This window comes from Pseudomonas sp. LPB4.O (assembly GCF_038383825.1).
GTDB classification, from domain to species: domain Bacteria; phylum Pseudomonadota; class Gammaproteobacteria; order Pseudomonadales; family Pseudomonadaceae; genus Aquipseudomonas; species Aquipseudomonas putida.
Genome location: NZ_CP151298.1, coordinates 5,803,528 through 6,029,016 on the forward strand (window position 1 = coordinate 5,803,528; position 225,489 = coordinate 6,029,016).

The 225,489-nt window shown below is 62.0% G+C and carries 198 protein-coding genes, 1 other RNA gene and 4 pseudogenes (2 of these 203 cut by a window edge); 81 read left to right on the forward strand and 122 right to left on the reverse strand.

From position 1 onward, the window contains the following. The 3 genes in view from MRBLPB4O_RS26225 to MRBLPB4O_RS26235 are tightly spaced (at most 60 nt apart) and all read left to right on the forward strand, a layout consistent with a single transcriptional unit that may run on beyond the window. Window positions 1-832, forward strand: the 3' portion of a protein-coding gene (locus MRBLPB4O_RS26225; protein WP_341797024.1) for a pitrilysin family protein. The gene continues 470 nt to the left of window position 1, outside the view; only the last 832 of its 1,302 coding nucleotides appear in the window; its start codon lies beyond the left edge, outside the window; it ends in the stop codon at window positions 830-832. Beyond that, window positions 825-2,189 (forward strand): pitrilysin family protein, encoded by a 1,365-nt coding sequence (locus MRBLPB4O_RS26230; protein WP_341797025.1) that lies wholly within the window; start codon window positions 825-827, stop codon window positions 2,187-2,189. The genes MRBLPB4O_RS26225 and MRBLPB4O_RS26230 overlap by 8 nt, the downstream gene beginning before the upstream one ends. A 60-nt stretch (window positions 2,190-2,249) precedes the next feature. Further along, complete coding sequence (locus tag MRBLPB4O_RS26235; RefSeq protein WP_341797026.1) at window positions 2,250-3,242, forward strand: hydrolase; 993 nt, start codon at window positions 2,250-2,252, stop codon at window positions 3,240-3,242. 174 nt (window positions 3,243-3,416) lie between these two features. Here MRBLPB4O_RS26235 and MRBLPB4O_RS26240 read toward each other — a convergent pair whose 3' ends face one another. Together MRBLPB4O_RS26240 and MRBLPB4O_RS26245 are read right to left on the reverse strand one after the other, a co-directional pair. Beyond that, window positions 3,417-4,271, reverse strand: a complete 855-nt coding sequence (locus tag MRBLPB4O_RS26240) for a sulfurtransferase (protein WP_341797027.1) — start codon at window positions 4,269-4,271, stop codon at window positions 3,417-3,419. A 35-nt stretch (window positions 4,272-4,306) separates the two neighbouring features. After that, window positions 4,307-4,972 carry a TetR/AcrR family transcriptional regulator gene (locus MRBLPB4O_RS26245; protein ID WP_341797028.1) on the reverse strand — a complete coding sequence of 222 codons (666 nt, stop codon included), beginning with the start codon at window positions 4,970-4,972 and terminating at the stop codon, window positions 4,307-4,309. A 151-nt stretch (window positions 4,973-5,123) separates the two neighbouring features. Between MRBLPB4O_RS26245 and MRBLPB4O_RS26250 the strand changes: the two genes are divergently transcribed. From MRBLPB4O_RS26250 to MRBLPB4O_RS26260, 3 genes are all read left to right on the forward strand, one after another. Continuing rightward, entirely contained in the window at window positions 5,124-6,554 is a 1,431-nt protein-coding gene (locus MRBLPB4O_RS26250) for a coniferyl aldehyde dehydrogenase (protein WP_341797029.1), read from the forward strand. Window positions 6,555-6,705: 151 nt separating this feature from the next. Further along, complete coding sequence (gene coaD, locus MRBLPB4O_RS26255; protein WP_016489662.1) at window positions 6,706-7,185, forward strand: pantetheine-phosphate adenylyltransferase; 480 nt, start codon at window positions 6,706-6,708, stop codon at window positions 7,183-7,185. Between the two features lie 108 nt (window positions 7,186-7,293). Continuing rightward, window positions 7,294-7,545 (forward strand): YfhL family 4Fe-4S dicluster ferredoxin, encoded by a 252-nt coding sequence (locus MRBLPB4O_RS26260; RefSeq protein WP_019473229.1) that lies wholly within the window; start codon window positions 7,294-7,296, stop codon window positions 7,543-7,545. A 116-nt stretch (window positions 7,546-7,661) separates the two neighbouring features. Here MRBLPB4O_RS26260 and mutM read toward each other — a convergent pair whose 3' ends face one another. Then, window positions 7,662-8,474 carry a bifunctional DNA-formamidopyrimidine glycosylase/DNA-(apurinic or apyrimidinic site) lyase gene (gene mutM, locus MRBLPB4O_RS26265; protein WP_049276511.1) on the reverse strand — a complete coding sequence of 271 codons (813 nt, stop codon included), beginning with the start codon at window positions 8,472-8,474 and terminating at the stop codon, window positions 7,662-7,664. Between the two features lie 3 nt (window positions 8,475-8,477). Beyond that, window positions 8,478-9,296: an HDOD domain-containing protein gene (locus tag MRBLPB4O_RS26270; RefSeq protein ID WP_341798936.1), complete on the reverse strand. Its 819-nt coding sequence runs from the start codon at window positions 9,294-9,296 to the stop codon at window positions 8,478-8,480. A 423-nt stretch (window positions 9,297-9,719) separates the two neighbouring features. Here MRBLPB4O_RS26270 and MRBLPB4O_RS26275 point away from each other — a divergent pair, with 423 nt between their 5' ends. Then, window positions 9,720-10,916, forward strand: a complete 1,197-nt coding sequence (locus MRBLPB4O_RS26275; RefSeq protein WP_234226492.1) for a class I SAM-dependent rRNA methyltransferase — start codon at window positions 9,720-9,722, stop codon at window positions 10,914-10,916. Between the two features lie 271 nt (window positions 10,917-11,187). Then, window positions 11,188-13,029, forward strand: coding sequence for a dihydroxy-acid dehydratase (gene ilvD, locus MRBLPB4O_RS26280; RefSeq protein WP_016502088.1), 1,842 nt, complete (start codon window positions 11,188-11,190; stop codon window positions 13,027-13,029). A gap of 111 nt (window positions 13,030-13,140) precedes the next feature. Here ilvD and MRBLPB4O_RS26285 read toward each other — a convergent pair whose 3' ends face one another. Beyond that, window positions 13,141-14,196 (reverse strand): haloacid dehalogenase-like hydrolase, encoded by a 1,056-nt coding sequence (locus tag MRBLPB4O_RS26285; RefSeq protein ID WP_341797030.1) that lies wholly within the window; start codon window positions 14,194-14,196, stop codon window positions 13,141-13,143. A 244-nt stretch (window positions 14,197-14,440) separates the two neighbouring features. On the opposite strand from MRBLPB4O_RS26285, the gene MRBLPB4O_RS26290 reads away from it, so the two are divergent. Further along, window positions 14,441-15,832: an L-cystine transporter gene (locus MRBLPB4O_RS26290; protein WP_341797031.1), complete on the forward strand. Its 1,392-nt coding sequence runs from the start codon at window positions 14,441-14,443 to the stop codon at window positions 15,830-15,832. A gap of 145 nt (window positions 15,833-15,977) precedes the next feature. Beyond that, window positions 15,978-16,184, forward strand: coding sequence for a hypothetical protein (locus MRBLPB4O_RS26295; RefSeq protein ID WP_025340991.1), 207 nt, complete (start codon window positions 15,978-15,980; stop codon window positions 16,182-16,184). Between the two features lie 77 nt (window positions 16,185-16,261). Here the strand turns inward: MRBLPB4O_RS26295 and MRBLPB4O_RS26300 are convergent, their stop codons facing one another. Further along, window positions 16,262-16,777: a dihydrofolate reductase gene (locus MRBLPB4O_RS26300; RefSeq protein ID WP_341797032.1), complete on the reverse strand. Its 516-nt coding sequence runs from the start codon at window positions 16,775-16,777 to the stop codon at window positions 16,262-16,264. Window positions 16,778-16,831: 54 nt separating this feature from the next. Here MRBLPB4O_RS26300 and MRBLPB4O_RS26305 point away from each other — a divergent pair, with 54 nt between their 5' ends. Both MRBLPB4O_RS26305 and MRBLPB4O_RS26310 read left to right on the forward strand, forming a co-directional pair. Beyond that, window positions 16,832-18,223, forward strand: coding sequence for a DUF2868 domain-containing protein (locus MRBLPB4O_RS26305; RefSeq protein WP_341797033.1), 1,392 nt, complete (start codon window positions 16,832-16,834; stop codon window positions 18,221-18,223). Next, the gene (locus MRBLPB4O_RS26310; protein WP_341797034.1) at window positions 18,216-19,580 is read left to right on the forward strand and encodes a GTPase/DUF3482 domain-containing protein; all 1,365 of its coding nucleotides are present in this window, start codon (window positions 18,216-18,218) and stop codon (window positions 19,578-19,580) included. The genes MRBLPB4O_RS26305 and MRBLPB4O_RS26310 overlap by 8 nt, the downstream gene beginning before the upstream one ends. A 98-nt stretch (window positions 19,581-19,678) precedes the next feature. Here the strand turns inward: MRBLPB4O_RS26310 and MRBLPB4O_RS26315 are convergent, their stop codons facing one another. From MRBLPB4O_RS26315 to MRBLPB4O_RS26335, 5 genes are all read right to left on the reverse strand, one after another. Further along, window positions 19,679-20,704: a putative 2-aminoethylphosphonate ABC transporter substrate-binding protein gene (locus tag MRBLPB4O_RS26315; protein WP_341797035.1), complete on the reverse strand. Its 1,026-nt coding sequence runs from the start codon at window positions 20,702-20,704 to the stop codon at window positions 19,679-19,681. 18 nt (window positions 20,705-20,722) lie between these two features. Beyond that, window positions 20,723-22,447: a putative 2-aminoethylphosphonate ABC transporter permease subunit gene (locus MRBLPB4O_RS26320; protein WP_341797036.1), complete on the reverse strand. Its 1,725-nt coding sequence runs from the start codon at window positions 22,445-22,447 to the stop codon at window positions 20,723-20,725. Between the two features lies 1 nt (window position 22,448). Beyond that, the gene (locus tag MRBLPB4O_RS26325) at window positions 22,449-23,507 is read right to left on the reverse strand and encodes a putative 2-aminoethylphosphonate ABC transporter ATP-binding protein (RefSeq protein WP_341797037.1); all 1,059 of its coding nucleotides are present in this window, start codon (window positions 23,505-23,507) and stop codon (window positions 22,449-22,451) included. 242 nt (window positions 23,508-23,749) lie between these two features. Further along, window positions 23,750-24,619, reverse strand: coding sequence for a LysR family transcriptional regulator (locus MRBLPB4O_RS26330; RefSeq protein WP_341797038.1), 870 nt, complete (start codon window positions 24,617-24,619; stop codon window positions 23,750-23,752). A gap of 9 nt (window positions 24,620-24,628) precedes the next feature. Next, window positions 24,629-26,881, reverse strand: a complete 2,253-nt coding sequence (locus tag MRBLPB4O_RS26335; RefSeq protein WP_341797039.1) for a heavy metal translocating P-type ATPase — start codon at window positions 26,879-26,881, stop codon at window positions 24,629-24,631. An 83-nt stretch (window positions 26,882-26,964) separates the two neighbouring features. Between MRBLPB4O_RS26335 and cadR the strand changes: the two genes are divergently transcribed. Next, window positions 26,965-27,408 carry a cadmium resistance transcriptional regulator CadR gene (gene cadR, locus MRBLPB4O_RS26340; RefSeq protein WP_341797040.1) on the forward strand — a complete coding sequence of 148 codons (444 nt, stop codon included), beginning with the start codon at window positions 26,965-26,967 and terminating at the stop codon, window positions 27,406-27,408. A gap of 56 nt (window positions 27,409-27,464) precedes the next feature. Here cadR and MRBLPB4O_RS26345 read toward each other — a convergent pair whose 3' ends face one another. Genes MRBLPB4O_RS26345 through MRBLPB4O_RS26355 form a run of 3 tightly spaced genes read right to left on the reverse strand, consistent with a single transcriptional unit; the run spans window position 27,465 to window position 30,094 of the window. Then, window positions 27,465-28,436, reverse strand: a complete 972-nt coding sequence (locus tag MRBLPB4O_RS26345) for a thymidylate synthase (protein WP_341797041.1) — start codon at window positions 28,434-28,436, stop codon at window positions 27,465-27,467. Window positions 28,437-28,485: 49 nt separating this feature from the next. Continuing rightward, window positions 28,486-29,295 (reverse strand): prolipoprotein diacylglyceryl transferase, encoded by an 810-nt coding sequence (lgt, locus tag MRBLPB4O_RS26350; protein ID WP_341797042.1) that lies wholly within the window; start codon window positions 29,293-29,295, stop codon window positions 28,486-28,488. 16 nt (window positions 29,296-29,311) lie between these two features. Then, window positions 29,312-30,094, reverse strand: a complete 783-nt coding sequence (locus MRBLPB4O_RS26355; RefSeq protein ID WP_016502104.1) for a sulfite exporter TauE/SafE family protein — start codon at window positions 30,092-30,094, stop codon at window positions 29,312-29,314. Window positions 30,095-30,223: 129 nt separating this feature from the next. Here MRBLPB4O_RS26355 and MRBLPB4O_RS26360 point away from each other — a divergent pair, with 129 nt between their 5' ends. Beyond that, window positions 30,224-30,970 carry an NRDE family protein gene (locus MRBLPB4O_RS26360; protein WP_341797043.1) on the forward strand — a complete coding sequence of 249 codons (747 nt, stop codon included), beginning with the start codon at window positions 30,224-30,226 and terminating at the stop codon, window positions 30,968-30,970. A gap of 115 nt (window positions 30,971-31,085) precedes the next feature. Here MRBLPB4O_RS26360 and ptsP read toward each other — a convergent pair whose 3' ends face one another. Then, complete coding sequence (gene ptsP, locus MRBLPB4O_RS26365) at window positions 31,086-33,365, reverse strand: phosphoenolpyruvate--protein phosphotransferase (protein WP_341797044.1); 2,280 nt, start codon at window positions 33,363-33,365, stop codon at window positions 31,086-31,088. Between the two features lie 22 nt (window positions 33,366-33,387). Continuing rightward, complete coding sequence (locus tag MRBLPB4O_RS26370; RefSeq protein ID WP_003249017.1) at window positions 33,388-33,867, reverse strand: RNA pyrophosphohydrolase; 480 nt, start codon at window positions 33,865-33,867, stop codon at window positions 33,388-33,390. A 140-nt stretch (window positions 33,868-34,007) separates the two neighbouring features. On the opposite strand from MRBLPB4O_RS26370, the gene MRBLPB4O_RS26375 reads away from it, so the two are divergent. Beyond that, window positions 34,008-34,664: an HAD family hydrolase gene (locus tag MRBLPB4O_RS26375; RefSeq protein ID WP_341797045.1), complete on the forward strand. Its 657-nt coding sequence runs from the start codon at window positions 34,008-34,010 to the stop codon at window positions 34,662-34,664. Between the two features lie 28 nt (window positions 34,665-34,692). Here the strand turns inward: MRBLPB4O_RS26375 and MRBLPB4O_RS26380 are convergent, their stop codons facing one another. Together MRBLPB4O_RS26380 and ilvA are read right to left on the reverse strand one after the other, a co-directional pair. After that, window positions 34,693-35,118, reverse strand: coding sequence for a DUF2269 domain-containing protein (locus MRBLPB4O_RS26380; RefSeq protein ID WP_341797046.1), 426 nt, complete (start codon window positions 35,116-35,118; stop codon window positions 34,693-34,695). 38 nt (window positions 35,119-35,156) lie between these two features. Then, window positions 35,157-36,671: a threonine ammonia-lyase, biosynthetic gene (ilvA, locus tag MRBLPB4O_RS26385; protein ID WP_341797047.1), complete on the reverse strand. Its 1,515-nt coding sequence runs from the start codon at window positions 36,669-36,671 to the stop codon at window positions 35,157-35,159. Window positions 36,672-36,806: 135 nt separating this feature from the next. Here ilvA and rpiA point away from each other — a divergent pair, with 135 nt between their 5' ends. Then, entirely contained in the window at window positions 36,807-37,481 is a 675-nt protein-coding gene (rpiA, locus tag MRBLPB4O_RS26390; RefSeq protein WP_016502110.1) for a ribose-5-phosphate isomerase RpiA, read from the forward strand. Between the two features lie 116 nt (window positions 37,482-37,597). Here the strand turns inward: rpiA and MRBLPB4O_RS26395 are convergent, their stop codons facing one another. The 4 genes from MRBLPB4O_RS26395 to MRBLPB4O_RS26410 all read right to left on the reverse strand — a co-directional run bounded on the left by MRBLPB4O_RS26395 (window position 37,598) and on the right by MRBLPB4O_RS26410 (window position 41,718). Further along, window positions 37,598-38,500, reverse strand: a complete 903-nt coding sequence (locus MRBLPB4O_RS26395) for an SdiA-regulated domain-containing protein (RefSeq protein ID WP_341797048.1) — start codon at window positions 38,498-38,500, stop codon at window positions 37,598-37,600. Window positions 38,501-38,589: 89 nt separating this feature from the next. Continuing rightward, window positions 38,590-39,510, reverse strand: coding sequence for an SdiA-regulated domain-containing protein (locus MRBLPB4O_RS26400; protein ID WP_063423265.1), 921 nt, complete (start codon window positions 39,508-39,510; stop codon window positions 38,590-38,592). 119 nt (window positions 39,511-39,629) lie between these two features. Next, window positions 39,630-40,295: a fumarylacetoacetate hydrolase family protein gene (locus MRBLPB4O_RS26405; protein WP_016502113.1), complete on the reverse strand. Its 666-nt coding sequence runs from the start codon at window positions 40,293-40,295 to the stop codon at window positions 39,630-39,632. A gap of 25 nt (window positions 40,296-40,320) precedes the next feature. Then, window positions 40,321-41,718 carry an FAD-binding oxidoreductase gene (locus MRBLPB4O_RS26410; protein WP_341797049.1) on the reverse strand — a complete coding sequence of 466 codons (1,398 nt, stop codon included), beginning with the start codon at window positions 41,716-41,718 and terminating at the stop codon, window positions 40,321-40,323. A gap of 171 nt (window positions 41,719-41,889) precedes the next feature. On the opposite strand from MRBLPB4O_RS26410, the gene serA reads away from it, so the two are divergent. Then, window positions 41,890-43,119 (forward strand): phosphoglycerate dehydrogenase, encoded by a 1,230-nt coding sequence (gene serA, locus MRBLPB4O_RS26415; protein WP_016489694.1) that lies wholly within the window; start codon window positions 41,890-41,892, stop codon window positions 43,117-43,119. Between the two features lie 47 nt (window positions 43,120-43,166). Here serA and MRBLPB4O_RS26420 read toward each other — a convergent pair whose 3' ends face one another. Beyond that, window positions 43,167-43,643, reverse strand: coding sequence for a DUF4399 domain-containing protein (locus MRBLPB4O_RS26420; RefSeq protein ID WP_197864823.1), 477 nt, complete (start codon window positions 43,641-43,643; stop codon window positions 43,167-43,169). Window positions 43,644-43,866: 223 nt separating this feature from the next. Here MRBLPB4O_RS26420 and MRBLPB4O_RS26425 point away from each other — a divergent pair, with 223 nt between their 5' ends. Next, window positions 43,867-44,355: a transporter substrate-binding domain-containing protein gene (locus MRBLPB4O_RS26425; RefSeq protein WP_341797050.1), complete on the forward strand. Its 489-nt coding sequence runs from the start codon at window positions 43,867-43,869 to the stop codon at window positions 44,353-44,355. A 105-nt stretch (window positions 44,356-44,460) separates the two neighbouring features. Here the strand turns inward: MRBLPB4O_RS26425 and MRBLPB4O_RS26430 are convergent, their stop codons facing one another. Together MRBLPB4O_RS26430 and MRBLPB4O_RS26435 are read right to left on the reverse strand one after the other, a co-directional pair. After that, window positions 44,461-44,952, reverse strand: a complete 492-nt coding sequence (locus MRBLPB4O_RS26430) for a DUF523 domain-containing protein (RefSeq protein WP_341797051.1) — start codon at window positions 44,950-44,952, stop codon at window positions 44,461-44,463. Beyond that, window positions 44,939-45,574 (reverse strand): 2OG-Fe(II) oxygenase, encoded by a 636-nt coding sequence (locus tag MRBLPB4O_RS26435; RefSeq protein WP_080889153.1) that lies wholly within the window; start codon window positions 45,572-45,574, stop codon window positions 44,939-44,941. The genes MRBLPB4O_RS26430 and MRBLPB4O_RS26435 overlap by 14 nt, the downstream gene beginning before the upstream one ends. A gap of 110 nt (window positions 45,575-45,684) precedes the next feature. Between MRBLPB4O_RS26435 and MRBLPB4O_RS26440 the strand changes: the two genes are divergently transcribed. Next, on the forward strand, window positions 45,685-46,437 hold the full coding sequence (locus MRBLPB4O_RS26440; RefSeq protein ID WP_016502120.1) for a DUF2059 domain-containing protein: 753 nt from the start codon (window positions 45,685-45,687) through the stop codon (window positions 46,435-46,437). Here the strand turns inward: MRBLPB4O_RS26440 and MRBLPB4O_RS26445 are convergent, their stop codons facing one another. Then, entirely contained in the window at window positions 46,438-47,364 is a 927-nt protein-coding gene (locus MRBLPB4O_RS26445) for an alpha/beta hydrolase (RefSeq protein WP_341797052.1), read from the reverse strand. Between the two features lie 144 nt (window positions 47,365-47,508). On the opposite strand from MRBLPB4O_RS26445, the gene MRBLPB4O_RS26450 reads away from it, so the two are divergent. After that, a complete protein-coding gene (locus MRBLPB4O_RS26450; protein ID WP_341797053.1) occupies window positions 47,509-48,078 on the forward strand; it encodes a DUF6436 domain-containing protein in 570 nt (189 codons plus the stop codon). Here the strand turns inward: MRBLPB4O_RS26450 and MRBLPB4O_RS26455 are convergent. After that, entirely contained in the window at window positions 48,057-48,623 is a 567-nt protein-coding gene (locus tag MRBLPB4O_RS26455) for a sugar O-acetyltransferase (protein WP_016502123.1), read from the reverse strand. The genes MRBLPB4O_RS26450 and MRBLPB4O_RS26455 overlap by 22 nt on opposite strands. An 86-nt stretch (window positions 48,624-48,709) precedes the next feature. Here MRBLPB4O_RS26455 and MRBLPB4O_RS26460 point away from each other — a divergent pair, with 86 nt between their 5' ends. Beyond that, the gene (locus MRBLPB4O_RS26460) at window positions 48,710-51,073 is read left to right on the forward strand and encodes a penicillin acylase family protein (protein ID WP_341797054.1); all 2,364 of its coding nucleotides are present in this window, start codon (window positions 48,710-48,712) and stop codon (window positions 51,071-51,073) included. A 119-nt stretch (window positions 51,074-51,192) separates the two neighbouring features. Here the strand turns inward: MRBLPB4O_RS26460 and MRBLPB4O_RS26465 are convergent, their stop codons facing one another. From MRBLPB4O_RS26465 to MRBLPB4O_RS26550, 18 genes are all read right to left on the reverse strand, one after another. Beyond that, window positions 51,193-52,065, reverse strand: a complete 873-nt coding sequence (locus tag MRBLPB4O_RS26465) for a transporter substrate-binding domain-containing protein (RefSeq protein ID WP_341797055.1) — start codon at window positions 52,063-52,065, stop codon at window positions 51,193-51,195. After that, window positions 52,062-52,835 (reverse strand): amino acid ABC transporter ATP-binding protein, encoded by a 774-nt coding sequence (locus MRBLPB4O_RS26470; protein ID WP_341797056.1) that lies wholly within the window; start codon window positions 52,833-52,835, stop codon window positions 52,062-52,064. The genes MRBLPB4O_RS26465 and MRBLPB4O_RS26470 overlap by 4 nt, the downstream gene beginning before the upstream one ends. Continuing rightward, on the reverse strand, window positions 52,832-53,491 hold the full coding sequence (locus MRBLPB4O_RS26475) for an amino acid ABC transporter permease (protein WP_027609997.1): 660 nt from the start codon (window positions 53,489-53,491) through the stop codon (window positions 52,832-52,834). The genes MRBLPB4O_RS26470 and MRBLPB4O_RS26475 overlap by 4 nt, the downstream gene beginning before the upstream one ends. Continuing rightward, entirely contained in the window at window positions 53,472-54,137 is a 666-nt protein-coding gene (locus MRBLPB4O_RS26480; protein ID WP_063423255.1) for an amino acid ABC transporter permease, read from the reverse strand. Before MRBLPB4O_RS26480 ends, MRBLPB4O_RS26475 begins: the two co-directional genes overlap by 20 nt. 212 nt (window positions 54,138-54,349) lie before the next feature. Further along, window positions 54,350-55,135: a MetQ/NlpA family ABC transporter substrate-binding protein gene (locus tag MRBLPB4O_RS26485; protein WP_016502129.1), complete on the reverse strand. Its 786-nt coding sequence runs from the start codon at window positions 55,133-55,135 to the stop codon at window positions 54,350-54,352. Between the two features lie 175 nt (window positions 55,136-55,310). After that, entirely contained in the window at window positions 55,311-56,141 is an 831-nt protein-coding gene (locus MRBLPB4O_RS26490; RefSeq protein ID WP_341797057.1) for a sigma 54-interacting transcriptional regulator, read from the reverse strand. A 64-nt stretch (window positions 56,142-56,205) separates the two neighbouring features. Continuing rightward, window positions 56,206-56,787 (reverse strand): alpha/beta hydrolase, encoded by a 582-nt coding sequence (locus MRBLPB4O_RS26495; protein WP_341797058.1) that lies wholly within the window; start codon window positions 56,785-56,787, stop codon window positions 56,206-56,208. Between the two features lie 283 nt (window positions 56,788-57,070). After that, a complete protein-coding gene (locus MRBLPB4O_RS26500; RefSeq protein WP_012274719.1) occupies window positions 57,071-57,472 on the reverse strand; it encodes a biopolymer transporter ExbD in 402 nt (133 codons plus the stop codon). Window position 57,473: 1 nt separating this feature from the next. Continuing rightward, entirely contained in the window at window positions 57,474-58,193 is a 720-nt protein-coding gene (locus MRBLPB4O_RS26505) for a MotA/TolQ/ExbB proton channel family protein (RefSeq protein ID WP_016502132.1), read from the reverse strand. Window positions 58,194-58,223: 30 nt separating this feature from the next. Beyond that, window positions 58,224-59,024 (reverse strand): energy transducer TonB, encoded by an 801-nt coding sequence (locus tag MRBLPB4O_RS26510; protein ID WP_028614098.1) that lies wholly within the window; start codon window positions 59,022-59,024, stop codon window positions 58,224-58,226. A 344-nt stretch (window positions 59,025-59,368) separates the two neighbouring features. Continuing rightward, window positions 59,369-60,358: a sulfate ABC transporter ATP-binding protein gene (locus MRBLPB4O_RS26515; protein ID WP_016502134.1), complete on the reverse strand. Its 990-nt coding sequence runs from the start codon at window positions 60,356-60,358 to the stop codon at window positions 59,369-59,371. Between the two features lie 3 nt (window positions 60,359-60,361). Further along, window positions 60,362-61,234 carry a sulfate ABC transporter permease subunit CysW gene (gene cysW, locus MRBLPB4O_RS26520; RefSeq protein WP_016502135.1) on the reverse strand — a complete coding sequence of 291 codons (873 nt, stop codon included), beginning with the start codon at window positions 61,232-61,234 and terminating at the stop codon, window positions 60,362-60,364. 11 nt (window positions 61,235-61,245) lie between these two features. Further along, window positions 61,246-62,064 (reverse strand): sulfate ABC transporter permease subunit CysT, encoded by an 819-nt coding sequence (gene cysT / locus MRBLPB4O_RS26525; RefSeq protein ID WP_012274724.1) that lies wholly within the window; start codon window positions 62,062-62,064, stop codon window positions 61,246-61,248. Between the two features lie 186 nt (window positions 62,065-62,250). Beyond that, window positions 62,251-63,258 (reverse strand): sulfate ABC transporter substrate-binding protein, encoded by a 1,008-nt coding sequence (locus MRBLPB4O_RS26530; RefSeq protein ID WP_016502136.1) that lies wholly within the window; start codon window positions 63,256-63,258, stop codon window positions 62,251-62,253. Between the two features lie 48 nt (window positions 63,259-63,306). Next, the gene (gene oscA, locus MRBLPB4O_RS26535) at window positions 63,307-63,489 is read right to left on the reverse strand and encodes a sulfur starvation response protein OscA (RefSeq protein ID WP_016489716.1); all 183 of its coding nucleotides are present in this window, start codon (window positions 63,487-63,489) and stop codon (window positions 63,307-63,309) included. Between the two features lie 195 nt (window positions 63,490-63,684). Beyond that, window positions 63,685-66,750 carry an efflux RND transporter permease subunit gene (locus MRBLPB4O_RS26540; protein ID WP_341797059.1) on the reverse strand — a complete coding sequence of 1,022 codons (3,066 nt, stop codon included), beginning with the start codon at window positions 66,748-66,750 and terminating at the stop codon, window positions 63,685-63,687. Next, complete coding sequence (locus MRBLPB4O_RS26545; protein ID WP_341797060.1) at window positions 66,747-67,814, reverse strand: efflux RND transporter periplasmic adaptor subunit; 1,068 nt, start codon at window positions 67,812-67,814, stop codon at window positions 66,747-66,749. The genes MRBLPB4O_RS26540 and MRBLPB4O_RS26545 overlap by 4 nt, the downstream gene beginning before the upstream one ends. Then, the gene (locus tag MRBLPB4O_RS26550; protein ID WP_341797061.1) at window positions 67,811-68,899 is read right to left on the reverse strand and encodes an efflux RND transporter periplasmic adaptor subunit; all 1,089 of its coding nucleotides are present in this window, start codon (window positions 68,897-68,899) and stop codon (window positions 67,811-67,813) included. The genes MRBLPB4O_RS26545 and MRBLPB4O_RS26550 overlap by 4 nt, the downstream gene beginning before the upstream one ends. 256 nt (window positions 68,900-69,155) lie before the next feature. Between MRBLPB4O_RS26550 and MRBLPB4O_RS26555 the strand changes: the two are divergent. Further along, window positions 69,156-69,359: pseudogene (locus tag MRBLPB4O_RS26555) on the forward strand (transposase); the annotation flags it as partial. Window positions 69,360-69,507: 148 nt separating this feature from the next. On the opposite strand, the gene MRBLPB4O_RS26560 reads toward MRBLPB4O_RS26555, so the two are convergent. The 7 genes from MRBLPB4O_RS26560 to MRBLPB4O_RS26590 form a co-directional block, all read right to left on the reverse strand. Then, complete coding sequence (locus MRBLPB4O_RS26560; RefSeq protein WP_016489721.1) at window positions 69,508-70,401, reverse strand: ABC transporter permease subunit; 894 nt, start codon at window positions 70,399-70,401, stop codon at window positions 69,508-69,510. Continuing rightward, the gene (locus MRBLPB4O_RS26565; protein ID WP_341797062.1) at window positions 70,398-71,318 is read right to left on the reverse strand and encodes an ABC transporter permease subunit; all 921 of its coding nucleotides are present in this window, start codon (window positions 71,316-71,318) and stop codon (window positions 70,398-70,400) included. The genes MRBLPB4O_RS26560 and MRBLPB4O_RS26565 overlap by 4 nt, the downstream gene beginning before the upstream one ends. After that, window positions 71,315-72,457, reverse strand: a complete 1,143-nt coding sequence (gene potA / locus MRBLPB4O_RS26570; protein WP_043198900.1) for a polyamine ABC transporter ATP-binding protein — start codon at window positions 72,455-72,457, stop codon at window positions 71,315-71,317. Before potA ends, MRBLPB4O_RS26565 begins: the two co-directional genes overlap by 4 nt. Before the next feature lie 60 nt (window positions 72,458-72,517). Next, window positions 72,518-73,612, reverse strand: coding sequence for a polyamine ABC transporter substrate-binding protein (locus MRBLPB4O_RS26575; RefSeq protein WP_041167936.1), 1,095 nt, complete (start codon window positions 73,610-73,612; stop codon window positions 72,518-72,520). A 158-nt stretch (window positions 73,613-73,770) separates the two neighbouring features. Beyond that, window positions 73,771-74,868 carry a polyamine ABC transporter substrate-binding protein gene (locus MRBLPB4O_RS26580; RefSeq protein WP_016502143.1) on the reverse strand — a complete coding sequence of 366 codons (1,098 nt, stop codon included), beginning with the start codon at window positions 74,866-74,868 and terminating at the stop codon, window positions 73,771-73,773. A gap of 169 nt (window positions 74,869-75,037) precedes the next feature. Further along, window positions 75,038-76,399 carry an aspartate aminotransferase family protein gene (locus MRBLPB4O_RS26585; RefSeq protein ID WP_341797063.1) on the reverse strand — a complete coding sequence of 454 codons (1,362 nt, stop codon included), beginning with the start codon at window positions 76,397-76,399 and terminating at the stop codon, window positions 75,038-75,040. Between the two features lie 48 nt (window positions 76,400-76,447). Next, window positions 76,448-77,806 carry a glutamine synthetase family protein gene (locus tag MRBLPB4O_RS26590; protein WP_016502145.1) on the reverse strand — a complete coding sequence of 453 codons (1,359 nt, stop codon included), beginning with the start codon at window positions 77,804-77,806 and terminating at the stop codon, window positions 76,448-76,450. A gap of 574 nt (window positions 77,807-78,380) precedes the next feature. Between MRBLPB4O_RS26590 and MRBLPB4O_RS26595 the strand changes: the two genes are divergently transcribed. After that, window positions 78,381-79,757 (forward strand): glutamine synthetase family protein, encoded by a 1,377-nt coding sequence (locus MRBLPB4O_RS26595; protein ID WP_016502146.1) that lies wholly within the window; start codon window positions 78,381-78,383, stop codon window positions 79,755-79,757. A gap of 88 nt (window positions 79,758-79,845) precedes the next feature. Here MRBLPB4O_RS26595 and argA read toward each other — a convergent pair whose 3' ends face one another. Together argA and argE are read right to left on the reverse strand one after the other, a co-directional pair. Next, the gene (argA, locus tag MRBLPB4O_RS26600; protein ID WP_016489729.1) at window positions 79,846-81,144 is read right to left on the reverse strand and encodes an amino-acid N-acetyltransferase; all 1,299 of its coding nucleotides are present in this window, start codon (window positions 81,142-81,144) and stop codon (window positions 79,846-79,848) included. 124 nt (window positions 81,145-81,268) lie between these two features. Then, window positions 81,269-82,411 (reverse strand): acetylornithine deacetylase, encoded by a 1,143-nt coding sequence (argE, locus tag MRBLPB4O_RS26605; RefSeq protein ID WP_341797064.1) that lies wholly within the window; start codon window positions 82,409-82,411, stop codon window positions 81,269-81,271. Window positions 82,412-82,526: 115 nt separating this feature from the next. Between argE and MRBLPB4O_RS26610 the strand changes: the two genes are divergently transcribed. Then, a complete protein-coding gene (locus MRBLPB4O_RS26610; protein ID WP_341797065.1) occupies window positions 82,527-83,894 on the forward strand; it encodes a CYTH domain-containing protein in 1,368 nt (455 codons plus the stop codon). Window positions 83,895-84,066: 172 nt separating this feature from the next. On the opposite strand, the gene MRBLPB4O_RS26615 is transcribed toward MRBLPB4O_RS26610, so the two are convergent. Beyond that, window positions 84,067-84,537 carry an Lrp/AsnC family transcriptional regulator gene (locus MRBLPB4O_RS26615; protein ID WP_016502150.1) on the reverse strand — a complete coding sequence of 157 codons (471 nt, stop codon included), beginning with the start codon at window positions 84,535-84,537 and terminating at the stop codon, window positions 84,067-84,069. 126 nt (window positions 84,538-84,663) lie between these two features. On the opposite strand from MRBLPB4O_RS26615, the gene MRBLPB4O_RS26620 reads away from it, so the two are divergent. The 3 genes from MRBLPB4O_RS26620 (at window position 84,664) to MRBLPB4O_RS26630 (ending at window position 87,247) form a co-directional block, all read left to right on the forward strand. Then, window positions 84,664-84,969: a hypothetical protein gene (locus tag MRBLPB4O_RS26620; protein ID WP_341797066.1), complete on the forward strand. Its 306-nt coding sequence runs from the start codon at window positions 84,664-84,666 to the stop codon at window positions 84,967-84,969. Between the two features lie 201 nt (window positions 84,970-85,170). Beyond that, complete coding sequence (locus MRBLPB4O_RS26625; protein ID WP_341797067.1) at window positions 85,171-86,844, forward strand: GspE/PulE family protein; 1,674 nt, start codon at window positions 85,171-85,173, stop codon at window positions 86,842-86,844. 88 nt (window positions 86,845-86,932) lie between these two features. Then, window positions 86,933-87,247 (forward strand): DUF2388 domain-containing protein, encoded by a 315-nt coding sequence (locus tag MRBLPB4O_RS26630; protein WP_016502153.1) that lies wholly within the window; start codon window positions 86,933-86,935, stop codon window positions 87,245-87,247. Between the two features lie 30 nt (window positions 87,248-87,277). Here MRBLPB4O_RS26630 and gcvP read toward each other — a convergent pair whose 3' ends face one another. From gcvP to MRBLPB4O_RS26680, 10 genes are all read right to left on the reverse strand, one after another. After that, entirely contained in the window at window positions 87,278-90,151 is a 2,874-nt protein-coding gene (gene gcvP, locus MRBLPB4O_RS26635; RefSeq protein ID WP_341797068.1) for an aminomethyl-transferring glycine dehydrogenase, read from the reverse strand. A 195-nt stretch (window positions 90,152-90,346) separates the two neighbouring features. Continuing rightward, window positions 90,347-90,730, reverse strand: a complete 384-nt coding sequence (gene gcvH, locus MRBLPB4O_RS26640) for a glycine cleavage system protein GcvH (protein ID WP_341797069.1) — start codon at window positions 90,728-90,730, stop codon at window positions 90,347-90,349. A 51-nt stretch (window positions 90,731-90,781) separates the two neighbouring features. Then, entirely contained in the window at window positions 90,782-91,864 is a 1,083-nt protein-coding gene (gcvT, locus tag MRBLPB4O_RS26645) for a glycine cleavage system aminomethyltransferase GcvT (protein ID WP_049278298.1), read from the reverse strand. A 123-nt stretch (window positions 91,865-91,987) separates the two neighbouring features. Further along, window positions 91,988-93,610, reverse strand: a complete 1,623-nt coding sequence (locus MRBLPB4O_RS26650; RefSeq protein ID WP_341797070.1) for an iron ABC transporter permease — start codon at window positions 93,608-93,610, stop codon at window positions 91,988-91,990. 163 nt (window positions 93,611-93,773) lie between these two features. Continuing rightward, window positions 93,774-94,775, reverse strand: coding sequence for an extracellular solute-binding protein (locus tag MRBLPB4O_RS26655; RefSeq protein ID WP_341797071.1), 1,002 nt, complete (start codon window positions 94,773-94,775; stop codon window positions 93,774-93,776). 220 nt (window positions 94,776-94,995) lie between these two features. Then, window positions 94,996-96,213 (reverse strand): 2-octaprenyl-3-methyl-6-methoxy-1,4-benzoquinol hydroxylase, encoded by a 1,218-nt coding sequence (locus MRBLPB4O_RS26660; RefSeq protein ID WP_162838454.1) that lies wholly within the window; start codon window positions 96,211-96,213, stop codon window positions 94,996-94,998. Window positions 96,214-96,222: 9 nt separating this feature from the next. After that, on the reverse strand, window positions 96,223-96,705 hold the full coding sequence (locus tag MRBLPB4O_RS26665) for a DUF4442 domain-containing protein (protein WP_016489741.1): 483 nt from the start codon (window positions 96,703-96,705) through the stop codon (window positions 96,223-96,225). Beyond that, entirely contained in the window at window positions 96,702-97,901 is a 1,200-nt protein-coding gene (gene ubiH / locus MRBLPB4O_RS26670; protein ID WP_341797072.1) for a 2-octaprenyl-6-methoxyphenyl hydroxylase, read from the reverse strand. The genes MRBLPB4O_RS26665 and ubiH overlap by 4 nt, the downstream gene beginning before the upstream one ends. After that, window positions 97,898-99,232, reverse strand: coding sequence for a Xaa-Pro aminopeptidase (gene pepP / locus MRBLPB4O_RS26675; RefSeq protein WP_341797073.1), 1,335 nt, complete (start codon window positions 99,230-99,232; stop codon window positions 97,898-97,900). The genes ubiH and pepP overlap by 4 nt, the downstream gene beginning before the upstream one ends. A gap of 21 nt (window positions 99,233-99,253) precedes the next feature. Next, window positions 99,254-99,808 carry a YecA family protein gene (locus MRBLPB4O_RS26680; protein WP_016502163.1) on the reverse strand — a complete coding sequence of 185 codons (555 nt, stop codon included), beginning with the start codon at window positions 99,806-99,808 and terminating at the stop codon, window positions 99,254-99,256. 181 nt (window positions 99,809-99,989) lie between these two features. Here MRBLPB4O_RS26680 and MRBLPB4O_RS26685 point away from each other — a divergent pair, with 181 nt between their 5' ends. From MRBLPB4O_RS26685 to MRBLPB4O_RS26700, 4 genes are all read left to right on the forward strand, one after another. Beyond that, entirely contained in the window at window positions 99,990-100,172 is a 183-nt protein-coding gene (locus MRBLPB4O_RS26685; protein WP_029886233.1) for a TIGR02449 family protein, read from the forward strand. Continuing rightward, window positions 100,169-100,489 carry a cell division protein ZapA gene (locus tag MRBLPB4O_RS26690; RefSeq protein WP_049278290.1) on the forward strand — a complete coding sequence of 107 codons (321 nt, stop codon included), beginning with the start codon at window positions 100,169-100,171 and terminating at the stop codon, window positions 100,487-100,489. Before MRBLPB4O_RS26685 ends, MRBLPB4O_RS26690 begins: the two co-directional genes overlap by 4 nt. Window positions 100,490-100,506: 17 nt before the next feature. Further along, window positions 100,507-100,686: non-coding RNA, 6S RNA (ssrS, locus tag MRBLPB4O_RS26695), on the forward strand. An 85-nt stretch (window positions 100,687-100,771) separates the two neighbouring features. Then, window positions 100,772-101,380: a 5-formyltetrahydrofolate cyclo-ligase gene (locus MRBLPB4O_RS26700; RefSeq protein WP_341797074.1), complete on the forward strand. Its 609-nt coding sequence runs from the start codon at window positions 100,772-100,774 to the stop codon at window positions 101,378-101,380. Between the two features lie 18 nt (window positions 101,381-101,398). Here MRBLPB4O_RS26700 and MRBLPB4O_RS26705 read toward each other — a convergent pair whose 3' ends face one another. Next, entirely contained in the window at window positions 101,399-101,551 is a 153-nt protein-coding gene (locus MRBLPB4O_RS26705) for a hypothetical protein (RefSeq protein WP_016489747.1), read from the reverse strand. A 179-nt stretch (window positions 101,552-101,730) separates the two neighbouring features. Here MRBLPB4O_RS26705 and MRBLPB4O_RS26710 point away from each other — a divergent pair, with 179 nt between their 5' ends. From MRBLPB4O_RS26710 to MRBLPB4O_RS26725, 4 genes are all read left to right on the forward strand, one after another. Continuing rightward, window positions 101,731-102,180: an EVE domain-containing protein gene (locus MRBLPB4O_RS26710; RefSeq protein WP_341797075.1), complete on the forward strand. Its 450-nt coding sequence runs from the start codon at window positions 101,731-101,733 to the stop codon at window positions 102,178-102,180. 95 nt (window positions 102,181-102,275) lie between these two features. Then, window positions 102,276-103,235, forward strand: coding sequence for an HlyD family efflux transporter periplasmic adaptor subunit (locus MRBLPB4O_RS26715; RefSeq protein WP_341797076.1), 960 nt, complete (start codon window positions 102,276-102,278; stop codon window positions 103,233-103,235). Next, window positions 103,232-105,952 (forward strand): ribosome-associated ATPase/putative transporter RbbA, encoded by a 2,721-nt coding sequence (gene rbbA, locus MRBLPB4O_RS26720; protein ID WP_341797077.1) that lies wholly within the window; start codon window positions 103,232-103,234, stop codon window positions 105,950-105,952. The genes MRBLPB4O_RS26715 and rbbA overlap by 4 nt, the downstream gene beginning before the upstream one ends. Window position 105,953: 1 nt before the next feature. Further along, window positions 105,954-107,066, forward strand: coding sequence for an ABC transporter permease (locus tag MRBLPB4O_RS26725; protein WP_341797078.1), 1,113 nt, complete (start codon window positions 105,954-105,956; stop codon window positions 107,064-107,066). 97 nt (window positions 107,067-107,163) lie between these two features. Here MRBLPB4O_RS26725 and MRBLPB4O_RS26730 read toward each other — a convergent pair whose 3' ends face one another. Next, a complete protein-coding gene (locus tag MRBLPB4O_RS26730; protein WP_016489751.1) occupies window positions 107,164-107,568 on the reverse strand; it encodes a flagellar basal body-associated protein FliL in 405 nt (134 codons plus the stop codon). Window positions 107,569-107,725: 157 nt separating this feature from the next. Between MRBLPB4O_RS26730 and MRBLPB4O_RS26735 the strand changes: the two genes are divergently transcribed. After that, entirely contained in the window at window positions 107,726-108,703 is a 978-nt protein-coding gene (locus tag MRBLPB4O_RS26735) for an NADPH:quinone oxidoreductase family protein (RefSeq protein WP_063424115.1), read from the forward strand. Between the two features lie 32 nt (window positions 108,704-108,735). Here the strand turns inward: MRBLPB4O_RS26735 and MRBLPB4O_RS26740 are convergent, their stop codons facing one another. The 5 genes from MRBLPB4O_RS26740 to trxA form a co-directional block, all read right to left on the reverse strand. Continuing rightward, the gene (locus tag MRBLPB4O_RS26740) at window positions 108,736-109,386 is read right to left on the reverse strand and encodes a gamma-glutamylcyclotransferase (protein ID WP_341797079.1); all 651 of its coding nucleotides are present in this window, start codon (window positions 109,384-109,386) and stop codon (window positions 108,736-108,738) included. A 246-nt stretch (window positions 109,387-109,632) separates the two neighbouring features. Further along, window positions 109,633-110,601 (reverse strand): CDP-6-deoxy-delta-3,4-glucoseen reductase, encoded by a 969-nt coding sequence (locus tag MRBLPB4O_RS26745; RefSeq protein WP_341797080.1) that lies wholly within the window; start codon window positions 110,599-110,601, stop codon window positions 109,633-109,635. Further along, window positions 110,601-112,067 (reverse strand): 4-hydroxy-3-polyprenylbenzoate decarboxylase, encoded by a 1,467-nt coding sequence (gene ubiD / locus MRBLPB4O_RS26750; RefSeq protein WP_016502174.1) that lies wholly within the window; start codon window positions 112,065-112,067, stop codon window positions 110,601-110,603. The genes MRBLPB4O_RS26745 and ubiD overlap by 1 nt, the downstream gene beginning before the upstream one ends. A 201-nt stretch (window positions 112,068-112,268) precedes the next feature. Continuing rightward, window positions 112,269-113,528 carry a transcription termination factor Rho gene (gene rho, locus MRBLPB4O_RS26755; RefSeq protein ID WP_003253661.1) on the reverse strand — a complete coding sequence of 420 codons (1,260 nt, stop codon included), beginning with the start codon at window positions 113,526-113,528 and terminating at the stop codon, window positions 112,269-112,271. A 228-nt stretch (window positions 113,529-113,756) separates the two neighbouring features. Continuing rightward, a complete protein-coding gene (gene trxA, locus MRBLPB4O_RS26760; RefSeq protein ID WP_012274768.1) occupies window positions 113,757-114,083 on the reverse strand; it encodes a thioredoxin TrxA in 327 nt (108 codons plus the stop codon). A 256-nt stretch (window positions 114,084-114,339) separates the two neighbouring features. Between trxA and ppx the strand changes: the two genes are divergently transcribed. Then, window positions 114,340-115,842, forward strand: coding sequence for an exopolyphosphatase (gene ppx, locus MRBLPB4O_RS26765; RefSeq protein WP_341797081.1), 1,503 nt, complete (start codon window positions 114,340-114,342; stop codon window positions 115,840-115,842). Here ppx and ppk1 read toward each other — a convergent pair. Continuing rightward, on the reverse strand, window positions 115,829-118,084 hold the full coding sequence (gene ppk1, locus MRBLPB4O_RS26770) for a polyphosphate kinase 1 (protein ID WP_049275804.1): 2,256 nt from the start codon (window positions 118,082-118,084) through the stop codon (window positions 115,829-115,831). The two genes, ppx and ppk1, sit on opposite strands and share 14 nt — an antisense overlap. Before the next feature lie 213 nt (window positions 118,085-118,297). Here ppk1 and MRBLPB4O_RS26775 point away from each other — a divergent pair, with 213 nt between their 5' ends. Then, window positions 118,298-118,942 (forward strand): DedA family protein, encoded by a 645-nt coding sequence (locus MRBLPB4O_RS26775; RefSeq protein WP_341797082.1) that lies wholly within the window; start codon window positions 118,298-118,300, stop codon window positions 118,940-118,942. Between the two features lie 501 nt (window positions 118,943-119,443). Here the strand turns inward: MRBLPB4O_RS26775 and MRBLPB4O_RS26780 are convergent. Next, window positions 119,444-120,070: pseudogene (locus MRBLPB4O_RS26780) on the reverse strand (sterol desaturase family protein); the annotation flags it as partial. Between the two features lie 112 nt (window positions 120,071-120,182). Here MRBLPB4O_RS26780 and elbB point away from each other — a divergent pair. After that, window positions 120,183-120,851, forward strand: a complete 669-nt coding sequence (gene elbB / locus MRBLPB4O_RS26785; RefSeq protein WP_341797083.1) for an isoprenoid biosynthesis glyoxalase ElbB — start codon at window positions 120,183-120,185, stop codon at window positions 120,849-120,851. A 28-nt stretch (window positions 120,852-120,879) separates the two neighbouring features. Here the strand turns inward: elbB and MRBLPB4O_RS26790 are convergent, their stop codons facing one another. Next, the gene (locus tag MRBLPB4O_RS26790; RefSeq protein ID WP_019473824.1) at window positions 120,880-121,332 is read right to left on the reverse strand and encodes a YaiI/YqxD family protein; all 453 of its coding nucleotides are present in this window, start codon (window positions 121,330-121,332) and stop codon (window positions 120,880-120,882) included. 166 nt (window positions 121,333-121,498) lie between these two features. On the opposite strand from MRBLPB4O_RS26790, the gene MRBLPB4O_RS26795 reads away from it, so the two are divergent. Beyond that, window positions 121,499-124,348, forward strand: coding sequence for a class I adenylate cyclase (locus MRBLPB4O_RS26795; RefSeq protein ID WP_341797084.1), 2,850 nt, complete (start codon window positions 121,499-121,501; stop codon window positions 124,346-124,348). Window positions 124,349-124,378: 30 nt separating this feature from the next. On the opposite strand, the gene rnk is transcribed toward MRBLPB4O_RS26795, so the two are convergent. The 3 genes from rnk to cyaY all read right to left on the reverse strand — a co-directional run bounded on the left by rnk (window position 124,379) and on the right by cyaY (window position 125,494). Continuing rightward, the gene (gene rnk, locus MRBLPB4O_RS26800; protein ID WP_341797085.1) at window positions 124,379-124,789 is read right to left on the reverse strand and encodes a nucleoside diphosphate kinase regulator; all 411 of its coding nucleotides are present in this window, start codon (window positions 124,787-124,789) and stop codon (window positions 124,379-124,381) included. 143 nt (window positions 124,790-124,932) lie between these two features. Continuing rightward, window positions 124,933-125,160, reverse strand: coding sequence for a DUF1289 domain-containing protein (locus MRBLPB4O_RS26805; RefSeq protein WP_341797086.1), 228 nt, complete (start codon window positions 125,158-125,160; stop codon window positions 124,933-124,935). 1 nt (window position 125,161) lies between these two features. Beyond that, window positions 125,162-125,494: an iron donor protein CyaY gene (gene cyaY / locus MRBLPB4O_RS26810; protein ID WP_341797087.1), complete on the reverse strand. Its 333-nt coding sequence runs from the start codon at window positions 125,492-125,494 to the stop codon at window positions 125,162-125,164. A 190-nt stretch (window positions 125,495-125,684) separates the two neighbouring features. Between cyaY and MRBLPB4O_RS26815 the strand changes: the two genes are divergently transcribed. From MRBLPB4O_RS26815 to MRBLPB4O_RS26840, 6 genes are read left to right on the forward strand one after another with little or no spacing between them, the layout of a single operon-like run. Then, entirely contained in the window at window positions 125,685-125,903 is a 219-nt protein-coding gene (locus tag MRBLPB4O_RS26815) for a lipoprotein (protein WP_341797088.1), read from the forward strand. Between the two features lie 9 nt (window positions 125,904-125,912). Further along, window positions 125,913-127,160: a diaminopimelate decarboxylase gene (gene lysA / locus MRBLPB4O_RS26820; protein WP_341797089.1), complete on the forward strand. Its 1,248-nt coding sequence runs from the start codon at window positions 125,913-125,915 to the stop codon at window positions 127,158-127,160. A 4-nt stretch (window positions 127,161-127,164) separates the two neighbouring features. Beyond that, window positions 127,165-127,995 carry a diaminopimelate epimerase gene (gene dapF / locus MRBLPB4O_RS26825; protein ID WP_016502188.1) on the forward strand — a complete coding sequence of 277 codons (831 nt, stop codon included), beginning with the start codon at window positions 127,165-127,167 and terminating at the stop codon, window positions 127,993-127,995. 13 nt (window positions 127,996-128,008) lie between these two features. Further along, window positions 128,009-128,719, forward strand: a complete 711-nt coding sequence (locus MRBLPB4O_RS26830; protein ID WP_049273680.1) for a DUF484 family protein — start codon at window positions 128,009-128,011, stop codon at window positions 128,717-128,719. Continuing rightward, window positions 128,719-129,618, forward strand: coding sequence for a tyrosine recombinase XerC (xerC, locus tag MRBLPB4O_RS26835; protein WP_341797090.1), 900 nt, complete (start codon window positions 128,719-128,721; stop codon window positions 129,616-129,618). The genes MRBLPB4O_RS26830 and xerC overlap by 1 nt, the downstream gene beginning before the upstream one ends. Next, window positions 129,615-130,310: an HAD family hydrolase gene (locus MRBLPB4O_RS26840; protein ID WP_197864492.1), complete on the forward strand. Its 696-nt coding sequence runs from the start codon at window positions 129,615-129,617 to the stop codon at window positions 130,308-130,310. Before xerC ends, MRBLPB4O_RS26840 begins: the two co-directional genes overlap by 4 nt. 118 nt (window positions 130,311-130,428) lie before the next feature. Here the strand turns inward: MRBLPB4O_RS26840 and MRBLPB4O_RS26845 are convergent, their stop codons facing one another. The 5 genes from MRBLPB4O_RS26845 to glnK all read right to left on the reverse strand — a co-directional run bounded on the left by MRBLPB4O_RS26845 (window position 130,429) and on the right by glnK (window position 134,187). Further along, complete coding sequence (locus tag MRBLPB4O_RS26845) at window positions 130,429-130,890, reverse strand: hypothetical protein (protein ID WP_341797091.1); 462 nt, start codon at window positions 130,888-130,890, stop codon at window positions 130,429-130,431. After that, window positions 130,887-131,561 (reverse strand): hypothetical protein, encoded by a 675-nt coding sequence (locus MRBLPB4O_RS26850; protein ID WP_341797092.1) that lies wholly within the window; start codon window positions 131,559-131,561, stop codon window positions 130,887-130,889. The genes MRBLPB4O_RS26845 and MRBLPB4O_RS26850 overlap by 4 nt, the downstream gene beginning before the upstream one ends. A gap of 149 nt (window positions 131,562-131,710) precedes the next feature. Then, window positions 131,711-132,040, reverse strand: a complete 330-nt coding sequence (sutA, locus tag MRBLPB4O_RS26855) for a transcriptional regulator SutA (RefSeq protein WP_019473552.1) — start codon at window positions 132,038-132,040, stop codon at window positions 131,711-131,713. A gap of 430 nt (window positions 132,041-132,470) precedes the next feature. Continuing rightward, entirely contained in the window at window positions 132,471-133,802 is a 1,332-nt protein-coding gene (locus MRBLPB4O_RS26860; protein WP_016502193.1) for an ammonium transporter, read from the reverse strand. Between the two features lie 46 nt (window positions 133,803-133,848). Continuing rightward, the gene (glnK, locus tag MRBLPB4O_RS26865; RefSeq protein ID WP_002555808.1) at window positions 133,849-134,187 is read right to left on the reverse strand and encodes a P-II family nitrogen regulator; all 339 of its coding nucleotides are present in this window, start codon (window positions 134,185-134,187) and stop codon (window positions 133,849-133,851) included. A 362-nt stretch (window positions 134,188-134,549) separates the two neighbouring features. Between glnK and MRBLPB4O_RS26870 the strand changes: the two genes are divergently transcribed. Beyond that, the gene (locus tag MRBLPB4O_RS26870; RefSeq protein ID WP_049273661.1) at window positions 134,550-134,813 is read left to right on the forward strand and encodes an accessory factor UbiK family protein; all 264 of its coding nucleotides are present in this window, start codon (window positions 134,550-134,552) and stop codon (window positions 134,811-134,813) included. A gap of 97 nt (window positions 134,814-134,910) precedes the next feature. On the opposite strand, the gene MRBLPB4O_RS26875 is transcribed toward MRBLPB4O_RS26870, so the two are convergent. Next, window positions 134,911-136,929 (reverse strand): DUF4034 domain-containing protein, encoded by a 2,019-nt coding sequence (locus MRBLPB4O_RS26875; RefSeq protein WP_341797093.1) that lies wholly within the window; start codon window positions 136,927-136,929, stop codon window positions 134,911-134,913. 257 nt (window positions 136,930-137,186) lie between these two features. Between MRBLPB4O_RS26875 and MRBLPB4O_RS26880 the strand changes: the two genes are divergently transcribed. Next, window positions 137,187-138,677 (forward strand): YifB family Mg chelatase-like AAA ATPase, encoded by a 1,491-nt coding sequence (locus MRBLPB4O_RS26880; RefSeq protein WP_341797094.1) that lies wholly within the window; start codon window positions 137,187-137,189, stop codon window positions 138,675-138,677. 79 nt (window positions 138,678-138,756) lie between these two features. Here MRBLPB4O_RS26880 and MRBLPB4O_RS26885 read toward each other — a convergent pair whose 3' ends face one another. Continuing rightward, window positions 138,757-139,125 carry a response regulator gene (locus MRBLPB4O_RS26885; protein ID WP_341797095.1) on the reverse strand — a complete coding sequence of 123 codons (369 nt, stop codon included), beginning with the start codon at window positions 139,123-139,125 and terminating at the stop codon, window positions 138,757-138,759. Next, complete coding sequence (locus tag MRBLPB4O_RS26890) at window positions 139,122-140,114, reverse strand: response regulator (RefSeq protein ID WP_341797096.1); 993 nt, start codon at window positions 140,112-140,114, stop codon at window positions 139,122-139,124. The genes MRBLPB4O_RS26885 and MRBLPB4O_RS26890 overlap by 4 nt, the downstream gene beginning before the upstream one ends. Window positions 140,115-140,354: 240 nt before the next feature. Between MRBLPB4O_RS26890 and MRBLPB4O_RS26895 the strand changes: the two genes are divergently transcribed. After that, entirely contained in the window at window positions 140,355-145,403 is a 5,049-nt protein-coding gene (locus MRBLPB4O_RS26895) for an AAA family ATPase (protein ID WP_341797097.1), read from the forward strand. A 123-nt stretch (window positions 145,404-145,526) separates the two neighbouring features. On the opposite strand, the gene ycaC (MRBLPB4O_RS26900) is transcribed toward MRBLPB4O_RS26895, so the two are convergent. Continuing rightward, entirely contained in the window at window positions 145,527-146,153 is a 627-nt protein-coding gene (ycaC, locus tag MRBLPB4O_RS26900; RefSeq protein ID WP_341797098.1) for an isochorismate family cysteine hydrolase YcaC, read from the reverse strand. Window positions 146,154-146,225: 72 nt separating this feature from the next. Continuing rightward, on the reverse strand, window positions 146,226-146,588 hold the full coding sequence (locus tag MRBLPB4O_RS26905) for an AraC family transcriptional regulator (protein WP_086978482.1): 363 nt from the start codon (window positions 146,586-146,588) through the stop codon (window positions 146,226-146,228). 137 nt (window positions 146,589-146,725) lie between these two features. On the opposite strand from MRBLPB4O_RS26905, the gene MRBLPB4O_RS26910 reads away from it, so the two are divergent. The 4 genes from MRBLPB4O_RS26910 (at window position 146,726) to MRBLPB4O_RS26925 (ending at window position 151,364) form a co-directional block, all read left to right on the forward strand. Then, window positions 146,726-147,700 (forward strand): GlxA family transcriptional regulator, encoded by a 975-nt coding sequence (locus MRBLPB4O_RS26910; protein ID WP_341797099.1) that lies wholly within the window; start codon window positions 146,726-146,728, stop codon window positions 147,698-147,700. Between the two features lie 237 nt (window positions 147,701-147,937). Continuing rightward, window positions 147,938-149,725 (forward strand): monovalent cation:proton antiporter-2 (CPA2) family protein, encoded by a 1,788-nt coding sequence (locus tag MRBLPB4O_RS26915; RefSeq protein ID WP_341797100.1) that lies wholly within the window; start codon window positions 147,938-147,940, stop codon window positions 149,723-149,725. A gap of 688 nt (window positions 149,726-150,413) precedes the next feature. Then, window positions 150,414-150,707: a hypothetical protein gene (locus MRBLPB4O_RS26920; RefSeq protein WP_341797101.1), complete on the forward strand. Its 294-nt coding sequence runs from the start codon at window positions 150,414-150,416 to the stop codon at window positions 150,705-150,707. A 171-nt stretch (window positions 150,708-150,878) separates the two neighbouring features. Beyond that, window positions 150,879-151,364: a PBECR2 nuclease fold domain-containing protein gene (locus MRBLPB4O_RS26925; protein WP_341797102.1), complete on the forward strand. Its 486-nt coding sequence runs from the start codon at window positions 150,879-150,881 to the stop codon at window positions 151,362-151,364. A gap of 290 nt (window positions 151,365-151,654) precedes the next feature. Here the strand turns inward: MRBLPB4O_RS26925 and ycaC (MRBLPB4O_RS26930) are convergent, their stop codons facing one another. Then, entirely contained in the window at window positions 151,655-152,284 is a 630-nt protein-coding gene (gene ycaC / locus MRBLPB4O_RS26930) for an isochorismate family cysteine hydrolase YcaC (RefSeq protein ID WP_341797103.1), read from the reverse strand. Between the two features lie 135 nt (window positions 152,285-152,419). Here ycaC (MRBLPB4O_RS26930) and MRBLPB4O_RS26935 point away from each other — a divergent pair, with 135 nt between their 5' ends. After that, on the forward strand, window positions 152,420-153,331 hold the full coding sequence (locus tag MRBLPB4O_RS26935; RefSeq protein ID WP_341797104.1) for a LysR substrate-binding domain-containing protein: 912 nt from the start codon (window positions 152,420-152,422) through the stop codon (window positions 153,329-153,331). Here MRBLPB4O_RS26935 and MRBLPB4O_RS26940 read toward each other — a convergent pair. After that, window positions 153,292-154,491 carry a YbfB/YjiJ family MFS transporter gene (locus MRBLPB4O_RS26940; RefSeq protein WP_229609486.1) on the reverse strand — a complete coding sequence of 400 codons (1,200 nt, stop codon included), beginning with the start codon at window positions 154,489-154,491 and terminating at the stop codon, window positions 153,292-153,294. The two genes, MRBLPB4O_RS26935 and MRBLPB4O_RS26940, sit on opposite strands and share 40 nt — an antisense overlap. Before the next feature lie 129 nt (window positions 154,492-154,620). Between MRBLPB4O_RS26940 and MRBLPB4O_RS26945 the strand changes: the two genes are divergently transcribed. Both MRBLPB4O_RS26945 and MRBLPB4O_RS26950 read left to right on the forward strand, forming a co-directional pair. Next, window positions 154,621-155,478: a LysR family transcriptional regulator gene (locus MRBLPB4O_RS26945; RefSeq protein ID WP_341797105.1), complete on the forward strand. Its 858-nt coding sequence runs from the start codon at window positions 154,621-154,623 to the stop codon at window positions 155,476-155,478. 134 nt (window positions 155,479-155,612) lie between these two features. Then, window positions 155,613-156,875 carry an OprD family porin gene (locus MRBLPB4O_RS26950; protein ID WP_341797106.1) on the forward strand — a complete coding sequence of 421 codons (1,263 nt, stop codon included), beginning with the start codon at window positions 155,613-155,615 and terminating at the stop codon, window positions 156,873-156,875. 147 nt (window positions 156,876-157,022) lie between these two features. Here the strand turns inward: MRBLPB4O_RS26950 and MRBLPB4O_RS26955 are convergent, their stop codons facing one another. The 4 genes from MRBLPB4O_RS26955 to ycaC (MRBLPB4O_RS26970) all read right to left on the reverse strand — a co-directional run bounded on the left by MRBLPB4O_RS26955 (window position 157,023) and on the right by ycaC (MRBLPB4O_RS26970) (window position 161,090). Beyond that, window positions 157,023-158,864, reverse strand: coding sequence for an amidohydrolase (locus MRBLPB4O_RS26955; protein WP_341798937.1), 1,842 nt, complete (start codon window positions 158,862-158,864; stop codon window positions 157,023-157,025). 313 nt (window positions 158,865-159,177) lie between these two features. Next, window positions 159,178-159,996, reverse strand: coding sequence for an alpha/beta hydrolase (locus tag MRBLPB4O_RS26960; protein ID WP_341797107.1), 819 nt, complete (start codon window positions 159,994-159,996; stop codon window positions 159,178-159,180). Between the two features lie 39 nt (window positions 159,997-160,035). Next, the gene (locus MRBLPB4O_RS26965) at window positions 160,036-160,344 is read right to left on the reverse strand and encodes a hypothetical protein (RefSeq protein WP_341797108.1); all 309 of its coding nucleotides are present in this window, start codon (window positions 160,342-160,344) and stop codon (window positions 160,036-160,038) included. Between the two features lie 116 nt (window positions 160,345-160,460). Continuing rightward, window positions 160,461-161,090, reverse strand: coding sequence for an isochorismate family cysteine hydrolase YcaC (ycaC, locus tag MRBLPB4O_RS26970; protein ID WP_019472736.1), 630 nt, complete (start codon window positions 161,088-161,090; stop codon window positions 160,461-160,463). 321 nt (window positions 161,091-161,411) lie between these two features. On the opposite strand from ycaC (MRBLPB4O_RS26970), the gene MRBLPB4O_RS26975 reads away from it, so the two are divergent. Beyond that, complete coding sequence (locus tag MRBLPB4O_RS26975; RefSeq protein ID WP_341797109.1) at window positions 161,412-162,839, forward strand: mechanosensitive ion channel family protein; 1,428 nt, start codon at window positions 161,412-161,414, stop codon at window positions 162,837-162,839. Between the two features lie 45 nt (window positions 162,840-162,884). On the opposite strand, the gene MRBLPB4O_RS26980 is transcribed toward MRBLPB4O_RS26975, so the two are convergent. Next, window positions 162,885-164,171 (reverse strand): FAD-binding oxidoreductase, encoded by a 1,287-nt coding sequence (locus tag MRBLPB4O_RS26980; RefSeq protein ID WP_341797110.1) that lies wholly within the window; start codon window positions 164,169-164,171, stop codon window positions 162,885-162,887. A 150-nt stretch (window positions 164,172-164,321) separates the two neighbouring features. Beyond that, on the reverse strand, window positions 164,322-165,812 hold the full coding sequence (locus MRBLPB4O_RS26985) for an aldehyde dehydrogenase family protein (RefSeq protein WP_012274799.1): 1,491 nt from the start codon (window positions 165,810-165,812) through the stop codon (window positions 164,322-164,324). 135 nt (window positions 165,813-165,947) lie between these two features. Here MRBLPB4O_RS26985 and MRBLPB4O_RS26990 point away from each other — a divergent pair, with 135 nt between their 5' ends. Together MRBLPB4O_RS26990 and MRBLPB4O_RS26995 are read left to right on the forward strand one after the other, a co-directional pair. Further along, window positions 165,948-166,838 (forward strand): LysR family transcriptional regulator, encoded by an 891-nt coding sequence (locus MRBLPB4O_RS26990; RefSeq protein ID WP_341797111.1) that lies wholly within the window; start codon window positions 165,948-165,950, stop codon window positions 166,836-166,838. Between the two features lie 200 nt (window positions 166,839-167,038). Continuing rightward, complete coding sequence (locus tag MRBLPB4O_RS26995; RefSeq protein WP_341797112.1) at window positions 167,039-168,433, forward strand: VOC family protein; 1,395 nt, start codon at window positions 167,039-167,041, stop codon at window positions 168,431-168,433. A 56-nt stretch (window positions 168,434-168,489) separates the two neighbouring features. Here the strand turns inward: MRBLPB4O_RS26995 and MRBLPB4O_RS27000 are convergent, their stop codons facing one another. Then, window positions 168,490-169,419: a LysR substrate-binding domain-containing protein gene (locus MRBLPB4O_RS27000; RefSeq protein WP_341797113.1), complete on the reverse strand. Its 930-nt coding sequence runs from the start codon at window positions 169,417-169,419 to the stop codon at window positions 168,490-168,492. A gap of 156 nt (window positions 169,420-169,575) precedes the next feature. Between MRBLPB4O_RS27000 and MRBLPB4O_RS27005 the strand changes: the two genes are divergently transcribed. Beyond that, a complete protein-coding gene (locus tag MRBLPB4O_RS27005; RefSeq protein WP_016502208.1) occupies window positions 169,576-170,964 on the forward strand; it encodes a NorM family multidrug efflux MATE transporter in 1,389 nt (462 codons plus the stop codon). Between the two features lie 79 nt (window positions 170,965-171,043). Here MRBLPB4O_RS27005 and MRBLPB4O_RS27010 read toward each other — a convergent pair. Then, window positions 171,044-172,404, reverse strand: a protein-coding gene (locus MRBLPB4O_RS27010; protein ID WP_341796297.1) for an IS3 family transposase whose coding sequence is annotated in 2 segments (ribosomal slippage) — window positions 171,044-171,936 and window positions 171,936-172,404 — 1,362 coding nt in all. Because the reading frame shifts where the segments join, the coding sequence is not laid out codon by codon here. 84 nt (window positions 172,405-172,488) lie between these two features. Continuing rightward, entirely contained in the window at window positions 172,489-174,156 is a 1,668-nt protein-coding gene (locus MRBLPB4O_RS27015) for a bifunctional diguanylate cyclase/phosphodiesterase (RefSeq protein ID WP_341797114.1), read from the reverse strand. 294 nt (window positions 174,157-174,450) lie between these two features. Between MRBLPB4O_RS27015 and rep the strand changes: the two genes are divergently transcribed. Continuing rightward, the gene (gene rep / locus MRBLPB4O_RS27020) at window positions 174,451-176,460 is read left to right on the forward strand and encodes a DNA helicase Rep (protein WP_341797115.1); all 2,010 of its coding nucleotides are present in this window, start codon (window positions 174,451-174,453) and stop codon (window positions 176,458-176,460) included. Window positions 176,461-176,524: 64 nt separating this feature from the next. Next, window positions 176,525-177,097 (forward strand): xanthine phosphoribosyltransferase, encoded by a 573-nt coding sequence (locus MRBLPB4O_RS27025; RefSeq protein ID WP_003253535.1) that lies wholly within the window; start codon window positions 176,525-176,527, stop codon window positions 177,095-177,097. Window positions 177,098-177,220: 123 nt separating this feature from the next. Here MRBLPB4O_RS27025 and MRBLPB4O_RS27030 read toward each other — a convergent pair whose 3' ends face one another. The 5 genes from MRBLPB4O_RS27030 to dadA all read right to left on the reverse strand — a co-directional run bounded on the left by MRBLPB4O_RS27030 (window position 177,221) and on the right by dadA (window position 183,043). Next, the gene (locus tag MRBLPB4O_RS27030) at window positions 177,221-179,077 is read right to left on the reverse strand and encodes an acetyl-CoA hydrolase/transferase C-terminal domain-containing protein (RefSeq protein ID WP_341797116.1); all 1,857 of its coding nucleotides are present in this window, start codon (window positions 179,075-179,077) and stop codon (window positions 177,221-177,223) included. A 226-nt stretch (window positions 179,078-179,303) separates the two neighbouring features. Continuing rightward, entirely contained in the window at window positions 179,304-179,708 is a 405-nt protein-coding gene (locus tag MRBLPB4O_RS27035) for a c-type cytochrome (RefSeq protein WP_033692624.1), read from the reverse strand. A gap of 154 nt (window positions 179,709-179,862) precedes the next feature. After that, window positions 179,863-180,411 (reverse strand): cupin domain-containing protein, encoded by a 549-nt coding sequence (locus MRBLPB4O_RS27040; RefSeq protein WP_016489803.1) that lies wholly within the window; start codon window positions 180,409-180,411, stop codon window positions 179,863-179,865. 109 nt (window positions 180,412-180,520) lie between these two features. Next, window positions 180,521-181,594: an alanine racemase gene (gene alr / locus MRBLPB4O_RS27045; RefSeq protein ID WP_341797117.1), complete on the reverse strand. Its 1,074-nt coding sequence runs from the start codon at window positions 181,592-181,594 to the stop codon at window positions 180,521-180,523. Between the two features lie 144 nt (window positions 181,595-181,738). Further along, window positions 181,739-183,043, reverse strand: a complete 1,305-nt coding sequence (gene dadA, locus MRBLPB4O_RS27050) for a D-amino acid dehydrogenase (RefSeq protein WP_019472517.1) — start codon at window positions 183,041-183,043, stop codon at window positions 181,739-181,741. Between the two features lie 156 nt (window positions 183,044-183,199). Here dadA and dadR point away from each other — a divergent pair, with 156 nt between their 5' ends. Next, entirely contained in the window at window positions 183,200-183,688 is a 489-nt protein-coding gene (gene dadR, locus MRBLPB4O_RS27055) for a transcriptional regulator DadR (protein WP_003258963.1), read from the forward strand. Window positions 183,689-183,690: 2 nt separating this feature from the next. Here the strand turns inward: dadR and MRBLPB4O_RS27060 are convergent, their stop codons facing one another. After that, complete coding sequence (locus MRBLPB4O_RS27060; RefSeq protein ID WP_341797118.1) at window positions 183,691-184,044, reverse strand: YkgJ family cysteine cluster protein; 354 nt, start codon at window positions 184,042-184,044, stop codon at window positions 183,691-183,693. Window positions 184,045-184,241: 197 nt separating this feature from the next. Here MRBLPB4O_RS27060 and MRBLPB4O_RS27065 point away from each other — a divergent pair, with 197 nt between their 5' ends. Beyond that, a complete protein-coding gene (locus tag MRBLPB4O_RS27065; protein WP_341797119.1) occupies window positions 184,242-185,534 on the forward strand; it encodes an FAD-binding oxidoreductase in 1,293 nt (430 codons plus the stop codon). Window positions 185,535-185,576: 42 nt separating this feature from the next. Here MRBLPB4O_RS27065 and MRBLPB4O_RS27070 read toward each other — a convergent pair whose 3' ends face one another. Next, complete coding sequence (locus tag MRBLPB4O_RS27070; protein WP_016502218.1) at window positions 185,577-185,807, reverse strand: DUF1127 domain-containing protein; 231 nt, start codon at window positions 185,805-185,807, stop codon at window positions 185,577-185,579. Between the two features lie 178 nt (window positions 185,808-185,985). Between MRBLPB4O_RS27070 and MRBLPB4O_RS27075 the strand changes: the two genes are divergently transcribed. Continuing rightward, window positions 185,986-187,416: a PLP-dependent aminotransferase family protein gene (locus MRBLPB4O_RS27075; RefSeq protein WP_174370591.1), complete on the forward strand. Its 1,431-nt coding sequence runs from the start codon at window positions 185,986-185,988 to the stop codon at window positions 187,414-187,416. A 59-nt stretch (window positions 187,417-187,475) separates the two neighbouring features. Then, window positions 187,476-189,026, forward strand: coding sequence for a phospholipase D family protein (locus MRBLPB4O_RS27080; RefSeq protein WP_341797120.1), 1,551 nt, complete (start codon window positions 187,476-187,478; stop codon window positions 189,024-189,026). A gap of 37 nt (window positions 189,027-189,063) precedes the next feature. Here the strand turns inward: MRBLPB4O_RS27080 and MRBLPB4O_RS27085 are convergent, their stop codons facing one another. Both MRBLPB4O_RS27085 and MRBLPB4O_RS27090 read right to left on the reverse strand, forming a co-directional pair. Next, window positions 189,064-190,203, reverse strand: a complete 1,140-nt coding sequence (locus MRBLPB4O_RS27085) for an MFS transporter (protein ID WP_016502221.1) — start codon at window positions 190,201-190,203, stop codon at window positions 189,064-189,066. 202 nt (window positions 190,204-190,405) lie between these two features. After that, window positions 190,406-191,899 (reverse strand): aldehyde dehydrogenase, encoded by a 1,494-nt coding sequence (locus MRBLPB4O_RS27090; RefSeq protein WP_049275895.1) that lies wholly within the window; start codon window positions 191,897-191,899, stop codon window positions 190,406-190,408. 196 nt (window positions 191,900-192,095) lie between these two features. Between MRBLPB4O_RS27090 and MRBLPB4O_RS27095 the strand changes: the two genes are divergently transcribed. Next, complete coding sequence (locus tag MRBLPB4O_RS27095; protein WP_341797121.1) at window positions 192,096-192,455, forward strand: cupin domain-containing protein; 360 nt, start codon at window positions 192,096-192,098, stop codon at window positions 192,453-192,455. 77 nt (window positions 192,456-192,532) lie between these two features. On the opposite strand, the gene rpmG is transcribed toward MRBLPB4O_RS27095, so the two are convergent. Together rpmG and rpmB are read right to left on the reverse strand one after the other, a co-directional pair. Continuing rightward, the gene (rpmG, locus tag MRBLPB4O_RS27100) at window positions 192,533-192,688 is read right to left on the reverse strand and encodes a 50S ribosomal protein L33 (RefSeq protein WP_003253507.1); all 156 of its coding nucleotides are present in this window, start codon (window positions 192,686-192,688) and stop codon (window positions 192,533-192,535) included. Window positions 192,689-192,699: 11 nt separating this feature from the next. Beyond that, window positions 192,700-192,936 carry a 50S ribosomal protein L28 gene (rpmB, locus tag MRBLPB4O_RS27105; protein ID WP_003253504.1) on the reverse strand — a complete coding sequence of 79 codons (237 nt, stop codon included), beginning with the start codon at window positions 192,934-192,936 and terminating at the stop codon, window positions 192,700-192,702. Window positions 192,937-193,297: 361 nt separating this feature from the next. On the opposite strand from rpmB, the gene MRBLPB4O_RS27110 reads away from it, so the two are divergent. Then, window positions 193,298-194,905 carry an ABC transporter substrate-binding protein gene (locus tag MRBLPB4O_RS27110; protein ID WP_341797122.1) on the forward strand — a complete coding sequence of 536 codons (1,608 nt, stop codon included), beginning with the start codon at window positions 193,298-193,300 and terminating at the stop codon, window positions 194,903-194,905. 61 nt (window positions 194,906-194,966) lie between these two features. On the opposite strand, the pseudogene MRBLPB4O_RS27115 reads toward MRBLPB4O_RS27110, so the two are convergent. After that, window positions 194,967-195,134, reverse strand: a pseudogene (locus MRBLPB4O_RS27115) (JAB domain-containing protein); the annotation flags it as partial. A gap of 42 nt (window positions 195,135-195,176) precedes the next feature. Here MRBLPB4O_RS27115 and MRBLPB4O_RS27120 point away from each other — a divergent pair. Genes MRBLPB4O_RS27120 through MRBLPB4O_RS27130 form a run of 3 tightly spaced genes read left to right on the forward strand, consistent with a single transcriptional unit; the run spans window position 195,177 to window position 200,357 of the window. Next, window positions 195,177-196,370, forward strand: coding sequence for a site-specific integrase (locus MRBLPB4O_RS27120; protein ID WP_341797123.1), 1,194 nt, complete (start codon window positions 195,177-195,179; stop codon window positions 196,368-196,370). Further along, window positions 196,370-198,001, forward strand: coding sequence for a site-specific integrase (locus tag MRBLPB4O_RS27125; protein ID WP_341797124.1), 1,632 nt, complete (start codon window positions 196,370-196,372; stop codon window positions 197,999-198,001). Before MRBLPB4O_RS27120 ends, MRBLPB4O_RS27125 begins: the two co-directional genes overlap by 1 nt. Continuing rightward, complete coding sequence (locus MRBLPB4O_RS27130) at window positions 197,988-200,357, forward strand: hypothetical protein (RefSeq protein ID WP_341797125.1); 2,370 nt, start codon at window positions 197,988-197,990, stop codon at window positions 200,355-200,357. Before MRBLPB4O_RS27125 ends, MRBLPB4O_RS27130 begins: the two co-directional genes overlap by 14 nt. Before the next feature lie 749 nt (window positions 200,358-201,106). Here MRBLPB4O_RS27130 and MRBLPB4O_RS27135 read toward each other — a convergent pair. Continuing rightward, on the reverse strand, window positions 201,107-202,693 hold the full coding sequence (locus MRBLPB4O_RS27135) for a hypothetical protein (RefSeq protein ID WP_341797126.1): 1,587 nt from the start codon (window positions 202,691-202,693) through the stop codon (window positions 201,107-201,109). Window positions 202,694-203,075: 382 nt separating this feature from the next. On the opposite strand from MRBLPB4O_RS27135, the gene MRBLPB4O_RS27140 reads away from it, so the two are divergent. Then, window positions 203,076-207,032: a hypothetical protein gene (locus MRBLPB4O_RS27140; protein ID WP_341797127.1), complete on the forward strand. Its 3,957-nt coding sequence runs from the start codon at window positions 203,076-203,078 to the stop codon at window positions 207,030-207,032. A gap of 115 nt (window positions 207,033-207,147) precedes the next feature. Here MRBLPB4O_RS27140 and MRBLPB4O_RS27145 read toward each other — a convergent pair whose 3' ends face one another. Further along, window positions 207,148-207,774, reverse strand: coding sequence for a hypothetical protein (locus MRBLPB4O_RS27145; RefSeq protein WP_341797128.1), 627 nt, complete (start codon window positions 207,772-207,774; stop codon window positions 207,148-207,150). Window positions 207,775-208,274: 500 nt separating this feature from the next. Further along, on the reverse strand, window positions 208,275-208,550 hold the full coding sequence (locus tag MRBLPB4O_RS27150) for a helix-turn-helix transcriptional regulator (protein WP_341797129.1): 276 nt from the start codon (window positions 208,548-208,550) through the stop codon (window positions 208,275-208,277). Between the two features lie 117 nt (window positions 208,551-208,667). Here MRBLPB4O_RS27150 and MRBLPB4O_RS27155 point away from each other — a divergent pair, with 117 nt between their 5' ends. Then, window positions 208,668-209,147 (forward strand): hypothetical protein, encoded by a 480-nt coding sequence (locus MRBLPB4O_RS27155; RefSeq protein WP_341797130.1) that lies wholly within the window; start codon window positions 208,668-208,670, stop codon window positions 209,145-209,147. Window positions 209,148-209,300: 153 nt separating this feature from the next. Further along, a complete protein-coding gene (locus MRBLPB4O_RS27160; RefSeq protein WP_341797131.1) occupies window positions 209,301-209,696 on the forward strand; it encodes an antitoxin Xre-like helix-turn-helix domain-containing protein in 396 nt (131 codons plus the stop codon). 102 nt (window positions 209,697-209,798) lie between these two features. On the opposite strand, the gene MRBLPB4O_RS27165 is transcribed toward MRBLPB4O_RS27160, so the two are convergent. The 4 genes and pseudogenes from MRBLPB4O_RS27165 to MRBLPB4O_RS27180 form a co-directional block, all read right to left on the reverse strand. Next, on the reverse strand, window positions 209,799-211,265 hold the full coding sequence (locus tag MRBLPB4O_RS27165; RefSeq protein WP_341797132.1) for a hypothetical protein: 1,467 nt from the start codon (window positions 211,263-211,265) through the stop codon (window positions 209,799-209,801). Window positions 211,266-211,269: 4 nt separating this feature from the next. Then, window positions 211,270-213,537, reverse strand: coding sequence for a hypothetical protein (locus MRBLPB4O_RS27170; RefSeq protein ID WP_341797133.1), 2,268 nt, complete (start codon window positions 213,535-213,537; stop codon window positions 211,270-211,272). Beyond that, window positions 213,534-214,223 carry a winged helix-turn-helix domain-containing protein gene (locus tag MRBLPB4O_RS27175; RefSeq protein ID WP_341797134.1) on the reverse strand — a complete coding sequence of 230 codons (690 nt, stop codon included), beginning with the start codon at window positions 214,221-214,223 and terminating at the stop codon, window positions 213,534-213,536. The genes MRBLPB4O_RS27170 and MRBLPB4O_RS27175 overlap by 4 nt, the downstream gene beginning before the upstream one ends. A gap of 337 nt (window positions 214,224-214,560) precedes the next feature. Further along, window positions 214,561-215,145 (reverse strand): annotated as a pseudogene (locus MRBLPB4O_RS27180) (JAB domain-containing protein); the annotation flags it as partial. A gap of 128 nt (window positions 215,146-215,273) precedes the next feature. On the opposite strand from MRBLPB4O_RS27180, the gene coaBC reads away from it, so the two are divergent. The 4 genes from coaBC (at window position 215,274) to argB (ending at window position 219,394) form a co-directional block, all read left to right on the forward strand. Next, window positions 215,274-216,485, forward strand: coding sequence for a bifunctional phosphopantothenoylcysteine decarboxylase/phosphopantothenate--cysteine ligase CoaBC (coaBC, locus tag MRBLPB4O_RS27185; protein ID WP_016489816.1), 1,212 nt, complete (start codon window positions 215,274-215,276; stop codon window positions 216,483-216,485). A gap of 5 nt (window positions 216,486-216,490) precedes the next feature. Further along, on the forward strand, window positions 216,491-216,946 hold the full coding sequence (gene dut / locus MRBLPB4O_RS27190) for a dUTP diphosphatase (protein ID WP_341797135.1): 456 nt from the start codon (window positions 216,491-216,493) through the stop codon (window positions 216,944-216,946). Between the two features lie 111 nt (window positions 216,947-217,057). Next, window positions 217,058-218,458, forward strand: coding sequence for a phosphomannomutase/phosphoglucomutase (locus tag MRBLPB4O_RS27195; RefSeq protein ID WP_341797136.1), 1,401 nt, complete (start codon window positions 217,058-217,060; stop codon window positions 218,456-218,458). A 30-nt stretch (window positions 218,459-218,488) separates the two neighbouring features. After that, window positions 218,489-219,394, forward strand: coding sequence for an acetylglutamate kinase (gene argB, locus MRBLPB4O_RS27200; protein WP_004575216.1), 906 nt, complete (start codon window positions 218,489-218,491; stop codon window positions 219,392-219,394). 179 nt (window positions 219,395-219,573) lie between these two features. Here argB and pyrE read toward each other — a convergent pair whose 3' ends face one another. Beyond that, window positions 219,574-220,215, reverse strand: coding sequence for an orotate phosphoribosyltransferase (gene pyrE, locus MRBLPB4O_RS27205; RefSeq protein ID WP_003253405.1), 642 nt, complete (start codon window positions 220,213-220,215; stop codon window positions 219,574-219,576). Between the two features lie 80 nt (window positions 220,216-220,295). Here pyrE and MRBLPB4O_RS27210 point away from each other — a divergent pair, with 80 nt between their 5' ends. After that, complete coding sequence (locus tag MRBLPB4O_RS27210; protein ID WP_003253401.1) at window positions 220,296-221,075, forward strand: exodeoxyribonuclease III; 780 nt, start codon at window positions 220,296-220,298, stop codon at window positions 221,073-221,075. A gap of 61 nt (window positions 221,076-221,136) precedes the next feature. Here MRBLPB4O_RS27210 and rph read toward each other — a convergent pair whose 3' ends face one another. Beyond that, window positions 221,137-221,859, reverse strand: a complete 723-nt coding sequence (gene rph / locus MRBLPB4O_RS27215; RefSeq protein ID WP_016489819.1) for a ribonuclease PH — start codon at window positions 221,857-221,859, stop codon at window positions 221,137-221,139. A gap of 228 nt (window positions 221,860-222,087) precedes the next feature. On the opposite strand from rph, the gene MRBLPB4O_RS27220 reads away from it, so the two are divergent. Next, window positions 222,088-222,951 (forward strand): YicC/YloC family endoribonuclease, encoded by an 864-nt coding sequence (locus MRBLPB4O_RS27220; RefSeq protein WP_016502227.1) that lies wholly within the window; start codon window positions 222,088-222,090, stop codon window positions 222,949-222,951. Window positions 222,952-222,964: 13 nt separating this feature from the next. Beyond that, window positions 222,965-223,585, forward strand: a complete 621-nt coding sequence (gmk, locus tag MRBLPB4O_RS27225; RefSeq protein ID WP_243055119.1) for a guanylate kinase — start codon at window positions 222,965-222,967, stop codon at window positions 223,583-223,585. Window positions 223,586-223,711: 126 nt separating this feature from the next. Here the strand turns inward: gmk and MRBLPB4O_RS27230 are convergent, their stop codons facing one another. Together MRBLPB4O_RS27230 and MRBLPB4O_RS27235 are read right to left on the reverse strand one after the other, a co-directional pair. Further along, complete coding sequence (locus MRBLPB4O_RS27230; protein ID WP_019471048.1) at window positions 223,712-225,253, reverse strand: APC family permease; 1,542 nt, start codon at window positions 225,251-225,253, stop codon at window positions 223,712-223,714. Between the two features lie 113 nt (window positions 225,254-225,366). Next, window positions 225,367-225,489 carry the 3' portion of a gamma-glutamyl-gamma-aminobutyrate hydrolase family protein gene (locus MRBLPB4O_RS27235; RefSeq protein WP_341797137.1) on the reverse strand. Its footprint extends 651 nt past the window's final position, so 123 of the gene's 774 nt are visible here — the last part of the coding sequence; the start codon falls outside the window, past its right edge — the gene reads right to left on this strand; its stop codon occupies window positions 225,367-225,369.

Consider the following 225,489-nt stretch of genomic DNA (forward strand, 5'->3'; position numbering starts at 1 on the left):
GCTGGCCTATGACAACCGCGGCTATGGCACGCCCGCGATCGGCTACAAGACTGACCTCGGCCACATGACACCTGCCGCGGCACGCACGTGGTACCGGACCTGGTACCACCCCAACAACGCGACGCTGGCAGTGGCCGGCGACATTACCTTGGCGCAACTGCAAACGCTGGTAACGCGACACTTCGCAGCGATCCCCGCTCATCGCCTGCCGGCCCGGCAAATACCTGTAGAGCCCTCCAGCCTGGTTCGGCGCGTTCAAACCTTGCGCCAGCACGGCCTGCACACGGGCGTGATCATCAGTTTCAACCTACCCAGTCAATGCACCGCCCGGTCTGACTCACAAGCGTATGCACTGCGCCTGCTGCCCCAGATTCTTGCCCAAGGCCAGGCCAGCCTCCTCCAGCGCCTGCTCGTGCTTGATGAACCGGTCCTGCAAGGTGTGTGGTCGGACTATGAACCCTGGCAACGAGGGGACAGCCTGCTGACGTTTTACGCGTTCTGCAGCCCGCAGGTTGCACCCGAGGCGGCGGCAGAACGGCTGCTGATGGAAATCGAAGCGTTCCGACAGTCAGCGCCCAGCAAAGAAGACCTCCAGCGCGCCAAGGCACGGCTTCTGGCGGAGCGATTATTCGACAGGGACGATATCGGCAAGCAGGCAGAAGCCATCGGCAAGCAGGCCGCCTGCGGCCTGGACCCTGTTGCACTGGAGGATGAACGGCAAGCCATCGGAGCCGTGACAGCCGAGCAGGTAGGCCTGGCCGCTTATGACTTCCTGACCGAATCCCGGACCACCATCACCTTTACGCATCACAAGGAAAGCGCTGATGAATGACTCGAATTCATACCCCACTGCAGACAGCCCTGTTCATGGTGGTCTGGTGTCGGCCCAAGGGGTTGATCTGGACCTCTTCGAACCCATTGATACCCACGTCCAGGCGTGGACAACGGATAGCGGCACAGCGGTGAAGTTCGTCGAAGCCCGAGGGCTGCCAATAGTCGATATCGTGCTGCAATTCAGGGCCGGTACAACCCAGGACACCGTACTCCCCGGCCTGGCATCCCTGGCGTTCTACATGCTCGAAGAGGGCAGCCAGCAGCACACCGCCACTCAGCAAGCAGAGCAACTGGAGCGCCTGGGCGCTGTCATGGAAAAGCAGATCCGCCTGGAGCACGCAACCCTGAGCTTGCGAAGCCTGAGCACCGAAGCACTGTTCGAACCGGCACTGGCGCTTTTCATCGACCTTGTGGCACGCCCTGCCTTCACCGCTGACGCGCTAGCCAAGATAAAAAGCCAACTGCTGCGGCACGATGCATCTGGCGAGAAGCACCCTCGCCTGAGAGCGCGTAGCGAAGCTTTTCGTCATATGTTCAGTGGTCATCCATATGGCAACCCATCGGGCAGCACTCCGCAAGGGATAGACCAGGTTACCCCGGAGGATCTGAGGCGCTTCCACCAACGTGCCTACTGCGCCAGTAACCTGGACATCGTAGTAGTAGGGGACCTTTCCCTTGCACAGGCTCAGGCCGTTTCACAACAGATCAGTCAGGCGCTGCCCCAAGGCTGGTCCGCAATCGAGCTGCCGGCCGCTGCTCCAGCAACCGGCACCACGCTCAGCGTCGAACAGCCTGGCGCAAGCAGTGCCGTCCTGATTGCATTACCCATGAGCGTGCCCGCCAATCATCCGCAATATCCGGCCCTGGTGTTGGCGAGTGAAGTATTGGGGTCGGGAATTGCGTCACGCTTGATGAATGAACTGCGGCACCGCCGCGGGTTGACGTATGGCATCTACACTCGGGTAAATGCCTTGAGCGCAGGTGGCCTGTTCAGCGCCGAATGGGATATCGCGCCAGAATACGTCGAAGGCTCTCAAGTACTGGTTGAAACGTTGCTGCGCGAGTTCATCGAACAAGGGCCAACCCAGGCCGAGCTGCAAGTGGCGCGCAAGCAACTGGCAGGGCAACTGCTGCGCGATGTGGCACAGAACAAGCTGCTGGCAGCCTTGCTCACACAAATTACCCATCAACGCCAGCCCGCCGACTTTCTCGACAGCTGCATCGAGCGCCTCGCCAGGCTGACACCGGCAGATGTCCGCGCCGTCATGCAGCGTCAGCTCGATTTGAGCCAGGCGGTACGCGTCAGTGTCGGCCCACCCACTGCGCAACAACTACTGCCGGCCACCGACCAATAGCGCAGGTACTGTGGCGCTTTTTCATGGCACTCTAGGCAAGCACATCATGAGTTGCCCAGCATGCCCAGCCCAAGCGCCACCTTCCGTCCGGCCATCGGCCTGTCCAACCCCCACCTGCAGACGCTGTGGGGCCCCTTGTGGCGCAAGCTGCCTGAGCTGCAGCGCAACCGCGAGCGCCTGTGGCTGGCCGACGGCGATTTCATCGATCTCGACTGGCATGGCCCGCATCAGGCACAGGCGCCACTGGTGCTCGTGCTACATGGGCTGACCGGCTCGTCCCATTCACCCTACGTCAAAGGGTTGCAGCAAGCGCTGCAAAACCGCGGCTGGGCCAGCGTGGCGGTGAACTGGCGTGGTTGCTCAGGCGAACCCAACCTGCTGCCGCGCAGCTACCATTCCGGAGCCAGCGAAGACCTGGCAGAAATTGTCAGCCACCTGCACGCCCAGCGACCGTTGGCGCCGCTGTATGCGGTGGGTTACTCGCTGGGTGGCAATGTGCTGTTGAAATACCTGGGAGAGAGCGGCGTTGCCAGCCAGCTGGAGGCGGCAGTTGCCGTGTCGGTGCCCTTTCGCCTGGACCACTGCGCCGACCGTATCGGCCAGGGCTTTTCCAAGGTGTACCAGGCGCATTTCATGCGCGAGATGCTGGCGTATGTTCAGCTCAAGCAGCGGCACTTCCACGAGCAGGGCGAGCATGAACGGCTGGCGGCGCTGGAGCGCCTGGGGCAACTGACCAACTTGCGCACGTTCTGGGACTTCGACGGCAAAGTCACGGCACCGCTCAATGGCTTTCGCGATGTGCACGACTACTATCGCCGCTCATCGAGCCACTTCTTCCTCGGCCAGAACCGCACCCCGACGCTGATCATCCATTCCAGCGATGACCCGTTCGTGGCCGGCCAGAGCCTGCCTACGGCCCGTGAACTGGCACCCCAGACGCGCTTCGAACTGCACCGCCGCGGTGGCCATGTGGGGTTTGTCGATGGCAGCCTGCGCAACCCGGGGTACTACCTGGAGCGGCGGATTCCGCAGTGGCTGGTCGAAGGCCAGTAAGAACCGCAGTTTTCATTGGCAGTACCGGCCTCATCGCCGGCAAGCCAGCTCCCACAGGGATCGCGCAAGCTTTGGAATGTGAGCAAGGCAATAGCTCCCACAGGTAGGGCACAGCCCTGATGGGCAGTGACGTACCTGTGGGAGCTGGCTTGCCGGCGATGAGGCCGGACCTGCTTACTCGCCGGTAGCTACGGCATGCTGCGGGTTGTTGATCCACTCGCTCCACGACCCGGCGTACAGCTTGCCCAGCGGATACCCTGCCAGCGCCATCGCAAACAGGTTATGGCAAGCCGTCACCCCAGACCCGCAGTAAGACACCAATTGCTCCGGTGCCCGCCCGGCCAGCTTTTCGGCAAAGCGCTGCTTGAGTTGATCCACAGGCAAGAAGCGACCATCAGCCCCCAGGTTGTCGGTAAACGCCGCGCACTGGGCCCCGGGAATATGCCCCGCCACCGGGTCGATCGGCTCTACTTCACCGCGAAAACGCGGCAAGGCACGCGCATCGATCAAGGTCAGGTCAGTGCTGCCCAGGCGCTTGCCCAGGTGTTCGGCATCGATCAGCAGCTTGGCATCCGGCTCACCACTGAAGGTGCCTTCACGTTTGGACGGTGAGTCCAGGCTCAACGGCAGGTGCGCCGCATGCCAAGCCTTCAGGCCACCATCGAGGATCGCCACGCCGTTGCGCTTGCCAAGCCAGGCCAGCAGCCACCAGGCCCGGGCGGCAAAGGCGCCAGGGCCGTCGTCGTACAGCACCACCTCGCTGTCGTTGTCCAGGCCCCACTCGCGCAGGCGCTCCACCAGCCGGCGCGCATCGGGCAGCGGATGGCGCCCGGTGTGCCCCTTGCTCACCGGCCCGCTGAGGTCGCGGTCCAGGTCGGCAAAATGCGCCCCGGCAATATGCCCCTGGGCATAGCTGCGTTGGCCGTAGTCCACATCCTCGAGGGCAAAGCGACAGTCGAGGATCACCAACTTGGGCGAGCCCAGACGCTCGGCCAACTGCTGCGGGGTGATCAATTGCGCAAGGGGCATGACAATCTCCTGATCGATGGCACTAGGGCCCTGGGTCAATGTTCCAGAGCCTGGTTGAACGGTACATGGAATTCCTTGCACAGGGCGTCCACAGCACTGCGCGCACCCTCGGTGACGTAGCCGAGTTCCAGCACCAGCACCTGATAGACGCCCCGCTTGAAGGCTTCTTCACCCAGGTGCGCGGAATGTTCACGCGTAGTGCTGAGGAAACGGACCCAGGACGTCAGCACGATCCAGGCATTGATGGTCAGCGATTCGATCTGCGCCGGCGCCATGGTCAGGATGCCCGCCTCGACAAAGCCGCGGTAGATCGCCTGGCCCTGGCGCAGGCAGCGCTCGGAAAAACGCCGGTAACGGGCGGCCAGCTCCGCGTCGCTGTCCAGCAGGTGCTCCAGGTCGCGGTGCAGGAAGCGGTAGTTCCACATCGCCGCGAGCAAGGCCTTGAGGTAGAACCGCTTGTCCTCCACGGTTGCCTGGCGGCCTTGCGGCGGGCGCAGGAAGCTGTCTACCAGTTCTTCATACTGGCTGAACAACAGGGCAATGATCGCCTGCTTGTTGGGGAAGTGGTAATACAGGTTGCCGGGCGAGATTTCCATGTGCGCGGCAATGTGGTTGGTACTGACGCTGCGTTCGCCCTGCTGGTTGAACAGCTCCAGGCTGTTCTGCACGATGCGCTCTCGGGTCTTCATGCGCGGGGCCATGCTCAGCTCCCAGTCTGCGGGCTTTCATCAAAGGGTCATCTTACGGCGTATTACAGGTGGAATGCACCGTTCGGCGGCGGGGAAAAATTCGCACCATCGTCCCGATTAGAGTATAGGCTCTAGACATTTCCTGCCCGGATCAAACGCTGCCATGAACGCGCCCAGTGCCGTGACCCCTGTGCAATCAGACCTCGACCTTGCGGCGATGTTCGCTGCCCAGCGCCAGGCCTTCGCCGGCAACCCCCTGCCGCCGGCGGCCCAGCGACTGCAATGGCTGAGAACCCTGCGCGAAGCCTTGCTGGCCAACCAGGCTGGGCTGATCGAGGCCATCAGCGAGGATTTTTCCGGGCGCAGCGCCGACGAGACCCTGCTGGCCGAGCTGCTGCCCTCGGTACAGGGCCTGCGCCACGCCGAAAGGCACCTGCATCGCTGGATGCGCGCCGGCCGGCGACGGGTCGGTCTGGCCTTCCAGCCGGCCAGCGCGCAGGTACGTTATCAGCCGCTGGGGGTGGTGGGCATCATCGTGCCGTGGAACTACCCGCTGTTTCTCGCCATCGGCCCGCTGACCTGCGCCCTGGCCGCAGGCAACCGGGTCATGCTCAAGCTCAGCGAAGCCACGCCCGCCAGCGCCCAGGCCTTGAAACAACTCTTGGAGCAGGTGTTTCCCTCCGATCTGGTCAGCGTGGTGCTGGGTGAGGTAGCGGTGGGCCAGGCCTTCGCCCACTTGCCCTTCGACCACCTGCTGTTCACCGGTGCCACCAGCGTGGGCCGGCAAGTCATGCTGGCGGCGGCGCAGAACCTGACCCCGGTTACCCTGGAGCTGGGCGGCAAGTCACCGGCCATCGTGTCGGCCGACGTGCCACTGGACAGCGCCGCCGAGCGCATCGCCTTCGGCAAAACCCTCAACGCCGGGCAAACCTGCGTAGCCCCCGACTATGTGCTGGTGCCGCGCGAACGGCTGGCGGCCTTCAGCGACGCCTACCAGCGCGCCGTGCGCCGCCTGTACCCACGCATTGCCGACAACCCCGACTACACCGCCATCATCAACCCCCGCCAGCTGCAGCGCTTGCAGCACCTGCTGGACGATGCCCGCGACAAAGGTGCGCAGGTGCTTGACCTGTACCCTGGTGAAACCCGCCAGGGCCGGCGCCTGCCACCCCACCTGCTGCTGGACGTGAACGACAGCATGCAGGTAATGCAGGACGAAATCTTCGGCCCGCTGCTGCCGCTGGTGCCCTACGACAGCCTCGACCAGGCGCTGGCCTACATCAACCAGCGCCCGCGCCCGCTGGCGCTGTACTACTTCGGTTATGACCGGGCCGGCCAAGAGCATGTGCTGCGCCACACCCACTCCGGCGGGGTATGTCTGAACGACACCCTGCTGCATGTGGCCCAGGACGACCTGCCCTTCGGCGGCATCGGCCCTTCGGGCATGGGCCACTACCATGGCCACGACGGTTTCCTGACCTTCAGCAAGGCCAAGGCCGTACTTGCCAAGCAACGTTTCAACGCCGCACGGCTGATCTACCCGCCTTATGGCAAAGCCTTGCAGCGCCTGGTCTACAAGCTGTTCATCCGCTAAGCAGCTGCCCGTGCACCGCCCCGTGGCACACAGCGCATGACAACGAATACGGCGCCTGTCTATAGTGCCATCAGCTGGCCGCATGACTTGGCCGGGCGCAATCGCTGCGCTACCATCCGACTCCCCAACGCACTCCAGCCAGGATGACGCGATGAACCGAGTGTTGTACCCGGGTACTTTCGACCCCATTACCAAAGGCCATGGAGACCTGGTCGAGCGCGCCTCGCGCTTGTTCGACCACGTGATCATCGCGGTGGCGGCCAGCCCGAAGAAAAACCCCCTGTTCCCCCTGGAGCAGCGGGTGGCGCTAGCCCGTGAGGTCACCAAGCACCTGCCGAATGTCGAAGTCATCGGCTTCTCCTCCCTGTTGGCGCATTTCGCCAAGGAACAGGGCGCCAACGTCTTCCTGCGTGGCCTGCGTGCGGTGTCCGACTTCGAGTACGAGTTCCAGCTGGCGAACATGAACCGGCAACTGGCCCCCGATGTCGAGAGCCTGTTCCTGACCCCTTCGGAACGTTATTCGTTCATTTCCTCGACTTTGGTCCGGGAAATCGCTGCACTGGGCGGCGATATCAGCAAATTCGTCCACCCGGTGGTGGCCGAAGCGCTGACTGAACGCTTCAAGAAGTAAGCCTGATCGCCTGATTATCGCGCCCGCGTGCACTGCGGGCGCGAATGCGGCACAATTGTGCCCACTGCGTTGAACATGCCCGGGCCATGAGCCCCGGCCGGAGTCCCCATGTCCCTGATCATCACCGACGATTGCATCAACTGCGACGTCTGCGAACCCGAGTGCCCGAACGAGGCCATCTCCCAAGGCGAAGAGATCTACGTGATCGACCCTAACCTGTGCACCCAGTGCGTGGGCCACTACGACGAGCCGCAGTGCCAACAGGTCTGCCCGGTCGACTGCATCCCGCTGGATGAAGCGCACCCGGAAAGCGAAGAACAGCTGATGGCCAAGTACCGCCGGATTACCGGCAAGGCCTGATCACTGGTCACTGTGGGAGCGGGCATGCCCGCGAACACCGGCGCAGCCGGTGCCATCCATCGCGTCGCCTGCTTCGCGGGCTTGCCCGCTCCCACAGTGATCGCGCCAGCTTCAGGTCAGCGCTGACAGCGCGGGCAATACACGCTCGCCCTTTGCCCCAGCTTCACCTCGCGTAACTCCGTGCCGCACACCTTGCACGGCTGCCCGCCTCGCCCGTAGACGAACAATTCCTGCTGGAAGTACCCCGGCTGCCCATCGCCACCGATGAAGTCGCGCAGGGTGGTACCACCGCGCTCGATCGCCGCCGCCAGCACCCGCTTGATCTCGATTGCCAGCTTCAGGTAGCGCGCTCGTGAAATCCCGCCCGCCTCGCGCCGAGGGTCGATGCCTGCGGCAAACAGCGCTTCGGTAGCGTAGATGTTGCCCACCCCCACCACCACCGCGTTGTCCATGATGAACGGTTTGACCGCCATCGACCGCCCGCGGGACAGCTGGAACAGGCGCTCACCGTCAAACAGGTCCGTCAGCGGCTCAGGCCCGAGGCGCAGCAGCAGCTCGTGGTTCAGCGGGTCCAGGCTCCACAGCATGGCACCAAAGCGGCGCGGGTCGGTGTAGCGCAGCATCAGCCCCGACTCCAGCTCGATGTCGACATGTTCATGCCTGGCCGCCGGCAAACCCAGCTCGACCAGCCGCAAGTTGCCCGACATGCCCAGGTGGCTGATCAGCGTACCGACCTCGGCATTGATCAACAGGTACTTGGCGCGCCGCTCGACACTGACAATGCGCTGCCCCGACAGGCGCACATCCAGGTCCTCCGGGATCGGCCAGCGCAAGCGCCGGTCGCGCACCACCACGCGGCTGACGCGCTGGCCTTCGAGGTGGGGCGCAATACCGCGCCGGGTGGTTTCTACTTCTGGCAATTCCGGCATGTGTCAGTGCCCGCTCAGCTCGCGAATGTTCTGCTTGAGGTTTTCGAAATCGTATTCCGACAAGCCAATGTAATCGAGCACCAGCGGGCCGACCACGTTCCATTCGTGGTCCACCGCCTGGCTGCCCAGCACCCGGTAGGACGCGCAGATGTGCTCGGCCATCTTCAGCACCGCCAGCAGGTTTTTCAGCTGGCTCTGGGTATTGCGCGCGCTCTCGTCCCGGAACACGGCCAGGGCGTTGTGGTGGTTGGCGATGGCTGCCGTGAGGTGCTCGGGCAGGCGCCAGGACTTGGCGGTGAAATAGCCGACCACCGAATGGTTGGTGTTGAACACGCGGTTTTCGGTGTCGACCACGCGCGTTTCTTCATCGGCCTGGGCATAGGCCTGCACCAGCACATCCATGTAGTCCGGGAAGCGCTTGAGCATCAGCGGCACCCCACAGTCATGGAACAGGCCCAGGGTGTAAGCCTCGTCCGCGGCCTGGATCCCGGTGCGCTTGGCCAGCATCAGACAGGTGTTCGCCACGTCCTGGGCGGTATCCCAGAAACGGTTGAGGGTGACGATGGTCTCGTCGCTCATCTCGCCCTTGATCGACTGGGCGTTGATCAGGTTGATGATCGAACGGCTGCCCAGCAAATTTACCGCGCGCTGGATCGAGCCGATCTTGTTGGACAGGCCGAAGTGCGGGGAGTTGACCAGCTTGAGCAAGGCGCCCGAGAGGCCCGGGTCCTGGGAAATCAGCTTGGCGATGGTTTCCAGGTCCGGGTCAGGCATGTACTGCTCGAACTGCAGGTCGACCATGATCTGCGGTTGCGGCGGAATGGTGATGCCTTGCAAGGCTTGCTGGATCTGTTCGGCGCTGAGTTCTTGGGACATACGTGCACACTCGTTTAGGACCGGCGATTTTAACCCTCTAAGCGCTCGCCGTGACAGGTGCAGCGGCTGGGAAATCGAGCGCCGCCCACGCGGCGCTTCGCAGCACAAGGCTGCTCCTACATCTGTTTCGGGCCAGTTATTCCTGCAGCAAGGCGCGCGGGCCTTTGCCGTTCACCTCAATATCGCGTCGGACAAACAAAGCGATCGCGTGCATTGGCACAGGCGTGACTGGCCCGAAACAGATGTAGGAGCAGCCTTGCGCTGCGAAGCGCCGCGCGGGCGGCGCTCGATCTCCCAGGCGCTGCACCTCTAAAGGCGAAAGCACCGCAGACACGTTATACTCCCGCTCTTTTTTCCCGGAGCGACGTCATGTCCCTGCCCAGCCTTCGCCTCAAAGCCAATGCCGACCGCCGCCTGCGCGCCGGCCACCTGTGGGTCTACAGCAACGAAGTCGACGTCACCGCGACCCCGCTGCAAGGCTTCCAGGCCGGCCAGCAGGCCGTTCTCGAGGCAGCCAACGGCAAGCCGCTGGGCATCGTCGCACTCAGCCCGAACAACCTGATCTGCGCCCGCCTGCTGTCGCGGGACATCAAGCTGCCGCTGGACAAGTCGCTGCTGGTACACCGCCTGAACGTCGCCCTGTCGCTGCGCGAGCGCCTGTTCGACAAGCCGTGCTATCGCCTGGTCTACGGCGATTCCGACCTGCTGCCGGGCCTGGTGGTCGACCGCTTCTTCGACATCCTCGTGGTGCAGCTGGCCTCGGCCACCATGGAAGCGCACAAGGACGACGTGATCGCTGCCTTGGTGCAGGTGCTCAAGCCCAGCGGCATCCTGTTCAAGAACGACTCCGCCGCGCGTGACGCCGAAGGCCTGCAGCGCTATGTCGAGACCGTCTACGGCGAAGTGCCGGACTGGGTGGCGCTGGAAGAGAACGGCGTCAAGTTCGAAGCCCCAGTGCGTGAAGGCCAGAAGACCGGCTGGTTCTACGACCACCGCATGAACCGCGCGCGCCTGGCGCCGTACGTGAAGGGCAAGCGTGTACTCGACCTGTTCAGCTACATCGGTGGCTGGGGCGTGCAGGCCGGCGCGTTCGGCGCCAGCGAAGTATTCTGCGTCGATGCCTCGGGCTTTGCCCTGGATGGCGTGGAGCGTAACGCTGCCCTGAACGGCATCGGCGAGAAGCTGACCTGCATCGAAGGCGACGTGTTCGAAGCCCTGCGCGAGCTCAAGGCTGCAGAAGAACGCTTCGACGTGATCATTGCCGACCCACCCGCCTTCATCAAGCGCAAGAAAGACCTGAAAAACGGCGAAGCGGCCTACCGCCGCCTGAACGAACAGGCCATGCGCATGCTGAACAAGGATGGCATCCTGGTCAGCGCCTCGTGCTCGATGCACCTGCCCGAGGACGACCTGAACAACATCCTGCTGACCAGCGCCCGCCACCTGGACCGCAACATGCAGCTGCTCGAGCGCGGCGGCCAGGGCCCAGACCACCCGGTACACCCAGCCATCGCCGAGACCCGCTACATCAAGAGCATCACCTGCCGCTTGCTGCCAAACAGCTGAAATCTGCTGCAAAGGGCCGCCTGGCGGCCCTTTCCTGCTGCAATCTCCCCGCCAACCATCCACATCTGCATTCCCTCACCGCGCCAGCGGTGTAGAATCGGCCTATTCATCGCCAGTCATCCCCGGCGGGTTTATGAGCTCTGGCCAAGCACGCGGCGATCCCGTGGTGTCTTCGGCCCCATCCGTGCCAGTGGCAACAGGCCTGCGGCACAAAGGACAAGAGAAGCTCACTCCCCTTTATGTGACCTGATTAAGCCGCCAGGAGTGTTTCATGCCTGATTATCGTTCCAAGACTTCCACCCATGGCCGCAACATGGCCGGCGCCCGTGCCCTGTGGCGCGCAACCGGGATGAAGGACGAAGATTTCAAGAAACCGATCATTGCCATCGCCAACTCGTTCACCCAGTTCGTCCCGGGCCACGTGCACCTGAAGGACCTGGGCCAGCTGGTTGCCCGCGAGATCGAGCGCGCCGGTGGCGTGGCCAAGGAATTCAACACCATCGCGGTCGATGACGGCATCGCCATGGGCCACGACGGCATGCTGTACTCGCTGCCAAGCCGCGAGATCATCGCCGACGCCGTGGAATACATGGTCAACGCCCACTGCGCCGACGCCATCGTGTGCATCTCCAACTGCGACAAGATCACCCCCGGCATGCTGATGGCCGCCCTGCGCCTGAACATCCCGGTGATCTTCGTTTCCGGCGGCCCGATGGAAGCCGGCAAGACCAAGCTGGCCAGCCACGGCCTGGACCTGGTCGACGCCATGGTCATCGCCGCCGATTCCACGGCTTCCGACGAAAAAGTCGCCGAATACGAGCGCAGCGCCTGCCCGACCTGCGGTTCGTGCTCTGGCATGTTCACCGCCAACTCGATGAACTGCCTGACCGAGGCCCTGGGCCTGGCCCTGCCGGGCAACGGCTCGACCCTGGCCACCCACGCCGACCGCGAGCAGCTGTTCCTCACCGCCGGCCGCACCATCGTCGAGCTGTGCAAGCGCTACTACGGCGACAACGATCAGTCGGTACTGCCGCGCAACATTGCCAACTTCAAGGCGTTCGAAAACGCCATGATGCTCGACATCGCCATGGGCGGCTCGACCAACACCATCCTGCACCTGCTGGCCGCAGCCCAGGAAGGCGAAGTCGCGTTCGACCTGCGTGACATCGACCGCCTGTCGCGCAAAGTGCCGCAGCTGTGCAAAGTGGCGCCGAACATCCAGAAGTACCACATGGAAGACGTGCACCGCGCCGGCGGCATCTTCAGCATCCTCGGTTCGCTGGCCCGTGGCGGCCTGCTGCACACCGACCTGCCGACCGTGCACAGCGCCAGCATGGAAGAAGCCATCGCCAAATGGGATATCACCCAGACCGATGACGAAGCCGTGCACACCTTCTTCAAGGCCGGCCCTGCCGGTATCCCGACCCAGACTGCGTTCAGCCAGTCGACCCGTTGGGAAACCCTCGACGACGACCGCGAAAACGGCTGCATCCGTAGCTTCGAGCACGCCTACTCGCAAGAAGGCGGCCTGGCCGTGCTGTACGGCAACATCGCCCTCGACGGTTGCGTGGTGAAAACCGCCGGTGTCGACGAATCGATCCACGTGTTCGAAGGCAATGCCAAGATCTTCGAGAGCCAGGACAGCGCCGTGCGCGGCATCCTCGCCGACGAAGTGAAGGCCGGCGACATCGTGATCATCCGCTACGAAGGCCCGAAAGGCGGCCCGGGCATGCAGGAAATGCTGTACCCGACCTCGTACCTGAAGTCCAAAGGCCTGGGCAAGGCTTGCGCCCTGCTCACCGACGGCCGCTTCTCGGGCGGTACCTCGGGCCTGTCGATCGGCCACGCCTCGCCGGAAGCGGCTGCCGGCGGCGCCATCGGCCTGGTGCGCGACGGCGACAAGGTATTGATCGACATCCCTAACCGTTCGATCAACCTGCTGGTCAGCGACGAAGAACTGGCCGAGCGCCGCATCGAGCAGGACAAGAAGGGCTGGAAACCCGCTGAAGTACGCCCACGCAAAGTGACCACCGCGCTGAAGGCCTACGCCCTGCTGGCGACCAGTGCCGACAAAGGTGCGGTGCGCAACAAGGCGATGCTGGAAGGGCTCTGAGGCTTTTCTAGCGTGAAAGAAGAACCGGCGCCCTGGGTGCCGGTTTTTTATGCCTGTTCCGGCCTCTTCGCGGGTGAACCCGCGAAGAGGCCGGAACAGACAACGCAACAACTACTGGATTTGCTCCGGCGTCACGATCACCCAGTTCTTGTCCGCCGTCACCGGCAACCCTTCCTTGGCCTGCGCCGCCGCATTCCTGGTAATCATGCCGTTGAGCTGGTCCATGTACTTGGCCTTGCGGTTTATCCACAGGTGGATGCCACCTTTGCCCACATCCACCCCGTGGAACTGCATGTAGCCATCGCTGGTCGGCGTGTCGCCGCCCACCAGCACCGGTTTCTTCCATTCATCGATGTAGGTCAGGATGGCCGCCTGCTTGCCCGCCATCCAGGTAGCGGGGGTCCACAGGTACGGTGTCAGCTCCAGCCCTTCGTTGGCTTTGGCATCATAGTGGCCAGCACTGATTTGCTTGCGTGCCGTGGTCAGTTGCCCATTGCTGCGGTCCTTTAGCAGCAGGCTCACGCCGATCACGTTCTGCGGTTTCACGTTGTAGCCGTACCTGGGGTCCGAGGCGACCATGCGCACCAGCTCTTCGGAGGCCGCCGAAATCACGTACACCTCGATGCCATTCTCCATCAACTTGTTGTAGAGCTCGGCTTGGCCCTTGAAGACCTTGGGCGGCTGTACCTCGATGGCCTTGACCTGGTCGCCTTCGTAATAAGTACTGGGGATCGGCTTGGTAGAAGCCATCAGCTCATCCACCTGCACCTTCAACTCCTTCAGGGTAAAACCCGAGAACACCTGGGCCACCCACGGGTAGCAGACCATGTCGTCGACTTCGCACAACCGGTAGTAGTAGCTGAACAGGCTTTCCTTGTGCTCGGCAGTGTCCTTGAACGGCATCAGCTTCAGCGACGGGTCAAGCTTGTCGCGGCTCAGCAGGCCCTTGTTTTCCATGAACGGCAGCAGGGCTTCTTCCAGGTCATAGCGGTAGCTGGTGTTGTCCATGTCGAACACCGCGTAGTTACCCTTGTTGGCATTGGCAGCGATCATGCTGTCGAGCTGCCTGGCCGCCTCGGCGGGCCAATGCTTGAGCTCGGTGGCGAAGGTTTCGATACTGAACAGCAGGGACAGGCCGATGGCGGCGGCTTTCACAGCGTCTTTCATGTACGAATCTCCTGAAATGACCCAGAAACGCTAGTGCAACAATCCCCACTGCCAACCTTCGATAACGACCTCCATGCAGCCGCAAACGCCGCGTTCATTGCAATCTGCGACACCTCGTTATTCCATAAACGACTATGCAAATTCCATTTGGGTATAAATTCGTTTGTTTTCAGGCTGTTAGCATTTCCGTTCGCAATCGCTCACAGAGGCGATGCCACTTCTGCTTTTTTCTGCTGGAGCTTCAATGAACCTGCCGCTGTCACTTAACCTGCTGGCGTTCCTGGCCCTGTTGCTGGGCCTGGCACAAACCCGCCGCACCGACTGGAGCCTGGCCAAGAAGGTACTGCTGGGCCTGGTGCTGGGCGTAGTCTTCGGCCTGGCCCTGCACACGATCTACGGCGCTGGCCACCCCGTGCTCAAGGCCACCATCGCCTGGCTTGACCTGGTCGGCAACGGCTATGTCGGCTTGTTGCAGATGATTGTCATGCCGCTGATCTTCGCCTCGATCCTCAGTGCCGTGGCGCGCCTGCACAATGCCTCGTCGCTGGGCCGCATCAGCGTGCTGAGCATCGGCACCCTGCTGCTGACCACCGCCATTGCCGCGCTGATCGGCATCGTGCTGACCAACCTGTTCGGCCTGAGTGCAGAAGGCCTGGTGGCCGGTGTGCAGGAAAGCGCCCGCATGCAGGTTATCCACAGCGACTACGCCGGCAAGGTCGCCGACCTCAATATCCCGCAGCTGCTGCTGTCGTTCATCCCCAGCAACCCGGTGGGTGACCTGGCGCGGGCCAAGCCGACGTCGATCATCAGCGTGGTGATCTTCGCCGTGTTCGTCGGCCTGGCCGCGCTGCAGCTGATCAAGGACGATGCCGAGAAAGGCGAGCGCGCCCTGTCGGCCATCGACACCCTGCAAGCCTGGGTGATGCGCCTGGTGCGGGTGGTAATGAAACTGACCCCGTATGGCGTGCTGGCGTTGATGACCAAGGTGGTTGCCAGCTCGAACATGGAAGACATCCTCAAGCTGGGCAGCTTCGTGGTGGTGTCGTACCTGGGCCTGGGGTTGATGTTCGTGGTGCACGCCCTCATCCTGGCGGCGACGGGTGTGAGCCCGCTGCGCTTCTTCCGCAAGGTGTGGCCGGTGCTGACCTTCGCCTTCACCAGCCGCTCCAGCGCCGCCAGCATTCCGCTGAACATCGAAGCGCAAACCCGCCGCCTGGGTGTGCCACAGTCGATTGCCAGCTTCAGCGCATCGTTCGGCACCACCATTGGCCAGAACGGCTGCGCCGGCCTCTACCCCGCCATGCTGGCGGTGATGGTGGCACCGGCGGTGGGCATCGATACCTTCGAACCGCTGTGGATCGCGACCTTGGTGGCCATCGTCACCTTGAGTTCGGCAGGGGTTGCCGGCGTGGGTGGCGGTGCCACCTTTGCCGCACTGATTGTGCTGCCGGCCATGGGCTTGCCGGTGGAGCTGGTGGCGTTGCTGATTTCGGTGGAGCCGCTGATCGACATGGGGCGTACGGCGCTTAACGTGAACGGTTCGATGACGGCGGGCGTGGTGACCAGCCAGTTGCTGAAAGAGACTGACAAGGATGTGCTGGCGGGCGATGAGCATGCCGATCTGAGCCATACCTGACTGTTTGCCGGGGCGCAGTGCGCCCCAATATCCAGTAACGCAATGGCAAGGGAAGCCAGCAACTGGTCGCTGCAGGCGTCGCTATACTGCTAGCCGGGCGTAGCGCATACGCCGAGGGAAAAGAGCCAACATGCACCAGTACGACATGACCCAGGCCGAAGCCGAAAAAATCCGCATCGAGGTAGCCAAGATTCGCGTCGAAGTCGACAAACTGATGGCCGAGACGCGCAAGCTGAATGCCGAGGCGGTCAAAATGACCCGCGAAACATTCTGGTATCCGGTTGCCATCGCGGTAGGTTTTGTCACGACGGTGGCGACGGTTACCGCATTGATCATCAAGTTGCTCACCTGAGCACCGCCCCACCGCAAGAGCGGCCTTACCGGGGCGCCGGCCCGGTCGGAAAGGGCTGCAAAGCAGCCCCGGCTTTCTCAAATCTGCTCCCAAACCTCGAAGTGATACGCAGGCTTACCCTCTTCCGCCTGCGCCTCGCTGGACGCCAGTTTCCAAACCGCCTGGTCAAACTCGGGGAACCAGGCATCCCCCTGCGGTGACAGCTCCACCCGCGTCAGGTACATGCGGCTGACCAGCCCCTTCTCCAGCGCCTGGCCATACAGCTGCGCCCCGCCAATCAGCATCAGCTCTTCAACGCCCTGCTCGCGCGCCCACTGCTCGGCCCGCACCAGCGCATCTTCAAGCGACGCAAACACCTCGGCACCCGCCAGTTCAAGCCCCGGCTGGCGGCTGACGACGATATTCAACCGCCCCGGCAGCGGCCGCCCCAGCGAATCCCAGGTCTTGCGCCCCATGATGATCGGCTTGCCCAGGGTGGTGGCCTTGAAGTACTTGAAATCCCCGGGCAAATGCCAGGGCATGGAATTGTCGATGCCGATCACGCGGTTCTCGGCATAAGCCGCGATCAGGCTGAGGGGGAGTGATGTATTCATGCCAGCGAGGATAGCACCGGGCGTGTGGGTTATGCTTCTGCCCTGACCTGTGCAATGGAAGACCATGTGACTGAACCGACTCCACTGGACAAGCGCTGGCTCACCGAAGCGGTACGCCTGCGCGAGGAACACGCCGGCCCCCTGGAAGACCAGGAAGCCAACCGTCGCGCCCGCCAGTTGGGCGGCGACCTGGCGGCCCGCATCGAAACCCGTGCACTGTTCCTGGCCGAACGCGATGGCATGAGCACCGCCCTGCGCCACTGGAAGCAAGGCGCGCGCCTGGCGCTGCTGGCCTTGCTGCTGATGGCCGTGCTCAGCGGCGCGGGCTTGGCCCTGGCCGCCCTGGGCGACGGGCAGCGGCCGGTGAACGTGTTCTGGGCCCTGGGCAGCCTGCTCGGGCTGAACCTGCTGACGCTGCTGGGCTGGGCCATCGGTTTTGCCGTAAGCGGCGAGCATGGCGCAGGGCTGGGCCGCTTGTGGCTATGGCTGAGTGAACGCTTTGCCCGCGATGCCAAGGCCGCACACCTGGCACCTGCGCTGCTGGTGCTGCTGCAACGCCAACGCCTGAACCGCTGGCTGCTCGGCCTGCTGGTGCATGGCCTGTGGCTGCTGGCCATGCTCACCGCCCTGGGCATGCTGCTGGCCTTGCTGGCGACCCGGCGCTATGGCTTTGTCTGGGAAACCACGCTGCTTGCCGCCGACCCGTTCATCCACCTGACCCAAGCCCTGGGCGCCCTGCCTTCGCTGCTGGGCTTTGCCGTGCCCGACCAAGCCATGATCCGCGCCAGCGGCGACACCTTGCCGGCCCTGGAGCAAGCCCGACAGGCCTGGGCCAGCTGGTTGCTGGGGGTGGTGCTGGTGTATGGCCTGTTACCACGCATGGTACTGGCTGCATTGTGCCTGTGGCGCTGGCGCCAGGGCCGCGAGCGCCTGGCACTGGACTTGAGCCTGCCCGGCTACGCGCAACTGCGTGATGCACTGATGCCGCGCAGCGAACGCATCGGCGTGCAGGATGCCGCGCCCGAGGCCCTGCCACAGTTTGCCGCCGGCCAGCTGGAAAGCGGCAGCAGCGGTGCCCTGCTGGTGGGCCTGGAACTGGACGACCAGCGCCCCTGGCCGCCCGCCCTGCCGGAAAGCGTGATCGATGCCGGCGTGCTCGACAGCCGCGAATCGCGCAACAGGCTGCTCGAACAACTCAGCCGTTTCCCCCCGGCACGCCTGGCCATCGCCTGCGACCCCCGGCGCTCGCCCGACCGCGGCAGCCTGGCGTTGCTCGCCGAACTGGCGCGCAATGCCGGCGCAACCCGTATCTGGCTGCTGCAGGCTGCACCGGGCCAGGCCGTCGATGCCCAGCGCCTCGGCGATTGGCACGAAGCCCTTGACCGCCTTGGCCTGCAGCATGCCGACACCTCACCGCTGACCTGGCTGGAGCATGGCCATGACTGAGCCACTGAAACTGGCCGTGGTCGGCCACACCAACGTTGGCAAGACCTCGCTGCTGCGCACGCTGACCCGTGACGTCGGCTTTGGCGAAGTGTCCCACCGCCCCAGCACCACCCGCCATGTAGAAGGTGCGCGCTTGTCGGTGGACGGCGAAGCCTTGCTGGAGCTGTACGACACCCCGGGCCTGGAGGACGCTATTGCCCTGCTCGACTACCTCGAGCGGCTGGAACGCCCGGGCGAGCGCCTGGACGGCCCGGCCCGCCTGGAGCGCTTTCTGCAAGGCAGCGAAGCGCGCCAGCGTTTCGAGCAGGAAGCCAAGGTGCTGCGCCAGTTGCTGGCCAGCGATGCCGGCCTGTATGTAATCGATGCGCGCGAGCCGGTGCTGGCCAAGTACCGCGATGAACTGGAAGTGCTGGCCAGCTGCGGCAAGCCGTTGCTGCCGGTGCTCAACTTCGTCGCCAGCCACCAGCACCGCGAGCCGCAATGGCGTGAAGCCCTTGCCCGGCTTGGGCTTCACGCGTTGGTGCGGTTCGACAGCGTGGCCCCGCCCGAGGATGGCGAGCGCCGCTTGTATGAAAGCCTGGCCCTGCTGCTGGAGGACGCCCGCCCGGCCCTGCAGCGGCTGATCGACGACCAGCAGGCACAGCGCCTGGCCCGCCAGCACAGTGGCAAACGGCTGATTGCCGAGTTGCTGCTGGACTGCGCCGCCTGCCGGCGTAGCGTCGAGGCCGAGCCAGCGGCGGAAGCCAAGGCCATAGAGGCGCTGCGCCAGGACATACGCCAACGTGAACAGCGTTGCGTCGAAGCCCTGCTCAAGCTGTATGCCTTCCGCCGCGAGGATGCCCATGCCAGCGACCTGCCGTTGCTGGATGGCCGCTGGGGCGATGACCTGTTCAATCCTGAAACCCTGAAGCTGCTGGGCGTGCGCCTGGGCAGCGGCGTGGCGGCCGGCGCTGCAGCCGGGGCCGGGGTCGATCTGCTGGTCGGCGGGCTTACCCTCGGCGCGGCAGCGCTGGCCGGCGCGATTGCCGGCGGTGCGTTGCAGACGGCGCGTAACTATGGCTCACGCTTGATGGGCAAGCTCAAGGGCAAGCGCGAGCTGACCGTGGACGACACGGTATTGCGCCTGCTGGCGTTGCGTCAGCAGCAGTTGATGGTGGCGCTGGATAACCGCGGGCATGCGGCGCAAGACAGCATCAGGCTGGGTGAGCTGGATGAGAAGGCCTGGCGCGAGGGCAAGTTGCCAGAGGCACTGGTGAAGGCGCGGGCGCATCCGCAATGGTCGACGCTCAACCCAGGGGCGAAGCTGAATCAGGCTGAGCGGCAGGAACAGCTGGAGGCACTGGTTTCACAATTTTGAGTCAGCAGGCCTGGCCTCTTCGCAGCACAAGGCTGCTCCAGACAGGCGGACGCGATACCTGTAGGAGCAGCCTTGTGCTGCGAAGAGGCCGGTACAGGTTACTGCTGGGCCACCTTCTCCGACTTGCCGTCGTAGCGCTTGCGCCACTCGGCCAGAATCTGGTCACGGTTCTTCGATGCCCAGGCAAAGTCGTTCTTGATCAGGCGCTGCTCATAGTCCGCCGGCAGCTCGGTCTGTGGCTTGGCAATACCCGGCGCGGCCAGCACGGCGAAGTTTTCCTTATACAGCTCCATGGCAGCCGGGCTGGCCGAGAAATCAGCCAGGCGCTTGGCCGCCTCCGCCTTGGGCGAGCCCTTGATCACCGCAGTCGCCTCGATCTCCCAGCCCAGGCCTTCCTTGGGCAGCACGATGTCCAGCGGCGCGCCCTGGCGCTTGAGCTGCACGGCCGGGTACTCGAACGAGATACCGATCGGGAATTCGCCCGCAGCCGCCAGCTTGCACGGCTTTGAGCCAGAATGAACGTACTGGCCGATGTTCTGGTGCAGCGCGTCCATGTAGGCCCAGCCTTGCGGCTCACCAAAGGTCTGCAGCCAGGCGCTCACATCGAGAAAGCCGGTACCCGACGAGGCCGGGTTCGGCATGACGATCTTGCCCTTGTACTCAGGCTTGGTCAGGTCCTGCCAGCTCACCGGCTTGCTCAGGCCCTGCTTCTCGGCCTCGATGGTATTGAAGCAGATGGTCGCGGCCCACACATCCATACCCACCCAGGCCGGTGGGTTGGCGGCGTCCCGGTAGTTGCCGGCAATCTTGCCCAGGTCCTTGGGTGCATAGGCTTCAAGCATGCCGTTCTGGTCGAGAATGGCCAGGCTGGACGCCGCCAAGCCCCACACCGCGTCGGCTTGCGGGCGGTTTTTTTCGGCCAGCAGCTTGGCGGTGATGATGCCGGTGGAATCGCGAACCCACTTGATCTCGATGTCCGGGTTGGCTTTTTCGAAGGCCTGTTTGTAGCTCTTCAGCTGCTCGGCTTCCAGCGCGGTGTAGACCGTCAGCTGGGTACCGGCGGCTGAAGCCTGCAGGCTGAACACGGCGCAAACGGCAGCGGTAAGTGCAAGGTGCTTGTACATGGGTAGGTTCCTTACAGGTCAGACGGTCGCGGCGCGTTGACGCCAGGCTTGGGAGCGGCGCAGCAGGCCGCGTGAGGTTGCAGCCAGCAGCAGTGAAGCGCTGGCACTGGTCAGCAGGATCAAGGTGGACATGGCAGCAGCACCGCCAACGTTGCCGGCGTCGTCCATGTTCAGCACGGCAACGGCCGCCAGGATGGTGTCGGGGCTGTACAGGAAGATCACCGCCGACACCGTGGTCATGGCCGAAACGAACAGGTAGCGGATGATGTCCAGCAGCGCCGGCAGGCAGATCGGCACGGTCACGCGCAGGAAGTGCTTGTACAGCGGCGCCTTCAGTGACAGCGCGGCGGCCTCGAACTCGCCATCAAGCTGGCGCAGCGCGGTGGTTGCGGTCATCTGCGCAGTGGTCAGGTAATGGGCGATGGTGCACACCACCAACAGCCCCATGCTGCCGTACAGCACATGCAGCGGGTTGCCGTTCAGGTTGAAGAAGAAGACGTAACCCAGGCCCAGCACCAGGCCCGGCACCGCCATGGGGATGAAGCTGAGCAGGCGCAGCACCTGGTTGAGCAGCCGCTGGCCCTGGGTCTTCTCCATCAGGTAGGCACCGGTGAAGATCACCATGCTGCCGATCAGCGCGGTGCCGATGGCCATGCTCACGCTGTTGCGGTAGGCCAGCCAGCCGCCACCGGCGGTGTCTTCGAACATGTAGTGCCGCAGCGACAATGACAGGTTGTACGGCCAGAACGTGACCAGCGACGAATACACCGCCATGCCGGTCACCAGCAACAACGCCGCGCACACCAGCAGCACAATGGCCAGGAAGCAGGCATCGCGACCACGCGATGGCTTGGGCTCGAACACCTGGGCGCGGCCGCTCATGGCCTCGCCCTGGCGCCGGCGCAGCCAGGCGTCGACGCTGAAGCTGAACAGGGCCGGCAACAGCAGCACCATACCGATCAGCGCACCCCGGCCGAACTGTTGCTGGCCGACCACCGCCTTGTAGGCCTCCAACGCCAGCACCTGATAGTCGCCACCGACCACCACCGGCACACCGAAGTCGGTGATGGTCAGGGTGAACACCAGGCAGAACGCCGCGAACACCGCCTGACGCGTGGCCGGCCAGGTGATGCTGGCAAACGCCCGCAATGGGCCGGCGCCCATGCTGGAGGCGGCATCGAACAGGCGGGCATCGGCCAGCGACAGCGCCGACAGCAGAATCATCAGCGCATGCGGGAAGGTGTAGATCGCCTCGCCCAGCACGATGCCCCAGAAGCCGTAAATGTTGTCGCTGAGCAACCCGCGCAGCAGCCCCTGGTTACCGAACAGGTAGACCAGGGCAATGGCCGGCAGCATCGACGGCGCCAGCAGCGGCAGCAGCGAAATCCCCCGCCACAGGCCCTTGGCCGGGATCAGCGTACGTTGCAGGGCATAGGCAAACAGGTAGGCCAACGGCACCACGATGGCCGCGACGGTGAAAGCCACCGACAGGCTGTTGCCCAGCAACCAGTGGAAGTTGTCGCTGGCGAACAGCTCCCGGGCTGCCAGCAAGCCGCCACCCTGGCCCGCGTCCGCGCTGAAGCCACGCCAGAAGATCGCCAGCAGCGGCATCAGCACGGCCAGTACCAACAGGATCAGCAGCAGGCTCTTGCCGCCGACGACGAACAACCGATCGCCCAGGGCAACGCCAGCACGCGGCGCGGCTTTGGCCTGGCTCAGCGGCAGAGACATTGGCGCGGCCATCTCAGGCAAACACCTGCAGGCTCTGCGGCGGCAATGCCACCCAGATGTCCTGCGAACCCAGGCGCGGCATGGCCTCGGGGGCCACCTCGGCCAGCAGGGCATGGCCTGGCAGAGCCTTGAGTTCAAAACTCATGCGGCAGCGGTTACCGAGGAAGGTGATTTCGCGGACCATGGCCGGGAACAGGTTTTCTTCGTGTACCACCGGGTTGACCGTGATCGCCTCCGGGCGGCAGAACAGCCGGCCGCTGCTGGCCTGGGCCGAACCCGGGGCCAGTCGCATGTTCATGCCGCCAACCTGGGCATGGCTGTCGCCGCTGCGCTGGAACGGCAGCCAGTTGCCCTGGCCGACGAACTCGGCAACGAACGGCGTGGCCGGTTGGTCGTAGATTTCCTGCGGGGTGGCGTACTGCTCGACCTGGCCGTTGTTCATCACCGCAATGCGGTCGGCCATCAGCATGGCTTCGTCCTGGTTGTGGGTCACCATCAGGGTGGTGATGCCCAGCTGGCGTTGCAGCTGGCGCAGCTCGGTGCACAGGTGCTCGCGGACCCGGGCGTCCAGCGCCGACATCGGCTCGTCGAGCAGTAGCAGGGATGGCGACGGGGCCAGCGCGCGGGCCAGGGCCACACGTTGCTGCTGGCCACCGGAGAGCTGGCCTGGGTATTTCTTCTCGCTGCCAGAAAGGCCTACCAGTTCGAGCATTTCAGCCACCCGCTGGCGGGCCGGCTCGCGGCCACTGCCGGTCAGGCCGTAGGCGATGTTGGCTTCGACGGTAAGGTTGGGGAACAGCGCGTAGGACTGGAACAGGATGCCGTAGTCACGGGCCTGGGGCGGCAGCTCGGAGATATCGCGCTCGCCGATATACAGCGTGCCGCGGTCCTGGCGCTCCAGGCCGGCGATGCAGCGCAGCAGCGTGGTCTTGCCACAGCCGGACGGGCCGAGCAGGCACACCAGTTCGCCGGCGGCGATGTCCAGCGAGACATCGTTGAGTGCCGTGAAGGCACCGAAGCGCTTGTGGATGTTGCGCACTTTCATCTGTGCGCCGGGGGTGGTGTGGTTCATGGCAGGGCCTCATCGAAGAGATGGGGCCATGCTAGGAAGGCTGTGCGAAGGTTCTGTGGCGTTAAGGCAAAAGCGGGTGATAGTCGTATAGGCAAATTTGGTAATGGCCTGACAGGCCGTCACCCTACTTGTAGGAGCAGCCTTGTGCTGCGAAGAGGCCGGTACAGCACATGCATTTGCAGCGCCTGTCAGGGCCTCTTCGCAGCACAAGGCTGCTCCTACAACGGCTGTGTACGCCTGAATCAGAAGTGCGAGCCGGCCACTTCCTGCGCCACCCCAAGAAAGGCAGCCGGCAATCGGGCCTGGCGCCGTTCCTTCAGGCAATACAGGTATTCATGCATCACCGGCGCATTCTCCAGCGCCAGCACCCGCAGCTCCGGGTTGTGCGGCACCTCGTGCCGGGCAATCACGCTGATGCCGATGTTGCGCAGCACCGCCTCGCGGATCGACTCGCGGCTGCCGATTTCCAGCAAGGCCCCGGCCGTCACCCCGGCCTCCTGCATCATCTGCTCGGTCAGCTTGCGCGTGGTCGAGCCCTTCTCCCGCATCAACAGGCAATGCCCGGCCACCACATCGATGGACACCGTCTGGCGGTGGGCCAACGGGTGGTGGCGGTGTACCGCCACCACCAGCGGATCGGTGCCCAGCACCCGCCGCACCAGCCGGGCGTCCTCCAGCAGCTGCGACGAAGCGGCGATATCCACCCGGTAGTCTTCGAGCATTTCCAGCACCTGCTGCGAGTTGCCGATCTCCACCGCTACATCCACCTGCGGCAAGCGCTCGCGGTAGATCTTCACCAGGTCGAGAATGTAGTAAGGCGCCGTGGCGGCGATGCGCAAGCTGCCTTGGGCCTGGCCGCTGTTGCGCAGCTCGAACTCGATGTCGGCCTCCTGTTGCAACAGCGCCTTGACCATCGGCAGCAGTCGCACGCCCTCTTCGCTCAGCACCAGCCGCCGCCCGCCGCGGTAGAAAAGCTCCACCGCGTACTGGCTTTCCAGGTTGCGGATCTGCGTGGTCACCGTGGGCTGGCTGAGCCCGAGCTTCTTCGCCGCCAGGGTGATGCTGCCCAGGCGGGCCACCATGTAAAAGGCTTTAAGCTCCGAACTCAGCATGCACGTCCTCTATTTGCGCAAAAGGCGCAAGCCGTTGAATACCACCAGCAGGCTAACGCCCATGTCGGCGAACACCGCCATCCACAGGGTGGCCATGCCGGCAAAGGTAATCGCCAGGAATATCGCCTTGACGCCCAACGCCAGAACGATGTTCTGCAGGAGGATCGCCGCACTTTGGCGCGACAGCCTGACGAAGGCCGGGATTTTCCGCAAGTCGTCGTCCATCAGCGCCACATCGGCCGTTTCGATGGCGGTGTCGGTACCAGCGGCGGCCATGGCAAAACCGATCTCGGCGCGGGCCAGGGCCGGGGCGTCGTTGATGCCGTCACCCACCATGCCCACACGATGGCCCTGTGCGTACAAGGTTTCGATGGTTTTCAGCTTGTCGCCTGGCAGCAGGTTGCCCTCGGCGCGGTCGATACCCACCACGGCGGCGATGGCCTGCGCGGTATGCGGATTGTCACCGGTCAGCATGACAGTCTTGATGCCCAGCTCATGCAGCTCGGCAATGGCCTGGCGGCTGCTGTCCTTGACCGTATCGGCCACAGCGAATAGGGCCAGCGGGCCACTGCGGTCAAGCAGCAGGACCACGGTCTTGCCCTGGCGCTCCAGCGCATCCAGCTGGGCTTCCAGCTCGGGTGAGCACAGCCCCAGTTCTTCTACCAGGCGGTGGTTGCCCAGGTGGTAGACCTCGCCAGCGATGGTGCCACGCACGCCGCGCCCGGCCAGCGCAGCGAAGTCATCGACCTCGCTCAAGGCCAGGCCTTGCTCCTTGCCGAACTGGGCAATGGCGCGGGAAACCGGGTGGTCCGAACGGTCGCCCAAGCTGGCAGCCAAGGCTTGCGCACGGCCTTCGAACACCGGCTCTAGTACTTTGGCGTCGGTCTGTACCGGCTTGCCGTGGGTGATGGTGCCGGTCTTGTCCAGGGCCAGGTAATCCAGGTGGCGGCCGCCTTCCAGGTACACCCCGCCCTTGACCAGGATGCCTTTGCGCGCAGCAGCGGCCAGGCCGCTGACGATGGTCACCGGGGTCGAGATCACCAGGGCGCACGGGCACGCGACCACCAGCAGCACCAAAGCGCGGTACACCCAGTCGAACCAGCTTGCGGCCATGAACAGCGGCGGGATCACCGCCACGGCCAGGGCGATGGCAAACACCACCGGGGTATAGATACGGGAAAACTGGTCGACGAAGCGCTGGGTAGGCGCCCGCGCGCCTTGCGCTTCCTCCACGGCCTTGATGATCCGCGCCAGGGTCGATTGCCCCGCGCCAGCGGTAACGCGAAACTCCAGCGCACCCGCCTGGTTGATGGTGCCGGCGAACAGTTTGTCGCCTACGGCCTTCTCCACAGGCAAGCTTTCGCCGGTGATCGGCGCCTGATCGACGCTGGATTGCCCACTGGTCACTTCGCCATCCAGGCCAATGCGCTCGCCGGGGCGCACCCGCACCAGCGCGCCGGTGGCCACTTCGCGCACTTCCACTTCGCGCCATTGGCCATCTGCCTGCTGCACCGTGGCCATTTCCGGGGTCAGCTGCATCAGCCCGCTGATGGCATTGCGTGCGCGGTCCAGCGAGCGGGCTTCGATCAGCTCGGCAACGGTAAACAGCACCATCACCATGGCCGCTTCCGGCCACTGGCCGATCAGCACAGCACCGGTCACGGCGATGCTCATCAGCGCGTTGATGTTGAGGTTGCGGTTTTTCAGGGCAATCCAGCCCTTCTTGTAGGTGCCCAGGCCGCAACCAAGAATGGCTGCCAGCGCCAATGCCGCCACCAGCCATTCCGGCGCCAGCGCGGCAAAGTGCACGATTTCGGCGGCGATGGCGGCAACACCCGACAATGCCAGCGGCCACCAGCGGGTCTTGGCCGGTTGGGGCGCGGCGGCGGTACTGTCGCCTTCGGCACCCAGCGGCTCGGCCTTCATCCCCAGGCTGTCGATGGCACGCTCGATGTCGCCAGTGCCGTCCAGCGTGTGGCGTACGCCAAGTACGCGGTTGATCAGGTTGAATTCCAGCTGCTCGATACCGGCCAGCTTGCCCAGCTTGTCCTGGATCAGGGTCTGCTCGGTCGGGCAGTCCATGGCGTCGATGCGGAAGCGGCTGAGCTGTGCCTGGGCACTGGCCGTTTCAGTCAGCTGCACCAGCGCCGGCGCGGCTTTGGCCCCGCAGCAGCTGTGGCCGTGGGCGGCGTGCCCATGGTCGTCATCGCCATGGGCGTGATCGTGCGGATGCTTGTGTTCGTGGCTGACAGGCTGGTTCATGGGGTCGTCCTTAAAGTGAGCCTGTTGCCAAGTGAACACCCTGTAGCCACTATAGGGTCAAGCCACTTGCTGGAGATTTCGTGATGAAGATCGGAGAACTGGCCAAAGCCACCGACTGCGCGGTGGAAACCATCCGCTACTACGAGCGTGAAAACCTGCTGCCCGAGCCTGCCCGTACAGAAGGCAACTACCGGCTGTATACCCAGGCCCACGTGGAACGGCTGACCTTCATCCGCAACTGCCGCACCCTGGACATGACCCTGGAAGAAATCCGCAGCCTGCTACGCCTGCGCGACAGCCCCGACGACTCGTGCGGCAGCGTCAATGCGCTGATCGACGAACATATCGAGCATGTGCAGGCGCGGATCGATGGCTTGGTGGCGTTGCAAGAGCAGCTGGTGGAGCTGCGGCGGCGCTGCAATGTGCAGGGGAATGAATGCGCGATCTTGCAGCAACTGGAGACGAACGGGGCGGTATCGGTGCCGGACACCGAGCATTCGCATGTAGGGCGCAGTCACGGGCATTGAGCCAAAAGCTTCGCGGGTGAACCCGCGAAGAGGCCAGTTCAAACAATGGAGATCTATCAGACCGCCATCGGCGCTGTCATCGGCGCATGGTGCTCATAGCCTTCCAGCCAGAAATCACTCGGCTCGATCTTCTCCAGCCACTCCGGCTCATACTTGCCCGTCTCGGCAAACGCCGGCACGCGGTCGCTGATCACCAGCTTCGGCGCTTCCAGCGGCTCGCGCTTGAGCTGCTCGTTCAGCATGTCCAGGTGGTTTTCGTACACATGGGCATCGCCGATGAAGTAGGTGAACCAGCGCGGGGTGTAACCGGTCAGGCGGCCGAACAGCGACAGCAGCGCCGCGCCTTCGGTGAGGTTGAACGGTGTGCCCAGGCCCAGGTCGTTTGAGCGGATGTAAAGGGTCAGGGAAATTTCCTTGGTCTCTACATTCGGGTGGAACTGGTACAGCAGGTGGCACGGCGGCAGGGCCATTTCGTCCAGCTGCGCGCAGTTCCAGCCGTGGAACAGGATGCGGCGGCTGCCCGGGTCGTTGGCGATGGTGTCCAGGCACTGGCGCACCTGGTCGATGGCCTTGTACAGAATGACGAAGCCGACGCCGTCCTCTTCGTCCTGGGCGATACGGCGAAAGCCTGCCTTCTCGGCCATTTCGATAGCGGCCGGGTTGCTAAGCGGGATGCGCTTGTAGCCTGGCCACTGGCGCCATTGCACGCCGTAGATCTCGCCCAGGTCGTCATGGCCCTGGCGGAACGGGTTGGCCAGCCACTGGGCGTTCTCGTTGGCGTTCTGGTCCCAGACCTTGCAGCCCAGCTCACGGAATTCACCGGCGTTTTTCACGCCCCGCAGGAAGCCGACCATCTCGCCGATCGCCGACTTGAACGCCAGCTTGCGCGTGGTGATGGCCGGGAAGCCCTTCTGCAGGTCGAAGCGCAGCATGGCGCCCGGCATGCTGATGGTACGGATGCCGGTGCGGTTGCCTTGCAACGTACCGTTCTCGATGACTTCACGGACCAGATCTAGATACTGTTTCATGACTTTCCTGTAACAAGAACGGCAGGGGGGATCGCCCCTGCCGTGAAAATCATACGGCTGGTTTTGCCGTAGGTTTGCGGTTGTAGGCCAACCAGATCAAGAAGATGCCGCCGACGATCATCGGCAAGCAAAGCAACTGACCCATGGTCAACCAGCCGAAGGCAATGTAGCCAAGCTGGGCATCAGGCACCCGCACAAACTCCACGATAAAGCGGAAAATGCCGTAGAACAGCGCAAACATGCCGGAAACGGCCATGGTCGGGCGCGGTTTGCGCGAGTACAACCAGAGAATCACGAATAATGCCACACCTTCCAGGGCAAACTGGTACAGCTGCGACGGATGACGGGGCAACTGGGCAGGGTCGCTGAACGGCGGGAACACCATCGCCCACGGCACGTCGGTCGCCTTGCCCCACAGCTCGGCGTTGATAAAGTTGCCGATACGCCCGGCACCCAGGCCGATCGGCACCAGCGGGGCAACGAAGTCCATCAGCTCGAAGAACGACTTGTTGTTGCGCTTGCCGAACCACAAGGCCGCCAGCATCACGCCGATGAAGCCGCCGTGGAACGACATGCCGCCCTTCCACACCTCGAAGATCAGCGTCGGGTTGGCCAGGTAGGCATGCAGGTCGTAGAACAACACGTAACCCAGGCGGCCACCGACGATCACCCCCATCGACAGCCAGAACACCAGGTCGGACAGCTTCTCGCGGCTCCAGGTGGGGTCGAAGCGGTGCAGCCGGCGCGAAGCCAGCAGCCAGGCGCCGCCGATGCCGATCAGGTACATCAGCCCGTACCAATGGATTTTCAGCGGCCCGATGGCCAGGGCCACGGGGTCTATCTGCGGGTAAGGCAGCATGGAACTTCCTCTCGATTCAAATCAAAAAGCTGAGGCCGACACAGAACAGCAGCGCTGCGAACAGGCGTTTCAACAAACGGGGCGACAGCTTGTGCGCCAGACGCGCGCCAAAGCGGGCGAAAAACATGCTGGTCACGGCAATGCCGACCATCGCCGGCAGGTAGACGTAACCCAGGCTGTGGGCCGGCAGGTGCTCCTCGTGCCAACCCAGCAGCATGAAGCTCAGGGCACTGGCCACAGCAATCGGCAGGCCACAGGCCGAGGACGTGGCCACCGCCTGCTGCATGGGCAGGCTGCGCCAGGTCAGGAACGGCACAGTCAGCGAACCACCGCCGATGCCGAAAATGGCCGACGCCCAGCCAATCACCCCACCGGCCCCGATCAAGGCGGGTTTGCCGGGGATGCCGCGGCTTGCCTTGGGTTTGAGGTCCAGGGCCATCTGCGCGGCGATGACCAGGGCGAACACGCCGATGATCTTCTGCAGCAGCGGGCCCTGGATCAGCGAGGCGGTCTTGGCACCGACACCGGCCCCCAGCAGGATGCCCAGGGTCATCCAGGCGAAGATCGGCCATTGCACCGCGCCCTTGCGGTGGTGCTCAAGCACGGCGTTGATCGAAGTGAACACGATGGTTGCCAGCGATGTGCCGACCGCCAGGTGGGTCAGCACCGAGGCGTCGAAGCCCTGCAAGGTGAAGCTGAACACCAGCACCGGCACGATGATGATGCCACCGCCCACGCCGAACAGCCCGGCCAGCACACCGGCACAGGCGCCCAACAGCAGATAGAGCACGAATTCCATTCGGCTTCCCCAGGAAAACAATCCGGCATGGTAACGGAAGCCGGGCTCGGGGCTCTAGTGAACTCTGTGTCAGGATGGATCCGCCACGCCGCTGTGGGTACAGTGGCAGAAAACACAGAGGCCAAACCGATGTGCCTGATTGTATTTGCCTGGCGGCCGGGGCATGCCCTGCCGCTGATCGTCGCGGCCAACCGCGACGAGTTCTATGCCCGCCCCACTCAACCCTTGGCGGCCTGGGACGATGCGCCTGGGGTGCATGCCGGGCGCGACCTGGAGGCCGGTGGCACATGGCTGGGCGTGGGGCCGCAGGGGCGGTTTGCGGCGCTGACCAATATCCGCGACCCGGACCAGGCACTGGGGCCGCGCTCGCGGGGTGAACTGGTGGCAGCGTACCTGCAGGGTAAGCTTGGGGTCGAGGCTTACCTGGACCAGGTGGCCAGCCGCAGCGGGCAGTATTCGGGGTTTAACCTGCTGGTGGGTGATGCGCGGCAGCTGGGTTATCTGCATGCCCGTGACGCTACGCCCTGCCTGCTGGACGCCGGGGTGTACGGGTTATCCAACGCCGGGCTGGATACGCCGTGGCCGAAGCTGGTGAAGGCACGTAGCGGGCTGGAGGGCCTGCTGGAAACGCCAGAACCGCGCCGGTTGCTGGATTTGCTGGCCGATAACGAGCCGGCAGCTGATGGTGACCTGCCCGAGACAGGCGTGGGGGTGGCGACCGAGAAACTGCTGTCGAGCGTATTCATCGCCAGCCAGAACTACGGGACCCGGGCAAGTACGGTGCTGATCGTGGATGATCAGGGACGAAGGCGGCTGATCGAGCGCAGTTTCGGGCCCTTTGGCGGGCATTTGGGGGAGGTTGAGTTAAAGGTTTGAGGGCCATGGGGCTGCTGCGCAGCCCATCGCGGCACAAGGCCGCTCCTACAGGGCTACGCGATCTCCTGTAGGAGCGGCCTTGCGCCGCGCAAGGGCCGCAAGCGGCTCCGAAAAATCAGAGGGTTTTGTTGGCCCCTGGGCCGATCATCCGCGCCAACCCGAGGTTTTTAAGGGCCAGCTGCAACGAGCTGTGGATAACTTGCGGGTTGTCATGGCTCAGGGCCTCGGCCAGCAGTTCCTTGGCCTTGCTCATGTTCACCTGGCGCAGCATCCACTTCACCTTCGGCAGGTTGGTGGCGTTCATCGACAAGCTGTCGAAGCCCATGGCCATCAGCAGGATCGCCGCCGCCGGGTCACCGGCCATCTCACCGCAGATGCTCACTGGCTTGCCTTCACCATGGGCATCGCGCACCACCGCGCTCAAGGCTTGCAGCACCGCCGGGTGCAGGTAATCGTACAGGTCGGCAACCCGCGGGTTGTTGCGGTCCACCGCCAGCAGGTACTGGGTCAGGTCGTTGGAGCCGACCGACAGGAAGTCCACCTGCCGCGCCAGCTCCTTGGTCTGGTACACCGCGGCAGGGATTTCCACCATCACGCCCACTGGAGGCATCGGCACGTCGGTGCCTTCGTCACGCACCTCGCCCCAGGCGCGGTGGATCAGGTGCAGCGCTTCTTCCAGCTCGTGGATGCCGGAAATCATCGGCAGCAGGATACGCAGGTTGTTCAGGCCCTCGCTGGCCTTGAGCATGGCGCGGGTCTGCACCAGGAAGATTTCCGGGTGGTCGAGGGTGACGCGGATGCCGCGCCAGCCCAGGAAGGGGTTCTCTTCCTTGATCGGGAAGTACGAAAGCGCCTTGTCACCGCCGATGTCGAGGGTACGCATGGTTACCGGCAGCGGGTGGAAGGCCGCCAACTGCTCACGGTAGATGGCCAACTGCTCTTTCTCGCTGGGGAAGCGCTGGTTGATCATGAACGGCACTTCGGTGCGGTACAGGCCTACCCCTTCAGCGCCGCGCTGCTGGGCACGGGCCACGTCGGCCAGCAAGCCGGTGTTGACCCACAGCGGCATGCGGTGGCCATCGGGGGTGACGCATGGCAGTTCGCGCAGGGCATCCAGGCCCTGGGCCAGCTGGCGCTCTTCCTCGACCACTTCGCTGTACTGCTTGCGCAGCACTTCGCTGGGGTTGGTGAACACCTCGCCCTTGTAGCCGTCGACAATCAGTTCGATACCGTCGACCTTGGAGTACGGCAGGTCGACCAGGCCCATCACCGTGGGGATGCCCATGGCGCGAGCGAGGATGGCGACGTGGGAGTTGCCCGAACCCAGTACCGAGACCAGGCCCACCAGCTTGCCTTCCGGCACCTCGCCGAGCATGGCCGGTGTCAGCTCTTCACTGACCAGAATGGTGTTGTCGGCATATACCAACGACTGCGAGCGGGCTTCCTGCAGGTAGGCCAGCAGGCGCCGGCCAAGGTCCTTGACGTCGGAGGCGCGCTCGCGCAGGTAGTCATCGTCCATCAGCTCGAAGCGGCTGACGTGCTCGCCAACCACCTGGCGCAGGGCGCCCTGCGCCCACTGGCCGGTCTTGATGACTTCGGTCACCTCGCCGCCCAGGGCTGCATCTTCGAGCATCATCAGGTACACATCGAACAATGCGCGCTCTTCAGGGCGCAGCTGGGTGGCCAGCTTGGCCGACAGCTTGCGCATGTCGTCGCGCACGCCTTCAAGGGCGTTCTGGAACAGCTTGAGTTCGGCGTCGATGTCATCGACGGCCTTGTCCGGCACCACTTCCAGGTCGGCCGGCGGCAGCATCACCACCGCACGCCCCACGGCAGCGCCAGGCGAGCCAGGGACACCGACGAAGCGGGCTTCCTGGATACCCTTGCCCTGGCGGCCAAGGCCACGGATCGAGCCAGTGGCTTCGGCGTGGGCAATTACCCCGGCAAGCTGGGCGCTCATGGTGACCAGGAAGGCTTCTTCGCCCTCGTCGAACTGGCGGCGCTCCTTTTGCTGAATGACCAACACCCCGACCACGCGGCGGTGGTGAATGATCGGTGCACCCAGGAAGGAGGCGAATTTTTCTTCACCGGTTTCGGCAAAGTATCGATAACGCGGGTGGTCGGCGGCGTTTTCCAGGTTCAGCGGCTCTTCCCGGGTACCGACCAGGCCAACCAGGCCTTCGTTGGGGGCCATGCTGACCTTGCCGATGGAGCGCTTGTTCAGGCCTTCGGAAGCCATCAGCACGAAGCGGTTGGTTTCCGGGTCGAGCAGGTAGACCGAGCAGACCTGGCTGCCCATGGCCTCCTTGACGCGCAAGACAATGATCCCCAACGCCGACTTGAGATCTTTGGCGGAGTTTACTTCCTGGACGATCTTGCGCAGCGTATTGAGCATGGCTCGGGGTCGAACTCCGTCGTCAGTCGCGCGTCAGCAGACGCGGTGCTAGCTCTTTCAGGGCGCGTCGGTACACCTCGCGCTTGAATGTCACAACCTGGCCCAGCGGATACCAATAGCTCACCCAGCGCCAGCCGTCGAATTCCGGCTTGCCGGTCAGGTCCATCCGCACCCGCTGTTCATTGCTGACCAGCCGTAGCAGGAACCACTTCTGCTTCTGGCCGATGCACAGCGGCTGGCTGTGGGTACGTACCAGTCGCTGGGGTAAACGATAACGCAACCAACCGCGGGTGCAGGCAAGAATTTCCACATCATCGCGTTCAAGGCCAACTTCTTCGTTCAGCTCGCGGTACAGGGCATCTTCCGGCGTCTCGTCAGGGTTGATACCCCCCTGGGGAAACTGCCAGGCATCCTGGTTGATCCGGCGAGCCCATAGCACCTGCCCGGCATCATTCGTGAGAATGATCCCGACATTGGGGCGAAAACCATCCGGGTCGATCACGGCAGCAACCTCGCAAACGCATGTCACCGCATTGTTCCACAAAGCTTGCGAGCGCAGCAACGCGCCCGCCAAGCTTATGTGCAGCCGGGTGAAAACTCCGTATTCTGCGGGCCTACCTGTAGCTGATGCGAGTGACCGCAATGCGCCTGGCTTTATTCGACCTGGACAATACCCTCCTCGGTGGCGACAGCGACCATGCCTGGGGTGATTACCTTTGCGAGCGCGGCATTCTCGACCCGGTCGCCTACAAGCAACGCAACGATGGCTTCTACCAGGACTACCTCAACGGCACCCTGGACCTGCAGGCCTACCTGGCCTTTTCCATGGAGATCCTGGCGGCAACGCCTGTGGCCCAGCTCGACGAATGGCACCGCGACTTCATGCGCGACTGCATCGAGCCGATCATCCTGCCCAAGGCCCTGGCCTTGCTGCAGCAGCACCGCGAAGCGGGCGACCAGTTGGTGATCATCACCGCCACCAACCGATTCGTGACCGCCCCGATTGCCCGGCGCCTCGGGGTTCGGGTACTGCTGGCAACCGAATGCGAGATGCACGACGGCCGCTATACAGGCCGCAGTACCGATATACCGTGTTTCCGTGAAGGCAAGGTGACACGGCTGGAACGCTGGATGCTGGAAAACGGCTTCGACCTGGAAGACAGCTACTTCTATAGCGACTCGATGAACGACCTGCCGCTGCTGCAACGGGTGGCGCATGCGGTGGCGGTGGACCCGGACCCGAACCTGCGGGCCGAGGCCGAGAAGCGCGGGTGGCCGGTGGTTTCACTCAGGGATTGAGGGTTTCCTGCGCCCGCGAAGAGGACTGTCAGACTGGCTTGGCGCCCATCAGCCCGGCAATGGACAGGAAGCAGACCCCGCTGAACACCGCCAGCGCCAGGGTAAACCGCAGCCCCACCTCTTCGGCCTTGCGCAGCCGGTTCAGCCGTACCAGCAGCCACCACACGGCAAAGGCGCCGAAGGTATAGATGACGCTGGACGCCAGCACCCAGGTCTGCCCCAGTGGCCAGCCCACCAGGTGCACCAGCCACCAGCCGGTGAACGGCATGCTTACCAGGCACAGGCCCATCACCAGCCAGATGAACACCAGCGGCCGGCGCAACAGCTTGGCGTATGCTTCGGCATCGCCTTGGCGGCGAGCGCGCACCGTCCAAACCGCCAGGCCCAGGGCGCCCAGAAACAGCAGTGCGGTGGCGATGATGTGCAGGGTCTTGAGGGTGGTCAGGTGTTCCATGTCTTCACATCCTTGAGCGATAAGCCAAGCTTAGCCGCTCAGCCCAGGAACAGCTTGTACGCCGGGTTTTCGGTTTCGTCCCAGTAGGGGTAGCCGATCTTGGCCAACGCGGCTGGCACCAGGTGGCGCTCGTCCTCCGGCACCTGCAAGCCCGCCACCACGCGCCCGTCAGCCGCGCCATGGTTGCGGTAATGGAACATCGAGATGTTCCAGCGCCCGCCCAGCTTATTGAGGAAGTTGAACAACGCCCCTGGCCGCTCGGGGAATTCGAAGCGCAACACCATTTCATCGCTGGCGCCGGCCGAATGGCCGCCAACCATGTGACGAATGTGCAGTTTGGCCAGCTCGTTGTCGGTCAGGTCGGTAACCGGGAAGCCCTGCTCGGTCAGATGCTGCACCAGCGCCGCACGTGGGTCGTTTTCCGGGTGGGTCTGCACGCCAACGAAGATGTGCGCCTCGTCGGAGGTGTGCTTGCGGTAGTTGAATTCGGTGATCTGCCGCTTGCCGATAGCCTCGCAGAAGGCCTTGAAGCTGCCTGGGCGTTCCGGGATGGTCACGGCGATGATCGCTTCGCGCTTCTCACCCAGCTCGGCACGCTCGGCCACATGGCGCAGGCGGTCGAAGTTGACGTTGGCGCCGGAGTCGATCGCCACCAGGGTTTGCCCGGTCACGCCGTACAGCTCGACGTACTTCTTGATGCCCGCAACACCCAAGGCGCCGGCAGGTTCGGTTATCGAGCGGGTATCGTCGTAGATATCTTTGATAGCTGCACAGATCTCGTCGGTGCTGACCGTCACCACTTCATCCACATGGTGGCGGCAGATATCGAAGGTGTGCTGGCCGATCTGCGCCACCGCCACGCCGTCGGCGAACAACCCGACCTGTGGCAGCACCACGCGCTCACCGGCTGCCATGGCCGCCTGCAGGCAGTTGGAGTCGTCGGGCTCGACACCAATCACCTTGATTTCCGGGCGCAGGTACTTCACATAGGCGGCAATGCCGGCGATCAGGCCACCACCGCCAACGGGCACGAAGATCGCGTTCAGCTGGCCAGGGTGCTGGCGCAGGATTTCCATGGCCACGGTGCCCTGCCCGGCAATGGTGTGCGGGTCGTCATAAGGGTGGACATAGACAAAGCCCTTCTCGTCGACCAGTTTCAGCGAATAAGCCAGCGCCTCTGGAAACGAGTCGCCATGCAGCACTACCTTGCCACCGCGCGAGCGCACGCCTTCGATCTTGATCTCCGGGGTGGTCTTGGGCATCACGATAGTGGCCTTGATGCCCATCTCGCGCGCAGCCAGGGCCAGGCCCTGGGCGTGGTTGCCGGCCGAGGCGGTGACCACACCACGGGCCAGCTCTTCCGGGGTCAGCTGGGCCAGTTTGTTGTACGCCCCTCGAATCTTGAACGAGAACACCGGCTGCAGGTCTTCACGCTTGAGCAAAATCTGGTTGCCCAGGCGCTTGCTCAGCTGCCCGGCGCTCTGCAGCGGGGTTTCGACGGCAACGTCATAGACGCGCGAGGTGAGGATCTTCTTGACGTACTGTTCGAGCATCGGGAAAGCATCACTGGGCCGCGGGACGAGGGCTGCGAGTCTACCCCAGCGCTACGTCGGGCGACCACAGCAAAGCTGCCCAAGCCGTTATACTAGGCAACTTTGAAAACCGCCCTGCCCCTTTTCGGAGCCCGCATGACCCAGGACCAACTCAAACAGGCCGTCGCCCAGGCCGCTGTCGACTTCATTCTGCCCAAGCTGGATGAAAAGAGCGTCGTCGGCGTCGGTACCGGTTCGACTGCCAACTTCTTCATCGACGCCCTGGCTCAGCACAAGACTGCCTTCGACGGCGCAGTCGCCAGCTCCGAAGCCACCGCCCAGCGTCTGAAGGGCCATGGCATCCCGGTCTACGAGCTGAACAGTGTCAGCGAGCTGGAATTCTACGTGGACGGCGCCGACGAGAGCGACGCACACCTGAACCTGATCAAGGGCGGCGGCGCGGCCCTGACCCGCGAGAAGATCGTCGCCGCTGTGGCCAAGACCTTCATCTGCATCGCCGACGGCAGCAAACTGGTGCCGGTACTGGGCGCTTTCCCGCTGCCGGTCGAAGTGATCCCGATGGCGCGCAGCCATGTGGCCCGTCAGCTGGTCAAGCTGGGCGGCGACCCGGTGTACCGCGAAGGTGTGGTCACCGACAACGGCAATGTAATCCTCGATGTGCACAACCTGCAGATCACCAACCCGGTGGAACTGGAAGCGCAGATCAACGCCATCGTCGGCGTGGTGACCAACGGCCTGTTCGCGGCGCGGCCGGCGGACTTGCTGCTGCTGGGTACCGCTGAAGGTGTGAAGAGCCTGAAGGCCGAGTAATCTGCGGCGAGGGCTTTGCCCTCGATTCGCAGCACAAGGCTGCTCCTACAGGGGTACGCGATTTCCTGTAGGAGCAGCCTTGTGCTGCGAATGGGCTGCAAAGCAGCCCCACCTGCTCACTCCGCCGCCTGCTTGAACACATAGAACAGGTTAGGCTCACTGACCAGATAGATGGTCCCCGCCTCGTCCATCGCAATCCCCTCCGCCTGCGGCACCGTTGCCCGCAACCCCTGAAAGCCCTTGCGCAACGACAAGGTGCTCAGCGGCCGACCTTCAACATCCAGCTCCAGCACCAGGCGCGACTCGTCCGACAGCGCCAGCAAATGCCCACTGCGCTCATCGAATTGCAAGCTCGACAGGTCCCGCACAAACAGCCGTGAATCACGCTTGCGGTCCTGCACCACATGCACGGCGTAGGGCTTTGCCGGGTTGTCATGCGGGAAGCCATGCACCTCATAGATCAGCATCGGGTCACGCTCCTTCGCCACGAACAGGCGCTTGCCCGCCGAATCGTAGGCCAGGCCCTCGAAGCCCTTGTTGCCGTTCAGGCCAATGCCCAGGCTGAGCTGTTCGGCATCACCGGCATCGAGGAACATCGTGTCGTCTTCCAGCCGTACACGAATCAGCCGTTGTTGACGCTCGTCGGTGATCACGTAGCTGTTGGGCCCTACATACTCCACCGCTTCCGGGTCGCCGAAGCCAGTCAGCGGTATGCGGCGCAGAATACGGCCCTCCAGCGACAGTTCGATCAGTTCCGAGCGGGCGTTGGTGACGGTGAACAGGGTCTTGCGGTCAGGGTCGTAGGTCAGCGCGGAGATATCGTCATCCAGCCCCTCGACCGGCTGCGCCTCCACCACCACTCGGTAGCGGTTCAGGCCGATGCTCTGCTCGGCGGGCTGCCACCAGGTCTTCAGATTGAACCAGCCACGCTCGAACAGGCGAAACTCCTGCCCGGCCCAGCCGAGCAGGAGCAGACCGATAACGGCCAGGGCAAGAAACAGGCGAACAAGAAGACGCATGGGGCAGACTCGACGTGGGGGTGGCGAATCTAACCATGTACAACTGAAATAAAGCTTAATGCCAGCATCAGAAACTTCGGATGTTGGGGTCAGTTCTTTCTGAAGCGATAAAACAGTGCCGGCTCGCTGACCATGTACAGGTTGCCCTTGTCGTCCATGGCTACACCTTCAGCGCGCGGAATGGTGTCTTCAAGCCCGTTGAAGCCGCCCAGCAAGGTCATGAAGCTGACTTGCTGGCCCTGCTCGTCCAGCTCCAGCAGCATGTTGGAGTCGGCCGAGAGCACCAGCAGGTGGCCCGTACGCGGGTCGACACCCAGTGCAGACAGGTTGCGCAGGTCGAGCTCTTCGCTAGGCAACGGCTGTTTCTGGCCCTTGAGGGGGCTGCGGCCATCGGTGTTCCAGGTGTACAACTTGGGCGGGCGCTCCTCGCCGATGACCAGGCGCTGACGCAACGGGTCCCAGGCGATAGCCTCGAAGCCCTTGTTGCTCTTCACTGACGGGCCCAGGTCGTGGCTCTGGAAATCGGCGTGGTTCAACGCCGTGGTCTGCGCATCCACCTTGACCACGGTCAGGTCATGCAGGCGCTCGTCGGTGATGGCCAGGTAGCCATCCTCCAGCACGGCGACGCCTTCCGGGTTGTTCCAGCCGTTGAGCGGGATCTTGCGCAGTACATCGCCCTCCAGGCTCAGCTCCACCAGGATGGGGTTCTTGCCCATGACCGCGAACAGAGTGCGGGTATGCGGGTTGAAGGCCAGGTCCGAGGCTTCGTCATCGTCCATACCCGGTAGCGGCTTGGCATCGATATCAACCTGATAGTCCGGCAGCCACACGCTTTCGCTGCGCTCGGCGGTGCTTTCGAAGCTTTCCTTCAGCCACAGCGCGCCGCGGTCATCCCAGTGCATGGCAACCGCGACGCCATAACCGATCACCGCCGCCACGGCCAGGCCGAAGGGCCAGCGCAGGTAGAAGCGACGCTTGGGAGTTGCAGGGGCGCTGGAGGGTGATGGCATGCGGGTGTCCTGGGGAATGGGCGTAGGTCCGCGCATTATCCGGATAGGGTGTGAAAAAAGGGTAAACAGGGCCGGCCTCTTCGCGGGTAAACCCGCGAAGAGGGCGACGCGGTTTCGGGTTAAAGCACCCGGCTTTCGAAGCGGCTCACGCCCGGCAGCTCCAGCACCAGTTCGTCACCGACATTGAACGGCCCCACACCTGCCGGGGTGCCGGTGAGGATCACATCCCCGGCCTGCAGCGAGAACTGCGCCGCCATGTACTGGATCATCGGCACGATCGGGTTCAGCATCATCGCGCTGTTGCCGTCCTGGCGCACTTCGCCGTTGACGGTGAGGCGCACCGGGATGTCGGTCACGTCCTCAAAGCTGGCAGCGGAGACGAACGGCGGCAGCACGCAAGCGCCATCAAAACACTTGGCCAGTTCCCACGGCAGGCCCTTCTCTTTAAGCTTGGCCTGCACGTCGCGCAGGGTCAGGTCCAGCGCCGGGGCATAACCGGAAATGGCGTCCAGCACCTCCTCCTCGCTCGGATGGGTCGACAGCGGCTTGCCCAGCAGCACGGCAATTTCGGCCTCATAGTGCACCGCACCGCGCTCGGCCGGGATCTTGAAGCCGCCCTCGGCCGGCACCACGCAGCTGCCCGGCTTGATGAACAGCAGCGGCTCGGTGGGGATCGGGTTGTCCAGTTCCTTGGCATGCTCGGCATAGTTACGGCCAATACACACCACCTTGCCCAGCGGGAAGTGAATGCGCGTGCCGTCTACGTACTGGTGCTGGTAACTCATGGCCGACTCCTCTGGATACTGCTTTTTATTCAGGTGAAAAGATCTTACCCGGATTCATGATGCCGTTAGGGTCGAAGACGGCCTTTATTGCCTTCATGCAGGCGATTTCTTCCGGCGAGCGGCTGTAGCCTAAATAGTCGCGCTTGGTCATGCCCACACCGTGCTCGGCCGAGATCGAGCCGTTGTAGTGCTTGACGATATCGAACACCCACTTGTTGACCTTGGTGCACGAGGCAAAGAAGTCGTCCTTGCTCATGTGTTCGGGCTTGAGGATGTTCAAGTGCAGGTTGCCATCGCCGATGTGGCCGTACCACACGACTTCGTAATCCGGGTAGTGCTCCGCGACGATGGCGTCGATATCACGCAGGAACGCGGGCACTTTCGACACGGTGACGGAAATGTCGTTCTTGTAGGGCGTCCAGTGCGAGATGGTTTCCGACAGGTACTCGCGCAGCTTCCACAGGTTTTTAAGCTGGGTGTCGCTCTGGCTCATCACCCCGTCCAGCACCCAACCCTGCTCGACGCAATGCTCGAAGGTGGCCAACGCTTCATTGGCGACCTCTTCAGTGCTGGCTTCGAACTCCAGCAGAGCATAGAACGGGCAGTCGGTCGCGAACGGGGCGGGTACATCGCCGCGCGCGAGGATCTTGGCCAGGCCCTTGTCGGAGAAGAACTCGAAGGCTGTAAGGTCCAGCTTGCCCTGGAAGGCGTGCAGCACCGGCATGATCGAGTCGAAGTCCGGCGTGCCAAGCACCATGGCAGTGAGATTGCGCGGGGCGCGGTCCAGGCGCATGGTGGCCTCGACCACGAAGCCCAGCGTGCCTTCGGCGCCAATGAACAGCTGGCGCAGGTCATAGCCGGTGGCGTTCTTGATCAGGTCTTTGTTCAGTTCCAGCAACTCGCCCTTGCCGGTGACCACTTTCAGCCCGGCCACCCAGTTGCGGGTCATGCCGTAGCGAATCACCTTGATGCCGCCCGCGTTGGTGCCGATGTTGCCGCCAATCTGGCTGGAGCCGCTGGAAGCGAAGTCCACCGGGTAATACAGGCCCTGCTCTTCGGCGTAGGTTTGCAGCTGCCGGGTGATTACCCCCGGCTGGCAGACCACGGTGCGGTCGAAGGCATTGAAGCCGAGAATCTGGTTCATGTAGTCGAAGGAAACGACAACCTCGCCATTGGCCGCCACGGCGCCGGCAGAAAGCCCGGTGCGCCCACCCGATGGCACCAGGGCCACCTTGTGCGCATTGGCCCAGCGCACAATGGCCTGCACCTGTTCTACTGTCTTGGGGAAGACGATGGCACTGGGCGCCGGGGGGTAATGCTTGGTCCAGTCCTTGCCATACGCTTCGAGGGAAGCCGCGTCGGTCAGGACCTTGCCAGGGTCGACAAGGGTCATCAGTTCTTCAATAACAGCGGGGTGGGTCATCGCTGGAACTCTCGACTTATTCATAGTCACCCTGAGCACTCTTCACCTGTCGGGATAAGCTCAGATTGTGTCGCGTATGCTAGCATAGCCCTCCCGCTGTTCATGCTAAGGCTGCCCTCGCGCCTGGCATCACCCCTCGCCATTTTTTCTCCGGGATACAGGTTTACGCAGATGAGCAAGACTTCTCTCGACAAGAGCAAGATCCGGTTCCTTCTTCTTGAAGGTGTGCACCAGAACGCGGTCGATACCCTCAAGGCCGCCGGCTACACCAACATCGAATACCTCACTGGTTCGTTGCCGGAAGCCGAGCTGAAGGAAAAGATCGCTGATGCCCACTTCATCGGCATCCGTTCGCGCACCCAGCTCACCGAAGAGATCTTCGACTGCGCCAAGAAACTGGTAGCCGTTGGCTGCTTCTGCATCGGCACCAACCAGGTCGACCTGGAAGCTGCCCGCGAGCGCGGTATCGCCGTGTTCAACGCGCCATACTCCAACACCCGTTCGGTAGCCGAGCTGGTGCTGGCCGAGGCCATCCTGCTGCTGCGCGGCATCCCTGAGAAGAACGCCTCCTGCCACCGTGGCGGCTGGATCAAGAGCGCGGCCAACTCGTTCGAAATCCGCGGTAAAAAACTGGGCATCGTCGGCTACGGCTCGATCGGCACCCAGCTGTCGGTCCTGGCCGAGAACCTCGGCATGCAGGTGTACTTCTACGACCCGCTGACCAAGCTGCCACTGGGCAACGCCGTGCAGGTCACCAGCCTGAACGAGCTGCTGGGCCTGGCCGACATCGTCTCGCTGCACGTGCCTGAGCTGCCATCCACCCAGTGGATGATCGGCGAGAAGGAAATCCGCGCGATGAAGAAGGGCGCGATCCTGATCAACGCCGCCCGTGGCACCGTGGTCGAGCTGGACCACCTGGCCGCCGCCATCAAGGACAAGCACCTGATCGGCGCCGCCATCGACGTGTTCCCGGTCGAGCCACGCTCCAACGACGAAGAGTTCGAGAGCCCGCTGCGCGGCCTGGACAACGTGATCCTGACCCCGCACATCGGTGGTTCTACTGCCGAAGCCCAGGCCAACATCGGCCTGGAAGTGGCCGAGAAGCTGGTCAAGTACAGCGACAACGGGACCTCGGTGTCCTCGGTCAACTTCCCGGAAGTAGCCCTGCCGGCCCACCCAGGCAAGCACCGCCTGCTGCACATCCACGAAAACATCCCAGGCGTGCTCAGCGAGATCAACAAAGTCTTCGCCGAGAACGGCATCAACATCTCTGGTCAGTTCCTGCAGACCAACGAGAAGGTCGGTTACGTGGTGATCGACGTCGACGCCGAGTACTCGGACCTGGCGCAAGAGAAGCTGCAACAGGTCAAGGGCACCATCCGTTCCCGCGTCCTGTTCTAAGTTTGCTTGCAGCATGAAAAAGGGAGGCCATGGTGGCCTCCCTTTTTTTATTTCACGTCAACAGTGATCTTCTTCGACTCTACGCTTGGCTTGAACGGCACGTGATACTGGTCACCCAGAATCAGTTGCAGAGTGTGCTTGCCCGGCGTAAGGGTGATGCTGGTTTCGGTCTGCGCCTTGCCGAAGTGCAGCACTTGCGGGCCCGCCGGCAGTGCGGTGCCGGCCTCTGGCATCAGGCTGGTCGGCAGCGGCATATCGGCGACGGGTTCTTTATCCACGTCCACCAGCAGGTGGTGATGGCCGCTGTGCGGAGTCTGGTCACCCGCTGGCTTGAGTGCCATACCCTCGATGCCGAACTTGACGGTGAAGGTCTTGTCGACCGTGGCACCATCGGCGGGGGAAACGATGAAGACCTTGGCATCCTTGGGCGGCTCCTGGCTCTTGAGGGCGTCCGCAGCAACGGCGAAAACCGACGCTCCCATCAGCAGACCGGCAACGGCAGCGCGCGAAAATAGGCTGTTCATTCACTTCTCCTGTGATTCACTTATTGACCGCCGCCCTTCATCCGGCGGCGACGGTAGTTCACCTTAGTTGAAATAATCGCCAAGGTGTTCACATTGCCTGACAGAAATATTTCGGTCAGGGTTAAACAATGCCGAGGCTTCAAGGTCATAGGCTGCGCTCGATCACGGCGAGGAAGAAAGCCGTGGCGAAAGTTATTCATCTGCTAAAAGAAAAGGGGCAATCATGCGTTCGACCATAGGGGTACTGCTGGCAGTACTGATCAGTCCATTGGCCCAGGCGGAGCTGATCGACGAAATCGCCGACCGGGGCGAACTGCGCATTGCCGTACAGGCTGACAAGTCGCCGTACGCGTTCAAACAAGACGACCACCTGACGGGTTTCGACATCGAATTTGGCCAGGAACTGGCCAGGGAACTGGACTTGCGCGCCGAGTTCGTAGAAGCCCCGGCTGATGAAGTACTGACAGGTGTCGAGAGTGGCAAGTACGACATTGCACTCACGCCATCGAGTGAGGCGCCCAAGGGCGACGGCCCGCTTGATGTGAGCCTGCCATTTGCCGAGAAGAAACTGGTGATCCCGTTCCAGAAAGGCAACCCGGCGTTCGAAAGTGCGGTGAACAATGCGCTGCAACGCTTGAAAGACAGTGGCCGCACGGCCGAGCTTGAGCAGAAGTGGTTCAAGGGTGTGCAGGAGACTGCAGCCGGGCAATAAGATTTGTATTGCCTGTACCGGCCTCTTCGCAGCACAAGGCTGCTCCTGCAAGGGTACGCGATCCCTGTAGGAGCAGCCTTGTGCTGCGAAGAGGTCGGTACAGGTTTACCCCAAAACCCGCTGCGCCTGTTCCAGCTCCAGCTCGCTGAACACCTGCACCCCAGCCCGCCGCAACAGCGCCGTGGTCACCCCTTCCCCCGCCACCTTCACCCCACTGAACGTGCCGTCGTAGGTCAGCCGGTTACCACACGAGGGGCTGCCAGACTTCAGTACCGCCACACGGATGCCATGCCGACGCACCAGCTCCAGCGCCAGCTGCGCCCCGGCCAGAAATTCGGCACTGGCATCTTCGCCCGTCACCGTCAGCACCTGTGCAGTGCCATCAAGCACCTCGCCGCCCTGTCCGCCCGGTATCTCCGCTGGCGGGCGCGGGGTGGGCAAGCCACCGGCCACCTCTGGGCACAACGGCACCACGCGCCCTTCGGCCTGCCATTGCTGCAACAGGTCCGGGTGCCCGCTGGCCCGGCCGTCATAGCGCACCGGCTGCCCCAGCAGGCAGGCGCTGACCAGCACCTTGGGCAAATCAGAACGGGTCATTGCCACGTCGCCTGAACCAACCCGTCAACGACAACCGTTCACGGCCGGCCGGCAGCACTTCGTGGGGCACTTCACCCGACAGAAACACCACCAGGCAACCCGCCACAGGCTCGACGTCGAGCGCCACGTCGTCTGCCAGGAACATGCGCAACTGGCCACCGTCCTGCGGCTGCCAGCCTTCATTCAGGTACAGCACGGCCGAGACCATGCGCCGGTCATCGTCGCGAAAGCGGTCCAGGTGCCGGCGATAAAACGCCCCCGGTGGGTACAGGGCAAAATGGCATTCGAAGTCTTCCAGGCCCAGGAACAGGCCCTGGTTGATGGCCAGGCGCAGTTGGTCCATGGCCGACAGATACTGGTCGCAGGCCTCGGCTTGCCCCGGATCGATCCACTGGATCTGGTCGCCGCGAATGGCTTCGCGCACCTCCTGGGTAACACCGCGCCCAACTCCCGCAGGGTTGAGCTCGCCTTCGGCATCACGCCGCCGGCATTCGGCCGCCAGCGCGCGCACCAGTTCGCCAGGCAGAAAGAGTGCCTGCCGGGACCAGCCATGGGTGGCCAGATCGTCGACGACGGCCGCAAGCATCGGGTGTTCAGGGGAGATGTGCATGGCGCGCATCATATCCATTAGCCATGCCGGCGCACAGCGCCACTTGGCCGAGAAACACGCGGATAACTCGACAAACCGGCGCCGGGCCAAGGACAATAGCCACCTGCCGACAGGAGTCCTGAATGCGCCGTCTGTTTTCCCTGATTCTGCTGATGATCTGCACCATGCCTGTCTGGGCAGACAACCTGGATCAACTGTACAAGGCCGCCGGCTGGCCCGACCAGCGTGCCCACTTCAACGATGCCCTGAGCGCCGCCCAGGAACGCTACCGCAACAGTTTGCCACCCGCCGTGTACCAGGCGCTGGTCAACAACAGCAACCAGCGCTTCCAGGCCCAGGCGGTGGACCGTCGTGCCCAGGCAAAGCTGCGCGCCACCCTGGCCAACCCGGCCCCGGCCCTGGCGTTCTTCCAGTCACCGCTGGGGCGCAAGGTGGTGGCGGCGGAGCTCAAGGCCACCCGCAAGGATGAGCTGGCCAAGAACGCCAAGGGGCTGCCGAAGATCCAGGCCAGCGACGACCGCCTGCTGGTCATTGGCCACCTGGCCCAGGCCCTGCCGGCGCGTGAAGCCGGTGCCGAAGTGAGCCTGGCCATCGCCGGCGTGGCAGCCGATAGCCTCAGTTCGATGATCCCCGGCCTGTTCGGCGGCGGCCAGGCCCAGGGCCTGCTCGACGGCCAGCGCCAGCGGTTGATGGGGCAGATTGGCGAAGACCTCAACAACACGCTGCTGTACGTCTACCGCGACCTGTCCGATGCCGAGCTGGAAGAGTTCGCCACCTTCGCCGAGTCGCCCGACGGCAAGGCCTACTACCAGGCGGCCCTGGCCGCTGTGCGTGCCGGCCTGGCAGTTGGCCAGAGCACCAACGACCTGAAGTGATCAGCCCAGGCGCTGGTCGATGAAGTCGAAGTAGCGCTGGCGGATGCCCGGTAGCTCGTTGGCCAGGTGGTGGCGGGCTTGGGGCAGCATCAGGATCTGCGGCTCGGCAAACTTGGCCTTGAGTACTTCAAGGTTGTAGGGCCAATCCACCGTGCCATCGGCCTCCCCCTGCACGATCAACGGCCGCCGCGAGCTGCGGGGCGCGGCCTCGATGCGTTTGACCCAGGCGATCAGTGCGCCCACCCAGGCAGTTGGCAGGCGACGGGGTTGCAGCGGGTCGGCCTCCAGAAACGGCAGGAAGGCCGGGTCGTTGGTGTTCTCGCTGAAGCGCCGTTCGATGCCGTTGACGAAATGCCGCAGCACCCGGTAGCTGAACTTCGACCAACGCCAGGAACACGGCCGCACCAGCGGTGCCAACAGGATGACCTGGCCATCGATGGGGCTGCGCGCGCCTTGGTGCAGCAAGTGATCCACCGCGATGGCGCCGCCCGTGCTCTGCCCGCACAGGTGCCACGGGCGCGGCAGTTGCAGCGTGCGCACCTGTTCGAACAGCGCCTCCAGCACCTGCTGGTACACGGCGAAATCGCTGATGCTGGCCCGCTCGCCGCTGGACAGGCCGTGGCCGGGCAGGTCGCAGCTGATTACGGCGAAACCCTGCTTGAGTGCCCACTCGATCACATGCCGGTAGAGGCCCATGTGGTCGTAGTAGCCGTGCAGCAGGAACAGCGTCGCGGTTGGCTGGTCAGGCAACCAGGCCTGCCCGACCAGGTCGAAGCCCGCCGCCTGGAAACCGCCCAGCCAGCTGTGTACCGACAGGTTCAGCCCATAGAAGCGCTGGTAGTCCTGTGCCTCGACCGACAACGGCTGGCGAGCAGTTAACGGCAAAAGGCTGTGGCGCAGGTGGTCGGGGTGAAAAGCAGCGGGCATCGAGCACATCCACGTTGATGCAATGTATTGATCTGGAATCTTCAGCTCTGGCAGGCGCCATGGCAAGCTTGGGGTATGTGTCACCTGAGCTGGCTTGCCGGCGATAGGGCCAGTGAACCCACCACAACATATCCGCAGACATCCATGCAGACGCGACTCGTCAAACCAATCTTGATTGCCCTTGCCCTGCCACTCTGCACCGCTCTGGCCTGGCAGGCCTATACCACCTTCCAGGCCCGCTACCTACGCCCGTTCGACAACCAGGCCACGCTGTTCGACGGCAGGCAGCTGCAACTGCCTGCCGAGCTGGCCGGCCCCGGCCCGGTCCGGGTGGTGCATTTCTGGGACCCGGCGTGCCCGTGCAATGTCGGAAACCAGCAACACCTGGGCGACCTGGTAAACCAGTTCGCAGGCCACGGCGTTACCTTCCACGTGCTGCAAAAGCCCGGCAGCCACGGCCAACTGCCCGCCAACCTCGCCGCCCTCAAACCCATCGCCAACCTGCCGGGCAGCGAACACCTGCCGGCCTCCCCGGCCGTGGCCATCTGGGACCGGCAAGGCCGCCTGGCCTACTTTGGCCCGTACAGCGAAGGCGCCGTGTGCAACGCCAGCAACAGCTTCATCGAGCCAATCCTCAAGGCCTTGCTCGACGGTCGCCAGGTCAGCGCCTCCAATACCCTGGCAGTGGGCTGCTACTGCCCTTGGGCGGGCTGACGCACCCGCGCCGGGTTACCCACTACCGTCGCACCCGCCGGCACATCCCGCGTCACCACACTGCCGGCGCCCACCACGGCGTTGTCGCCAATGGTCACCCCCGGCAGGATGATCGCCGCACCGCCAATCCACACGTTGTTGCCAATGGTCACCGGCCGCCCACTCTCCAGCCCGCTGCGTCGCACCTCGGGGTCGAGCGGATGATCGGCGGTGTAGATCTGCACGTTGGGGCCAATCTGGCAATCGTCGCCGATATGCACCTGTACCACGTCAAGGATCACGCAGTTGAAGTTCATGAAGGTATTGCGACCGACGCTGATGTTGTAGCCGTAGTCGCAATAGAACGGCGGGCGGATCACCGCGCCTTCGCCAACTTCATTGAAGTGTTCGGCCAACAGCCCGTGACGGGCATCGTTGAGCAGTTCTACGCTGCTGTTGTAACGGTGCATCCAGTGCTTGTTGGCGATTTGCTCGGCCTGTAGCTCGGGGCAGCCAGCGTGGTAGAGCTGGCCGGCGAGCATTTTCTGTTTTTCGCTGAGGGACATGGAAACTCCTTCCTGGGGCTATGCTCTGTTCGCGAATCCGCCGATGATCGGACCACATTTTCCGCTTGAACGCACAAGGAGTCTGCATGAAGCGCAGCCTGACCCTGTTGGCCGTGGTTGTGGCCGTGGCCGCTGGCGCCGGTTACTGGTACGTGCAGGGCAAACTGCCACAACGCGAGGGCGAGGTGGCCATGGCCGGCCTGCAAGCGCCGGTCAGCGTGCGCTACGACCGCCGCGGCGTGCCGCACCTGCAGGCGCAGAGCGAACCAGACCTGTATCGCGCCCTGGGCTATGTGCATGCCCAGGACCGGCTGTTCCAGATGGAGATCCTGCGCCGGCTGGCCCGTGGTGAACTGGCCGAGGTGCTGGGCGACAAGCTGCTGCCCACCGACACCCTGTTCCGCAGCCTGCGCATTCGCGATCAGGCCGCACTGATGGCCAAGCGTCAGGACCCGCAATCCGCTGCCTGGCAGGCCCTGCAAGCCTACCTCGACGGGATCAACAGCTGGCAGGCCAGCCATGCCAAGCCCATGGAGTTCGACCTGCTCGGCATCACCCCGCGCCCGTTCACCGCCGAAGACACCCTGAGCATCGCCGGTTACCTGGCCTACAGCTTCGCGGCGGCGTTTCGCACCGAGCCCGCACTGACCTACATCCGCGACCAGCTAGGGCCTGAATACCTGAACATCTTCGACCTCGGCTGGCAGCCCGAAGGCGCCTTGGGCACACCACTGGCTGCTGCCGATTGGCAAAGCCTGGAGGCCCTCGCCCGGCTCAGCCAGGAAACACTGGGCGAGGCCGGTATCCCGCAGTTCGAAGGCAGTAACGCCTGGGCAGTGGCCGGCAGCCATACCCGCAGTGGCAAGCCACTGCTGGCCGGCGACCCGCATATCGGCTTCGCGGTACCAGCGGTGTGGTACGAGGCCGAACTGTCAGCCCCCGGCTTCAACCTGTATGGCTACTTCCAGGCGCTCAACCCGTTCGCCTTGCTGGGCCATAACCGCGACTTCGGCTGGAGCCTGACCATGTTCCAGAACGACGACGTCGACCTGATCGCCGAGCGCACCAACCCGGCCGATGCCAACCAGGTCATGGTCGACGGCAAATGGCAGGCACTGGAAAAGACCGATCAGCAGATCGCGGTCAAAGGCGAAGCCCCGGTCACCCTAAGCCTGCGCCGCTCGCCGCATGGCCCGATCGTCAACGACGTGCTGGGCGCCACGGCCGGGTCCACGCCAATCGCCATGTGGTGGGCGTTTCTGGAAACCGAAAACCCGATCCTCGAAGGTTTCTATCAGCTCAACCGCGCCGATACCCTGGGCAAGATGCGCGAAGCCGCCGCCAAGGTACACGCGCCGGGGCTGAACTTTGTCTGGGCCAATGCCCATGGCGATATCGGCTGGTGGGCGGCGGCAAGGCTGCCAATCCGCCCAGACGGGGTCGATCCGGCGTTCATCCTCGACGGCGCCAGCGTGCAGGCCGACAAGCTCGGCTTCTACCCTTTCACCGTCAACCCGCAGCAGGAGAACCCGGCCCGCGGCTATATCGTCTCGGCCAACTATCAGCCCCCGGCAGCGGTGCCGATACCCGGCTACTACAACTTGCCCGACCGGGGCCGCCAGCTCGACCGCCAACTGGCCAACCCTGAGGTGAAATGGGACACGCAGAACAGCCAGGCACTGCAGCTGGACACCGCCAGCGACCATGGCCCGCGCACCCTAGCCCCGCTGCTGGCCACGCTGCGCGCGGTGGCCGAAGGTGACGAAGAAAAGGAACTGGTCGAGCAACTGGCTGCCTGGCGCGGCGACTACCCGCTGGACTCGACCAGCGCCACGCTGTTCAACCAGTTCCTCTACGAACTGGCATTTGCTGCCCTGCATGACGAACTGGGTGACACGTGGTTCCCGGTACTGATCAGCACCCGCGCCATCGATGCCGCCTTGCCGCGCCTGGCGGCGGATGCCGATTCACCCTGGTGGAACACCCGCGGAGGCAACCTGCACACCGACCGTACCGCAGTCGTGCGCACGGCTTGGCAGAGCAGTTTGAAGCATCTGCGCGACACCCTGGGCAGTGACCCGGCCAGCTGGCAATGGGGCAAGGCGCATACCCTGACGCACAACCACCCGCTGGGGGTGAAAAAGCCGCTGAACCTGCTGTTCAACGTCGGGCCGTTCGCCGCACCCGGTACCCACGAAGTGCCGAACAACCTCTCGGCGAAGATCGGCCCGGCGCCGTGGCCGGTCACCTATGGGCCGTCGACCCGGCGGCTGATCGACTTTGCCGATGCCGGGCAGGCACTGACCATCAACCCGGTCGGCCAGAGTGGCGTGCCGTTCGACAAGTATTATGCGGACCAGGCCGAGGGGTATCTGCAGGGGGAGTATCAGCGGGCGCAGATGGGGGTGATTCCGGCGCAAAGTACCCTGAGGCTGGTACCGGGTGGGTGATCGATGGGGCTGCTTTGCAGCCCATTCGCAGCACAAGGCTGCTCCTACACAAGACCGCGCAATCCTGTAGGAGCAGCCTTGTGCTGCGAATGGGCCGCAAAGCGGCCCCAATCACACGGTCAGCCCTGCCACTTGCCGCCTTCGACGATCACGCTTTCCGGCTTGGTGTCATCGCTCAGTTCCTTGCGCACATACTGGTCATACAGCTTCAGCAGAAACTTTTCTTCCCCCAGCTTGGCCAGCTCGGCATTCACCCAGTCACGCAGCTCGGTGTTGCCCTTCTTCACCGCCGGCGCAATCGGTGCTTCTTCACCCAGCAGCTGCGGCAGCACGCGGTAGCCCGGGTTCTGCTTGGCCCAGCTGAACAGGATCAGGTTGTCCTGGGCATAGGCATCGCCACGGCCGGTGGCCAGGGCCTGCAGCGACTCGCTGTTCTTTTCGAACTTGAGCAGTTTCCAGTCAGGGTGATTTTTGGTCAGCCAGATATCTGCCGTGGTGCCGGTGGTGACGATGATGGTCTTGTCGGCCAGGTCGTCGAGCTTCTGTACCGAGCTGCCATCAGCCACGATGGCCTGCACGGCAACGCGCAGGTTGGGGTTGGTGAAGTCCACCGCTTCCTTGCGCTCCGGGGTCACGGTCATGTTGGCGAGGATCAGGTCGACCTTGTCGCTCTGCAGGAACGGAATGCGGCTGGCCGGTTCCACGGCAACGAACTCGACCTTGTTTTCATCACCCAGCAGGTCCTTGGCCAGGCGCCGGCCAATGTCGGTGTCAAAGCCCACATAGCGGCCTTTTTCATCGACGAAGCCGAACGGTGGCTTGTCGGTGAACACCCCGACAATCAGCTTGTCACGGGCCTTGATGGTTTCCAGGTAGCTGGTGGCTGGCGATGCCGCTGCCGGCTTGGGCGGTTCTTCCGCCTTGTTGCAGCCGGCCAACAGGGCCAGGCCAAACAACGGCGCCAGCAGTTTGGTGAGGTTGGCAGTTTTCATGACAGTTCCTTGTGCAGTGTCTTTGGCAGGCTTTCTACGAAGGAGAATTTCTCCAGGAACTGCTGCGCGCGTGCGGTCTGCGGTCGGGTGAAGAAGCTCTCGGGGTCGCCCTGTTCAAGGATCCTGCCGGCCTCCATGAACACGATGCGGTCGGCCACCGCGCGAGCGAAGGCCATTTCGTGGGTAACGATGAGCAAGGTCATGCCGTCGCGGGCCAGGCCCTGGATCACCTGCAGCACTTCCTTGACCATTTCCGGGTCGAGTGCGGCGGTAACCTCGTCGAACAGCATCACCTCGGGGTTCATGCACAGCGAGCGCACGATGGCGATGCGCTGTTGCTGGCCGCCGGACAATTGCCGGGGGAAGGCGTCGCGTTTGTCCAGCAGGCCGACCCGCGCCAGCAGCGCCTCGGCCTGGGCCTGCGCTTCGGCTCGTTCGCGTTTTTGCACCTTGAGCGGGCCGAGCAGCAGGTTGTCGATCACGCTCATGTGGCCGAACAGGTGGTAGCTCTGGAACACCATGCCAACCCGCTGGCGAACGTCGCGCCAGTCGGTGCGCGGGTCAAGCAGGTCTTGCCCGGCCAGGCGCAGGTGGCCGCCATGGGCTTGCTCCAGGCCGTTGAGGCAGCGCAGCAGCGTGCTTTTGCCGCAACCGCTGGGGCCGAGGATGACCACCACTTCGCCGGCCGCCACCTTGAGGTCGACGTCCTTGAGCACCTGTTGCTCGCCAAAAAACTTGTTGAAACCCTGGAATTCGATCAATGCGCTCATGAGTGTGCCCAACGGCGTTCCAGCACGCGTGAAGCGGCGGACAGCGGATAACAGACGATGAAGAAGAACAGGAACAAGGCGCCATAGATCAGCACCGATTCGTAGGTGCGTTCGATGATCTGCTGGCCGGCCTTGATCACCTCGACCACGCCGATCAGCACCGCCAGCGAGCTGGTCTTGATGATCCGCGTGTAGATGTTGATAGTCGGTGGGGTCATGCGCTTGAGCGCTTGCGGCAGCAGCACGTAGCCATACAGCTGCCAGCCGGCCAGGCCGATCGACAACCCGGCCTCGCGCTGGCCCCGCGGCAGCGAGGCCAGTGCACCGCGCACCACCTCGCCTACCTCGCTGGCGCCCCACAGGGCCAGTACCAGTACGGCGCACCAGAAGCTGGGGATGCTCAGGGCAAAGAAGATCGGCAGGCCGAAGAACACCAGGTACAGCCAGACCAGCACCGGGATGGCGCGGAACAGCTCCAGGTACACCTGCAAGGCGATGTTCAGGGCACGGTTGCCCAGGGTCGCCAGCACGCCGTACAGCACGCCACCCAGCGTTGCGAACAGAATACCCAGCGCCGAGATGGCCAAGGTCTGCGCGGCGCCGCCGGCGAGCTGCGGCAACGCCTGCAGCAACAGGTCAAATCCCGAACTGGCCATGTTGCAGCCTCCTTTCCACATAGCGCAGCAGTAACGACAGCGGCAGGAACAGCAGCACGCAGAGCAGGGTCAGCACGGTGAGCATTTCGTAGGTCTTGTAGTACAGCGCGATGTAGTTCTTGGTGGTGTAGAGGATTTCCGGCACGGCCACCGCCGACACCACAGTGGTTTCCTTGAGCAGGAAGATGAAATTGGCGAACAGTGCCGGCAGGCTGAGGATACCGGCCTGGGGCAGCACCACATGGCGCAGCAGTTGCCCCTCGGAAAGGCCGATGGAACGCCCGGACTCAAGCTGGGCACGGGGCACGGCCTCGATGCCTGCCCGCAACACTTCGGTGAGGTAGGCACCGCCCATGAAGGTCATGGTGATGATCGCAGCGGAAAAACCGGAAATCTTCAGGCCCAGGCTCGGCAGTGCGAAGTAGACGAAGAACAACTGGATCAGCAGCGGCGTGTTGCGGGCCAGCTCCACGTAGGCTTTGACCAGACGCCACAGGTAGGGGGTGCGTAGTACCAGCAGGGTGGCATTGACCAGGGCTACCAGTAGCGAGGTGGCGATGGCGATCAGGCCTACCTGCAAGGTCACGCCCACGGCCTTGAGGAAGGCGGGTAGCGTGCTGAGGATGAATGCGGTGTCGAGGGTCATGGGTAAAGCAAGTCTGCGGGGTGCGCGGGGGCACGATTGCTAGACTGTAATGATCTAAAAACTTTTTAATAAATATCTTTATTGCATATGCATATCACCAAGCATTTTTCACCGGGGCATACATCCTGGGGCTGCTTTGCAGCCCCTGAAACAGAATCAAAAACGCCGACACAAGGGTGTCGGCGTTAGTCATGCAACAATCTGGAACCGAATCAGAACGCCGGCAGCACAGCGCCCTGATACTTCTTGGCGATGAATTCCTTCACCTCCGGGCTGGTCAGGGCCTTGGCCAGTTTCTGGATGGCTTCGCTGTCCTTGTTGTCCGGGCGGGCAACCAGGAAGTTCACGTACGGCGAGTCGGCACCTTCGATCACCAGCGCATCCTTGGCCGGGTTCAGGCCGGCTTCCAGGGCGTAGTTGGTGTTGATCATGTCCAGGTCGACCTGGTCCAGCACACGCGGCAGCATGGCCGACTCAAGCTCGCGGAACTTCAGCTTTTTCGGGTTCTCGGCGATGTCCTTGGGGGTGGCCAGGGCATTCTTCGGGTCTTTCAGGGTGATCAGGCCAGCCTTCTGCAGCAGGATCAGGGCGCGGCCGCTGTTGCTGCCTTCGTTAGGGATGGCAACGGTAGCGCCTTCCTTCAGCTCGGACAGGTTCTTGATCTTCTTCGAGTAGCCACCGAAGGGTTCGACGTGTACGCCAATGACCGTTTCCAGGTGGGTGCCTTTACCTTCGTTGAAGCTCTTCAGGTACGGCAGGGTCTGGAAGTAGTTGGCGTCCAGACGCTTCTGGTCCACCTGCACGTTCGGCTGCACGTAGTCGGTAAAGACCTTGATCTGCAGGTCCACGCCCTCTTTGGCCAAGGTCGGTTTGATCAGCTCAAGGATTTCGGCGTGCGGTACCGGGGTAGCGGCAACCACCAGTTTCTCGGCAGCGGCGGCCAGGCCGGAGAACGACAGGGCAGCGGCCAGGGCGGTGGTCAGCAGGGTCTTCTTCATGGTGGTCCTTGTTCTGAATCTGGGCCATCGGCGATGGCGAATCGGTTGCCCAACCGGTTCACCAGCGGGCGTGAAACGGACAATACCTAGATTTTTTATTCCGTAACAATATCTTTTACTTAGCTGCTTATTCCAAAAGCAAACTGCCACCAGCCACTTTGCTTATGAGCGGTATCTAGCGTGCGGTGTTGGGCAAGTCGAGGTCCTCTGGCTGGATCTCTTCGCTGTCATTCACCAGCAAGGCAAAGTGAATGACGTTCTCCAGTTCGCGGGTATTGCCAGGCCAGAAATGCGCCTCCAGTACCTGCTGCGCCGCCTCGCTTACCAACGGCACAGGCCGCTGCAGGCGTACGCTGTAGATGCCCACGAAGTACTCGGCCAGCGGCAGGATATCGCCCGGCCGCTCGCGCAGTGGCGGCAGTTCCAGCGCGCCCTCGCGCAGGTACTGGTACAGGCGCTCGTTGAAGCGCCCCGCACGTACCACCCGCGCCAGGTCAATGCTGGTGGCGGCGACCAGGCGCACATCCACCGGCTGTGGCTGCTGCGCGCCCACCCGGGTGACCTCGCGGTTTTCCAGGGCCGACAGCAGCTTGCCCTGGATGGCCAGCGGCAAGTCGGCAATTTCGTCCAGGTACAGCGTGCCGCCGTTGGCCGAACCGAACCAGCCGGCGCGGCTGCTGGCCGTACCGCCATGGCTGCCGGCGCTGTAGCCGAACAGCTCGGCATCGGCGTAAGTGGGGCTGATGGCCGCGCAGTTGACCGACACGAACAGCCCTCCACGGTCACTGGCACGGTGGATCTGCCGGGCCAGCAGCTCCTTGCCGGTGCCGGTTTCGCCACGGATCAGCACAGGCAAAGGTTGCGGCGCCAAGCGCTCGAGGTCTTCGCGCAACTGCTGCGAACGCGGGTCGATAAACACCAGGGCCTTGGCACGGATGCTCAGCGGGCTCTTGTCCAGCTCGGGGAAGGTCAGCAGTGGCTGGCCAAACGGGTTTTGAAACGTCATGACGAACTCCCGCCCCAGGCCTTCATTGGCCGGGCGTCAGGTAAACGGAAAACGCTAAGGCCTATCAGGCGCGACGCAGTGCGCGCTGCTCGACCCGGCTCTGCAAGCGATACAAGTAGGCGAAGCCTTGTTCCCAGCGCTCATGGCCGGACTTGACGTTGATGTGCCCGGCATTGCTCAGCAACCCCGCTTCGGCGCCCCACGCCTGGGCTAGGTAAAGCGCCCGCGGCACGCTTACGGCAGGGTCGTTGTCAGAGCTGACGACCTGGCTGGGGAATGGCAAGGCTTCGGTCGGGATCGGCGCGAAGTTGCGCAGGGCCGGCGCGCAGGTCGGCCGTTCGACGTCTGCCGGAGCCACCAGCAGTGCACCCCGCACCTGCCGCCGCAAGGCCGGACTGGCCTGCGCAGCCCAATGGGCGACAGTGACGCAGCCAAGGCTGTGGGCAATCAGGATCACCGGCGAGCGCTCGGCGGCAATCGCCTGCTCCAGCGCCTGCACCCAGTCCTGCCGTTGCGGGGTGAGCCAGTCTTGCTGCTCGACCCGCGCACTGTTGGGCAGGGTGCGCTGCCAGTGACTTTGCCAATGGTTGTCTGGCGATCCTTGCCAGCCCGGCACAATCAGGTAACGAATCGACTCATTGCGCATGGGGACGCCTCCAGTAAGTTTGCGTGCTTGGAGACAAGTATAGGGAGGGAGTTATATTCGTAAAGGAATAAGAAGCTATTTATTAATAACCAAAACACCAATAGCTTGTGCGATCCCTGTGGGAGCGGGCATGCCCGCGAAGCAAGCACCGCGGTGGATGGCACGGGCTTCGCCCGTGTTCGCGGGCACGCCCGCTCCCACAGGGATCACGCAAAAAAAAGAGGGCCAACCCCTGCCAAGAGATGTGGCCCATAAGCACTTGCCTGAAGAGGTTTGGTAAAAGTCAGCGCGCGGTTATCACCGCCAGTTTGCTGATCCCCGCACGTTCGATGGCTGCCATGGCCCGCGCCACTTCGCCGTAGTTCACGCCGTCATCGGCCTGCAGTTGCACGCGCACGTCCGCGTCCTTGTCCTTGGCAGCCTTGAGGTTGGTTTCCAGCAGGTCGGGCTGGATCTGGTCCTTGTTGATGAACAGCTTGCCTTCACCGTCGATGCTGACCACCAGCGGGTCCTTCTGCTCCACCGGGGCCACGGCCTCGGTCTTGGGCAGGTTGATAGGGATGGCGTTGGTCAGCAGCGGCGCGGTGACGATGAACACCACCAGCAGCACCAGCATGACGTCTACCAAAGGCGTGACGTTGATTTCACTGAGGACTTCGTCGCTGTCCTGGGTCGAAAAGGCCATATCAGGACGCCTCCTTCACGGGTTGGGTGAAACCAGGCTGGGCTTTTTGCACAGCAGGGTGCACCAGCACACGGAAGGCACTCTTCTGCGCCAGGCTGTAAAAGTCGTGGGCGAAGTCATCCAGGTCGGCAGCAGTCAGCTTGAGGCGACGCAGGAAGTAGTTGTACACCAGCACTGCCGGCACCGCGACGGCGATACCCACACCAGTAGCCACCAGTGCCGCACCGATGGGCCCAGCAACAGTTTCCAGGCTGGCGGAGCCGGCCGCACTGATGCCCTTGAGCGCTTCCATGATGCCCCACACGGTGCCGAACAGGCCGATGAAAGGCGAGGTACTGCCAATACTGGCGACCACCGCCAGGCCAGTTTCCAGCGAGCGGCGCTCACGCACGATCTGCTGACGCAGGGCACGCTCCAGGCGGTCCTGGTGGTTGATGGCGTGGCTCAGGTCATTGGCCTGGGTATCACCAACGGCAATCGCGGCATAGCCGGACTGGGCAACGCGGGCCGCCGGGCCGGGCAGCTCATGGCTGAGTTCGGCAGCCGAGTCCAGGCTGGAGGCAGCCCAGAACTGCTGGTGGAAGCGCTTGTCCTGGTTTTTCAGCCGCACGAACTGCGCGACCTTGACCAGGGCCAGGCCCCAGGTGACGACAGAGAAACCGACCAGCAGCCAGATGACTGCGCTTTCAACGGATTCGAGGGGGGATGCCAGCAGGCTCATGATGGTGTCTTCCTGTGTTCTGCGAAATAGTTAGCGAAGCTTGAAATCGATCGGCACGCTTACCCAGCCGGTCTGGGCCACATCGCCCTGCTTGGCGGGTACGAAGCTCCAGCGCTTGACCGCGGCCAGCGCGGCAGCGTCGAGGGCGTCACGGCCACTGCTTTTCTGTACCTGGATCTGCCCGGGCTTGCCGCTTGGCAGCACCTCTACGCGCAACAGCACGGTGCCTTCCCAACCACGGCGCTGGGCCATTTGCGGGTATTCCGGTGCCGGGTTCTTCAGGTATGCGGCGTTGGCCGATGCCGGGGTTATCGGGGCCGGCGCGGGTGGCGCTGGCGCAGGCGGTGCGGGGGCGGCCACCGGCGCTGGCGGTGGTGCCTCGACTGGCTTGGGCTGTGGCTTGGGCGCTTGCTTGACCACAGGCTTGGGCACGGGCTTTGGCTTGGGTTTGGGCTTGGCGGCCAGTTCGTCGACTACCGGTGGTGGCGGTGGCGGCTCGACCACAGGCGGCGCGGGCGCTGGCGGCGGTGGTTCGACCACGGGCGGCGCTGGCGCTGCGAACTCGATGGTCATGGGCGGCACCTGTGGCGGCACCACTGGCAGCTCGGGCGTTGGCGCCTGGCTAACCCAGTACGCTGCAGCGCCATGCAGCACCAGCACCAGCAGGCCCAACACCAGCTTGTCGCGGCGCTTGAGCCCGCTGACGGGCGTGCGTTGCAGGCGCAGCTGGCCAAGCGGGAGGCGAAGCGTGCGTCCAAGCTCGACCAGGTCACCCGGGGCCGGGCGCCATGGCTGGTCGTAGGCCCTGACGGCCGACTGGACATTACCCATTGATCAAACTCCTGGGGTCTCGATTCAGGTGTGTGGCTGAATCATCGGGGCCAGAGGCTTATCTCTTAAAGTAATGTTTAAAATTATGGTTAGAACTTAATTGAATATCTTTTTTTAGGGGGAGCGTGAAACCCACGAATTGCGCGGCCTGCGGCTTTCAGGGGTAAGTGCGATGCATTGTCGGCATGAAAAATATTCGCGCAAGGCATGAGAATGCCGCGAGGGCTGCGCCCTCGATCGCCGGCAAGCCAGCTCCCACATCGGCCGCGGCACACAGCCCCGGCAATCCGTCAGGCAAAAAAAAGCCCGGAACCAAGCCCGGGCTTTTTCTCATCAAGTGCGGCTCAGATATCCGCCACCTTCTGCCAAACCTTCGGCCGGAAGAACAACGTCTCGCCCCGCGCCAGCCCGGTCAGGCTGTCATGGTCCTTGACCACCTCGGCCTCGATCAACTCGCTCTGCCCTTCCACCTTCAAGGTCACTCGCGTGGTAGCGCCCAGCGGCCGGATATCCCGCACCTCGGCAGCATGGTGCCCTTCGGTCTCATGCCGCGACAGCGACACCTCGTGCGGGCGGAACAGCACATGGTGCCCTTCGCTCACCGCCAGGCGGTTCGAATCGCCCAGGAAGTGGTAGACGAAATCGTTGGCGGGCTTTTCGTACACCTCGCCCGGCGAGCCGATCTGCTCGATCACGCCCTTGTTCATGACCACGATGCGGTCAGCCACTTCCATGGCCTCTTCCTGGTCGTGGGTGACGAACACCGACGTCAGGTTGATGTCTTCGTGCAGCCGCGCCAGCCAACGGCGCAGCTCCTTGCGCACCTTGGCGTCCAGCGCACCGAACGGCTCGTCCAGCAGCAGCACCTTGGGCTCCACGGCCAGGGCGCGGGCCAGGGCGATACGCTGCCGCTGGCCGCCGGACAGCTGCTCCGGGTAGCGGTCGGACAACCAGTCCAGCTGCACCATGTTCAGCAGCTCGTGCACTTTCTCGGCAATCTTGCTCTCGCTCGGGCGCTCGCCCTTGGGCTTCATGCGCAGGCCGAAGGCGACGTTGTCGAACACGCTCATGTGGCGGAACAGCGCGTAGTGCTGGAACACGAACCCGACGTTGCGGTCACGCACGTCGTGGCCGGACACATCCTCGCCATGGAACACGATGTTGCCCTGGTCCGGGGTTTCCAGGCCGGCGATGATGCGCAGCAGGGTGGTCTTGCCACAGCCGGACGGGCCCAGCAGCGCCACCAGCTCGCCGCTGTTGATGTCCAGGTTGATGTTGTTCAGGGCCTGGAAGCTGTTGAAGCGCTTGCTGACATTACGAACTTCGATCGACATGAATCATTCCTCCGCGGCGCTGTGGCGCAGGCGGTTAATACGGTTCTCGCTCCACTGCTTGAGCAGCAGGATGAAGAGCGCCAGGATCAGCAACAGGCTGGCCACGCTGAAGGCTGCGACGTGGTTGTACTCGTTGTAGAGGATCTCTACGTGCAGCGGCAAGGTGTTGGTCACGCCACGAATGTGGCCCGACACCACCGACACCGCGCCAAACTCGCCCATGGCCCGTGCAGTACACAGCACCACGCCATAGATCAGGCCCCATTTGATGTTGGGCAATGTCACGTGCCAGAACATCTGCCAGCCATTGGCGCCGAGCAGGCGCGCGGCCTCCTCTTCTTGCGTGCCCTGCTCCTGCATCAGCGGGATCAGCTCACGGGCCACGAATGGCACGGTGACGAAAATGGTCGCCAGGACGATGCCCGGCAGGGCGAAGACGATCTGGATGTCATGGTCCTGCAGCCAGGGCCCGAACAGGCCCTGCGCGCCGAACATCAGCACGTAGACCAGGCCGGCAATTACCGGCGATACCGAGAACGGCAGGTCGATCAGGGTGACCAGGATACTTTTGCCACGGAAGGTGTACTTGCTCACGCACCAGGCTGCGCTGACACCGAACACCAGGTTCAACGGTACCGAAATGGCTACAGCGAGCAGGGTCAGCTTCAGCGCCGACAAGGCATCAGGCTCGAAGATCGCCTCGAAGAAGGTGCCAAAACCGTTCTTCAGCGCCTGCGACACCACGATCACCAGCGGCAGCAGCAGGAACAGGGCGAACACCAGCCAGCCAAGGCCGATAAGAATGCGCCGCGAGGTAGCACTGCCACGGCGGGCTGCGTTGGCGGCGGCGCTTGCACTCAGGGATGAACTGGACATGCCGGCCTCCTTCAAGGGGTTTCGATGCGGCGCTGCAGCAGGTTGATCAGCAGCAGCAGGATGAAGGAAACCACCAGCATCAGCACGCCGATGGCAGTCGCGCCGGTGTAGTCGTACTGGTCAAGCTTGACCATGATCAGCAGCGGCAGGATCTCGGTCTTCATCGGCATGTTGCCGGCAATGAAGATCACCGAACCATACTCGCCCACGCCGCGGGCGAAGGCCAAGGCAAAGCCGGTGAGCCAGGCCGGCAGCAGGGCTGGCGCCAGTATATGGCGGAACACCTGCAGCGGCTTGGCTCCCAGGCAGGCCGCGGCCTCTTCCACTTCACGCGGGATATCGGCCAGTACCGGCTGCACCGTGCGCACCACGAACGGCAAGGTGACGAAGGTCAGCGCCAGGGTGATGCCCAGCGGGGTGTAGGCAATCTTGAAGCCAAGGTCGGTGGCGAACTGGCCAACCCAGCCCGCAGGCGCGTACAGGGCAGTCAGGGCGATACCGGCAACGGCGGTGGGCAGGGCGAACGGCAGGTCGATCATCGCGTCGATGATCTTGCGCCCAGGGAACGTGTAGCGCACCAGCACCCAGGCCAGCAGGGTGCCGATCACCCCGTTGATGATGGCGGCGAACAGGGCGGTGCCGAAACTCAGCTTGAGCGCGGCGATCACCCGCGGCGCACTGATGATGTTCCAGAACTGCTCCCAGGTCAGCTGCGAGGCATGAATGAACATGGCTGCCAGCGGTATCAGCACGATCAGGCTGAGGTACACCAAGGTGTAGCCCAGCGTCAGCCCGAAGCCGGGTATGACGGGGGAAATACGACGCGACATAAGTATCCCTGGTTGAACGCACTATGCCCGGGAACAATCCCGGGCCGGTGCAAGCTTTTGAATCCTGGGGCTGCGTTGCAGCCCATTCGCGGCACAAGGCCGCTCCTACAGGGGGTTGCGATTCCTTGTGGGAGCGGCCTTGTGCCGCGAATGGGCCGCAAGGCGGCCCCCGCTTTTCCCTGGCGTTTACTGTGCCTGATAGATCTGGTCGAACACACCGCCATCATTGAAGAATTTGGGTTGTGCAGTTTTCCAGCCACCGAAGTCCTTGTCGATGGTTACCAGGTCCAGTTTCGGGAATTGCTTGCCGAATTCGGCGGCGACCTTCTCGTCACGCGGGCGGTAGAAGTTCTCGGCGGCAATCTTCTGCCCGGCCGGGCTGTACAAGTGCTTGAGGTATTCGGTGGCAATGTCGGTATTGCCCTTCTTCTCGGCGTTCTTGTCCACCACCGCCACGGGCGGTTCGGCCAGGATCGACAGCGACGGTACGACGATGTCGAACTTGTCGGCGCCACCGTCTTCCTTCAGCGCCAGGAAGGCTTCGTTTTCCCAGGCCAGCAACACGTCGCCTTGGCCGTTGTTGACGAAGGTGATGGTCGAGCCACGGGCGCCGGTATCCAGCACCGGTACGTGCTTGAACAGCTCCTGCACGTAGGCCTTGGCCTTGTCTTCGCTACCACCGGCCTTCAGGCCATAGGCCCAGGCCGCCAGGAAGTTCCAGCGTGCACCGCCGGAGGTTTTCGGGTTGGGGGTGATGACCGAGACGTCCTTCTTGATCAGGTCGCCCCAGTCCTTGATGCCTTTCGGGTTGCCCTTGCGCACCAGGAACACGATGGTCGAGGTATACGGGGTGCTGGCATCCGGCAGGCGGGTCTGCCAGTTGTCCGGCAGGGTCTTGCCGAGCTTGGCCACTTCGTCGATGTCGCCGGCCAGGGCCAGGGTCACCACGTCGGCGCGCAGGCCGTCGATCACCGCACGGGCCTGCTTGCCCGAGCCACCATGGGATTGCTGGATCTTCACCTTGTCGCCCGGGTGGGCCTGCTGCCAGTGCTTGATGAACTCGGCGTTGTACTGCTGGTACAGCTCGCGGGTCGGGTCGTAGGACACGTTCAGCAGTTCGTAGTCCTTGGCGATGGCGGAACCGGCAAAAACAGCACTGGCCAGGGCGGCGAGCGCATAACGGCGAATGGACATGGTGAAGCTCCCGATTGGCATTTTTCTAATTTTGGAGGTGTGGCGCGATCAGCCGGACTTGTTGCCGGGCTGTTGCAGGCGGAACTTCTCCTTGCGCTCGATCTGTACGACCTGAGCGTTGTGCACAGTGATCTCCACCGCACCAAACCGCAGGTCGCGCAAGGCGCTCTGGATTTCACGCAGAATGGTGGCTTCGTCCTGACCGTCGATGCTACGCAGAGATGCACTCATGCTCGTTCTCCTTGGAGTGAGGGTGCCGGGCAGAGGTTAGAAGGGGATTTGCGCCTGGCCTGAGGGCAATAGTAGTGAGGCGGAGTTATTCTTAAAAATACTGTTTAAGAATGTTTATATAACCAAATTAAAATTGCAGTATTACAGGCGACGAAAGTACCTCTGTGGGAGCGGGCATGCCCGCTCCCACAGGGTTTAGTGCTGGGTTTTGGTACTGTTTTCAGGCTCGCGGATCTTGTACCAGGCCACATACAGCGCCGGCAGGAACAGCAGCGTCAGCAAGGTGGCAACGATGATCCCGCCAATCATGGCGTAGGCCATCGGCCCCCAGAACACCTCGCGGGCAATCGGGATCATGCCCAGGCTCGCCGCCGCTGCGGTCAGCAGGATCGGCCGACGACGATGGTTGGTGGCCTCCACCACCGCATCCCACGGCGAGAAGCCCTGGGCTTCGAACTCGTCGATCTGGGTTACCAGGATCACCGAGTTACGAATGATGATACCCGCCAGCGCCAGGATGCCGAGGATCGCCACGAAGCCCATCGGCGTGCCCGTGGGCACCAGCGCCAGTACCACGCCGATCAACCCCAGCGGCGCCACGCTGACCACCAGGAACAATTTCTGCACGCTGTGCAGCTGGATCATCAGGAAGGTCGCCATAAGGAACAGCATCAGCGGAATGACCTTGGCGATGGGGCCCTGGGCCTTGCTGCTCTCCTCCACCGTACCGCCCGTGGCCACTTCGTAACCGACCGGCAACTGGCTGGCGAACTCATCGATCTTCGGCTTGAGCTGCGCCACCAGGTCTGTGGGCTGGATCTCGCCATTGACCGAAGCCTTGATGGTGATGGTCGGCTTGCGGTCACGGCGCCACACCAGCGGTTGCTCCAGCTCGTAACGCACGGTGGCGAACGACAGCAGCGGGATCGAGGTGCCGTTGGGGGTAAGAATTTGCAGGTTCTGCAGCGTATCGGGCGAGCCGCGCTCGCTGTCTTCGGCGCGCGCGACCACGTCCACCAGGTAGATGTTGTCGTTGACCTGGGTGATCTGCACGCCACTGACGATGCTGTTCATCACATTGGCCACGTCTTCTGACGATAGCCCCAGCTGGCGGGCCTTGTCCTGGGCGATTTCCACGCGCAGCACCTTACCCGGCTCGTTCCAGTCGTAGATCATCTCGCCGATGTGTTCGTTCTGGTCCAGCAAGGTGGCCAGCTCGATGGCGTGCTTGCGCACCTGGTCGATGTTGGCACCGCTGACCCGGTACTGGATCGGCCGGCCCACCGGCGGGCCCATCTCCAGCGACTGCACGTTGGTACCGATGCCGACGAAGTCTTCATGCAGGATCTTCTGCAGGCGGTCGATCATGCCCTGGCGCTCTTCGAAGCCCTTGCTGACGATCACCAACTGCGCGTAGTACGGGTTCTGCAGCTGCTGGTCGAGGGGCAGGTAGAAGCGAATCGCGCCTTGCCCGATGTAGGTGCTCCAGCGCACCAGGTCCGGGTCGTCCTTGATCCGCGCCTCGAGGCGGTCGACCACCTTGCGCGTTTCCTCGATCGAGGCGTTCTGCGGCAGGTTGAGGTCGACGAGAATTTCCGGGCGGTCCGAGGACGGGAAGAACTGGTTCTGCACAAAACGCATGCAGAAGATCGACAGGGCGAACAGCACTACGGTGCCGATGATGGTCAACCACCGGTTGCGCATGCACCACAGCAACCCGCCCTCAAATGCCCGCCCGACCCGGCCAGGCTCGGCGTCGTGGGCCTTGAGCTTGTCGCCTTTGAGGATATGCACCCCGAGCACTGGCGCGAAGAACACCGCCACCACCCAGGACACGATCAGCGCCACGGCGATCACCGCGAACAGGGTGAAGGTGTATTCACCCGCAGAGCTGGCGTTGAGGCCAATGGGCACGAACCCAGCCACGGTCACCAAGGTGCCGGTAAGCATGGGGAAGGCTGTAGAGGTGTAGGCGAACGTCGCCGCCTGCTCCTTGCTTTCGCCCATTTCCAGCCGCGTGACCATCACCTCCACGGTAATCATCGCATCGTCCACAAGCAGGCCAAGCGCAATGATCAGCGCACCCAGCGAAATCCGCTGCATGGTGATGCCGCTGTACTCCATGAACACGAACACCATGGCCAGCACCAGCGGAATCGAGCAGGCAACCACCAGGCCGGCGCGTACGCCAAGGCTGACGAAACTCACGGCCAGCACGATCACCACCGCCTCGAACAGCGCGCTGGTGAAGCCGCCGACCGCCTCCTTGACCACCACTGACTGGTCGGAGACGGTGTGTACCCCGACACCTACCGGCAGGTCTTCGATTACCTGGTCCATGCGCTTTTTCAGTGCCGCACCAAACACCTGGATATTGCCGCCGGCCTTCATGCCGATGGCCAGGCCAAGGGCCGTCTGGCCGTTGTAGCGGAACATGGGCGAAGGCGGGTCGACGTAGCCACGCTCGATGTCGGCGATATCGGCCAGGCGGAAGAAGCGATCGTTGATCCTCAAGTTGACGGTTTGCAGGTCCTTTTCCGAGGCAAACTGCCCGGACGTTCGCACCGAAATACGCTCCGGCCCGGCCTCGATCATGCCGGCCGGCGTCACCGCGTTCTGCGCTTGCAGTGCCTGCATCACCTGGCGCTGGTCAATGCCCAGGGCAGCCAGCTTGCGGGTGGAGAAGTTCAGGTACAGCACTTCGTCCTGGGTGCCGACCAGCTCGATCTTGCCGATGTTGGGTACATCGCGGACCTCCGCCCGCGCCTGTTCCACGTAGTCACGCAGCTGGCGCAAGGTCAGGCCGTCGGCGGTAAAGGCATAGATCGAGCCGAATACATCACCGAATTCGTCGTTGAAGCCCGGGCCCTGGATGCCCGCCGGGAATTCGCCACGAATATCCTGGATCTTCTTGCGCACCTGGTACCAGATATCCGGGATGTCCTTGGCTTTGGTGGTGTCGCGCAGGTACACGTAGACGGTGGACTCACCCGGTCGGGTGTAGCTTTTGGTGTAGTCGAGAGAGTCCAGCTCCTCGAGCTTCTTCTCGATGCGGTCGGTGACCTGGTACAGGGTTTCGTCCTGGGTCGCGCCGGGCCAGCGGGTCTGGATGACCATGGTCTTGATGGTGAACGACGGGTCTTCCTCTCGGCCCAGGTTGAAGTAGGAGAAAATCCCCATCAACAAGCCAACGAACATCAGGTACCAGACGAACGATTGATGCTTGAGTGCCCAGTCGGACAGGTTGAAGCTTCCTTTCATTGCGCATCCTCGTCGAAGGTGACCTTCTGGCCAGGCTTGAGGCTGTTGACGCCGGCGGTGACCACGCGCTCACCAGGCTGCACGCCGGCGCTCAGCACGACGCTGTCCGCGGTGCGGCCGATCAGCGTCACGTCACGGGTGGCCACAGTCTTCTGCTGGGTATCGATCACCCATACTTGGGTCTTGCCATCGCGCTCGAGCAAGGCACTCAAGGGCAATTCGCTGCGCGGGGACACTTGCGAACTGAGGGTCACACTGATGGCGGTGCCGAGGTGAAAGGCCGCCGGCGTGCTGGCCAGGGTCAGGCGAGCGCGGCGGGTACGGGTGGTGGCATCGGCCTGGGGCTCCAGTTCGCGCAGGCTTGCCGTGGTGCTGATGGTCGGGTCCAGTTGCGAGGCCACGGTGAACGTCAGGTTTTTGCTCATCTGCTCGGCCAGGCCGATTGGCAGGTCGATGACCGCTTCCTTCACATCCGGTCGGGCCAGGGTCACCACGGCCTGCCCGGCCGTTACCGTTTGCCCGGCTTCGGCCTGCCAGGCGGTAATCACGGCGGCGTGGTCGGAGCGCAGGGTGCTGTAGTCAAGCTGGTCACGTGCCTGGCTGAGCGTAGAGCGCGCCTGCTCCAGCGCCGCGCTGGTGGTTTTCAGGTTGGTCTGGGCGATATCCAGCTGGGCCTGGGCGCCAACGCCGCGGTCATACAGCTGTTGCTGACGACGGGCATCGGCCTGGGCGTTGATCCACTGCGCCTGCACCTTGGCCAGGTCGCCTTCGGCTGCGCGCAGCTGGTTCTGCTGGTCGGTCGGGTCGAGGGTGGCCAAGGTGTCGCCCGGCTTCACCTGGGCGCCCACATCCAGCCAACGCCGGGCAATGCGCCCGGAAACCCGAAAGCCCAGGGTACTTTCGAAACGCGCCTGGATACTGCCGGCGAAGCGGCCCAGCTGTGACTGCACCTGGGGTTCGACCTTCACCGACAGCACCGGCCGAATCGGCTCTGGTGCTTCTTCGTCGCTACTGCAGCCAGCCAGCAATACGCCGGCCGACAGCATCAGCAGCAGGCGTTTCATAGCTCACCCCCTTGGGCTTTGGCGTCCACCTTCTGCACCTGCATGCCGGGGTGCAGCAACTGCCCGCCAGTGACCACCACGGTTTCGCCGCCCTTCAGGCCGCTGGCGACCACAATCTTGCCGGTGAGGTAACGGCTGACGTCGACTTTGCGCAATTCCACCTTGTCGCCCTCGCCCACCACCCACACAGCGGGCTCATGCAGGGCCTTGGTCAGCGCCGACCACGGCAGTTCGATGCTGGGCCGGCCCTGGGCATTGGTGGTGGCGGTCACCGGTGCACCCAGTTGCATACCTGCAGGCACGTCTTTCAGGCCGACCTTGACCTGCACCGTGCCGCTTTGCGCCGACACCGTCGGGGTGATTTCGCGCACGAAGCCATGGGCCTGGACCTTGGGGTCGTCCAGCAGGCTGACGATCACCCCTGCATCGCTGGGGGGGGCTACCAGCAGCGATTCGTAGACGTTGAACACTGCATCGCGGTCGCCATCGGTGGCCAGGCTGAAGATCGGCATGGTCGCCTGCACCACCTGGCCGACTTCGGCCTGGCGCTCGGTGATCACCCCGGCGGCCTCGGAGACCAGTGCGGTGTAGCTGAGTTGCTCGTTGGCATTGGCCAGTTGCGCCTGGGCGGCCTTGAGCGCGCTCTGATTGCTGCGCAGCGCGGCCTCGGCAGCATCGTATTCGCTCTGGCTGGTGTAGCCCTTGGGCAGCAGTTTTTGCTGGCGCACGAAGGCGGCGCTGGTCTGGGTGACCCGCGCCTGCGCGGCGAATACTTCGGCCTTGGCCGAGTCGACGTTGTTCTGCAGGTCTTTTGGGTCGAGCCGGGCCAGCACCTGGTTGGCCTTGACGTGATCGCCCACATCCACACTGCGCGCAATGATCTTGCCGCCGACGCGGAACGACAAATCGGTCTGCACCCGCGCCTGTACGTCGCCGGTCAGGGTGACCCTGGCAGCGAAATCGGTGGGCTGGACCTGTTGCACACCTACCCGAGGCAACGTCTCGGGGACCTCTTCCTTGCTACAGCCGGTGAGCATGTAAAGCAGCCCCAGGCAGACGACCGACAGCGGACGCATCAACGCCATGCTGGCTCCTTGCTTGTGCACAAATGATTGTGGAATGCGACTGTGAGCGTAGTTCAGGGTTCGATAAACATCACTGACGCGGATCAGTTCGGTATTTTCACAGCCTGTGCCGGCCTCTTCGCGCCACCCTTGGGACCTGTGCAGTACCTGTGGGAGCGGGCGTGCCCGCGAAGAGGCCCGCACGGCACACCTGAGCTTCTGCCATATCCAGAAACCAACAGCTACCCGGCAGTGCCAGTTGAGCCGCTACCGTTCAAAATTCAAATCACGCACAGCCATTGCGTTGCGCAAGGCAGGTGTCAGGCACAAACGGATATGGCAGCCGGGTTACCAGGACCATGCGCTGCGCAGAGAAGAGAATGTGGTGCATGTAGCCCGGTACATTGTTGCCAATCCATTGAGGGCTGGATTGGTCAGGAGTGTCAGGGACTATCCCCACTGGGACGCCGTATGGCTTTGAATGGGTGCTGGGGCATTCGCGGGCTTGCCCGCTCCCACAGGGTTCATCACAAACCTGATGACTGTAGTTTCCCCCCCCTACAGGGCCCACCACAAGCTGAAAACTGTGGTGTCCCTGTGGGAGCGGGCATGCCCGCGAAAGGGCCGGGTCAGGCCGACGCAGCTACCTGTGTCGGGCGCTTGACCTGCGGCTGCGAAGCATTGGCCGCAGCGCCTTCCTCGATCGCCTGCTGAATCGCCTTGCGACGACGCTCTTCGCTGCGGCGGCTGAAGTACCAGACAAAGAAGGTCACCAGCGACACCGACAGCAGGATCAGGCTGGCCACGGCGTTGATCTCCGGCTTCACGCCCAGGCGCACTGCCGAGAACACTTCCATCGGCAAGGTGGTCGAACCCGGGCCAGACACGAAGCTGGCCAGTACCAGGTCGTCCAGCGACAGCGCGAACGACATCATGCCGCCCGCCGCCAGCGACGGCGCGATCATCGGGATGGTGATCAGGAAGAACACCTTCCACGGCTTGGCACCCAGGTCCATTGCCGCTTCTTCGATCGACAGGTCCAGCTCACGCAGCCGCGCCGATACAACCACCGCCACATACGCCGCACAGAACGTGGTGTGGGCGATCCAGATAGTGACGATACCGCGCTCCTGCGGCCAGCCGATCATCTGCGCCATGGCCACGAACAGCAGCAACAGCGACAGACCGGTGATCACTTCAGGCATTACCAGCGGCGCGGTGACCAGGCCACCGAACAGCGTACGGCCCTTGAAGCGGGTGACCCGGGTCAGCACGAAGGCCGCCAGCGTACCCAGCGCCACCGCCGCCACCGCCGTGTAGCAGGCGATTTCCAGCGAGCGCATCACCGACCCCATCAACTGGGTGTTGTCGAGCAGGCCGACGTACCACTTGATCGACCAGCCACCCCACACCGTCACCAGTTTGGAGGCGTTGAACGAGTAGATCACCAGGATCAGCATCGGCAGGTAGATGAACAGCAAGCCGAGCACCAGCATCAGCTTGGAGAAACTGAAGCGTTTCATGCGCGGCCCTCCATTTCTTTGGCCTGGCTGCGGTTGAACAGCAGGATCGGCACAATCAGGATCGCCAGCATCACTACCGCAAGCGCAGAGGCTACCGGCCAGTCACGGTTGTTGAAGAACTCCTGCCACAGCACTTTACCGATCATCAGGGTTTCCGGGCCGCCGAGCAGTTCAGGGATCACGAACTCGCCCACCACCGGGATGAACACCAGCATGCAGCCGGCGATGATGCCGTTTTTCGACAGCGGCACGGTGATTTTCCAGAAGCTGTTGAAGGTGCTCGAACCCAGGTCCGATGCCGCTTCCAGCAGGCTCTGGTCATGCTTCACCAGGTTGGCGAACAGCGGCAGGATCATGAACGGCAGGTACGAATAGACCACGCCGATGTACACCGCCAGGTTGGTGTTGAGGATTTGCAGCGGCTGGTCGATCAACCCGGTCCACAGCAGGAAGCCGTTCAGCAGCCCGTTGTTGCTGAGGATGCCCATCCAGGCGTAGACGCGAATCAGGATCGCGGTCCAGGTCGGCATCATGATCAGCAGCAGCAGGACGGTCTGGGTTTCCTTCTTGGCGTTGGCAATGGCGTAGGCCATCGGGAAGCCGATCAGCAGGCACATCAGGGTGCTGAAGAAGGCCATCTTCAACGAGCCCAGATAAGCCGAAAGGTACAGTTCATCCTCGGTCAACAAGCCATAGTTGGCCAGGTTGAGTACCAACTGGATCTTGTCTTCGACGTAGCTGTAGATCTCGGTGTACGGCGGGATCGCCACGTCGGCTTCGGCGAAACTGATCTTCAGCACGATGAAGAACGGCAGCATGAAGAACAGGAACAGCCAGATGAACGGCACGCCGATCACCACGTGCCGCCCCTTCGGGGTCAGGCGCTGGAAGGCTCGCTTGAGCTTGCGCAGTTTCATGACCGCAGTACCACGCCGCTGTCGTCTTCCCACCACACGTACACTTCATCGCCCCAGGTCGGGCGGGTGCCCTGGCGCTCGGCGTTGGCGACGAACGACTGCACCACCTTGCCGCTCGGCAGCTCGACGTAGAACACCGAGTGGCCGCCCAGGTAGGCGATGTCGTGTACCTTGCCGCGCGACCAGTTGTGCTCGCAGGTCGGCTGCTGGGTAGTGACCAGCATCTTTTCCGGGCGCAGGGCGTAGGTGATGTGCTTGTCTTCCACCGAGGTGGTGATGCCGTGGCCGACGTAGATCTTGCGCTCCAGCTCCGGGCTGGCAATGATCGCGTGGCCTTCGGCGTCGTCCACCACTTCACCTTCGAACAGGTTGACGTTGCCGATGAACTCGCACACCAGGCGGCTGGTTGGCGTTTCGTAGATATCCACAGGCGAGCCGATCTGGGCGATCCAGCCCAAGTGCATGATGGCGATACGCTGGGCCATGGTCATGGCCTCTTCCTGGTCGTGGGTCACCATCACGCAGGTCACGCCCACGCGCTCGATGATCTCCACCAGTTCCAGCTGCATCTGCGAACGCAGTTTCTTGTCCAGCGCACCCATCGGCTCGTCGAGCAGCAGCAGCTTGGGGCGCTTGGCCAGGGAGCGGGCCAAGGCTACGCGCTGACGCTGTCCACCGGACAGCTGGTGCGGCTTGCGCTTGGCGTACTGGGTCATGTGCACCAGCTTGAGCATCTCGGCCACGCGGGCGTCGATGTCAGCCTTGGGCAGCTTGTCCTGCTGCAGGCCGAAGGCGATGTTCTGCGCCACGGTCATGTGTGGGAACAGGGCGTAGGACTGGAACATCATGTTGATCGGCCGCTCGTAGGGCGGCATGTCGGTGATGTCGACGCCGTCGAGCAGGATCCGCCCTTCGGTAGGGCGCTCGAAGCCGGCCAGCATGCGCAGCAGGGTCGATTTGCCGGAACCGGAGCCACCCAGCAGGGCGAAGATCTCGCCTTTGCGGATTTCCAGTGACACATCGTCTACGGCGATGGTTTCGTCGAACTTCTTCGTGACCCGGTCGATTTTGACCAGCACCTGCTTGGGTTGCTGGCCACCCTCGAGGGCTTTCTTATAGGCACCGGAGGCAACTGCCATGAGTGAAACTCCCAACAAGATTTGTGTGCCCGCCCCTGCTTGGGCGGCGGGCCTGGATTGTTACTTGCCCGACTTGACCTTGGTCCAGCTACGGGTCATCAAGCGTTGCACCTTGGGCGGCAACTCTGAATTCACGAACATCTTGTCCAGCACTTCCTGCGGTGGGTAAACCGCAGCGTCAGTCCTCACGGCCTGGTCCATCAGGTCGCCAGCCTTGGGGTTCGGGTTGGCGTAACCGACGTAATCACTGACCTGGGCGATAACCTCAGGTTTCAGCAAATAGTTGATGAAGGCGTGGGCCTCTTTGACGTTCTTGGCGTCGGCGGGGATCGCCAGCACGTCGAACCAGAGGTTGCCGCCTTCCTTGGGAATGGCGTAGGCCAGGTTCACGCCCTTCTTCGCTTCTTCAGCGCGGGCCTTGGCCTGGAAGATATCGCCCGAGAAGCCTGCCGCGACGCAGATGTCGCCGTTGGCCAGGTCGGTGATGTACTTGGACGAGTGGAAGTAGGTCACGTACGGGCGCACGGCCAGCAGCTTCTGCTCGGCTTTTGCATAGTCCTTGGGGTCGGTGCTGTTGGGGTTGAGGCCCATGTAGTTGAGCACCGCCGGCAGCATTTCGTCCGCCGAGTCGAGGAAGGCCACGCCGCACTTGGAGAGTTTCTTCATGTTCTCGGGTTCGAACAGCACGGCCCAGGAGTCGATGGTGTCCACGCCCAGCGCGGCCTTCACCTTGTCGACGTTGTAACCGATGCCGTTGGTGCCCCACAGGTAAGGCACGGCGTACTGGTTGCCTGGGTCGTTCTTTTCCAGGCGTTTCATCAACGCCGGGTCCAGGTTGGCATAATTGGGCAGCAGGCTCTTGTCGAGCTTCTGGAACGCGCCCGCCTTGATCTGCTTGCCGAGGAAATGGTTGGACGGCACTACCACGTCATAGCCGGTGTTACCGGCCAGCAGCTTGCCTTCCAGGGTTTCGTTGGAGTCGAACACGTCCTGCACGGGCTTGATGCCCGTTGCTTTCTCGAAGTCCGCGAGTGTGGTCGGGCCGATATAGTCGGACCAGTTGTAAAAGTGCACCGTAGGCGCCGCTTGGACGCTGCATGCCAGCGTCAGGCCCGCACCGGCCATCAAGGCCTTGCGGAATACAGAAATAGACAAGTGGGTGCTCCTCACAATCAGTGCCTGGGTCGCGACAATGCTGCCGCACACGCAAAACCGGCGCGCAACTTACCTTCGCAGCTTCGATGCCGCAATCAACAATTGCCTTTCACTGGCTCTGGGCCGGTAAAGCCCGGCCCAGAGGTGTCGCATCGGGCTTATTTGCCCGATTTGATCTTGGTCCAGCTGCGGGTGATCACACGCTGCACAGAAGCGTCAGGCGCAGCGATTGCGTACAGCTGCTTCTTCACTTCGGCAGGCGGGTAAATGCTCGGGTCACCGCTGATGTCTTTATCCACCAGCGCAGTAGCAGCCTGGTTGCCGTTCGGGAAGCGCACGGCGTTGGTGATCTCGGCCATGATTTCCGGCTGCAGCAGGAAGTTCATGAACTGGTAGGCCTCATCCTTGTGCTCGGCATCTTTCGGGATGGCGACCATGTCGTAGAAAGTACCGGCGCCTTCTTTCGGAATGACGTAGTCCACTTTGACCTTGTCTCCGGCTTCGTGGGCACGGGCCTTGGACTGCTCCAGGTCACCCGAGTAACCGACGGCTACACAGATGTTGCCGTTGGCCATGTCGCCGATGTACTTGGAGGAGTGGAAATAGGTGATCGAAGGACGAATCTTGAGGAACAGGTCCTCGGCGGCCTTCAGGTCTTCTTTCTTGGTGCTGTCGCTCGGCAGGCCCAGGTAGTGCAGCGCGGCCGGGATCATTTCGGTCGGTGCATCCAGGAAGCTCACACCGCAGCTTTTGAGCTTGGCAATGTTCTCAGGCTTGAACACGACGTCCCACGAGTCGATCTTGTCCACGCCCAGCGCGGCCTTGACCTTCTCCGGGTTGTAGCCGATGCCGATCGAGCCCCACATGTACGGGAAGGCGTGCTTGTTGTCCTTGTCGCTGGCATCGCCAACGGCTTTGAGCAGGTCCGGATCGAGGTTTTTCCAGTTAGCCAGCTTGGAACGGTCCAGTTCCTCGTAAACCCCCGCCTTGATCTGCTTGGCCAGGAAGTTGTTGGACGGCACCACGATGTCGTAGCCCGACTTGCCTGCCAGCAGCTTGGCTTCGAGGGTTTCGTTGCTGTCGAATACGTCGTACTTGACCTTGATACCGGTCTGCTTCTCGAACTTGGCGATGGTGTCCGGCGCGATGTAGTCCGACCAGTTGTAGACGTTCAACACCTTGTCGTCAGCCTGTGCAGCAGTAGCCATGGCCCCCATCAGGGCTGCAGCCAGCAACGTCTTGCCCATTTTATTCATGCGTCATGCTCCAGAATTTTTATTTAGCCATCTGTTCAGCAGCCAGGACCTACGGTGCAGAGCGCGCGGCGACTGAATCAGTCGCTAGTCTGGCAAGTTACGAGGCTCTGTTTCAAGGAAAGCAGAGCCTTGTAACGACTTAATGTCACATCGCTAGCCTAGCAAATGCCTACCGAATCGCCTCAAGGGTCAAGTCGAGGCATTTGCGTGCCTTTTCCACGAGTTCGTCGATTTCCGCATGGCTGATGACCAGCGGCGGCGCGATGATCATGGTGTCACCCACCGCACGCATGATCAGGCCGTTTTCGAAGCAGAAGGTGCGGCAGATCATGCCCACGCCCTTGCCCTCGTAACGGCTGCGGGTGGCCTTGTCTTTCACCAGTTCGATCGCGCCAAGCATGCCAAGGCCGCGCACTTCCCCCACCAACGGGTGGTCCTGCAGCTCACGCAAACGCTTTTGCAAATACGGTGCCGCTTCAGTACGCGCCTTCTCGACAATTTTCTCGTCGCGCAGGATGCGCAGGTTTTCCAGGCCCACCGCGGCCGCTACCGGGTGGCCCGAATAGGTGAAGCCGTGGTTGAAGTCACCGCCTTCGCTGATCACCTTGGCCACTTTGTCACGCACGATCACACCGCCCATGGGGATGTAACCGGAGGTCAGGCCCTTGGCGATGGTCATCAGGTCGGGCTTGAGGTCGTAGTAGTCAGAGCCGAACCACTCGCCGGTACGGCCGAAACCACAGATGACTTCGTCGGCAACGAACAGGATGTCGTACTTGGCGAGAATCTCCTTCACCTTCGGCCAGTAGGTTTCTGGCGGGATGATCACGCCGCCTGCACCCTGGATAGGCTCGGCAATGAAGGCGGCGACGTTGTCTTCGCCGACTTCGAGGATTTTCTTCTCCAGCTGTTCGGCCGCCCAGATACCGAACGCATCCGGGGTCATGTCACCGCCTTCGCCGAACCAGTACGGCTGCGGGATGTGCACGATGCCCGGGATCGGCAAGCCGCCCTGCTCGTGCATGCCGCTCATGCCGCCCAGGCAAGCACCAGCAAAGGTGGAGCCGTGGTAGCCGTTGATACGTCCGATGATGGTCTGCTTGTGCGGCTTGCCCTTCAACGCCCAGTAGTGGCGCACCATACGCAGCACGGTGTCGTTGCCTTCGGAGCCGGAGCCGGTGAAGAACACATGGGTCATGCCCTCGGGCGCCACATCGGTAATGGCCTTGGCCAGTTCCAGTGCAGGCGGGTGGGCCGTCTGGAAGAACAGGTTGTAGTACGGCAGCTCGCGCATCTGCTTTTCTGCTGCCTGCACCAGCTCTTCACGGCCGTAACCGACCGCCACGCACCACAGGCCCGCCATGCCATCGAGGATCTTGTGCCCCTCGCTGTCCCACAAATGCACCCCCCGGGCCTTGGTGATGATGCGCGGCCCCTTCTCCTTCAGCTGCTTGTAGTCACTGAAAGGTGCGAGATGGTGCTCCCCGCTCAGGGTTTGCCATTCACGGGTTTGCGGGTTGTTGGTGCTCATGTGCTTCTCCGTTGTTCGACAGCCGCGCTCCAGCGGCCCCAGGGTTTATCAGACAGCGAACAGCAGGAACTCTCGCTCCCAGGAACTGATGACACGCTTGAAGTTTTCGTGTTCGGCGCGCTTGGTTGCGACGTAGCCGGTGATGAACTTCTTGCCCAGGTACTGCACCAGCGCACGGCTGTTTTCCATGCGCTCCAGGGCGTCTTCGATGGTCAGCGGCAAGCGCAGGTTGCGGCGTTCGTAGCCACGGCCCTGTACCGGCGCGCTGGCCTGAATGCCTTCGACCATGCCGATGTAGCCACACAGCAGGCTGGCAGCAATGGCCAGGTATGGGTTGGCGTCGGCGCCCGGCAGGCGGTTCTCGACCCGGCGGCTTTGCGGGCCGGCATCCGGTACGCGCAGGCCGACAGTGCGGTTTTCTTCGCCCCACTCCACGTTCACCGGCGCCGAAGTGTCGGGCAGGAAGCGGCGGAACGAGTTGACGTTGGGGGCGAACAGCGGCAGCGCCTCGGGGATGAACTTCTGCAGGCCACCGATGTGGTGGAGGAACAGCTCGCTCATGCTGCCGTCTTCATTGCTGAAGATGTTCTTGCCGGTGGCCACGTCGACCACGCTCTGGTGCAGGTGCATGGCACTGCCCGGCTCGCCGGTCATCGGCTTGGCCATGAAGGTGGCAGCCACGTTGTGCTTGAGCGCCGCCTCGCGCATGGTGCGCTTGAACACCAGGATCTGGTCGGCCAGGTGCAGGGCGTCGCCGTGACGGAAGTTGATTTCCATCTGCGCCGTGCCGTCTTCGTGGATCAGCGTGTCCAGGTCCAGCTGCTGCAGTTCGCACCAGTCGTAGACGTCTTCGAACAGCGGGTCGAATTCGTTGGCGGCTTCGATCGAGAACGACTGGCGGCCGGTTTCCGGGCGGCCCGAACGGCCTACCGGAGGCTGTAACGGGAAGTCCGGGTCTTCGCTGCGCTTGGTCAGGTAGAACTCCATCTCAGGCGCGACAATCGGCTGCCAGCCCTTGTCGGCGTAGAGCTTGAGGACTTTCTTCAAGACGTTGCGTGGCGACAGTTCGACCGGGTTGCCCTTCTTGTCGTAGGTGTCGTGGATCACCTGCGCAGTCGGCTCGATGGCCCACGGTACAAGGAACACGGCATTCTCGTCGGGGCGGCAGATCATGTCGATGTCGGCCGGGTCGAGCAGTTCGTAATAGATGTCGTCGTCGACGTAGTCGCCGGTCACGGTCTGCAGCAGCACGCTCTCGGGCAGGCGCATGCCTTTTTCGGCGATGAATTTGTTGGTGGGCGAAATCTTGCCGCGCGTGATGCCGGTCAGGTCACTGATCATGCATTCGACTTCGGTGATCTTGTGCTCTTTCAACCAATCGGTGAGCTGGTCGAGGTTGTTACTCATAAATACCTCAGGAGGTAAGGTGGGCCGCGCATTGATTCTGGATGGAGTAGATTGCTAAAGCAAAAACCCCCGCGCAGCGCCGCAGTGGATACACTGAAAACAAGTGTGTCCGTAATGAGTTCGAAGGGCAGGAAGACGAAGCGAAGGGCGGCAAGCCGCTACGAGGGCGGGCCCGAAAACGCCAAACGTCAATTATTGCGGCCAGGGCGACCACGCCATCGACGAAGCTTGCAAAAACGACAGAAGTACCCGTTGGCACTGCGCAGGCAGTGCTTTCAGGTCGCGGCAAGCGGACCATGTGACCCTCGTATTATTGTGTTCTGGGTTGTGACCGAGCTTAGCCTTGTTCATTTTTTTACACAACACCCGCGTAAAAAATAAAAGACGGTACGCTTGAGATAGCCCTTCACACGAGAAATAGCGGATAATGGCACGCCCCGATTTGCAGCAAATCTGCCGTAGATGTGCCATTTCAGGGCATCATGGGGTTGGCTTGACATCAGTATGGCTTTTCGATTGACTGGTCCTGCAAGCCCCCCTTGATTGATATTTTTAACAACAAAGGTGTTGCATCATGTCGGTACCCCCGCGTGCCGTTCAGCTTAACGAAGCGAACGCGTTCCTTAAGGAACATCCTGAGGTTCTCTACGTTGACCTTCTGATTGCAGATATGAATGGTGTGGTGCGTGGCAAGCGCATTGAGCGCACCAGCCTCCACAAGGTTTACGAGAAAGGCATCAACCTGCCGGCCTCCCTCTTCGCCCTGGACATCAACGGTTCCACCGTCGAAAGCACCGGGCTTGGCCTGGACATCGGCGATGCTGACCGCATCTGCTACCCGATCCCCGACACGCTCTGTAATGAGCCGTGGCAAAAGCGCCCCACTGCCCAACTGCTGATGACCATGCACGAGATCGAAGGCGAGCCGTTCTTCGCCGACCCTCGTGAAGTGCTGCGTCAGGTAGTGAGCAAGTTCGACGAACTGGGCCTTACCATCTGCGCTGCATTCGAGCTGGAGTTCTACCTGATCGACCAGGAGAACGTGAACGGCCGCCCACAGCCGCCGCGCTCGCCAATTTCAGGTAAACGCCCGCAGTCGACCCAGGTGTACCTGATCGACGACCTCGACGAATATGCCGACTGCCTGCAGGACATCCTTGAAGGCGCGAAAGAACAAGGCATCCCGGCCGACGCCATCGTCAAGGAAAGCGCCCCGGCGCAGTTCGAAGTCAACCTGCACCACGTGCCCGACCCGCTCAAGGCCTGTGACTACGCAGTACTGCTCAAGCGGTTGATCAAGAACATCGCCTACGACCATGAAATGGATACCACCTTCATGGCCAAGCCCTACCCGGGCCAGGCAGGCAACGGCCTGCATGTACACATTTCCGTGCTGGACAAAGATGGCCACAACATCTTCACCAGCGAGGATCCCGAGCAGAACGCCGCGCTACGTCACGCTGTCGGCGGTGTGCTCGAGACCCTGCCCGCGTCCATGGCGTTCCTTTGCCCGAACGTCAACTCGTACCGCCGCTTTGGCGCGCAGTTCTATGTACCGAACGCGCCAAGCTGGGGCCTGGACAACCGCACCGTAGCGCTGCGTGTGCCAACAGGCTCTGCCGATGCCGTGCGCCTCGAGCACCGGGTAGCCGGCGCCGATGCCAACCCGTACCTGATGATGGCGGCCGTGCTGGCTGGCGTGCACCATGGCCTGACCAACAAGATCGAGCCGGGCAAGCCGATCGAAGGCAACTCGTACGAACAGCTGGAGCAGAGCCTGCCGAACAACCTGCGCGATGCCCTGCGCGAGCTGGACGACAGCGAGATCCTCAACAAGTACATCGATCCGAAGTACATCGACATCTTTGTCGCGTGCAAGGAAAGCGAGCTGGAGGAGTTCGAGCACTCGATCTCCGACCTCGAGTACAACTGGTACCTGCACACCGTGTAAACAAAACGCCGCCCACAAGGGCGGCGTTTTTGCTTGAGACCGGTGTCGCCTGCTTCGCGGGCGAGCCCGCGAAGAGGCCGGCACAGGCTTACAGGGGCTTCTCGAAAATCTTGGAGTTGCGCTGGTAGTTGTACAGCGATGCCCGCGCCGATGGCAGGCGCTCCACGCCGCTGGGTGCAAAACCGCGCTCACGGAACCAGTGCGCAGTACGCGTCGTCAGCACAAACAGGGTATTCAAACCCATCTGTCGCGCCCGGCTCTCGATGCGCTCCAGCAATTCATCCCCGCGCCCGCCGTGGCGGTATTCCGGGTTCACCGCCAGGCACGCCAACTCCCCTGCTTCGGATTCGGCAATCGGGTACAGCGCCGCACAGGCGATGATCATGCCCTCGCGCTCCACCACGCTGAACTGCTCGATCTCCCGCTCCAGCACTTCACGCGAGCGGCGCACCAGGATGCCCTGTTCTTCCAGCGGGCTGATCAGCTCCAGCAAGCCGCCTACATCCTCGATGGTCGCCTCACGCACCACTTCGAACTGCTCCTGCGACACCAGCGTACCGCCACCACCACGGGTGAACAGCTCGGTCAGCAGCGCGCCGTCCTCGGCATAACTGACAATGTGGCTGCGTGCCACGCCGCCCTTGCAGGCCTCGGCGGCGGCGTCCAGCAGTTCACCCTGGTAGTCGCTGCCCAGGCGCTGCAGGTGCGGGGCAACCTGCTGCGGCCGCAGTTCCCGCACCAGCTTGCCGTCTGCGTCCAGCAGGCCCGGCTCGGCGCCGAACAGCAGCAACTTGTCGGCCCCCAGCTCAATGGCGGCACGGGTGGCCACGTCTTCGCAGGCCAGGTTGAAGATTTCCCCGGTGGGCGAGTAGCCCAGCGGCGATAGCAGCACGATGGAGCGCTCGTCGAGCAGGCGGCTGATGCCCTTGCGGTCGACCCGGCGCACTTCACCGGTGTGGTGGTAGTCCACCCCTTCAAGCACGCCGATCGGCCGCGCGGTGACCAGGTTGCCGGACGCCACCCGCAGGCGCGAGCCCTGCATCGGCGAAGCGGCGATGTCCATCGACAGGCGCGCCTCGATGGCCAGGCGCAGGGCGCCAACGGCATCGATCACGCAGTCCAGGGTGGCGGCATCGGTGATACGCAGGCCATGGTGGTAGTGCGGGGTCAGCCCGCGCTCGGCCAATCGGCTTTCGATCTGCGGGCGCGAGCCATGCACCAGCACCAGGCGCACGCCAAGGCTGTGCAGCAACACCAGGTCGTGGACGATGTTGCCGAAATTAGGGTGTTCCACCCCATCGCCGGGGAGCATGACCACGAAGGTGCAGTCGCGATGGGCATTGATGTACGGGGAGGCATGACGCAGCCAGTTGACGTAGTCGGGCATGACAGGGCCTGTGGATAAGTGGACGGAGAACGGCGATACAAGGGGCGTTCAAGATCATCGTCGGAACAGGCTTGCGGTCACGCGCGGTCTCCTCTAGGCAGGAACGAATCAACTCGATTGACGTTTAGTGCAGGCAATAGTGCCGGATCAGGTCACGCAATAGACGCACGGTAGGCTCGATTCGTGACATTTCAAGGTATTCGCCGGGCTGGTGGGCACAGGCGATGTCGCCAGGGCCCAGCACGATGGTCTGGCAGCCCAGCTGCTGAAGATAAGGCGCTTCGGTGCCAAACGCCACCGCTTCGGCGCGATGGCCGGTCAGGCGTTCCGCCACTTGCACCAGCTCGGTATCGGCAGCCTGCTCGAACGGCGGCACCTCCGGGAACAGTGGCGCGTAGTCGATGCGCACTTCATGGCGCTCGGCCACGGGCACCAGCTTCTCCCGAATGGCTGCGCGCAGTTGCTCCACATCCATGCCCGGCAACGGCCGCAGGTCGAATTCAAGCGCACACTGGCCGCAGATGCGGTTGGGGTTGTCGCCGCCGTGGATGCAGCCAAAGTTCATGGTCGGGGTCGGCACGGTGAACTGTGGGTTGCGATAGGTGTGCTGCCATTGCTGGCGCAAGCCCATCAGCTCGGCCATCACCGTGTGCATGGCCTCCAGGGCGCTGCGGCCCAGGCTTGGGTCCGACGAATGGCCGCTGCGCCCGAGGATGTCGATGCGGTCCATGAGAATGCCCTTGTGCATGCGGATTGGCCGCAGCCCGGTAGGCTCGCCGATGACCGCAGCACGGCCCAGCGGCTGGCCGGCCTCGGCCAGGGCGCGGGCACCGGACATGGAGCTTTCTTCGTCGCAGGTGGCGAGGATCAGCAGTGGCTGCTTGAAGTCGTGCTCCAACAGCGGGATGACGGCTTCGATGACCAAGGCGAAAAAGCCCTTCATGTCGCAGCTGCCCAAGCCGACCCAGCGCCCATCGACCTCGGTCAGCTTCAACGGGTCGCTGGCCCACAGCTGTTCGTCATAGGGGACGGTGTCGCTGTGCCCGGCCAGCACCAGGCCACCCGGGCCGCTGCCACGGCTGGCCAGCAGGTTGAACTTGCCTGCAGTGACCTGCTGGATGTCGCATGTAAACCCCAGGTCGCCCAGCCACCCCGCCAGCAGGTCGATGACCTGGCGGTTGGACTGGTCCAGCGCGGGCTGGGTGCAACTGACCGAAGGCGCGGCGATCAAGGCGGCAAACTGGTCTTTCAGCGTCGGCAACGGCATGCACATACTCCTCGGAAGCGTTGCCCATCATAGGACTATCCGCCGTCTGGAATAAACCGTTGGCGGCTGACTGCTGTAGACTCTCCGCCAACCACGCCCCTCTTTCGAGTCTGTGATGCACAAAGAAACCGAACTGAAGCTCCGCGCCAGCCGCGAGACCCTTGCCGCCCTGCGCGAGCACCCTCTGCTGAAAAAGCGCAACAAGTCCGGCTGGCAGACCCGTGAACTGCTCAACCAGTACTTCGACACCCCCGAGCGTGAGCTGGCCGCTGCCCGTGTCGCCCTGCGCCTGCGCCGCGATGGCGATGCCGTCATCCAGACCCTCAAGTGCCGCGGCACCAGCGTGGCCGGCCTGTCCGAGCGCAACGAGTACGAATGGAACCTGGACAAGGTCAAGCTCGACCTGAAGAAGCTGGACGCCACCTGCTGGCCCGAGCAACTGGCAGGCCTGGACAAGAAAACCATCAAGCCGCTGTTCACCACCGACTTCAGCCGTGAATACGCCGAAATCGCCTGGGGCCGTGGCAAGAGCAAAGTAGTGATCGAGGCCGCGCTGGACCAGGGCTTCGTGATTGCCGGCAAGCGTAAGGAAGAGATCTGCGAGCTGGAACTGGAACTGCGCGAAGGTGACCCGCAAGCGCTGTTGGAGCTGGCCGCCGAGCTGGCCGCCAGCCTGCCGCTGATGCCCTGCGACATCAGCAAGGCCGAGCGTGGCTACCGCCTGCTGGAGCCGGACAGCTACGAGCTGGGCCTGCCGCACACCGAGCTGGAAGCCGAAATGGCCCTGGACGACGCCTACGCCGCATTGGCCTGGCAACTGCTGGGCAGCAGCCAGCGCCTGGCCGAGCAGTACCGCCACAACGGCCACTGGCGCCTGCTGCAGGACTGGGTCGAGTGCCTGAGCGAATTGCGCGCACTCACCGCCAGCCTGGGCCAAGCCGCGCCGCGTGCCAGCACCCGTGACCTGCGCAGCAGCCTCGATGCCCTGCTGGAAGACTGGCGCCCGCTGGTGCAGGCCGGCAACGACGACGAGGACATCCGCCGCGCCGCGCCCGAGCAGTTTGCCGAAGAGCTGGAAGACGTGCGCTGGGGCCAGTTCTCGCTGGAAACCTCGCGCTGGCTGCTGGCCCGTACCTGGACCGTGGAGCGCAAGGGCCGTGGCGAACGCCAGGGCAAGGCGCAGCTGGCCAGCTGGCTGACACACCTGCTGGGCGAAGAAGGCCGTGCGTTGAAGCTGCCGCTGTACACCCAGCGCCCAGAGGACCTGGCCGAGCAGCTGCCACGTATCGAGCAACTGCTGGGCTGGCTGCACCACGCCCGTCAGGTGCTGGAAGCGCCGCAGATGGACCGCCTGTATGGCGACCTGAAGAAGCTGCACGAGCTGGCCGAACTGCCGATCAGCGATGAAGTGCTGGAAGCGCGTATCGAACAGGCCCGGGCGGTAGACCAGAGCCGCGGCTGGAAGCACCTGCTCAAGGCTTGATACCACATCGCCTTTTTCGCAGCACAAGGCTTACAGGTGGACGCAATCCCTGTAGGAGCAGCCTTGTGCTGCGAAGAGGCCCGTTTTGCCACAGATTTTTTTATGTCAGACCGGCCCCTTCGCAGCACAAGGCTGCTCCTACAGTTACCGCATCTGCCTTGTAATGTGTGTCCTACCGCGAAAGTGGCAGGCTGGTAGTGGACTTGATCTCGGACAGCGCCACAATGGAGTTCACTTCCTGAATGCCCGGCACGTTCGACAGCTTTTCGAAGAAGAACCGCTCGTAGGCCTCGATGTCCGACGTGACGATGCGCAGCAGAAAGTCCACCGCCCCCATCAGCACATAACACTCCAGTACCTCCGGAAACCCGCGGATCGCCTCGGTGAATTCGGTAAAGTTGGAGCGCCCGTGAGCATTGAGCTTTACTTCGGCGAAAATCTGCGTGTTCAGGCCGACCTTCTTGCGGTCCAGCAAGGTCACCTGCCCGCGAATCACCCCCTCTTCCTTCAAGCGTTGTATGCGCCGCCAGCACGGCGATTGCGACAGCCCTACGCGTTCGGCGACCTGCGCGCTGGACAGCGAAGCATCCTCTTGCAGCAGTTCGAGAATGCGGCGGTCGTAGGCGTCCAGCTCGCTATGCATTGTTCAATCTCCTGAGCGGCGTTATTTGAATTGATCAATTCATCAATACAGCGAAATGATCAGATCATAGCGAAAAAATGCCGCCACTGACGTGCAAGAATTTCTCCCACATTTGCGGAGACCAGCATGAACGCACAACCCCGTACCGACGCCTGGGCCGCCAGCACCGCCCACAGCACCGTGCACTACCGCCTGCAGGCCGACGCCGAGCCCGACAGCCTGTGCCGCGTGCTCAACCTGTTTGCCCTGCAGTTCCTGACCCCGCACAGCGTGCACGTCAGCCAGCATGAAGACTGGCTGGATATCGAAGTCGGCATTGGCGGCCTGAGCTGGCACCGGGCCGAGGTGATTGCGCAGAAACTGCGTAACCTGGTGTGTGTGGGTGAAGTGAGCCTGACAAACATGCACCGGGTGGAGCTGGCGGTTGTATGAATATTTGCGGCCCTATCGCCGGCAAGCCAGCTCCCACAGGATCACCACAGGTTCGAACATTGTGCAGTACCTGTGGGAGCTGGCGTGCCGGCGATGGGGTCGGTACAGAAATAGCAAATTCCTGAAACCCTTCACCTCCGATGCTCTTCCGCTGCCCGGCTAGCCTTGATCAGCACTCCCCATCAGGCACGGACGCCAACCATGCACACCACCGACAACCTGGAACTCGACCTGAAGCACGTGCTACAGGCCCTGCTCGCCGACCAGTACCTGCACGCCACCGACATCCTGCAAGTGCTCGAACACGCCGCCACCCACCCCACTGGCCACCCGCTGGAACAAATCGCCGCCTGCTGCCTGGAAGACCGCCGGCAACCTGGCCGACTGCTGGAGCTGGACCACCTTTGCCAATGGCTGGCCAACAAGGTCGGCCAGCCCTACCTGCGTATCGACCCCATGCAACTCGACCTGCCCCAGGTCGCCGGCCTGGTATCTCCTGCTTTCGCCCAGCGCCACGGTATCCTCATCGTCGCCGACGACCCCTCCGGCATCACCGTGGCCAGCGCCCAGCCCTACCAGGACGACTGGCAGGCTGACCTGGCCCGCAGCCTGGGTCGGCCGATCCGCCGCGTGCTGGCCAACCCGTTGCAGATCCGCCAGTCAGGGCAGTCGTTTCACCGCCTGGCCCAGTCGGTAAAGGGCGCGCAGCACCAGCAATCGACCAGCCTGGGCGAACTCGAACAGTGGCTGGAGCTAGGCAAGCGCCAGGCCGAGGCCAGCGCCGACGACGCGCACATCGTGCATATCGTCGACTGGCTGCTGCAGTACGCCATTGATCAGCGCGCCAGCGATATCCACCTGGAACCCCGACGCGCACAGGGCCAGTTGCGCTACCGCATCGATGGCCTGCTGCACACCGTGTATGCCTTCCCCGCCGGGGTCACCCTGGCGCTGGTCAGCCGCCTGAAACACCTGGGCCGCCTGGACGTTGCAGAAAAGCGCCGCCCGCAGGACGGCCGCCTGCAAAGCCGGCTACCAGGTGGCGGCGAAGTGGAGCTAAGGCTGTCGACCCTGCCGACCCCGTTCGGCGAAAAGCTGGTACTGCGCCTGTTCGACCCGCACCAACTGCACGAGGGCTTCGAGCGCCTCGGTCTAGAGGGGCCACAACTGGCCCAGTGGCAAGGCCTGCTGCGCCAGCGCCAAGGAATCATCCTGGTCACCGGCCCCACCGGTTCCGGCAAGACCAGCACGCTGTACGCCAGCCTCAAGCTGCTGGCCACGCCGCAGGTCAACCTGTGCACCATCGAAGACCCTATCGAGCGCCTGGAGCCGGCCTTCAACCAGCTGCAGGTACAGCCCGCGCTAGACCTGGGTTTTGCCAGCGCCGTGCGGGCCATGCTGCGCCAGGACCCGGACATCATCATGATCGGCGAGATCCGCGACCGCGAAACGGCGCTGGTGGCGGTGCAGGCGGCCCTGACCGGGCACCTCGTACTGTCGACCCTGCATACCAACGACGCCTGCGCTGCAATCACCCGCCTGCAAGAGCTGGGTGTGGCCGACTACCTGATCAAGGCCACGCTGGTCGGGGTCATGGCCCAGCGACTGGTGCGTACTGTGTGCCCAGACTGTGTGGCGAATCCATCAGCCAGTTGCCCGACCTGCCGTGGCACCGGTTTTCATGGGCGTACGGGCCTGTTCGAGCTGCTGCAGCCCAGCGAAAGCCTGCGTGCATTGATTGGCCCGAACGCCGACCTGACCCATTTGCGGCGCCAGGCGCTTGACGATGGCCTGGTTGACCTGCGCCGTTGCGGCGAGGCCAAAGTGGCTTGCGGGCAGACCCGAGCGGAGGAAGTGCTGCGCGTCTGCAGCTGACGAAAAGTCCTTTGTATTCAAGGAACTTGCCTTGCCCGGAAAGATCCAATCGCGCATCTTCAACCCTCACCCTTCGAGGTGTTTCAACATGCGTCTCAAAACCGCCATCGCTGCCGCTGCCTTGCTTTCGCTGCCCATTGGCTCGGCCATGGCCGATACCTTCTGGCGTAACGTGATGACTTCCGGTGCAACCACGGCATCGAGCTACCTGACCTCGCGAGATCACAAACTGGTTGTGGCCGCGCAGGATGACGCTAGCAGCTTCGTCGCCAGCGAAGGCGCGATCCGCGGGCCGTTCCTGGAAGCGGCCATGCGCCAGGCGCGGGCAGAGCACCCAGGGATGCAGGCTTCCGACATGGAGCTGGCCAATGCCATCCTGGCCAAGAATGCGGTAGCCGAGTAATTCCTTGGGGCCGCTTTGCGGCCCCTGTTCTCAGCGATATGCCTCCACCGGAACACACGCACAGAACAGATTCCTGTCCCCATACACGTTGTCCACCCGGTTCACCGCCGGCCAGTACTTGTGCTGGCGCACGTGAGCACTGGGCGCCACCCCCTGCTCCAGGCTATACGGTCTGTCCCACACCCCCAGTACATCAGCCAGGGTATGCGGCGCGTGCTTGAGCGGGTTGTTCTCCGCTGGCCAGTTGCCTTCCTGCACCTCGCCAATCTCTGCACGAATCGCCAGCATCGCCTCGACGAACCGATCCAGCTCGGCTTTCGACTCACTTTCGGTTGGCTCTACCATCAGCGTACCCGGCACCGGGAACGACATGGTCGGGGCGTGGAAGCCATAGTCCATCAGGCGCTTGGCTACGTCCTCCTCGCTGATGCCAGTCAGTGCCTTCAACGGCCGCAGGTCGAGGATGCATTCATGCGCCACCCGCTGGTTGCGCCCGCGGTAGAGCACCGGGAAGGCGCCGCCCAGCTGGCTGGCCAGGTAGTTGGCCGAAAGGATCGCCACCTCGCTGGCATCGGCCAACTGCGGCCCCATCATGGCAATGTACATCCAGCTGATCGGCAAGATGCTTGCGCTACCCCAGGGCGCAGCGCTGACCGCGCTGTTGTTCGGGTCCAGGCCGGGCACCGGTACCACCGGGTGGCTGGCTACAAACGGCGTGAGGTGCGCGCGGATACCGATCGGCCCCATGCCGGGGCCACCCCCGCCGTGGGGAATGCAGAAAGTCTTGTGCAGGTTCATGTGCGAGACATCGGCACCAATGTCGGCCGGACGCGTCAGGCCCACCTGGGCATTGAGGTTGGCGCCATCCATGTACACCTGGCCGCCGTGCTGATGGACCACTTCGCAAATTTCGCGAATACCCTCTTCGTACACCCCGTGGGTGGACGGGTACGTGACCATCAGGCATGACAGGCGCTCCCCGGCCGCGTGGGCCTTGGCCTTGAGGTCGGCCAGGTCGACGTTGCCGTGCTCGTCGCAATCCACGATCACCACCTCCATGCCCGCCATTTGCGCCGACGCCGGGTTGGTGCCGTGCGCCGACGACGGAATCAGGCACAGCGTGCGCTGTGGCTGGTGGCGGCTGCGATGGTAGCGAGTAATGGCCATCAGGCCTGCGTACTCGCCCTGGGCACCGGAGTTGGGCTGCATGCAGATGGCGTCGAAGCCAGTAATCGCGCACAGCCAGCGTTCGAGTTCATCGATCATCGCCTTGTAACCTGTGGCCTGGGCCGCCGGGGCAAAGGGGTGCATCCGGGCAAAGCCGGGCCAGGTGATGGGGATCATCTCACTGGTGGCGTTGAGCTTCATGGTGCACGAGCCCAGCGGGATCATCGACTGGTTCAGGGCCAGGTCCTTGTTCTCCAACTGCTTGAGGTAGCGCAGCATCTCGGTTTCGCTGTGGTGCAGGTTGAACACCGGGTGAGCGAGAAACCGCGTGCGCCGCACCAGGCCAGCAGGAATGCCTTCGGGCAGGGCCAACTGATCGAGGGCAGCGATCTGCAGGCCGTGGTCCACACCGAGAAAGATGTCGAGCAGGCGCAACACCGTGTGCTCGTTACAGGTTTCGTCCAGGCTCACGCCCAGGTGCCCCCGGCCAAGAATGCGCAAGTTGATGTGCGCGGCTTCAGCGCTTTCGATAATGGCCGCCTGGGCACCGCCTACATCCAGGGTGAGGGTGTCGAAGAAATGCTGGTTGAGCCGCTGGATGCCTTTGGCTTCCAGCCCAGCCGCCAGGATGAAGGTCAGCCGGTGCACGCGCTGGGCGATGCGCTGCAGGCCTTCAGGGCCGTGATACACCGCGTAGAAGCCGGCAATGTTGGCCAACAACACCTGGGCCGTGCAGATGTTGGAGTTGGCCTTCTCGCGGCGGATATGCTGCTCGCGGGTTTGCAGGGCCATGCGCAGCGCCGTGTTGCCACGGGCATCGCGGGACACGCCAATGATGCGCCCCGGCATGGCACGCTTGTAGTCGTCGCGGCAGGCGAAGTAGGCCGCGTGGGGGCCACCGTAGCCCATCGGCACGCCGAAGCGCTGGGTCGAGCCCAGCACCACATCGGCGCCCAGCTCGCCGGGGGGCGCCAGCACCACCAGGCTGAGCAGGTCGGCAGCCACGCAGGCCAGCGCCTGCTGGCTGTGCAGATGGTCGATCAGCGGGCGCAGGTCGCGCACCTCGCCGTGGGTGTCGGGGTACTGCAGCAACGCGCCGAAAACCGCGTGTTTGCCAAGGTTATCCACAGCGTCGACGATCAGTTCGAAGCCAAAGCCCTCGGCGCGGGTCTTCAGCACCGACAGTGTCTGCGGGTGGCAGTGTTGGTCGGCAAAGAAGGCGTTGCTCTTGTTGCGCGCCATCCGCTTGGCCAAGGCCATGGCCTCGGCGGCGGCGGTGGCTTCATCGAGCAGCGAGGCATTGGCCAGCGCCAGCCCGGTGAGGTCGATGACCATTTGCTGGAAGTTCAGCAACGCCTCCAGCCGGCCTTGGGCGATTTCGGGTTGATACGGCGTATAGGCGGTGTACCAGCCGGGGTTTTCCAGCACGTTACGCAGGATGACCGTGGGGGTGATGGTGCCGTGGTAGCCCATGCCGATGAGGCTGGTCCAGACCTGGTTCTGCTCGGCGTATCCGGCGAGCTTGGCCAGGGCGGCCTGTTCGTCCAGCGCCGCTGGCAGGTCGAGGGGGCGATTGAGGCGGATGTCTGGCGGTACGGTCTGCTCGATCAGCTCGTTGCGGCTGGCAACACCCAACACGTTGAGCATGGCCTGCTGCTCTGCGGCATCGGGGCCCAGGTGGCGACGCAGGAAAGGGTTGAGCTCTTGCAGTTGATGCAGGGATGGCGACTGGGACATGACGACGCTCTCTTCCTAGACCAGGTCTCATGGAGACTTACAAGTCTAGGAAGGGATTGCAGATTCTGCGGGGAAACTTGCTTGGTCAGTACCGGCCTCTTCGCGGGCATGCCCGCTCCCACAGGTTGATCAAAGGCCAGCGGCGGGCGCTATCCCTGTGGGAGCGGGCGCGCCCGCGAAGCAGGCGACGCGGTCTTACTCGCCGATAGCGGCCTTGTAGCCAGCAGCATCCAGCAGCTTGTCCAGCTCGGCCGGGTTGCTTGGCTTCAGTTTGAAGATCCACGCGCCGTAAGGTTCTTCGTTGAGCTGCTCCGGGCTGTCGGCCAGCTCTTCGTTGACTGCGATCACTTCGCCACCGATAGGGGCGTAGATGTCCGAAGCGGCCTTGACCGACTCCACCACACCTGCAGCGTCGCCAGCGCCAAACACTTTGCCGACTTCAGCCAGCTCGACGAACACCACATCACCCAAGGCTTCCTGGGCGTGATCGCTGATACCCACGGTCACACTGCCGTCGGCTTCCAGGCGAGCCCACTCATGGCTTTCGGCAAAACGCAGTTCGGCGGGGATATTGCTCATGTCTTGAATTCCTCGATTGGCTCAGCGGTACGCCCGCCGGTTATAAATTGTTCAGATCAGAATCTTGCCGTGGCGCACGAAGGTCGGTTTGACCACCCGCACCGGGTACCATTTGCCGCGGATTTCCACCTCGGCCCGGTCGCCGGTGGCCATGGGTACGCGCGCAAGGGCAATGGACTTGCTCAGCGTAGGTGAGAAACTACCACTGGTGATCTCCCCTTCGCCAATCCCTGCCACACGCACCACCTGGTGGGCACGCAGCACGCCGCGCTCTTCCAGTACCAGGCCGACCAGTTTTTCCTGCACACCCTGTTCGATTTCCGCCAGCAGGCCGGCGCGGCCGATGAAGTCGCGCTCGGCTGGCTCCCAGGCGATGCTCCAGCCGAGGTTGGACGTCAGCGGGGTGTGGGCTTCGTCGATATCCTGGCCGTACAGGTTCATGCCGGCTTCCAGGCGCAGGGTGTCGCGGGCGCCGAGGCCACTGGGGGCGATGCCGGCGCCGACCAGGTCGTTGAAGAATGCCACCGCCTGATCGCCCGGGAAGATGATCTCCAGGCCGTCTTCACCGGTATACCCGGTGCGGGCAATAAACCAGTCGCCCTCGGCAACGCCTTCGAACGGGCGCAGTTCGCGAATCAGTGCTGCGCGCGTGGGGCTGAGCAGGGCTGCCACCTTTTCGCGGGCACGCGGGCCCTGGATGGCGAGAATGGCAAGATCGGGGCGGACCTGGAAGTCCACGGCAAAACCGGCCCGCTGCTGTTGCAGCCAATCGAGCACTCTGGCCCGGGTGGCGGCGTTGGTGACCAGGCGGTAGCCGTTTTCCGTGCGATAGACGATCAAGTCGTCGATCACCCCGCCCTCCTCATGGAGCAGCGGGCTGTATAGCGCCTTGCCGGTTTCTTCGAGGCGGGCCACGTCGTTGGCCAACAAACGCTGCAGCCAGGCAGTTGCGTCGCTGCCATCGACATCGACCACGGTCATGTGGGACACATCGAAAACCCCGCAATCGCTGCGCACCTGGTGGTGCTCCTCGACCTGCGAGCCATAGTGCAGGGGCATGTCCCAGCCACCGAAATCGACCGTTTTGGCGCCAAGCGCCAGGTGCAGGTCATACAAAAGCGTGCGCTGTCCCATGGGTTTCTCCTTCCGGGCGTGGCGAAGCGGCGGCGGTCGATGACGTTTGATCGTCAGCTCTTCTTGTAGGACCCACCACGCGAATGCCGCGCATTGTAGCCGCAAGGACGCAGGCTGGCACCCTCAGTGACTGTAACCGGGTCGATGTGCCGAACGGCGGATCAGGCCGATGACCGGCAGCAAACCCACCAGCACCAGCGTCAATGCGGGCAGCGAGGCACGTGCCCATTCGCCCTCGCTGGTCATCTCGAACACCCGTACCGCCAAGGTGTCCCAGCCGAACGGTCGCATCAGCAAGGTGGCCGGCATCTCCTTGAGCACATCGACGAACACCAGCAGGGCGGCGCTGAGGGCACCGGGCACCAGAAGCGGCAGATACACCTTGAAAAATAATCTTGGCCCACTCACGCCCAGGCTACGGGAAGCCTCGGGCAGTGACGGGCGGATACGCTCCAGGCTGCTTTCCAGCGGCCCGTAGGCCACGGCGATGAAACGCACCAGATAGGCCAACAGCAAGGCCGCAAGGCTGCCCAGCAGCAGCGGCTTGCCTGCCCCGCCCAACCAGCTGGACAGCGGGATGACCAAGTGGTTATCGAGGTAACTGAAGGCCAGCATGATCGACACTGCCAGCACCGAGCCGGGCAAGGCATAGCCGAGATTGGCCAGGCCGACCCCGGCGCGGATACCCCCCGTCGGCGCCTGCCGCCGGGCAAAGGCCAGCAACAGCGCCACGCTCACCGTGACCAGTGCCGCCATGCTGCCCAGGTACAAGGTGTGCAACACCAGACCGACATAGCGCTCGTCCAGGTCATGCCGGCCGCGTTGCCAGAGCCACGCCAGCAGCTGCAGCAGCGGGATGACGAAGGCGCAAGCAAACACCAGCAGGCACCAGCCACTGGCCAGCAACGCCTTCACACCACGCAGGTGGTACAACGCCTGCACCCGCGGTCGCTCGTTGCCGCTGCGGCTGGCACCCCGGGCACGGCGCTCGCCGTACAGCACCAGCATCACCGCCAGCAGCAACAGGCTGGCCAGCTGGGCGGCGCTGGACAGGCTGAAGAAGCCGTACCAGGTCTTGTAGATGGCGGTGGTGAAGGTGTCGAAATTGAACACGGCCACCGCGCCGAAGTCGGCCAGGGTTTCCATCAAGGCCAGGGCAATGCCGGCACCGATCGCCGGCCGCGCCATGGGCAGGGCCACGCGCCAGAACGCTTGCAGGGGCGATAGCCCGAGTACGCGCGCCGCTTCCATCAGGCCTTTGCCCTGGGCCAGGAAGGCCGTGCGCGCCAGCAGATAGACGTAGGGGTAGAACACCAGCACCAGCACGATGATCACCCCGCCGGTGGAGCGCACCCGCGGCAGGCGCATCGGCCCGAACACCTCACGCAGGGCGCTTTGCACCGGGCCGGCGAAGTCCAGCAGGCCGACGAAGACAAACGCCAGCACATAGGCAGGGATGGCGAACGGCAGCATCAGCGCCCAGTCCAGCCAGCGCCGGCCTGGGAACTCGCAGAGGCTGGTGAGCCAGGCGAGGCTCACGCCTAGCACGGTGACGCCGATACCTACGCCCACCACAAGCGTCAGGGTATTGCCCAACAGGCGGCTCATCTGGGTGTCGAGCAGGTGCGACCAGATCTGCGTATCGATCGACTGCCAGGACAGCAGCAGGACGCTCAGGGGCAGCAGCACCAGGGCGGCGATCAGGGAGACCGGGAGGTACCAGCGGCGTTGGGGGGTGTGGGGCAAGTTCTATGTCTCTGTGGCTGATGTGCGACCGCTTTGCGGTCGTTCGCGGGCATGCCCGCTCCCACAAGGGGCCGCACAACCCTCAAAGGCAGTGCAAAACCTATGGGAGCGGGCATGCCCGCGAAGAGGCCCTTGCAGGCCCCGGAAGGATACGGCCTGGCGCTTAGTTGTAGCCAGCGCGATCCATCAAGCGGATGGCTTCGGCCTGGCGCTTGCCGGCAATTTCCACCGGAATGCTGTCAGCCTTGAAGCTGCCCCACGCCGCCACTTCCTCGGAAGGCTTCACCTTCGGGTTGGCCGGGAACTCCTGGTTGATGTCGGCGAACAGCTTCTGCGCTTCTTCGCCCGTCATCCATTCCACCAGCTTTTTCGCCGCTTCCGGGTGTGGCGCGTGCTTGGTCAGGCCAATACCCGACAGGTTGACGTGCACGCCACGGTCTCCCTGGTTGGGCCAGAAGATCTTCACCGGCAGGTTCGGGTTCTGCTTGTGCAGGCGGCCGTAGTAGTAAGTGTTGACCACGCCCACGTCGCACTGGCCGGCCTCGATGGCCTGGATCACCGCGTTGTCGTCGGAGAACACGTCGGTGGACAGGTTGTTGACCCAGCCTTTGACGATCTGCTCGGTCTTCGCCTCGCCATGGGTCTCGATCAGCGTCGCGGTGAGCGACTGGTTGTACACCTTCTTGGCCGTGCGCAGGCACAGGCGGCCTTCCCACTGTTTGTCGGCCAAGGCTTCGTAGGTGCTCAACTCCTCGGGTTTGACCCGCTCGGTGGAGTAGATGATGGTGCGGGCGCGCAGGCTAAGGCCGGTCCAGTCATGGGACGAGGCGCGGTACTGCGGCGGAATGTTGTTGTCGATGATGTCGGACTTGATCGGCTGCAGGATGCCCATCTGCTCGGCTTGCCACAGGTTGCCGGCATCGACGGTCAACAGCAGGTCGGCCACGCCGTTGTCGCCCTCGGCCTTGATGCGTTGCATCAGCGGGGCTTCCTTGTCGGTGATGAACTTGATCTTGACCCCGGTCTTGGCGGTATAGGCATCGAACACCGGCTTGATCAGCTCGTCGATGCGCGAGGAGTACACCACCACTTCGTCCGCCGCTTGGGCAGTGCCGCCGAACAGGGTCAGGGCCAGGGCGGCCAGTAGGGGCTTGCGTGGCAACATGGGAAGCACTCCTCGGATCGTATGAGAGGTGCGAATGGTAGTGAATCCCATTTTCTGGCTCATCTACCTAGCAGTTACCGGATGTTGCAGAGCTTGCACCGCCCATTGTAGGAGCAGCCTTGCGCTGCGAAAGGGCCGGCAGCCAACCGAGCAAAACTGGCTGGTTTCACTGGCCTCTTCGCAGCACAAGGCTGCTCCTACAAAGCATCGCGCACAGCCTTCAGGCTTTGGCCAGATCCGGCAGATCACCACTCAAACCCAGCGCCTGGCGCACAAACAGCGCCTTGGCCTCCGGCATCTGCTCCACCAGTTTCAACCCGCTGTTACGCAACCAGCGCAACGGCAGCGGGTTGGCCTGGAACAACCGCTCAAAGCCCTCCATTGCCGCCATCAGCGCCAGGTTGTGCGGCATGCGCCGCCGCTCGTAACGGCTCAACACCTTCACATCTGCCAGCCGCTCACCGCGCTCGCAGGCATTGACCAGCACTTCGGCCAGCACCGCAGCATCGAGGAAGCCCAGGTTGACGCCCTGCCCCGCCAGCGGGTGGATGGTGTGCGCAGCATCGCCGATCAAGGCCAGGCCCTCGTCCACATAGCGCTTGGCGTGGCGCTGGCGCAGCGGCACGCACACCCGCGGGTCGGCCTGCAGCACGTCACCCAGGCGCCCCTCGAAGGCCCGCTCCAGGGCCTGCAGGAAGGCGGCTTCATCCAGTGCCATCAACTGCTCGGCATGCTCCGGGGTGGTCGACCACACAATCGAGCACCAATCCTGCTGGCCATCGCGGGTCAACGGCAGAAACGCCAACGGCCCCTCATCGGTGAAGCGCTGCCAGGCCGTGCCCTGGTGCCCGGCACTGCAGCGCACGCTAGTGACGATGGCATGGTGCAGGTAATCCCATTCGCGGGTTTCGCAACCGGCCAGGCGCCGTACCGCCGAATTGGCACCGTCGGCGGCGATCACCAGTGGAGCACGCAGTTGACGGCCATCAGCCAGGGTCAGCAACCACTCGTCCCCCGAGCGACGCAACTGCTCCAGCCGCGCATTGGGCAGCAGGCCGATGTCGCTGTCGTGCAGGCGCTCCAGCAGGCCATCCTGCACCACCCGGTTCTCGACGATATGGCCAAGCACCTGGGCATGCACGCTGGCGGCCGAGAAGTGAATCTGCCCGGTGCCGCTGCCATCCCACACATGCATGTCGGAATACGGCGTAGCACGCCGCTGGGCGATGCCGTCCCACGCGCCGAGGCGCTCGAGGATGCGCTGGCTGGCCGCCGACAGCGCGCTGACACGCGGTTCGAAGGGCGCCTGGGCGTCGAAGGGCTTGACCGTTAGCGGGCCGCCATCGAGCAAGAGGATTTGCAAGCCACTGTGGCGCAACGCCAGGGCCAGTGCGCTGCCGACCATACCGGCACCGACAATCAACAGATCTGCGCGCATTTCCATGCCTTACGCCAGCCTCGCTTGCGGCTTGAGCCGCACGTATAGGGTTTTATCGACCCGCGCCACCAGCTCGCCGGCGCCATCGCGGATATCGACCTGCAATCGCGGCAGGCACTTCTTGCCGGTGGCGGTCTGCTGGCGGATGTCGTCCAGCAGCGCGTCATCGACGTGGAACTCGGCATACACCGGGCCTTTGCCCGGCGAGATGAAATCGATGCTGGCGGCCTTGTCCCAGACGATGTAGTCGCGGCCCAACTGCTCGATCAGCAGCAGCATGTAGAAAGGATCGACCATCGAATACAGGCTGCCGCCAAACTGGGTACCGACATAGTTGCGGTTCCAGCGGGTCAGCTTCATCGCCACCTTGACGCTGCGCAGGTCGGGGCTGATGGACTGCACGCGGATGCCCGCCCCCAGGTACGGCGGGTAGAGGTTCAGCATCCAGCGCAACATGCGCGCACGACGTGCCAGTTTACGCGGGTTGCTCATGCCTGCCCCCGCGGATCGGGGCGGGTGCCCAGGCCCATGGCCTGGCGGGCGAACCAGCTTTTGGCCGGCGGCAGCAGGTCGAGCCCGAGCAGGCCAAGGTTGCGCCCGGCGGCCAGCAACGGCTGGTTGCTGCCGAACAGGCGGGTGACCTGGTCGGAAAAGCCGATGGTCATCGCTTGGTCCAGGCGCTGGCGCTGGGCGTAAGCCTGCAGCGTGGCCAGGTCACCGGGCTGCTGCGGCCCGGCCAGCAACGCGTCCGCCAGCGCCTGCACATCACGCAGCGACAGGTTGAAGCCCTGGCCGGCAATGGGGTGCAGGCTGTGCGCGGCATTGCCCAGTACCACCAGCTGCGGCCGCACCTGTTCCTGGGCCTCGATCAGTGACAGGGGATAAAGGTGCCGGGCGCCGACCTGGCGCAACGCGCCCAGGCGATAGCCAAACACGCCTTGCAGCTCGCGCAGGAAGCTGCGCTCATCGATGTCGGCCAGGCGCCGCGCATCCATGCCCTGGCGGGTCCACACCAGCGCACAGCGGTTTTCCGGCAACGGCAGCAGGGCCATGGGGCCTTCTTCGGTGAAGCGCTCGAACGCCTGGCCGCCGTGGGCTTCACCCGGGGTGATGTTGGCAATCAACGCGCTCTGTTGGTAGGGCGTGTGACGCACGTGAATCCCCAACTGCTCGCGCAGGCCGGAACGGCCACCGTCGGCCAGTACCGCCAGGTCGCATTCCAGCTGGGTGTCGTCATTCAACCCCAGGCGGTAACCGCCTTCGATCGCCTCCATCGAGGTCACTTCCGCCGGGCATCGCCAGCTCACCACGTCGCTGTCCAGCCCTTGCCACAGGCACTGGCCAAGCCAGGCGTTTTCCACCACGTAGCCCAGCGCCGGTACGCCTTCTTCCAGGGCATCCAGGCGGGTGGCGCCGAAACGGCCACGGTCGGAAACGTGAATTTGCCGAATCGGCTCGGCACGGCGGCCGATAGCCTGCCACAGGCCGTGCTGCTGGTAGATCTGCTGGGTGCCGAACGACAACGCCGAAGAGCGCGCATCGTAGCTGGGCTGGAAGCTGTCGCCAGGGGCGAACGGCTCGATCAGCAAGATCTTCCAGCCGCGCGCCTTGGCCCCGGCCTGCAGGGTCAAGGCCAGGCTTGCGCCCACCAGGCCACCGCCAATGATCGCCAGGTTCACGCGGTTCATGCCGCGTCCTTGCGGGCGGCCTGCATCAGCGTCTCGATCTCGGCAACCGTGCGCGGCACGCCCGAAGTCAGGATTTCACAACCTTGCCTGGTCACCACCACGTCGTCCTCGATCCTTACGCCAATGCCGCGCCATTTCTTGGCCACGGCCTGATTGTCGGCGCCTATGTAGATGCCCGGCTCGACGGTCAGCGCCATGCCGGGCTCCAGCACCCGCCACTCACCGCCCACTTTGTACTCGCCCACGTCGTGCACATCCATGCCCAGCCAATGCCCGGCACGGTGCATGTAGAAGGCGCGATAGGCCTCGCTGTCGATCAGCGCCTGCACCTCGCCCGAAAGCAGGCCAAGCTCGACCAGGCCTTCGGTGATGACCTTCACGGTCGCCTCGTGGGCGTGGTTCCAGTGCTTGCCCGGGGCGATTTCGGCAAACGCCGCGGCCTGGGCCTTGAGCACCAGCTCGTAGATGGCCTTCTGCTCGGGCGAGAAGCGCCCGCTGACCGGGAAGGTGCGGGTGATGTCGCTGGCGTAGCAGTCGATTTCGCAACCGGCGTCGATCAGCACCAGGTCGCCATCCTTGAGCGGGGCGTCATTCTGCTGATAGTGCAGGATGCAGCCATTGCGCCCGGCCGCGACAATCGAGCCGTAGGCCGGCATCTTCGCGCCGCCCTTGCGGAACTCGTAATCCAGTTCGGCTTCCAGGCTGTATTCGTGCAGCCCGGCCCGGCAGGCCTGCATGGCCCGCACGTGTGCCCGCGCCGAGATGGCTGCGGCGGCACGCATCACCTTCACTTCCGCTGCCGATTTATACAGGCGCATGTCGTGCAGCAGATGATCCAGCGCAACGAACTCGTTCGGCGGCTGCGCGCCCAGGCGGGCCTTGGAGCGGATCACGTTGATCCAGTCCATCAGCCGCCGGTCGAACTCGGGGTTGCTGCCCATGGCGCTGTACACCCGCTCGCGGCCTTCGATCAGGCCCGGCAGGATCTCGTCGATGTCGGTGATGGGGAAGGCATCGTCGGCGCCGAAATCGCGCACCGCGCCTTCCTGGCCGGCCCGTAGCCCGTCCCACAGTTCGCGCTCCGGGTTGCGCTCACGGCAAAACAGTACGTACTCGCCATGTTCACGCCCCGGGATCAGCGCAATGACCGCCTCAGGCTCCGGAAAGCCGCTGAGGTACTGGAAGTCGCTGTCCTGTCGATACACGTGCTCGACGTCGCGGTTGCGGATGGCAACAGCGGCGGCGGGCAGGATGGCGATGCTGTTGGGGACCATCTGCGCCATCAGCGCCTTGCGCCGACGGGCATACTCGCCCTTGGGAATGTGGCTCATGGGCAGACTACCCCCGGTTGATCAGTGCAGCGATGGCTTGGGCGCGGGTGCGGCCGGCTTGGCCAGCTCGGAGAACAGCAGCAGAGGCGCCACGCGCAGGTACTCCATGACTTCCATGTAGTCGCTCTCGCCGTCCTCGGACTCTTCGAGGGCTTCCTGTACCTGGGAAATGGCCACCAGGTCCTGCAGCACATCCTTGGCTTCGTCAGACAAGTCCTTGCCGCCGGCATTCAGGCCGAAACCGGTAATGAAGCCTTGGCACCACTGGCCCAGCGCGGTGGCGCGGTCGCTCAGGGCGGCGTCGTCGGAAGGCAGCAACAGGACGATGGCCATGTCGTCGCTGGTCAGCTCGCCCTTGACCATTTCCTGCAGGCCGATCAGGGCGTTGCGCACGGTGTCACCGGGCTCGTTTTCCAGCAGCTGGGCGGCATCGGCCAGCCAGGCATCGGCGTCGAAGCCGGCGCCGGCGCAGCTGCGGCCGACCAGCAGGCCGTGCAGTTCGGCCGGGGTGACAGGATGACCATTGCTCGAGAGCAGCATGGCGAAGGCGATGTAAGGCGATTGGGTATTGGGCATGGGCAGCTAGGCGCCAGACGGCGCAATGACTAGAATGGAGACCTTGTATCCTAGCACCGGCAGGCGCGCCAAGACCATCGGCACTGGCCGTCGCCGCCCAGGGAGAGGCATCATCGCCAGGTGACTCAACGACGGAGCGAATCGAGTGCAACCCACGCAAGAGAACGACCTTCAGGCACTGATGAGCCGATTCGAGTTGCTGATCGAACGCGTCGAGCAACTAAAACGGCAAAATGCACTCCTAGTAGCTCAGGAAAAATCCTGGCGCGAAGAGCGCGCCCACCTCATCGAAAAGAACGAGATCGCCAAGCGCAAGGTCGAGTCGATGATCTTACGCCTCAAGGCTCTGGAGCAAGACTCATGAGTTCAAGCAATAGCGTCACCGTGCAGATTCTCGACAAGGAATACTCGATCATCTGCCCGCCGGAAGAGCGCAACAACCTGGTCAGCGCCGCGCGCTACCTGGACGGCAAGATGCGCGAGATCCGCAGCAGCGGCAAGGTGATTGGCGCCGACCGCATCGCGGTCATGGCGGCATTGAACATTACCCACGAAATGCTGCATCGCCAGGAAGACCGCGCCGAAGCCCCGGCCAGCGGCGCCAACCGCGAACAGGTGCGTGACCTGCTGGATCGGGTAGACAAGGCTTTGTCCGACGACACGGATACCAAAATCGGCTGAGATTGGTATACTGGCGCCACTCCCTGGTGGATGCGCCAGTCGGTTATGTCCCTGAGCCGATACGCACAACCACGGGGGTTGCACGCTGGGGCCGGTGTGCATGTCCGCCCGACGGAAAGCCTTAACGCCCCCTGCAATCTCCACCTTGAACTTTCGGGTTCAAGGGCTACACCGACAGCGGTCTGATCGGGGAGCCTGAATTTTTTTGCCCGCCCTTCAGGCGGGCAATTCGTTTTGGCCGACCGTCCAGTGCCGGCCAGTACATCTGGGATCGCCCGTGCCATGACCGACACCGCGCCGCTTACCCGCCCCCAGCTCCGTCGCCTGCTTCGCAATGCCCGCCGCGCCCTTACCCCTGCCCAGCAACGCAAGGCCACCCTCGGCCTGTACCGCCAGCTGGCGCAACACCCATTGTTCCGCCGCGCCCGCCACATTGCCTTGTACCTGCCCAACGACGGCGAAATCGACCCTTGCCTGCTGCTGCGCGAAGCCCAGCGTCGGGGCAAGCGTACCTACCTGCCGGTGCTGCACGCCTGGCCGCGCACGCGCATGGTATTCCAGCGGTTCGAGCAGGGCGAAAAGCTCAAGCCCAACCGCTTCCGTATTCCCGAGCCGGTGACCGACCGCAAGCGGCAGCGACCGGTCTGGGCGCTGGACCTGGTCCTGCTACCGCTGGTCGGTTTTGACGAAGTGGGCGGGCGTCTGGGAATGGGCGGCGGCTTTTATGATCGCAGCCTGGCCTACCAGGCGCGTCGGCAAACCTGGAAAAAACCATTGCTGCTGGGGCTGGCGCACGAATGCCAGAAAGTCGAGCGGCTGGCGCAGGCCAGCTGGGATGTACCACTGCAGGGGACGGTCTCGGACCGTGGCTGGTACCTGGCACCGCGTTGAGCGGCGCCAGCGGGGGCATCAACGTTGTGGCTGGCTGGCGTCGACCGGCATCTGGTAGGCGCTGTCCAGCTTGCGCTCCCACAAACCCTGCGCATAACCGGTAGTGACCACACCCAGGCCAAAAATGAACACCAGGATCCACAGCAGATCCGGCTTTTTGCGTTGATTCATTGAAGATTGCCCCCCAGGCAAACTGTTCAGTGCTTGGCGATTTTCTGGGTATCGCCAGCGCATCGCGCTTTAAACGGGGCGCATTTTCCGACAACCTGCGTCCGCACGCAAACCTTGACGCCAACCGGCTGTCGGTTTCGTGCAACAGGTTATTTCAAACCTTTTCAGGAGCAGCATCCATGGCCTACTGGCTGATGAAATCCGAGCCCGACGAACTCTCCATCGAGGGCCTCGGCCGCCTTGGCGAAGCGCGCTGGGACGGCGTGCGCAACTATCAGGCGCGTAATTTCCTGCGGGCCATGAATGTGGGTGACGAATTCTTCTTCTATCACTCCAGCTGCCCGCAACCGGGCATCGCCGGTATTGCCAGAGTCACCCGCGCGGCGTACCCCGACCCCACCGCGCTGGACCCCCAAAGCCACTACTACGATGCCAAGGCCACGGCCGACAAGAACCCGTGGAGTGCGGTGGATGTGGCCCATGTGCAAACCCTGCCACGGGTGCTGGAACTGGGCAGGTTGAAGCAGCAGTCCGGGCTGGCCGAGCTGCCGCTGGTGCAGAAAGGCAGCCGCCTGTCGGTGATGCCCGTGACACCCGAACAATGGGCGGTGATTGTCGCGTTGCTTTGAAACAGTGGCTAAGGTCAAGGGTTTGACCGATATCAACACGCCACGAATGGCCCCGCGACATGATGTGGTGTGCAAAACCGCAAGGATGCAGATCGATGAACCGATACGCCCCCAGAATCTTCGCCACCGCGCTGATCGCCCTGCTCGCTGCAGCCGCAGGGCTGGGGTACTGGAAGTCGCTCCACGACCAGCTGCCCGAAGGCCTGAGCATGGGCAACGGCCGCCTCGAAGCCACCGAAGTGCAGATCGCCAGCAAGGTCCCCGGCCGCCTGGCCGAAGTGCTGGTCGACGAAGGCGACAAAGTCACCCGCGGCCAGCTACTGGCGCGCATTGACACCCGCACCATGGAAGCCCAGCGCACCCAGGCCGAAGCCGAAGTGCTGCGCGCGCGGGAAAACTACGCCGCGGCCCAGGCCAGCGTGCAGCTGCGCCAGAGCGAACTGTTGCTAGCCAGCCAGGACCTCAAGCGCGTGCGCGAAATCTTCCAGCGCAAATACGCCAGCCAGCAACTGCTCGACCAGCAACAGGCACGCTTTGACACCGCCAACGCCGCCGTGGTCGCCGCCCGCGCCCAGCTGGCAGCGATCAAAGCCGCCATCGGCGCAGCCGAAGCCCAGGTGGCCCAGCTCACCAGCGAAATCGACGACAGCAGCCTGCGTGCGCCCATCAACGGCATTATCCAGCTGCGCCTGGCCGAGCCCGGTGAAGTGCTGGGTGCCGGCGGCCGCGTGCTGATGCTGATCGACCCCAGCGACCAGTACATGAACCTGTACCTGCCGGCTTCCACCAGCGGCACGCTGACCGTAGGCGACCAGGCGCGCATCGTACTCGACGCTCTGCCCGAGCGCGCTTTGCCGGCCAAGGTGGCCTTTGTCGCAGCCAAGGCCCAGTTCACCCCCAAGCAGGTCGAAACCCGCGACGAGCGGCAAAAGCTGGTGTTCCGCGTCAAGCTTCGCCTGACCGACCCCGGCGCAGTGCCGCAGGCCAAACCGGGTATGCCAGGCGCCGGGTATGTGCGCACGGCTGAGGTGGACTGGCCGGCCAACCTGCAATGAACGCCCCGGCACTGCTGGCCGAGGGCATCGGCCACCGCTACGGCGACCTGGTGGCCCTGCACACCCTCGGCTTCAGCCTGCCTGCGGGCACCCGCTGCGCGCTGATCGGCCCTGACGGCGCCGGCAAATCGACCTTGCTGGGGTTGATCGCCGGCGTCAAACGCCTGCAACAGGGCGAGCTGCAGGTGCTGGGTGGCTCGATCCGCCAGCGCCGTCATCGCGCGGCGCTGTACCCGAAAGTAGCGTTCATGCCGCAGGGGCTGGGCAATAACCTGTACCCGGAGCTGTCGATCAGCGAGAACATCCGCTTTTTCGCCACCCTGTTCGGCCTGGGCCGCAGCGAGTGCGAACAGCGCATGGCCAACCTGCTGCAGGCCACCGACCTGCAACGCTTTGCCGAGCGCCCGGCCGGCAAGCTGTCAGGTGGCATGAAGCAGAAGCTGGGGCTGTGCTGCGCGCTGATCCACGAGCCGGACCTGCTGATCCTCGACGAACCCACCACCGGCGTCGACCCGCTGTCGCGGCGGCGCTTCTGGGAGCTGGTCGAGCAGGTTCGCGCACAGCGCCCGCAACTGACCCTGCTGGTGGCTACCGCCTACATGGAAGAAGCCGAACAGTTCGAGCATTGCCTGATGCTCGATGGCGGCCGACTGCTGGCCGCAGGGCCAAGCCACGAACTGGCCGCAGTCACCCCCAGCGGCAAGCTGGACGACGCCTTCACCCATTACCAAGGTGCGGGCAAGGCGCAGCATCAACCCTTGCACATCCCGCCGCGCCCGGCCACAGATGGCCCGGTCGCCATCGAGGCCCACGACCTGACACTGCGCTTTGGCGACTTCACGGCGGTGAACAAGGTCAGTTTCGCCATTGGCCGTGGCGAGATCTTCGGCTTCCTTGGCTCCAACGGCTGCGGCAAGACCACCACCATGAAAGTGCTCACCGGGCTGATGCCCGCCAGCGAGGGCAGCGCCAGCCTGCTCGGCCGCCCGGTGGACGCCAGTGACCTGGGCACGCGCAAGCGGGTCGGGTTCATGTCGCAGAGTTTCTCGCTGTATGGCGAGCTCAGCACCCGGCAGAACCTGGCCTTGCATGCCCGCCTGTTCGACCTGCCCAAAGCCGAGAGCGCCCAACGCATCGATGAGCTGATCGAGCGCTTCGACCTCGCCGCTATTGCCGACCAACCGTCCGGCGCCCTGCCCCTTGGCCTGCGCCAGCGCCTGTCATTGGCGGTGGCGGTACTGCATCGCCCGGAAGTGTTGATTCTCGATGAACCGACCTCCGGCGTCGATCCAGCCGCTCGCGACGACTTCTGGCGCCTGCTGGTGCAATTGTCACGCGAACAGGGCGTGACCATTTTCCTCTCCACCCACTTCATGAACGAAGCCCAGCGCTGCGACCGCATCTCGTTGATGCATGCCGGGCGGGTACTGGCCTGCGACACCCCCGATGCCCTCCAGCGCCAGTACCACGGTGACACTTTGGAGGACGCGTTCGTGCGTTGCCTGGAGCAGGCCCAGGAGCTCGCGCCGCCAGCCACGGACAACGCCGTGCTGGAGCAGGCAGCCACGCCCGCTCCGCCGCTGCGCCAGGGCTTCAGCCTGCGCCGCCTGCTGGCGGTGGCCAGCCGTGAGGGCAAGGAACTGCTGCGCGACAAGGTACGCCTGGCCTTCGCCCTGGCAGGCGCGCTGTTCATGATGGTGATCTTCGGCTACGGCATTTCGCTGGATGTAGAAAACCTTGCCTTCGCCGTGTACGACCAGGACCAGAGCCCGCAAAGCCGGGCCTACCTTGAGGCCTTCCGTGGCTCACGCTATTTTGCCGAACAGGCGCCGATTCGTGACAGCCGCGAGATGCACCAGCGCTTGCAACGCTCGGAAATCAAACTGGCGCTGGAGATTCCGCCCGGCTTTGGCCGCGACCTGTACGCCGGGCGCCAACCGGTGGTGGCGGCCTGGCTCGACGGCGGCATGCCGTTCCGCGCAGAAACCAGCCGCAACTACGTGGAAGCCGTGCACCAGGCCAACCTTGAGCAACTGGCAAAGGCCAGCCCAGAGCCGCAGCCGCGTCAGGAGCTGGTACGCCTGGAAACACGTTTTCGTTACAACCAGGACGTGGTCAGCGTGAATGCCATCGGCCCCGGCGTGATGGCGCTGATCCTGGCCTTCATCCCCGCCATGCTCACCGCGCTGGGCATTGTCCGCGAGAAAGAGCTCGGCTCCATCACCAACTTCTACGCCACCCCCCTCACTCGCCTGGAGTTCCTGCTTGGCAAGCAGATGCCTTACCTGGCCGTGAGCCTGGTCAACCTGGCGCTGCTGGTGGCCATGAACCGCTGGCTGTTCGCCGTGCCGCTCAAGGGCAGCGCGCTGGCCCTGGCCTGTGGTGGCGTGGCCTACCTGCTGGCTACCACCAGCCTGGGGCTGTTGATCTCGGCCTTCACCCGCACCCAGATCGCGGCCATCCTGGGCACCATGATCATCACCAGCCTGCCAACCATCCAGTTTTCCGGGCTGATCGTGCCACGCTCGTCGCTGGATGGCGCAGCGGCGGTGATGGGTCAGCTGTTCCCGGCGGGCTACTTCCTCGATATCGCGGTCGGCACCTTCACCAAGGCGCTGGGGCTGCGTGAGCTGTGGCCGCAGTGCCTGATCCTGCTGGGCTTCTTCGCTGCCTTCACGGGCCTGAGCCTGGCCATGTTGAAGAAGCAGGAGGCCTGACATGTCGCGCCTGAACCACACCCTGCGCCTGGGCCTGAAAGAACTGACCAGCCTGCGCCATGACAGCGTCCTGCTGCTGTTCCTGCTATATGCCTTCAGCGTGGCGATCTACATGCCGGCAGCCGGCTCGGTGATCGGCGTACACAACGCCAGCGTGGCGGTTGTGGATGAAGACCATAGCCTGCTCTCGCGCAAGCTCAGCGAAGCCCTGCAACCGCCCGAGTTCCAGCCAGCCGTGCCGCTGCCCGCAGAACGCCTGGACCAGGCCATGGACAGCGGCGAGTACACCTTCGTGATCAACGTACCGGTGAACTTCCAGAGCGACCTGCTGGCCGGGCGCTCGCCGGAGCTGCAGGTCAACGTCGACGCCACGGCCATGAGCCAGGCGTTCATGGGCGCCGGCTACATTGGCCGCATCTTCGAGCGCGAGCTGCTCGACTACAGCCAGCGCGGCAACGTGCAAAGCCCGGTGCTGATCAACCCCAAGGCGCTGTTCAACCCCAACCTTGAGGGGGGCTGGTTCCTGGCGGTGATCCAGATCGTCAACAACATCACCATCCTGGCGATCATCCTCACCGGCACCGCGCTGCTGCGCGAGCGTGAGCATGGCACGCTTGACCACCTACTGGTTCTGCCGCTCACCGCACTGGAAATCATGCTGGCGAAAATCGGCAGCAACGCGCTGGTGGTGGTGATCTGCACGTGGGTTTCGCTGGTGGTGGTCGTGAAAGGCGCGCTGGGTGTGCCGCTGTCCGGCTCGATGGGGCTGTTTCTGGCCGTGACCGCGCTGTACCTGTTCGCCAGTACCGCGCTGGGCATCTTCCTCGCCACCCTGGCACGCTCGACGCCGCAGTTCGGCCTGCTGGCAATCCCGGTGATCATCCCGATGCTGTTGCTGTCTGGCGGCAGCACACCCCTGGACAGCATGCCCCAATGGCTGCAATGGGTGATGCAGGGGTCACCGTCAACGCACTTTGTCAGCCTGGGTACTGCGATCCTGTTCCGGGATGCCGACTGGGCGGTGGTATGGCCGGATATCCTGGCGCTGGCGCTGATTGGCCTGGTGTTTTTCAGCGTCGCCCTGGCGCGGTTTCGCCGTAGCCTGGCGTCCTGACACCTCAGGATCTATGGTCGGCAACTGTGGGAGCGGGCAAGCCCGCGAACACCGGCGAAGCCGGTGCCATTCACCGCGCCGCCCGCTCCCACATTGATCACTGCACGATCAGGTTGTTGAACAGCAGGTCTTCGACGATCGGCTTGCCTTCTTCCGCTTCCAGCACCTGCTGCACCTGCTTCAAAGCCTCCTGGCGAAGGTGTTCCTTGGCCTCGACGTTGCTCATGTTGTCCACGGTCTGCTGGGTGAACAGTGCTACCAGCTGGTTGCGGATCAGCGGTTCGTGATGCTTTACCGCCTTGGCCGCTTCGTCACCGGTCACGCGCAGGGCCACGTCGGCCTTGTACACGCGCAGCCGCGGGCCGCCGTCGAGGGCATAGTTGCCGACAAAGGGCGGGCTCAGGCTGATGTAGGCGACCTTGGGCGCCCCTTCCTTGGCTTCCTCGGCCATGGCCGCAGCCGGCAGCAGCAGCGCCAGTACCATCAAGATCCACGCTTTCACGAATTCGCTCCTCAATACAGTTGGCGCCAGCTTACCCAGCACGCCGCTCAAACCCAAGCCCGGGCTTATGCCGGCCCATCAGGGCGGGCCATGCTCGTTGACCCGGCAAGCGGCCCTCCTACACTTATCGGCCACTACCCGCAAAGGAATAGCCCCGATGAAAGCTGTGTTGTGCAAAACCCTGGGTCCGGCGCGCGATCTGGTACTGGAAGACGTGGCCAGCCCGCAGCCCAGGAAAAACGAGATCCTGCTGGATGTGCAGGCCGCCGGTGTCAATTTCCCCGACACCCTGATCATCGAAGGCAAATACCAGTTCCAGCCACCGCTGCCGTTCTCACCCGGCGGCGAAGCCGCAGGCGTGGTGGCCGCGGTCGGGGAAAAAGCCGGCGCGCTGAAGGTCGGCGACCGGGTCATGGCGCTCACCGGCTGGGGTGCTTTCGCCGAGCAGGTGGCGGTGCCTTTCTACAACGTACTGCCGATCCCGGCCAGCATGGACTTCACCACCGCTGCCGCCTTCGGCATGACCTATGGCACCTCGATGCACGCCCTGCGCCAGCGCGGCCAACTGCAAGCAGGCGAGACGCTGCTGGTACTGGGCGCATCCGGTGGGGTCGGTCTGGCGGCGGTGGAAATCGGCAAGGCCATGGGCGCGCGGGTGATCGCGGCAGCCAGCAGTGCCGAGAAACTGGCCGTGGCCAAGGCGGCCGGGGCAGATGAGCTGATCGACTACACCCAGGCCAGCCTGCGCGAAGAAATCAAGCGGCTGACCGGTGGCCAGGGCGTGGACGTCATTTACGACCCAGTGGGGGGCGAGCTGTTCGAGCAGGCAGTGCGCGGGCTGGCCTGGAATGGCCGGCTGCTGGTGGTGGGTTTTGCCAGCGGCAGCATTCCACAGCTGGCGGCCAACCTGGTGCTGCTCAAGGGCGCGGCGGTGCTGGGGGTGTTCTGGGGGGCGTTTGCACAGCGCCAGCCCGAGGATAACGCGGCCAACTTCAAGCAGCTGTTTGCCTGGCATGCCGAAGGTAAGTTGAAGCCGCTGGTGTCGCAGACTTATCCACTGGCCGAGGCCGGGGCTGCCATCGAGAAGCTGGGGCAGCGGCAGGCTGTGGGTAAGTTGGTGGTGTTGATGCATTGATTATTCTGGGGCCGCACAGCGGCTCCAAAAACTCAAACTTCACGCAGGTTATGGCAACGCCTGAACCGCGCCTCCAGGTTGCGATCTGGCATCTGGTGGCTGCGCAAGGCATTCAAGGTCTGCTCGACATAGTCGCGGGTGGTGCCATAACGCCCCTTGGCACTGGCCAGGATCTGGCTGAGCAGGGTATCCGGCAGGTTGCCCGCGTAGCACGGCAAATGCCGCTCCAGCACAAAGCCCAAGGCCTGTACCTTGCTGCCATCGCCCAGCCGGCAGTTGAGCCAATGCGGCCGATAGGCCGGGTACGGCATCTCGCGTTGCCACAAGGCCATCAGCGAGTCGTCCAGGTTGCTCTCATCCAGCCGGTAGGCAAAACCGCTGCAAGAACCACCGCGGTCCAGGCCAAACACCAGGCCGGGGGTTTCCGGGGTGCCACGATGTTCGTGCGACCACAGGTACAAGCCGCGGTGATAACCATGTACCCGTGCGCGCTGGCGCTCCACCGAATTGCACTCCGGGCGCCAGATCAGCGAACCATAGGCAAACAGCCACACCGGCCCGCCCTGATGCCGAGACATGGTCGTCTTCATGGAGTTGAACAACTGGTCGCGAGTATGTTGCTGACCAAAGTCGAGTGCCGGAGGATATGAAACTTGCCAAGACATACTTTCAATTGCCGACATAAGCTGCCGCCATTATCCCTGTGAACTACAGATGTAGCGAGATTCGCTCAAACTGCGGCCCCAAGCCTTGTACCAAGGGCGCTTGCAGTAACCATAGGCTAGAAATGCAGGAATACTCAAGCCCTGTGGCAATACTTTAATGCGCGGTTCCGACGACTGGGGAAGTACTGTTTCGGCAACGGTTAAAGTTATTAGCCAAGGCGGTAACAATTACCGCCTTATACCCACTTGTTGCAACTTCGGTTATTAACCGCGTGGCGCGTAGGCAAACACATCCGCACGCATGCGGTGTGCATCCATGCCGGCTTCGACCAGGGCGTCGAGGGTGGCGTAGATCATGTTCGGTGAACCGCTGGCATACACATGCACCGTATTGAGGTCGTCGATGTCCTCGCAGACCGCCTCATGCAGCATGCCGCAGCGGCCCTCCCAGCCGCACAGGTCACTGACGACCCGGTGCAGGAACAGGTTGGGCAGGCGCTGCCATTCGTCCCAATGCTCGATCTGGTAGAAGTCTTCGGGCCGGCGCACACCCCAGTACAGGTGTACCGGGTACTTGAAACCGTTGGCTCGGCAATGCTCGAGCAGGCTGTGCATCTGGCCCATGCCGGTGCCGGCGGCAATCAATACCAGCGGCCCGTCGGGCAGCTCGGCCAGGTGGGTGTCGCCAAACGGCATTTCGATGCGTGCCAGGCCGTCACGCTTGAGCTGCCCGATCAGTTGCAATGCACTGGGCTCACGCGCCAGCACGTGCAGCTCCAGCTCACGCCCGGCGTGGGGTGCGGAGGCCAGCGAAAACGCGGCCGGCTTGCCGCCTTCGCGCTCGATCATCAGGTACTGCCCGGCGTGGTAACGCAGTGGCTTGCCGGCTGGCGCACGCAGGCGCACCCGCCAGACGTCGCCACCCACGTCGACGCATTCAGTGACGCTGCACGCCAGCTTGCGCACCGGCAGCTCGCCCAGGGCGAGCACGCCATCCCAGAGCAACACACAGTCCTCCAGCGGCTCGGCAATGCAGGTGAACAGCTCGCCATGGTCACGGACTTCGCCGTCCTGGCGTACCCGCCCTTCGACCAACAACGCGGCGCAGACATGGCAATTGCCATTGCGGCAGCTATTCGGGCAGTCATAGCCCAACCGCCGCGCTCCATCCAGGATCCGTTCCCCGGGTTCGAGCGCCAGCACCGCCCCGGACGGCTGCAACGTTACCTGCATCAATCTATTCCCAACTGATCCCACAGCTCATCGATACGGCGGGTGACGGCTTCGTCCTTGACGATGACCCGCCCCCATTCGCGTGTAGTCTCGCCCGGCCACTTGTGCGTGGCGTCCAGGCCCATCTTCGACCCCAGCCCCGATACCGGCGACGCGAAGTCCAGGTAGTCGATCGGCGTGTTGTCGATCATCACCGTATCACGCTTGGGGTCCATGCGCGTGGTGATGGCCCAGATCACATCGTTCCAGTCACGGGCGTTGATATCGTCATCGGTGACAATAACGAACTTGGTGTACATGAACTGTCGCAGAAACGACCACACACCCAGCATCACGCGCTTGGCGTGGCCCGGGTACTGCTTTTTCATGGTGACCACCGCCATGCGGTACGAGCAGCCTTCCGGCGGCAGGTAGAAGTCGGTGATTTCCGGGAACTGCTTCTGCAAAATCGGCACGAACACTTCGTTCAGCGCCACACCGAGAATCGCCGGTTCATCTGGCGGGCGGCCGGTGTAGGTGCTGTGATAGATCGGCTTCTGCCGGTGGGTGATGCGCTCGACGGTGAACACCGGGAAGCTGTCCACTTCGTTGTAGTAGCCGGTATGGTCGCCATACGGGCCTTCCGGGGCCATTTCGCCCGGGTGGATCACGCCTTCCAGGATGATTTCGGCAGTGGCCGGTACCTGCAGGTTGCTGCCACGGCACTTGACCAGCTCGGTGCGATTGCCGCGCAGCAGGCCGGCGAAGGCATATTCGGAGAGGGTGTCCGGCACCGGGGTCACGGCACCGAGGATGGTCGCCGGGTCAGCACCCAGGGCCACGGCAACCGGGAACGGCTGGCCGGGGTTTTTCTCGCACCACTCACGATAGTCGAGGGCGCCCCCACGGTGGCTCAGCCAGCGCATGATGACCTTGTTGCGGCCAATGACCTGCTGGCGGTAGATGCCCAGGTTCTGGCGGTCCTTGTTCGGGCCGCGGGTGACGGTAAGGCCCCAGGTGATCAGCGGCGCCACGTCGCCTGGCCAGCAGTGCTGGATCGGCAGTGCGCCGAGGTCGACATCGTCACCCTCGACCACCACTTCCTGGCACACCGCGTCCTTGACTACCTTCGGCGCCATCGACACGACCTTCTTGAAGATCGGCAGCTTGGACCAGGCGTCCTTCAGGCCCTTGGGTGGCTCGGGCTCCTTGAGGAAGGCCAGCAGCTTGCCGATTTCGCGCAGTTCTTCGACCGACTCGGCGCCCATGCCCATGGCCACGCGCTCTGGCGTGCCGAACAGGTTACCAAGCACCGGAATATCGAAGCCGGTGGGCTTTTCGAACAGCAGCGCAGGACCTTTGGCACGCAGGGTGCGGTCGCAGACCTCGGTCATTTCCAGGACTGGGGAGATCGGAACCTGGATGCGCTTGAGCTCGCCGCGCTGTTCCAGGCCACGGATGAAGTCGCGCAAGTCGCGATACTGCATGCATGAGCCTCGTGTTGGCCGTATCGGTCGGGGTGCAGAGTGTAGCGCCGTTCGGCACCTAATGGCCAAAAATGACTTGGGGCCACTTCGCGCCCCATCGCGGCACAAGGCCGCTCCTACAGGTAGTGCGTAATCCTGTAGGAGCGGCCTTGTGCCGCGATGGGCTGCGAAGCAGCCCCAATCGATTCCTGCTGGCGAAGCTTACTTGCGCTTCATCGACAAGAAGAACTCGTCGTTGGTCTTGGTCTGCTTGAGCTTGTCGACCAGGAACTCGATGGCAGCGATTTCGTCCATCGGGTGCAGCAGCTTGCGCAAAATCCACATGCGCTGCAGTTCGTCGTCGGCAGTCAGCAGCTCTTCGCGGCGGGTACCGGAACGGTTGATGTTGATGGCCGGGAACACGCGCTTCTCGGCGATGCGGCGGTCCAGCGGCAGCTCCATGTTGCCGGTGCCCTTGAACTCTTCGTAGATCACTTCGTCCATCTTCGAGCCGGTTTCGACCAGCGCGGTGGCGATGATGGTCAGCGAACCGCCTTCCTCGATGTTACGCGCGGCGCCAAAGAAGCGCTTCGGCTTCTCCAGGGCGTGGGCGTCGACACCACCGGTCAGCACCTTGCCCGAGCTCGGGATCACGGTGTTGTAGGCACGCGCCAGACGGGTGATGGAGTCCAGCAGGATGACCACGTCCTTCTTGTGCTCGACCAGGCGCTTGGCCTTCTCGATCACCATTTCGGCAACCTGCACGTGGCGGGTTGGCGGCTCGTCGAAGGTGGAAGCAACCACTTCGCCGCGCACGGTGCGCTGCATTTCGGTCACTTCTTCCGGGCGCTCGTCGATCAGCAGCACGATCAAGTGGCACTCGGGATTGTTACGGGTGATGTTGGCCGCGATGTTCTGAAGCATGATGGTCTTGCCCGCTTTTGGCGGGGCGACGATCAGGCCACGCTGGCCTTTGCCGATCGGGGCGCACAGGTCGATGACGCGACCGGTCAGGTCTTCGGTGGAGCCGTTGCCGGCTTCCATCTTCAGGCGCTTGTTCGGGAACAGCGGCGTCAGGTTTTCGAACAGGATCTTGTTCTTCGCGTTTTCCGGACGGTCGAAGTTGATGGTATCAACCTTCAGCAGAGCGAAGTAACGCTCCCCTTCCTTCGGCGGGCGGATCTTGCCGACGATGGTGTCGCCGGTACGCAGGTTGAAACGGCGGATCTGGCTGGGCGAGACGTAGATATCGTCCGGGCCGGCCAGGTAGGACGCATCAGCCGAGCGCAGGAAACCGAAACCATCCTGGAGAATCTCCAGCACGCCGTCACCCGAAATCTCTTCGCCGCTCTTCGCGTGCTTCTTCAGCAGGGCGAAGATCACGTCCTGTTTGCGCGAACGGGCCATGTTCTCGATGCCCATCTGTTCGGCCATTTCCAAAAGATCGGTAATCGGCTTTTGCTTGAGTTCAGTCAGGTTCATAAGGGGAGTGACGTAATCATGTAAGAAGGGAGAATTAAGCTTCTGGCTTAATGAGGCCGCGCCGCTAGATGGCGACAGGATCGCGTACTGATTCGAATTAGGGATGCTTCGGCGACGGCATGTAGAGGGCACTGGAAAAGCAGTGCGAGGCCGAATGTAACACTTGCTTTTTTCTGCGTCTAGTGCTCTGGAAAAGAAAAACCCCGCATTTGCGGGGCTTTTTTCACATCACAGGTGGGCGTCGAGGAACGCGGCCAGCTGCGACTTGGAAAGCGCGCCAACCTTGGTGGCTTCGACGTTACCGTTCTTGAACAGCATCAGCGTCGGGATACCACGCACGCCGTGCTTGGCCGGGGTTTCCTGGTTCTCGTCGATATTCAGCTTGGCGACGGTCAGCTTGCCCTCGTAGGTAGCAGCGATATCGTCCAGAACCGGAGCGATCATCTTGCATGGGCCGCACCATTCAGCCCAGTAGTCGACCAGCACCGGGCCTTGAGCCTGCAGTACGTCGGCTTCGAAGCTGGCGTCGGTGACGTGTTTGATTTTGTCGCTCATGGAAATCTCCAAGGTCGTAAGCAATAAAAAACGTTGCCCATCATAGCCGCCCCCGCCGCCGACAGGAAGCCACGGACGATTGACTGTAACTATAGTTGTGCAAGACGCCGCGAATCGAAACTGTCATACAGCCGTCATAGAATCGAATGGCACATTGCCTTGCATCAAGGCGAGCATATCGGCTGCGTGTCACGCGTTGGCGTCAGCCTGCTATCGTGGCACGATTGCCGGGTTAACGACCGAGAACAACCAGATCATGCCGCATACCATCGCGAAGAACCTGTCCCTGATCGCCGCCATCGACCTTGGCTCCAACAGTTTTCACATGGTCGTGGCCAAGGCCCACCATACCGAAATCCGCATTCTCGAGCGGCTCGGCGAGAAGGTTCAGCTTGCCGCCGGCATCGACGAAGAACGCAAACTCAGTGAAGAGGCAATGGAACGAGGCCTGGATTGCCTCAAGCGCTTTTCGCAGCTGATCAACGGCATGCCCGCAGGCTCCGTGCGTATCGTCGGTACCAACGCCTTGCGCGAAGCGCGCAACCGTAACGAATTCATCCAGCGCGCCGAAGCCATCCTCGGCCACCCGGTGGAGGTCATCTCCGGCCGTGAAGAGGCGCGCCTGATCTACCTGGGTGTGTCGCACACCCTGGCCGACACCCCCGGCAAGCGCTTGGTGGCGGACATCGGCGGCGGCAGTACCGAGTTCATCATCGGCCAGCGCTTCGAGCCGCTGCTGCGCGAAAGCCTGCAGATGGGCTGCGTCAGCTTCACCCAGCGCTACTTCCGCGACGGCAAGATCACCCCGGCCCGCTACGCCCAGGCCTACACGGCCGCGCGCCTGGAACTGATGAGCATCGAGCATGCCCTGCATCGCCTGACCTGGGACGAGGCCATCGGCTCGTCCGGCACCATCCGCGCCATCGGCGCCGCCATCAAGGCCGGTGGCCTGGGCAATGGTGAGGTCAACGCCGAGGGCCTGGCCTGGGTCAAGCGCAAGCTGTTCAAGCTGGGGGAAGTCGACAAGATCGACTTCGACGGCATCAAGCCGGACCGCCGCACGATCTTCCCGGCGGGCATGGCCATTCTCGAAGCGATTTTCGACGCGCTGGAACTGCAGCGCATGGACCACTGTGACGGCGCCCTGCGCGAAGGTGTGCTGTTCGACCTGCTCGGCCGCCACCACCATGAAGACGTGCGCGAACGCACCCTCAACTCGTTGATGGAGCGTTACCACGTGGACCAGGGCCAGGCTGCGCGCGTGGAACGCAAGGCACTGCATGCCTTCGACCAAGTGGCTGATGCGTGGGGGCTGAAAGACGGGAATTGGCGCGATCTGCTGGGCTGGGCCGCGAAAGTGCACGAAGTAGGCCTCGATATCGCCCACTATCACTACCACAAGCACGGCGCCTACCTGATCGAGCACTCCGACCTTTCGGGCTTCTCCCGCGAGGATCAGCAGATGATGGCCTTGCTGGTACGCGGCCACCGCCGCAACATCCCCAAGGACAAGTTCGCCGAGCTGGGTGACGAAGGCATCAAGCTGCTGCGCCTGTGCGTGCTGCTGCGCTTCGCCATTCTGTTTCACCACATCCGTGGTAACCAGCAGATGCCGAAGGTGGTGCTCAACGCTGGCGATGCAAGCCTGGATGTGGCCTTCCCTGAAGGCTGGCTGGAACAGAACCAGCTGACCCAGGCCGACTTCGCCAACGAGGCGGAGTGGCTGGCCCGGGTCGGCTTCGTACTCAGCGTACGTTGAGGACCGGGTTGCTCAGGCGCTCCAGCAGGGTCGCCTGGGCACTGCGCGGGTTCTGGTTGCCGGTCGGGGTGATGCGCACGTAGCGCCCGTCTGGCTGCAAGGTCCAGGCGTGGGTGTTGTCGGTCAGGTAGCCTTCCAGCTCCTTCTTCACCCGCAGCAACAGCTTCTTGCCTTCCACCGGGAAGCAGGTCTCGACGCGCTTGTCGAGGTTGCGCTCCATCCAGTCGGCACTGGACAGGTAGATCTGCTCTTCGCCGCCATTGAGGAAGTAGAACACCCGCGTGTGCTCAAGGAAGCGGCCGATGATCGAGCGCACCTGGATATTGTGTGAAACCCCCGGAATGCCTGGGCGCAGGCAGCACATGCCACGCACCACCAAGTCGATCTTCACACCCGACTGGCTGGCCTTGTACAGCGCCTTGATGACCTTGGCGTCGGTCAGCGAGTTGAACTTGGCAATGATGTGCGCCGGCTTGCCTTCGAGGGCAAACTGGGTTTCGCGCGCAATCATGTCGAGCATGCCCTTCTTCAGGGTGAACGGCGCGTGCAGCAGCTTTTTCATGCGCAGCGTCTTGCCCATGCCGATGAGCTGGCTGAACAGCTTGCCGACGTCCTCGGTGAGGGCGTCGTCTGAGGTCAGCAGGCTGTAGTCGGTGTACAGGCGGGCATTGCCGGCGTGGTAGTTACCGGTGCCCAGGTGCGCATAACGCACGATCTCGCCCTGCTCGCGACGCAGGATCAACATCATCTTGGCGTGGGTCTTGAAACCGACCACGCCGTAGATCACCACCGCACCGGCCGCTTGCAGGCGGCTGGCCATCTGCAGGTTGGACTCTTCGTCGAAGCGCGCGCGCAGTTCGATCACCGCGGTGACCTCCTTGCCGTTACGCGCAGCGTCCACCAGGGCATCGACAATTTCCGAGTTGGCCCCGGACCGGTACAGGGTCTGGCGCACGGCGAGCACGTGCGGGTCCTTGGCGGCCTGGCGCAGCAGGTCGACCACCGGGGTAAAGGACTCGAAGGGGTGCATCAGCAGTATGTCCTGCTTGCTGATCACGCTGAAAATGTTGTCGGCGTTCACCAGCAGCTTGGGGATCGCCGGGGTGAACGGCGTGTACTGAAGCTCCGGGTGGCTGTCCAGGCCGGTAATGCTGAACAGGCGGGTGAGGTTGACCGGGCCATTGACCTGGTACAGCTCGCTTTCGCTGAGGCTGAACTGCTTGAGCAGGTAGTCCGACAGGTGTTTCGGGCAGGTGTCGGCCACCTCCAGGCGCACGGCGTCGCCGTAACGGCGCGAGAACAGCTCGCCGCGCAGGGCGCGGGCCAGGTCGTCGACTTCTTCGGAGTCCAGCGCCAGGTCGGCGTTACGGGTAAGGCGGAACTGGTAGCAGCCCTTCACCTTCATGCCCTGGAACAGGTCGTCGGCGTGCGCGTGGATCATCGACGACAGGAACACGTAGTTGGCACCTGGGCCGCCCACCTCTTCAGGCACGCGGATAACCCGGGGCAGCAGGCGCGGGGCCGGGATGATCGCCAGGCCCGAGTCGCGGCCGAAGGCATCGACCCCCTCCAGCTCGACGATGAAGTTGAGGCTCTTGTTCACCAGCAGCGGGAACGGGTGGGTCGGATCGAGGCCGATCGGTGTGATGATCGGGGCGATTTCGTCGCGGAAATAGCGGCGCACCCAGGTCTTGAGCTTGGGCGTCCAGTAACGGCGGCGGATAAAGCGGATCTGGTGCTTTTCCAGCTCCGGCAGCAGCACGTCGTTGAGGATCGCGTACTGGCGCTCTACCTCGATGTGCACCAGCTCACTGATACGCGCCAGCGCCTGGTGCGGCTGCAGGCCGTCGGCACCGGCCTGTTCACGGGCGAAGTTGATCTGCTTCTTCAGGCCGGCGACGCGGATCTCGAAGAACTCGTCGAGGTTGCTGGAGAAGATCAACAGGAACTTGAGGCGTTCGAGCAGTGGGTAGTTCTCGTCCAGGGCCTGTTCCAGCACGCGGATGTTGAACTGCAGCTGCGAGAGTTCGCGATGAATGTACAGGCTGCTGTCGTCCAGGCCGGGGACGGTGATTGCCGGGGCCGGCGCGGGCGCGGGCGCCGCGGCCACAGGCTCGGCGACCTGTTCCTCTACAGGCTCCGGTTCGGGCGCCGGCGGCAGGTCTGGCGGGGTCTGCACCAACTCTTCCGGGAGCTCCTGGGCATCCTTGATCGCGACAGGGGTGAGCACTTCATTATTCATCTGGCGTTCCTGAGGACGTTAACGCCCTATCATCAATTGAGCGGCAAGATAAGCGCCCATTATGACGCCTGTGTTACACACCAGGGCAAGCCATGGCGCATGGCCTCTGGCATTGTCTGTGTAGGAATTGTTCACGTCGAGACACATTTGGACACTTTCACGAATGCGCGCGAAGGGGTAGGCTGCGCGTTCATTTCGCCAGCACCTCAGAAAATGCTTCAACAATTCCTGCAGGATTTCGGCTACTTTGCCCTTTTTCTAGGCACCTTCTTCGAAGGCGAGACCATCCTGGTGCTTGCGGGTTTCCTTGCATTCCGTGGGTACATGGACATCAAGCTGGTGTGCCTGGTGGCGTTTTTCGGCAGCTATGCCGGCGACCAGCTGTGGTACTTCATGGGCCGCCGCCACGGGCGCAGGATCCTGGCGCGCAAACCACGCTGGCAAGCGATGGGTGACCGGGCGCTGGACCACATCCGCCGCCACCCCGACATCTGGGTGCTGAGCTTCCGCTTCGTTTATGGCCTGCGTACGGTCATGCCGGTGGCCATTGGCCTGTCGGGCTACCCGCCGCGCCGCTACCTGCTGCTCAACGGCCTTGGCGCGGCCATCTGGGCAATAGCCCTGGGCGCGGCTGCGTACCACTTCGGCGCCATTCTCGAAGGCCTGCTGGGCAACGTGAAGCGTTACGAGCTATGGGTACTTGGAGGCCTGGTGGGGCTGGGCGTCCTGTTGTGGCTGCGCCGGCGTTTCCGCGCCTTGCGCGCGGAGCGCAAGGCGGCGGACCAGGCCCAGGCCCCACAGGCTGAGAAGGCTATAGACCACGAGCAGGAACCAGGCCAGCGGCGCGACCACCGCTAGGCCCAGTGCGCCGGCCAGGTACAGCGCCGGCGCATTCACCACAAGCCGCGCCAGTTCCAGGCGTGCAGCCCAGGGCCGGTTCTCCAGCAACCCGCCCAGCACGAACAGACCAAACGCCATGAGCGACCAGCCGAGCACCAGCGCGGCGGCCGGCAGGCGTTCGGCTACGTCCATCAGGTAGCTGCCCAAGGCCACATAAACCACGAACTGCGTCGCCACGTAGGCTTGTTGCGGGCGGCCCAGGGCAACCTCGAACTTGCGAAAAAGCGTCAGGTCCTGCTTGGCCTGTGGGTAACGTGCGGCCACATCGGCCGGGCGCCAGCCAGTGGGCATGAACCAGATGCGCAGCTTGTCCCACAGGCTGGCAGTGCGCCGGGCGTCATGCCAGAGCTGGGCATAGAACTGCAGGTTGGCCCACAGAGGGTTCCAGCTGGCCAGCGGCGTGGTTACCCCGAACACCACAGGCTCGGCCGGGTCCTCCTCTTTGAAGGTGCCGAACAGACGGTCCCAGAGAATGAACACACCGCCGTAGTTGCGATCCAAGTAAACAGGGTTTTGCGCATGGTGGACGCGATGGTTGGATGGTGTGATCAACACCCACTCAAGCCAGCCAAGCTTGGGAATGTGCCGGGTATGCACCCAGAACTGGTACAGCAGGTTGAGCGATGCCACGGTGATGAACACCAGTGGCGGCACGCCCAGCAATGCCAGCGGCAGGTAGAAGATCCACGAGAAGATGAACCCGCTACTGGTCTGGCGCAACGCGGTGGTGAGGTTGTATTCCTCGCTTTGGTGATGCACCGAATGCGCGGCCCACAGCACGTTGCGTTCATGGCCCAGTCGGTGCAGCCAGTAGTAGCAGAAGTCGTACAGGACAAAGGCCAGCAGCCATACCCACCAGGCTTCGGGCGGCAGGCGCAAAAGTGCCAGGTGCTCGAACGCCAGGGCATAGGTCACCAGCCCTGCGCCTTTGGTCAGCAACCCGGTGCTGGTCGACAGCACGCCGGTACTCAGGCTGTTGATCGAATCGGCCAGGGTAAAGTTGCGCTGGCCACGCACACGGTCGGCCACCAGCTCCAGGGCGATGAGCACGAAGAAGAACGGCACGGCCAGCAATATCAGGTCCATGGGTACGGCCTCAGGCGGTATCCATCAAGATTAGGCCGCACCTGCGGCAACCCCTATGGCGACATCTGCCAAACTAGAGGACATTTAGCGCCTCGACACTGGAGTAATGAGCATGACAAAAAAAGTAGCGGTGATTCTTTCCGGCTGTGGCGTGTATGACGGCGCCGAAATCCACGAAAGCGTGATCACCCTGCTGCGCCTCGACCAGCGCGGTGCGCAGGTGCAGTGCTTCGCGCCGAACATTACGCAGATGCATGTCATCAACCATCTGACCGGCGAAGAAATGCCCGAGTCGCGCAATGTGCTGGTGGAGTCGGCGCGCATTGCCCGCGGCGAGGTCAAGGACATCCGCGAAGCCAAGGCTGAAGACTTCGATGCGCTGATCGTGCCAGGCGGTTTCGGGGCGGCGAAAAACCTGTCCAACTTCGCCGTGGAAGGCGCCAACTGCAGCGTCAACCCGGACGTGCTGGCCCTGGCCGAAGCCTTTGCCGACGCCTGCAAGCCGGTTGGCCTGATCTGCATTTCGCCGGCACTGGCCGCAAAGATCTACGGGCCGGGCGTGGTCTGCACCATCGGTAGCGACGCCGGCACTGCGGCGGCTGTCGAGAAGATGGGCGGCACCCATGAAGAGTGCGATGTGCACGACATTGTCGAAGACACCCAGCGCAAGCTGGTGACTACCCCGGCTTACATGGAGGCCAAGTCGATCAGCGAAGCGGCGGGCGGGATCTACAAGCTGGTGGACCGAATCCTGGAACTCACGCACGAGGGTGACCAGTAAGCCTTTGGGGCTGCAAAGCAGCCCCGCATCAGGTTTTACTCAGCCGGGCAATGATCCGGTCCAGCGCATTGGCGAACGCCTGCTTTTCACGTTCACCATAAGCCGCCTGCCCTCCCCCCACCTGGCCCTGCTCACGCAACTCGGTGAACAGGTTGCGCGCCGCCAGGCGGTCGCCCATGTTGCGCTCGTCGAACTCACGCCCGCGCGGGTCCAGCACGGTCACGCCCTTTTTAACCAGGCGGTCAGCCAGCGGCACATCACTGCAGATCACCAACTCACCGGGCACGGCGTGTTCGACCAGGTAGTCGTCAGCTGCGTCCATACCGCTGGGTACCACGATCAGGCGCACGATCGCGAACGCCGGCTTGGCCACGGCCTGCCCTGCCACCATCACCACCTCAAACTTGCGCTTGAGGGCGAATTTGACGATCAGATCCTTGGCCGCCTTGGGGCAGGCGTCGGCATCGATCCATACACGCATCGGAAATTCTCTACATGAACTCAATGCGCCCATCATGCCTGAAGCGCAGCGAAAGCTGGAGCAGGCGGGCGCTGGGAAAATGGCGCCAAAAAACCAATTACCGCTTATCCGTCCCCGCCACTCAGGCTAAACTCGCCACAGCTTTACTGGCCTGCCTGAGCGCACAATGAACCACCCTCACGAAATCCGCCCTGACCTGAATGAAGGCATTGATCGCAAGGTCCTGGCGACATTGCGTGCGCGCTTCCTGCAGCTCAACCAGGGGCGCCTGCAGCGGGCAATGGAAGGCCTGTCGACACGCCAGCAACAGGTACTGACACTGTTGCCACTGTTGTTTCATGTGAACCACCCCTTGTTGCCCGGCTACGTCTCGGGCAGCACGCCTGCGGGCGTATCAGGCTACGAGCCAGGTGCCGAACTGGTGGTCGAGGCCCAGCGCCTGGCCCGCTCGTTCACCTACAAGGCCCGCCATGGCAACCCGCCACGCCCGATCCATGGCCTGTACCTGATGGGCAGCCTGGGCTCGCTGGCCCAGGCCGAGCACAGCGACATGGACCTGTGGGTGTGCCATGCGCCCGGCTTGCCCGAGCACTTGCTGGGAGAACTGCGCCGCAAGTGCCAATTGCTGGAGGATTGGGCGGCAAGCCTGGGCGCCGAGGCGCATTTCTTCCTGATCGACACGCAAGGCTTTGCCCAGGGCCAACGCGATGGCCAGCTGGGCTCCGACGACTGCGGCACCACCCAACACTACCTGCTGCTGGACGAGTTCTATCGCACTACCCTATGGCTGGCAGGGCGTACACCGCTGTGGTGGCTGGTACCCATCTACCAGGAACACAATTACCACGCCTACACCCAGACCCTGCTGACCAAGCGCTTCATCCACAGCCAGGACGCCCTCGACCTGGGCAACCTGGCGCACGTTCCGCCCGGCGAGTTCGTCGGTGCCGGCCTGTGGCAACTGTTCAAGGGCATCGATTCGCCCTACAAGTCGCTACTCAAGCTGCTGCTGACCGAGGCCTACGCCAGCGAACACCCCACCGTGCGCTGCCTGAGCCTGGACTACAAGCAGGCGGTGTTCGCCAACCAGCTCGACCTCGACGAGCTGGACCCGTATGTGATGGTGTACCGACGCATCGAACGTTACCTGCTGCAACGTGGCGAGCCCGCGCGCCTGGAGCTGGTAAGGCGCAGCCTGTACCTGAAGGTGAACAAGAAGCTCAGCGACCAGGGCCGCGCCAATGGCTGGCAGCGCCGGCTGTTGCAGCGCCTGGCAGACGAGTGGGGCTGGGACGAGCGTCAGCTGGCCCTGCTGGACAGCCGCAGCCAATGGAAAGTGCAGCAAGTCGCTGTCGAGCGCCGCGAACTGGTGGCCGAGCTGAACCATAGCTACCGCTTCCTCAGCCAGTTTGCCAGCACCCAGAACGCCAGCAGCCGCGCCGACCAGCGCGACCTCAATGTGCTGGGCCGGCGCCTGTATGCGGCCTTCGAGCGCCGCGCCGGCAAGGTCGAGGTAATCAACCCCGGCATCGCCCCGGACCTGGCCGAAGGCACCCTGACCCTGGTCCAGGCGCCCAACCGCAAGGAGCCAGGCAGCTACCACTGGGAGCTGTACAGCGGCAACCTGAGTACCCACGAGGTGGAGCACTTCAGCCCGATCAAACGCTGCCGCGAGCTGCTTGAACTGCTGGCCTGGGCCCACCGCAACGGCGTGATCGACAGCAGCACGCGCCTGGCGCTGCACCCGGGCGTCAGCGACCTCAGCGAGTTCGAGCTGTTCAACCTGATGGGTTGCCTGCAGCAAAGCATTCCCCTGCCCTTGCCAATCGTCAGCGAAGTGCGCCTGCTGCAGCCCAGCGTTGCCGACGAGGTGCTGTTGCTGGTCAATGTCGCCATCGACCCGCTGCGCCATCACCGCGACCTGAACATCCTGATGACCACCGAGCGTACCGATTCGTTGAGCTACGCAGGCGTGCGCGAAAACCTGGTGCTGACCCTGGACCAGGTCACCCTGAACAGTTGGAACGAAGTGCTGGTCCAGCGCTACGACGGTGAGCACGCGCTGGTGCGCTGCCTGCGGGACTTCCTCAACAGCCCGGTGCTGCGCGGCCACCGGCCACGGGTACGAGTGCGCTGTTTTTGCCAGAGCCGCGCGCAGGCCATCGGCCAGCGCGTGGAGGAAATTTTCGACACGGTGCAGCTGCTGCTGGACCAAGGCTTGAACCACCGCTACCTGCTACAGGTGGCCCAACACACCCATGTGCTGGAGCTGTTGGCCGGGCATGTCGGCCTGGCCACCCTGGCCGAGCACGAAGCACTGCTGGCCCACCTGGGCGAGGAGCGTAGCGCCTACAGCCCGCTGTACCTGGATAGCAACGCACTGCTGGACCACGACTTGCGCCTGGTGCTGGAACAGGGCCGCCCGGCTTGCATCCAGGTGTTCTACCGCCTGCAGGGTGGCTGGGCCGAGTTGTATGTGCTGGATGAATACAATGCCCTGTGGCAGCAGCGCCTTCCCCTGCATGACGAAGCCCGCCTGCTGCTGCCACTGCAACGCTTCCTGCGGTCAGTGGTGATGCGCCGTGATGCCCGGCTACCGCTGGATACCCAGCGCGCTGCCTCGCTGGACATCCACTACGCGCAACTGTTGCCTTCCGGCGCTGGCAAGGCGCGCAGCATCGAGGCGCGCCAGGCTCCGGTCGAAGGCAGCGGCCAGCCTTACTATGCGGTGCAGGCCATCATCCAGGCCGGAGTGGCGGGTGCGGCGCATGTGACGCTGTACTGCGACCAGCAAGAATTTTCCGAGCTGGAGCATGGTGGTCAGCTGTATGCAGTGGTGGCCAGGCAGATCATCGGGCAACGGCGCGGTGCCGGACAGTACCGGTGCTACATCACCGACCTGGATTTGTCCGAGCTGCTGGATGACCGGCTGGGCGCGACGCAGGTGTACCTGAGCTACAAGCGGGTGCTGGAGCAGGCGTTGAATGAGGGGTTGGAGCAGGTGCTGGGGGAATGACCGAGGGCCGCTGTGCGGCCCCCTTGACCCTTACAGGTCGTAATCGCCCGCCGCTTCTGGCTGGTATTCCACTTCCAGCAGCTTCAGCTTGAGGGTCTTGCCACCCGGTGCCGGCCAGTCGATCTGCTCGCCCACCGACAGCCCCAGCAAAGCGCAACCGATCGGTGCCAGGACCGAGACATTGCCTTCCGGCCCTGCGTCCTTCGGATAGACCAACGTCAGGTGGTAGTCCTTGCCGCTGGCTTCCTCACGGCAGTGCACGCGCGAGTTCATGGTCACCACGCCCGCTGGCACGTCCTCGTGACCGACCACCTGCTCGGCGCGGTCCAGCTCGTCCTGCAGGGCGAGCACACCCGCCGTACTCTCGTCGAGGCTGTCGATAAGACGCTCCAGACGCTGTACGTCCAATCGGGTGAGGATGAGGGAAGGCTTGGTGCTCATGATCCAGTCAGACTCCTTTGAACAGGCGATTTTCGTCGTGCAGATAAAGCAAAACCCCGCCCAAGGGCGGGGTTTGTGAAGGCTTTGGCGTCACCGACGCAGAACCCGACACTACCACAGCCGGGCAAATACTCAAGCCCCTGCTAGCAGTGTGCCTTAGCCTGGTCGCGCAGGGCCTGGGCCTCGCGGCAGATCTGCCGACGCCGTTCGTCATCGGCTGAACGCCATTCGCGAATGTGCTCCACATGCCGCTGGCAGCCGGTGCACACCCGCTGCTCGTCCAGCCGGCAAACGCTGATGCACGGCGATGGCACGGCGGGGCTGACGTTGCTGTAGAGCGGCTTGGGTGGCCGGGCCTGGACGCTGCTCATGTCAGATCTCGTCGAAGTCCAGCTTCTCGCCAGCCCGCTCCCAGACGATGCGTTCGAGCATTTCGCCCAGCAGTTCGTCGCTCTTCTCGCACACCCATTTCTTGCTCTCTTCGTCGTAGTCGAAGTGGAAACCACCCGAACGGTCGGCCAGCCACAGTTGGCGCAGCGGTTCCTGGCGGCTGAAGATCAGCTGGGCGCCACCTTCGAACTTGACGGTGAGAACACCGGCGGAGTTCTCCATGTCCAGGTCCAAGCCGCTCTCGTCGAACAGGTCTTCCAACGCCTGTTGGGTCGCGTCGACCAGATCATGGAAACGCGCTTCACTCAAACTCATTGCAGGAACCTCGAAATTGGCTGCGTTACAGGCAAGCCGGGCAAGATACGGGCGCTTGGCGCCGAATGCAAAGTTTAGCCATTGCAGGCGGCAAGAATCGCCCGCCCGGCGGACCGGCCCTTGCATAGGCAAGCCGCCGGTCGCTCGGTATACTCGGGCGCAATACTGCATTTTTCTAAGGATTTCACCCATGAAGCGCCTGATTTCCTCCTTCGCGGCGCTGGTCGCTGTTGCCTGCCTCGTTTCGGCCTGCGGCCAGAAAGGCCCGCTGTACCTGCCTGAAGACGGCGATAACGGCAAAGCGCACAAGTCGCACCAGCACCAGCCCAAAGCCAAGCCGGCCGCGGCCCCGGCGCCAGCGCAGCAGCCCGAGCTGCAGTCCGAGCCCGAGCAGTCGCCTGCGCAGTAAGGAAACCAGATGAACGCTTTCAACTACCGCGACGGTCAGCTGTTCGCGGAAGGGGTGGCCCTGTCGGCCGTCGCCGAACGTTTCGGCACCCCCACCTATGTGTATTCGCGCGCCCACATCGAGGCCCAGTACCGCAGCTACGCCGACGCCCTGCAAGGCACCGAGCACCTGGTGTGCTTCGCGGTCAAGGCCAACTCCAACCTTGGCGTGCTGAACGTGCTGGCGCGCCTGGGCGCAGGTTTCGACATTGTCTCCGGCGGTGAGCTGGAGCGCGTGCTGGCTGCTGGCGGGCGCGCCGACCGCGTGGTGTTCTCCGGCGTCGGCAAAACCCGCGAAGACATGCGCCGCGCCCTGGAAGTGGGTGTGCACTGCTTCAACGTCGAGTCCACCGACGAGCTGGAGCGCCTGCAAGTCGTGGCGGCCGAGATGGGCAAGGTTGCCCCGGTGTCGCTGCGGGTCAACCCGGACGTTGACGCAGGAACCCACCCGTACATTTCCACCGGCCTTAAAGAAAACAAGTTCGGCATCGCCATCGCCGACGCCGAGGCCATCTACGTGCGTGCTGCGCAGCTTCCGAACCTGGAAGTGGTCGGCGTCGACTGCCACATCGGCTCGCAGCTGACCACCGTGGAACCGTTCCTCGATGCCCTCGACCGCCTGCTGGACCTGGTCGATCGCCTCGCCGACTGCGGCATCCACCTGCGCCACCTGGACCTGGGTGGCGGCGTTGGCGTGCGCTACCGCGACGAAGAGCCACCGCTGGTGGCCGACTACATCAAGGCTATTCGCGAACGCGTAGGCAAGCGCGACCTGGCCCTGGTGTTCGAGCCGGGCCGCTACATCGTGGCCAACGCCGGCGTGCTGCTCACCCGCGTGGAATACCTCAAGCACACCGAACACAAGGACTTCGCCATCATCGATGCGGCAATGAACGACCTGATTCGCCCGGCCCTTTACCAGGCCTGGATGGGTGTCAGCGCGGTCATCCCACGCGAAGGCGAAGGCCGTGCCTACGACCTGGTCGGCCCGATCTGCGAGACCGGCGACTTCCTCGGCAAGGACCGCATGTTGAACCTGGCCGAAGGCGACCTGCTGGCCGTGCAGTCCGCGGGCGCCTATGGTTTTGTCATGAGCTCCAACTACAACACCCGTGGCCGTTGCGCTGAAATCCTGGTCGACGGCGACCAGGCGTTCGAAGTACGCCGCCGCGAGACCATCGCCGAACTGTACGCTGGCGAAAGCCTGCTGCCGGAGTAAGCCCATGCTGCTGCGTTTTACCAAGATGCACGGCCTGGGCAACGACTTCATGGTCCTCGACCTGGTCAGCCAGCACGCGCATATCCAGCCAAAGCACGCCAAGCAATGGGGTGACCGCCATACCGGCATCGGCTTCGACCAGTTGCTGATCGTCGAGGCGCCGAACAACCCGGAAGTGGACTTCCGCTACCGCATCTTCAACGCCGACGGCTCCGAAGTGGAGCAGTGCGGCAACGGTGCGCGCTGCTTCGCCCGTTTCGTGCTGGACAAGCGCCTGACCGCGAAAAAGCGTATCCGCGTGGAAACCAAAAGCGGCATCATCGTGCTGGACGTGCAGAACGACGGCCAGGTGAGTGTCGACATGGGCCCACCGCGGTTCATTCCTGCCGAAATCCCCTTTGTCGCTGACGAGCAGGCGCTGAACTACCCACTGGAAGTCGACGGCCAGCTGCATTCGATTGCCGCCGTGTCCATGGGGAACCCGCATGCCGTGCTGCGCGTCGACGACGTGCATACTGCCCCCGTGCATGAGCTGGGCCCGAAGATCGAAAACCACCCACGCTTCCCGCAGCGGGTGAATGCCGGCTTCCTCCAGGTCATCGACCGCCACCGCGCCAACCTGCGCGTGTGGGAACGCGGCGCGGGCGAAACCCAGGCCTGCGGCACCGGCGCTTGCGCCGCGGCCGTGGCAGCGATCAGCCAAGGCTGGATGGATTCCCCGGTGTCCCTCGACTTGCCCGGTGGCCGCCTGCACATCGAATGGGCCGGCCCCGGCAAGCCCGTGTTGATGACCGGCCCTGCCGTGCGCGTCTACGAAGGACAGGTTCGTCTCTAAGCGAGTAACCGCCATGACCGATCAGCCCAAGGTTGTACCCCAGCAGTCCGCCGAGCTCGATGCCGAAGCGGTGGTCGCCTACCTGCGCGCCCACCCCACCTTCTTCGCCGAGCACGACGAGCTGCTGATCGAACAGCACATCCCGCACCAGCGTGGCGACAGCGTGTCCCTGGTGGAACGCCAGCTCAAGCTGCTGCGTGACCGCAACATCGAGATGCGCCATCGCCTGTCGCAACTGATGGACGTGGCCCGCGACAACGACCGGCTGTTCGACAAGACCCGACGGCTGATCCTCGACCTGCTCGACGCCGGTACCCTGGAAGAAGTTGTGATGGCGGTCGAAGACAGCCTGCGCCAGGAATTCCAGGTGCCCTTCGTCAGCCTCATCCTGTTCGGCGACAACGTTGCGCCGGTCGGGCGCTGGGTCAGCAACGCCGAGGCGCAACAGGCCATCGGTGCCCTGCTGGGCGGCGGCAAGACGGTCAGTGGCAACCTGCGTGAACACGAGCTGGCGTTCCTGTTCGGTGAAGAACAGCGCCGGGAGGTGGGTTCCAGCGCCGTGGCCACCCTCGAATACCAGGGGCTGCACGGGGTGCTGGCGATCGGCAGCCGCGACCCGCAACACTACAAGAGCAGCGTCGGCACCCTGTTCCTCGGCTACATCGCCGAAGTGCTCGGCCGCGTTGTACCGCGCGTTACCCAGACCCTGCGCTCGGTACGCTGATGGAACGCCAGCTGGAGGCTTATTGCGCACACCTGCGCAACGAGCGCCAGGTGTCGGAGCATACGTTGGTGGGCTACCGGCGCGATCTGGACAAGGTCATCGGCTACTGCAAGGAACACGGCATTGCCGGTTGGCAGGCGCTGCAGATCCAGCAACTGCGCCAGCTGATCGCCCGCCTGCACCACCACGGTCAGTCTTCACGCAGCCTGGCCCGGTTGCTGTCGGCGGTGCGCGGCCTGTACCGCTACCTCAACCGCGAAGGCCTGTGCCACCACGACCCGGCCACCGGCCTGAGCGCGCCCAAGGGTGAGCGCCGGTTGCCCAAGGTGCTGGACACCGACCGCGCCCTGCAGCTGCTTGATGGCGGCGTCGACGACGACTTCATCGCCCGCCGTGACCAGGCCATTCTTGAGCTCTTTTATTCGTCCGGCCTGCGCCTGTCCGAGCTGACCAACCTCGACCTCGATCACATCGACCTCGCCGCCGGCCTGGTGCAGGTGCTGGGCAAGGGTGGCAAGTCCCGCGTCCTGCCGGTTGGCCGCAAGGCCCGCGAGGCGCTGCAGGCCTGGTACCGCCTGCGCGGCATCGGCAACCCGCGTGACCGCGCAGTGTTCATCACCCGCCAGGGCAACCGCATCACGCCACGGGCTGTGCAGCAACGGGTGAAGAAGGCGGGTGAGCGCGAGCTGGGCCAGCACCTGCACCCGCACATGCTTCGCCATTCCTTCGCCAGCCATGTGCTGGAATCGTCCCAGGACCTGCGGGCGGTGCAAGAGATGCTCGGCCATGCCGACATCAGTACCACGCAGATCTACACCCACCTGGACTTCCAGCACCTGGCCGCGGTGTACGACAGCGCCCACCCTCGGGCCAAACGCAGCAAAGGCACAGACTCATGAGCATCAAGCTGATCACATTCGACCTCGACGACACCCTGTGGGACACCGCGCCGGTCATCGCCAGCGCCGAAGTCGTGCTGCGCGACTGGCTCGAAGCCAACGCCCCGATCCTGGGCGGCGTGCCGGTGGAGCACCTGTTCGCCATCCGCGAGCGCCTGGTGCAGGCCGAGCCCGGCCTCAAGCACCGCATCAGCGCCCTGCGCCGACGGGTGCTGTTCCATGCCCTGGAAGAGGTCGGCTACAGCGAAAAGCAAGCGCAGTCGCTTGCCAACGAAGGCTTTGAAGTGTTCCTGCACGCTCGCCACCAGGTGGAGATCTTCCCCGAGGTGCAGCCGGTACTGGAGATCTTGCGCCATCACTACACCCTGGGCGTGGTCACCAACGGCAATGCCGATGTGAGCCGGCTGGGGCTGGCGGACTACTTTCGCTTTGCCCTGTGCGCCGAAGACCTCGGCATCGGCAAGCCGGACCCGGCACCGTTCCTGGAAGCCCTGCGCCGCGGCGAGGCGGACGCCAGCGCCGCCGTTCACATCGGCGACCACCCCGGCGATGACATCGCAGGCGCCCAGCGCGCCGGGCTACGGGCCGTCTGGTTCAACCCCCAGGGCAAGGCGTGGACGGGTGAGCAGGCACCGGATGCCGAGATCCAGCGCCTTTCGCAGCTGCCCGACGTCCTTTCGCGCTGGCGCTGACAGGGGCCTGGAGCCGCGCAGAATCTGAGGTGAATAGCCAACCTGTGGGAGCGGGTTCACCCGCGATGCGGCCCGCACAGGCTGCACAAAACTCCGCAGAGATGGCGGGATGCCTTGCTTAACCGCCAGCAACCCTGCGATGCAGGCTTTGGCGACGCAGCAACCACATCAACGTGCCACCTTTGATTAACTCTGAAATCACAATCAAACCGAGCATCAACCAAGGGTTGTAGCCAGGTGCCAAGCTGGCCCAGACCAACAGCACCGACAAAGACGGCACAGCGAACAGCAACCGCCAAGGCATTTGTGCTAGACCAACATAGATTCCCGCCTTCCGAGCGCCCAGCAAAAGGGCAGCACTGAAGATGATCGAGGCCTGCAGAACCACGTTCATCGCCATCAGCGCTATGGTGAGCCAGCCTTGCTCGCTCCAAATGTCCCACATGTTCTGTAGGTCTGTAACCACGGGAAAATGCCCACGCCGAATACTACCTTCGAGGTAGAGCAATAGATAAAGGGCATCCAGCCCTCCCCACAACCGCAATGCCCAGCCCTCTGCTTTTCGTCCTCCGGGCATCATTTCTTTTCTCGGTGTTCGTAGGTTTCAAAAGGAAGAGCGGGTTGCCAATGCCAGGATTTCCCACTGATTTGCCATTTATCTTCTCCCTCGAAGTACCGTTGAGTGATACCCCGTATTTCGCCATAGCGATGAATGACGGATCGCGACGCCAAATGATCATCGTGGCTATCAAGTGGAACCCATTGCTGGGTCACGATTCGAAAGGTGTTGTCATAATCCTTGCCTTCCGAACCGAAGAGACGACCCTCGTCACCCAGCGAGCCAAGGCGGTTCTGCAGAATGGCGAATGTATTTTTCAAACCGTCATAATCGATGTCGATAGTGCGCCATTTACCAGGGCCACTTTCGTTTTCAGCGTGCCTGTTGATCTGCCCAGACATAGGGAAGCATTGCGCCCCACCTAAGTGGCCATCCAGCCTCATGGGCTTGAATGGTTGGCTGGTCAAAAACAGCCATCTGCCGTCTCTGATCTCTTTTAGCGCCACTTCGAGATCTCGCTCAGAGAGCTGTCGCCCGAGAGTGATGCCGCAATCTCTCAAAAACTCTGTCCTACCGTGCAAGCATCCCCAGTTTGTGAGAGCACGCTTTACTTTCCACCCAGCAAAAAAAGGATCTTCCACCTTAGGGAAGTCTTCCTTGCGAAGGTCACGACGACGAACCAGTTTGTCCATAAATCCCCCAGGCTTGAAGGGTGATGCTTGCCTGGTGGCGCAAATCTGATCTAGCAGATGCCTCCTCTTTTCTTGTGGGAAAATTCTCTATTTTCTCAGAGCCCACAAAAAAGCCCGCAGCGACGGCGGGCTTTTTTGCGTTCAGCCACTCAGATAGGGCGGCTGCCGTATTTGTTGTCCGGCTTCTTGGGCGGGTCGGCGACCACGTTGGCCTCGACTTCCTGCACCTTGCCACCGCGCGAAAGGAATTCTTCCATCGCCTTGGCCAGTGCATCACGCTCCTTCTGCTTGGCTTCCATGCTCGGCATCTCGTCTACCGAGACAGCCGCCTTGGATTTGCCCTTGGCAGCAGGTGCCGGGCTGCTGTCGTCATCGCCAGCGTCTTCAACGCCGTCGTCAGCCGCCGCTTCGAGGCCTTCATCAGCCTCGTCTTCATCGCCTACTTCGAGGTCGTCGTTTTCCAGATCGTCGTCGCTCATGTTCTACCTCATGACTTGCGAAAAGCAGGTTAGTTATAGACCAGTGCAGCCGTAGACCGGCAGCCACCAGTGAAAATTCAACTGGCCGTGGGTTAGGCCACTGCCCTTGGGTCGGCGCTCCTGATGGGAGGCGGCACCCAGCAGGCCCTGCTCCTGGCAGGACCTGACAAATCCATCTAGCCCCTGCTGGCCACACGCTATTGGCAAGCCTAGCAAAGGCTGGCGAAGTGTGTGGACTACACGTCAAACACCCTTCGGCGCGCATTCTAGCGCGCCCGTGGAAAAAGCAAAGCACCATAAACGCCCTACGACTTGTAAGTTTTTTACCTACGTCGCGAACGTGACGGATAAACCGTTTGCCAAGCGCGAAATGCTGAAAATCTGGCAAAAAAATGCCCGGCAAGCCGGGCAAGTTTTTACCGCGTCGCAGTTACAGGTTGTAGCCGCGTTCGTTGTGCTGAGCCAGGTCGAGGCCGACCGACTCTTCTTCTTCGTTGACCCGCAGGCCCATCACCACATCCAGCACCTTGAGGATCACGTAGGTGACGATGGCGGTGTAGACCACGGTAAAGATCACGCCCTTGGCCTGGATCCAGACCTGCATGCCGATATCGGTGACGGTACCGAAGCCGCCCAGCGCCGGGGCTGCGAACACACCGGTAAGGATGGCACCGATGATGCCGCCGATGCCGTGCACGCCGAAGGCATCCAGCGAGTCGTCATAGCCGAGCCTGCGCTTGAGGGTGGTGGCGCAGAAGTAGCAGATCACACCCGAAGCCAAGCCGATCACCAGGGCGCCCATCGGGCCCACGGTACCTGCAGCCGGGGTAATGGCAACCAGGCCGGCAACCACGCCCGAAGCGATGCCCAGGGCGCTGGGTTTGCCGTGACCGATCCACTCGGCGAACATCCAGCCCAGTGCAGCAGCAGCGGTGGCGATCTGGGTGACCAGCATGGCCATGCCAGCGGTGCCGTTGGCGGCAGCGGCGGAGCCTGCGTTGAAGCCGAACCAGCCGATCCACAGCATGGCGGCGCCCATCAGGGTATAGCCCAGGTTGTGCGGGGCCATCGGGGTGGTCGGGTAGCCCTTGCGCTTGCCCAGCACCAGGCAGCAGACCAGGCCTGCGATACCCGCGTTGATGTGCACCACGGTGCCGCCAGCGAAGTCCAGTACGCCCCAGTCCCACATCAGTGCACCGTCACCGCTCCACACCATGTGCGCGATCGGCGCATACACCAGGGTGAACCAGATGCCCATGAACACCAGCATCGCGGAGAACTTCATGCGCTCGGCGAAAGCTCCCACGATCAGTGCCGGGGTGATGATGGCGAAGGTCATCTGGAAGGTGATGAAGACCGCTTCAGGGAACAGTGCGGTGGCCGACGTCAGGTTCTCGGGCGTGACGCCGCTGAGGAAGGCCTTGGAGAAGCCGCCGACGAAGGAATTGAAGTTGAGCACGCCCTTTTCCATACCGGTGGTATCGAAGGCCATGCTGTAGCCGTAGACGACCCAGAGAATGCTCATCAGGCCGGTGATTGCAAAGCACTGCATCATCACCGACAGCACGTTCTTGGAACGCACCATACCGCCATAGAACAGGGCCAGGCCCGGAATGGTCATGAACAGCACCAGCGCCGTTGCGGTCAGCATCCAGGCGGTGTCGCCGGAGTTCAGCGCTGGGGCAGCTTCCTCTGCCAGGGCAAGCCCGGGCATTACGAGGGACAATAGGGCTCCTAGCCCTGCGATCTTACGCAGAGTCATGTTGTTTTCTCCTGGGGCGTTGGGTTTGGTGAGGCTTTATTGCTGCTTAGATCGCGTCGGTATCGGTTTCGCCGGTACGGATGCGGATCGCCTGCTCCAGATTCACCACGAAAATCTTGCCGTCACCGATCTTGCCGGTGTTGGCTGCCTTGGTGATGGCTTCGATTACCCGATCAAGGTCCTTGTCATCGATGGCGACATCGATCTTCACCTTGGGCAGGAAATCGACCACATATTCAGCACCTCGGTACAGCTCGGTGTGGCCCTTTTGCCGACCGAAGCCTTTGACTTCGGTGACGGTGATGCCCTGCACGCCGATTTCCGACAGCGACTCGCGCACGTCGTCCAGCTTGAACGGCTTGATGATGGCTGTGACTAGCTTCATGAAACTCTCTCCCGATTTGGTGGACTTGCCCCAGGAAAACAAACCCGTCTCAAGTCTAAGCGCAGCGGTTGGCTTTGTAACGCGTCGTCGGCATCCGGCTCCGCGTGCGCACTGCTTGGTCACAAGGAACTGCATCAGTGCATGGCTCGTACAGGTCTTTGCAGAAACCTTGCCAGTTCCGGCAAATCACCGGAAAACAGCGAGTTATGCGAAAGGGTCGGGATTGGCCAGTCGCCAGCATGGGAAACATGCACAGTTTCGGTGCGCAGCGGCAGGGCGCATTGCGCGAAAAACGTGCACTCAAACGTCAGGTTTGTGCGTGCTACACTGCCGGCCATTTCTCAGTTTCAGTGGACAGCCCCATGCTTGCGCCCAAAGCCCTTCTCGATGCCCTGAGCGACCAGGCCTCGCGCCTGTTCAGCAGCGATACTGCACAGCCCCGTGCAGAACTGGAAAGCCAGTTCAAGGTGCTGATGCAAGGCGCCTTCAGCAAGCTGGACCTGGTCAGCCGTGACGAATTCGACAGCCAGATGGTCGTGCTGGCGCGCACCCGCGCTCGGCTGGAGGCCTTGGAAAAACAAGTTGCCGAGCTGGAAGCACGCATGACGCCCGGCGCGCAAGAATAACTCGCGATACAAGGCGCTTTTGTCACTAATGTCAGCGCACGCAATGCTTTGAAGGCAAAGTCACCGACGTTCAGCCCTCGCGGTCAGTGCCACGGTGTCAGGCCGAGGCCCCCATGCGGGCCGCCTCGAGGATTGCCTGTTTCGGCGGCAACTCGCTGGCATGCAAGGTGCCGCGAAACAAGGTCGCACCACACTGGGTAACCAGGGTCTTCACCCGGTTGTGCGAGTTGAGGATCTCGGCCTGGATGTCTTCGATGGCTGGATCCCCAGGCTGCAAGGCAGCCGCACGGTTGGCCCATTCGATAGCGGCAAAACGGCTCTGCTTGCGGGTGCCGCGCCCCTGCATCCAGGCCAACCCCAGTTCGGCACTGGCGCGCCCGGCAATCCACGCGTCCGGGTGCTCGACCAGGCTCGACAGGTAGGCAACCGCCTCGGATCGCTCCTGCGCTTCGCCAAACTGGCGCAACAGCATTCCCAGATGCAAGCGCGCGCGAACATTGGTCTGCGGATTACCCAACGCATCGACCAGCAAGCGCCTGACGGCCAGCATGGCACTTCGATCATTCAAGTCCTCATCGCCATCCATGCGCAGGCAGGCGAGGTTGTACTTGGCCTGCCTGCTGCCCGCCTCTACCGCACGCTGCAGCCAATACTCAGCCGCCTCGTCATCCAGATAGTGCGCCGGGGTGTTGCCCAGGCCGCCGCTGTGCAGCTCGTACAGGCCAAGGGCAGCCCCCGGCAAGCTCAGCTCGGCACACCGCTCGTACAGGTAACACGCCACCTCATGCCGGTTGGCCGCCCACAGCAGCCGCGCCACAGCAAGCACCTCGAAGCCTGGCGCCTGGCCCGCGCGCTGGCGCGTTACCGCCACCTGCGACCATAGCCTTGCCTGCTCGGCCGAACGTGGCAGCCCCCACAGGCCGAAGCGATGCCCGGCAGCACGCATTGCACAGGCGCCAGCATGCGAACGGCCTTCACACAGGCGCTCGATGGCGGTGCGCAACAGTTGGTGTTCATCTGCCATGCCATCGCGAAGTATCAGCCCGACCAAGCAGCGAAATGGCTCGCCCATGGCAGCGATGGCACCGTGATCGGCGTTACACGCCAAGCTCGCGGCGAAATCGCGCATACCGCCGGCATGGTCTTGCAAGGCACTGCTACGCAGCGCGCCTCGCCAAGCCAGCACAACGGCACTTTCCCTTGGCCTTAGCGGGCGCTGCAACCAGGCATCGAACAGTTGCTGCCAGTCGGCGACAGCCTGCAACTGTTCGGTATGTGGCAGTTTCAGCCGGTCTTCGACGGCCATCCAGCGCAACGCATTGCGCAACGCTTCATCCCACGCCTCGCACAATGGCCCATTGGCCAACAGGTCTAACGCATCGAAGCTGGCGCCCCAACGGGGCAGCAGGTAATCGGCGTGGGCCTGGATCGCTTCAAAACAACCAGGGCGTGCCACCAGCGCATGGCGCAACCAGTAATAGCGTGGTGCTTCGTTTTCGTGATCAACCCGCCTGCTCAGGCACGCCGGCAACGCTTGGGGCAGCTCGGCCAAGGGCAACAAGCCATGCTTCACCAGTAAGGGCGCCGCAGCTTCCTGCACTTCCACATCGGCATGGGCGCTGGGCCTGTACCGCGCAGGCTGCCCCTGAAACAGTTCGATCAACCAGCCAGGCTCGCGCAGCTGCGCACTGATACGCAGCATACCAATGGCAGCTGCCACGGGTTGTGCGCAGCGGTCCATTGCACACAACAGGTGCGCGGTCGCGGTTTCACATATTTGCTCGACGGCCAGCAAGCGCGCAGCGTTGCGCTGGCCAGCATCCTGCACCTGGCAAGCCCGGTGGAAGCAGTGCATGCCCATTACCACCTGTGGGTGATAAGCCTTCGGGCAGGCGTGAATCCAGGCTTTGATGACTTGGCTCAGGGCCCTGTCACCCTGGTTTTCCGGGTCGACCAGCATGTGCCCTTCGATGGCCACAAGGTAGGCCGGAAACTCGCCCGGCGGGGCTTGGCGCCATTGCGCCTCAAGGCTGTCGAAAAAGCAGGTGAGTTCAATGAATGAATTGGCCTGCACCAGTTCGCGGATGACCTGGCGCGTGTGGGTGAGCGTTTGCACGGCGCAATACCTCAAGTCCATTTGAAAGAAGACGCTGTGCCATCCCATGGCAACGGCATTTGCCCAACAACACTAAGCCATACCCCGCACCTGCGCAAAGATTATTGGATCCATTTTTTGCCGATTTTTAAGAAAACACAGGGAAAAAACCTGCTCTGCAAAACCACGACGCACACTTGTTGCGCCTGTCGTGGCCACCATCGCTATCCTTGACCCAGCCGCAGGAAGCGGCCCTTTTCAGCGACAACGGAGCGTCCATGTCCCTAGCCATCGTCCACAGCCGCGCCCAGGTGGGTGTGCAGGCACCCTCGGTCAGCGTCGAAACCCACCTGGCCAACGGCCTGCCTCATCTCACCCTGGTTGGCCTGCCAGAAACCACGGTCAAGGAAAGCAAGGACCGGGTACGCAGTGCCATCGTCAACTCCGGGCTGAACTATCCACAGCGGCGCATAACCCAGAACCTGGCCCCCGCCGACTTGCCCAAGGACGGCGGGCGCTACGACCTGGCCATTGCCCTGGGCATCCTGGCCGCCGACGGCCAGGTGCCAGCGGCCAGCCTTGCAGAGGTCGAGTGCCTGGGCGAACTGGCGTTGTCGGGCAAATTGCGGGCAGTGCAAGGCGTGCTGCCGGCGGCCTTGGCGGCACGCGAGGCGGGCCGCTCGCTGGTGGTTCCACGGGAGAATGCCGAGGAAGCCAGCCTGGCCGGCGGGCTGGTGGTGTATGCGGTGGGGCACCTGCTGGAGCTGGTCGCCCACCTGAACGGCCAAGTGCCGCTGGCGCCTTACGCGGCCAACGGTTTGGTCCTGCATCCACGTCCCTACCCTGACCTGAGCGAGGTGCAAGGCCAGCTGGCGGCCAAACGCGCATTGATGCTGGCGGCGGCTGGGGCGCACAACCTGCTATTCACCGGGCCACCCGGCACCGGCAAGACCTTGCTCGCCAGCCGCCTGCCAGGGTTGCTGCCACCGTTGGACGAGCACGAGGCGCTTGAGGTGGCGGCCATCCAGTCGGTCAGCGGGCATACACCGCTGAGCAGCTGGCCGCAGCGACCCTTTCGCCACCCCCACCACTCCGCATCCGGCCCGGCACTGGTCGGTGGCAGCAGCCGTCCGCAACCGGGCGAAATCACCCTCGCCCACCATGGCGTGCTGTTTCTCGATGAGCTGCCAGAGTTCGAGCGGCGTGTACTGGAGGTACTGCGCGAGCCGCTGGAATCGGGCGAGATCGTGATTGCCCGCGCCCGCGACAAGGTGCGCTTTCCGGCACGCTTTCAGCTGGTGGCGGCGATGAACCCATGCCCTTGCGGCTACCTGGGCGACCCTACTGGCCGCTGCCGTTGCAGCACCGAGCAGATCGCGCGTTACCGCAACAAGCTGTCCGGGCCGCTGCTGGACCGCATCGACCTGCACCTGACCGTCGCCCGCGAAAGCACCACGCTCAACAACCAGCCCTGTGGTGAAGCCAGTGCCGATGTGGCAGCCAGGGTGGCACAGGCGCGGGAGGTCCAGCAGCGCCGCCAAGGGTGCGTGAATGCCTTTCTCGACCTCGAAGGGTTGCGCCTCCATTGCGGATTGACGGCGGCGGACCAGGCGTGGCTGGAAGGGGCATGCGAACGGTTGACCTTGTCGTTGCGGGCAGCGCACCGGTTATTGAAAGTGGCGCGGACACTGGCGGACCTGGAGGGCTGTGAGGCGATCGGCCGGCCACATCTGGCCGAGGCCCTGCAGTACCGGCCGGGAAATAACTAGATTGCCGGGGCCGCTCTGCGGCCCATCCGACCGGTCCGGCGCCCTCGCAAGGCCGCTCGTAAAAGGGACTGGTGGCACATCACTGACTACCCGCCAATGCCTCTTCAACCACCTTCAGCAACGCCTCTTCAGAGAAAGGCTTGCCCAGGCAGGCCAGCGCCCCGAGGCTCATCGCCGAATGCACCGCGCCATCATCCCAATGCGCCGACATGCAGATCACCGGCAAACGCCACTCCCGCCGCGCCAGTTCACGCTGCACGTCCAGCCCACCCATGCCAGGCATCTTCAGGTCGAGCAACACACAACCCGCCTGCCGCGCCAGCTCCGAGCCCAGGAACACAGCGCCCGCAGCAAACGAAAAGGTCTCGAACCCGGCCGAACGCAACAGGTTAGCCAGGCTTTTGCGCACCGAAGCATCGTCGTCGACGATGCACACCCATCTGTTCATGCGCCGCCCAGGCCCTCAGGCCGCGCCCCGATAATGGTGTGCATGGCCACCAGTTCGACCAGCGAGCGGGACTGCATCTTGTTCATGATGTTTTTCTTGTGCACCTTGGTTGTCACTTCACTGGTGCCGATCTGCCTGGCGATCTGCTTGTGCGACAAGCCATCGACCACCAGCGAGAAAACCTCGCGCTCACGCGGGGTCAGGCGCTGGTACTTTTCCTCGACCTGCCGCGCGTGGCGCCATTTACGCCCATCAGCCACGGCCCTGTGCCGCACGGCCTGTAGCAGCGTCAGCAGCTGGTCTTCGTCAAAAGGCTTGGTCAGGAACTCCACAGCACCGGCTCGCATGGCCTGCACCGTCATCGGGATTGTGCCGAAGCCCGTCATGAACACGATTGGCCAGGGCAGTGCCAGCCGGCGCAGTGCATCTTGCACCTCAAGCCCGTTGGTATCGGACAGGTGCATGTCCAACAGGAGGCAGGCATAGGGGGTTTCCAGGCGGGCGTCGAACAGCGCCTCGGCACTGGCAAACAGATGATGCGGGATATCCTGTGAGCGCAGCAGGCGGCCCAGCGCCGTACGCACCGACGGGTCGTCGTCCACAACCAGCACCGGCACATGAGCGCTGTGATCCAACGCCTCAAGGCTGTCGGCCGCAGCACACAGCGGCGACTGGACCTGCGCCTGGCAAGGGACATCGAAGCTGATCTCGGCGGCCAGGCGGTAACCCCGCCGCGGCACAGTCTGGATCAGCCCACGGTCGCCAAAGGCTTTACGCAGCAGAGACACCTGCACCTGCAGGTTGTTGTCCTCGACCACGGTGCCGGCCCACACCTGGCTGAACAGCTCGTCCTTGCCGACCACCCGGCCCTTGGCCTTGATCAGCGTGGCCAGCACCTCGAATGCGCGCCCGCCCAACACGATCGGCTTACCGTCGAGAAACGCTTCGCGCCGCTCCAGCGACACCTGGGCATTGCCTATTCGGATCATGGCTTCCTCGCACGGGCACGGGCGTTTGCGCCGCCCCGGGCAGCCTAGGCCGACGCACACATTGAGACAATTATCCCGAGGGATAGGTTGGCCCAAGCACTATACAAGTGCCGGTCGGCCCTCAGGGTACGATAACGGACAATAGCGTGCCCGTTCCTGCCAAGCGGGCTGCAACCCTCATCCGTACTGGGCTCGCTGCGTATACTCGCGCGTCAGGATGTCGCTGCCAGGGGGTTCCAGATGCTCGATGAACGCCTCGCTCACAGGCCCATCGATTTTGACCAGTCGATTGACGAGGGCTGGCTGAACCGGTGCGCTGTCACACCGCTGGGCCAGGAGGGCGAGCTCAGCTACTTCCGGCTGAGCGACGCCGTCACCGGCCAGTCGTGGATCGCTGCGCGCGCTCCGCTCGACGCACCCGCAGCCTGCCAGCGCCTGGAGCGTGACTACCAACTACAGCTGGACCCTCAGTGGGCGGTAATCCCCTCGGCGTTCGTGCGCTCGGCCGAGGGCCCGCTGCTGGTGTACCCGGCCGGCCACTCCATTGCCGACCTGCTGAGCGAAGGCCCGGCGGCCCTGGAGCCGTTTCTCGACATCGCGGTGAACGCCGCAAGGTCCCTGGCCCGGGCCCACGAACGCAATGTGCTGCATGGCGCATTGCAACCCGAACATGTGTGCCTGCAAGGCCCTCAGCGGGTGCGCCTAGGCTGCTTTCGCGCAGGCCCGGCGCAACTGATCAGCGAACAGGGCACCCCGCTCGGCAACTGGTCCTACCTGGCGCCGGAGCAGGTTTGCCCCCATGGCAGCAGCAGCGACCGGCGTAGCGACATCTATGCCCTGGGCGCTATCCTTTACCAGCTGTTGCTGGGCGAACTGCCGCTGGCGGGGCGCGACACCCAACACTGGCGCCAACTGCATGCAGGCGTGCAGCCAAGGGCAGCCTGCGAAGTGGACAAGAACGTGCCGCAGCCTCTGAGCCGGATCCTGGCCAAGGCCCTGGCCAAAGAACCGGACGCGCGATACCAGAGCGCTCGCGCCTTGGCAGTAGACCTTGCCTACTGCCAGCGGCAATGGGCCAGCAGCAAGACCATGGCAGCGTTCACCCCAGGCTGCGCCGACCCGGTCGCGCCCAACCGCACACGCCTGTATGGCCGCAGTGCGGAACAACAAGCCATTGCCCTGATGCTCAAGGGCCTGCGCCGCCACAGCACGCCACAAGCGCTGTTCGTCAACGGTGCCGCCGGCATGGGCAAGTCGAGCCTGGTCGAGGCCGCGCTGAAGAGCAACGCCCACGGCTACTGGGCCATCGGCAAGTGCAATAGCCTGGCCCAGGCCGTGCCCTATGCGCCTTGGGTGGAGATCCTCGGCGCGCTGACCAACCAGCTGCTGGCGAAGAACAGCCAGGACCTCGACACCCTGCGCGGCGAGATCTTGCGCCGCATCAAAGGCCACGGTCGGCTGCTGGGCAAGCTGGCGCCAGACCTGCAATTGATACTCGGCCCACTGCCCGCGCTGCCGGCAAAACCCACGCGCCTCGCGCTGCAGAAGGAATTACAGGCAATCGTAGAGTTCCTGCAGGTGTTCAGCCGCCCTGGTCAGCCACTGGTGCTGTTTCTCGATGACATGCAGTGGGCCGACGACGCCACGCAGCAGCTGCTGGCACAGCTGCTGGCACAGGCGCCCGCTAACCTGTTGCTGATCTTTGCCCGGCGCACTGACGCACAAGCTAGCAGTGCACAACCCGCCATGCCCGCAGGCGTGCGCAGCACCACCCTGAACCTGCGCCCGCTGGCCGTTGGCGCGGTGGCCGAGCTGATCGGCGAACGCTACCACGTCGCCCCCGACCAGACCTTGCAACTGGCCGAACTGGTGCACGACAAGACCGCCGGCAACCCGTTTTTCATCAACCAGATCCTCAGGGCGATGGTCGAGGACCAGTTGTTCACCTTCGATACCCAGGCCATGCGCTGGTCGTGGTGCCTGCAGGCCGTGGCCCGGCACCGCTATTCCGACAATGTCGCCGACCTGATGGTCCACCGCCTGGTGCGCCTGCCCGCGCCCCAGCGCGACGTACTGCGCATCGTCAGCGCAGCAGGCAACCGATGCGATGAACGCTTGCTCCGCCGGGTCCTCGGACAAGCGCCGGGCGAACCGTTGCAGGCCTTGATTGGCGCAGGCTTCCTGCTGCCGAGCCAGAACGGCCTGGGCTTTGCCCACGACCGGGTGATGGAAGCGGCTTATCAACTCACGCCCTTGCGCGAGCGCGAATCGCTGCATGCATGCATTGCCCAAGCCATGCTGCAAACCTGGCCAGAGCACTTGCACGAGGTGCTTTTCGAGGCCGCCCACCAACTGCAACGCGCCAGCCCACGCGGGTTTTCAGCGGATGACTGCGAAGTGTTCCTGCAGCTTTTACGTGAAGCGGCATTGCGCGCGCGCGACAGCGGCGCCTTTGCACAGGCTGCGGGTTACCTGCACACGGCCGAGCAGCTGCTGCACCACGGCAGCACCCTGGAAAGCCGCGCCACGCACAGCTTTGCCATCGCCTGCATGGCGGCGGAGTGCGACATGCAACTGTCGCGCATGGCTGCGGCCGAGGCCCAGCTCAGCGAGTGCCGACAGCGCGCACGTTCGGCGCTGGATCGGGCCCGGCTGTGCCAGTTGCAGGCCCGCCTGTTCACCTTGCAGAGCGACTATCAGGCAGCCATCGACAGCGCCTTATCAGGCCTGGAACTGCTGGGTATCCGCCTGGCACGCGGCGTCGACCGGCAACAGGTAGAAGCCAGCCATGCCCGTGTGCTGGCCATGATCGAACAAAAGGGCCGCCACTGTCTGGAGTCGCTGCCGCGTGCCGACTCGGAGCAAGTGGCAGTGGCGATCGGCCTGCTGGCCACGCTGTCGTCATCGTTCTTTGTCCAGGACGACCTCGGCTTCCTGCACCTGGCCAAGCTCATGGAGTTGTCGCTGCTGCATGGCGTTGCCCCAGGCAGCACTTACGGCCTGGCCTGGTTCGGGGTGATGATCGCCGAGCGTTTCGGTGCCTACCACGACGGCCATGCCTATTGCCTGGCCGCGCTGAAGCTGATCGAGCGGCACGGCTTCGAGGGCGACCTGACCAGCGCGTTGCTGGCCCTGGACCAGGTCAGCGCCTGGACTTCGCCGATGGAGTTCGCCCGCCGCACCGCACTGGAAGCGGTCGACTCGGCACGCCTGAGCGGCGACCTGGCGATGGGCTGCTATGCCCGCAACCATCTGGTCTCCGACTCGCTGTTCATGGGCCGCTATCTGCCGGACGTCGCTGAGGAAGTGAAACAGGGCCTGGCCACCGTTCGCCGTTGCGGCTACAGCGATATAGAACAGATCCTGCAGGCCCAGCAAGCGTTCGTCGCCAACCTGAGCGGCGCAGCCTGCGTGGCCTCGACCACGCCGGTCAACTCAGCGACCACGCTGTTTTTCCGGCACCTGTTCACAGGCATGTCGGCCTTCTACCTGGGCAACATCCCACACGCCATGCGCCACCTGGCCAAGGCCGGTGACAATGCCTGGGCGGCGCCTGCGCATATCAACCTCGCCGACTACCACCTGTTCCACGGCCTGGCCCTGGGCAGCCCGGAGGCCCCCGCCAGCCTGGCCGACAAGCTGAGCGAGCTGCGAGGCTTGCGTGAGCGTTTCAGTCGCTGGGCCGGCTTCAACCCGGCGACCTTCCGCAACAAGCTGCTGCTGATCGAAGGCGTCATCGCCAAGCTTGAAGGTGACGGCCTGGCCGCCATCCGTTGCTTCGACCAGGCGCAGATCGCCGCCACCGCAGCGGGCTTCATCCACGAGCAGGCCCTGGCCCATGAACAGCTGGCCGAGGTGTGCATCCCCAGCGGTTTGATTTCCGGCGCCAACCTGCACCTGCGCATCGCCCGCGACTGCTTCCATATCTGGGGTGCGACGGGCAAGGTCCATCAGCTGGAGGCCTTGCACCCGTTTCTGCGCACCCAGCCCATCCAGGAGACCTACCGCGCCACCCACCAGGCCAAGCTCGACCTGGAAGCCGGTATCGAAGCCGCGCGCGCGTTGTCCGAGGAAGTGCTGCTCGAAGGCCTGATCGAGACCCTGATGGGCCACCTGACCCAGCATTCCGGTGCCGACCACGGCGCGCTGTTGATCGTCAGCGGCGCCGAATTCCAGATGGCTGCCCTCGCCTATATCGACGATGCCGGCCTGCACGTCAGCATGGACAACTGCCAGAAGTTCATGACCCAGGCACCGCTGTCGATCATCAACACCACCATGCGCACGCGCAAGCCGCTGGTCCTCAATGATGCCCAGAGCGATTGCCCCGAGGCTTTCCGCCAGGAGCTGCAGGCGCGCAACGCACGTTCGGTATTGTGCCTGCCGCTGGTGATCCAGGGCGTGCTGATCGGCTTGGTGTACCTGGAGAACCGCATGGTACCCAACTTGTTCGGCAGCCAGCGCCTGGCCATGCTGGAAATCCTCGCCTCGCAGGCAGCGGTCTCGCTGCAGACCGCCAAGTTCTATACGCGCCTGGCCGAAGACAACCAGAGCCGAGCGCAGATGGAAGCCGAACTGCGCCGCTCACGGGCGGAACTGGCGCGCAGTGCGCACCTGCAGGCGATGAACGAGCTGTCGGCGTCCATCGCCCACGAGATCAGCCAGCCGCTGCTGGGCATCACCTCCAACGCCGCCGCCAGCCTGCGCTGGCTCAAGCGCGCCAAGCCCGACCTGGAAGAGGCAATCGCCGGCCTGGAAGACATCCGCAACGACAGCGAACGTGCCGCCAACATCGTGCGTGCATTGCGCTCGCTGGCCAAGCAGTCGCCGATGCAACTCAAGGCGGTGAAGCTGGACGAGCTGATCCGCGAGGTGGTGCGCTTGACTTCGGCCGATGCCGCCAAGGCCACGGTTGACGTGCAGACATGCCTGCACGCGGGGGTGACCGTGACGGCCGACCCGGTGCAGTTGCAGCAGTTGGTGTTCAACCTGATCACCAATGGCCTGGAAGCGCTGGCGGGGTATCGCAGCGATGGCGTGCTGCGGATTGCGTCGACGGTGGTCGGGGATGAGGTGGAGCTCTGTGTGGACGACAACGGGCCAGGGATTGCACCCGAGGAACGGGAGCAGGTATTCGGGGCGTTCTACACCACCAAGAGTGGTGGCATGGGGATGGGGCTGGCGATCTGCAGTTCGGTGGTGCAGGCCCATGGCGGGCAGTTGCAGGCGCTGTTGTCTGAGTTGGGTGGATGTCGGATTCGCTTCACTCTGCCTGTGAATCCTGCTTAGCCTGTACCGGCCAATCGCCGGCAAGCCAGCTCCCACAGGGGACTCCACAGTATTCAACCCTGGCGCTGTACCTGAGGGAGCGGGCTTGCCGGCGATTGGGCCGCACAGCGGCCCCGCTCTAAATCAGCGCGAGGTCAATGCCGAATAGCTGTTCATCAGGTTGCGGTAGTTAGGAATGCGCTGCGACAGCAGGTTACCCAACCCTTCGATGTCATTACGCCAGTCGCGGTGCAGCTCACAGGCCACCGAGAACCAGTTCATCATCTGCGCGCCCGCCTGGGTCATGCGCGCCCATGCCGCCTGTTGCACGGTTTCGTTGAAGGTACCCGAGGCATCGGTCACCACAAACACTTCAAAGCCTTCAGCCAGTGCCGACAAGGTCGGGAAAGCCACGCACACATCGGTCACCACGCCGGCGATGATCAGCTGCTTGCGGCCGGTGGCCTTGATCGCCTTGACGAAGTCTTCGTTGTCCCAAGCGTTGATCTGGCCTGGGCGGGCAATGTACGGCGCGTCCGGGAACATCTCTTTCAGCTCGGGTACCAGCGGGCCGTTCGGGCCTTGCTCGAAGCTGGTGGTGAGAATGGTCGGCAGGCCGAAGAACTTGGCCAGGTCCCCCAAGGCCAGCACGTTGTTCTTGAACTCGTTGGGCGAGAAGTCCTGCACCAGAGAGATCAGGCCGGTCTGGTGATCCACTAGCAGGACCACGGCGTCGTCTTTGTTCAAGCGCTTGTAATCGGGTTGGCTCATGGGGTGACTCCTTGGGTTGGGAATACGGGCCGGCACTGTCCGCAAGGGCTTATACCGGTGGATAGCTTCGGCTTAAGGAATGGCCTGCGCCTGGCGCCAGGCCTTGGGCGGCTGGCCAACCAGGCGGCTGAACGCGCGGGTGAAATGGGCCTGGTCGCAAAAGCCGCACTCCAGGCTCACATGGGTGATCGGGACCTCTGTGGCAAGCAGGCGCTTGGCCTTTTCCATGCGCGCCAACAGGCGCCAGGCCTGGGGCGAGAGGCCAGTGTTGACCTTGAAGGCACGGGAGAAATGGCTGCGGGTGAGGTTGCACACGCCAGCGATCTCGATGATCGACAGCGAGCTGCGCAGCATCAGTTCCTTGGCCTGGCGCAAGCGTGCGGGCGTCAGTGCGCCGGTGGTTTGCAGCGGCTCTTGGGGCGTGCCGTGGTGCATGGCGACTCTCCTCTTGAATGCAGAAAGTCTCGCCCCCGGCACATGACAAAGTCCTGAGCCAAAGCTGAATTGTTCTTAATTGTGCGCAGCGGTATACCGTAAGATGCAGGCTGTACTCAGCTACCGAACGAAGAAGCATGCAGGTAAACGCTCACCGCACCGTGGCCATGGTGCTGTTCAACGACGTCCTGTTGCTGGACGTCATCGGCCCGATGGATGCATTCGCCATCGCCAACCGGTTTTTGCCGGCAGAGCGGCAATACCGGCTGCTCACCCTGGCCGAAGGGCAGGCAGCGGTGCGCGGCTCATGCGGGCTGAAAGTGGTGGCAGACCTGCGCCTGGAAGACCTGCCAGAAGCCGTCGACCTGTTGCTGGTACCCGGCGGCCCGGGGGCGTATGACACCGCCGTACCAGCGCTGGAGCGCTGGTTGCCACAGGCGGTGCGCAGTGCCAGGCGCTTTGGTGCCATTTGCACTGGGGTATTCCTGCTGGGCCGGGCCGGGCTGCTGGACGGCTACCGCTGCACCACCCACTGGAACTACGTGGAGCGCCTGGCACGGGCGTTCCCCGAGGCCAAGGTCGAGACCGAGCAGATCTACGTGATCGACCGCTGCTTGATCACCTCGGGCGGAATCACCGCAGGGATCGACCTGGCGCTGGCGGTGGTGGCCGAGGACCACGGTAAGGCATTGGCCCTGGAAGTGGCCAAGGTGCTGTTGGTCGCCCGCCATCGCCAGGGCGGGCAAACGCCATACGGGCCGTTGCTGGCAGCGGTACCGCGTGATGATTCGCCCATTGCCCGGGTACAGGCGCACATCGTCGACCATATCGAGCAGGCGCTCACCGTGCAGAACATGGCCGAACTGGTGGCCATGAGCAGCCGAAATTTCGCCCGCACGTTCCAGCGCGAGGTGGGAATAACGCCGCTTCAGTACCTGCAGAATGCCCGGATCGACCGGGCGCGCAAGCTGTTGGAAGGCAGTGACCTGCCGTTGAAGGTGGTGGCGGCGCAGTGTGGGTTTGGCAGCGACCGGCATTTGCGCAAGGTGTTCTGTGAGCGTATTGGCATGACGCCGGCGCAGTATCGGGCGCAGTTTGGTGGCGATGAATAGTTAGATCTGCACCGCCTTCTTCGCGGGCATGCCCGCTCCGACAGAGATAACACAGGCCTCAGGGGCTTAGCTGAGCCTGTGGGAGCGGGCGTGCCCGCGAAGAGGCCGCCACAGACTGTCACCTGCGATGGGACAATCTTTCTCCCCTAAAGCAGATTGTCTACCACGCCAACATTCCCCAGAATCGTCGGCCAAACTGTTCAAACGCTGCCCCGGCAGCTCATGGAGTAAGCGCCAATGCCACACGAAGGCAGCCTTCTGCAAACCGCGGTGATCTTTCTGCTCGCCGCGGTCGTCGCCGTCCCCTTGGCCAAGCGCCTGCAACTGGGGGCTGTGCTCGGCTATCTGCTGGCCGGTGTGGCCATCGGCCCGCAGGCGCTTGGCCTGATCCGCGACACCGAAAGCGTGGCGCACATTTCCGAGCTGGGCGTGGTCCTGCTGCTGTTCATCATTGGCCTGGAACTGTCGCCCAAGCGCCTGTGGCTGATGCGCAAGTCGGTGTTCGGTGTCGGTACCGCCCAGGTGCTACTGACCGGCGCGCTGATCGGTGCCATCGCCCTGTTCGGCTTCAGCCAGACACTGCCGGCAGCCATCGTGCTCGGCTTGGGCCTGGCGCTGTCGTCCACCGCCCTTGGCCTGCAAAGCCTGGCCGAGAGCAAGCAGCTCAACGCCCCGCACGGCCGCCTGGCGTTCGCCATCCTGCTGTTCCAGGACATCGCTGCGATCCCGCTGATTGCCTTGGTACCGCTACTGGCCGCCAGTGGCCCGGACACCAGCCACGGCGACAGCCTGCAACACGGCCTGAAGGTATTCGGCAGCATCGCCGTGGTGATCATCGGCGGCCGCTACCTGTTGCGCCCGGTGTTCCGCACCGTGGCTCGCACCGGCCTGCCGGAGGTGTCTACTGCCACCGCACTGCTGGTGGTAATCGGCACGGCCTGGCTGATGGAAGAGGCCGGCATTTCCATGGCCTTGGGCGCCTTCCTCGCCGGCCTGCTGCTGGCCGACTCGGAATACCGCCACGAGCTGGAATCACAGATCGAGCCGTTCAAGGGCCTGTTGCTGGGGCTGTTCTTCATCAGCGTGGGCATGGGCGCCAACCTGCGCCTGCTGCTGGAAATGCCGCTGGTGGTGCTGGGCCTGACCCTGCTGCTGGTCGCGGTAAAGCTGGTGCTGCTGATAGGCGTCGGGCGCGTGGTCGGTGGCCTGAACAGCGCCAGCGCCCTGCGCCTGGGCATGGTGCTGGCGGCCGGTGGCGAGTTCGCCTTCGTGGTGTTCAAGCTGGGCAAGGACCAAGGCCTGTTCGACACTCAGACCTACGACCTGCTGCTGATGACCATTACCCTGTCGATGGCCATCACCCCGCTGCTGATGCTGGGTTGCGCCCGCGCCCTCAAACGCCCGCAACCGGCGCGTGAAGTGCCCGAGCAGTACAAGCAGATCCAGACGGATACACCGCGGGTGGTGATCGTCGGCATGGGCCGCATGGGCCAGATCGTCGCGCGTATCCTGCGGGCGCAGAAGATCCCGTTCATAGCGCTGGAAACCTCGGTGGATGCCATCGAGATGACCCGTATGTTCGAACAGGTGCCGGTGTTCTACGGCGACCCGTTGCGCCCGGAGGTGCTGCATGCCGCCAAGGTGGGTGAAGCGGAGTATTTCATCATCACCATTGATGACCCTGAAGCCGCTATTCATACCGCCGAACGAGTAAAACGCCTGTACCCACACCTGAAGGTGCTGGCCCGGGCACGTAACCGCCAGCATGTGCACAAGTTGGTGGATGCAGGCGCCGAGCCGATTCGCGAGACGTTCTACTCCAGCCTGGAGATGACCCGCCGGGCGCTGGTGGGGTTGGGCTTGAGCGATGAACAGGCGGCGGACCGGATTACCCGGTTTACCCAGCATGACGAAGAAGTGCTGGTGGCCCAGGGGCAGGTACGCGATGACCGGGCCAAGGTGATGCAGACGGCCAAGGAGGCGCGGGTGGAGCTGGAAAGGTTGTTTGATTCGGATGCGGATTGAGGGTTTTTGTCGTACGCCTTGAGGGTTGTGGTGCCTGTGAGATCGAGCGCCGCCCGCGCGGCGCTTCGCAGCACAAGGCTGCTCCTACATCTATTTCGGGCCAATTATTCCTGAGCCCTAGGCGCGCGGCCCTCTTGGTGCTCACCTCAATAACGTGTCGAACAAACAAGGCGTTCGCGCGCGCTGGTGCAGGCGTCACTGGCCCGAAACAGATGTAGGAGCAGCCTTGTGCTGCGAAGCGCCGCGCGGGCGGCGCTCGATCTCACAGGCGCCAAAAACCTATCGCCTGGCACCTGGAGGCCATCCTGCAACCTCCTGACGATCACTCGCCGCCATTACGCGCACCCAAAAAAACCATCACAGAATCGTCCGATTCTCAGCAAGGTCCTACTTTCCAGCCAACCATTTCCTACGTTAACGCCGCCCCCGAGGATTTATCCTACACACCGTGTCGACGCCCGTCTGATTGTCCGGGGAAGGCCTGCTCTCTAGGCTGACCGGGTCGCTGTCGGTTCAGCGATCGGGTGTGGAAACCCGTCTGATCTGAGGTGCTGTCTTCAATGGCAGCTGTGCGCGGGAGGCCGTATGGCCTACCGGGTTGCCTCCGACCGGTTTTCCACCCCGCGTACAGCTGCCACCCTTCGTGTGGAAACGGATGGTTGCAGGTCAACCCTGTGAGGTCACTCCAATGAAAAGAATCGTCCCCGATCCCCCCCTTCCCGAAACCACACAACGCCCTTTCAGCCGCTGCGATGCCGGCCATCCCCCATTGTTCACAGTAAACCCGGGTGTCTCCGCCCACGACGCCCTGGTGCATGTCGCCCAGTACCTGCGCGGCGCCTACGACTGCGGCTACAAAGCCTTGGAGCATCTGGATGACACCGGCAAAAGCCTATTCTGGAGCAACCTGAATGCAATCGAAATGGCAGAAGGATTGGTTGAGGCACTGCTGGATGGGATTGAGTCACAGCCAATAAGTTGAAGCGCATTGGATAAGCTTTGAGCAGGCTGCAATGATCAGCCTGCTCTACCGACATTCAGGAAACGACCTACAAAACGCGTCACCCTCCGTCTGATTGTTCGGGGGAACCCTTCGCCATAGGCTCACCTGGCCCGCCGCCGCATCAGCGACTGTTCCCCGTCAGGTATCTCATTGAGCCCCAAAAACCCAGCCGCAACAATTGCCGAGAACAAAGGCCAGAAGTCCTGGCTGGACGAACAACTACCCGACCTCAGAACACTTGCGCGCGATCTACGCACCCAGGCTATCGAAGAACTAGCGCCTGCTGATTCGCATGACGCTGCAATCGAGGTTGCTGCGCAGCAGCTGGGCTTCGACAGCGAAAAAACTGAGGTAGTAAGCATCAGCAGCCCAATGGGCGACATCCGGATTCTGCGCAGCTGTATCCACCACATCGTCGAGAAGAGACAGGACGCCCGGGAACGCTATGTAAAAGTAGCGCTGGACACGTTAATCGGACCATTTGAGATATGGCAGGTCGCTTACACCAATGATACCTGCAGACTGGCGTTCATTGGCGCCTACGAAACCAGGCGGCAGATGCTGGTAATCGTGACACTCGACAACGGCAAAATGCTGTGGAATTACATGCAGTGCGATGCAAAAAGCACTGAATAAACATCGCCACGGAAAGCTGCTCTACAAGCGGTACACTTTTTTGCCGACGAAAAAAAAGGGCCACTGTCACCAGTGGCCCTGTATTTGCGCTTGATATTCATATACACACCCTCAAGCGGGGGTGTGGAGGTCTCACCCGACGCTGATGATTCAGCCATCGACGGGGTTCCTACGCCAGCTAGTGCCGCTGAATGGCAGCTGGTTTCGCGCTCAAGTCAAACGCTAACAACACTCTACGATCAAGTCAACGATAGCGCCCCAGGGGAGGCCAATCATCAGGTTACTTAGTGTTACTTACCCGCAGTCAATGCGTTATAGCTGGTCATCAGGTTGCGATAATCCGGAATGTGGTTGGAGCACAGCGCAGCCAGCCCTTCGACATCGTTGCGCCAGTCGCGGTGCAGCTCGCAGGCCACCCCGAACCAGGTCATAAGCTGCGCACCGGCCTGGCTCATGCGGTCAAGGGCGGCATCGCGGGTCATTTCGTTAAAGGTGCCGGAGGCATCGGTCACGACGAACACATCGAACTCTTCTTCCAGCGCTGACAGCGCCGGGAAGGCTACGCAGACCTCAGTCACCACACCGGCAATGATCAGCTGCTTCTTGCCAGTGGCCTTCACCGCCTTGACGAAGTCTTCGTTGTCCCAGGCGTTAATCTGGCCTGGGCGGGCGATATACGGCGCATCCGGGAACAGCGCTTTCAGCTCTGGCACCAGCGGGCCGTTAGGGCCTTGCTCGAAGCTGGTGGTGAGGATGGTTGGCAGGTTGAAGAACTTGGCCAGGTCAGCCAGGGCCAGTACGTTGTTCTTGAACTTGTCCGGCTCGATGTCACGCACCAGGGACAGCAGGCCAGCCTGATGGTCGACCAGCAGTACGGCAGCGTCGTCTTTGTTCAGGCGGTTGTAGGTGAATTTGCTCATGGTCTGTGCTCCTAAGGGTTATGAATTTTTCAGCAATCCGGGGTGTTTCGCGTTGATGGGCACAGATTAAAATCATCACCTTTGCTGCACTAGACTGCGAAAACCGTCCTTAGCGTTCCGTTTGGAGAACGATCATTGGAAGACCTCAACTCCCTCTACTACTTCACCCAAGTCGTGGAGCACGGCGGCTTCGCCCCGGCCGGGCGGGCGCTGGACATGCCAAAGTCAAAGCTCAGCCGGCGCATCGCCGACCTTGAAGACCGCCTGGGCGTGCGCCTGCTGCACCGCACCAGCCGCCACTGCTCGCTGACCGAAATCGGCCAGGCCTACTACAACCGTTGCCTGGCCATGCGCGTGGAGGCCGAGGGCGCGGCGGAAATCATCGAGCGCAACCGCAGCGAGCCACGCGGGCTGGTGCGCATCAGTTGCCCCACCACCCTGCTCAACTCCTGGGTCGGGCCGATGCTGACCCGCTACATGCTCAAGTACCCCCAGGTGGAACTGTTCATCGAGAGCACCAACCGCCGCGTCGACCTGCTGCATGAGGGCTTCGACATCGCCCTGCGCGTGCGCTTTCCGCCGCTGGAGAACACCGACATGGTGATGAAGGTACTGAGCAACAGCACCCAGTGCCTGGTCGGCCAGCCGCACTACCTGGCGCAACTACCCAAAGGGTTTGACCCACAGCTGCTGGGCACGCTACCCAGCGTGCATTGGGGCAGCGCCCAGCGCGAGTACCAGTGGGAACTGTTCCAGGGTGAGCACAACAGCCGCAGCATCGTCATCCCGCATACACCGCGCATGGTGACTGACGACTTGTTTGCCCTGCGCCACTTCGTAGTGGCCGGGGTGGGGATTGCGCACTTGCCGCGGGTGGCGGTGCGCGAAGACCTGGCGGCAGGGCGGCTGGTTGAGCTGATTCCGGACTGGCACCCGCGGTGTGGCATCGTGCATGCGATCTTCCCGTCGCGCCGCGGGCTGCTGCCATCGGTGCGGGCGCTGATCGATCACTTGGCAGAAGAGTTCGCAATCAGCGACATGGCCTGATGCTCTTTGGGCAGCAGATCAATCAGCAGCGCCAGCAGCACCGCGCCAGCGGCTACGGCGAACAGCACGGTGTAATGGCCGCCATTGGCAGCAAACAGTGCTGAATAAGCGTAACCTGCAATGGCCTGAAAACTGGCGAACGATACCGTCGCCCTGCTCCACGTCGCATTCTGCCGGGCATGGCCATCGACCAGTTGGTGCACCCTGGCCAGCGCCAGCGGCACGATGCCCGGCGGGAACGAACCAATCAACAGTGCGGCGGCGCCGAGCAGGCGCAGGTCATGGCTAACCAGCAGCACCGCCAAGGCTGCCAGTTGCGCCAGCAACACCAGGCGAATGCCGGCACGTGCCCCCAGGTGGTCGGCCATTAGCCCGTAAGCCACCGGCCCGGCAATTGCCCCTAGGCCATACAGCCCCCAGATCACGGCCCCGGCATGTGTACCAGCGCCAAGACCCCGGCTGATGTAGTCCACCAGGAACATCATCGGTGCCACCAGTGCTGTTGCCATCAGCGCGTACTGACTGAAGAGAACAAGGATGGCGGGCGAGGCAACCGCTTGCTGCTTCGTCTGCGTAACCTGCGCATACTCGTGCTCGGCCGGCCAACCAGCCCAGCTGGTGAGGGTCAGCAGCAGCGACAGCAGGGCCAGCCCAAGCCAGGTCTGCTGCAAGCCTTTGCCCAGCAGCCAAGGCACCAGGCTCGCGGCACCGGCGATACCCAGGCCGATGCCGAGAAAGATCGCACCACTGGCCAGCCCACGCCGCGAGGCCGCGACATGGGGCAGGATTGCGCTGGCCGCCAGTACCATGATCACCCCGCCAGCCACCCCGGACAGTAACCGCCAGCCGAAGTACCAGCTCACCGACAGCGGCCAGGCACACGCCAGGAACGCCAGGCTGACACAGAGCATCATGCAGCGCAGCACTGATGCACTCGACCAGCGTGCTGCCAATGGCCTGCCGACGAGGGCGCCGATCAGATAGCCGGCGAGGTTGGCAGCACCGAGGTAGACCACCGCCGAACTGTCGAACCAATGCGCGTCGATCAGCGCCGGAACCAGCGGTGTATAGGCAAAACGCGCCAGGCCGATACCTACCAGGCTCGCACACAGCCCGGCCCAGATCGGCAGCCAGGGGGAACGTGATGTTGATTCGCTCATGATATTCCCTTGCGCCAGCGTCGGCGCTTGTTGATAACGATGGGAACAGCATAAAGTGGCCGATCGCAGAAAAAATGCAGCGATTTTTCACTACTGCACTGCATCATTGCATCATCGAGGATCACGTTGATGAACTGGGACGATACCCGCGTCTTTCTCGCGCTGTGCCGCGAGCAGACCTTGCGAGGCGCAGCCCGTCGCCTGGGTGTGGACCAGGCAACCGTCGGCCGCCGGCTGTCGTCGTTGGAAAGTGCGCTGGACGCGACCCTATTCCTGCGCACCTCCAGCGGCTATTCGTTGACCAGCGCCGGCGAAGTGGCGATGCGTGCGGCACTCGAGATGGAGACGGCCGCCGCCGGCCTGCAGCGGCAGATCCTCGGCATGGATGAGCGCCTGAGCGGCGCAGTGCGGGTCACCACCACCGATTCCTTCGCCCTCGACTTCATCATCCCGGCGATTGCCCGCCTGCGCCTCGACCACCCGGGTATCGAAGTGCAACTGCACGCTTCGACGCAGATGCTCAACCTCAGCCAGCGCGAGGCCGATATCGCTGTGCGTACACATAAGCCGGATAACCCCGAGCTGGTTGTGCGCCGGCTGGCGCGCTGGAACAGCGGGCTTTTCGCTTCTCGCGAATACCTGCAGCGACGCGGTGAACCCCCGCCGGGCAGCGCATTTGCCGGGCACGAACTGGTGATCTACCAACCGTACCTGGACAGCGGCAAGGAGGTGACCCTGGCGGGCGAGTCGATAGCTCAAGGGCGGATTGCAATAACCTGCACCTCGGGTCTTATGGTGCGGCGGGCGCTGGCAAGTGGTATCGGCCTGGGTGAGCTGCCGGTGCCACTGGGGGAGCGCGATGGCCTTCAGCAGGTATGGCCGCCGGGCAAGCCTTACGACATCTGGCTGGTGACCCATCAGGATGTGCGGCACACCGCGCGGGTGCGGGTGGTGATAGAGGCTATTGTCCAGGCGTTCAGCGACTAGGCAGCCTGTGCCGGCCTCTTCGCGGTGATAGCCGCTCCTGCAATGATGGTGTGGGCACCTCCCCCAGCACACCCTTACAAGACCGCTGGCCTACACTTGCTCCACAGTCCCGGATCATCCCACCCGGAGCCCTCATGATCCGCGCCACTCACGGACCGGGCCGCGCCCTGCTCGCCACGCTCGCCTTGTGCCCCACATTCAGCCAAGCCGACGAACCCGGCTGGTCGCTGCTCAGCCGTAACTATTTCCTGCACAGCGACTTCCGCTCACCTTCCGCCAGCGGCCAGAACTACCGCCAGGAATGGGCCCAGGGTTTCATCGGCGAGGTACGCTCCGGGTTCACCCAGGGCGCTGTCGGGGTGGGCCTCGATGCCCACGGTTTTATCGGCCTCAAGCTCGACGGCGGCCGCGGCCATGCCGGCACTGGCGTGCTGCCACGCGACAGCGATGGCCGCGCCGAGTCCGACTATTCCAGCGCTGGTGCCGCACTCAAATTTCGCGTGGGCAATACCCGGCTGCGCTATGGCGAGATGATGGTGGAAACACCGGTATTCGATACCGGCGACAAACGCCTGCACCCGGAATACGCCACCGGCTGGTTCGTGGAAAACGCCGACCTGCCCGACTGGCGCCTGCAGGCCGGGCGTTTCACCGCCTTCAGCAACCAGGACAACAGCTCTACCCATGACGACTTCAGCGGCTACGGCGCCAGTACTCACAACCGCGCAATCAGCCTGGCCGGCGCCACCTTCGCGCCCGCAGGCCCGTTCGGCGGCGCGCTGTATGCCGGGCAGTTGCAGGACACCTGGCGCCAGGCCTACCTGAACCTGAACCTGGCTGAGCGCAACTGGCGCCTGGACGGGAACCTGTACAAAACCCGCGATACCGGCAACGCCAGCGCGGGCGCAATCGACACCCTCGCCTACAGCCTTCTGGCCAAATACAGTTTCGGCGCCCAGGCGCTGAGCCTGGCCTACCAGAAGGTCGAGGGCGACACCCCGTTCGACTTCGTCGGTGGCGATTCCATCTACTTGGCCAACTCGATCAAGTACGCCGACTTCAACGGCCCCGGCGAGCGCTCGTGGCAACTGCGCTACGACCTCAACTTTGCCACCCTCGGCGTGCCCGGCCTGAGCCTGATGGGCCGCTACGTCAGCGGCCGTGGTATCGATGGCAGCCATGCACCAGCGGGTGGCGCCTACACCGGCCAGTACGGACCGGGCGGCAAGCACTGGGAACGCGACATCGACCTGAAATACGTGGTGCAGTCAGGTGCGGCCAAAGACCTGAGCCTGTCGTTCTCCCACGTGAGCCACCGCGCCAACCAGGCCCAGGCCGGCGATGACATCGACCGCATCTACCTGATCATCGAATACCCACTCAAAGGCAGCTTCTGACATGAACACTGCCTCTTCGAACAGGTGCTGTACAGCACTCGGCACCCGCGCGATCCCTGTGGGAGCGGGTTTACCCGCGAAGAGGCCGGCACTGAAAACACAAGAAAGGGGCCAGACACTGGTCCCCTTCCTTCATGTCAGCTCAGCTTAGAAAGCAAAGCAAGAACAACCCAGCGCCCCCCAGAAACCTTGGAAGTCATTCACCGGCACACTCGATTTGCGCGCTTTGTCGTGACTGTGCGCATGTACCCCGCACGGCCCCGAGCACTGATGCACGGCTGCCGCCAACGATGGCGTACCCACGCGCCAGTGCCCTGGCACCTTGGCTACTGGCGACCACTCTGGCAGCACTGGCACCTGCGGTGGGCCAAGGCGATCGAATTCTCCCGCCCCGTACACCACCTTGCCATCGACGATGGTCAGCACCGACTCGATGCCCTTGATCGCCTCTTCATCGACACTGAAGAAGTCCAGCGACAGCGCCGCCAGGTCGGCCAGCTGGCCCACCTTGATCTGGCCCTTCTTGCCCTGCTCGCTGGAGAACCAGGCACTGCCCTGGGTGAACAGTTGCAGTGCGGTGTCGCGATCCAGGCCTTCCGGGTACAGCTCCATGCCGCCGACGGTCTTGCCGCTGACCAGCCAGTACAGCGAGGTCCACGGGTTGTAGCTGGACACACGGGTAGCGTCGGTACCGGCACCCACTGGCACGCCCATGTCCAGCATGCGCTTGATGGGCGGGGTCTGCTCGGCAGCCTTGGCGCCGTAGCGGTCGACAAAGTACTCACCCTGAAAGGCCATGCGATCCTGGACGGCGATGCCACCGCCCAAGGCGCGCACGCGCTCGATGTTCTGGGGGGTGATGGTTTCGGCGTGGTCGAAGAACCACGGCAGGCCGTTGAACGGGATGTCGCGGTTGACCTTCTCGAACACGTCGAGCATGCGCGTGATCGATTCGTTGTAGGTGGCGTGCAGGCGGAACGGCCAGCGTTGCTCGACCAGGTGGCGCACCACCGGTTCCAGCTCTTCTTCCATGGTCTGTGGCAGGTCCGGGCGCGGCTCGAGGAAGTCCTCGAAGTCGGCGGCGGAGAACACCAGCATTTCGCCGGCGCCGTTGTGGCGCAGGAAGTCGGTGCCGCTGTGCAGCTTGACGCTGGAGGTCCACTTCTTGAAGTCGTCCAACTCTTCCTTGGGCTTCTGGGTGAACAGGTTGTAGGCGATGCGCACGGTCAGCTGGTTGTTGTCGGCCAGCTCCTGGATCACCGAATAGTCGTCGGGGAAGTTCTGGTAGCCGCCGCCGGCGTCGATGGCACTGGTGAGGCCCAGGCGGTTGAGTTCGCGCATGAACTGGCGGGTGGAGTTGACCTGGTACTCCAGCGGCAGCTTCGGCCCTTTGGCCAGGGTGGCGTAGAGGATCATCGCGTTCGGGCGGGCGATCAGCATGCCGGTCGGGTTGCCAAACTTGTCGCGCTGGATCTCGCCTCCCGGCGGGTTCGGGGTGCTCTTGTCGTAGCCGACGGCCTTGAGCGCAGCGCGGTTGAGTAGCGCGCGGTCGTATAGGTGCAGCAGGAATACCGGGGTGTCGGGCGCAGCCTGGTTGATTTCTTCCAGGGTGGGCATGCGTTTCTCGGCGAACTGGAATTCGTTCCAGCCACCGACTACCCGCACCCACTGCGGGGTTGGCGTGCGCGCGGCCTGGTCCTTGAGCATGCGCAGGGCATCAGCCACCGACGGCACGCCTTCCCAGCGCAGTTCGAGGTTGTAGTTCAGGCCACCGCGGATCAGGTGCAGGTGCGAGTCATTCAGGCCCGGTATCACCGTGCGCTGCTTGAGGTCGATGATTTGCGTCGCGGCGCCCTTGTGGGCCATGGCCTCGGCGTCGTTGCCCACGGCGACGAAGCGGCCGTCCTTGATGGCGACGGCGGTCGCGGTGGGCTTTTCGCGGTCAACGGTGTGCAGCTTGCCGTTGAACAGAATCAGGTCGGCGGTCATGGAACCTCCTTGGGTGGATGCGTGAGCGGAACCGGCTTGGCCGGTGAAGGGCAATGCGGACCAGAGCGCGCCCGCGGCACCGAGCACGGTGCTGGTGGCGAGGAACTGGCGACGGGTCTTGTCGTTGCGGTCTTGGGCCATGGTGTTCTCCGTCTGGGTGCGGCGGCGGCAGGCGCAACTGCGGAGCATGCCGGTTAATGCTGGGTCAGGGCTTGGATGGATGTGCGGTAGGCTGTAGAAGGTTAGCCCTGATCAACATTAGTGCTGCCAGGGCCGGCCTATTCGCGGGCGAGCCCGCGAATGCCTCCCACAATTACCGCTGGAGAAACGCCAGCAAGTCCTCGTTCAACTGCTGCGCATGGGTCACCGCAAACCCGTGCGGCGCCCCGGCATACACTTTCAGCTCAGCCCCACGAATCAGCTCCGCCGCCTGCTTGCCGGTGGCCTCGAACGGCACGATCTGGTCGGCGTCACCATGGATCACCAACGTCGGTACATCGACCTTGCCCATGTCCGGCCGGAAATCGGTCTCGGAGAACGCCGTCACGCACTCCAGCGTGCCTTTGATCGATGCCATCAGCGCGATGTTCAGGGTCTGCGTCTGCACGCCCTGGGACACCTGCTGCCCATGGTTCAGGCCATAGAACGGCGTCGCAAAATCGGCAATGAACTGCGCACGGTCGGCACGCAGGCCGGCACGAATACCCTCGAACACCGACAGGTCGACCCCTTCAGGGTTGTCGTCGCGCTTGCCGAACACCGGCGTCACCGCACCCAGCAGCACCAACCCGGCCACCCGCTCGCTGCCGTGGCGGGCGATGTAGCGGCTGACATCGCCGCCACCCATCGAAAAGCCCACCAGGGTCACGTCGCGCAGGTCGAGGTGTTCGATAAGCTGGGCGATGTCATCGGCGAAGGTGTCGTAGTCGTAACCGCTCCACGGCTGGCTCGAACGGCCGAACCCACGGCGGTCGAAGGCGATGGCGCGGTAGCCGCGGCTGGCCAGGAACTCCATCTGCGAATCCCACATGTCGGCATCCAGTGGCCAGCCGTGGCTGAACAGCACGGGCTTGCCGCTGCCCCAGTCCTTGAAATAGATCGAAGTGCCATCGCGGGTAACGAACGTGCTCATGTCGGTATCTCCTTGAAAGTATCGAAGTAAGGGCGCGACTCAACCGCGCAGCCAGTTGGCACAGCGGCGGGTTACCCAAGGCATGATGTAGAACACCACCGGCAGGATGACGAACAGGTTGACGATCAGGTTGCCGGTAATCGGGCCGCCCAGCTGCGGGAAGCGTGCAAACAACGGCGCCAGCAGTTGCGGAATGACCATGGTCATCGGGCAGATCACCAGGTAGGTCAGCAGCGCCTGTTTCCAGCGCGGTGGCTGGGCCGGCGTCGCGCCCGTCGGGCTAGCGAGAACGTGGTGTTGCAGGCATACGGTCACCACTTCACGGTTGTCTTGGAGTGCGGTGTTCATCGGCGTTCCTTGGGATGAGCTTGCCCGCATCCACTGTGCAACGGTGAACGGGCGGAGGATTGGATGGGTGTGCTGCCCTTGGCGGGCACCGACTGGCGGTGCCCGGGGCGGTCGGCTTACTTGCCGGCGTTGAAGGCGTTGTAGCTGGTCATCAGGTTGCGGTAGTCCGGGATGTGGTTGGAGCACAGCGCGGCCAGGCCTTCAACGTCGTTGCGCCAGTCGCGGTGCAGCTCGCACGCTACGCCGAACCAGGTCATCAGTTGCGCACCGGCCTGGCTCATGCGGTCATGGGCGGCGTCGCGGGTCATGGCGTTGAAGGTGCCGGAGGCATCAGTCACCACGAACACATCAAACTCTTCTTCCAGAGCCGCCAGGGCCGGGAAAGCAACACACACCTCAGTCACGACGCCGGCGATGATCAGCTGCTTCTTGCCGGTGGCCTTTACTGCCTTGACGAAGTCTTCGTTGTCCCAGGCGTTGATCTGGCCGGGGCGAGCGATGTACGGGGCATCCGGGAACAGGGCTTTCAGCTCGGGGACCAGCGGGCCGTTGGGGCCTTGCTCGAAACTGGTGGTGAGGATGGTCGGCAGGTTGAAGAACTTGGCCAGGTCAGCCAGGGCCAGCACGTTGTTCTTGAAAGCGTCTGGTTCGATGTCGCGGACCAGGGACAGCAGGCCAGCCTGGTGGTCGACCAGCAGTACGGCGGCGTCGTCTTTGTTCAGGCGGTTGTATTTGAAGTTGGTCATGGTCGTTGCTCCTAAGGGTTTCTGTCTTCAGTAAGTTGGGTGTTTCGCGCTGATGGGAGAAGATTAAAACCATCACCCTTGCAGCGGTAGATAGCGTTTTTTGGCTTTAACGTTCTGTTTTAGGAACGATAGATTGGCGTTGGTTTTGCTGGTCTCTTCGCGGGCTCGCCCGCTCCCACAGGGATCGCACAAGATTCAAAAGCAGCGCTTTACCTGTGGGAGCGGGCAAGCCCGCGAAGGAGCCAGCACAGGCTTGCATTGCCTGCCCGGCAAACCTGCTCTATTACTACCCACAGCCCTCCCCTCACCCCCGAGACCACCATGCTGGCGTTCATCCAGTCGTCCCCGTTGTTGCTCGGCACTACCCTCATCCTGCTCGACCTCGTGCTCTGGCAAGTCATCCCCACGCAGCGCCGTGCCTGGCGCATCGGCACGCGGCTGGTGATATTCCTGCTGTTCAGCTCGGTGCTGGTGGCCGCCGGCATGAGCCCGCTGCAACCGCCACCCTGGCCCGACGATGTCTCGCGCAACCTCATGGCCACGGTACTGGCCATCGGCTGGTGGCTGTTTGGCGCGCGAACGGTCACGGTGGTGTTCGGCCTGCTGCTGGTGGCCCGGGGCAGCCATGGCGGGCGGCTGCTGCAGGATGTGCTGGGGGCGTTGATCTTTTTGGTCGCTGTAGTGGCTGCCGCGGGCTATGTGATGCAACTGCCGGTGAAGGGCTTGCTGGCTACGTCCGGGGTGATGGCCATCGTCATCGGCTTGGCGTTGCAGAGCACCTTGGCGGACGTGTTCAGCGGCATCGTGCTGAACACCACGCGGCCCTATCAGATTGGCGATTCAATCTCCATCGACGGCACCGAAGGCAAGGTGCTGGACATCGACTGGCGCGCCACGCGGCTGCTGACCGGCACCGGCAGCCTGGCGGTGATCCCCAACTCGGTCGCGGCCAAGGCGCGGCTGCTCAACCACAGCCGCCCGGCCGATGTGCATGGGGTGTCGATCAGCGTGGTGGTGCCGGCCAAAGTGCGGCCCAAGCGGGTGTTCGATGCGCTGGAAAAGGCCTTGCAGGGCGTCAGTGCCATTCTTGCGACCCCAAAGCCGAAGGTGACGGTGAAGGCCTCGACGCTGGAGTCCGTGGAGTACGAGGCCAGCGGCTTCGTGGCCGATGCGGGCACCAAGGGCGACGCACGCAATCAGCTGTTCGACCTTGCCCACCGCCACCTGGAGGCCAGCGGGGTGATGTGGAACGTGGACCTGGCCCTGCCGCCGCGCAGCCGCCAGCGCGAGGTCCTGGACGAAGTGCGGGTGTTCCGCTCGCTAAGCGATGAGGAGCGTGACGCGCTGAGCCAGCGCATGACGGCGGTGGAGTACCTGGCGGACCAGGTGATCCTGGGCGTGGGTGAGCATTCCGAGCACCTGCTGGTGATTGGCAGCGGGGTGGTGTCTGCGTCGGTGCGTGATGGCGACAAGCGGATCGAAGCCGGGCGCATGGGGCCGGGTGAGGTGCTGGGGATCGAGGGGATCATCGATGAGGACGACTCGTTTGCCGAGTTTCGCACACTGACCGGTTGCGTGCTGTACCGCATCGAAAAGGAACAGGTGAAGAGCTGTTTGCAGCAGCGTGGCGAAGTGCAGACGGCGTTGAGCAAATTGCAGCGGTTCCGCCGGCAAAGCCGGGAGTCGTTGTTGCTGCAAAAGCCGGCCCTGATCAAGAAAGGCGGCTTCCTCAGCTGGTTGCACAAGTAAACCTGGCTGGCCTCTTCGCGGGCATGCCCACGAAGAGGCCAGTACTTACAACACAACCCTCAGGCACTGCCCCGCGTGGTAAAGCGAGAAGCCAGATTCGTAGAACGCGGTCCGCAGCGAAGGCGCACTCACGCCGCTCATCGGCGAGAACGGAATCGGCAGGCTGTCCGCGTCACCCTTGAGCAGAAACTCGGCAAAGGCACGGCCGATCACGGTACCTGTGGTGTTGCCACGCCCGTTGTAACCCGTAACCGCGACCAACCCTGGCGCCGGCTCGAACAGGCGCATCAGGTGGTCAGGGGTAAAGTCGATACAGCCGGTCCAGTGCATTTCCCACTCGACCTTGCCCAGTTCCGGGTAATAGTGGCTCTGGATGCGGTCCGCCCAGCTGCGCACAAACCACGCCGGCTTGTTGTCGACCCGGCCCAGGCTGCCGAGCAGCAGGCGGCCCTGATCGTCGCGGCGGATGCTGCTAAGCACGGTGCGGGTGTCCCACGAGCCTTGGCCATGTGGCAGTACCTTGTCGGCCGCGGCACCCTGCAGCGGCTTGGACGCCACCTGGTAGTAGTAGCCACGGAAGAACTGCTTCTGCAGGTTGCTCCAGTCGCCTTCGGTGTACGCGCCAGTGGAAACAACCACCTTGTCGGCGCGCACCGAGCCACGCGCAGTCTTCACCCTCCAGCCATCGCCATCACGTTCCAGGCCTTCGACCGAAGACTGCTGGAACAGCTTGCCGCCCAGGCGCGCCACGGCAGCCGCCAGGCCCTGGGTGTAGCCCATGGGGTTAATGGTGCCAGCGCGGCGGTCGAGCAACGCGGCGGAAATCTTGTTGGTACCGCAATATTCCTGGCACTGGGCGCCGGTCAGCAGCTCCACGTCGGCACCACGGCGTCGCCATTGTTCGTGGCGGGCCTCGAGGTCAGCGATGCCGGTGGCGTTGTGCGCCATGTGCAGCGTGCCTTTGTGCTGGGCCTGGCAGTCGATGCCCAGGCGCTCGATCATGGCGAACACTTCACCCGGGGCTTCGCCGAGCACCTTGTTCAGGCGGCTGCCCTGCTTCTGGCCGAGGGTGGCCTCGACGTCGTCGGGGCGGATCCAGGTGCCGGCGTTGACCAGGCCGACGTTGCGCCCGGAGCCACCGTGGCCGATCTTCCAGGCCTCAAGCAGGATCACCGACTTGCCCTGTTCGAGCAGGTGGATGGCCGCCGACAGGCCAGTGATGCCACCGCCGATCACGCAGACATCAGCCTTGTGCTCACCGGCCAGGGCCTGGGCGGCAACGGTCGGTTTGCTGACGAATTCCCACAAGCATTCTTGACGCAGTTCGGACATGGCCGGCTCCAGCAATTTGTTCTTGTTGGGGCTGCTTCGCAGCCCATTCGCGGCACAAGGCCGCTCCTACAGGAGATCGCGATGCCTGTGTAGGAGCGGCCTTGTGCCGCGAACCGGGGGCTATGCCCCCGGCCATGCAGCATCAATACATCAGTCGAACACGATACCCTGCGCCAGCGGCAGCTCACGCGAGTAGTTCACGGTGTTGGTCTGGCGACGCATGTAGCCTTTCCAGGCATCCGAACCCGACTCACGACCACCGCCGGTTTCCTTCTCGCCGCCAAACGCACCGCCGATCTCGGCGCCGCTGGTACCGATGTTGACGTTGGCGATACCGCAGTCGCTGCCCGAAGCACTCTGGAAGCGCTCGGCTTCACGGATGTCGGTGGTGAAGATGCACGACGACAGGCCTTGTGGCACTTCGTTGTTCAGGCGCAGGGCCTCTTCGAAGTCGTCGTAGGCCAGCACATACAGGATCGGGGCGAAGGTTTCGTGGCGCACCACGTCGCTCTGCGCCGGCATTTCGGCAATGGCAGGCGACACGTAGTAGGCGTTCGGGTACTGGTCGGCCAGCTGACGCTCGCCACCAAACACCTGGCCACCTTCGTCGCGGGCCTTGGCCAGCGCGCCCTGCATGGCGTCGAACGACAGCTTGTCGATCAGCGGGCCCACCAGGTTGTCCTTGCGCGGGTCGCCGATACGCACTTTGCCGTAGGCGGCTTTGACGCGGGCAACCACTTCGTCCTTGATCGAGCGGTGCACGATCAGGCGGCGCAGGGTGGTGCAACGCTGGCCGGCGGTGCCGACAGCCGAGAACAGGATGCCGCGCACGGCCAGGTCCAGGTCGGCGCTCGGCGCCAGGATCATGGCGTTGTTGCCGCCCAGTTCGAGGATGCTGCGGCCAAAGCGGGCGGCCACACGTGGGCCGACTTCGCGACCCATGCGGGTGCTGCCGGTGGCGCTGACCAGTGGTACGCGCGGGTCATCGACCATGGCTTCGCCGGCTTCACGGCCGCCAATCACCAGTTGGGCCAGGCCAGCCGGGGCATCGCCGAAGGCTTTCAGGGCTTTTTCGAACAGCGCCTGGCAGGCCAGGGCGGTCAGCGGGGTCTTTTCAGACGGCTTCCACACCACCGAGTTACCGGCCACCAGGGCGAGGGCGGTGTTCCAGGCCCAGACGGCGACCGGGAAGTTGAAGGCGCTGATCACGCCAACCACGCCCAGCGGGTGCCAGGTTTCACGCATGTGGTGGCCCGGGCGCTCGGAAGCGATGGTCAGGCCGTACAGCTGGCGCGACAGGCCCACGGCGAAGTCGCAGATGTCGATCATTTCCTGCACTTCGCCCAGGCCTTCCTGGGTGATCTTGCCGGCTTCGATCGAGACCAGCTCGCCCAGGTCGGCCTTGTGCTCACGCAACACTTCGCCGAACAGGCGCACCAGTTCGCCACGGCGCGGGGCCGGCACAGTGCGCCAGGCGTCGAATGCGCTCTGGGCCTGATCGATGCGGGCGATGGTCTCGGCCTTGCCGAGCAGTTTCACCGAGGCGATCTGGCTGCCGTCGATCGGCGTGTGAACAGGGTAGTCGCCCTGGGTGTAAGCCTCGGCGGCAACGCCAAGGCGCTCGAGCAATCCAGCAACCATTTGTGCATCTCCTACATCGGTGATGGGGTGGAAAAATGATGTGGATCAGTATTAATCCGATCACATAGGTACAACAAACGACCTTTATTCCGCATATCATTCCGTCAGGTAATGATTTGAGCCGCAGAGACCGCTATGTCCAAACGCCTGGTGCCTTCCATGACCGCCCTGCAGTGCTTTGAGGCTGCAGCCCGCCATTTGAGCTTTACCCGTGCCGCCGAAGAACTGCACCTGACCCAGAGCGCCGTCAGCAAGCAGGTGGCGCAGCTTGAAGACATGCTGCGCCACCACCTTTTCCTGCGCATCCGGCGGCGCTTGCAACTGACCCCCGCCGGCAGCCTGTACTTGGCCGAGGTCAACAAGATCCTCACCCAAGTGGATATGTCCAGCCGCTACGTGCTCACCTACGGCGAGCAGACCGAGATATTGAAGGTAGCCACTCAACCAAGTTTTGGCGTGCGCTGGTTGATCCCGCACCTCAAGGGTTTTGGCAAACGCCACACCAACATCCACCTGGACATACGCAACGAGATGGAGCCGTTCGCCCTGCTGCAGGGCTCGGCGGACGTGGTGTTCTTCTATGGCCAGGGCACGTGGCCGGGGGCCACTTGCGTGGAGCTGTTCCGTGAGGAAGTGGTGCCGGTGTGTGCGCCAGAGCTGCTGGCCGGGCGCACGCTGGGCGATGCTGCAGAACTGGCCGACCTGGTGCTGTTGCAAAGCACTTCGCGGCCGGAGGCCTGGCATGAGTGGTTCCTGGAGTTGGGGTTGCAGAGCGTCAGCGCCTACCACGGGCCTCGTTTCGATACGTTCTATATGGCGTTGAGCGCTGCACAGGCCGGTTGCGGGGTGGCGCTGGTGCCGCGTTACCTGGCGGCGAAGGAACTGGCGGAAGGGAGCCTTGTGGTGCCGTGGAACCATGCGATGCGCAGTGCCGGGGCGCATTACCTGGCGTATGCCGAGCATGCGGCGGAGGTGCCCAAGGTGCGGGCTTTGGTGGAGTGGATTCACGAGCAGCTTCAGCCTTGAGATTGCCAGGGCACAAGGCCGCTCAACAGCAACGCGGTCCCCTGTAGGAGCGGCCTTGTGCCGCGAATGGGCTGCAAAGCAGCCCCAATGGCCCTGAAGGTCGATCAAAAAAGGAATGACACACTCACTTTTTTTCGCTTGTGAGCCAAGTGCATTCCCAGCTTTCATGTAAGCGTCCGAACCCAACCAGGAAGCTAGCGATGCCCGCCCACGATTTCGTCAGCCCAGACAGCATTCGCGCGCAGTTCTCTGCCGCCATGTCGCTCATGTACAAACAGGAAGTGCCGCTGTACGGCACGCTGCTGGAGCTGGTGAGCGAAATCAACCAGCAGGTCATGGTCCAGCAGCCCAAGGTTGCCGAAGCCCTGCGCTGGACCGGCGAAATCGAGCGCCTGGACCACGAACGCCACGGCGCCATCCGCGTCGGCACCGCCGAAGAACTGGCCACCATCGCCCGCCTGTTTGCCGTCATGGGCATGCAGCCGGTCGGCTACTACGACCTCAGCTCCGCTGGCGTGCCGGTGCACTCCACCGCTTTTCGCGCGGTACACGAGCAGTCACTGCACGTCAGCCCGTTCCGTGTGTTCACCTCGCTGCTGCGCCTGGAGCTGATCGACAACCCGCAGCTGCGTGAGCTGGCACAGAGCATCCTGGCCAAGCGCCAGATCTTCACCAGCCGCGCCCTCGAACTGATCGCCCAGTGCGAGCGCGATGGCGGCCTGAACGCAGCCGATGCCGAAGCGTTCGTGCAGGAAGCGCTGCACACCTTCCGCTGGCACCATGACGCCACCGTGACCGCCGAGCAGTACCAGCAACTGCACGACCAGCACCGCCTGATTGCCGATGTGGTGGCCTTCAAGGGCCCACACATCAACCACCTGACCCCACGCACCCTGGACATCGATGCGATCCAGCTCGGCATGCCGGCCAAGGGCATCCCGCCGAAGGCCGTGGTCGAAGGCCCGCCCACCCGCCGCCATCCGATCCTGCTGCGCCAGACCAGCTTCAAGGCCTTGCAGGAAAAGGTCGCGTTCAGCGACCAGCAGGGTAGCGAAGGCAGCCACACCGCGCGCTTTGGCGAGATCGAGCAACGTGGCGCGGCCCTGACGCCGAAAGGCCGCCAGCTGTACGACAAGCTGCTCGACGCCACCCGCGCCGCCCTGGGCGGCGCACCGGCCGAAGCCAATGCCGAGCGCTACATGACCTTGCTCAAAGATACCTTTGCCGAATTCCCGGATGACCTGGCGCAGATGCGTCAACAGGGCCTGGCGTACTTCCGCTACTTTGCCACTGAGAAAGGCCTGGCTGCGCGTGACCAGGAGGGCCGCCCGACCACCCTGCAAGGGCTGATCGACGCTGGCCATGTGCATTTCGAGGCGCTGGTGTACGAGGACTTCCTGCCGGTAAGTGCGGCGGGGATCTTCCAGTCCAACCTGGGCGACGATGCACAGGCCGAATACGGCAGTAATGCCAACCGCGATGCGTTCGAAGCGGCGTTGGGGCTGCAAGTGCAGGATGAGCTGGCACTGTATGCGCAAAGCGAGCGCCGCTCGCTGCAGGCCTGTGCACAGGCGTTGAACCTGGGATCGATGTAAGGCTTTGGATTGCCGGGGGCCGCTTTGCGGCCCTTTCGCGACGCAGCCCCAGAGGTTCAAACCAGAGGCGGCAGGATTTCCACATCCGGCAAATCCATCGCCGCCACCTCGTCTGCCAGAAAATCACTCAAGCGCCGCAACCGTTCGCCACCCGGCCGGGTGCGCGGCCATACCAGGTAGTAGTCCATCCCACTGGGCACTGCTGTCGGCCAAGGCAGGCTCAACCGCCCCTGCGCCACATCTTCGGCCACCATCAGCAAATCACCCATGGAAATCCCGTAGCCCCGTGCAGCGGCAATCATGCCCAGCTCCAGGGTGTCGAACACCTGACCGCCCTTGAGCGAAACCTTGTCGCCAAGCCCCATGCGCTCCAGCCATTCCCGCCAGTCACGCTTGTCCACCGTGGGGTGCAGCAGTTCGATAGAGGCTAGCCGGCCCACGTCCCAAGGCTCTTCGTCGAGCAGGTCCGGCGCACCGACCGGGATCAGCAACTCCGGAAACAGCTTGCGCACCTCCCACTCCGCCGGGAACACGCCGTCGCTGAGCAACACTGCGCAATCGAACGGTTCCTGGTTGAAGTCCACATGGTCGACGTCCATCCATGCGCTGGTCAGCTGCACTTCGTTGCCCGGTTGCAGGTGGCGGAACCGGCTAAGGCACGCCAGCAACCAGCGCATGGTCAGGGTCGAGGGGGCTTTCATGCGCAAGATGTCATCTTCACCGCGCAAGTTATCGCAGGCCCGCTCCAGCGCCGCGAAGCCTTCGCGCACCCCGGGCAACAGCACCCGCGCCGCTTCGGTCAACTGCAGGCTGCGGCCACTGCGCACGAACAGGCGGCAGGCAAAGTGCTCTTCCAACGTACGGATATGCCGGCTGACAGCACTTTGGGTAATCGACAGCTCTTCGCCCGCACGGGTGAACGAGCAAAGCCGTGCAGCAGCTTCGAATGCGCGCAGGGCATACAACGGAGGGAGCTGTCGGGACATGAGGCACCTGCCATACGGGACTGTGGAGCGAATCATCAATGAGCATATATACATGAGTCAGACTCATGCCAAGGATCGCTTTTATCCTTTTGTGCAAAGTTGACCGAAGCCTCAGAATCGCCCTTCGTTGTTTTCCCCAGGAAAAAGGACCACCCCATGCATGTCGCGCCCACCACAGAACTCAAGGCTTTGCTGCGCCTGGCCGGGCCGCTGATCGCCTCGCAGTTGGCGCACATGCTGATGGTGCTGACCGACACCCTGATGATGGCCCGTATCAGCCCGCAAGCGCTGGCCGGTGGCGGCCTGGGCGCGGCGAGCTACTCGTTCGTGTCGATCTTTTGCCTGGGCGTGATCGCTGCGGTCGGCACCTTGGTGGCGATCCGCAAGGGCGCCAACGACATCGAAGGTGCCACCCGCCTGGCACAGAACGGCGTGTGGCTGGCCTGGGGCCTGGCGCTGATCGCCGCGCTGGCCCTGTGGAATCTTGAGCCGGTACTGCTGCTGTTCGGGCAACAGCCCGAAAACGTTGCCTCGGCCGCCGAATTCCTCACCCTGCTGCCGCTGGCGCTGCCCAGCTACCTGACCTTCATGGCCTTGCGTGGCTTTACCAGCGCGCTGGGCCGCTCGACCCCGGTGATGGTGATCAGCGTGGTCGGCACGGTGCTCAACTACCTGTTCAACGTGGCGTTGATCGAAGGCATGTTCGGCCTGCCAAAGCTAGGCCTGATGGGCATCGGCCTGGTCACCGCAGTGGTATCGCTGGGCATGGCCATCGCCCTTGCTTTGTACATCCGCTGGCATTCGGCCTACGCCGCCTACCCGCTGCGCAAGGGCCTGTCACGCCCGTCGCTGCCAGCCCTGCGCGAGCTGTGGCGGCTGGGCCTGCCAATTGGTGGTACCTACATGGTGGAAGTGGGCCTGTTCGCCTTCGCTGCGCTGTGCATGGGGGTACTGGGCAGCACCGAACTGGCGGCACACCAGATCGCCCTGCAGATCGTGTCCACGGCGTTCATGGTGCCGACGGGCTTGTCCTATGCGGTGACCATGCGCGTGGGCTTGTACTACGGCGCTGGCAACCTGCTGGCGGCGCGCAGTGCCGGGCGCGTGGGCATCGGCTTCGGGGCGATGATCATGTTCGCCTTCGCCGCGCTGTTCCTGCTGCTGCCCGAAGCGCTGGTGGGGCTGTTCATCGACCGCAATGACCCGGCCTTTGCCGCGATCTTCCAGGTGGCCGTGCAGTTGTTGATGGTGGCGGCGTGGTTCGAGCTGTTCGATGGCATGCAGACCATTGCCATGGGCTCGATCCGTGGGCTGAAGGATGCCAAGACCACCTTCCTGATCGGGCTGGTGTGCTACTGGCTGGTGGGGGCGCCGAGCGCCTGGTTGTTCACCTTTACCCTGGGCGGTGGTGCAGTGGGGATCTGGTGGGGGCTGGCGCTGGGGCTGGCGTGTGCGGCGGTGGCGCTGACCTTTGGCTTTGAGTGGCGGATGAAGCGGCTTTTGAGAAAGGCGGTGGCGCGCGCAGGGGCTGCTGCTTCCGCCTGACTTCAGGGCCTCTTCGCGGGCACGCCCGCTCCCACAGGATTGCGCGGTCCCTGGACTGCCCCCCAAAAGTTGGACAGTTTCAGCTAGCAGACTCAGCAGCATGGGCCCTGTATTCCACAGGGCTCATGCCATTGAGCTTTAGCTTGATGCGGTCATGGTTGTAGTAGTGGATGTACTCGTCCAGACCGGCTTTCAGTTCTTCAACGCTCTCGAAACGCTTCAGGTAGAAAAACTCGGACTTAAGCGTACCAAAAAAGCTCTCCATTGCCGCATTGTCCAGGCAGTTTCCTTTGCGTGACATGCTCTGGTTCAGTCCTCGCTCTGCCAGCTTATGGCGGTACTGGGAGTGCTGGTAGTGCCACCCTTGATCCGAGTGAAGCACCAGCTTCGGCTTGTTTCCCAGGCGCTTGAAGGCCTTGTCCAGCATGTTGGTAACCAGCCCGAGGCAAGGCCTGCTGGCCACTTCGTATGCCACGATTTCGGCGTTGTACAAGTCCATCACAGGAGAGAGATAGACCTTTTTCTCAGCTACTTTAAACTCGGTCACATCGGTCACCCACTTCTGATTCGGGCGCTGCGCGAGGAAGTTTCGCTCCAGCAGGTTAGGCGCGATAGTGCCGACGACGCCCTTGTACGACCGATACTTTTTGGGCCGTACGAGTGAGCGAAGATCAAGCGCGACCATCAAGCGTTCTACGACCTTCTTGTTAACCAAGGTGCCGGCGTTGCGGATCACCGCCGTCACACGCCGGTAACCGTAGAGCCCTTTTTCCTCGTGATAGACACGCTGAATCAGCTGTTTCAGGACAGCATGCTTGTCAGGTTTGGCCTGCGCCTGAAGTTGGTAATAGAACGTGCTGCGAGGTAAGTCAGCCAGTTGCAGAACGGCGGCCAAGGGAAACCTGTCCTTGAGCGCCGACACGATCAGGGCTTTTTGGGCTGACTTCGCTCCTGCTTCTTCAGTTCTTCCAGCTTTTTTAGGTAAGCGTTCTCCATACGCAGCCACTCAAGCTCAGCCAGCAACTGGTCGCGGCTTTTATCGGTGTCATCGGACGTCGTAGGTTTTATGGGGTAAGGCTTTTTCGACATGGCAGCGGGTTTTCTTCTCTTGGGAGCAGGTAAATCCAGACTCCCACTGTAGTGCTGCCGCGCCCAAATGCCTATCTGCGAGGACTGACCAAGACCAAAATGGGCGGCGGTCTGGCGCAAGGAAAGCTGATGCTTGTGCATGTACTCAAGGACTGAGCGCTTGTAGGCCGTGCTGTACCGCTGGCCGGTTTTGCGCAGGCTGAACTGACCATGCTTCTGGAAAGCGGAGAACCAGCGCCGCAGCAGGCTGAAGTCCACTGCAAATCGCCGAGCTACTGTTCTAAATCCTTCACCACCCTCCAGGTAGGCCTGGACGGCGGTGAGCTTGAATTGATCTGAGTACTTGCTCATGTGAACACCCCAAGAAATTGGATTGGTGTCCAACTTCCTGGGGGCAGTCCACCCTGTGGGAGCGGGCGTGCCCGCGAAAGGGCCCTAAAGGACAGCATCCAACTGACAGCCAGGCACCTTCAGCAAAAAATCGATCAACTCCCCCACCGGCAGCGGCTTGCTGACCAAAAAGCCCTGCACCTGGTCACAGCCAAACCCACGCAACAACGCCAACTGCTCTTCGCTCTCCACTCCCTCGGCCACCACTTCGAGGTTGAGGTTGTGCGCCAGGTTGATCATGGCGTGCACCAGCTTGCGGTTCTCCTCGCGCATTTCCATTTCTGCTACAAAGCTGCGGTCCACCTTTAGCAAGGTGATCGGCAGGCTGTTGAGGTGCACGAACGAAGAGAACCCTGTGCCAAAATCGTCGAGCGAGAAGCGCACGCCCAAGCGGCCGAGGGCGTCCATGGTCTGGCGCACCACCTCGTTGCGGCGCATCACCGCCGTCTCGGTCAGTTCGAACTCCAGCCAGCGGGCGTCCACGCCATGCTCAAGGATCAGGCGGCTCAGGGTGGCCAGCAGCTGGCTGTCCTGGAACTGCCGAAAACTCAGGTTTACGGCCATGTGCAGCGGCTCCAGCCCGCGCTCACACAGCGCCTGCATGTCGCGCAAGGCACGGGAGATGACCCAGTAGCCCAACGGCACGATCAGGCCGCTCTGCTCGGCCAGGGGCACGAATTCGCTGGGCGGTAACAGCCCGCGTTCGGCATGGCGCCAGCGCACCAGCGCCTCCAGGCCGACAATGCGCCCGTCGGCCAGGTCGAGCCGCGGCTGGTAGTGCAGCTCCAGCTCGTCACGGCGCAGCGCGCGGCGCAGCTCGCTTTCCAGGTCAGCAAGGCTGCGGGCGTTGCGATTGATGCGTTCATTGAACACATGGAAGGTGCAGCCCTGGCTGCCCTTGGCCTGGCGCATGGCAATGTGCGCATGCCACATCAGCGGGTCGGCACCGCTCTGCGCGCGGGCATGGGCCAGGCCCAGGCTGCAACCCAGCAGCAGGCTTTCGCCGTCGATCCAGTAGGGTTCGGCCAGGGCCTCGACGATGCGCTCGGCAATCCATTCAGCGCGGTTGGCGTCGCGGCGGGTGTCGATCAGCAAGGCGAACTCGTCGCTGCCCAGGCGAGCCAGCTGGTCGCCTGCTTCGAGCTGGTTTTGCAGCCGCGCCACCACCTGCAGGATCAGGCGGTCGCCGCTCTGGTGGCCCAGCGCATCGTTGACGTGGCGAAAGTTGTCCAGGTCCAGGTGGCCCAAGGCAATGCCACGGCCCTCGTTCTCGGCCAGGCGCGCGGTCAGCAAGGCCTGGAAGCCCTGGCGGTTGGCGATGCCGGTCAGTGGGTCCTGTTCGGCCAGGCGCTGCAAGGTGGCCACCAGCACCCCGCGTTCGCGCACATGGCGCAGCGAGCGGCGCAGGGTGTCGGCATTGAGCTGGTCGCGTACCAGCCAGTCGCTGACGGCGCTGGGCGCCACCTCGGGCTCGTGCTCGAGCAGCAGGATGGTCGGCAGCTCGCAGCGCCCAGGCACCGGCTGCAGGGCCGGGGTTGCCAGCACCACGGCCTGGCGATCATGGCTGAACAGGCTATCGACCGAGTCCCAGTCAGGCGCGGTCAGCAGCACGGCACTGCCGTTAAGGGCAGGTATGCAGGCGTGCAACAAGGCGGCCCATTGCGGCTCATCAGCCAACAGCAGCAAACGCAAAGGTTCGACAGGCGTGGACAAGCGGGCTCCTTAGGACTTCACGGTGCAACGATAACTGCCAGTATGCTACTGCATTAATGAAAATGATTTTCACTTTTATACATGCATTTGCGGGCGTAGCATCCCGACGTATTTTGTCGTGCATCGTGCTCGAAACCAGACGAGCCGGCAAATATGATTTTTTCAGTTGCTAGCATTAGTGGCGCTAATAATGAGGCGGACAAAAGTCTGACTCAGACGTCAGACGGTCGCGCCACAACCGCCCCATGCCTGTTAGAATGCGCGGCTATTTTCTGGCGACCCCCGGTTTCTAGCATGTCCCGACTCAATCCCAGGCAGCAAGAAGCCCGTGACTACGTCGGCGGCCCTCTTTTGGTGCTCGCCGGTGCAGGTTCGGGCAAGACCAGCGTGATCACGCGCAAGATTGCCCACCTCATTCAGAACTGCGGCATCCGTGCGCAGTACATCGTGGCGATGACCTTCACCAACAAGGCCGCACGCGAGATGAAGGAGCGGGTCGCCACCCTGCTGCGCCCGGGGGAAGGCCGTGGCCTGACGGTGTGTACCTTCCACAACCTGGGCCTGAACATCATCCGCAAGGAGCACGACAAGCTGGGCTACAAGCCAGGCTTCTCGATCTTCGACGAGTCCGACATCAAGGCGTTGCTGTCGGACATCATGCAGAAGGAATACTCCGGCGACGACGGCATCGACGAGATCAAGAACATGATCGGTGCCTGGAAGAACGACCTGGTCCTGCCACCCGAGGCCCTGGAAAAGGCGCGCAACCCGCGCGAGCAGACCGCCGCCATCGTCTACACCCACTACCAGCGCACGCTCAAGGCGTTTAACGCGGTGGACTTCGACGACCTGATCCTGCAGCCGGTCAAACTGTTCCAGGAGCACCCCGAGGTACTGGAGCGCTGGCAGAACCGCGTGCGCTACCTGCTGGTGGACGAATACCAGGACACCAACGCCAGCCAGTACCTGCTGGTGAAAATGCTGATCGGCATGCGCAACCAGTTCACCGTGGTGGGCGACGACGACCAGTCGATCTATGCCTGGCGCGGTGCCCGCCCCGAGAACCTGATGCTGCTCAAGGAGGACTACCCTTCCCTGAAGATCGTCATGCTCGAGCAGAACTACCGCTCCACCAGCCGCATCCTGCGCTGTGCCAACGTGTTGATCGCCAACAACCCGCACGCGTTCGAGAAACAGCTGTGGAGCGAGATGGGCGTGGGCGACGAGATCCGCGTCATCCGCTGCAAGAACGAGGAAGCCGAGGCCGAACGCGTGGCCATGGAAATCCTCACCTTGCACCTGCGCACCAACCGCCCGTACAGCGATTTCGCCATCCTCTACCGCGGAAACTACCAGGCCAAGCTGATCGAACTGAAGCTGCAGCACCACCAGGTGCCGTATCGCCTGTCGGGCGGCAACAGCTTCTTCGGCCGCCAGGAGGTCAAGGACCTGATGGCCTACCTGCGCCTGTTGGTGAACCCGGACGATGACAACGCCTACCTGCGGGTAATCAACGTACCGCGCCGCGAAATCGGCTCCACCACCCTGGAAAAGCTCGGCAACTATTCCACCGAGCGCGGCATTTCTATGTACGCCGCCAGCGAGGAGCTGGGCCTGGGTGAGCACCTGGACGCCCGCTACACCGAGCGTTTGCAGCGCTTCAAGCACTGGCTCGACGGGGTACGCCACAAGGTAGCACTGGAAGACCCGATTGCCGCGCTGCACGAGATGATCCGCGATATCGACTACGAGAACTGGATCCGCCAGCAGACCGCCAGCGACAAGGCGGCGGACTTCCGGATCAGCAACGTCTGGTTCCTGGTCGAAGCGCTGAAAAACACCCTCGAGAAGGACGAAGAGGGCGACATGACCATCGAGGACGCCATCGGCAAGCTGGTGTTGCGCGACATGCTCGAGCGCCAGCAGGAAGAAGAAGAGAACGCCGAAGGTGTGCAGATGATGACCCTGCACGCCTCCAAGGGCCTGGAGTTCCCCTACGTGTTCATCATGGGCATGGAAGAGGAAATCCTCCCGCATCGCTCCAGCATCGAGGCCGACACCATCGAAGAGGAGCGCCGCCTGGCCTACGTGGGCATCACCCGCGCGCGCCAGACCCTGGCCTTCACCTTCGCTGCCAAGCGCAAGCAGTACGGTGAAATCATCGACTGCACGCCCAGCCGGTTCCTTGACGAACTGCCTCCGGACGACCTGGCCTGGGAGGGCCTGGACGATGCGCCGGTCGAGGTAAAGGCCGCACGCGGCAACAACGCCCTGGCCGATATCCGGGCAATGCTCAAACGCTGATCAACCATTACTCTTAAACTTTGCCGCTATTTGCGGCCACCTTTGCTACATCGAGGAAAACAAAGTGGAAGCACTGCATCAGAAGATTCGCGAAGAAGGCATCGTGCTTTCCGACCAGGTTCTCAAAGTCGACGCGTTTCTCAACCACCAGATCGACCCGGCGCTGATGCAGCTGATCGGTGACGAGTTCGCCCGCCTGTTCGCCGATGCCGGCGTGACCAAGATTGTCACCATCGAAGCCTCGGGCATTGCCCCGGCCGTGATGACTGGCCTGAAACTGGGCGTACCGGTGATCTTTGCGCGCAAGCACCAGTCGCTGACCCTGACCGAGAACCTGCTGACTGCCTCGGTGTACTCCTTCACCAAGCAGACCGAGAACACCGTGGCCATTTCGCCACGCCACCTCAACAGCAGCGACCGCGTGCTGGTGATCGACGACTTCCTGGCCAACGGCAAGGCGTCGCAAGCGCTGATCTCGATCATCAAGCAAGCCGGTGCCACCGTGGCTGGCCTGGGTATCGTGATCGAGAAGTCGTTCCAGGGCGGCCGTGCCGAGCTGGACAGCCAGGGCTACCGCGTTGAATCGCTGGCCCGGGTGAAGTCGCTGGAAGGCGGTGTGGTCAGCTTCATCGAGTAAGCCTGTACCGGCCCCATCGCCGGCAAGCCAGCTCCCACAGGTACTGCACAAGGCTCGGCCTCTGTGAAACTCCTGTGGGAGCTGGCTTGCCGGCGATGGGCTGCAAAGTAGCCCCGGCAATTTTCAGGTCGCCGCCAACCCTGCCAGCAAAAGCCGCTGATACAGCTCTTCCTTCAATCCCTGCGGAGCGGCCAGCCCCATCCGCCCCAGGTGCCCTTGATACCCCTCCGGCCCCGGCGCATCCAACGCTGCCTTGCCCAGCTCCAGCACCTCGCTCAGCTTGAACTTGCTCTTCAACCAGTTCAGCGCCCGCAACAGGTCGCGCTCTTCAGCCGTGAAGTCCGTCCCCATCGGATACTCCGGGAACAGCCGCGCATGCCGCACCCTGATTGCCTCCAACCGCTGCGGCGTATTGTCAGTAAAGCGAGCGTCCAGCTCAAAATCCTTGGGCAGCTTGCCGGCCTCTTTTGCCTGCTCGATGAGCCCCTGCTGGAAACGCGAATCGCTCACCGCCAGCAACCGCGCAATCACCTCGCTGTCGGTCTGCCCACGCAAGTCGGCAATGCCGTATTCGGTCACCACGATATCGCGCAGGTGCCGGGGTATGGTGCAGTGGCCATACGTCCAGAACAGGTTTGAGGTCACCTCCCCGCCTGCCTCGCGCCAGCTGCGCAGCAGCAGAATCGAGCGCCCTCCCTCTAGCGCATGGCCTTGGGCGACGAAGTTGTACTGCCCGCCCACGCCACTGAGCACGCGGCCGTCTTCCAGCTGATCGGCCACCCCGGCGCCGAGCAAGGTCATGGCGAATGCCGTGTTGATGAAGCGCGCATCGCGGCGCTGACGTCGCTTGAGTTCTTCCTGCCCGTACAGCTCGTTGATGAAGCTGATACGGGTCATGGCAAACCGCGCGCGCTGTTCGAGTGGCATCTCCCTCAACCGCTGGTAGAACGCCTGCGGGCCAAGGAAAAAACCGCCATGCACCACTGGCCCTTCGTCATCGGCCGGGCGCCGCAGCAGGCCTGCTTCGGCCAGTACCAGCAGGCCATTGACGAACATCTCGCTGCAGCCGTACAGGCCTTGGGCAAACGTCCCCAGCCCCCCTTCGCGCTCGATCAGCGCATGCCACGGGCCCGTATCCAGCTCGTCGAGCAAGGCGCGGTAGCCTGCGTTGTCACCCTGGCGGGCCAGCAACGCGGCGGCAACTGCATCGCCCATTGCACCGATGCCGATCTGCAGGGTGCCGCCATCGCGTACCAGTGTGCTGGCGTGCAAGCCGATGCAGTGGTCCTGGGTGCCCACCGGCATGTTCGGTGTGGAGAACAGGCGACGTTGCTCGGCCTCGTCGATCAACAGGTCGAACGCATCGATGGGCAGTTCCGCATCGCCGGGCATGTAGGGCAGTTCGGCGTGCACCTGGCCGAGCATGAGGATGGTCTCGCCGGCCGCGCGGCGCTTGGCGATCATCGGCAGCAGGTCGAGGGTGATGTCGGGGTTGCAGGCAAGGCTCAGGTGAACAGGCCTTTCAGGTGTGGCGGCCACCAGTTGCGCGACCAGGTTCAGGCCCTTGGCGTTGATGTCGCGTGCGGCGTGGCTGTAGTTGCTGCTGATGTAATCCTGCTGGGCAGCCTCGCTGTGCAGCAGGCTGCCGGGCTGCATGAAAAACTGCTCGACGCGGATGTTCGGCGGCAGGCTGTCATTGCGCAGGTCGGCAAGGTAGTCGAGCTCTTCGTAGTCGGCGAAGACGCGCTCGACGAAGGGTTCGAGAAAGCGCCGCTGCAGGCCGTCGCCCAATGGTGGGCGGCCGAGGGACAGCGCCGTGTAGATAGTCAGCCGCCGCTCGGGCAGCTCGCGCACCCGGGCGTACAGGGCGTTCACGAAAGCATTAGGCTTGCCCAGGCCCAAAGGCAGGCCCATGTGGATATGGGCCGGCAGCCGGGACAAGACCTGCTCGACAGCCTGGTCGATGGAGCAGAGGTGCATCGGGGCCTCCTGAGACATCCATGGGTTCAGGGGTTGGACATGGCACTGGCGGGTTGGTTGCCTGTGCTGGCCCTTTCGCGGGCACGCCCGCTCCCACAGGATAACCACAATCCTCAGGTTCTGTGGGGGACTTGTGGGAGCGGGCGTGCCCGCGAAAGGGCCAGCACAGGCACCACAAAAACAAAGCCCGCCATCAACGGCGGGCCTGATGCAATTCAGCTGTGTCTTACAGCCCGGACATCTTCTTGATCGCCCCTTTCAGGTCGTCATCCGAGCAGTCCGCGCAGGTGCCTTTGGGCGGCATGGCGTTGATGCCGGTAATGGCCTTGGCCAGGATGCCATCCAGGCCGCCCTGGTGGTCGGCGCGTTCTTTCCACGCGGCGGTATCGCCCACTTTAGGCGCACCAAGCAGCCCGGTGCCATGGCAGGCATTGCAGTGCTTGGCGATGATCTCATCTGGGGTCTTGGCACCCCCGCCTCCCGCTGCAACAGCCACTTCCATGCCTTTGCATTCCTGGCCCTGGACGCACACCTGGCCAACCGGCTCCAGGCGTTTGGCAATGTCGTCATTGGTCGCAGCGGTTGCGCTCATTGCCCAGAGGGCGAATACGGCTGCTGGTACGGCCAGCATCTTCTTGATTTGGTTCACGCGAACACCCTCATGGTGGCTAATCACGCTCGCGGCCACGGAACGGCGAGCGTTGAAAAGTATAGCGGGAACCCAGAGGCCGTGAAACGACCCTACACGGGAAAGGGGTATTGCCGAATCAATGCACTGCGCTGGATCAAAAGTTTGAAGGCGTCGCCGCACTGATCAGGCGCGCAGGCTGGTTGAAAGGGTTGCGAAAGCGGTGCGGACGCGTGCTTTCGAAGTAGTAGCTGTCGCCTTCTTCCAGGATGAAGATCTCGTTGCCGACCACCAGCTCCAGCCGCCCTTCGAGCAGGATGCCGGTTTCCTCGCCGTCATGGGTGAGCATCTCGGCACCGGTGTCGGCACCTGGCGGATACACCTCGGTGAGAAACGCGATGGCACGGTTGGGGTGCGACTTGCCGACCAGCTTCATGGTCACCGCGCCATCCGAGATATCAATCAGCTCGTGGGCCTTGTAGACGATCTGAGTGGGGCTTTCAGGTTCCAGCTCGACCGAAAAGAACTCGACCATCGACATGGGAATGCCGCTCAGCACCTTGCGCAGCGAACTGATGGAGGGGCTCACGCTGTTCTTCTCGATCATCGAGATGGTGCTGTTGGTCACACCGGCACGCTTGGCGAGTTCGCGCTGGGACAGGCCCTTGAGCTTGCGGATGGCTTGCAGTCGTTCGCCGACGTCCAAAGCTGGAGCCTCCTGAAACGGTGGAAAGGGGGGTGGATGTGAACGATATCATGGCAATGCCGTTCAGTATTTACAACACACCGCCCCTCAACCTGTCCGCTTCAGCGTGTCATTCGCCGATGTAGTCCCGCGGTACCCGCTTCAGGTTGCAGAAGATCTGGTAAGGAATAGTGCCCGCGTGTGCGGCCACTTCGCTGGCCAGCACCTGCTTGCCCCACAATTCGACCGGGCTGCCGACGGTGGCTTGCGGCACGTCGGTCAGGTCGATGTTGAGCATGTCCATCGACACCCGGCCGATCAGCTGAGTGCGCTGGCCGGCGACCAGCACCGGGGTGCCGTTGGGTGCCTGGCGCGGGTAGCCATCGGCATAGCCCATGGCGACCACGCCAACACGGGTTGGCCGTGGGCTGACGAACTTGGCGCCGTAGCCCACCGGCTCGCCGGCAGGCAGCTCGCGCACGCTGATGACCCGCGATTGCAGGGTCATCACCGGTTGCAGGCGTGCGGCCTGGGCCTGGGGCACTTCGAACGGCGTGGCGCCGTACAGCATCAGGCCTGGGCGTACCCAATCGCCGGGCGCTTGCGGCCAGCCCAGCACGCCGGGCGAGTTACGCAGGCTGCACTCGGCAGCCAGGCCCTGGCGGGCGGCTTCGAACACGGCGATCTGCTGGGCGGTGGCGTCGGCATCCAGTTCGTCGGCGCGGGCAAAGTGACTCATCAGCACGATGCGCGAAACCTTGCCGCTGGCCAGCAGGCGCTGGTAGGCGTCGTGGTAGTCCTTGGGGTGCAGGCCGACGCGGTGCATGCCGCTGTCCAGCTTCAGCCAAATGGTGAGCGGCTTGTGCAGCTGGGTTTTCTCGATGGCTTCCAGCTGCCACAGCGAGTGCACCACGCACCACAGGTCGTGCTCGGCAATCAGCGCCAGCTCGCTGGCTTCGAAGAAGCCTTCCAGCAACAGCACCGGGGCCTTGATACCGGCGGCGCGCAACTCCAGCGCCTCTTCGATGCAAGCCACGGCAAAGCCGTTGGCTTCGGCCTCCAGGGCCAGGGCGCAGCGTACGGCACCGTGGCCATAGGCGTCGGCCTTGATCACGGCGAGGGCTTTGGCACCGGTCAGTTCACGGGCCAGACGGTAGTTGTGGCGCAGGGCCTGGAGGTCGATCAGGGCGCGGGCGGGACGCATGGCGGCTGCCTTATGGTGGTTCGGGTTGAAAACGGTATTGGATTCTTCGCGGGCTCGCCCGCTCCCACAGGAGCATCACAGGTATTGAAGACTGTGCAGTACCTGTGGGAGCGGGCGAGCCCGCGAAAAGGCCGGTACAGGCTATTACTGCTGGTGAACCGGCGCGCCCTGCCCGTGCTTGGTCGCTTCCCGGCTGTTGCCATAACGGGAAATGTCCAGGCCTTCGGCACTGATCTGCGGTTTCTTGCGCGCAATCAGGTCGGCCAGCAGGCGACCGGAGCCGCACGCCATGGTCCAGCCCAGGGTACCGTGACCGGTGTTCAGGAACAGGTTGCGGAACGCCGTGGCACCAACGATCGGTGTGCCGTCCGGGGTCGCCGGACGCAGCCCGGTCCAGAAGCTGGCCTGGCTCAGGTCACCGCCGCGAGGATAAAGGTCGTTGACGATCATCTCCAGCGTTTCGCGCCGACGCGGGTTCAGCGACAGGTCAAAACCGGCAATTTCAGCCATGCCGCCAACCCGGATACGGTTGTCGAAACGGGTGATCGCGACCTTGTAGGTCTCGTCGAGAATGGTCGAAGTCGGGGCCATGTCGCCGTTGGTGATCGGTACGGTCAGCGAGTAGCCCTTCAGCGGGTACACCGGCGCCTTGATGCCCAGCGGCTTGAGCATCTGCGGCGAGTAGCTGCCCAGCGCCAGCACGTAGCGGTCGGCGGTTTCCAGCTTGCCGTCGATCCACACGCCATTGATGCGGTCGCCCGCGAAGTCCAGGCGTTGGATGTCCTGGCCAAAACGGAACTCCACACCCAGCTTGATGGCCATGTCGGCGAGCTTGGTGGTGAACATCTGGCAGTCGCCGGTCTGGTCGTTAGGCAGGCGCAGGGCGCCGGCCAGAATGTCCTTCACGCCAGCCAGGGCGGGTTCGACGCGGGCAATACCCTCGCGGTCCAGCAGTTCGTAAGGCACGCCAGACTGCTCGAGCACGGCAATGTCCTTGGCCGCGGCATCCACCTGGGCCTGGGTGCGGAACAGCTGGGTGGTACCCAAAGAGCGGCTTTCATAGGCAATGCCGGTTTCGGCGCGCAGTTCGTCCAGGCAGTCGCGGCTGTACTCGGACAGGCGCACCATGCGCTCCTTGTTCACCGCGTAACGGCTGGCGGTGCAGTTGCGCAGCATCTGCGCCATCCACAGGTACTGGTCGACGTCGCCGGTGAGCTTGATGGCCAGGGGAGCGTGGCGCTCCAGCAGCCACTTGATGGCCTTCAGCGGCACGCCTGGGGCGGCCCAGGGCGAGGCATAGCCGGGCGAGATCTGGCCGGCGTTGGCAAAACTGGTTTCCATGGCCACCGCCGGCTGGCGGTCAACCACCGTCACTTCGAAACCTTGCCGGGCCAGGTAGTAGGCACTGGCGGTTCCGATTACACCGCTACCAAGTACCAGAACTCGCATCGTTATATCCCTCACACGCGGCACGCCGCAGACTTTTATTGATATGGCATGAATGGGCGCAGTATAGGAATTTGAGACCAGTGCAATTCACTATATAAAAGCCTATTATTGGCGAGAATTCTCGGCAAAATCGCCTTTCACGGAGGGGCATCCCCTATGAGAACCCAGCACCAGAGCAAGCGTGAACTGGACAAGATCGACCGTAACATCCTGCGGATCCTGCAGAATGACGGGCGTATTTCCTTCACCGAACTGGGCGAGAAAGTTGGGCTGTCCACCACCCCTTGCACCGAGCGGGTTCGCCGTCTGGAGCGCGAGGGCATCATCATGGGCTACAACGCCCGCCTGAACCCGCAGCACCTCAAGGGCAGCCTGCTGGTGTTCGTGGAAATCAGCCTGGACTACAAGTCGGGCGACACCTTCGAGGAGTTCCGCCGCGCGGTGTTGAAGCTGCCCCACGTGCTGGAATGCCACCTGGTGTCAGGTGACTTCGACTACCTGGTGAAGGCGCGCATTTCGGAGATGGCGTCGTACCGCAAGCTGCTTGGCGACATCCTGCTGAAGCTGCCGCACGTGCGCGAATCGAAGAGCTACATCGTGATGGAAGAGGTTAAAGAAAGCCTCTGCCTGCCGATCCCGGACTGAGGCTAGACCAGCACCTGGCGGGTGGTGGCAATGAACTGGTGCACGAGCTGCTCGGCTGCGGGCTCGATCATCGGCTCAGGGCCACGGCCACGCGGGCAGGCCATGCGTGGCGTGGTGCCAAAAAGGCGGCAGATCATCGGGCGCTCTTCATACACCGTGCAACCGTTGGAGCCTAGGTGCACACAGTCCAGGCGCTCCAGGGCAGCTGCCTGCTCGGCCTGGGACTTGCGCGGCAGGCGGGCCATTTCTTCTGTCGACGTGGTGACCGGGCCGCAGCAGTCGTGGCAGCCGGGCTCGCACTCGAACGAGGGAATGAGTTCGCGCAGGAAGTGGATCTTGTGACGGTTGCAGGACATGGCTAGGTACAAAATTGAAGACTGGAGTTGGATTATAGGGCCAATCGCCGGCAAGCCAGCTCCCACAAGTGCACCACTGGTCTCTGCCTTTGCACAGCTCCTGTGGGAGCTGGCTTGCCGGCGATGAGGCCGGTTGCCCACCCTAGAGCCCCGGCTTATCCTCCCCCACTAGCCCACCAGCACCCAGGAACGAACCAATGGTCCACAGCGCGCAGCATGCCGCCTCCTATTACGCCGCCAGCAGCGCGCCACACCCTGACTACGCCTTCCTGCAGGGCGAGCACAGCGCCGATGTATGCATCGTCGGCGGCGGCTACTCGGGCCTGAACACTGCCATCGAACTGGCCGAACGCGGCCTGTCGGTCATCCTGCTGGAAGCGCGCAAACTGGGCTGGGGCGCCAGCGGGCGCAATGGCGGGCAGTTGATCCGCGGCGTCGGCCACGGCCTGGAACAGTTTCTGCCGGTAATAGGCGAGGAAGGCGTGCGCAGCATGAAGCTGATGGGCCTGGAGGCCGTGCAGATCGTCCGCGAGCGGGTCGAGAAGCATGCCATCGCCTGCGACCTGACCTGGGGCTACTGCGACCTGGCCAACAAGCCGGCCGAGCTGCTGGGCTTTGCCGAAGACGCCGAAGAACTGCGCAGCCTGGGCTATGCGCACGAGCTGCGGCTGGTCGGCAAGGACGATATCCACAGCGTGGTCGGCGCCGACTGCTATGTGGGCGGGCTGATCGACATGGGCTCTGGCCACCTGCACCCGCTCAACCTGGCCTTGGGGGAAGCGGCCGTGGCCAGCCGCCTGGGTGTGAAGCTGTTCGAACAGTCCGAGGTTACCCGCATCGACTATGGCCCCGAAGTGCAGGTGCATACCGCCCAGGGCCGGGTACGCGCCAAGACCTTGGTGCTGTGCTGCAACGCCTACCTCAACGGCCTCAACCGCGAGCTGGGCGGCAAGGTGTTACCCGCCGGCAGCTACATCATCGCCACCGAGCCGCTGGGCGAAGAGCGCGCCCGCGCGTTGTTGCCGCAGAACATGGCGGTGTGTGACCAGCGCGTGGCGCTGGATTACTACCGCCTGTCCGCCGACCACCGCCTGCTGTTCGGCGGTGCCTGCCACTATTCAGGCCGCGACCCGAAAAACATCGCCGCCTACATGCGCCCGAAGATGCTCCAGGTGTTCCCGCAGCTGGCCGACGTGCGTATCGACTACCAGTGGGGCGGCATGATCGGCATTGGCGCCAACCGCCTGCCGCAGGTGGGCCGCCTGGCCAGCCAGCAGAACGTGTATTACGCCCAGGCCTACTCAGGCCATGGGCTCAACGCCACCCACCTGGCCGCGCGCCTGCTGGGCGAGGCCATCAGTGGCCAGGAAAGCGGGCGTTTCGATCTGTTCGCCAAAGTGCCGCATATCACCTTCCCCGGCGGCAAGCACCTGCGCTCGCCGCTGCTGGCGCTGGGCATGCTGTGGCACAGGCTTAAAGAGCTGATCTGAAAACTGACGAGGTCGGCGTCGGAGCGGCCTTGCGTCTCGTTGTTAGTCTTTCCAGAAGGGTTTACGCCCTTCGGTACGGGCCTGCTCCCAGCTCAGCCCGACATCGCGCAACTCGTCATCCGTCAGCTGCAGCAGCGCCCTACGGGTGTGCCAGCGATGCAGCATCAGCCCCCAACGCCCAAGCCCTTCCGGCGCGTTGAATACCTTGGCCTGCTGCCCGGCTTCCAGTTCCCTGGCCATCAGTTGCAAGCGCACATCGCTCATGCCGCCCATCACCGCACCCTCTCGTTCAGTTGATACCGTGGAGACAGGATGCGCGTCGGCACCATCGACAATACAGATCCAATACAGCCTTATTATTCCCATACAGAATTGGCCGTCGGCCGACTGAATGCTGTATTTTCAGCCCAACTGTACCGGTCGCTATGCCAATGCAGCGCAGGAGTATGCCGTGACCCTCTACCTGAACCTGGCCGAACTGCTCGGCGCCCGTATCGAGCAAGGCCTGTATCGCCCCGGCCAGCGCCTGCCATCGGTGCGCGCCCTGAGTGTGGAACACGGAGTAAGCCTGAGCACCGTGCAGCAGGCCTATCGCATGTTGGAAGACGGCGGCATGGTCTCGCCCAAGCCCAAATCCGGCTACTTCGTCAGCGACCACCGCCACCTGCCAGCCCTGCCCGCCGTAAGCCGCCCGGCCCAGCGCCCGGTGGATATCTCGCAGTGGGAACAAGTGCTGGAGCTGATACGCAGCACGCCGCGCCAGGATGTGGTCCAGCTCGGCCGTGGGATGCCCGACATCAACAGCCCTACCCTCAAGCCGCTGTTGCGTAGCCTGGCTCAGTTGAGCCGGCGCCAGGACATGCCTGGCCTGTACTACGACAACATCCACGGCAACCTGGCCCTGCGTGAGCAGGTGGCGCGGCTGATGCTCGACTCCGGTTGCCGCCTGAGCCCGGCCGACCTGGTCGTGACCACCGGTTGCCACGAGGCGCTGTCGTGCAGCATTCGTGCGGTCTGCGAGCCAGGCGACATCGTCGCGGTCGACTCGCCCAGCTTCCACGGTGCCATGCAAACCCTGAAGGGCCTGGGCATGAAGGCGCTGGAAATCCCCACAGACCCGGTGACCGGCATCAGCCTGGAGGCGTTGGAACTGGCGCTGGAACAGTGGCCGATCAAGCTCATCCAGATCACCCCCAGCTGCAACAACCCGCTCGGCTACATCATGCCCGAGGCCCGCAAGAAGGCCCTGCTGAGCCTGGCCCAGCGCTACGACGTGGCGATTCTGGAGGACGATGTGTACGGCGACCTGGCGTACACCTACCCGCGCCCGCGTACGCTCAAGTCGTTCGACGACGATGGCCGCGTGCTGTTCTGCAGCTCGTTTTCCAAGACCCTCGCCCCCGGCCTGCGGGTGGGCTGGGTGGCGCCCGGGCGCTACCTGGAGCGGGTGCTGCACATGAAGTACATCAGCACCGGCAGCAGCGCCAGCCAGCCGCAGCTGGCCATCGCCGACTTCATCGCCGGCGGCCACTACCAGCCCCACGTGCGGCGCATGCGCAGCCAGTACCAGCGTGGCCGAGACCTGATGAGCGAATGGGTAACCCGCTACTTCCCGCCGGGCACCCGCGTCAGCCGCCCCCAGGGTGGCTTCATGCTGTGGGTGGAACTACCCGAACATTTCGATACGCTGCGCCTGAACCGGGCTTTACTGGAGCAAGGTGTGCAAGTTGCGGTGGGCAGCATCTTCTCGGCTTCGGGCAAGTTTCGCCACTGCCTGCGCATGAACTTCGCCGCGCGGCCGACGCCGCAGATCGAGGCTGCCGTGCGCAAGGTAGGGGAAACCGCCCTTCGTCTACTGGATGAAGAAAGCGCCGACGCGTAACTTTGCGCCGCCCGCGACGGTCCAACCCCAAAGCCCTTGCTGCACAGGACGATCCACCCTTGAGACTCCAGCACGCCTTGCCTCTGCTGCTGGTGCTGCTCGGCCTTGCCGGCTGCGCCAGCGTCAGCTCGCCCCGCGAAACCAGCCAGGCGCTGCCCGCCAATGACTCCGCCTTCGGCCGCTCGGTACTGCGCCAGGCAGCACCCTACGGCGGCCGTTCGGGCTTTCGCCTGCTGCCCAACAGCAATGAAGCGTTCCGCGCCCGTGCCGAACTGATCCGCAACGCCCAAGCGAGCATCGACCTGCAGTACTACATCGTCCACGACGGCCTCAGCACCCGCGCCCTGGTGCATGAACTGCTGCGTGCCGCCGACCGTGGCGTGCGTGTGCGCATCCTGCTGGACGACACCACCAGCGACGGCCTGGACACCATCATGGGCACCCTCGATGCCCACCCCAACATCCAGATCCGCGTGTTCAACCCGCTGCACCTGGGCCGCAGCACAGGCGTAACGCGCGCCATGGGCCGGCTGTTCAACCTGTCGCGCCAGCACCGGCGCATGCACAACAAGCTGTTCCTGGTGGACAACAGCATGGCGATTGTCGGCGGGCGTAACCTGGGCGACGAGTATTTCGATGCCGAGCCCAACCTCAACTTCACCGACATCGACCTGCTGGGTATAGGCCCGGTGGCCGAGCAGCTGGGGCACAGTTTCGACCAATACTGGAACAGCGCCCTCAGCCGGCCGATCACCGACTTCCTCTGGCATGAGCCGGATGCCAACGACCTGCGTGCCAGCCGCCATCGCCTGGAAGTGTCCCTGGCCGAGGCGCGCACCCAGCGCAAAGCCCTGTACGACCGCTTGATGGCCTACCAGTCGCAACCGCGCCTCGATGTGTGGCGCAACGAGCTGATCTGGGCACACGCCCAAGCGCTATGGGATGCCCCAAGCAAGGTGTTGGCCGACGACGAGCCAGACCCGCAACTGCTGCTGAGCCAGCAACTGGCACCAGACCTGGCCAACGTGCACCGCGAGCTGATCCTGGCTTCGGCCTACTTTGTGCCGGGTGAACCGGGGCTGCTGTACCTGACCGGCCGCGCCGACGCCGGCGTTTCGGTGAAACTGCTGACCAACTCGCTGGAAGCCACCGACGTGCCGGCGGTGCATGGCGGCTATGCACCCTATCGCCGGGCCTTGCTTGAGCACGGGGTGGAGCTTTACGAGCTTCGCCGCCAGCCAGGCGATCCCAGCGCAGGGCGGTTGAGCTTCCGTGGCAGCTCCGATTCGAGCCTGCACACCAAGGCGATCGTTTTCGACCGGCGCAAGACTTTCATAGGCTCGTTCAACTTCGACCCACGTTCAGTGCTGTGGAACACCGAGGTCGGGGTGCTGGTAGACAGCCCGGAGCTGGCCGAATACACCCGCGAACTGGCCCAGCAGGGCATGGCGCCCGCGCTGAGCTATCAGGTGAAATTGATGGGTGACAAGCTGGTGTGGGCCACCGAGGACAATGGCCAGCGGCACGTACTGACGTCTGAACCGGGTGGGATGTGGCGGCGGTTCAATGCCTGGATCAGCAAGGCGGTTGGCTTGGAGAAGATGTTGTAGTTGCCATCTTTGGGGCTGCTTGCGGCCCCAAAATCCATCAGGCAGAAACCGGTTCAAACGCCCCACGCCGCTGGGTCAACACCACAAGCCCCGCAGCCCCGGCCGCCATCAGCCACAGCAGCGCATGCCCGCTGACCCACTGGCTCCCCGCCCCCGCCAGCAACGGCCCGAGCAGGCAACCAATACCCCACAGCTGCGCAACATGGGCGTTGGCCCGCACCAGCGCATCATCACGGTAGCGCTCGCCAATCAGCACCAGCGACAAGGTGAACAAGCCCCCTGCACTGGCCCCGAACAACACCCACAACGGCCAGATCGCCGGGGTATGCAGCAAGAGCGGAATCGCCAGGCTGGACACCAGCAACGTCACCGCGCAGCCGGTGAACAGGGTGCGGCGCGACATATGATCGGCCAACGCGCCGATGGGCAACTGCAGCACCGCATCCCCCACCACCACGGTACTGACCATGAACAGGGCGATCTCGGTGGTGAAGCCCTGCTGCAGGCAATACACCGGCAGCAAGGTAAGGATCATCGCCTCGAACGAAGCGAACAGGGCAATGGCCCAGGCGATCACCGGCAAACGCCGGCAGAAACGGAACAGGTCGCCGAAGGTAACGTTGCAGGCTTCCGTGCTGGGTGCACCGCCACGCCCCAACAGGATCAGCGGCGCGACCAGCAGCAGGCCCGTCGCGGCCCAGAAACCGAAGTCGTCATCGGAGCCGAGAAAGCCCAGCACCAACGGCCCGGCAAGCTGGCTCAAGGCGTAGCTGCTGCCGTACAACGCCACCAGGCGGCCACGCCATTGCTCGACCACCAGCTGGTTGATCCAGCTTTCGCCGAGGATGAACACCACGGTCAGGGACATGCCGATCATCAGCCGCAGCAGCAGCCACAGCGGGTAGCTTGGCAACAGGGCCAGCAGGCCGATCGACAGCGCCCCACCCCACAGGCACAGGCGCATCGCCGAGGGCACGCCAACCCAGCCTGCCAGGCGGCTGGCCAGGCTGGCACCGGCCAGTACGCCCAGCGCCGGCATCGCCGCCATCACACCGATGGCAAAGCTGCCGTAGCCCCAGGCCTCCAGGCGCAGGGACACCAGCGGCATGCTCACGCCAAGCGCCAGCCCGACACTGAGCACCGATGCCAGTACGGCGAAGTAGGTACCCCAACGCATTGCAGCCTCCCAGGCAGAATTCGTGAACAGCAAAAACGACGAAGCCGGGTCAGCGTGAGCCGACCCGGCTATTGTTGGGGCTGCTGTGCAGCCCATCGCCGGCAAGCCAGGCTCTCACAAGTACAACGGAGGCCTTGCGGGCTGCGAAGAACCTGTGGGAGCTGACTTGCCGGCGATTGGGCCGCAACGCGGCCCCTTGGAGTTACAGCTTGATCCAGGTCGCCTTCAGCTCGGTGTATTTCTCCAGCGCATGCAGCGACTTGTCACGGCCGTTGCCCGACTGCTTGAAGCCACCGAACGGTGCGGTCATGTCGCCGCCGTCGTACTGGTTGACCCAGACGCTGCCAGCGCGCACGGCACGGGCGGTCTTGTGGGCCTTGGAAATGTCCGACGTCCAGATGCCAGCGGCCAGGCCGTATGGCGTGTCGTTGGCAATGGCGATGGCCTCTTCGGCGGTGTCGAAGGCAATCACCGACAGCACCGGGCCGAAGATTTCTTCCTGGGCAATGCGCATGGCATTGGTCACGCCGTCGAAGATGGTCGGCTCGACGTAGGTGCCGCCAGTCTCTTCCAGGGTGCGCTTGCCGCCGGCCAGGAGCGTGGCGCCGTCCTTGTGGCCAGCCTCGATGTACGACAGCACGGTGTTCATCTGCTGGGTGTCAACCAGGGCACCGACCGTGGTCTGTGGGTCCAGCGGGTTGCCTGGCTTCCAGCCTTTCAGGGCCTCGACCACCATCGGCAAGAACTTGTCCTTGATCGAACGCTCGACCAGCAGGCGCGAGCCTGCGGTGCACACTTCGCCCTGGTTGAAGGCGATGGCGCTGGCAGCGGCTTCGGCAGCAGCTTGCAGGTCCGGCGCGTCGGCGAAGACGATGTTCGGGCTCTTGCCACCGGCTTCCAGCCAGATGCGCTTCATGTTCGATTCGCCTGCGTACACCATCAGCTGCTTGGCGATCTTGGTCGAACCTGTGAACACCAGGGTGTCGACGTCCATGTGCAGGGCCAGGGCCTTGCCTACGGTGTGGCCATAGCCTGGCAGCACGTTCAGCACGCCAGCCGGGATACCGGCTTCGATCGCCAGCTGGGCAATGCGAATGGCGGTCAGCGGCGATTTTTCGGACGGTTTGAGCACGACCGAGTTACCGGTGGCCAATGCAGGGCCGAGCTTCCAGCAGGCCATCAGCAGCGGGAAGTTCCACGGTACGATGGCACCGACCACACCTACCGGCTCGCGGGTAACCAGGCCAAGCTGGTCATGCGGGGTCGGGGCGACTTCGTCGTAGACCTTGTCGATGGCTTCGGCAGTCCAGTGAATGGCTTGAGCCGCACCCGGGATGTCGATGCTGGAGGAGTCGCCAATCGGCTTGCCCATGTCCAGGGTTTCCAGCAGCGCCAGCTCTTCAACGTTCTTGCGCAGCAGGTCGGCGAAGCGGATCAGCTTGGCCTTGCGCTTGGCCGGGGCCAGTTGCGACCACACACCGGCGTTGAAGGTGGCGCGGGCGTTTTCCACAGCGCGGTTGGCATCGGCCAGGTCGCAGCTGGCAACCTTGGCCAGGAAGCGTCCGTCGACCGGGCTCAGGCACTCGAAGGTTTCACCGGATGCGGCATCGGTGTATTCGCCGTTGATGAAGGCGCGGCCTTCGATCTTCAGTTGCTGGGCACGTTGTTCCCAGTCCGCACGGGTCAGGGTAGTCATACGAAACTCCTCCTCTTGTTTAGGTGCAACGCCGCACTGAGGACTCACAGGCGTTGTCAGAATTCTGGCCGGGCGACGAGCGCACACTGGCAAGCGATACCCTAAACCAGCCGGTGTAAACTATCAATATATTTGACACGAAAGGCTCAAAAGCCTACTGATGTTCATTTTATTAAACAACAACAGGAGCCGCACCATGAGAATCGACAGCATCATCGACTTCGCGCAGGTCATCACCGAGGCCGAACGCTACCGCCCGGCGGCGGAGAAAATCCTCAAGGGCGAGCCAGACCAGGCGGTCTACAACCACTACTCCAGCCCTTGCGGGCAGTTTGCCGCAGGCGTGTGGGAAGGCGAGGTGGGGCAGTGGACGGTGAACTACTCCGAGCATGAGTATTGCGAAATCGTCCAGGGCGTTTCGGTGCTGCGCGACCAGGATGGCGGGGCCAAGACCCTGCGTGCCGGTGATCGGTTTGTCATCCCTGCCGGGTTCACGGGCACTTGGGAAGTGCTGGAGCCTTGCCGCAAGATCTATGTCATGTTCGAGCAGAAGTAAGGCCCGCGAAGACGCCCTGACAGACATAAAAAAACCCGCGTCCTTTCGGAAGCGGGTTTTTTCAGGTTGCCGATCAATTACTTGATCTTGGCTTCCTTGTACACCACGTGCTTGCGAACAACCGGATCATATTTCTTGATCTCGATTTTGTCCGGGGTGGTGCGCTTGTTCTTGTCGGTGGTGTAGAAGTGGCCGGTACCGGCACTCGAAACCAGACGGATCAATTCACGCATGATGTTCTCCCTTAAACCTTGGCGCCAGCTTTACGGATGTCAACCAGAACGGCGTCGATGCCGCGCTTGTCGATGATACGCATGCCCTTGGCGGAAACGCGCAGACGCACGAAACGCTTCTCGGATTCAACCCAGAAACGGTGGTGCTGCAGGTTCGGCAGGAAACGACGACGGGTTTTGTTGTTTGCGTGGGAAATGTTGTTCCCGGTTACTGGACCCTTACCAGTAACTTGACAGACTCTCGACATGACTCAGCCCTCTAAAACCACATGCCCAACCCGGCATGGGTTGGCCGCTTAATCTCTCAGTCTTTGGCGCCTGGGCGCCGTGATTCTGGAGGTCTTATCGACCGGATCCGCTTATGCGACAGGCCGAGCCCCTAGAAAAGAGCGCTGCTTTATACCAGAAAGACTTGCCTGCAACAACAGTAGATACACATTGCCGCAAGCCAGAACGCGCCGGGCCAGCATAGCGGCAGGCCCCGTCAGCCGTCGACCGCTCGTCGCCAGATTTGTAAAAAAGGGTGTGGTCATTTACCGACGGGCGCACTAGGGTAGGCCTTTTCCAGACTGCACTGGCAGATGGGCCACCGACAGCCAAGGAGCCACCATGCGTGCTGCCGCCCTTTCCTTATTGTTCAACTCACTGTTCGCCGCCGGCGCCCTGTTCGCTGCCGGCGTAGCCCAGGCCGCGCCGCTGAGCGTTTGCAGCGAAGCCAGCCCCGAAGGCTTCGACGTGGTGCAGTACAACTCGCTGACCACCACCAACGCCACAGCTGACGTGCTGATGAACCGCCTGGTGGAGTTCGACGCGGCGCAAGGCAAGGTGGTGCCGAGCCTGGCAGCCAGCTGGACAGTGTCGGCCGACGGCCTGGTGTATGATTTCACCCTGCGCGATGGCGTGAAATTCCACACCACCCCCTACTTCAAGCCAGGCCGTGAGCTGAACGCCGACGACGTGCTGTTCAGCTTCCAGCGCATGCTCTACCCCGCCCATGCCTGGCACAAGACCGCACCGGGTGGCTACCCGCATGCCCAGTCGCTGCAACTGGGCAGCCTGATCAAGGCAATCGAGGCGCCGGCGCCAAACACCGTGCGCTTTACCCTCAGCCACCCGGACGCCACATTCCTGGCCACGCTGAGCATGGGCTTCGCCTCGATCTACTCCGCCGAATATGCCGATAAGCTGCTGAAGGCCGGCACGCCCGAGAAGCTCAACAACCAGCCGATCGGCACCGGGCCGTTCGTCTTCCAGCGCTTCCAGAAAGACGCCGTGGTGCGCTATCGCGCCAACCCTGACTACTTTGCCGGCAAGCCGGCGGTCGACCCGCTGATCTTCGCCATTACCACCGATGCCAACGTGCGCCTGCAGAAGCTCAAGCGTGGCGAGTGCCAGGTGGCCCTGTCGCCCAAGCCGCTGGACATTGCCGAAGCAGGCAAGGACGGCAACCTCAAGGTGGCCACGACCCCGGCATTCATGACTGCCTTCGTCGCCATCAACAGCCAGCACCCGCCGCTGGACAAACCGGAAGTGCGCCAGGCCATCAACCTGGCGTTCGACAAGCAGGCCTACCTCAAGGCCGTGTTCGAAGGCTCCGCAGTGGCCGCCAACGGCCCCTACCCGCCCAGCACCTGGAGCTATGCCAAGGACCTGCCCGGCTACCCGCTGGACCTGAAGAAAGCCAAGGTCCTGCTGACCAAGGCCGGCCTGGGCGATGGCTTCAGCACCACCATCTGGACCCGCCCGTCGGGCAGCCTGCTCAACCCCAACCCCAGCCTTGGCGCGCAGATGCTGCAGGCCGACCTGGCCAAGATCGGCGTCAAGGCCGAGATCCGCGTAATCGAATGGGGCGAGTTGATCCGCCGCGCCAAGGCCGGCGAGCACGACCTGCTGTTCATGGGCTGGGCGGGCGACAACGGCGACCCGGACAACTTCCTCAGCCCGCAGTTTTCATGCGCTGCGGTCGAGTCGGGGACCAACTTTGCCCGCTTCTGCGACAACCGCCTGGACCAGCTGATCAGCGCCGGGCGCACCACCAACGACCAGAGTGTGCGTAGCCGGCTGTACCAGCAGGCGCAGACGTTGATCCAGCAACAGGCGCTGTGGGTACCGCTGGCGCACCCGAAGGCGGCGACGCTGCTGCGCCAAGGTGTGGAGGGGTACCAGGTGAGCCCCTTCGGGCGGCTGGATTTCAGCAAGGTGTCGGTGACCAAGTAACCCTGTGCTGGCCCCTTTGCGGGCTTGCCCGCGAAAAGGCCAGCACAGGCAGTACCAAGGCCTAAGCCACAATCCACCCATGCTCGACCATCGACAACGGCTCCCCGTCGCCGATGATGATGTGGTCCAGCACCCGCACGTCGATCAACGCCAACCCCCGCTTCAGCGACAAGGTCAGATGCACATCGTCCTGACTCGGCTCGTTGTGGCCTGAAGGATGGTTGTGGCACTTATGTAACATGTGACCCATAACGTTGCATGAGCCATTTGTATGTACCACAGCCATCCTCCCTCCTACGAAATACGTCGCTTTGTTCGCGACAATGAAATTTGCCCTTACCTCTTGCGAGATGGGGTCCCGCTGATACTCCCCAGCCTCTGGGTGGAGGAACTAAGGATTGCGGCGCGGCCTAATACTCTAGAAAGCTATCTGAGAGACCTGTCAATAATTTACAAGTGGGCGGAATCTGAATCTGTCGATATCGAAGAGCGCCTATCAAGCTTCCGAGGTTTCTCCTCGCCCGAACTAACTTCTATCGCTCGAAAACTATGTACAACCAAGCGAGGCCCGGCCAGTCGCTCAACGTGCCTACGCCGACTGGAAGCTATAAAAGACTATATCAAATTCAGTTACGATTACAATATCGAAAACTCAAAACTATCGCTCTTAGAGCAAGCGCAGGCAGAAAAAAATCGCGAAAGCCAAATAGCAAAACTAACAAAAAGAATTTCACGCCACTCAAATCTATCCCCAGAGCCTGGCTTCTCTACTGATCTTACCAGGTCAGAGTTAGATACCATTCTGGCCGCAATAAGCCCGGATTCTCCTTGCAACTGCTTCAAGGAAGAAAGAATAAAAGTTAGAAATTTTACTCTCATTGCTCTTGCCCTAGAGACATTTGCCCGACGCAGCGAAATTGTTTTGCTCGAAACGACAGATCTAGATCTGGGCTTCGAACCTACTGTAACGATAAAAAAGCCCACACTGATAAACCAACTTAAAAGAAGAGACGGCGCTAGCATGAAAACAAAAGGCCGCGTGATTCCTATTTCGCCTGAGCTTGCGAGTATCCTAAGGTTCTACATCGATCACGTGAGAGATGAATTTCTGATCCCCAAGCGGCCGGCGACGGCACTATTTTTGAGCGCTCGCGATGGTAGACGCATGGCAGCTATGACGTTCAACCATATCTTGAAAAAAGTATCTCAGATTCCAGAAATCAAACAGCTAGGCGTGAGAATTCATCCACATGGCCTTAGATCAACAGGAGCAACTGATATTAGGCGAAAAATCGATGCCAATGGTTTGGCTACCGGCATTGTGATGGAGGAGGTGTTGAGCTACTTGGGCGGATGGGTCACCGGTAGCCCGATGGTACGGCGCTATACGAAGGCCGCACTTTCAGAGAAGTTAGGAGAAATGGTCAGAGGGAAGAGAACAGCTATGAATAGGGCACCTTCATAATGAGCCAATTGACACTAAATCCAATCAAATTAGTCGAGCAAGTTGGGATAGAGCACGGATTCGAACCCGAGGCATACCCGAACACTCTTATAACGGTTTATGGTCAAATCGTAGATCTTGTCGACAGCGCCGGAGACTGGGTCAAAAATCTGCATTTCGAACATTTAGGTTACGTCTCGCGCAGAATTAAATGGAGTGAGCGATTCCATCACAACGATTACGTTGAGTGGATTATTCGTGGATGGGCGATTGATAATTTAGAGCGAAATCTAAATGTTAATGCCATTACTTCGGTAAGGGCAAAAATTGCTGAGCTTGAGGTCTACGGCTCTACCAGCAATGAGATCGCTGAAGCACTTTTCCAATGGTGTGAAAAATTAGTGCACGAAGGGGCTGTGACTACCGATTACGTTCCGGCGGCGGCTGCAAGATCCCTGTACGAATGGGGGATTGAAGAGGATCTAGTTGGTTTCAGCGAGCATAGGTTATTTTCATTGACTCAGGTTCGTAGAGCACGTCAAAGCACTGGCGCATTAGTCACCATGCAAGATGAAGACTTCGGTCCTTTCACTAGGACCGAGCTATCTTTCATAGAAGAGGCCATGCAAAATTTTGTTCAGGTCACATCAGCCGAAAGAGCCGCTTATTACCTGGCTAGGGACTGGGGGCTTCGCCCAATTCAAATGGCGCTGCTACAGATTGCAGACTTCGGAACAGACGAACTCGGACCATTTGTTCTTGTGCCATGCGTAAAAGGAACTAAGCGGTCGGTTCTCAGGCGCGCCAAAAGCAATTTTGTCAGACGATATATCGCCGACGACACTGCGGAAGCAATACAGTGCCACATCCCGGCCGCTGAAGCGGCTGCGGCCAATATGCGCTCTAAAATCAGCATTTATGTAGGACAAAAAAAATCAGCAAAACTAGGCACACCTTTGTTTCCTGCGAAAGGACGCAGTGAGCTAAGATTACAACGATACTGTGAGAATGAGAAACTACTGCCTTATGCATTACATTCCGACTCACATACAATATCCAAAATGATGAGAGATCTAACTTGGAAACTACGTATACCAAGGGGGAAAGACCGTTCAAGGGAGATGGACTCATACTACTTGAACATATCCGCTTATAGATTCCGGCGCACCAAAGGAACTACTCTGGTACTCGCTGGAGCCACACCCGAAGAGGTTGCTGAAGCGCTGGACCACGTAAGCGTCGACTCGATAAAATACTACTTCCGATACAACTTAGAGCTTCATGACTTTATAAATCGAGTCCACTCCGACAGCCCCGATATCGTTAGAGCGGTTGAAGCATGGCAAGGACGTCTAAATCACGTCGACGAGCACTTGTCTAGTGAAATCAAGATAGGCAGCCTAGGCCTCTGTACACGGGGATCTGCTTGCCCCTTTCACCCCACGGTGAGCTGCTATTCTTGCAGAAGTTTCAGGCCCGACAAAAACGCGAACCACAGACAAGCATTAGTTGACATTCAAGATTTTCAATCGTTGATGGCAAATACCTCAACTGGCCCAATCAGCCAGCAACTGGAGGTAGCCATACACGGTGCTAAATCGTTAATAATGGCTATTGAATATGAAGCTAGGGGGACAAATGCAGCCTCTTGAGATTCTCAATCACTTGTCCACTGACGCCGAAGAAATTTTCACACAACTTTGCGCCGAAGGTGTAGTTTCAGGGTCATTCAGGGATGTTTCTTGGGGATATAAAGGGCATAGATTGCTTTTTTCAGAGATTGGATCGGGTAACACGACGAAAAAATCAAAATCGAATCTGAGCGAAGTAGCTGAAAAGATAGCCCGCTGTTATACCGTCAGAAACATTCTAGATAAAAGTTCACCTAGCTTAGTCATCTGCCGCCTTAATAGCTTTAGGTGGCTAGCACTTACAGTTGCAAACAACGATGACCTATGGTTGAATTTTTCGCGAGCCACCTTAAATTCAACCATACTAAAAATCAAATCTGTAAGCACAATTGCGACCGCATACCATCGGGCGTGCAGTCTTACAAATTTTGTGAAATATTTAAACAGCCTGACATATTCCGTCAACGGTCGAGACTACCGCTTCATCGAAAAAATAATACATTGGAAGCATGGTATTGAAAACCCAATACGCTCAACGCTCGACATAACCTCTAGCGAACACAAGTTAAAGAGAGAAGCGCTTTTCGAGGAGAATATTCATCTGGCGATTTCTCAAGCCCGTTCGTTGCTAAAAGCAAATCCGATGCTAGAACCCGCTACTGGATACGATCGCATTCGCCTGGAGTCACTATGCTTCGCAATGGCTTTAGGATTGCGTGTCGGTGAGGTATGTAGCCTACCAAAGCGAGCCGTTAAGAAAGATGATAATACCGGCCTGCATTATTCTTTAATTGCAACGGAAAAGGGAGCACTACCCTCCGCCACTGCACTGGCGGACATCTGGGTAGAACCCATCACCGAAGCCTTTACTTACTTGCTGGATGCGTGCGAAGGCGCTAGATCGAGAGCCAAGGAGATCGAGGCTTCAGGATTTTCCTTCGTAGAAAGGATGTTGAAAGAGTATCGTAATAAAAATCCTTTGACGCTCAACAGAATCGCGCAACTCTATGCAGCTGATCTTCCTCATGCCGAACACTTTTTTATTGATGAGTTGGTCGCTACATTCTCTGTATCTACCAAAGAGTTCACACAAGGGGGTAGACGAAATAGCTGTGCAGTCCCGCTCCCGCGGGAAGGTGCTGCAAAGCTCGTCACGTGGCTGGACGAACGATTCAAAAACTGGGACTGGGCTGATTATTCTAAATATTATGGTGGTTACAAGCTGTTGTGGGGGGACATATCAAAGCATACCGGTGCGTCAGCTTCATCTTTGAAAAAATCCGACTGGTTTATCGCCGACCTGAGAAAATTGCTTGAGGAGATGACGGACGAAGGTGTCTTTGACCCAGCGCACGTGGTCATAGACCGATCGAAGTGGTGCCGCCATTGGTCTAATGTAAAGCGATCCGCTCTAAGCAATACCGGTGGTAAAGCGTGTGTAGCGATAAATCTTGGCAAACTAATAGAGCAACTTAAGCACCGTTATGCTGGGTTTCTATCTGCTCACTTCAATGAGGAGTTTGATAGTGAGGGAAACAAATCAGCCGACGGTTACCAAGGTAACAACGTTCGCGTTGGCATGGAAAAAAAGCTCAGCGAACATCTCATTGTCGTCTGGGAGAACCATTTCTCTGGCGGTGCTGAAGTGGGAATCATACCTCGACCAATTCTGCGCTCTGATTATTACAATTATTTATGCGACAAAGGCCAGAAAATTACCGCATTTAAACGCCTTGGCATATTAGATGAGCGAGGGACAGCCTACTCTTTCAGTCCGCACGCTATTAGAAGGTGGGTCACTACAGCTATTTTGCGTTCAGGGCCCTCGGAAGCTGCAGTAGACTTATGGATGGGACGCGCGCCCAGACAGACAAGGCATTACGATTATCGAACAGCCAAAGAACGAGCAGAGTACGCGAGGAGCAAATATATGCGCCTCAATGACTTGCCAAATGATTTCCTGGGAAGATCAATTGTCAGGTGGCGAGAAAACGATATGGAGGAAAATCAGATAGAGTTTCTCATATCTGAAAAGCTTAGAGCACTTCACTACACACCATGGGGTACTTGCTCACGTGAACTATATATATCGCCATGCGACAAAGGGCTAATGTGCGTCCGAGGCTATAGCACTTCAGGCGCTTGCGCTTCGTTCCAAGTAGATCTTGAGGATAAAGAAGCAAAGCGTGCCATCAGCAAACTTCGCGATAAATACTCATTAATGCTCACCTCCCTCGACACCAATTACAAATGCATTTCAAATAATATTCTAACCGAACTCAATAGCGCTGAACCTCTGGATCAGCATATTGCTTTTGCAGCTGACATAGTTAAAAGCTGCGATACTATACTTGCTGAATACGGTGAGGGTGTTTAATATGGGGGCAATAAAAGATTGGCAAAAAAAAGCGCACATAATATTAGACGAACACATCCTCAACAAAACACTAAAACGCATAACTCAAGCGTCACTCGCAAAAGAAATTGGGATATCCCGTCAAACTCTTTGGCGTGATAAGTCCGTAATGGATAAGTTCGAAAGATATCGGATTTCGTCACGATCAGCTCCGCAGAGGAAAACCACGGAGTTACGAATCGCAGAACTTGAAGCTACCATTGCGAAACTAAAAAATGAAAACGGGATTTTAATTCTTAACTTTATCCTTGCATGCAACAAACTCAGAGAAAACAACCATGATCCGCGATTATATTTCACCGAAATTGCAGCTGACATTCAAAGGTGCTTCCCTTCCTTCGCTCCCGACCAACTATATGATCAGTACCAGGTAACTTAAACAAAAATTTTGCGATGCTTTCTGAGCCATCTAATAAGTGCTTAACAACCAAAAATGTGAGCGGTCGCGGTTCCGGGTGCGGCTCCTCACGGTATATAACGAGTTTCAACATAGCTACGCCCCCTGTTTCCGAGGAAGTCCCAGAGTCAACGCGGGTCATTAACCCGAAAAAAGATACTCTACCACTGTTTACAACCGAATTTTCAGAGCCTAAATTAGATTGTAAGGCACAAGCGGATCAGAGCCTACCTAGCAATTCCCAGCGTCATTGTGTGAATGTACGTGTATCACAGAAAAGCCCGCGCATGCGGGCTCCTTTATTAACGCATGCTCAGGTGAATAACGGGGGGGCCTCACCCCGATCGGAAATTGGCCCCAGAAAGTTTTCTGTATAATCCAAAACGAGCGCAGAGCTTTCATATGACTGAGCGGCTCGCTCAATCTCCTCACGAATATCACCTTCCCGTAAATCCGAGATCTTACAACAAACTTTATAGATTGGCTTGCGCCACGCCACCTTAATTTTGTACTCGTTTACTCCGATTTCAGATAAAGCCCCGCCAACCGCAAACATATTTATAAAGCAAAGATCGCCCAACACTAACGGGATTGGAATAATGCAATCGACGTTTTTATGATTAAGCCCTCTCACAGTAAACTTGCACGTGGCGTCAATTTCATCGTCATCCGCCTCAATAAAATGAAGATAATCGCGCACTTTTCTTTCGTTTGAGCTTACATCGCCTACAGATAGCATCAGGTCATCATAGTGATCAAAATGCTCTTGGATTTTTTGTATAGTTGTAATGACTTTAATTGCCCTATCAAAATCACCGTGCCATCCTTCCCCGCCTAGAAAAGCTTTTAGGTCTCGGCCATCTATAGTCAAAACCATATCTACTTGCTGCGGTTTGTTTAACATGCCAAGTAGCTTATAAAACTTTAGTAATTCGCGGATTTCGGAAATCTGACTATCAGATTTGTGAAACCAAAACCTGAAAGACTTTAAGTCGAAGCCGATGTCCATAGTAAACCTATCGGCACGCAACCTTATTCGACGTAACTTTTCAGGCACCCAGTCGCCAAGCGCCCCCCGGAATACATCTACCTCCCATTCGCTTCGAGCACCGGTCTTTGTATTTCTGAAAAGTACTCTCCCTCGTTCGTCTTGGCTTATTGCCGTCACGGACATGAGAGCGGTTGCACCATTCATCTCAGGTATTTCTTCTGAGATGCCAAATCTTGTTGCGAAGCCTTTAACATCGTTTACCTTGATTCTGTCTTTTCCACCAATCGACATCTCAACGAAACGCTCAATGTCTTGCTCATTGAGGCTGAAGTTCATTTTTAACTTATCTGCGCCATATCCGACCGTTCGTAAAAATTCTTGCTTGCTCCTGATATAGTCGCCTTGCGAACGGCCAATACAGCTAACTATGGCTGCCTTTAGCCCTTCTCCATCCAAAGGCAACACCTCAATAGCGTCTTTAAGGCCAATAGCCATGGATTTCTTGTTGAGTTTTACTTTTTTATTTTTAGTGGTTTCCGCGCGAACCCTGGCAAGGATTTTTCCACAATTCTCATTATCGAGATGCAACAGTTTCGCTGATTTGGGAGCGCCGCCGCCATCGTAATCAATCATTAAATAGAACGACGGCAGACTTGTAGTAGCCATAGCATGCAAGTTGGAAAGTTCTATCGACAGATTTTTAACACCATTATCAGTGGTCTTTATTTGCACCTTGCCTTCAAACCCTGACTCGTGCAGATCCGCAGCGCTAGAAAGGTCGAATCCGCTTGACATCTCGAAGAAGAAGTCCCAGCCGTGCCGATCGATACTCGCTTTGTTGAGGGTAATTCCCGCCAGGGAGCACCATTCAACGACCCTAGCTTCCCCTGCATTCCCGATGTCCCTCATGCCATCCCCTCACTACTAAGTATCCATGGCTGCAGCATATCCAAAATCCTGTTCAGGGAAAAAATTGTGCGGATAACTCACTTACCCCTCTGCCGCGACGTGCTTTGCGTAGCGAATGGTGCGAAAGCCAGTCATGGCGCTGCGCAAAGAAGCGAATGTCTATCCATCCGTACAGTCGGTCGGCCCACAATGTGTCCACGCCGAAATCAAAACCTCACCAATGAGAGCGGATAAATGTAAGCGTCGGGTGAAATCATCTTCAAATTTCCAGCTTGAACGGCGCCACCTGCAATCGAGGCGGAAAGGTACTTTTGGTGCTTTCAACCCCAAATATCAGCGGGATAGAATCAGGCTTGGGCTCCAGAGGAGGCGTCGGCAAGACATGAGCGAATGCGCAAATTTGATGGTTCACGAGATTGTCGAACGGACGCTTTGGTACGAAACTCAAAACGGCCGAGCCACGCTGTCTGAATGCGAGCTGCATCAACGGACCGAGCCTCTACTCATTCTCGGGGAAGCGGGAATGGGAAAAACACATCTGCTTCGGTTGCTTGCAAACGCTCCCGGCTATACATACTGCACCGCTCGCCAGCTTATCAATCGCCCTGACCCGCGAACACTGCTCGGCGACGCCAAGACTCTGGTGATTGACGCACTTGATGAAGTAAACGCCCAAAAAGAGGGTGATGCGGTGGACCTCGTGCTACGCCAGCTCGGAAGACTTGGTTACCCGCACTTCGTCCTATCGTGCCGTGTCGCGGACTGGCGTAGCGCCACAGGGATAGAGGCTATTCGTGAGCAGTATCCTGAGGAGCCGCTTGAGCTGCATCTAAAGCCCTTTGATGATGATGACGCTACAGACTTTCTGAGCGTCTCCCTTGGAGCAGAGACTGCTAGGAGGGTGATCGAGCATTTCAACGCGCGCGGGCTCAACGGACTACTTGGCAATCCGCAGACCCTCGAACTCATCTCCAGTGTCGCCGGATCGCAAAATCTGCCGGATACACCTCGCGAGCTCTTCAGCCGAGCAGTTGAAGTGTTGCGGGTCGAGCACCGAGATGCGAAGGCTCACATCCAGCTCGCACGAGAAACTGGTCTGGACGCCTCAGGAGCTGCCTTTGCTGGTTTGATCCTAACTGGCAGCGAAGCCATCGTTCGAACATCCGCAGCCAACCCCGCTGAAGGCGAGTTGCAGCTCGCGGACATTTCTCGCCTTCCTGACGGAGAATTCATAGGAGGAATGCTTGGCACACGGTTATTCAAAGCCGAAGGTGCAGATCGCTTCGGCTATGTGCATCGTCGTGTCGGCGAGTATCTTGGGGCTCGATGGCTTGTGAAACAGGCTGACACCCCGCAAAAACGCAGGCGCCTGCTTTCAATGTTTCACAGTCATGGACTAGTGCCGGCAAGCCTACGTGGCATTCATGCGTGGCTGGCTCATGAGCCAGCCCTCGCTCAGGCGGTAATCGCCAATGATCCCATGGGCGTGATTGAATATGGGGATGCAGACGATCTCACCGTCGAACAGGCTCGGTCGCTACTTGGCGCACTAGAGGTACTGGCTGCCGACAATCCTCGTTTCCGAGCTTGGCGTCCCTATTCTTTGCGGGGAATCACACACCCTGAGCTCATCGGAGACATTCGGCGGCTGATCACAGCCCCGGGCACGCCGTTTGCCCTATGCCTTCTGGTGCTCGAAGCAGTAAAAGGGCAGACAATTGCTTCACAGCTAACAGATGATTTGCGGAGGATAATTCTCGACCCACATATCGTTTTCGCGATCCGGAGTGCCGCAGGCGAGGCTCTTGCCAAAACAGATGGTGAAGACGATTGGTCGACCATACTGCACGCGCTACACGGCTATGAAGATGAGCTCTCGACTCGACTGGCCATCGAGCTGACTGATGAGATTGGTTACGAGCGGGTAGACGACAGACTTATCGTTGACCTGGTGGTCGCTCATGCCCTAAATGACAGCAATACGATTGGAGTATTGCTAGGCCTAAAAAGGCGGCTCCCTGACTCTAGGATTGATGGGATACTTGACCGCTTAGCCATAGTAGTACAAACACTTGGCAAACGGTACGACCGTCCCGGAAACGACGTCCTAACTGATTTTGCATATCACCTGATCGCACGTCGCGTAGAAATCGGTGGTGTAACCGCCGAAAAGCTCTGGTTTTGGCTAGAACCTTTTGATGCTAGCGTCGGATATCAACGCGAATCTCGCCACCAGCTAGAGACCCTCATCCGCGGCGAAGATAGTTTACGCCAATCCGTGCAGCGATATGTCTTACTCGAACGACCCAGTCATCACAATCCTTCGCAATTAGCCTGGAGGTTGAGTGAGCGGTCATCCGCTTTTGCGCCGACCGCCGCTGATGTGATTGCATTACTGGAGAGGCTGGATCACACAGACCACAATGATGAACGCTGGCGCCACTTGGTTCAGCTCACGCAACATGACGTAAGTAACGGCTCTGAGGTTCGTGCAGCCGCCAGACGCTTCGCTGTGCACTCCGCTGATCTATTGGAGTGGATTGAAAGTCTTGGGGCTCCGGTTTTGCCAGAATGGAAGATCAGGCAAGCTGAAAGGACGCGCGTTCGCCAATCAAAGCAAACAGCTGCGCATGCAGAACAGCGAAGGGAGTATGCGATTCATCTCGATGAAATGCGCTTAGGCGATTACGGCACGGTCATCGCCCCTGCCAAAGCCTATCTCAAACTGTTTGATGACATCGGGAAAGATGTGCCAGCACACAAGCGCGTTTCTCAATGGCTTGGAGACGATATCGGCGAGGTGGCGCATGTAGGGTTCGAAGCCTTCATGATACTCGATCCAGTCAATCCCACGGCGCACGACATTGCGGCAAGCCTTGCACAAGGTCGGTACTATGAAGCTGCTTACATTATCGTCGCCGCACTCGCCGAACGTTTTCGGAAAGGTATAGGGTTCGATGACCTTTCTGATGAGCGACTTATGGCAGGACTGTTCGAAATGCGCCGCTCCCATATCGACGATCAAGCAGGAATTGCTGGCTTGAGGGATGCGATCGCGACCGCCATTCAGATTCGTGGCATTTGGGGCGCTGCAATGCGGATTTACCATGAGCCTCAGCTAGAAGCTAGGTGTACATCAGTAGATGGCCTTCATTCACTTATGCGAGACGAGCGTCATGCCGAGCTTGCTGCCGAGCTTGCTACGGAATGGTTAGATCGCTTCCTAGACATGCCGATCGGACCTGAAAAAGAATTGATTGATCGACTTATTCGTTCAGGACGATTCGAGGCATTACGCCGTGCAATTGCACGTCGCTTAGGTCTGACCGATCCTGAGAGAAGGCGCACCTGGGATGCGATTGGCCTTGTCGTGGATTATGAGCCGACTGTAGCGCGGCTCAATACTTCTTTGATTGATCCCGAACTACTCTGGCATCTAAGGGCTTGCACAGGTGGCCACTTCGGCGAACCAGTCATTGATCTTAGTCCCATGCAGCTTGAATGGATTATCGCTTCGTTACGCCAGCTCTGGCCGAAGGCGGACCGTCCAATTGGTACCACCTCTAGCAATAGAAATCCTTGGGACGCTAGCAACTATTTGACGCATCTCATTCATCGCTTAGGTAATGACACCTGCGAAGATGCGGTCGCTGCGTTGGCACGTTTGAGGAGTGGTCCACCCGACGGCTACACGGAGACGATCAAGATTGTTATAGCTGAGCAATCACGCATCCGCGTCGAATCGGTCTATGTGCCTCCTTCACTCGAGGCGATAAATGCGATTGCTCGTAATCATCTCCCAGTGACCGCAGCCGATCTGCAGGCGTTGGTACTCGAAGAGCTCTTGATCGCGCAAGCGAAGGTCAAGAGCGACGATGCTGAATCGTGGCGCGGCTTCTATGACGACGATGGTGTACCTTACGCGGAGGAGCGCTGTCGTGATCACTTGCTGGGGCTGCTTCGCCAAGGATCGAAAGCTATAACGTACGATCCTGAGGCCCACGTTGCTGCAGACAAGGAAGTCGATATCGCTTGCTCAGCGGGTAATCTGCGAGTGCCCATCGAAGTGAAGGGGCAGTGGCACTCTGAACTCTGGAGGGGTGCTGACAAGCAGCTAGAAGCGCTTTATACACGAGATTGGCGGGCAGACGAACGCGGTATCTATCTAGTGCTCTGGTTTGGCGATCAAAAAACACCTAATAAGCGTCTTAAAAAGCCTGGGAAAGGCATGCTCATACCTCAAACGGCAGATGAACTTAAGGAACTGCTTGTTACCGAAAGTAAGTCAGCACAGAAGGGAGGTGTTATGGTCTTCATACTTGATGTAGCGCGGCACTAACTTAGAGAGTTTTTAAAATAATAGCTAACCTGGCGAACAAGTGCTCGCCAGCCGCTCACAAATATTCTGAGGCTATCTAATCCAGTCGCCGTTCCCAATAAACGTTTGGCCTGATTTACTGTCTGTCTAGAGGGAAGATTGAGATGATGGCCCGTAAGCACTCAGGCGCGGTGTCAGACCAGACCTGCTCCTGCATATCCGCCAGAGCGCGCTGCGTTGAAATAGGCCTAAGCGCACGCGTCTTTAGATCGTAAGCGTAAACATGAAGGTCTAGTTCTATCGCACGAGACATCTGTCGGAACCAATAAAATTTTCCGTCACCCGTGACCGCTTCGTCCGTCAAGAAAAGGTTGTAGTCATGAACGATATATTTGAAAAGCACTGTTTGCGAAATTTCGCTTAGCACTGGTGAATGACGCACGCTCGTCGATCGCCAGAGCTTATATTGCGCAACAAGTCGGCTACCAGCTTCGGGGATCTGCAGTAGCGTGAACCTCGCATAATAGGCCACTGAAAATTCGGCGTCGTCCACTAAAGCAATCTCGAACCCATGTCCACAGGACGCAACCAGCCGATGGTCGACGCGGATCAAGCGGTAATCAGGCTCGATTAGGCACCCGGCCTTCTCACTGATATTGCTGCCCCCAACAGCCTCAGTAAGAGCTGTGTACAAAGCAGAATTGTCTGCAGTCCGCGTGAATTGCTCCGGAGGTTCAGAACGTTCTTGGGTAGCTAAAGGCATGGCAGTTGCCTCGTTGAGGATGAATCCGGTTCGCGGTGGCTATCAACATAAATGATGCACATAGATAGAGCAATCGCTCATGACGACAGCAGCACGCTAGTGGCTCCGATCGGTGCGTCGGGCAGCTCTCTTACGGGCATGCTTAGTAATTTTGAAGTTTCCAAACTTTAGTGCAGAAAGTCGAGGGCTTTGACACAGCTTCTCAGGTTCATAGATTCGAATTTCTCCATCCACATAGCCATCATTACTGAAGCCGTGAAGCCAGTCCGATATCGCTCGGATGGCCATGCTCATGCTCGTCTCTGATGTCACCCGGTGTGCTGATGTAGCAGGCGAATGAACTCACATGACCTCCGTCGTCGACTAATGCGAACCCAGGGTCAAAGAGTTCCATGATGGAACTTTTTTACGAAGGGTAGATTCACGACCTTTCTAGCATGCGCCGAGGAGCCAGGGCTTGCTCGTTGGCGCGTCGTTGTGAGCGCAATGAGGCGAAAGCATCATGATATTCCAAGGTCTCGCTTGATCTGGGTGAAGATCACCTCGATGTCATCCTCCTCATCGACGAGAAGAAAGGCTTCAGTCAGCAGGCTCAATGGATGCACCTCCATTCTGGCAGCAATCTCCACCAGCTTATCCAGGGTAGGGCTTTTGATGCCCCGCTCCAGGGTGCTCATGTAGGTTCGGCTACTCACATCGGCAAAATCTTCTTGGGTGAGGCCGCGCACTGCTCTGGTCTTTCGTAGCGCCTGGCCAAAGGCTTGCTTAAGCTCCATTTGCGTTCAATCCACAAAAGGAATTATGAAGCCTCTTTGAATCCTATAGAGCTACAATCTATAGTGTTCATTTTGACCGCGAGGTGACCAATGCCGAGTCTGCGAGTGGATGTCGAGATGTTCCGCGAACAAGTGAGATTCGATGATTCGTCGACATTTCTCGTTGTTTGCGTTCTGGACCTCAGCGCCCAGGAAGATGTCATTGAAGTAAAAATATGCCCCACAGGGCAGGCCGCTCTCGACCTATTGAACAGGCTTGATAGGCCAAATGCTACGACGGCTGTAGTTGGTGTACAGATTGCCTTGCCTCCTCAGTTGACGATGAAGGGGGCGTGGGCTGTGGAACCCATCTTAGACTTCATGAGAATGACAACAAAGACGGCTAATGGAGCATGCGACATGTATGCTTACCATGTCGCATCGGACCGCTTCTTCACAGATAACCAAGAGATTGCACGCAGCAGCATCAAAACCAGGCGAAGCATTTACCAAGCATCCAACGCTGATACCACTGTAGACCCAGAACTGGAAGCTTTTCAGGCTTGGATAGCACAATTGCTTGGTAAGTTGATAAATGAGTCCTCCACGGAAACCTGAGAGGAGCGGTCGGTGTGTCTATAGTGAGTTAAGATACCGCTGCGTTGGCACAGATGAGACCTGATCTGCAGCAGATGTGATTAGTGCTTGCCTATAGCGGCTTCAACATTAGGGGGTCGCTTGAAAAGTTAGCGCGTATTTGGAGAGAGGTGTATGGTGTTAAGCAAAAATCTTTCTAAAGACCAATGCTTAGTCGGTCTACGGGTAGCGCTTCGAATAATCGCGAAATGGGAAGCGTCACCTCAACAAGCATGTAGGATTCTTCGGATTTCCCAGTCAACTTTTCGTCGGGTCAAACAAGGCAGGAATGCAGGTAGCAGACTTGATTTAGATCAGCAGGAGCGTATCGGTCTGGTCATTGGCATTCATGCATCGCTGCGGACAGTTTTTAGTGACCAATCAAACGCGCACTGCTTCCCCGGTCTAAAGAATGACAATGCTTTCTTTGGTGGACGATCGCCGCTAGAAGTCATATCCCAAGGCGACATCATCTCGATCTACGAGACATTCAAACGTATCCAACAGTTGGAGCGAATAGGTCAATCATGATGAATACGCAGGATAGGGGCCCAGAATGCTCTGCGCATACGTTTATCGACCTGGATAACCCCCCCCATCCTGCCAGTCTCGCAAAAGGATATGCAAGAGAGATTAATGCACTATGGTGGTGCCTGACTCTTTCTGCACTGTAGGCTTGTACGCAACCGCAGTCTTCCCCCAAGTAGAACGCCACTCAACAAGTCCGTAACCATGGGGGCTTGATTTCACAAATGCCGGTTCGCAGACGCGTCCCTCGTCCTCTTCTAATCCTACTCTGGGCCCAACAGCCAGCCCGCATGGCTGTTCATCCTTTTTCAATTTTTCGACCATCGACAAGCTGCTAGCAATCAGAAATCTTGCTTGTGATATTGCACTCAGTTCATAAGCGCGCTGATGAGCCCACCGCTCTGTACCCGTTCCCCAGTCCATAATTGGCACAAACACCCAGTCAGGCTGATAATTTCTTAAGATGTCTGAGGCTAACGGGTAAGACTGAATATCTTGGCAGATTAAAATGACGCAGCGACCTAAGCTATCGATGTCTGCTACGACAACTTCGGTCCCCGCATGGTTTTTCTCCATGAGCCTACCTGTCGGGCCGGGAGTAAGATTGAGGTCTTTCGCCCGAGCGGCGTCTAAGCCTGCCTGCCATATTTTCTTTTGTCGCCAAAGTTCGACACCCACGCCGTTCAGCACTCTAGCTTCATTCCAGGGCAGGTCATCTTGTGTTTCGACGGAGTTCCCTGAGCCGGCCATTAAGAGCCTAGTCCGGATATGCTTTGCAGAAAGCAAAAGTCCCAGCCTGTCCGCAGCTGCGGCGTCCACCACCAATTCTCCTGACATGACGATATCAGCAAAACCGACCTCATCAAGGACGCCGTCAATCACTGCCGCTGCATCTACACTCTCATGAAGACTAAAGTCTATATATGAACAATTATCTGATTCAGTCTGAGTAATGACCAAATGCTCATCTAACTGCGCGACGGGTATAAAGGCGACCTTTTCGGACCCTGTTGAGCTCGGTGAGAGGCCTGCCCCCTGACTCAAAGACCTATCTATTACCCTGGGGCAAACCTGTATAGGTCTATTATCGATGGACATTTCTTTCACTACAACTGAGAGAAATGCAAACTGGTCTAATAATGAATAACCACTAGAAGCAAACTCTTCACGAGCAGACCTTAGCAGCGGCCCTCGAGGGACGAGCTGATGTGATTGCGTATAGCAATATGCTCCGCTTTCATTCCTGGAGTAAGTAAGCTTTCTTAACCAATGATTAAGCGGCAGCTTTGTAATCAAGCTAGCGCGACTCTGGGTGCGAGGGTGTATAATCTCAAAAAAACTATCTATCGCCCTGAGAATGAAAAAAATTCTACCATTTTGAATTCTCGGATTTTCTCCTTTCTGTAAATCCAGAAGGGCTTGATATGACACAGACCCGTCAGTCAGATGGAGGCTTTCTTGGACTGAAACTTCAAACTCTGCACACGGAGTTACAAAATTTTGTACATCAGGACCACTCCACTTACGAGCGTGGTTCCAATTTTCAATGAACAAGTCAGCGGGCGATAACATTTAATTACTCGTCCTCTTCGGCGGGCCGACCCAGATGTGTATTCCGCATAAACAGTCGATTTTCGAGATCGCTTGCATGGGTTTCAACATGCACACCGACTCGATCAAAGAGCCCTGTCAAAAGGTCGAATTCGTTCTCCAACGCGTTCCAAGTTTTATCACTCATTGTGCGGCGACGGCGAATCAAGCCCTTTCGAACGTTCGATGCCGCGTCGGAAAATGATGAGCAAATTGGATAAGAACGAGCCCTATCCTGATGCCTGCTTATGATAACCACAAGTTCCCGAACAATCTTAAAGAATTCTAAGGCCTGCTCAGGGTATCGACCATAATAATTCCCCAGCAGCAGACTTACCTTATTATCAGTACTGAATAGCGCCTCGCAAAATTGCACTGCCAACGAATCACAAGAGCTTTGCACAACAAAGCTGCCAAGCGATGTAAACCGTATAACCAGATGTTGTGATGTCCACGAATTCGAGGCAGCAGCCACGGCATGTTCGGCTGCTTCGCGAACACTCATATAAGCTCTAGGGAACTCGGTCAGTCGTATATGAATGTAGAATTTCATTCTAGATAGCATCGCCGACTCATTTGCTACCGAAGAGCGAGAAATAACATTCAATGCGTTTAATAGCTCACTACGCCCAGATTGGTAGGAGTCCTTCTGAATTTCAATTTCTGCTCTAAGGCGGTGTACATCCGCATCAGCAGCGATCGCTTCAGCCAATTGATCCTGAGCAAGCTTGAAGCTAGCCAAATCCTTTCTAAGTGTAATGATCTCCCCAATCGTCCGCTTTAGAGGATCAATATTTTTTGCATCGACGTACACCCATGCAGCTTTCCTTCTGAACTCAATTCTTCTTAGTTTAAGATTAATCGTAGATGAGTCAGTCAGGAAAATATCAAGCTCCTCCAAAAGAGCTAATTGCGACTCGTGCTCTAAGCCATAACCGTAGTAATCTACCATTTCCGCAAGCTTATCAACAAGCAATAAACTCCACGCATCTGGATCGACAAAGGCAAGCGCCCTGAGTAGATCGACCGCTGACATTTTTATCGAAATGATTTCGGTCAAATCACCTAGATTGTCAGCCAAGCCGTCGCATGCTTTAAAAAGAGCTTTTACATAGTCAGAATCAATGTATTCTTCGTTTACTACTGATTCAAGTGCACTTTGCATCAATTGCTGGAGATCGGTAACTGCGGACTCTGGATCACGGGACTGCAAATTATCAAGGTACTCTTCAGTCGCGTGACGCGGCAGCAATCTCCGCCTGACTAACTCTAGAGTCTTTGAGTTCAAAACCGGAATAGGCAGCTCTTTTCCCACAAGCTGGCTAGCCAATTGAACATAATTTAATGTCAACTGGTCAAATTTTGGATCTGACGCTATAAATGGCGCCAACGTTTCGTATGAGGGAAATTTGCCCACTGCGGGTATAGCTAGATTTTTGAAGTCTTCATGTACGGCCGCGCTTGAAAAACCGCCTACCCTCACGAGCTCGCTTATGGCCCTAGCTTTAGCATCGCTCACTTCAGAGGAGTCGCCCGCGCCACCACTCACGCGCATGGGGACCGCGCGAATAGTAATTTCTTCGTTACGCCGCTCTCTTATTGCTGATGCCACCCGCGCCACACCGTCGATGTTTTGGCGGTTTAGAACGAAGCATAGAGCAACCTCATCCGGCATTTGCATGGTGCATATACCAGCAACATCAGCAAAACCAGTTCGACTGTCTACAAGTATCAAATCGTAGTTAGTTTTCGCCCAAATTTTGAGTTGCTCAAGCAGAGCGCCACCAGCATACCTCTCGAAGAAGTCCCCCCAAGAGAATCTGGAAAGCGCGTCTTCATAAAGCAGTTCATCTTTTCCGACCTTCAGCGCACCAGCACTAAAATAATCTAATGTTAGTTTTTTGCCGAATAATCCAGGCTCTACTAATTGCCTTACACACGAGGCAAAAATTTGACCTGATTCAGCTTTGCTAAATAGATTCTGCACGTCTTCGTCGCTTTCGGCTTGCTCCGCCTCTGCACTCCAGTCCCAAAAAATATCCAACAGACCGGGAGTGTCTTTTAGTGACTTTGCTTCCGCCGCGTCATGAAGCCCGCGAAAATAGTAAGCTAAACCAGGCGCCTCCATATCCCAGTCCATTACCAAAACTCGGAGCCCATCTAGTGCTGACAAGAAAGCGACGTTCGCAAGACTCATCGTACGGCCAGCCCCACCCTTATAAGAGTAGAACGTAACTATTTTTGGATTCATCATGCATACGCCTTCTGCGAGCGACTGAATCCAGGCTGATGCTGCATATAATTAGAAGCAGACAGCTTTTTGTTTTCCAACGCCTGATTGGCAGCAGCCTTAGTCTTATGGCGTTGCTCCACCTCAAATTCTTGAATCGTACCAAGATCACTGAGTGACTGCTTAGCTGAGGCGGTAATTGAATTCATTACAGCAGTGCCCACTTTCTTAGAATATACAACACCCAACTCTCTGAGGCGTTTGAGCTTTCTGCTCACGGTTTCCTCGGCTTGCCCCACTGTGATAGAGAGTTCCTTGTTTGTTTTAGGGGACTCCCACAGCGCTTTCAAATAAGCCAAATTGGCTCGCTCAGCCAGAGCATCAGTGAATTCTGAACTCACTCGTCTATCTAGCGATTGGGCAGCCAAAAGCTGAGCCAGATCGAGCTGACCCATTCTGTAAACTTCTTTAAGCAATAAATCAGCAGCGCCATTTGCGAGAATCACCTTCTTTGCTTCCTCTGAGCACTGTGTCAGAGCTACTTGGAAGGTCTCGCTAATAGCGTCATGGATTTCACCAGCTTTTTGGTTCGAAGCGCTTATCAGAGCCTCCTCCAACCAATCGGCAAGAATTGCCCCGGTTTGTCGGCTAAGGCCCAAAGCCTCTTTTGGATTGTGCAGCAGTTCCATAAGAACTTTACCGGCCGTCATAGCGCATTCCTCCTGGTCTAGAGCCACTATAGGCAGAAATCAACTATGGATCAACGATGCGCCCCTCGGTTAGCGGCCCTTTCATCTGAAGCTTAGTTTTTTGCGCCAAAAATAGTCAGAAATCCCGCACAAGGCATAGAAATGGCCAAATTATTGACGCACATTCATTGATTGCAAGATGATTTATTGATGACTTTTTTCAAGCTGCGAGGTTCTACTGGAACTGAGGGCTCAGTGAAATGGCCCCAGCTCGATACCGCCCAATTACCCAGCGTGCGCAGGCTGCGGAGCCCGCTTGGCCAGGGTAATGCAACACTACGAGATGTTACATTTCTTAGCTCATCTCTCTGGAAGCCCCGGATAGCAATGCCCGGCAGGGTTGCAACATTTTCCTTGACATATAACCCTTGAGGATCAGCGCCGCCGCGTTGTGCAGCAGTGCCCGGCGCACTACCTCCCGTGGGTAGACACTGGCCCGGTCTATCGTGCCCCTGAACAGGATCTCAAACGCCAATGGGCGGTGCTTGGTATCCAGAAACAGGCAACCGAACACCTCACTGATCTCATGGCGCAACATGGCCTTGAGATAGCGCCGCACCGCCGCTGGGCCCTCTAGCGCCGGTGCGCGCTCGAGGTTCTCATCCAGATAACGCCGGCCAATCTCCAACAGCGCCTGTAACTGTGCGTACTTCACGGTGCCAATGCCCGGCTCGCGCAGCACCGCTTCGCGTTCGGCCTCAAGAAACTGCCTAAGCCCGCCAAAACGCACCAGCAGCCCTCGCGCAAGGTCCAGCACATTGCGCCCGGCAACCCCCGAGCCCAGCAATACGGCGAGCAACTCTGCATCCGAGAGCGCAGCAGCCCCGCGCAGCAGCAACTTCTCCCGCGGCCGTTCTTGCGCCGGCCATTCCCTGATATTCATCCCCGCCCCCTGCCCTTGCTGCGGCCCATTTCGACCCTGTGTTAATCTATTTCGCCTCGTACATGCGACGTACTGCCGCAGGCAATATCAAACGTCGCCGCCCGCTCTCACTGGAAAAAGGCAAGCCTATGCAGCGGCTGTATCGCAAGCGCATCGTTCTCGGCGTAGGTGGCGGCATTGCCGCCTACAAAAGCGCCGAGCTGATTCGCCGTCTCCTGGAGCACGGCGCGCAGGTGCGCGTCGTCATGACCCGTGGTGGTGCCGAGTTCATCACCCCGCTGACCCTGCAGGCGCTGTCGGGCCACCCGGTGCACATGGACCTGCTCGACCCTGCCGCCGAAGCGGCCATGGGCCATATCGAACTGGCCAAGTGGGCCGACCTGGTGCTGATCGCCCCGGCCACGGCCGACCTCATGGCGCGCATGGCCCAAGGCATGGCCGACGACCTGCTGACCACCCTGGTGCTGGCCACCGACGCCACTGTCGCCGTGGCCCCGGCCATGAACCAGGCCATGTGGCGCGACCCGGCCACCCAGGCCAACCTCGAGCTGCTCAAGAGCCGTGGCATCCAGGTATTCGGCCCGGCATCCGGCAGCCAGGCCTGTGGCGACGTGGGCCTGGGGCGCATGCTCGAAGCCACCGACCTGGCCTGGTGCGCCGCAGAAAGCTTCAAGCGCCAGGCACTGACCGGCAAGCACGTGCTGATCACCGCCGGCCCGACCCAGGAAAACATCGACCCGGTGCGCTACATCACCAATCATAGCTCCGGCAAGATGGGCTTCGCCCTGGCCGAAGCGGCCGCCGAAGCCGGGGCTCGGGTCACCCTCGTCACCGGCCCTGTGCACCTGCCAACCCCCGACCGGGTCAGCCGCATCGACGTGGTCAGCGCGCGGGACATGCTCGCGGCCTGTGAAGCGGCCATGCCGTGCGACCTGTTCATCGCTTCGGCGGCGGTCGCGGACTACCGCCCGGAAGTCGTTGCCACGCAAAAGCTGAAGAAAGATCCTACGACCGGCGACGGCATGCTGCTGCAGATGGTGCGCAATCCCGATATCCTTGCCACCATTGCTGGCCGCAGCGACCGCCCGTTCAGCGTCGGCTTCGCCGCCGAAACCGAACACCTGCTCGATTACGCCACGCGCAAGCTCAAGGACAAGAACCTCGACCTGATCGTCGCCAATGATGTGGCCAACCCCAGCATCGGCTTCAACAGCGAAGAAAACGCCTTGACCGTGATCGACCGCCAGCAGCACCAGACCCTCTTCGCGCAGACCAGCAAGGGCAAGATCGCCCGCCAACTGGTCGCCTTCATCGCCGATCGGCTCAACCAGGTTCAATAAGTTAGATGCACGCTCTTCAAGCCAAGATCCTCGACCCACGCCTGGGCAGCGAATTCCCGCTGCCGACCTACGCCACCCCCGGCTCCGCCGGCCTGGACCTGCGCGCCCTGCTCAAGGAGGACACCGTCCTCGAGCCCGGCCAGACCCTGCTGATTCCTACCGGCCTGTCGATCTACATTGGCGACCCGGGCCTGGCAGCGATGATCCTGCCGCGCTCGGGCCTGGGCCATAAGCACGGCATCGTGCTGGGCAACCTGGTCGGCCTGATCGACTCGGACTACCAAGGCGAGCTGATGGTGTCGTGCTGGAACCGTGGCAACACGCCGTTCACCATCGCGGTTGGCGAACGTATCGCCCAGTTGGTGCTGGTCCCGGTGGTACAGGCCCACTTCGACATCGTCGAAGCGTTCGATGAAAGCCAGCGTGGCGCTGGCGGCTTCGGTCACTCCGGCAGCCACTGAGCCGGCAAATGACCGTTCAGGCCAAGGATGGCGAACTCTCTGGCGAAAGCACCGTCCAAGCGTTCAGTTTGCGCCTGCCCAGAAAGCCTTTGACTAATGGAGCTTCCAGAGATGAACGATATGGCCCACCTGGTCCCCGCCGCACTACCCGACAGCATTTTCCGCGCGTATGACATCCGCGGCGTGGTCGGCAAAACCCTCCACGCCGAAACCGCCTACTGGATCGGCCGCGCCATCGGCGCGCAGAGCCTGGCCCAGGGTGAACCGCAGGTTTCTGTAGGCCGCGATGGCCGCCTGTCGGGCCCAATGCTGGTCGAACAGCTGATCAAGGGCCTGGTTGACGCCGGTTGCCATGTCAGCGACGTCGGCCTGGTGCCCACCCCGGCGCTGTACTACGCGGCCAACGTGCTGGCCGGCAAGTCGGGCGTGATGCTGACCGGCAGCCACAACCCGTCGGACTACAACGGTTTCAAGATCGTCATCGCCGGCGACACCCTGGCCAACGAACAGATCCAGGCCCTGCTGACCCGCCTGAAAACCAACGACCTGACCTTGGCCGAAGGCCGCGTGGAAAAAGTCGAAATCCTGGAGCGTTATTTCCAGCAGATCGTCAGCGACGTGAAATTGGCCAAAAAACTCAAAGTGGTGGTGGACTGCGGCAACGGCGCCGCCGGCGTGGTCGCACCGCAGCTGATCCAAGCCCTGGGCTGCGAAGTGATCCCGCTGTTCTGCGAAGTCGACGGCAACTTCCCCAATCACCACCCGGACCCGGGCAAGCCGGAAAACCTCGAAGACCTGATCGCCAAGGTCAAGGAAACCGGCGCCGACATCGGCTTGGCCTTCGACGGTGACGGCGACCGCGTCGGCGTGGTGACCAACACCGGCAGCATCGTCTACCCAGACCGCCTGCTGATGCTGTTTGCCCAGGACGTGCTGGCGCGCAACCCGGGCGCCGAAATCATCTTCGACGTCAAATGCACCCGTCGCCTCACCCCGCTGATCGAACAGCATGGCGGCCGCGCACTGATGTGGAAGACCGGCCATTCGTTGATCAAGAAGAAGATGAAACAGACCGGTTCGCTGCTGGCCGGCGAAATGAGCGGTCACATCTTCATCAAGGAACGTTGGTACGGTTTTGACGACGGCATCTACAGCGCCGCGCGCCTGCTGGAGATCCTCAGCAAGGCCGAGCAGAGCGCCGAAGACCTGTTTGCCGCCTTCCCGAACGATATTTCCACGCCGGAAATCAATATTGATGTGACCGACGAGGGTAAATTCAGCATCATTGATGCACTGCAACGCGACGCCGACTGGGGCGAAGCCAGCCTGACCACCATCGACGGTGTGCGGGTCGACTATCCCCACGGCTGGGGCCTGGTTCGCGCCTCCAACACCACGCCGGTGCTGGTGCTGCGCTTCGAGGCCGACAGCGACGCCGAATTGCAACGTATCAAGGATGTATTCCGTACCCAGTTGCTGCGGGTTGAGCCTGAGCTGCAACTGCCGTTCTGACCGACTATCTGTTCCTTACAGGAGCCCTGCATGACCCTCGATCGCGATGCCGCTTCCCATGTAGCCGAGGTTTTGTCCGAAGCACTGCCTTACATCCGCCGCTTTGTCGGCAAGACCCTGGTGATCAAGTACGGCGGCAACGCGATGGAAAGCGAGGAGCTGAAAACAGGCTTCGCCCGTGACATCGTGCTGATGAAGGCTGTGGGCATCAACCCGGTGGTGGTCCACGGTGGTGGCCCGCAGATCGGCGACCTGCTCAAGCGCCTGTCGATCGAAAGCCACTTCATCGACGGCATGCGCGTCACCGACTCGGCGACCATGGACGTGGTGGAGATGGTGCTGGGTGGCCAGGTCAACAAGGACATCGTCAACCTGATCAACCGCCACGGCGGCAGCGCCATCGGCCTGACCGGCAAGGACGCGGAGCTGATCCGCGCCCGCAAGCTGACCGTCAGCCGCCAGACCCCCGAGATGACCACCCCGGAAATCATCGACATCGGCCACGTGGGCGAAGTGGTGAGCGTGAACACCGACCTGCTGAACATGCTGGTGAAGGGTGACTTCATCCCGGTGATCGCGCCGATCGGCGTGGGCGCCAACGGTGAGTCGTACAACATCAACGCCGACCTGGTGGCAGGCAAGGTAGCCGAGGCGCTGAAGGCCGAGAAGCTGATGCTACTGACCAACATCGCCGGCCTGATGGACAAGCAAGGCCAGGTACTGACCGGCCTGACCACCGAGCAGGTCAACGAACTGATCGCCGACGGCACCATCTACGGCGGCATGCTGCCGAAGATCAAGTGCGCACTGGATGCGGTGCAGGGCGGCGTGAACAGCTCGCACATCATCGACGGCCGCGTACCGAACGCGGTGCTGCTGGAAATTTTCACCGACAGCGGCGTGGGTACCCTGATTACCAATCGCAAACCACGCTGATCGTTAACCTGTCCCGGCCTCATCGCCGGCAAGCCAGCTCCCACAGGATCTTCATCGCCCTCAGAGACGGCGCTGTACCTGTGGGAGCGGGCAAGCCCGCGAAGAGGCCGGAACTGGCGGCACAAAAAAGGCGACCTTCACACGAAGGTCGCCTTTTTCTTTGCCAAGCCAGGCCAGGATCAGATCCCGTACTGCGCCCGGTAAGCCTCGACAGCCGGCAGATGCTGCTTGAGCTGCGGGTCATCGGCCAGGAACTCCAGCACCTGGGTCAGCGAAACGATGCTGACCACCGGGATACCGAAGTCGCGCTCCACTTCCTGGATCGCCGACAGTTCGCCATTGCCGCGCTCTTCGCGGTTCAGCGCGATCAGCACGCCAGCGGCCTTGGCCTGCTGGGCGTTGATGATCTGCATGACCTCGCGGATAGCGGTACCGGCGGTGATCACGTCGTCGATGATCAGCACATCACCGGCCAGCGGCGCGCCGACCAGGCTGCCGCCTTCGCCGTGGTCCTTGGCTTCCTTGCGGTTGAAGCACCATGGCACGTCGAGCTGATGTTGATCGGCAAGGGCCACGGCAGTGGTCGCCGCCAGAGGGATACCCTTGTAGGCCGGGCCGAACAGCACGTCGAACGGGATCTTGCTATCGACGATGGCTGCGGCATAGCACCGCCCCAGCTCGGCCAATGCAGAACCGGTGTTGAACAGGCCGGCATTGAAGAAATACGGGCTGGTACGCCCCGATTTCAGGGTGAATTCACCGAAACGCAGTACCCCGCGATCGATGGCAAAACGGATAAAGTCGCGCTGATACGGCTGCATGAATAGTCCCGGACACCACGGATTTAGCTAAATGGGTTGAGCTCGGGTATCATACACGCACGAGATTTTTGGGGCCATTTATGCGGATCATCAGTGTGAACGTAAATGGCATTCAGGCTGCGGCCGAGCGTGGTTTGCTCAGCTGGCTACAAGCCCAGAATGCCGACGTCATCTGCCTTCAGGATACCCGCGCCTCGGCCTTTGAACTCGATGACCCAGCTTTCCAGCTCGATGGCTATTTCCTTTATGCCTGCGACGCGGAGGTGCCTGCCCAAGGTGGTGTGGCCCTTTACTCGCGCATGCAGCCCAAGGCAGTCATCACCGGCCTGGGCTTCGAGACAGCCGACCGCTACGGGCGTTACCTGCAAGCAGATTTCGACAAAGTCAGTATTGCCAGCCTGCTGCTGCCTTCGGGCATGAACGGCGACGAAGACTTGAACCAGAAATTCAAGTTGATGGACGACTTCGCCAAGTACCTGGACAAACAGCGTCGCAAACGTCGCGAATACATCTATTGCGGCTCGTTCTACGTGGCGCAGCAGAAGCTCGATATCAAGAACTGGCGTGACAGCCAGCAGTCACCGGGCTTCCTGGCGCCGGAACGCGCCTGGATGGATGCGATCACCGGCGAGATGGGTTACGTCGATGCCCTGCGCGAAGTCAGCCGTGAAGGCGACCAGTACAGCTGGTGGCCGGACAACGAGCAGGCCGAGATGCTCAACCTGGGCTACCGGTTCGACTACCAGATCCTCACCCCGGGCCTGCGCCGCTTCGTGCGCAACGCCCGCCTGCCGCGTCAGCCGCGCTTCTCCCAGCATGCGCCGCTGATCGTGGACTATGACTGGACGTTGACCATCTGATTGCTGTTCAAACACGAAAAAGCCGACATTGATGTCGGCTTTTTCGTATCTACAGGAACAGTCAGTCAGCCAGAGCAGCCTGCTGCAGCTCGAAGATATCGTTCATGCCCTTCTGCGCCAGGGCGAGCATGGCGTTGAAGTCTTCCGGCTGGAACGGCGCGCCTTCGGCGGTGCCCTGCACTTCGATGAAGCCACCGGCGCTGGTCATCACCACGTTCAGGTCGGTTTCGGCAGCGGAGTCTTCCGGGTAGTCCAGGTCGAGCACGGCTTCGCCCTGGTACATGCCTACCGACACGGCAGCAATCATGTGCTTGAGCGGGTTGCCGCCCTTCAGGCCGCCGCGCTTCTTGATCACCGCCAAGGCGTCGCACAGGGCGACCATGGCACCGGTGATGGACGCAGTACGGGTGCCGCCATCGGCCTGGATCACGTCGCAGTCGACATACAGGGTGATGTCACCCAGCTTGCTCATGTCCAGCGCGGCGCGCAGCGAACGGCCGATCAGGCGCTGGATTTCGAGGGTGCGGCCACCCTGCTTGCCACGGCTGGCTTCGCGCTGGTTACGCTCACCGGTGGAGCGCGGCAGCATGCCGTACTCGGCCGTCAGCCAACCTTGGCCCTGGCCTTTGAGGAAGCGCGGCACACCGTTTTCCACGCTGACCGTGCAGATGACCTTGGTGTCACCGAACTCGACCAGTACCGACCCTTCGGCGTGCTTGGTGTAGTTGCGGGTGATGCGGATCGAGCGGAGCTGATCGGCGGCGCGACCACTTGGACGTTTCATCTGGGATACCTGTACTGGGACTTTGAATCTGCCGAGCATTATAGAGCCCGCAGCGCGGGGAAGACATGCCTATTGTCGCGCCCGACACAGCCCGTCGCCTTTTCCGACTGCCATGGCCACCCCTCTGTAACATAGGTGGATTGGGCGCCGAGGCCCCACTGCGCTACAATCCTGCGCCTTGCAGCCGAGAGGCTCCCACCGTTCATTCATCTACGCGAGGTACTCCCCATGGTGCACAGCATGACCGCTTTTGCTCGTGTCGAGCGCGCCGGCAGCCAAGGCACCCTGATCTGGGAGCTGCGTTCGGTCAACCACCGTTACCTGGAACCCCACCTGCGCCTGCCAGAGGCCCTGCGCGACCTCGAAGGTGCCGTGCGTGAAGGCCTGCGCCAGGGCCTTTCGCGGGGCAAGGTGGAATGTACGCTGCGCCTCAATGAAGACAGCAACGGCAAGCCGCTGAAGGTAGACCGCGAGCGCGCGGCACAGCTGGTCGCAGCCGCCGAGGAAGTGGCCGGCCTGATCAAGCAGCCGGCACCGCTGAACCCGCTGGAAGTGCTGTCGTGGCCGGGTGTGCTGGTGGCCGACACCAGTGACCCACAGGCGCTGAACGCCGAAGCCATGGCCCTGTTCGACGAAGCACTGGCCGAACTCAAGGCCGGCCGCCAGCGCGAAGGCCAGGAACTGGCCCGGCTGATCAACGAGCGCCTGGACAACATGACCAGCGAAGTCACCACCCTGCGCGCCCTGGTGCCGCAGATGCTGGCGGCGCAGCGGCAGAAGATTCTCGACCGTTTCGGCGACATGCAGGCCGAACTCGACCCGCAGCGCCTGGAGCAGGAAATGGTGATGCTGGCCCAGAAGAGCGACGTGGCCGAGGAACTCGACCGCCTCAGCACTCACGTCACCGAAGTGCGCCGCGTGCTCAAGGGTGGCGGCGCCGCCGGCCGACGCCTGGACTTCCTGATGCAGGAACTCAACCGCGAAGCCAACACCCTCGGCTCCAAGGCCTTCGACCCACGCAGCACGCAAGCGGCGGTCAACCTGAAGGTATTGATCGAACAGATGCGTGAACAAGTACAGAACATCGAGTAAGGCCAACCCGACCATGAATCACAGCAGCGGCACCCTCTACATCGTTTCGGCCCCTTCGGGCGCCGGGAAGACCAGTCTGGTAACAGCCCTGACCAAGGACGACCAGCAAATCCGCGTCTCGGTCTCGCACACCACCCGCGCCATGCGCCCGGGCGAGGAACACGGGGTGAACTACCACTTCGTTGTCCACGAGGAGTTCAAGGCGCTGATCCAGCAAGGCGACTTCCTGGAGCATGCCGAAGTGTTCGGCAACTTCTACGGCACCTCGCGCAGTGCGCTGCAGCAGACCCTGGACCAGGGCTATGACCTGATCCTGGAGATCGACTGGCAAGGCGCCCAGCAGGTGCGCAAGCTGATGCCGCAGGCGTTGTCGGTGTTCATCCTGCCGCCAAGCCAGGAAGCGCTTCGTCAGCGCCTGGACGGCCGCGGGCAGGACAGCGAAGCGATCATCGCCGGGCGCATGAAGGAAGCGGTCAGCGAGATGGTGCACTACGACGAGTATGACTACGTGATCATCAATGATGATTTCGACGCGGCGCTGGAAGACTTGAAGGCGGTGTTCCGTTCGAATCGCCTGCTGCTGAAGAAGCAGCAACAGCGAAACAGCGGGCTGCTGAAAGAACTGCTCTCCTGAGATACCACACGGGGCTGCTTTGCAGCCCTTTCGCGGCACAAGGCCGCTCCTACATTTGACAGCGTACGCCGTGCCTTTGTAGGAGCGGCCTTGTGCCGCGAAAGGGGCGCAAAGCGCCCCGCCGCTTCATTCCTGCAAAGGCAGGGTAGCCTGCTGACGCAGGGTAGCCCCCAGGAAGTAAGCCGGCGCCCGCATGCGCGACAGCATCATCAGCCCGATGCCGAGCACCGAGATGATCGCGGCAATCACGAATACCAGCCCCAACCCGCCCACATGCGAGCCACTGCCGAAGTCCGGCGAGGCGCTGTCGATGGCGGTCCGCGCGAAGATCACCGACAGGATAACCCCACCGACCAGCGGGCACAGGCCGCGCATGATGAAGTGACGCAGGCTGTCGAACAGGCTGGCGCGGAAATACCAGACGCAGGCGAACGCGGTCAGCGAATAGTAGAAGCAGATCATCATGCCCAACGCGGTGATGGTGTCCGCCAGCACGTTCTCGCTCAGGGTACGCATGGTCACGTAGAACAGGCCTGCTGCCAGGCCAGCGCAAATGGTGGCGTAGCGCGGGGTCTGCGAGCGCGGGCAGACGCTGGCGAACTTCTGCGGCACCGCACCGTAGTAACCCATGGCCAACAGGGTGCGCGCCGGTGCCACGAAGGTGGACTGCAGCGATGCCGCGGTGCTGGCCAGCACGGCGATGGACATCAGGATTGCCAGCGGCCCCATGACCGGGCCGGCCAGGTGGGCGAAGACGTTCTCCTGGATGCGTGGGTTGTTCAGGCCCAGCCCGGTTTCGCTGATACCGGCAAACTGTAGAGTGGCGATGGCGGTGAACAGGTACAGCCCGAGGATCAACATCACCGTCCAGGTGGCGGCCTTGCCTGGCACTTCTTCGCTGCCCACAGACTCTTCGCTGACGGTCAGGCACGTGTCCCAGCCCCAGAAGATGAAGATAGACAGCGACAGCCCGGCGGCAAAGGCCGAGAACGACTCGACACCGAACGGGTTGAACCAGGCGAAATCGAACGCCAGCGGTGGCGGCGCAGTGGTGCCGCCGAAGGCGGCAAAGGCAAAGCCGATCAGCACCAGCAATTGCAGGGCCACCAGGCCGTACTGCACGGTCATGGTGGTGGCGATGCCGCGACAGCAGATCCACACGGCCAGGCCGATGAACACGCAACAGGTGCTGATGTTGATCAACAGGTTGTCGGCCAACGCTGCCAGTTCATGCTTGCCGGTGATCTGGCCAAGGAACAGGTAGAAGAAATCGACCGCCACCCCCGCCAGGTTCGACAGCACGATGGTGGTGGCGACCACCAGCCCCCAGCCGCCGATCCAGCCGATCATCGGGCCGAAGGCACGCGCCGACCAGGTGAACGAAGTACCGCTGTCCGGCTCTGCCGAGTTCAGCTCGCGGTAGCCCAGGGCCACCAGCAGCATCGGCAGGAAGCCGACGATGAACACGGCTGGCAGGTGGGCACCCACCTCGCGCACGGTCGGGCCAAGGGCGCCCGTCAGGGTGTAGACCGGGGCGATGGTGGAAATGCCCAGCACCACGCTGGCCAGCAGGCCCAGGCGGCCTTTGGCCAAGCCCTTGCCGCGTTGGGTGTTGCCCGCGTCGGCCGCCACATCGGGTGGGCGGCCGGCTTCTGTATAATTGCTCATGAGTATTTGCCGTAAATTTTGGAATTGTTTTCGCAGGCCTTGCGCACAAGGCCTGCTTTCACTCATTGAAAGCTTGCTGCCGGGAACCAGTCATCCAAGACCTTCGGCTGACGTCAGAATGTCTCCTGCCGTGCGCCCTCCCGTGCCGCGTAGGCAACGCAGGCCTCGCGAAACGCCTGGAACAGGCGCAGCGAGACCGGGTTTTCGGTGAAGCGCCACTCCGGGTGCCACTGCAC

What these genes read in the sequence shown, in the direction of transcription:
- MRBLPB4O_RS26905 (WP_086978482.1), bottom strand. Translation starts at nt 146,588, where the DNA reads ATGCACCACGGCACGCCCCAAGAGCCGCTGCAAACCACCGGCGCACTG.
- glnK (WP_002555808.1), bottom strand. Translation starts at nt 134,187, where the DNA reads ATGAAGCTAGTCACAGCCATCATCAAGCCGTTCAAGCTGGACGACGTG.
- ycaC (WP_019472736.1), bottom strand. Translation starts at nt 161,090, where the DNA reads ATGACCAACTTCAAATACAACCGCCTGAACAAAGACGACGCCGCCGTA.
- ycaC (WP_341797098.1), bottom strand. Translation starts at nt 146,153, where the DNA reads ATGAGCCAACCCGATTACAAGCGCTTGAACAAAGACGACGCCGTGGTC.
- potA (WP_043198900.1), bottom strand. Translation starts at nt 72,457, where the DNA reads ATGGCAGTTGCCTCCGGTGCCTATAAGAAAGCCCTCGAGGGTGGCCAG.
- rph (WP_016489819.1), bottom strand. Translation starts at nt 221,859, where the DNA reads ATGAAACGTCCAAGTGGTCGCGCCGCCGATCAGCTCCGCTCGATCCGC.
- MRBLPB4O_RS26840 (WP_197864492.1), top strand. Translation starts at nt 129,615, where the DNA reads ATGAGCATCAAGCTGATCACATTCGACCTCGACGACACCCTGTGGGAC.
- MRBLPB4O_RS26460 (WP_341797054.1), top strand. Translation starts at nt 48,710, where the DNA reads ATGAAGCGCAGCCTGACCCTGTTGGCCGTGGTTGTGGCCGTGGCCGCT.
- MRBLPB4O_RS26745 (WP_341797080.1), bottom strand. Translation starts at nt 110,601, where the DNA reads ATGCAGGTAACGTTGCAGCCGTCCGGGGCGGTGCTGGCGCTCGAACCC.
- argA (WP_016489729.1), bottom strand. Translation starts at nt 81,144, where the DNA reads ATGCCCGACTACGTCAACTGGCTGCGTCATGCCTCCCCGTACATCAAT.
- MRBLPB4O_RS26360 (WP_341797043.1), top strand. Translation starts at nt 30,224, where the DNA reads ATGTGCCTGATTGTATTTGCCTGGCGGCCGGGGCATGCCCTGCCGCTG.
- cadR (WP_341797040.1), top strand. Translation starts at nt 26,965, where the DNA reads ATGAAGATCGGAGAACTGGCCAAAGCCACCGACTGCGCGGTGGAAACC.
- MRBLPB4O_RS27090 (WP_049275895.1), bottom strand. Translation starts at nt 191,899, where the DNA reads ATGACTACCCTGACCCGTGCGGACTGGGAACAACGTGCCCAGCAACTG.
- MRBLPB4O_RS27085 (WP_016502221.1), bottom strand. Translation starts at nt 190,203, where the DNA reads ATGCGTTGGGGTACCTACTTCGCCGTACTGGCATCGGTGCTCAGTGTC.
- rnk (WP_341797085.1), bottom strand. Translation starts at nt 124,789, where the DNA reads ATGAGCACCAAGCCTTCCCTCATCCTCACCCGATTGGACGTACAGCGT.
- MRBLPB4O_RS26230 (WP_341797025.1), top strand. Translation starts at nt 825, where the DNA reads ATGAATGACTCGAATTCATACCCCACTGCAGACAGCCCTGTTCATGGT.
- MRBLPB4O_RS26260 (WP_019473229.1), top strand. Translation starts at nt 7,294, where the DNA reads ATGTCCCTGATCATCACCGACGATTGCATCAACTGCGACGTCTGCGAA.
- MRBLPB4O_RS26725 (WP_341797078.1), top strand. Translation starts at nt 105,954, where the DNA reads ATGTCGCGCCTGAACCACACCCTGCGCCTGGGCCTGAAAGAACTGACC.
- cysT (WP_012274724.1), bottom strand. Translation starts at nt 62,064, where the DNA reads ATGTCGCGTCGTATTTCCCCCGTCATACCCGGCTTCGGGCTGACGCTG.
- MRBLPB4O_RS27070 (WP_016502218.1), bottom strand. Translation starts at nt 185,807, where the DNA reads ATGGGCGGCATGAGCGATGTGCGCTTGCAACTGATGGCCAGGGAACTG.
- MRBLPB4O_RS26295 (WP_025340991.1), top strand. Translation starts at nt 15,978, where the DNA reads ATGACCCAGGCCGAAGCCGAAAAAATCCGCATCGAGGTAGCCAAGATT.
- MRBLPB4O_RS26620 (WP_341797066.1), top strand. Translation starts at nt 84,664, where the DNA reads ATGAACGCACAACCCCGTACCGACGCCTGGGCCGCCAGCACCGCCCAC.
- gmk (WP_243055119.1), top strand. Translation starts at nt 222,965, where the DNA reads ATGAATCACAGCAGCGGCACCCTCTACATCGTTTCGGCCCCTTCGGGC.
- MRBLPB4O_RS26425 (WP_341797050.1), top strand. Translation starts at nt 43,867, where the DNA reads ATGCGTTCGACCATAGGGGTACTGCTGGCAGTACTGATCAGTCCATTG.
- sutA (WP_019473552.1), bottom strand. Translation starts at nt 132,040, where the DNA reads ATGAGCGACGACGATCTGGAAAACGACGACCTCGAAGTAGGCGATGAA.
- MRBLPB4O_RS27060 (WP_341797118.1), bottom strand. Translation starts at nt 184,044, where the DNA reads ATGTCCTGCAACCGTCACAAGATCCACTTCCTGCGCGAACTCATTCCC.
- MRBLPB4O_RS26275 (WP_234226492.1), top strand. Translation starts at nt 9,720, where the DNA reads ATGTCCCTGCCCAGCCTTCGCCTCAAAGCCAATGCCGACCGCCGCCTG.
- MRBLPB4O_RS26775 (WP_341797082.1), top strand. Translation starts at nt 118,298, where the DNA reads ATGCTTCAACAATTCCTGCAGGATTTCGGCTACTTTGCCCTTTTTCTA.
- MRBLPB4O_RS26790 (WP_019473824.1), bottom strand. Translation starts at nt 121,332, where the DNA reads ATGCGTGTATGGATCGATGCCGACGCCTGCCCCAAGGCGGCCAAGGAT.
- dut (WP_341797135.1), top strand. Translation starts at nt 216,491, where the DNA reads ATGCACGCTCTTCAAGCCAAGATCCTCGACCCACGCCTGGGCAGCGAA.
- MRBLPB4O_RS26895 (WP_341797097.1), top strand. Translation starts at nt 140,355, where the DNA reads ATGCTCGATGAACGCCTCGCTCACAGGCCCATCGATTTTGACCAGTCG.
- MRBLPB4O_RS26795 (WP_341797084.1), top strand. Translation starts at nt 121,499, where the DNA reads ATGAACCACCCTCACGAAATCCGCCCTGACCTGAATGAAGGCATTGAT.
- oscA (WP_016489716.1), bottom strand. Translation starts at nt 63,489, where the DNA reads ATGAGTGCATCTCTGCGTAGCATCGACGGTCAGGACGAAGCCACCATT.
- ubiD (WP_016502174.1), bottom strand. Translation starts at nt 112,067, where the DNA reads ATGCAGTATCGCGACTTGCGCGACTTCATCCGTGGCCTGGAACAGCGC.
- MRBLPB4O_RS26985 (WP_012274799.1), bottom strand. Translation starts at nt 165,812, where the DNA reads ATGGTTGCTGGATTGCTCGAGCGCCTTGGCGTTGCCGCCGAGGCTTAC.
- MRBLPB4O_RS26330 (WP_341797038.1), bottom strand. Translation starts at nt 24,619, where the DNA reads ATGCTGAGTTCGGAGCTTAAAGCCTTTTACATGGTGGCCCGCCTGGGC.
- MRBLPB4O_RS26680 (WP_016502163.1), bottom strand. Translation starts at nt 99,808, where the DNA reads ATGCCCAATACCCAATCGCCTTACATCGCCTTCGCCATGCTGCTCTCG.
- MRBLPB4O_RS27210 (WP_003253401.1), top strand. Translation starts at nt 220,296, where the DNA reads ATGCGGATCATCAGTGTGAACGTAAATGGCATTCAGGCTGCGGCCGAG.
- MRBLPB4O_RS26655 (WP_341797071.1), bottom strand. Translation starts at nt 94,775, where the DNA reads ATGTTGCCACGCAAGCCCCTACTGGCCGCCCTGGCCCTGACCCTGTTC.
- MRBLPB4O_RS27170 (WP_341797133.1), bottom strand. Translation starts at nt 213,537, where the DNA reads ATGATGAATCCAAAAATAGTTACGTTCTACTCTTATAAGGGTGGGGCT.
- MRBLPB4O_RS26965 (WP_341797108.1), bottom strand. Translation starts at nt 160,344, where the DNA reads ATGAACACCGCACTCCAAGACAACCGTGAAGTGGTGACCGTATGCCTG.
- MRBLPB4O_RS26860 (WP_016502193.1), bottom strand. Translation starts at nt 133,802, where the DNA reads ATGACTCTGCGTAAGATCGCAGGGCTAGGAGCCCTATTGTCCCTCGTA.
- MRBLPB4O_RS26545 (WP_341797060.1), bottom strand. Translation starts at nt 67,814, where the DNA reads ATGAAACGCCTGCTGCTGATGCTGTCGGCCGGCGTATTGCTGGCTGGC.
- MRBLPB4O_RS26380 (WP_341797046.1), bottom strand. Translation starts at nt 35,118, where the DNA reads ATGGAACACCTGACCACCCTCAAGACCCTGCACATCATCGCCACCGCA.
- MRBLPB4O_RS27035 (WP_033692624.1), bottom strand. Translation starts at nt 179,708, where the DNA reads ATGCTGGCCGTACCAGCAGCCGTATTCGCCCTCTGGGCAATGAGCGCA.
- MRBLPB4O_RS26435 (WP_080889153.1), bottom strand. Translation starts at nt 45,574, where the DNA reads ATGATGCGCGCCATGCACATCTCCCCTGAACACCCGATGCTTGCGGCC.
- MRBLPB4O_RS26690 (WP_049278290.1), top strand. Translation starts at nt 100,169, where the DNA reads ATGAGTTCAAGCAATAGCGTCACCGTGCAGATTCTCGACAAGGAATAC.
- MRBLPB4O_RS26475 (WP_027609997.1), bottom strand. Translation starts at nt 53,491, where the DNA reads ATGGCCAGTTCGGGATTTGACCTGTTGCTGCAGGCGTTGCCGCAGCTC.
- gcvH (WP_341797069.1), bottom strand. Translation starts at nt 90,730, where the DNA reads ATGAGCAATATCCCCGCCGAACTGCGTTTTGCCGAAAGCCATGAGTGG.
- MRBLPB4O_RS26480 (WP_063423255.1), bottom strand. Translation starts at nt 54,137, where the DNA reads ATGACCCTCGACACCGCATTCATCCTCAGCACGCTACCCGCCTTCCTC.
- MRBLPB4O_RS26685 (WP_029886233.1), top strand. Translation starts at nt 99,990, where the DNA reads ATGAGCCGATTCGAGTTGCTGATCGAACGCGTCGAGCAACTAAAACGG.
- MRBLPB4O_RS26700 (WP_341797074.1), top strand. Translation starts at nt 100,772, where the DNA reads ATGACCGACACCGCGCCGCTTACCCGCCCCCAGCTCCGTCGCCTGCTT.
- MRBLPB4O_RS26945 (WP_341797105.1), top strand. Translation starts at nt 154,621, where the DNA reads ATGAACTGGGACGATACCCGCGTCTTTCTCGCGCTGTGCCGCGAGCAG.
- MRBLPB4O_RS26830 (WP_049273680.1), top strand. Translation starts at nt 128,009, where the DNA reads ATGACCGATCAGCCCAAGGTTGTACCCCAGCAGTCCGCCGAGCTCGAT.
- MRBLPB4O_RS27145 (WP_341797128.1), bottom strand. Translation starts at nt 207,774, where the DNA reads ATGCCTTTAGCTACCCAAGAACGTTCTGAACCTCCGGAGCAATTCACG.
- MRBLPB4O_RS26490 (WP_341797057.1), bottom strand. Translation starts at nt 56,141, where the DNA reads ATGACGTTTCAAAACCCGTTTGGCCAGCCACTGCTGACCTTCCCCGAG.
- MRBLPB4O_RS26345 (WP_341797041.1), bottom strand. Translation starts at nt 28,436, where the DNA reads ATGAAACAGTATCTAGATCTGGTCCGTGAAGTCATCGAGAACGGTACG.
- MRBLPB4O_RS26430 (WP_341797051.1), bottom strand. Translation starts at nt 44,952, where the DNA reads ATGACCCGTTCTGATTTGCCCAAGGTGCTGGTCAGCGCCTGCCTGCTG.
- MRBLPB4O_RS26590 (WP_016502145.1), bottom strand. Translation starts at nt 77,806, where the DNA reads ATGAGTAACAACCTCGACCAGCTCACCGATTGGTTGAAAGAGCACAAG.
- MRBLPB4O_RS26290 (WP_341797031.1), top strand. Translation starts at nt 14,441, where the DNA reads ATGAACCTGCCGCTGTCACTTAACCTGCTGGCGTTCCTGGCCCTGTTG.
- MRBLPB4O_RS26325 (WP_341797037.1), bottom strand. Translation starts at nt 23,507, where the DNA reads ATGAACCACACCACCCCCGGCGCACAGATGAAAGTGCGCAACATCCAC.
- ubiH (WP_341797072.1), bottom strand. Translation starts at nt 97,901, where the DNA reads ATGAACCGCGTGAACCTGGCGATCATTGGCGGTGGCCTGGTGGGCGCA.
- MRBLPB4O_RS26315 (WP_341797035.1), bottom strand. Translation starts at nt 20,704, where the DNA reads ATGTACAAGCACCTTGCACTTACCGCTGCCGTTTGCGCCGTGTTCAGC.
- MRBLPB4O_RS26510 (WP_028614098.1), bottom strand. Translation starts at nt 59,024, where the DNA reads ATGGGTAATGTCCAGTCGGCCGTCAGGGCCTACGACCAGCCATGGCGC.
- MRBLPB4O_RS27000 (WP_341797113.1), bottom strand. Translation starts at nt 169,419, where the DNA reads ATGTCCCGACAGCTCCCTCCGTTGTATGCCCTGCGCGCATTCGAAGCT.
- MRBLPB4O_RS26890 (WP_341797096.1), bottom strand. Translation starts at nt 140,114, where the DNA reads ATGATCCGAATAGGCAATGCCCAGGTGTCGCTGGAGCGGCGCGAAGCG.
- MRBLPB4O_RS26595 (WP_016502146.1), top strand. Translation starts at nt 78,381, where the DNA reads ATGTCGGTACCCCCGCGTGCCGTTCAGCTTAACGAAGCGAACGCGTTC.
- MRBLPB4O_RS26245 (WP_341797028.1), bottom strand. Translation starts at nt 4,972, where the DNA reads ATGGCCCCGCGCATGAAGACCCGAGAGCGCATCGTGCAGAACAGCCTG.
- MRBLPB4O_RS26405 (WP_016502113.1), bottom strand. Translation starts at nt 40,295, where the DNA reads ATGAGTTACCAGCACCAGTACGTAGACGGCACGCGCATTCACTTCCCG.
- MRBLPB4O_RS26990 (WP_341797111.1), top strand. Translation starts at nt 165,948, where the DNA reads ATGTCCAAACGCCTGGTGCCTTCCATGACCGCCCTGCAGTGCTTTGAG.
- dadA (WP_019472517.1), bottom strand. Translation starts at nt 183,043, where the DNA reads ATGCGAGTTCTGGTACTTGGTAGCGGTGTAATCGGAACCGCCAGTGCC.
- MRBLPB4O_RS26920 (WP_341797101.1), top strand. Translation starts at nt 150,414, where the DNA reads ATGAAAAGAATCGTCCCCGATCCCCCCCTTCCCGAAACCACACAACGC.
- MRBLPB4O_RS26550 (WP_341797061.1), bottom strand. Translation starts at nt 68,899, where the DNA reads ATGGCGTTGATGCGTCCGCTGTCGGTCGTCTGCCTGGGGCTGCTTTAC.
- ptsP (WP_341797044.1), bottom strand. Translation starts at nt 33,365, where the DNA reads ATGCTCAATACGCTGCGCAAGATCGTCCAGGAAGTAAACTCCGCCAAA.
- MRBLPB4O_RS26880 (WP_341797094.1), top strand. Translation starts at nt 137,187, where the DNA reads ATGTCCCTAGCCATCGTCCACAGCCGCGCCCAGGTGGGTGTGCAGGCA.
- elbB (WP_341797083.1), top strand. Translation starts at nt 120,183, where the DNA reads ATGACAAAAAAAGTAGCGGTGATTCTTTCCGGCTGTGGCGTGTATGAC.
- trxA (WP_012274768.1), bottom strand. Translation starts at nt 114,083, where the DNA reads ATGAGCGACAAAATCAAACACGTCACCGACGCCAGCTTCGAAGCCGAC.
- MRBLPB4O_RS27110 (WP_341797122.1), top strand. Translation starts at nt 193,298, where the DNA reads ATGCGTGCTGCCGCCCTTTCCTTATTGTTCAACTCACTGTTCGCCGCC.
- rep (WP_341797115.1), top strand. Translation starts at nt 174,451, where the DNA reads ATGTCCCGACTCAATCCCAGGCAGCAAGAAGCCCGTGACTACGTCGGC.
- ilvA (WP_341797047.1), bottom strand. Translation starts at nt 36,671, where the DNA reads ATGCTCGAACAGTACGTCAAGAAGATCCTCACCTCGCGCGTCTATGAC.
- MRBLPB4O_RS26705 (WP_016489747.1), bottom strand. Translation starts at nt 101,551, where the DNA reads ATGAATCAACGCAAAAAGCCGGATCTGCTGTGGATCCTGGTGTTCATT.
- MRBLPB4O_RS26960 (WP_341797107.1), bottom strand. Translation starts at nt 159,996, where the DNA reads ATGAGCACGTTCGTTACCCGCGATGGCACTTCGATCTATTTCAAGGAC.
- MRBLPB4O_RS26915 (WP_341797100.1), top strand. Translation starts at nt 147,938, where the DNA reads ATGCCACACGAAGGCAGCCTTCTGCAAACCGCGGTGATCTTTCTGCTC.
- ilvD (WP_016502088.1), top strand. Translation starts at nt 11,188, where the DNA reads ATGCCTGATTATCGTTCCAAGACTTCCACCCATGGCCGCAACATGGCC.
- gcvP (WP_341797068.1), bottom strand. Translation starts at nt 90,151, where the DNA reads ATGTCCCAGTCGCCATCCCTGCATCAACTGCAAGAGCTCAACCCTTTC.
- MRBLPB4O_RS26505 (WP_016502132.1), bottom strand. Translation starts at nt 58,193, where the DNA reads ATGAGCCTGCTGGCATCCCCCCTCGAATCCGTTGAAAGCGCAGTCATC.
- MRBLPB4O_RS26450 (WP_341797053.1), top strand. Translation starts at nt 47,509, where the DNA reads ATGCAGACGCGACTCGTCAAACCAATCTTGATTGCCCTTGCCCTGCCA.
- lysA (WP_341797089.1), top strand. Translation starts at nt 125,913, where the DNA reads ATGAACGCTTTCAACTACCGCGACGGTCAGCTGTTCGCGGAAGGGGTG.
- MRBLPB4O_RS27005 (WP_016502208.1), top strand. Translation starts at nt 169,576, where the DNA reads ATGCATGTCGCGCCCACCACAGAACTCAAGGCTTTGCTGCGCCTGGCC.
- MRBLPB4O_RS27125 (WP_341797124.1), top strand. Translation starts at nt 196,370, where the DNA reads ATGAGCCAATTGACACTAAATCCAATCAAATTAGTCGAGCAAGTTGGG.
- MRBLPB4O_RS26305 (WP_341797033.1), top strand. Translation starts at nt 16,832, where the DNA reads ATGGAAGACCATGTGACTGAACCGACTCCACTGGACAAGCGCTGGCTC.
- MRBLPB4O_RS27140 (WP_341797127.1), top strand. Translation starts at nt 203,076, where the DNA reads ATGAGCGAATGCGCAAATTTGATGGTTCACGAGATTGTCGAACGGACG.
- rpiA (WP_016502110.1), top strand. Translation starts at nt 36,807, where the DNA reads ATGACCCAGGACCAACTCAAACAGGCCGTCGCCCAGGCCGCTGTCGAC.
- ppk1 (WP_049275804.1), bottom strand. Translation starts at nt 118,084, where the DNA reads ATGAATAATGAAGTGCTCACCCCTGTCGCGATCAAGGATGCCCAGGAG.
- MRBLPB4O_RS26485 (WP_016502129.1), bottom strand. Translation starts at nt 55,135, where the DNA reads ATGAAGAAGACCCTGCTGACCACCGCCCTGGCCGCTGCCCTGTCGTTC.
- MRBLPB4O_RS26610 (WP_341797065.1), top strand. Translation starts at nt 82,527, where the DNA reads ATGCACAAAGAAACCGAACTGAAGCTCCGCGCCAGCCGCGAGACCCTT.
- xerC (WP_341797090.1), top strand. Translation starts at nt 128,719, where the DNA reads ATGGAACGCCAGCTGGAGGCTTATTGCGCACACCTGCGCAACGAGCGC.
- MRBLPB4O_RS27095 (WP_341797121.1), top strand. Translation starts at nt 192,096, where the DNA reads ATGAGAATCGACAGCATCATCGACTTCGCGCAGGTCATCACCGAGGCC.
- MRBLPB4O_RS26400 (WP_063423265.1), bottom strand. Translation starts at nt 39,510, where the DNA reads ATGCCATCACCCTCCAGCGCCCCTGCAACTCCCAAGCGTCGCTTCTAC.
- MRBLPB4O_RS27165 (WP_341797132.1), bottom strand. Translation starts at nt 211,265, where the DNA reads ATGTTATCGCCCGCTGACTTGTTCATTGAAAATTGGAACCACGCTCGT.
- MRBLPB4O_RS26455 (WP_016502123.1), bottom strand. Translation starts at nt 48,623, where the DNA reads ATGTCCCTCAGCGAAAAACAGAAAATGCTCGCCGGCCAGCTCTACCAC.
- MRBLPB4O_RS27160 (WP_341797131.1), top strand. Translation starts at nt 209,301, where the DNA reads ATGGTGTTAAGCAAAAATCTTTCTAAAGACCAATGCTTAGTCGGTCTA.
- MRBLPB4O_RS26665 (WP_016489741.1), bottom strand. Translation starts at nt 96,705, where the DNA reads ATGAGCAACCCGCGTAAACTGGCACGTCGTGCGCGCATGTTGCGCTGG.
- rpmG (WP_003253507.1), bottom strand. Translation starts at nt 192,688, where the DNA reads ATGCGTGAATTGATCCGTCTGGTTTCGAGTGCCGGTACCGGCCACTTC.
- MRBLPB4O_RS27130 (WP_341797125.1), top strand. Translation starts at nt 197,988, where the DNA reads ATGCAGCCTCTTGAGATTCTCAATCACTTGTCCACTGACGCCGAAGAA.
- ycaC (WP_341797103.1), bottom strand. Translation starts at nt 152,284, where the DNA reads ATGAGCAAATTCACCTACAACCGCCTGAACAAAGACGACGCTGCCGTA.
- MRBLPB4O_RS26710 (WP_341797075.1), top strand. Translation starts at nt 101,731, where the DNA reads ATGGCCTACTGGCTGATGAAATCCGAGCCCGACGAACTCTCCATCGAG.
- MRBLPB4O_RS26285 (WP_341797030.1), bottom strand. Translation starts at nt 14,196, where the DNA reads ATGAAAGACGCTGTGAAAGCCGCCGCCATCGGCCTGTCCCTGCTGTTC.
- MRBLPB4O_RS26735 (WP_063424115.1), top strand. Translation starts at nt 107,726, where the DNA reads ATGAAAGCTGTGTTGTGCAAAACCCTGGGTCCGGCGCGCGATCTGGTA.
- MRBLPB4O_RS27065 (WP_341797119.1), top strand. Translation starts at nt 184,242, where the DNA reads ATGGTCCACAGCGCGCAGCATGCCGCCTCCTATTACGCCGCCAGCAGC.
- MRBLPB4O_RS26530 (WP_016502136.1), bottom strand. Translation starts at nt 63,258, where the DNA reads ATGTCCATTCGCCGTTATGCGCTCGCCGCCCTGGCCAGTGCTGTTTTT.
- MRBLPB4O_RS26805 (WP_341797086.1), bottom strand. Translation starts at nt 125,160, where the DNA reads ATGAGCAGCGTCCAGGCCCGGCCACCCAAGCCGCTCTACAGCAACGTC.
- MRBLPB4O_RS26955 (WP_341798937.1), bottom strand. Translation starts at nt 158,864, where the DNA reads ATGACCGCCGACCTGATTCTGTTCAACGGCAAGCTGCACACCGTTGAC.
- MRBLPB4O_RS26740 (WP_341797079.1), bottom strand. Translation starts at nt 109,386, where the DNA reads ATGTCGGCAATTGAAAGTATGTCTTGGCAAGTTTCATATCCTCCGGCA.
- MRBLPB4O_RS27195 (WP_341797136.1), top strand. Translation starts at nt 217,058, where the DNA reads ATGAACGATATGGCCCACCTGGTCCCCGCCGCACTACCCGACAGCATT.
- MRBLPB4O_RS27220 (WP_016502227.1), top strand. Translation starts at nt 222,088, where the DNA reads ATGGTGCACAGCATGACCGCTTTTGCTCGTGTCGAGCGCGCCGGCAGC.
- cysW (WP_016502135.1), bottom strand. Translation starts at nt 61,234, where the DNA reads ATGTCCAGTTCATCCCTGAGTGCAAGCGCCGCCGCCAACGCAGCCCGC.
- MRBLPB4O_RS26850 (WP_341797092.1), bottom strand. Translation starts at nt 131,561, where the DNA reads ATGGACAAACTGGTTCGTCGTCGTGACCTTCGCAAGGAAGACTTCCCT.
- rho (WP_003253661.1), bottom strand. Translation starts at nt 113,528, where the DNA reads ATGAACCTGACTGAACTCAAGCAAAAGCCGATTACCGATCTTTTGGAA.
- MRBLPB4O_RS26870 (WP_049273661.1), top strand. Translation starts at nt 134,550, where the DNA reads ATGCTTGCGCCCAAAGCCCTTCTCGATGCCCTGAGCGACCAGGCCTCG.
- MRBLPB4O_RS26375 (WP_341797045.1), top strand. Translation starts at nt 34,008, where the DNA reads ATGCGCCTGGCTTTATTCGACCTGGACAATACCCTCCTCGGTGGCGAC.
- MRBLPB4O_RS27230 (WP_019471048.1), bottom strand. Translation starts at nt 225,253, where the DNA reads ATGAGCAATTATACAGAAGCCGGCCGCCCACCCGATGTGGCGGCCGAC.
- MRBLPB4O_RS27155 (WP_341797130.1), top strand. Translation starts at nt 208,668, where the DNA reads ATGTTCCGCGAACAAGTGAGATTCGATGATTCGTCGACATTTCTCGTT.
- MRBLPB4O_RS26235 (WP_341797026.1), top strand. Translation starts at nt 2,250, where the DNA reads ATGCCCAGCCCAAGCGCCACCTTCCGTCCGGCCATCGGCCTGTCCAAC.
- MRBLPB4O_RS26615 (WP_016502150.1), bottom strand. Translation starts at nt 84,537, where the DNA reads ATGCATAGCGAGCTGGACGCCTACGACCGCCGCATTCTCGAACTGCTG.
- MRBLPB4O_RS26580 (WP_016502143.1), bottom strand. Translation starts at nt 74,868, where the DNA reads ATGAATAAAATGGGCAAGACGTTGCTGGCTGCAGCCCTGATGGGGGCC.
- MRBLPB4O_RS26320 (WP_341797036.1), bottom strand. Translation starts at nt 22,447, where the DNA reads ATGGCCGCGCCAATGTCTCTGCCGCTGAGCCAGGCCAAAGCCGCGCCG.
- MRBLPB4O_RS26630 (WP_016502153.1), top strand. Translation starts at nt 86,933, where the DNA reads ATGCGTCTCAAAACCGCCATCGCTGCCGCTGCCTTGCTTTCGCTGCCC.
- MRBLPB4O_RS26395 (WP_341797048.1), bottom strand. Translation starts at nt 38,500, where the DNA reads ATGCGTCTTCTTGTTCGCCTGTTTCTTGCCCTGGCCGTTATCGGTCTG.
- MRBLPB4O_RS27150 (WP_341797129.1), bottom strand. Translation starts at nt 208,550, where the DNA reads ATGGAGCTTAAGCAAGCCTTTGGCCAGGCGCTACGAAAGACCAGAGCA.
- dapF (WP_016502188.1), top strand. Translation starts at nt 127,165, where the DNA reads ATGCTGCTGCGTTTTACCAAGATGCACGGCCTGGGCAACGACTTCATG.
- alr (WP_341797117.1), bottom strand. Translation starts at nt 181,594, where the DNA reads ATGCGTCCCGCCCGCGCCCTGATCGACCTCCAGGCCCTGCGCCACAAC.
- MRBLPB4O_RS26515 (WP_016502134.1), bottom strand. Translation starts at nt 60,358, where the DNA reads ATGTCGATCGAAGTTCGTAATGTCAGCAAGCGCTTCAACAGCTTCCAG.
- MRBLPB4O_RS26885 (WP_341797095.1), bottom strand. Translation starts at nt 139,125, where the DNA reads ATGAACAGATGGGTGTGCATCGTCGACGACGATGCTTCGGTGCGCAAA.
- lgt (WP_341797042.1), bottom strand. Translation starts at nt 29,295, where the DNA reads ATGCTGCCTTACCCGCAGATAGACCCCGTGGCCCTGGCCATCGGGCCG.
- serA (WP_016489694.1), top strand. Translation starts at nt 41,890, where the DNA reads ATGAGCAAGACTTCTCTCGACAAGAGCAAGATCCGGTTCCTTCTTCTT.
- dadR (WP_003258963.1), top strand. Translation starts at nt 183,200, where the DNA reads ATGAGAACCCAGCACCAGAGCAAGCGTGAACTGGACAAGATCGACCGT.
- MRBLPB4O_RS26500 (WP_012274719.1), bottom strand. Translation starts at nt 57,472, where the DNA reads ATGGCCTTTTCGACCCAGGACAGCGACGAAGTCCTCAGTGAAATCAAC.
- MRBLPB4O_RS26815 (WP_341797088.1), top strand. Translation starts at nt 125,685, where the DNA reads ATGAAGCGCCTGATTTCCTCCTTCGCGGCGCTGGTCGCTGTTGCCTGC.
- argB (WP_004575216.1), top strand. Translation starts at nt 218,489, where the DNA reads ATGACCCTCGATCGCGATGCCGCTTCCCATGTAGCCGAGGTTTTGTCC.
- cyaY (WP_341797087.1), bottom strand. Translation starts at nt 125,494, where the DNA reads ATGAGTTTGAGTGAAGCGCGTTTCCATGATCTGGTCGACGCGACCCAA.
- MRBLPB4O_RS26560 (WP_016489721.1), bottom strand. Translation starts at nt 70,401, where the DNA reads ATGAAACGCTTCAGTTTCTCCAAGCTGATGCTGGTGCTCGGCTTGCTG.
- coaBC (WP_016489816.1), top strand. Translation starts at nt 215,274, where the DNA reads ATGCAGCGGCTGTATCGCAAGCGCATCGTTCTCGGCGTAGGTGGCGGC.
- MRBLPB4O_RS26585 (WP_341797063.1), bottom strand. Translation starts at nt 76,399, where the DNA reads ATGAGCACCAACAACCCGCAAACCCGTGAATGGCAAACCCTGAGCGGG.
- MRBLPB4O_RS26495 (WP_341797058.1), bottom strand. Translation starts at nt 56,787, where the DNA reads ATGCGCAATGAGTCGATTCGTTACCTGATTGTGCCGGGCTGGCAAGGA.
- mutM (WP_049276511.1), bottom strand. Translation starts at nt 8,474, where the DNA reads ATGCCGGAATTGCCAGAAGTAGAAACCACCCGGCGCGGTATTGCGCCC.
- MRBLPB4O_RS26715 (WP_341797076.1), top strand. Translation starts at nt 102,276, where the DNA reads ATGAACCGATACGCCCCCAGAATCTTCGCCACCGCGCTGATCGCCCTG.
- MRBLPB4O_RS27030 (WP_341797116.1), bottom strand. Translation starts at nt 179,077, where the DNA reads ATGCACCTCTGCTCCATCGACCAGGCTGTCGAGCAGGTCTTGTCCCGG.
- argE (WP_341797064.1), bottom strand. Translation starts at nt 82,411, where the DNA reads ATGCCGTTGCCGACGCTGAAAGACCAGTTTGCCGCCTTGATCGCCGCG.
- MRBLPB4O_RS26335 (WP_341797039.1), bottom strand. Translation starts at nt 26,881, where the DNA reads ATGAACCAGCCTGTCAGCCACGAACACAAGCATCCGCACGATCACGCC.
- MRBLPB4O_RS26420 (WP_197864823.1), bottom strand. Translation starts at nt 43,643, where the DNA reads ATGAACAGCCTATTTTCGCGCGCTGCCGTTGCCGGTCTGCTGATGGGA.
- MRBLPB4O_RS26540 (WP_341797059.1), bottom strand. Translation starts at nt 66,750, where the DNA reads ATGAAAGGAAGCTTCAACCTGTCCGACTGGGCACTCAAGCATCAATCG.
- MRBLPB4O_RS27120 (WP_341797123.1), top strand. Translation starts at nt 195,177, where the DNA reads ATGTACCACAGCCATCCTCCCTCCTACGAAATACGTCGCTTTGTTCGC.
- pepP (WP_341797073.1), bottom strand. Translation starts at nt 99,232, where the DNA reads ATGAGCCACATTCCCAAGGGCGAGTATGCCCGTCGGCGCAAGGCGCTG.
- ppx (WP_341797081.1), top strand. Translation starts at nt 114,340, where the DNA reads ATGCCGCATACCATCGCGAAGAACCTGTCCCTGATCGCCGCCATCGAC.
- MRBLPB4O_RS26995 (WP_341797112.1), top strand. Translation starts at nt 167,039, where the DNA reads ATGCCCGCCCACGATTTCGTCAGCCCAGACAGCATTCGCGCGCAGTTC.
- MRBLPB4O_RS26950 (WP_341797106.1), top strand. Translation starts at nt 155,613, where the DNA reads ATGATCCGCGCCACTCACGGACCGGGCCGCGCCCTGCTCGCCACGCTC.
- MRBLPB4O_RS26310 (WP_341797034.1), top strand. Translation starts at nt 18,216, where the DNA reads ATGACTGAGCCACTGAAACTGGCCGTGGTCGGCCACACCAACGTTGGC.
- MRBLPB4O_RS26440 (WP_016502120.1), top strand. Translation starts at nt 45,685, where the DNA reads ATGCGCCGTCTGTTTTCCCTGATTCTGCTGATGATCTGCACCATGCCT.
- MRBLPB4O_RS27175 (WP_341797134.1), bottom strand. Translation starts at nt 214,223, where the DNA reads ATGACGGCCGGTAAAGTTCTTATGGAACTGCTGCACAATCCAAAAGAG.
- rbbA (WP_341797077.1), top strand. Translation starts at nt 103,232, where the DNA reads ATGAACGCCCCGGCACTGCTGGCCGAGGGCATCGGCCACCGCTACGGC.
- MRBLPB4O_RS26975 (WP_341797109.1), top strand. Translation starts at nt 161,412, where the DNA reads ATGCTGGCGTTCATCCAGTCGTCCCCGTTGTTGCTCGGCACTACCCTC.
- MRBLPB4O_RS26565 (WP_341797062.1), bottom strand. Translation starts at nt 71,318, where the DNA reads ATGAAACTGCGCAAGCTCAAGCGAGCCTTCCAGCGCCTGACCCCGAAG.
- MRBLPB4O_RS26910 (WP_341797099.1), top strand. Translation starts at nt 146,726, where the DNA reads ATGCAGGTAAACGCTCACCGCACCGTGGCCATGGTGCTGTTCAACGAC.
- MRBLPB4O_RS26940 (WP_229609486.1), bottom strand. Translation starts at nt 154,491, where the DNA reads ATGAGCGAATCAACATCACGTTCCCCCTGGCTGCCGATCTGGGCCGGG.
- MRBLPB4O_RS26470 (WP_341797056.1), bottom strand. Translation starts at nt 52,835, where the DNA reads ATGAGCGCATTGATCGAATTCCAGGGTTTCAACAAGTTTTTTGGCGAG.
- MRBLPB4O_RS26250 (WP_341797029.1), top strand. Translation starts at nt 5,124, where the DNA reads ATGAACGCGCCCAGTGCCGTGACCCCTGTGCAATCAGACCTCGACCTT.
- coaD (WP_016489662.1), top strand. Translation starts at nt 6,706, where the DNA reads ATGAACCGAGTGTTGTACCCGGGTACTTTCGACCCCATTACCAAAGGC.
- MRBLPB4O_RS26240 (WP_341797027.1), bottom strand. Translation starts at nt 4,271, where the DNA reads ATGCCCCTTGCGCAATTGATCACCCCGCAGCAGTTGGCCGAGCGTCTG.
- MRBLPB4O_RS26845 (WP_341797091.1), bottom strand. Translation starts at nt 130,890, where the DNA reads ATGATGCCCGGAGGACGAAAAGCAGAGGGCTGGGCATTGCGGTTGTGG.
- MRBLPB4O_RS26625 (WP_341797067.1), top strand. Translation starts at nt 85,171, where the DNA reads ATGCACACCACCGACAACCTGGAACTCGACCTGAAGCACGTGCTACAG.
- MRBLPB4O_RS26980 (WP_341797110.1), bottom strand. Translation starts at nt 164,171, where the DNA reads ATGTCCGAACTGCGTCAAGAATGCTTGTGGGAATTCGTCAGCAAACCG.
- pyrE (WP_003253405.1), bottom strand. Translation starts at nt 220,215, where the DNA reads ATGCAGCCGTATCAGCGCGACTTTATCCGTTTTGCCATCGATCGCGGG.
- MRBLPB4O_RS26660 (WP_162838454.1), bottom strand. Translation starts at nt 96,213, where the DNA reads ATGCGCGCAGATCTGTTGATTGTCGGTGCCGGTATGGTCGGCAGCGCA.
- MRBLPB4O_RS27135 (WP_341797126.1), bottom strand. Translation starts at nt 202,693, where the DNA reads ATGAGGGACATCGGGAATGCAGGGGAAGCTAGGGTCGTTGAATGGTGC.
- MRBLPB4O_RS26410 (WP_341797049.1), bottom strand. Translation starts at nt 41,718, where the DNA reads ATGACCCACCCCGCTGTTATTGAAGAACTGATGACCCTTGTCGACCCT.
- MRBLPB4O_RS26355 (WP_016502104.1), bottom strand. Translation starts at nt 30,094, where the DNA reads ATGGAATTCGTGCTCTATCTGCTGTTGGGCGCCTGTGCCGGTGTGCTG.
- MRBLPB4O_RS26465 (WP_341797055.1), bottom strand. Translation starts at nt 52,065, where the DNA reads ATGAAAACTGCCAACCTCACCAAACTGCTGGCGCCGTTGTTTGGCCTG.
- gcvT (WP_049278298.1), bottom strand. Translation starts at nt 91,864, where the DNA reads ATGGGACAGCGCACGCTTTTGTATGACCTGCACCTGGCGCTTGGCGCC.
- rpmB (WP_003253504.1), bottom strand. Translation starts at nt 192,936, where the DNA reads ATGTCGAGAGTCTGTCAAGTTACTGGTAAGGGTCCAGTAACCGGGAAC.
- MRBLPB4O_RS26300 (WP_341797032.1), bottom strand. Translation starts at nt 16,777, where the DNA reads ATGAATACATCACTCCCCCTCAGCCTGATCGCGGCTTATGCCGAGAAC.
- MRBLPB4O_RS26445 (WP_341797052.1), bottom strand. Translation starts at nt 47,364, where the DNA reads ATGCCCGCTGCTTTTCACCCCGACCACCTGCGCCACAGCCTTTTGCCG.